Genomic DNA, 229,856 nt, shown 5'->3' with positions numbered 1-229,856 from the left:
CGGGCCGCCCGTAGCGGACGGCGATCTCGTCGCCGCTGGCGAGGGTGGTGGCGGACGCGGGCGCGACGATGTCGTGGGTGCCGACGTCCACGCCCTCGTCGGCGAGGAGCTCGCCGACGTCGTCCGCGAAGGTGTGCAGGGTGCGCGGCTTGCCGTCGACGATGAGCTCGACGGCCTTGTCGTTGGCGACGAAGGCGGACGTGCCGCCCGCGAGGAAGGCGACGACGAGGGCCTGCGGCAGCAGCCTGCGCATCGCGTCCGGCCGCTCGGGAGCGGCGGAGGCACGGTTCGCCTTCTTGCGGCGCGCGGCACGCCGGGCCCCGGCCCGCCCGGGGTCGGAGGGCCCGGACGCCTGCCGGGGAAAGGGGTCACAGGCCGCGCCGACCTCGTACGACGGCTCGCACACCGTCTCCGCCTCGCCCCCCGGCCCCTGCCCCGGATCCGGATCCCCCTCCGGGTACGAGGAGTACGACACCACGTACGACGGCTCGTACGTCTCGTAGGACGGCTCGTAAGGCGGCTCGTACGGCAGCACATACGTCTCGTACGTCTCATACGTCTCGTACTGAGAATTGCTCACGACGACGCTCCAGGGGTCCGTACCGGGCGCACAGAACCTAGCGGAGCGTTCGTCACTCTCCAAAGCAGCGCGGCTACGCTGTGTCGCCGCATTGACCCGAGCTGCTCCCGAGAGGGCGTCGGAGGGCTCCGACGGCGTTATCGGTCAGTAAGCAAACGCGCGAGCGGTGTTCGCGGAGACGGCCGTGGCCATGGCGTCCTCGTCGATGCCGCGGATTTCGGCCATGGCGCGCAGCGTGACCGGAATGAGATACGGGGCGTTAGGCCGTCCGCGGTAGGGCGCGGGCGTGAGGAAGGGCGCGTCGGTCTCCACGAGGACGAGTTCGAGCGGGGCGACGGCCAGCGCGTCCCGCAGGTGCTGCGCGTTCTTGAACGTCACGTTGCCCGCGAAGGACATGAAGTAGCCGTGTTCGGCGCAGATTTGGGCCATCGCCGCGTCGCCGGAGTAGCAGTGGAAGACGGTGCGTTCGGGCGCGCCCTCTTCCTTCAGGACGCGCAGCACGTCGTCGTGGGCCTCGCGATCGTGGATGACGAGGGCCTTGCCGTGCCGCTTGGCGATCTCGATGTGGGCGCGGAAGGACCGCTCCTGGGCGGCCATGCCCTCGGGACCGGTGCGGAAGCGGTCGAGGCCGGTCTCGCCGACGCCACGTACGTGCGGGAGCGCGGCGAGCCGGTCGATCTCGGCGAGCGCCTCGTCCAGAGCGGCGTCGCCGCCCGGCTCGCGCGCGCCCTGCCGGGACCATCCGTCGGGGTCGCCGAGGACGATGCGGGGCGCTTCGTTGGGGTGGAGGGCGACGGCGGCGTGCACGCCGTCGTGCGCGGCGGCGGTCTCGGCCGCCCACCGGGACCCGCGTACGTCGCAGCCGACCTGCACGACGGTGGTGACGCCCACGGCCGCGGCCTTGGCGAGGCCTTCCTCCACGGTGCCCGACTGCATGTCGAGGTGGGTGTGGGAGTCGGCGACCGCGACCCGCAGAGGCTCGGGCGGGGGCGGCGGGACGTCGGCGTTCTTCGAAGGCATGCCTCGATCCTACGAAGGCGCGGCCCCGGGAAGGCGCGGGCCCTCGAAGGACGGGCGGGCCCGCGGGGGGCGACCCCCGGCGGCCCTCGGTGACGTCAGTGCGCCTTGCGGTGCTGGAAGGGGTGCAGGAGGTCGGAGAGGTGCCAGTGATGGTCCTTGCCGGCGCCGTCGGCGCTGCCGGCCGTGTCAGCTGTGTCGGCGGTTTCGGCGGTGTCGCCGCCACCGGCCACGTGCCTGCCCTGATGCTGTCGGCGCATCATGTCGAGCACCGAGGACACCTGTCCGGCCCGCATGATCCGCACGACGTTGCCACCGCAGTTCAGGCACGTGGGGCGGGTCAGCGGTGACGGCACGCGCTGCCCGTCCGCCAGGTACGTCACGAACTCGTGGCCCTTGGCGTCCACGTGGTGCTCTATCTCGTAGGACTGCTCCCAGCCGTGCCCGCAGCGCATGCAGGCAAAGGCGTACGACTCGTGAACGACATGTATCGCCGTGGTGGGGTGGCCGGTGTCTGCGATCTCACTCATGCCAGCTGCTCCTCTTGCCCGAGGGACAAGCGCTACCGGAGTCCGGGAGCTGCCCCGGAACGGAAGCGTGGGGACGGGTGCGTCCCTTCAACCAGTGGACGCCTTTCCCGGAGCGAGCGCATCAGACCTGTCGAGCGTTGGAGCCGTTTTGGCCTTTCCATAGGAAAGAGGCCTGGTGCGGGGCCCGCGCTTTGCCTTTCACGATAGTCCTTTGCCTGCCGATGGGCCGCCCCGATCCGCATTCTTTGCCGCCACGACGGCATCGAAGACCTCGCGTTTGGGAAGCCCCGCCTCGGCGGCGACCGCAGCGATGGCCTCCTTGCGTCGCTCGCCCGCCTCCTCGCGCACCCGCACCCTGCGCACCAGCTCGTCGGGGCCCAGTTCGTCGGCGCTCTTCTCGGGGGCGCCCTCGACGACGACGGTGATCTCGCCGCGTACGCCGTCGGCGGCCCATTCGGCGAGTTCCTTCAGCGAACCGCGCTTGACCTCTTCGTACGTCTTGGTCAGCTCGCGGCAGACCGCGGCCCTGCGCTCCTCGCCGAACGCCTCGGCCATCGCGGCGAGGGTGTCGTCGATGCGGTGCGGGGCCTCGAAGTAGACGAGGGTGCGCCGGTCCTCGGCGACGTCCCGCAGCCGCGAGAGGCGCTCGCCCGCCTTGCGCGGCAGGAAGCCCTCGAAGCAGAACCGGTCCACGGGCAGCCCCGAGAGAGCGAGCGCGGTCAGCACGGCGGAGGGGCCCGGCACGGCGGTCACGCGCACGTCCCGCTCCACGGCGGCGGCGACGAGCCGGTAGCCGGGGTCGGAGACGGACGGCATCCCCGCGTCCGTGACGAGCAACACCCGCGCGCCGCCCACCAGCGCCTCGACCAGCTCGGGCGTGCGCGCCGACTCGTTGCCCTCGAAGTACGACACGACACGGCCGCCGACCTGCACGCCGAGCGCCTGGGTGAGCCGGCGAAGGCGCCGGGTGTCCTCGGCGGCGACGACGTCGGCCTTCGCCAGCTCGGCGGCGAGCCGCGGCGGGGCGTCGGCGACGTCGCCGATGGGGGTGCCTGCCAGCACCAGGGTTCCGGTGGATTCAGCGCTTCCTGTCACGGTTCCATCCTCGCAGGGGCTGGGGGCGGGACTCGCACAGTCTGGTTCCCTACGATGGCGCGGTGACCAGTACCGCGTCTTCCCCGGACACCCGCGAGGGCCAGGCGGCCGAGGAGCAGCAGCCCTCCTGGCAGCGGCGGCTGCGCCGATTCGGCCATGCGGATCGGCCCAGAGCGGACGTCGGGGCGCGCCTGGTGCCCGCGTACACGGAGCCCGGCCCCCGCCTGTGGATGACGCTCGGCCTGTCGAAGTCCGCCGCCGGTCAGGTGGTGCGGTGGTCCGGCTGGGTGGGTCCGCTGCTGATCACGCTGGTCGCCGGGCTGACCCGGTTCTGGAATCTCGGCAGCCCCAAGGCCGTGATATTCGACGAGACGTATTACGCGAAGGATTCCTGGGCGCTCATCCACCGCGGCTTCGAGGTCAACTGGCCGGAGAAGATCAACGACGACGTCCTGCGGCAGGGCAGCGACATCGCGATCCCGCACGACGCGGCGTACGTGGTGCATCCGCCGGTCGGCAAGTACGTGATCGGCGTCGGCGAATGGCTGTTCGGCTTCGATCCGTTCGGCTGGCGGTTCATGACGGCGGTGCTCGGCACGCTGTCGGTGCTGATGCTGTGCCGGATCGGGCGGCGGATGTTCCGCTCGACGTTCCTGGGGTGTCTGGCGGGCGGGCTGCTCGCGGTCGACGGCCTGCACTTCGTGATGAGCAGGACGGCGCTGCTCGACCAGGTCCTGATGTTCTTCGTGCTGGCCGCCTTCGGCTGCTTCCTGATCGACCGGGACAAGGCGCGGGCACGGCTGGCGGCGGCGCTGCCGAGGGACGACGAAGGACGCATCCGCCCCGACGCGCACGTGGCGAGGACGGCCCGCCTGGGGTGGCGGCCGTGGCGGTGGGCGGCCGGGCTCTGCCTGGGGCTCGCCTTCGGCACCAAGTGGAACGGCCTGTACGTGATGGTCTTCCTCTGCCTGATGACGGTCCTCTGGGACGTGGGCGCGCGCCGGGTGGCCGGCGCGGTCCGGCCCTACCGGGCGGTGCTGCGGCGGGACGTGCTCCCGGCGTTCGTGTCGACGGTGCCGGTGGCGCTCGGCACGTACGTCCTGTCGTGGCTCGGCTGGATCCTCTCGCCGGCCGACGGCTCAGGCGGCTACTACCGCAACTGGGCGGCGACCGAGGGCAAGGGCGGTGACTGGACGTGGCTGCCGGACTGGGTGCGCAGCCTGTGGCACTACGAGCACGCGGTCTACGAGTTCCACGTGGGCCTGTCCTCGCCGCACACCTACCAGTCCAACCCGTGGAGCTGGATCGTCGACGGCCGCCCCGTCTCCTACTTCTACGAGTCGCCGCTGCCCGGCAAGGACGGCTGCCCCTCGGACACCACGGAGAAGTGCGCCCGCGAGGTCCTCGCGCTCGGCACGCCGGTGCTGTGGTGGGCGGCCGGGTTCGCGCTGCTGTACGTGCTGTGGCGGTGGGCGTTCCGCCGCGACTGGCGGGCGGGCGCGATCCTGTGCGGCGTGGTGGCGGGCTATCTGCCCTGGTTCTTCTACCAGGAGCGGACGATCTTCTACTTCTACGCGGTCGTCTTCGTGCCGTTCCTGTGTCTGGCGGTGGCGATGCTGATCGGCGCGCTGCTCGGCCCGCCGGGGTCGAGCGAACGGCGCCGTCTCGTGGGCGCGGCGGGCTCGGGCGTTCTCGTGCTCCTCATCCTGTGGAACTTCGTCTACTTCTGGCCGATCCACACCGGCACCGCGATTCCGATCGATTCGTGGCGGTCCCGGATGTGGCTGGATACATGGGTGTAATGGGCATCAAGGACACCGTCGGATAACGACAGCCCCGCCCGTCACCCCTCCCCCCTTAAGGTTCAGGGCGAACACCCTCCCCGGCCCGTCCGGGGAGGCTCCTGGGGAGGGGAACGCATCGTGCGCAAAGGAGTCAAGGCAGCGCTGGTCGGCGGGGTCTTCACCGTCATGGTGGGGGGCGCGGGGTACGGCGCGTACAACATCGTGAGCGGCGTGAGCGGGGGCGGCGGTTCGCCGGGCTCCGAGTCCGCCGAGGTCAGGTCGGGGCCGCCGACGAGCGGCGAGGTGCGGGACACGGCGCGGAAGTTCCTCGCCGCGTGGGCCGACGGCGAGGCAGGCGAGGCCTCCCGGTACACGAACAACGCCGAGGCGGCCGAGCCCGCGCTGCGGGGCTACCGCGAGGACGCGCACCTGACGAAGGTGAAGCTCACGCCGAAGAAGGCGGCCGGGGCCCGGGTGCCGTTCGCCGTGTCGGCGACGGTGTCGTACAAGGGGAAGAGCAAGCCCCTGGCGTACGACTCGGAGCTGACCGTCGTGCGCGGGAAGACCACCGGGCGTCCGCTCGTCGACTGGTCGGCGGCCGTCGTGCACCCCTCCCTGGAGCGGGGCGACACCCTCGTGACGGGCGAGGCCACCGCGCCGCCCATCCAGGCCGTGGACCGCGCGGGCGCCGTCCTGCGCCCCAAGGACTACCCCTCGCTCCGCCCGCTCCTGGACGAGCTGCGCAAGAAGTACGGCGAGAGCGCGGGCGGGAAGCCGGGCGTCGAGCTGTACGTCGAGCACGAGAACGCGACCGCGGGCGCGCGGACGCTGCTCACGCTGGCCAAGGGCACGCCGGGCAAGCTGCACACGACGTTGAGCGCGGGCGCGCAGAAGGCGGCGGAGCAGGCGGTCCTGCGCAGCGACGAGTCGTCCGTGGTGGCGGTGAAGCCGAGCACCGGGGAGGTCCTCGCGGTCGCCAACAACCGCAAGGACGCGTGGAACGCGGCGTTCCTGGGCAAGGCCCCGCCCGGCTCGACCATGAAGATCCTCTCGGCGGCGATGCTCATCGACAAGGGCGTCGCCAAGGCGAGCGGCCCGGCGCCCTGCCCGGCCACCGCGACCTGGCAGAGCCAGACCTTCCACAACCTCACGGGCATGACGCCCAACGAGTCCGCCACGTTCTCGGAGAGCTTCGCGCGCTCCTGCAACACGGCGTTCGTGAAGCTCATCGACGAGGACGGCATCTCCGACGAGTCGCTGACCGAGGAGGCCCAGAACAACTTCGGCCTCGGCCGGGGCGACTGGAAGGTCGGCATCCCCTCCGCCGACGGCACCGTCCCGGCCTCCGCGGGACCCGACCGCGCGGCGAACGCCATCGGCCAGGGCGAGGTCATGATGAACCCGCTGAACATGGCCTCGGTCACGGCGACGGCGATGACGGGCACCTTCCGCCAGCCGGTCCTCGTACCCGCCTCCCTCGACGACCGCGAACTGGCGAAGGCGCGGGGCCTGTCAGCGGGCACCGTGCAGCAGCTGCGCCAGATGATGCACCGCACGGCCGTGAGCGGCACCGGGGCGCGCGCCATGTCGGGGCTCGGCGCGGACATCGGCGCGAAGACCGGCTCGGCCGAGGTCGACGGCCAGGAGAAGTCGGACAGCTGGTTCACGGGCTACCGGGGCGATGTCGCGGCGGCCGCGATGGCGCAGCGCGGCGGGCACGGCGGTGACGCGGCGGGGCCGATCGTGGCGGCGGTGCTGGCGGCAGGGTAGCCGCTCCCGCGGGGCGTCGCCCGGCCGGACGACGAAGTGGTCAAGGGCTTCTCCGCGCGCCTCTAAGGTGGCATTCCGGTGAGGAGCCGGGGGTTTGGGGAACTGCGGAGGGTTTGTGGGCAAGCGAAGGCGCGCCACCGAGCGCAAGAGCGTCGGCGTCAGGAACGTGAAGGTGCACCCGGGTGTGCTCGGCGGGGTGGCCGCGGTCGTCGTGTGCGGTGTGGGGGCCGCCGCGTTCGCGTTCTCCGGTGGCGCCGGTGCCGACGGCGACGGCTCGTCCGTCGACGAGAAGCAGGTGCCCACGGGCCCGCCGACGGCCGCGGAAGTCCGTACCACCGCGCGGGCGTTCCTCGCCGCGTGGGCCGAGGGCGATGCGGCGGGGGCGGCGGCGCTCACGGACGACCGCGCGGCGGCGAAGAAGGACCTGACGTCCTACCGCAAGGAGGGCCACCTCACGAAGGCCGAACTGACGCCGGGCAAGCGGTCGGGCGCCAAAGTGCCCTTCAAGGCGGCGGCCACGGTCTCGTACGGGGGAAAGAACAAGCCCTTCTCGTACGCGTCCGAACTCACCGTCGTCCGGAGGAAGAGCGACGGCAGGCCGCTCGTCGGCTGGCGGCCCTCGGTGCTGCACCCGGAGCTGAAGCAGGGCGACCGGCTGGTCACCGGCGAGGCGGGCGACCCGCCGATCAAGGCGGTGGACCGGGACGGCGCCGAGCTGACGACGGCCAAGTACCCCTCCCTGGGCACGGTCCTCGACGGGCTGCGCGAGAAGTACGGCAAGAAGGCGGGCGGCAAGGCCGGTGTCGAGCTGCGCGTGGTGCGGGCGGACGGCGACGAGAACTCCGGCTCGGGCAAGGAGGGCTCGGCGGACGCGAAGAACTCCACGAAGAAGAAGGACGACGCGAAGTCGACGCCCGACAAGACGCTGCTGACCCTGGCACCCGGCACTCCGGGAACGCTGAAGACGACGTTCAGCGGCTCGCTGCAGTCCGCCGCCGAGCGGGAGACCGCCAAGCGGCAACGGGCGTCCGTCGTGGTGGTCAAGCCCAGCACCGGTGAGATCCTGGCCGCCGCCAACTCCGACCCGGGCGGCTTCAACACGGCCTTCCAGGGCTCCATCGCGCCCGGCTCCACGATGAAGGTCATCAGCTCGTCGCTGCTCCTGGAGAAGAAGCTCGCCGGGGTCGACAAGAAGCACCCGTGCCCCAAGTACGAGACGTACGGCGGCTGGAAGTTCCAGAACGACGACAAGTTCGAGATCAAGGGCGGCACGTTCCGGGCGAGCTTCGCGCGCTCGTGCAACACGGCTTTCATCAGCCAGGCCAAGAAGCTCCAGGACGACTCCCTGACCAAGCAGGCCCAGGAGGTCTTCGGGCTCGGCCGCGACAACTGGTCGATCGGGGTGTCCTCCTTCGACGGCGCGGTGCCGGTGCAGAGCGACGCCCAGATGGCGGCCTCGCTGATCGGGCAGGGCGGGGTGCGCATGAACCCGCTGAACATGGCGTCGGTCGCGGCGACGGTGAAGTCGGGCACGTTCAAGCAGCCCTACCTGGTCTCGCCCGACGTCGACGACCGCACCCTCGCCACGGCCTCGCGCAAGATGCCGGGGGCCACGGCGTCGGCGCTGCGGGAGCTGATGCACTACACGGCGGTCGCGGGGACGGCGGTCGAGCCGATGTCGGGCCTCGGCTCCGACATGGGCGCGAAGACCGGCTCGGCGGAGGTCGACGGCCAGAAGAAGCCCAACGGCTGGTTCACCGCGTACCGCGGCGACCTGGCGTCGGCGGCGGTCGTCCAGGAGGGCGGCCACGGCGGCGACTCGGCGGGGCCCGTGGTGCGGGCGATGCTGCAGGCCGGGGGCTGAGTTCCCGGATCCGGCCCGAGGGGCCCGAGGGCCCGGTCGCGGCACTCGGCCTGGTCCCGGCACCCGATGCGGTCCCGGCATGCGGCACGGTCCCGGCCCCGGCCCCGATCCCGTCCCGGCATGCGGCGCGGGCCGTCCGCTCTGCGGATACGTGGTCGCGTGGCTCGTACACGGACCGCTAGCGTGCCGGGTATGAGCGCTACCTCACCCGAGACGTCCGACGCCCACCCCCGATTCGCCGAGGCCCTGCGGGAACTGGGCCTCGGCGATCTGCTTCCCCGGGTCCGACGCTTCCCCGAGCAGACCCGCACCGCGGCCGAGGCGGCCGCCGCCATCGGCTGCGGGCTCAGCCAGATCTGCAAGTCCCTGATCTTCGCCGCCGACGGCGTCCCCGTGCTGGTCCTGATGGACGGTGCCTCGCGCGTCGACCTCGACCTCGTGCGCCGGGAACTCGGCGCCGAGAAGGTCACCCGGGCCAAGGCGGACGTCGTACGGGAGGCCACCGGCTACGCGATCGGCGGTGTACCGCCCTTCGGCCACGCCACGCGGACCCGTGTCCTCGCCGACCGCTCCCTCCTGAGCCACGACGTGGTGTGGGCGGCGGCCGGCACGCCCTACGCGGTCTTCCCGATGGCGCCCACGTCGCTGATCGCGCACGCGGGCGGCGCGCTGGTGGACGTGCGCGAGACCTCCGCGTGACCCCGCTGGTCGCGGCGGCCGTCCTCCTCGCCGCCGTCACACACGCCAGCTGGAACGCGATCGCCCACCACATCACGGACAAACTGGTCGGCTTCACGCTGATATCCGGCGGCGGAACCCTGATCGGCCTGTGCCTGGCCCCCTTCGTCCCGCTCCCGGACGCGGCGGCCTGGCCCTATCTGATCGTCTCCGCCGCCCTGCACGTCGGCTACTACGCCCTGCTGATGACGTCGTTCAAGCTCGGCGACTTCGGCCAGGCCTACCCGATCGCCCGCGGCACCGCGCCGCTGGTCGTCACCGTCCTCGCCGCCGTCTTCGCGGGCGAGGTGCCCGACGCCTGGCAGGCGGCGGGCGTCGCCGTCTCGTGCGCGGGCCTGACGGGGCTCGCCCTGTGGGGCATCCGGGGCTCGGGCCGCCGCCCCGACTGGGCCGCGATCGGCGCGGCGCTCGCCACCGGCGTCTCCATCGCCGCGTACACCGTGGTGGACGGCCTCGGGGTGCGGTCCACGGGCTCCGCGATGAGCTACATCGCGTGGCTGATGGTCCTGGAGGGCATCACGGTCCCGCTGTACGCGGCGTACCGCTGGCGGGGCGAACTGCTCCCGCGCCTGCGGCCGTTCGCGACGGTGGGCCTGCTCGGCGCGGCCCTCTCGGTCGCCGCGTACGGCCTGGTCCTGTGGGCCCAGACGAAGGCGGACCTGGCCCCGATCTCCGCACTGCGCGAGTCGTCGATCATCGTCGGCGCAGCGATCGGCGCGATCTTCTTCAAGGAACGGTTCGGGGCGCCACGCCTGGTCGCGGCGGGCCTGATGGTGGCAGGCATCGGGTTGATGCTGCACGCGGGGTGAGGGTCAGGGCTGGAGGGTGACGCGGCAGACCTCGGAGTGAGGGCGCACCCGCCGCCCCGGCACGTGCCCGTGACCGGCGGGCCCGCGCAGTCGCGGCCGACCCGCGGCCGGAGCCTCGGTGCGATGGGGACGAGGTCGCGACGGGCCCCGGGGCAAGGACGCGTCCCCCGCGTCGCCCCGCGCAGGCCCGCGGCCGTGACCGGCAGGCCCGCGCAGTCGCAGGCGGCCCGGGGCCGGGGCGACGGTGATCGCAAGGGGCGCAGCGGGCCCCTTCCCGCAGCGCGCTCCCTACCCCGGCACGCGCCCCGCGACCGGCAGCCCCGCGCAGCGGCGGCACGCTCGGGTCGAGGCCGCCACCACCGCGTGCGCGGCGGCCGAGAGTGCGCCGGCCGCCGCGAGCAACGGCCAGTCCGTGGCCAGGGCCGCTGCGACGGTGAGTGCGAGGGTGGCGACGGCCATCGCGGCGCTCGCGGTGGTACCGGCCCAGGCGACCACGCGCGGCAGCCGGTCCGGGGTGGGCAGCCATCGGGCGACCGTGCCGGTCAGCGCCAGGGCCGCCGCGGCGCACAGTGCGGCGAGGGTCGCGACCAGCGCCAGATGAGCCGCCAACAACTGTGCCGTGTACGGCAGTTGACGGCCGAGACCGCCGCCCGCCGTACGGGTGAGGTACCAGCAGGCGACCAGGACGGGCGCCGTGAGCGCAACGGTCCGCGCGGTGTGCCGGGCCTGGGCCACGGTCAGTTCGCGCTGGCAGGCGGGGACGAGTTCGCCGACGGTCCCGAACTCCCGTACCGCACGGCGGAAAGCCTCCTCGTCGGCCACCCCCTCCCCCGCGTGCGCCGCCACGGTCTCCGCGAGGCCGTCGTGCACCTCCTCGACCAGCCGGGACTTGGCCCCGGCCGGGCCGTGCAGGGCGGCGGCGAGCTCGGCCACGTGCCGCTCCACGAGACCGGGCAGCGGAGCGGTGGCCGCGGGCCTCATGTCGCGATTCCGTGCTGCGGGCCGGGATTGAGGACCGAGCCGATGGCCGCGGTGAACTCGCTCCAGGCCGCCCGCTCACCGGCGAGCGTGGCGCGCCCCGCGTCGGTGAGTTCGTAGGCCCTGCGGCGCCGTTCGCCCGCCGCCGACTCCCAGCTGCTGCTCAGCAGGCCGAGGCGCTCCAGCCGGTTCAGCGCCGGATAGATCGTGCCCGTGCGCAGTTCGAGCACGCCTCCGCTGCGGCGCTGCACCGCGGTGATGATCGCGTACCCGTGCAGCGGGCCCGGTTCCAGCACGGCCAGCAGCAGTCCGTCGAGGTGCCCTCGCACCGCATCCGCCTTCATGAGTAGGCAGCCTACCCAAAGAAGGCGTTGGCAGTGTATGTATTGGCAGGCAATGCATTCAGATTCCTGCCCGTCGGGTCCGGCCGGTCCGGCGGATCCACCCCTGGAGGCACCCCGGTGACCAAGCTGCTGCTGTCCGTCCATGTCCTCGTGGCGATCCTGGCCGTCGGATCGATCACCGTGGCGGCGTCGATGTTCCCGCGCTTCGCGCTGCGGGCCCTGGGGGAGGCGAAGGAGGAGCATCCGGAGCGGGGGGACCCCCGAGAGCCGGCCGGCACCCGGGCCGGAACCGGGGCCGCGGGGATCGCCGCGGTCCTGCACCGCGTCTGCCGCGGCTACGCGCTCGCCGGCATCGCCGTGCCGGTCTTCGGCATCGCCACCGGCGCCCGGCTCGGAGTCCTCACCGACGCCTGGCTGCTCGCCTCGCTCCTGCTGACGACGCTCGCCGCGGCGCTCCTCGCCCTGGCGATCCTGCCGGGCCAGCGGAGCCTGCTGGACCTGACGGAGGGCGAGCGTCCCGCCGGCCCGGCGGACGGTGCGGGCCACACGTCCGCGGCGGCCCGCCCCCTCGCCGCCCGCCTCACCATGCTCACCGGCGTCTTCAACGTCCTGTGGGCGGCCGTCACCGTGCTGATGATCGTCCGCCCCGGCTCCACGACGGGAGCGTGAACGTGAGCGTGAGCACCCTGCGTACGCTGCGCATCGCGGCCGGCGCGGAGGCCGCGTCCCTCGCGCTCCTGCTCGCCAACCTGGTCACCGTCCACGCACCCGCGCTCTCGGCGCTCCTCGGCCCGCTGCACGGCACCGCCTACCTGGCCGTCATCGCGGCCACCTGGACGCTCGCCCCGGCTTCCGCGCCCGGCGCCCGGTGGCGCGCCCTGGTCCCGGGCATCGGCGGCCCGCTCGTCCTGCGCCGGGTCACATCGCCGCGCGCAGCGCCCCTACCAGGGCCTGGGCCCGCGGGTCGGCCGTGACGCCCTTGTTCATGCCGTTGGTGACGTAGCCGAGGGCCAGGCCCGATTCCGGATCGGCGAAGCCGAGGGCGCCGCCGCGGCCGGGGTGGCCGAAGGAGGCGGGGGTCAGGAGCGGGGACGCGGCGCCGTGCAGCATGTAGCCGAGGCCGAAGCGGGTGCCGACGACCAGGACGCGGTCGGGTCCCGCGGAGGCCTCGGTCCGGGCCAGCGAGACGGTGACGGGGGTGAACAGCCGTACTCCGCCGTCGACTTCTCCGATCAGGGCGGCGTAGAAGCGGGCCAGCGCGTCGGCCGTGGCGATGCCGTTGGAGGCGGGCATGGCGGCGGCCCGGTAGGCGGCGTCGTTCTCGTCCGGCGCGGGGTCGATCGCCCCGAAGGCACGGCGGGTCAGCGATTCGGGGTCGGCATAGGCCTCGGCCACGTTCCGCTTGGGCCGCATCCGCAGGCCGCCGGGGGCTTCGGGCGGTGCGATCCGGCCCAGGCGGCCGACCCGTGCCGCCTGCTCCTCGGGCAGTCCGAGCCAGAGGTCGAGGCCGAGCGGGCGTGCGATCTCGTCCGCGATCCACTCCCCGACGGGCCGTCCGGTCACGCGCCGCACGAGCTCGCCGGTGAGCCAGCTGTACGTCTGCGCGTGGTAGCCGTGGTCCTCGCCGGGCTCCCAGAACGGGGCCTGCGCCGCGACCACCGCGGCACCGAGATCGGGGTCGAGCGCCTCGGCGGGCGTCAGCGGACGGTCCAGGGCGGGGACGCCGGCGCGGTGCGCGAGCACGTGCCGGACCAGCACGTCCTCCTTGCCGCGGGCCTTGAACTCCGGCCAGACGGAGGCGACCGGCGCGTCCAGGTCGAGTTCCCCGCGCTGGTGCAGCAGGAGCAGCGCGGCGGCGGCCACGCCCTTGGTGGCGGAGCGGACGATCTGTGCGGTGCCGGGCGCCCACGGCTCGCCCCCGTCGACGTCCTTCGTACCGCCCCACAGGTCCACGATCTTGTGGCCGTCCCGGTAGACGGTGACCTGCGCGCCCTGTTCGCCGCGCTCGCCGAAGTTGCGCACGAAGGCGTCCCTGACCGGCTCGAAACCGGGGGCCACCGTGCCGTGCACTCCACCCGGCACCCCGTCGGGCAGCCCGTCGGGCGCTCCACCTATGACATCGTCCATGACAAGGCCAACAGTCGTCTCGTGCCGTCGATTCCCTAGCTTCCCGCCTTCACCGTCTTCGGATCGAAGCCGAAGGGGAGTTCCAGGCGGTGGGCGCTCATCAGGTCCTCGTCGCCGAGCAGCTCGCCCGTCGGGCCGTCGGCGGCGATGACGCCGTCGCTGAGGATCAGGGCGCGCGGACAGAGCTCCAGGGCGTACGGCAGGTCGTGCGTGACCATCAGCACGGTGACGTCGAGGGACCTGAGGATGTCGGCCAGTTCGCGGCGTGATGCCGGGTCGAGGTTCGAGGACGGCTCGTCCAGGACCAGGATCTCCGGCTCCATCGCGAGGACGGTGGCGACCGCGACCCGGCGGCGCTGGCCGAAGGAGAGGTGGTGCGGCGGGCGGTCCGCGAACTCCGCCATGCCGACCCGGCCCAGCGCCTTGTGCACGCGCCCTTCGAGCTCGGGCCCCCGCAGCCCGGCGGCCGCGGGCCCGAAGGCCACGTCCTCGCGGACGGTCGGCATGAACAGCTGGTCGTCCGGGTCCTGGAAGACGATGCCGACCCGGCGCCTGATCTCCGCCATGTGCCGCTTGCCGACGGGCAGCCCGGCCACGGTGACCGTGCCCGCGCCGCCGGTCAGGATGCCGTTCAGATGCAGGACGAGGGTCGTCTTGCCGGCGCCGTTCGGCCCGAGCAGGGCGACGCGCTCGCCGCGCCCGACGGTGAAGTCGACGCCGAAGAGCGCCTGGTGCCCGTCGGGGTAGGCGAAGGCGAGCCCGGCCACTTCGAGCGAGGGCGCGGACGCCCCGGAGGCCGTGGACGTCGCGGGCGGGGGTGCAGAGGTCACAGGGTCCATCCCAACAGGCATACGGCAAGAGCGGCGACCGGCAGGGCCAGCGCGTACGTCCACTGCGCCCGCGAGGCGCTCACGTCGTCGATGACCGGCATCGACCCCGCGTACCCCCGGCTGACCATGGCGAGGTGCACCCGCTCGCCCCTCTCGTAGGAGCGGATGAAGAGGGCGCCCGCGGACTTGGCGAGGACGCCCCACTGCCGCACGCCCCGCGCCTCGAAGCCGCGCGACTCCCGGGCGATCTTCATGCGGCGCATCTCGTCCGTGATCACGTCGCCGTACCGGATCATGAAGGAGGCGATCTGGACCAGCAGCGGGGGAAGCTTCAGGCGCTGCAGTCCGAGGAGCAGCTCGCGCAGTTCGGTGGTGGCGGCGAGCAGCACGGATGCGGCGACGCCGAGCGTGCCCTTGGCCAGGACGTTCCAGGCGCCCCAGAGGCCGTTGACGCTCAGGGACATGCCGAGCACGTCGACGCGCTCGCCCTGAGCCACGAAGGGCAGCAGGACGGCGAACGCCACGAACGGGATCTCGATCAGCAGCCGCTTCAGCAGGAAGCCGGCCGGGACGCGGGCCGCCCGGGCGACCGCGCCGAGCAGCACCGCGTAGACCCCGAAGGCCCACATCGCCTCGCGCGGGGTGGAGACCACCACGATCACGAAGCAGAGGACGGCCGCGAGCTTGGTGTGCGGGGGCAGCCCGTGCACCGGCGAGTGGCCGTGCCGGTAGAGCCGGTGGGCGTGGCCCGCACCCATGTCAGGCCTTCTCGGAGGCGGAGGTCCCGGAGGCCGCCGAGGTCCCGGACGCCTCGGACGCCTCGGACGCCGATGAGGCCTCCGACGTCTCGGGGACGGCGGCCGGCGAGGTGTCGCCCGTACGGCGGCGGCGCAGGCCCCAGAAGACCGCGGAGCCCGCGACGACCGTGACGCCCACGCCGATCACGCCCGCGAGGCCGCCGGAGAGGCGGGCGTCGGTGATGTCCTTGACGCCGTAGTCGGCGAGCGGGGAGTCCGCGGTGGCGTGCTCCTCGGCCTCCTTGTCGATGCCCTTGTCGTGGGCGACCTTCTCCAGGCCGTCCGGGTTCGCCGAGGCGTAGAAGCTGACGAAGCCCGCGAGGACGAGCGAGGCGACGAGGCCGGCGGCCCACACCTTGCGGGTGGAGCGGGCGGCGGCCGGGGCGGGCTCGGCGGCGGGGGCGGCGTCCACCAGTTCGCCGCCGACCCGCAGCTTCAGCGGCCGGGCCAGGCCGCGGGCCCCGTACACGAGGTCCGGCCGTACGGCGATGACGGCACCGACGGTGAGCGCGGTGATGGCCGCCTCGCCGATACCGATGAGGACGTGTACGCCGACCATGGCGGTGGCGACCTTGCCGATGGAGACGTCGGTCGTACCGCCGATGGCGTAGATGAGGGTGAAGGCGACCGCGGCGGCGGGCACGGAGAGCAGCGCGGCGGCGAAGGACGCGACGGTGATGGAGCGGCGCCCACGCGGCAGCACCTTCACCAGGCCGCGGAAGACGAGGTAGGCGACGACGGTGGTGACGATCGCCATGTCGGAGATGTTCACGCCGAGCGCGGTCAGGCCGCCGTCCGCGAAGAGCACGCCCTGCATGAGCAGGACGACGGAGACGCAGAGGACCCCGGTGAAGGGGCCGACGAGTATCGCGGCGAGCGCACCGCCGAGGAGATGTCCGCTGGTCCCGGCCGCGACGGGGAAGTTCAGCATCTGCACGGCGAAGATGAAGGCCGCGACCAGACCGGCGAGCGGGGCGGTCCGCTCGTCCAGTTCGCGCCGCGCGCCCTTGAGGCTGACGGCCACGGCGCCCGCCGCGACGACCCCGGCGGCGGCGGACACCGGGACATTGATGAACCCGTCGGGGACATGCATGCGTTCGCTCCTGGGCAGGGGCCCTGGGCAGGGCAGATCGCTCGTGAACCGTTCAATGATAGTGCCTTGTTGCAAACGGTTTGCAAGAGCACCGCGGTCCCGAATCGGCTACGCCTCACTCGCGGCGAATTACCGTACATATGGGACATTGGTGAGGAAGCGCACGTACGGATGAGGAGTTCAGCGATGTCCGCAGTCGAGCAGTACGCACGTGCCCACCTCGTCACGGACTCCTCCGAGGGCCACCGCGCCGTCCCCGTCATCCTCCACTACGACCCGGAGGCCGACCCGCACGCGGTACGGATCGGCCTCCCCGGTTCCCCGCACCGGGTCTGCGCCCGGCAGCTCCTGGAACAGGGCCTGCGGGCCCCGGTCACCGCGGGCACCGTCCACGTCTGGCCGTGCGGCCGGGTCCAGACGGTCGTCGAGTTCCACGAAAGCGAGGGGGTGACCGTCGTGCAGTTCGACGCGTCAGCCTTGATCCGCTTCCTGCGCCGCACCTACGCGACCGCCACCCCGGTCACCCGCTAGGGCCTGTGCCGGCCGGGTCACCCCGGCCGGCAGACCGTGCCGCCGGCCTCAGACCCGCACCGGCTCCCGGTCCTCCTCCGAAGCCCGGCGGGCCTCCTTCTCCTCCGCCGTGCGCAGGCCCTCGCCCTCCACGTCGACGTTCGGCAGCGCGCGGTCCAGCCACCTCGGCAGCCACCACGCCTTCTTCCCCAGCAGCGCGAGCACCGCGGGAACCAGCGCCATGCGCACCACGAACGCGTCGAAGAACACGGCGATCGCGAGACCGAAGCCGATCATCTTGACCATCTGCTCGGACGAACCGATGAAGCCCGCGAAGACCGCGATCATGATCACCGCCGCCGCCGAGACCACCCGGGCCCCGTGCCGGAAGCCGGTCACGATCGCCTGGCCGGGCCGTTCGCCGTGGACGTACGCCTCGCGCATGCGGGTCACGAGGAAGACCTCGTAGTCCATCGCGAGGCCGAAGACCACGCCCACCATGAAGATCGGCATCATCGACATGATCGGGCCGGTCTGCTCGACGCCGAAGAGCGAGCCGAGCCAGCCCCACTGGAAGACCGCGACGACCGCGCCGAGGGCCGCGAGGACCGAGAGCAGGAAGCCGAGGGCCGCCTTGAGCGGGACCAGGATCGAGCGGAAGACGACGATCAGGAGCAGGAAGGCCAGGCCCACGACCAGTGCCAGGTAGGGCAGCAGGGCGTCGTTGAGCTTCTGCGAGACGTCGATGTTCATGGCCGTGGTGCCGGTGACCATGATGTCGGCGCCGGTGTCGGACTTGATCTGCGCACCGGAGTCACGGATCGAGTGGACCAGGTCCTCGGTCTCCAGACCGCTCGGCTTGGAGGACGGCACGACGCTGATGATCGCGGTGTCGTGGGCCTTGTTGAGCATCGGCGGGGCGACGGTCAGGACGTCGTCGAGCTTGGAGATCGACTTCTGGATCTCGCCCGCCGCCGCCTTCGGGTCGTCCGCGCCGTCGAGGTCGCCGACGACCATCAGCGGACCGTTGAAGCCGGGGCCGAAGCCCTCGGAGACCAGGTCGTACGCCTTGCGCTGGGTCGTGGACGTCGGCTGCGCGCCGTCGTCCGGCAGGCCGAGCTCCAGCTGCGAGACCGGCAGGGCCGCCGCGCCCAGGCCCACGATGCCGACGAGCAGCACCGCGACCGGGCGACGGACCACGAAGCGGGCCCAGCGGGTGCCCATGTTCTCCTTGGCCCGGTCGGCCTTGGCCTCGGCGACCGTGCCCTCGGCGCCCCGCGCCTTCTTGCGGCCGCCGCCGAACAGCTTGCTCTTCTCGCCCATGGGCAGCACCCGCTTGCCCGCGTACCCGAGCAGCGCCGGGATGAGGGTGAGCGCGATGAGGACGGCGATGACGACCGTGCCGGCCGCCGCGAAGCCCATCTTGGTGAGCATCGGGATGTTCACGACGGCGAGGCCGACCAGCGCGATGACCACGGTGAGTCCGGCGAAGACGACCGCGGAGCCCGCGGTCCCGACGGCGCGGCCCGCCGCTTCCTCGCGGTCACGCCCGTCGGCGAGTTCGCCGCGGTAGCGCGAGACGATGAAGAGGGCGTAGTCGATGCCGACCGCGAGGCCGATCATCATGGCGAGCGTCGACGTGGTGGTGCCGAGGTCGAGCGCGTTGGCGAGCGCGGTGATGGACGAGACGCCGATGCCCACGCCGATCAGCGCGGTGAGCAGGGGCAGCCCGGCCGCGATCAGCGAGCCGAAGGTGATGACGAGGACGACCGCGGCGACCGCGATGCCGATGACCTCCGTGGCCCCGGTCTCGGGCATGGCCTGCAGCGCGTCGCCGCCGACCTCGACCGTGAGCCCGGACTCGCGCGCCCGGTCGGTGGTCTTCTCCAGCGCGTCACGGTCGTCGTCGGTCAGCTCCATCGAGGTGACCTTGTAGGAGACCGAGGAGTACGCGGTGGAGCCGTCCTTGCTGACCGTCTTGGTCTTGAAGGGACTGTCCGCGCGGGCCACCTGGTCCGAGCCGGTCCTGAGGGCGGTGACGGTCTTCTCGATCTCGGCCTTGTTGGCCTTGTCGGTGACCTTCTCGCCGCTCGGCGCCTTGAAGACGACGCGGGCGCTCGCCCCGTCGGCGCTGGCCTCGGGGGCCCTCTTCTCCAACAGGTCGAAGGCCTTCTGCGCCTCCGTGCCGGGGATCGAGAAGGAACTGGAGGCGGCGGTGGGCGCCGACGCCGCGCCGACCCCGGCGAGCGTGAGGAGCGCCACCCAGATCAGGGCGACGAAGTGCCGTCGACGGAAGGCGAGTTTGCCTAGTTTGTAGAGGAAAGTGGCCACGAGGGCGTACTCCCGGTCAGGTCGTGGTGACTGCAGCGCAGGGGTGACTGCAGGACGGGGTTGACTGCAGAGCAGGGGGTGTCAGCCCGACGACGTGAGCGGTCGCGTCAGGTACGGGGGTCGGGGTGGGTCAGACGCCGAGGGCGGGGAGAATCACGGCGTCGATGTAGGAGAGCAGGAATTCACTGTCGACCGTGCGGTCCTCGATGAGGTCCCGGGCGACGAAGCCGCCGACCATCATGTGGATGACGAACTCCAACGCGGGGTTGTCCGCGGCCACTTCGCCGCGTTCCACCGCTCTGCGCAGCAGCACGTCCAGACCGTTGAGCTCCGGCTCGATGAGCAACTGGCGCAGCGCCTGGTGGAGTTCGGGGTTGCCGTGGATGGCGTGGAACAGGCCGCGCATCAGCGCGGCGTCCCGCTCCATCTGACAGTCGTCGGACCGCTTGACCGACTCGTGCAGGTCGCCGCGGAGCGACCCGGTGTCGATGTCCTGGATGGACACCGGCTTGTTGTGCCGCAGCGCCTTGGCGATCAGCTCCGGCTTGCTCCCCCACTGGCGGTAGAGGGTGGCCTTGCTGGAGCGCGTGCGGGCCGCGACGGCGTCCATGGTGAGTCCGTCGTACCCGACCTCGCGGAGCAGGTCGAGCACGGCCGCGTACAGCTCGGCCTCGCGCTCGGGTGTGATCCTGCTGCGCTTCGTCGCGATGTCAGTCACGATCTCCACCTCCTGTCCGCAAAGAAACGGAACGGTTTCGTACACCAAGACTGTACGCCCCGACCCAGCGAAACGAAACCGTTTCGTACGTGTGCTGCGTCACGCCCTCCCGCCGCGGCCCCCTCCCCCACCGCTGCCCGGTCCCCCTTCACCCCCGGCGCCCTCTTCACCCCCGGCACAAGTTGCCGCGGCCTGCGGGGCGGAAAAGCATGGTGAGGTGACCGACGCGCGCGACGATGCCCAGGAAGACCACGCCTACCTGCGATTTCCGCACCTCAGCGGCGACCGCCTCTGTTTCGCCGCCGAGGACGACCTGTGGGTGGCCCCCCTGGCCCCCGACGGCGCCCCGGCCGGGCGGGCCTGGCGGCTCACCGTCGACCGGACCAAGGTGAGCCACCCCCGTTTCTCGCCGGACGGCCGCCACATCGCGTACACGACGTGGCGCAGTCTCGATCCGGAGATCCATCTGGCGCCGGTCGACGGCGGGCCCTCGCGCCGCCTCACCTACTGGGGCAGCACCGACACCCGGGTCTGCGGCTGGTCCCCCGACGGCGACATCCTCGCCGTCTCCTCGCACGGCCAGCCCTTCTCGTACTTCTGCTGGGCCTACAGCGTGCCCGTCGACGGATCGCCGGGCGGCAAGCTGCCCTGGGGCCCGGTCTGGGACATCGCGGTCACCGCCGACGACGCCTACGCCGACGGCGACAGCGACGCCGACGGCAACAGCGACCGCAAGACGCTCCTCCTGACCGGCAAGCCGCCGCACGAACCCGCCGCCTGGAAGCGGTACCGGGGTGGCGCGACGGGGCGCCTGTGGATGCACGGCGAGCAGATCCTCGCCGACCTCGACGGACATCTGGACTCCCCCATGTTCGTGTCGGGGCGCATCGCCTTCCTCTCCGACCACGAAGGCGTCGGCAACCTCTACTCCTGCCTGCCCGACGGCTCCGACCTGCGGCGCCACACCGACCACGACACGTTCTACGCCCGCCACGCGGCCGGCGACGGCACCCGTGTCGTCTACCAGTGCGCGGGCGACATCTGGCTGGTCGACGACCTCACCGCGGACTCCGTGCCGCGCCGCCTCGACGTGCGGCTGGGCGGGCCGCGCCCCGGGCGGCGGGTCTACCAGGTGCCGGCCGCGCAGCACATCGACGCGCTCTCCGTGGACACGACGGGGCGGGCCAGCGCCGTCGTCGTGCGCGGCTCCCTCTACTGGCTCACCCACCGCGACGGGCCCGCCCGCACCATCGCCGACACCCCGGGCGTACGGGTCCGCCTCCCCGAGATGCTCGGCACCGGCGGACAGGTCGCCTACGTCACCGACGCCGACGGTGAGGACGCCGTCGAGATCGCCCACCTGCCCCGGGCCAGCGGCGAGCGCGCCCCGCTCCGGCTGGCGGGCGGCAGGCTCGGCCGCGTCCAGGAACTGGTGGCCGACCGCGACGGCCACCGTCTGGCCATCGCGTCGAACGACGGCCGCCTGCTCCTCATCGACGTGCCGGACACGGCGGATGCGGGTGTGGGCGCCGACGCGGGCGCCGACGCGGCAGGCGGCTCCGCCGACGCGGACGACCCCGAAAACTCCGGCGGCTCCGGCGGCTCCGGCGGCTCCAGCGGCTCCAGCGGCTCCAGCGGCTCCAGCGGCTCCGGTGGCTCCGGTGGCTCCGGTGGCTCCGGTGGCTCCGGTGGCTCCGAAGGCGAGGTCACCGAGCTGATCCGCTCGGCCAACGGACCCGTCCGCGACCTCGCCTTCTCCCCGGACGGCGCCTGGCTGACCTGGTCGCACCCCGGCGTCGGCCGCTCGCTGCGCCAGATCAAGCTGGCCCGCGTCAAGGGTCCCGGCTCCCGCATCATCGTCGACGTCACCAACGGCCGCTTCGAGGACGAGAACCCCGTCTTCACCCGCGACGGCCGCTATCTCGCATTCCTCTCCTGGCGCGGCTTCGACCCCGTCTACGACGTGCACACCGGCGACCTGTCCTTCCCGCTGGGCTGCCGCCCCTACCTCGTACCCCTGTCGTCCGCGACCCCCTCCCCCTTCGCGCTGCTGCCCGACGGGCGTCCCGTGGCGGGCGGCCTCGACCCGGCCGACGGCGGCGGGGGCGACGGCACCACCACCGTGGAGGTCGAGGGCCTGGAGGCGCGGGTCACGCCCTTCCCGGTCGCCGCGTCGAAGTACTCGGCGCTCCACCCCGTCAGCGGCGGCGGCCTGGTCTGGCTGCGCTGGCCGATCTCGGGTGCGCTCGGCGAGACCTTCGCCAACCCCTCCGACACCTCCGGGCGGCCCACCCTCGAATACTTCAACATCAGCAAGGCCAAGAAGTCCCAGCTCGTCGACCACCTGGACTGGTTCGCGCTGAGCGGCGACGGCTCGCGGCTCGTGGTCGTCGACCAGGGCGACCTGACCGCCGTGCCCTCCACCGAGCAGGGCGACGGCGACACGACCGTCTGGATCGACCTGCGCCGCATCCTGCACGAGGTCGACCCGGCCGCCGAGTGGCGCCAGGCCTTCGACGAGGCGGGCCGCATCATCCGCGCCTACTTCTGGGACCCGGGGATGTCCGGCATCGACTGGGACGGCGTGCTCGCGCAGTACCGTCCGCTGGTCGAACGGGTCGCGTCCCCCGACGAGTTCGCGGACCTGCTGCGCGAGGTCCTCGGCGAACTGGGCACCTCCCACGCGTACGTCTCGCCCGCCCGCCGCAACGAGGGCCCGCCGCACTACCAGCGCGCCATGGGCCTGCTCGGCGCCAACCTCGTCCACAGGGACGACGGCTGGATGGTCAAACGGATCCTGCCCGGCGACTCCTCCGACTCCAAGGCGCGCTCGCCGCTGGCCGGTGCGGGCATCCGCGAGGGCGCGATCCTCACGCACATCGACGGCCGCGAGGTCGACCCGGTGGCCGGGCCCTACCCCCTGCTGTCGGCGGCGGGCGGCACGACGGTCGAACTCACCTTCCGGCCCGCGGGGGGCGAGGGCAGGTCCCGCCGGGTCGCCATCGTCCCCCTCGTCAACGAACGCCCCCTGCGCTATCAGGACTGGGTGGCCAAACGCCGGGACGTCGTACGGGAGTTGAGCGGCGGCAAGTGCGGCTACCTGCACATCCCCGACATGGGCGGCTCGGGCTGGGCCCAGTTCAACCGGGACCTGCGCCTGGAGGTCTCCCAGCCCGCGCTGATCGTGGACGTGCGCGGCAACGCGGGCGGCCACATCAGCGAACTCGTCGTCGAGAAGCTGACCCGCAAGATCCTCGGCTGGGACCTGACACGCAACGCCGAGCCCGTCTCGTACGCCTCCAACGCGCCCCGCGGCCCTGTCGTGGCCCTCGCCGACGAGGCGACGTCCTCCGACGGCGACATGATCACCGCGGCCTTCAAGCTGCTCGGACTCGGCCCGGTCGTGGGCCAGCGCACCTGGGGCGGTGTCGTCGGCATGACCGGACGGCACGCGCTCGGCGACGGCACGGTGATCACGGTGCCGATGAACGCGGGCTGGTTCGACGAGTACGGGTGGTCCGTGGAGAACCACGGCGTCCCCCCGGACCTCGACATCCTGCGGACGCCGCTGGACTGGGCGGAGGGGCGGCACGCCCAACTCGACGACGCGGTACGGCTCGCGCTGGATCTCCTCGAGCAGAATCCGGCCGCCGAGGCCCCCGGTCACTCGGACGTGCCGGACCGCAGCAGGCCGCCTCTGCCGCCCCGCCCGTGACCGTTCCCCGCCGCGTCCTCACGGGCCGCGCCATGATCGAAATGCGAGGAATGTCCGAGCGTGTAAATCTGGTCGAGGCCCAATCCCCTCACCCAAAACCGGGAGTGAATCGCATGGGCATCAAGGACCAGTTCCAGGACAAGGCTCAGGACCTCGCCAACAAGGCCAAGGACTCCGCGAGCGGAGCCAAGGACGAGGCGAGCGAGCGTGCCTCGCAGGCCCAGGACCAGGCGGGCGAGCGCTCTTCGCAGGCGCCCGACCAGGCCAGGGACGCGGCGCAGGAGCAGCAGGACAAGTTCAACCAGGACTACGACGCCTGACGTTGCGCTGCGCTGTACCTGAACGAGGAGAGGCCCCCCGGGACGCCGGGCGGGCCTCTTCCACGTGCACCTGCCGGTGGGGCGGGACGGGGCGGGGCGCTCTGTCGTCCACCACGTGCCGGTGGCCGGGGGCGGTGTGCTGTCGTCCGCCACGTGCCGGTGACCCGGAGCGGCGTGCTGTCATCCACCACGTACCGGTGCCCCGGAGCGGCGTGCTGTCATCCACCACGTACCGGTGACCCGGAGCGGCGTGCTGTCATCCACCACGTACCGGTGACCCGGAGCGGCGTGCTGTCATCCACCACGTACCGGTGCCCCGGAGCGGCGTGCTGTCATCCACCACGTCCCGGTGACCAAGGGCGGCGATCCGTCGTCCACCACGTGCGGGGACCCGGGGCGGGTGGCGGGCCGTCGTTCGTCGCCTGCCGGTGGGGGCCGGTCCGAGCCGCCGCTTCGCGGCGATCCTTCCCACCCACCCACCCGTTTGCCCCGCGACACCGGCTCACCGAACAAGCCACCACCGCTCGCGGCGATCCCGCGACGCCCACTGCGCGGCGATTCCCCACCCGCCCAGCCACCCGCCGCCTGCGGCACGCCCTCCGCGACAAGCCGCCGCTTCGCGGCGATTCTCCCCGGCCACCCGCCCACCCAATGGACAAGGCCCCGGCGCCCCATGCCCCTACCCCAACCACCCGGTGCGGAGAGTCGGGTGGGTGGGTGGGAGCGATCCGCCGCGCAGCGGCGGGACAGGGCTGCCCACCACCGGCCCTCGGGCGGAACACAGCGGGACAGGCCCGGCCGCCACCGCCCGCCCCGCGGGCGGAAGCGACACCCCCGCGCCGGGGGGCGGCCAGCGGGTCCGAGCCCCGCACGTCAGGCCCCCGGCCAGAACCCTCAGCCGCCCGCCCGCGCCCTCTCGTCCGCCGAGCCCCCCGCCCCGACCAGCCCGGTCGAGACCGAGCCGAGGCGCGGCTCGAAGCGTCGCATCTCGCGTTGGCCGACCGCGCCGATGACTGCGGGCAGGTAGCCCCGGATGCCCTGCATGCCCCGCAGCCACCACTGCGCGTACACGTGGCTGGAGCGGCGTTCGATGCCGGCGACGATCCGGTCGACCGCGGGGCCCAGCGGATACGTCTTGTTGGAGGGCCACGGCAGCCGCTGCCGCAGTTCCTTCATGACGTCGTCCTGGTCGGCGCCCCGCACCATGTCCGTGTCGGTCCAGGACAGATAACCGACGCCGACCTTGACGCCCTTGTAGCCGACCTCGGCCCGCAGCGCGTGCGCGTAGGCCTCGACGCCCGACTTCGAGGCGCAGTACGCCGTCATCATCGGCGCCGGGGTGATCGCGGCGAGGGAGGCGATCTGCAGCAGGTAGCCGCGGCTCTCCATGAGGACGGGCAGGAAGGCCCGTCCGGTCACCGCGCTGCCTATGAGGTTGACCTCGATGACGCGGCGCCACGCGTCGGGGTCGGATTCCAGGAAGGGCCCGCCGCTGGCCACGCCCGCGTTGGCGACGACGATGTCGACCTTGCCGAAGTGCTGCTTGACCTCCTGGGCGACCTGCGCCATCGCCACGTGGTCGGTGACGTCCGCGTGCCAGTGCGCGGACTCCGTGTGCAGCCGCTCCGACACCTGCTTCAGCTCGTCCGGCTCCAGGCCCACGAGTGCGATCTTCGCGCCGCGCGCCGACAGCTTGCGGGCGAGCAGCTCGCCGACTCCGCGTGCCGCGCCGGTGACGACCGCGACCTGTCCCTCCAGGCTGACCCTGCTCATGCGCCCTCCTTGACCTGTACGTACGTTCCGACGAGTTCCCTGATCCGCCCGGTGACGGCTTCCGGCGCCTCCACGGGCGTCATGTGTCCGGCGCCGGTCAGCTCGGTGAGTCCCACGCACTCCGGCAGCGCGGCGGCGATCCGCCGGGCGTGCACGACGGGCGTGAGCCGGTCGGACGTTCCGGCGATGACGGCGGTCGGCAGCTTCAAATCGCCGACTTCGACGTCCAGTTGGAGTGATTCGAGGACGTGTGACCAGCCGTACCGCACACCCCTGGGGCACGCGTGGACGATCCGCGCGCACGCCTCGACGCGGTCGGGCGCCGAACCGGGGCCCATGGTCGCGTACTTGAGGATGCGCCTGGCCAGCGGCGTGACGGGCCCGAGCGGGGCGCGCGAGCCGAGCACCGAGCGCGTGATCCGGGTCCGCGCCCGGCCGGCCCGCAGCAGCGGTACGACCGTCGCCTCGGCGACCAGCGCCGAACTCCCCGTGCTGCACAGCAGGACGGCGGCGGCGTGCTCGCGCACGGCGGCGCGGCCACCCGCGGCCATGATCGTCATGCCGCCCATGGAGTGCCCCACGAGGACGGCCTTCTCGCCCGGCGCGAGCGTCGCGGTCAGGACCGCTTCGAGGTCGTCGGCGAGGGCCCGTGTGCTGTAGCCGTCGGTGCTCTCGGGCGCCGCGCTGCGTCCGTGCCCGCGCTGGTCGTACGCGATGACGCGGTGGTCGGCGGCGAGGTCGCGTATCTGTGCGGCCCAGAACGCCGTCGAACAGGTCCAGCCGTGCGCGAGCACCACGGCGGGCGCCCCTTCGGGACCGTGCACCTCGACGTGGACGCGGGCCCCGTCGGCGGAGACGGCGGTGATCTCGCGCGCGGCGGCGGGCGGCGCGTAGGGCCCACTCGTCACATGGGTCAGCCGGCTCATGCCCCGGCCTCGACCTTCTCGGTCCCCGGCTTCTGCTTGCCCGCGGCCGGGTCCGGCACGGACTTCAGCGCCTTCGGCTCCCTGAGCACCTCGTACTCGGAGAGGTCGACGCTGCGCGTGGCCGCCCGGAACTCGGTGGTCGTGCCGGGCCAGACCGTGGTGTTGACGCCGTTCTCGTCGAGGTACCAGCTGTTGCAGCCGCCGGTGTTCCACACGGTGCGCTTCATGCGCTCCTGCACCCGGTGGTTCCAGGCGTCCACGGCGGCGGGGCGGGCGGCGAGGGCGGCGCGGCCACCGAGGACGTCCAGCTGGCGCAGGTAGTCGGCCATGTAGTTCAGCTGGGATTCGATCATCAGGATCATGGAGGAGTTGCCGAGCCCGGTGTTCGGGCCGATGATCGTCATCCAGTTGGGGAAGCCGGCCGCGGTCGCGCCGCGCAGCGCGTTCATGCCGTCCTTCCAGGACTCCATGAGGGTGTGGCCCTGGTCGCCGACGACCCGGTCGGCGATCGGCATGTCCGTCACGTGGAACCCGGTGCCGAAGATGATCGCGTCGACCTCGGTCTCGGTGCCGTCGGCGGCGACGACGGTGTTGCCGCGCACCTCGGTCAGGCCGCTGGCGACGACGTCGACATTGGGCTTGGCGAGCGCCGGGTAGTAGGCGTTGGAGAGCAGGATGCGCTTGCAGCCGATGCGGTACGTCGGGGTCAGCTTGGCCCGCAGCGCCGGGTCCTTGATGGCCCGGTGCATGTTCCGCTTGGCTATCCGCTCGACCATGCCGAGCTCGTTGGGCCGCTTGGTGAACGCCTGGACCTGCAGCTCCCTGATGCCCCACAGCAGGCCGCGCCGGGCCTGGGTGGTGAACGGCAGCTGCTTGTGCAGCCAGCGCTCGGCGCCGGTGATCGCGCGGTCGGCGCGCGGCATCACCCAGGGGGGCGTGCGCTGGAAGAGGGTGAGCTTGCCGACCTTCTTCTGGATCTCGGGCACGATCTGGATGGCGGAGGCGCCGGTGCCGATCATCGCGACGCGCTTGCCGCTCAGGTCGTAGTCGTGGTCCCAGCGGGCCGAGTGGAAGACCTTGCCGGGGAAGGTGTCGATGCCCGGGATGTCGGGGGTCTTGGGGTCGGAGAGCGGCCCGGTGGCGGAGACGACGACGTCGGCGGTGAAGGTGCCGTTGCTGGTCTCGATCACCCAGCGCAGCCGGTCCGCGTCCCAGCTCATCAGCGTCACCTCGGTGTTGAGGCGCAGGTGGGAGCGGAGCCGGAAGGTGTCGGCGACGTGTTCCAGGTACTCCCGGATGTGCTCCTGGCCGGAGAAGGTGCGCGGCCAGTCCGGGTTGGGCGCGAAGGAGAAGGAGTACAGGTGCGAGGGCACGTCGCAGGCGCAGCCGGGGTAGCTGTTGTCCCGCCAGGTGCCGCCCACGGCGCCGGCCCGCTCCAGGACGACGAAGTCGGTGATGCCCTCGCGGCGCAGCCGCACGGCGGCTCCCAGGCCGCCGAATCCGGATCCGATCACCGCCACCCGTACGTGCTCGTGCTCTGTCATTCCGCCGCCTCCCGGAAGTACTGAACTCTGCCAGTAGTCACTGGCGCAATTGGGAGCGTAAGCCAGTCGCGTACTCATGGGTAGGGGGCGGGCGGGGGAAAGTTACCGTCGGTACCACCGCCCCGCACCCGGATAGGCTTCCCACGTGGCAGACGAACGAGAAGGCGGACACGGGAGCGCACCGGCCGGCGACCTGCGCGAGTACCGCATGGAGGAGCTGGCGAGGGAGGCCGGCATCACCGTGCGCACCGTGCGCTTCTACCGCGAGCGCGGCCTGATCCCGCCGCCCCGCCGCGAGGGCCGCATCGCCTGGTACGACGAGCACCACCTGGCCAGACTGCGCACCATCGCCGCCCTCCTGGAGCGCGGCCACACCCTGAACGGCATCGCCGAGCTCTCCGACGCCTTCGACAAGGGCCGCGACGTCGGCGAACTCCTCGGCTTCGGCGAACCCAGCGAGGAACAGCCGGTCCGCCTCACCCCCGAGGAGCTCGCCGACCACTTCGCGGGCGAGGTCACCCCGGAGAACCTCGCCGCCGCCATGGACCTCGGCTACCTGGGCACGGACGGCGACGAGCTCGTGCACATCAGCCGCCGCCTCCTGGAGGCGTCATCCACCCTGGTGCGCAAGGGAGTTCCGCTGTCCGCGGTCCTGGAGGCGGGCCAGCGCGTCCGCGAACACGCGGACTCACTCGCGGAGTTGTTCATCGCGATCATGCGCACCCACACGCCCGCCACGGCGGACGTCGACATCGACCAGCTGCGCCCGCTCGCCAAAAGCGTGGTGGAGGCGGAGCTCTCGATGGCCCTGGACCGCCGCCTCAACCAGACCTGACCACCCGGGATCAGACGGGCAGCCACCAACGCGCCTTGTAGATCCCCCCGTTGACGTACTTGTAGCCGCTCTCCGGCCGGTGCACGCTCACCGTCGTCGTCCACCAGGTCTCGTCGAGCCCGCTCTCCGGCACGGTGGTCAGGACCTGCCCGGTGCGCGGATCGTCGCCGACGGTCTTCACCGACTTCCGCGAGATCGTCCCGGCCCCGGCGAAGTCCCGCACGAACACCCCGCCGCGCTTCTCGTACTGGAAGACCTCGGCGTTGGTCGTCACCCACAGCCGCCCCGGCCGCCCGGCGACCGGGAAGAGGTCGTGCCCGCCGGGTGTCCTGCCGGGCGTGCCGACGGGCAGCCCGACCGCGGCCGTCCGCGTCAGCGTGGGCCGCGCGGCCGTGCCGCCCACCGCGTACGACACCAGCTCGTCGTCGCCGAGGGCCCACAGCACCTCGCGCGCGCCGTCCCAGTGCAGCCCGTGCGCGCCCTTGAGCTCCACCGCCGCGTACCGCGTGGCGTGCGGCCCCCGCGAGGCCGCGTACAGCCGCACCTGCGCGCCCGTGCTGCACGCGACGGCCACGTTGCCGTCGGGCAGGATCTCGATGCTGTGCGGGTTGAAGAGGTCGTCCCCGGGGCCGATCGCCGTGCCCCAGTACCGGCGGCCCGTCGGATGCTCGACGACGGCCGCGAAGCCGAACGACGCCGTCGTCAGGACGTACGCGCGCCGCCGGTGCAACCGCACCTTCGCCTCGCACGGATAGAGCCAGCTCTCCGCCGGGCGCAGGTCCGCGTAGCGCGGGTCACCGAGCGGCGAGAACTGCCACCGCACGACGGACGGGTCGACGGTCGGGTCCCAGACGGGGCGGCGCGGGTCGAGCACGAGCAGGCGCCTGCTCGCCTGCTCGGTCAGCAGAACGGGCGGCGTACCGGCGGGAATGCCGCCGTCGCCGCCCGCCCCGTACGCCCGCGCCGCGGGCAGCGCCGCCGCGATCCCGGCACCTGCCGCGCCCAGCACGACGGCACGTCTCGAAGGCATGGCCGACACGAAGTCCCCCAAGGACCTTGACAGTTGGTCATGTACGCGACCGCAATCTGCCATGCCGTCCGGTCCCGGGACAGCCTTCTGCCGGACTTTGTGACCGTGTCCCGCGGCGGACCACTCGCCCGGACCAGAGCCCGCGGCCGTCGGCTACAGGTCGTAGACCACCGTCACGGGCGCGTGGTCGCTCCACCGCTCCGCGTGGCTCGCCGCCCGCTCCACGTACGCCTTCACCGCGCGCTCGGCGAGACCCGCCGTCGCGACCTGGTAGTCGATGCGCCAGCCCGTGTCGTTGTCGAAGGCGCGCCCCCGGTAGGACCACCACGAGTAGGGGCCCTCGACGCCCGGGTGCTGCGCCCGTACGACGTCCTCGTACTCCGCGAAGACCTCATCAAGCCAGGCGCGCTCCTCGGGCAGGAAGCCGGAGTTCTTCTTGTTGCCCTTCCAGTTCTTGAGGTCGGCCTCCTGGTGGGCGATGTTCCAGTCGCCGCAGACGACGACGTGCCGTCCCTCGGCGGCGGCCCGCTCCTTGAGGTCCTTCAGGTACACGAGGAACTCCCCCATGAACCGGATCTTCTCGTCCTGCCGCTCCGTGCCGACCTCGCCGGAGGGCAGGTACAGGCTGGCCACGGTGACGCCCGGCAGGTCCGCCTCGACGTACCTGCCGCTGCCGTCGAACTCCTGCGACCCGAAGCCGACCCGCACCCGGTCCGGCTCGCGGCGCGTGTACAGCGAGACGCCGGCCCGCCCCTTGGCGGCGGCGGGCGCGTGCACGACGTGCCAGCCCTCGGGGTCCCGCACCTCGTCCGGCAGCTGCTTCTCCTCGGCCCGCACCTCCTGGAGGCACAGCACGTCGGCCGTGGTCCCGCCGAGCCACTCCACGAAACCCTTCTTGGCGGCGGCCCGCAGCCCGTTCACATTCACGCTGGTCACAGTGAGCATCCCGGCACGATACCGGCACACTGGACGGCGCAGCCGACACAGGAAACTCCCCCATCATCCGTTTCGCATAGAAGTACGATGGAGCGCATGACTATCCAGACGGACACCGCCACCCCCATCCACCTGCGCACCGTCACCTTCGCGCACCCCGACGCGATCCGGCTCAACGACCGCGTCCAGCTCGAATACGCGGAGCGCTACGGCGACGAGGGCGACGTCACCCCCCTCGACGCCACGATGTTCGAGCCTCCACGGGGCCTCTATCTCATCGCGTACGACGAGCAGGGCACCGCACTGGCGACGGGCGGCTGGCGCTCCCAGGACGAGAACGGGGAGGGGTATCTGGACGGCGACGCCGAACTGAAGCGGATGTACGTCACGCCGGAGGCCCGCGGCCTGGGCCTCGCCCGCCGCATACTCGCGGCCCTGGAGGACGACGCGCGGGCGGCCGGCCGGGTCCGCATGGTCCTGGAGACGGGCACGAAGCAGCCGGAGGCGATAGCCCTCTACACCTCCAGCGGCTACACCCCCGCCCCCGCGAAGTTCGGCCACTACCGCTTCGACGACCTGAGCCGCTGCTACGCAAAGACGTTCTGACGACACACCCCACTGCGGGCGGGGCCGCGTGCGGCTGGGCGCGCGGCCTTCGGGGCACGGGGAACCGCGCGACCAGCCACCCAGAGCAACCAGAGCAACCACAACACCGGACCGGCTCTAAGGGGCGCGGGGGGAACCGCGCGACCAGCCACCCAGGACAGCCACAACACCGGACCGACTTTCAGGGGCGCGGGGAACTGCGCGACCAGCCACGACGGACCCGCAGCCACCCACGCAAGGAGGAACCCACCCACCCAGCACCCACCAAGGCCCAGGGGCCAGGCCACGCGGGGAAACCGCGCGACCAGCCACAACCACCCCGCACAGGGCGCCCGGCCCGCCCGGCCCGCCCACTCCCTGCCTACTCCCTCACCGCCGACCGCAGGTCAAGATCCGCCAGCGCCCCGCCCCCCGGCGGATTGCTGAAGCGCAGGCCCGCGCCCAGCACCCGCGCCTGACCCTGCACGATCGTCAGACCGAGGCCGAGCCCCACACCCTTCTCCCCGCCGCCGCTGCGGAACCGCTGCGGTCCGCCGGACAGCAGCGGTTCCGGGAATCCGCCCCCGGAGTCCCGCACCCGCACCACCCCGCCGTCGACCTCGACGACCACCGGCGCCGCCCCGTGCCGCAGCGCGTTGCTGACGAGGTTGGCGACGACCCGCTCGACCCGCCGCGGATCCGTCACCACCGCCACGTCCCGCACCACGTCGACCGTCACCCCCTCGGCGCCGGCGGCCCCGGCGGCGGCCGATCTGCGCACCAGCGCCCCCAGCTCGCACGTCTCGGACAGGACCCGCTCGCCCGCCGTGTCGAGCCGCGCGACCTCGATGACGTCGTCGACCAGCACCCGCAGCCGCTGCGCGGACTCCCGCACCAGTTCGGAGGGGCGCCCCGGTGGCAGCAGTCCGGCCGCCGTCACCATGCCGGCCACCGGCGTACGCAGCTCGTGCGCGATGTTCGCCGTGACCTCGCGCTCGGCCTGCAGCCGCGCGGCCAGCGCGTCGGCCATGGTGTTCACGGCGGACGCCAGCCGGGTGATCTCGTCCTTGCCGTGCAGCGGCAGACGCGCCGTCAGGTCGCCTTCCGCGATGCGCTGCGCCGCCCCCGCCTTCCGCCGCAGGCGCCGCCCGAGCCGCGTGGCGACGAGCAGTCCCGCCGCGCAGGCCAGCGCCGTCCCGATGCCGCCGGAGATCCACAGCACCCGGTCCAGGTCCCGCACGGTCTCCGACTCCCTGTCGTAGGGCCGCTTCAGGGCGACGACCTCCTTGCCGTACTTGCTCGCCGCCCACATCTGCGGCACCCGCCCGCTGCGGTCCAGATAGACGCCCCACCGCCCCTTCGCCACCGCCCCGGCGAGCGGCCCGGGCAGGTCGACGGGATCGATGAGGGTGCGGTCGCCGTCGATCCCGGCCGCGTGGTCCTGCACGGCGGTCTGGAGCCGGTCGCCGATCTGGCTACGGGCGCCCGCGTACTGCGCCTCGACGGTGCGGTGGTGGACGAGGAGGCCCATCACGAGGGCCACCACGGCCGCGGTGCCCGCGATGGCGATACCGATCTTGGTGCGCAGTCCCATGTGGTTCCCCGCGCCCTCAGAGGTCCGGGACCGACAGGCGGATCCCCTGGAACTGCACGTTGACCGCTACCGCGGGCAGTTCCTCCGCATTCGTCGGCTCGACGGTGGCCCGCCGGTAGTACGCCACGCGCTCCTGCTGTTCGAGACCGCTGAGCGTGAGCGTCGCGTCGTAGGGCTTGTCGGCGCACCCGGGCAGGCACCACGGCCCGCTGAGCTTCCCGGTGGCCCGCGCGGTCGGCCCGCCCCAGTCCCGCCAGCTCAGCTCGGAGAGCGTGACGGCCTCGGTCAGCGCCACCAGGGCCGGCTGCTGCACCGGCCGTCCCGCCGCGTCGGCCAGATAGACGGGCCCGCTCACCCGCGACGGCTGCAGCGCGGACCCCTCCACCCGCAGCCCCTGAGGCTCGGCACACCCGCCCAGCAGCACGGCGGAGAGGGCGGTGCCGCACAGAACGGCGGCCCGCAAAGGGGACGACATGCGTCAAATGTATCGACAGCCGAATGAAACACACATGGAGCGGCGCACATGAGGCGTGGAGCACATCGGAACGGGGCGCATGAGACGCGGAACACATGGGGAGCGGTCGGGCGCCCCCGTCCCACACAAAGAAAGATCCCGTCCAGTTCGATGAACTGGACGGGATCTCATGTGCGGTGGACCTGTGGGGATTTGAACCCCAGACCCCCTCGATGCGAACGAGGTGCGCTACCAGACTGCGCCACAGGCCCTTGCAACGAGTGAAACTCTAGCATCCCGATCCGGGTGCTTGGAAATCCGTTCCTGGCTGGTCAGCCGGGGGGACCTCACGGTGCCTCACTCGTTGGCCGCACGCGGCCGGTCGCCGTCCTCGTACTGGTCGAACAGCGGCGTGCGGCCGCGCTCGCGGGCCCGCCGCGCGGACGCCGCCCGGCGCTTGTCGCTGCGACCGCCACCGGCGTCGGCACCCTCGGTCCCGTCGATGTCACCGACGCCGCCGGGGTCCGCGGTGGCGTCGCCGCTCCCGGCCGGCTGCTCCCGCTCGGCCGCGTGCGCCGCACGCTCCTCGTACTCGGCGGCCGGCTCCGCCGCGCTGGAACGTGCCGAGCTCCAGGCGTCGGGCGCGCCCAGGTCGACGTTGCCGGTGGCGCGCGGGGCGACCGGCGCGGTCACGTAGGTGGGGAGCGGCACCGGGACCGGGTCCCAGCTGTCGCCGCGGCCCGGGCCGCGCTGCCGCTCGCGCTGCTGGTCGACCCACTCCGCGTGGTCGGTCTGCTCGACGAGGGCGCGCCGGTCCGCGGCCAGCGCGGAGAGGCCGGTCTCCGTCCCGGGACCCGGCCCGTCCTCGGCGGGGCCGTCGGCGACGGGCCCGGCCTCCGCGGGCCTGCGGCGCGGCTGGCGCTCGCGCAGCCGCTGCGCCGCGGCCTCGGCCCTGCGCCGGTCCATCGTGTAGGTGAAGCGGCGCCGCTCCTGCCCGCGCAGATAGACGATGTACGTGCTCAGGAGCACGGCGGGCGCGGCGGGCGCCCACAGGAAGGCGAGCCCGCCGACCGCGGCGACGACCGCGCCGACCGTGAAGGCGAGGAAGAGGAGCACCGTCGTGCGACGGCGCCTGGCGAGGACCTTGGTGCGCCGGGCGCGCGCGGCGGCTTCCGCCGAGGCGGCGCGCTGTGCGGGCGTCGCCCGGGGGCGGGGGGCCGGCGCGTGTTCACGTTCGCGCTCCGGTGCACGCCCGCGCTCGCGCTCGGGGTCACGCCCGCGCTCGGGTTCGGGTTCGCGCTCGGGGCGGGCCTTCTGGCGGGCGCCGGGCTCGGCCCGTCCCGCGGGAGGCTCCGCCCGCTCCGGTCGGGGCTCGGCCGTACCGGTCGGAGGCGCGGCGAAGGAACGGACGTCCACCGATCCGGTGGCGGCGTCCGTCTCGTCGCGCGGCTCCCCGTCCTCGGGCGAGCGCGTTTGCAGGTCCTTGGCGTATCGGCGCTCCATGCCCGCCCGTCCGGAAAGCAGCCGGATGGCGGTGCTGAAGCGTTCCGTCGGACGGGCTTCGTTCAGCTCGTCCTGCCTACGGAGCCACATCGGCACCAAGTAGGCGGCCCAGGCCCCGACGATGACTGCGTAGATGAGGCCGCTGCTGCTCACGCTCACACGGTAGAGGGGTTTCCGTGAGGCCATCTGCCAATTGGGCCGGTGTGTCGCACGATCTGGCTGATATCTCGAACTTTTTTTGTGACTGATGCGATCAACCGGCCGCCGCGAGCGTGAAATTAATGCCTGAGACAAGACTCATACACGCCTCAGACGGTCGTTCGGTGATCTATTTCGAACACTTATTTCATTTACGGGGGTCGGAAACCGGCCTAGGCAGTGTTCCGAGGTCGCGCCTGGTGCCAGCGGCGCAACAACCCTTCCGGTACCTCTTCGACCGTGAGCGCGAAGACGAGATGGTCCCGCCACGCTCCGTCAATGTGCAGATACCGCGGGCGAAGCCCCTCCTCGCGGAATCCGAGTTTCTCCACGACCCGTCGGCTCGGCGTGTTCTCGGGGCGAATGCAGACCTCGATACGGTGCAGCCCCACCGACCGGAAGCAGTGGTCGACGGCGAGCGCGACGGCGGTCGGCATGACCCCGCGGCCCGCGACGGACTCGTCGACCCAGTAGCCCACATGTCCCGAGCACATCGAGCCCCAGGTGATCCCGGCGACCGTCAACTGTCCGACGAGACGGCCCTGGTACTCGATGACGAAGGGCAGCATCCGGCCCGCGCCCGCCTCCGCGCGCAGGTGGCGCACCATCTGACGGTAGGTCGGGCGGTGCACGATCGGGCCGCTGGGGGTGGGCGGCGGGATCGTGGCCTCCCAGGGGCGCAGCCAGTCGCGGTTGCGCCGGTTGACCTCGCGCCAGGCCCGCTGGTCGCGCATCTTTATGGGGCGGAGGACGATGTCGCCGTCCGTCAGCTCGACGGGCCAGGAGGGGCTGTTCAGCTGGCACCCCCGGGCGGAGCGGGATGGTCGCCGCCGCGCAGCTGGTCGACGGCGTGCTTCAGCAGCGGCTCCAGGACGGCGAGTCCGTCACGTACGCCGCCGGAGGAGCCCGGCAGGTTCACGATGAGCGTGCGCCCCGCCACCCCGGCGAGCCCGCGCGAGAGCGCGGCCGTGGGGACCTTCTCCCTGCCGTACGCGCGGATCGCCTCGCCGATGCCCGGCACCTCGTGGTCGAGCAGGCCGCGGGTGACGTCGGGGGTGCGGTCGGTGGGCGAGATGCCGGTGCCGCCGGTGGTCAGGATGACGTCGTAGCCGGCCTCGACGCCCGCGCGCAGGGCCGCGCCGACCGGATCGCCGTCCGGCACGACCTGGGGCCCGTCGACGGCGAAGCCGAGCGCGGTCAGGCCCTCGGCGAGGAGCGGGCCGCCCCGGTCGGGGTAGACACCGGCGGCGGCGCGGTTGGACGCGGTCACGACAAGCGCGCGGTAGCCGCCCTCGGCCGGACGGTCCGCGGCGGGCCGCGCCTGCCCGGGTGTGCTCCGGTCGCTCATGCCTGCGCCCCTTCGCGGCTCCAGACCCCGGACTTGCCGCCGGTCTTCTCCTCCACGCGTACGTCCGTGATGACGGCGCCCTTGTCGACGGCCTTCACCATGTCGATCACGGTGAGGGCGGCGACGCTCACCGCGGTGAGGGCCTCCATCTCGACGCCCGTGCGGTCGGTCGTCTTGACGGTGGCGAGGATCTCGACGGCGTCGTCCGCCACGGAGAGGTCGAGCTTCACCCCGGAGAGGGCCAACGGGTGGCAGAGCGGGATCAGGTCCGGCGTGCGTTTGGCGCCCATGATGCCCGCGATCCGCGCGGTGGCCAGGGCGTCGCCCTTGGGCACACCCTCGCCGCGCAGCAGCTCGATCACGCGGGGCGAGACGAGGACGCGGCCGCTGGCGCGGGCGGTGCGCGCGGTCACGTCCTTGGCGGACACGTCGACCATGCGGGCCGCGCCCGCCTCGTCGATGTGGGTCAGTCGCTGCTGCTCAGGGGCTCCGGGGGTGTCCCCCCGGGAAATCGCGGTCATGTGCTGTGCGCTCCCGGTCCGGGCCCCGCGCGGTGCGGCGCGCGGGCCTGTTGTGCGCGACACGGTACCGCGCGGGCGGCCCTCTCAGCCGAGCAGGACCACCTCGACCTCCACGCCGGGCTCCACCGACGTGGTGTCCTCGGGGACGACGATCAGCGCGTCCGCGTGCGCGAGGGCGGCGATCAGATGCGATCCGGAGCCGCCCACGGGCGTCACAGCGCCCGCCTCCGCGTCGTAGCGACCCCGCAGGAACTGACGGCGGCCCGCGGGCGAGTTCAGCGCCCTGTCGGCCACCAGCTCCGCGCGCGCGGTGGGCCGCCGCACCTCCGGCAGGCCCATGAGGGCGCGGATCGCGGGACGCACGAAGAGCTCGAAGGAGACGTACGAGGAGACCGGGTTGCCCGGCAGCGCGAGGAGCGGGGTGTGGTCGGGGCCGATGGAGCCGAAGCCCTGCGGCTTGCCCGGCTGCATGGCGATCTTGCGGAACTCCACGCCGCTGCCCGCCCCGATGCCGTCCTCGTCGTCCGGGTCGCCGATGGAGGTCAGCGCCTCCTTCACGACGTCGTACGCGCCCACGCTCACGCCGCCGGTGGTGACGATGAGGTCGGCGCGGATCAGCTGGTCCTCGATGGTGGAACGCAGCGTCTCCGCGTCGTCGGCGACGGCGCCCACGCGGTAGGCGATGGCTCCGGCGTCACGGGCCGCGGCGGTCAGCGCGAAGCTGTTGGAGTCGAAGATCTGACCGCTCGCCAGGTCCTCGCCCGGCTGGATCAGTTCGCTGCCCGTGGACATGACGACCACGCGCGGGCGCGGGCGCACCTTCACGGTGCCGCGGCCGATCGCGGCCAGCAGGGCGATCTGCGGGGGGCCGAGGACGGCTCCCGCGGCCAGCGCACGGTCACCGGCCTTGACGTCGCTGCCGCGTGCGCGGACGTGCGCGCGTGCCTCGGCGGGCCGGTGCACGCGGACCTCTCCGGAGGCGCCCTCCGGGGCGGCGCTGTGGGCGCGCATCCCCGAGACGGGGCCCTCGCCCAGGCCTCCGTCGGTCCACTCGACGGGCACGACGGCCTCGGCGCCGGGCGGCAGCGGGGCGCCGGTCATGATGCGGGCGGCCTGGCCCGCGCCGACGGTGGGCTGCTCGCCCGCGCCCGCGGCCACGTCGCCGATGACCGTCAGGACGGCGGGGAACTCCTCGCTCGCGCCCGCGATGTCGGCGACCCGTACCGCGTACCCGTCCATGGAGCTGTTGTCGAAGGGCGGCAGCGAGACGGGCACCGTGACGTCCTCGACCAGGACACAGCCCTGGGCGTCGAGGAGTTGGAGCTCGATGGGTTCGAGCGGGCGGACGGTTCCGAGGATGTCGTCCAGATGCTCTTCCACCGACCAGAACGGGGTCTGGCCGGTGATCGGTGTCGTCGTGCTGCTGCTCAAAGTGCTACATCTCCTCGGTGACGTAACTGCGAAGCCAGGCCTGGAAGTCCGGTCCCAGATCTTCACGTTCGCACGCGAGTCTGACAATGGCACGCAGATAGTCGCCGCGGTCGCCGGTGTCATAGCGGCGGCCCTTGAAGACCACACCGTGCACCGGACCGCCGATCTTCTCGTCGGCGGCGAGCTGCTGGAGGGCGTCGGTGAGCTGGATCTCGCCGCCGCGGCCCGGCTCGGTCGTCCGCAGGATCCCGAAGATGTGGGGGTCGAGGACATAGCGGCCGATGATCGCGTAGTTCGACGGGGCGTCGGCGGCGTCAGGCTTCTCGACCAGGTCGGTGACCTTGACGACGTCGCCGTCCCCGGTGGCCTCGACCGCGGCGCAGCCGTAGAGGTGGATCTGCTCGGGGGCCACCTCCATCAGGGCGATGACGCTGCCGCCGTGCCGCTCCTGGACCTCGACCATGCGGGCGAGGAGGGGGTCGCGCGGGTCGATGAGGTCGTCGCCGAGGAGGACGGCGAACGGCTCGTGGCCGACGTGCGGGGCGGCGCACAGGACGGCGTGACCGAGGCCCCTGGGGTCGCCCTGGCGCACGTAGTGCATCGTCGCGAGGTCGCTGGACTCCTGGACCTTGGCGAGGCGCGCCTCGTCGCCCTTCTTGAGGAGGGCCGACTCCAGCTCGTAGTTGCGGTCGAAGTGGTCCTCCAGCGGGCGCTTGTTGCGACCCGTGATCATGAGGACGTCGTCGAGCCCCGCGGACACGGCCTCCTCGACCACGTACTGGATCGCCGGCTTGTCGACGACCGGCAGCATCTCCTTGGGCGTCGCCTTGGTCGCCGGCAGGAAGCGCGTACCGAGACCGGCGGCGGGGATGACCGCCTTGGTGATCCTGGCGTGTGGGGGGTGAGACTCAGTCATGGCGACACCATATCCGGTGCGTATGTGCGGAATCTGTGGGTCCTGATAATTCATGGGCATATGCGCCCGTATGGAAGGAATGGTGAGATCCCCATGAACGGAACCAGCGGTACCGACACCGAGGGCCAGCCAACCAAGCGCGTGTTGCGGCGGAACGTCCTCGCGGTGAGAAGCGCGTTGACTGTGGATGACGCGCAAAAGGCGGCCTCGGTTCTCGCCGACCGCGCCCTGGAACTCCCCGAACTCGCCGACGCGCGGACCGTCGCGGCGTACGTCTCCGTGGGGAGCGAGCCCGGCACCCTCGCCCTGCTCGACGCCCTCCACGCGCGCGGCACCCGCGTCCTGCTGCCCGTACTGCTCGCCGACAACGACCTGGACTGGGCCGCCTACGACGGCGCGGACTCGCTCGAGCGCGTACAACACAGCGGGAAGATGGCGCTGTTGGAACCCTCCGGGGCGCGCCTGGGGCCGGACGCCGTGACCGAGGCGGACGCCGTGCTGCTGCCGGGGCTCGCCGTGGACGCGCGCGGGATGCGGCTCGGGCGGGGCGGCGGATCGTACGACCGGGTCCTCGCCCGCCTGGAGCGCGCAGCCGTCGACCCCGCTCTCGTGGTGCTCCTGTACGACTCCGAAGTGGTCGCGCACGTCCCCGTGGAGGCGCACGACCAGCAGGTGCACGCCGTCGTGACGCCGTCGGGGGTACGCCGCTTCCGCCGGGCCCGAGCCTGAATCCGGCACGTCCCCGAACAACCGAAAGGGCCCTCCACGCGTGCGTGGAGGGCCCTTTCAGGATGTGCCGTGCGCGACCGTCAGGGGCGCAGCACCAGCTTGTCGCTCGTGCTCTTCTCGACCGCGTCGTTCGTGAAGGCCCACGGCAGGAGTTCGCCCTTGGCCCACTTGTCCGTCTGGTCGGTGTAGTGGTCGTTGTACGCGTGCCCCGAGGCGCCGGTGAGGTTGATCCACTTGGACTTGTCCATGTCCTTGAGGTTCACCACCATCCGCATCGACGGCACCCAGACCACGCCGTAGCCGCCCGCCGCGTTCCAGCCGGTCGCGTTCACCGCGGCCTCGCCGCCGCCGAGGTTCCAGGGGCCGCGGTTGAGCACGAACTGCAGCCAGCCGGGGCCTTCGGTGCCCAGCGTCTGGTTCTTCAGCGTCAGCCGGTGCAGACGGCCCCAGCTCCAGGTGTCGACGTCCTTGCCGAGCTTGGCCGTCAGGTCCCAGCGCGCGTCCTCCAGGGCCCGCTTGAAGAGCTGGTCGCGGGTCTTGGTCTCGTCGTCGGTGCGGGTGGCGGGCGCCTTCCACCAGTCGTTGGACTGGTCATCGATGATCTTGCGGACCACTTCGTAGTAGCGGTCGCCGCCGTCCGGCTGGGCCGAGTCCGCGTCGCGCTGACCGCACTCGCGCACCTTCTTGCCCTCGTCGGCGGGCCCGGTGTTGCCGGCCGGCTCGACGTTCAGGCACTGCCCCTTGACGCGCAGCTCCTTGGGGAGCTTGTTGCCGAAGGCCAGCTTGAGGATGTTGCGCCAGACCGAGTTGAAGTACGCGGCGGCCGCCGAGTCGGCGTCCTGCGTGTAGTCCCAGCCCTCGAGGAGCTTCTGCGCCTCGCGGACGTACTTGTCCTTGACGTCGATCTTCAGCAGCTTGGGCACGAGCAGCTTGGCGATCTCGCTGCTGTTGTCCGTCTGCATGAGGCGCATGTCCTCGGTGGAGATCTTGCCGCCGTTCTTGATCTTCGACTGGATGAGGTCGTCGATCCGCTGGCTGCGCGCTCCGTAGCCCCAGTCCGAGGTGAGCTTGTACGGGTAGTCGGCCTTGTCCCTGTCGTCGATCACGGCCTGGTTGGCGGTGACGATGTAGCCGCGCTTGGGGTTGTACTCGTAGGGCAGCGCGTCCTGCGGGATGTAGCCGGTCCACCGGTACTCGGGGTCCCAGCCCGGCGCGGGGAGCGAGCCGTCGCCCTTGCCGCGGGTGGGGATCCTGCCCGGCGCCTGGTAGCCGATGTTGCCGTCGGTGTCGGCGTAGATCAGGTTCTGGGAGGGCACCTCGAAGGAGGCGGCCGCCTTGCGGAATTCCGTGAAGTTCTTCGCCTTGTTGAGCTCGAAGACGGCGTCCATGGACTTGCCGGGCGACAGCGCGGTCCAGCGCAGCGCCACTCCGTAGCCGTCACCACGGTCGGGTGCCGCCGCGTCGACGCCGGCCTTCTTGCCGACCTTGACCAGTTCGTCGTCCCGGTCGGAGATCAGCGGGCCGTTGTTGGTCTCGCGGACCGTGATCTTCTTCTCACTGCCGCCGGCGACCTTGATGGTCTCCTCGCGCGAGCGGAAGGGCAGCACCTTGCCGCCGTACTGGTACCCGTCCCCGGTGAACTTCTCCAGGTACAGGTCCGTGACGTCGGCGCCGAGGTTCGTCATGCCCCAGGCGACGTCCTTGTTGTGGCCGATGACCACGCCCGGCATGCCGGAGAAGGTGTAGCCCGAGACGTCGTACTGGCACTTCGCCGAGACCGACCGGCAGTGCAGGCCCATCTGGTACCAGACCGAGGGCAGCTGTGGGGCCAGGTGCGGGTCGTTGGCGAGGAGCGGCTTGCCGGTGATGGTGTGCTCGCCGGAGACGACCCAGGAGTTCGAGCCGATGCCGTTGCCGTTCGGGCCGAGGATGGCAGGGACCTCGTCCAGGGCGTCGGACACGCCGTTGAGCTGCGACGTCAGTCCGTCAGGCGCCTGCGTGCCGCCCGCGAGGCCGGAGCCCGCGGTGCCGTTGGTTCCTGCGGTGCCGTTGGTTCCTGCGGTGCTGGTGCCGGTGCCCGTTCCGGTACCAGTACCAGTACCAGTACCCGTTCCGGTCCCCGTGCCCGTCCCGGTACCGGTCCCCGTACCGCCGGCCCCCGGCGTCCCGGACTGGGTGGGGGTGGCCTCGGGGTCGTACTCCTTGGTGGCGCTGTTGTAGGCGCCCTCCCGGACGATCGGCTTGTTCCGCTTGTAGGGGTACTCCGGGTACAGGTCCTTGATCTGCGACGGGCCCAGGCGGCTCGTCATCAGGGAGCGGTCGATCTCGTCCTGCATGTTGCCGCGCAGGTCCCAGGCCATGGCCTTGAGCCAGGCCACGGAGTCGACGGGGGTCCACTGCTGGGGCTTGTAGTCGTTCTCGAAGCCGAGCGCCGCGTACTCGACGGAGATGTCCTTGCCGTCCTTGCCGTCGAGGTAGGCGTTGACCCCCTTGGCGTACGCCTGGAGGTACTTCTTCGTCTGCGGCGAGAGCTTGGAGTCGTACTCCTTCTTCGCCACCCGGTGCCAGCCGAGCGTGCGCAGGAACTCATCCGTCTTGACCTGGCCCTTGCCGAACATCTCGGAGAGCCGCCCGGAGGTCATGTGACGCCGAACGTCCATCTCCCAGAAGCGGTCCTGCGCCTGGACGAAACCCTGGGCCATGAAGAGGTCGTCGTCGGACTCGGCGTAGATCTGCGGGATGCCGTTCCCGTCCCGCTTCACGTCGACCGGGCCGGCCAGCCCGTCGAGCTTGATCGTTCCCTTGGTCTGCGGGAAGGAGGCGCGCACGGTGCTGACGCTCCAGTACGCGCCGAAGCCGATGCCTCCGACAATGGCCAGGACCAGGACGATCACGACAAGGCGGGCTCGGCGCCCCTTCTTCTTGCCGGACTTATGACCGGAAGAGGCGTTGGTGTTGGAGGGCATCGCTGTCCTTGCTGTCCTTACGCGAGCGGCAGGGCGGGCTGTGCTGTCGACTGGGCGGCTCTGGGAGCGCTGGAGCAACCATAGGCGCAGGGCGTTGCGGCTCCGGACGCGGAGTCAGGAACCCGACCCCGTCGAAATCGAATAGTCATTCGACGGCGTCAAGAACGCGTTAACGATTAGGTAAGGTAACGAAGTACTGGCCTTACGGAGGAAGGAACGGCCCCTGACTGTCCACCACCTCAACCAGCTCCTGCTCGTCTGCTCACTCGTCCTGCTCGTCGCGGTGGCGGCGGTCCGGATCTCCTCGCGCAGCGGGCTCCCCAGCCTGCTCCTGTACCTGGGCATCGGCATCGCCATGGGCCAGGACGGCATCGGCGACGTCCACTTCGACAACGCCGAGCTCACGCAGGTCATCGGCTACGCCGCCCTGGTCGTGATCCTCGCCGAGGGCGGTCTCGGGACGAAGTGGAAAGAGATCAGACCCGCGCTGCCCGCGGCGGCCGTGCTCTCGACCGTGGGCGTCGCGGTGAGCGTCGGCATCACGGCGGCGGGCGCCCACTACCTGGTGGGGCTCGAGTGGCGGCAGGCGCTGATCATCGGCGCGGTGGTCTCCTCGACGGACGCGGCCGCGGTCTTCTCGGTGCTGCGGAAGGTGCCGCTCCCCTCCCGCATCACGGGTGTCCTGGAAGCGGAGTCGGGGTTCAACGACGCCCCCGTGGTGATCCTCGTCGTGGCGTTCTCCACGGCGGGACCGGTGGACGACTGGTACGTGCTGCTCGGCACGATCGCCCTGGAGCTGGCGATCGGCGCCGCGATCGGCATCGCGGTCGGCTGGCTGGGCGCCTACGGGCTGCGGCACGTGGCCCTGCCCGCCTCCGGTCTCTACCCCATCGCCGTCATGGCGATCGCGGTCGCCGCCTACGCCGCCGGGGCCATGGCTCACGGCAGTGGATTCCTCGCCGTCTACCTCGCCTCGATGGTGCTCGGCAACGCCAGGCTGCCGCACTGGCCCGCCACCCGCGGCTTCGCCGAAGGGCTCGGCTGGCTCGCCCAGATCGGCATGTTCGTCCTGCTCGGCCTGCTCGTCACGCCGCACGACCTGCTCGACGACACCTGGCCCGCGCTCGTCATCGGGCTGGTCCTGACGGTGGTGGCACGGCCCCTGGAAGTCGTGATCAGCCTGCTGCCGTTCCGCGTGCCCTGGTCGGAGAAGGCGTTGCTGTCCTGGGCCGGACTGCGTGGCGCGGTGCCCATCATCCTGGCGACCATCCCCATGGTGAGCGGCGTCGACGACAGCCAGCGGATCTTCAACATCGTCTTCGTCCTCGTCGTCGTCTACACCCTCATCCAGGGCCCCACGCTGCCCTGGCTGGCCCGCAAACTGCGGCTGGGCAACTCCTCGGAGGCCGCCGACCTCGGCATCGAGTCCGCGCCCCTGGAGCGCCTCCAGGGCCACCTCCTGTCGGTCGCCATCCCCAAGGGCTCGCGGATGCACGGCGTCGAGGTCGCCGAGCTGCGACTGCCACCGGGGTCCGCGGTCACGCTGGTCGTCCGCGACGGCGAATCCTTCGTGCCGCTGCCGACCACGGTGCTGCGGCGTGGCGACGAGCTGCTGGTGGTGGCGACCGATCCGGTGCGGGACGCCGCGGAGAAGCGGCTGCGTGCGGTCGGCCACGGCGGAAAGCTCGCCAGTTGGCTGGGAACCGACGGAGAAAAGCACTAATCGTAGGTGGCGGGGGTCTCATCGGCTGCAATCACAGGGCCGAATGAGGCCTCCCCCTGTACGATGAAGGCACCAGATCGAACCAACTCTGCCTGAAGCAGAGCTGGCGCGACCGTATGGCGGTCGAGGCACCCCCGCAGTGGAGCCCGGCATCTACCGCAGTTCCGCGCAAGAGGACAGCTCTCGGCGCCCCCGCACGGGCGCGCTACCAGGCGGCAGAAAGGCACGGGCCGTGGCATCCACGGTCACCGAATCCCGCCCGGGTTACGGACAGCTCCTGCGCACCCCTCGCGCCTGGACCTTCCTGCTCCCCGGCTTCGCGGCGCGCCAGCCGTTCGCGATGCTGACCATCTCCATCGTCCTGCTGGTGCAGCACACCACCGGCTCGTACGGTGCCGCGGGCGCCGTCTCCGCCGTCACGGGCGTCTCCATGGCGCTCTTCGCCCCCTTCAGCGGCAAGCTCGCCGACCGCTTCGGACAGCGCGCCGTACTGACGCCCGGCATCCTGGTCCACTCCGCGTCCGTCGTCACGCTGACGGTGCTCGCACTCTCCGACGCCCCCTTGTGGGCGCTCTTCGTAGCGGCCGTGCCCGCCGGCGCGTCGACTCCGCAGATCGGCCCCATGGTGCGGGCCCGCTGGGGCGTCAAGCTCCAGGACTCCCCCCTGGCCACCACCGCGGCCGCCTTCGAGTCGGTCACCGACGAGCTGACCTTCGTCCTCGGCCCGCTCTTCGCGACCGCGCTGTGCACCACCATCGACCCCGCCGCCGGTCTCCTCACCGAGGCCGGACTCACCCTGGTGGGCGGCCTGCTGTTCGCCGCGCAGAAGAGCACCCAGCCCAAGCCCTCCTCGCACCACGACGAGCACGCACGCGTGGAGCACGTCTCCGCCCTGCGCGTCCCCGGCATCCGGGTCCTCATCGTCACGTTCCTCGGCATCGGCGCCGTCTTCGGCGGCATGCAGGTCTCGCTCGCCGCCTTCACCGAGTCGATCGGCGAGCCCGGCCTGAACGGTGTCCTGTACGGCACCTTCGCGGCCGGCAACATGCTCTCCGGCGTCGTCTGCGGTGCCATCGCCTGGAAGGTCTCCCCCCAGCGACGCCTCCTCGTCGGGTACACGGCACTGACCCTGATGGCCGCCGGACTCTGGGCCGCGCACTCCGTGCCGCTGCTCGCCGGCCTCGGCCTCCTGGTCGGCGTCTGCATCGCGCCCGCGCTGATCACCGGCTACACGCTGGTCGACAAGCTGGTCGCGCCGACCGGCCGCACGGAGGCCTTCACCTGGCTGACCGGCGCGGTCGCGCTCGGGCAGGCGGCGGCCGTCACGGTCGCAGGACAGCTGGAGGACCGCTTCTGGGACGGAGCCGGATTCCTGGTCCCGCTGGGCGGCACCGCACTGGCCCTCGCGGTCCTCGTGACACTGCGCTCGCGGCTCGTTCCCCCGGTCTCCGGCCGCACCGTGGCGCGTGGCGTCGGTCACCGCGTGCCGGTGACGGTGGACTGATCTCGCGGAATACGTCACTATGGACCGTCGTTAGCACTCATCGAGTGAGAGTGCCAGGAGGAAGCAAGTGCCGACGTACCAGTACCAGTGCACCGAATGCGGCGAGGGCCTCGAGGCGGTGCAGAAGTTCACCGATGACGCCCTGACCGTGTGCCCGAGCTGCAACGGACGCCTCAAGAAGGTGTTCTCGGCCGTCGGCATCGTCTTCAAGGGCTCCGGCTTCTACCGCAACGACAGCCGCGGCTCGTCGTCCAGCAGTACGCCGGCGAACGCCTCGTCGAAGTCCGCTTCGTCGTCGGACTCCTCGTCCTCGACGTCCACGGACTCCTCGAGCTCGAAGACGTCGTCCTCCTCGTCCTCGGACTCCAAGTCGTCCGGCTCCTCCTCGACGTCCACGTCGTCGAGCTCGGCCGCGTAGGACTCCAGCACGCTCTTCCGGGTGACCCCGCCGTCCCGCGACGGCGGGGTCGTCGGCGTATCCCCGTCCGGCTACTGTGCGGGCCATGGTGAACCAGGCGAACGCCGCGCGGGCCGGGATCGGCGTGATCGGCGGCTCCGGCTTCTACTCCTTCCTCGACGACGTGACCGAGGTGCCGGTCGACACCCCCTACGGAGCGCCGAGCGACTCCCTCTTCCTCGGTGAGATCGCCGGCCGGCGGGTGGCCTTCCTGCCCCGGCACGGCCGCGGCCACCATCTGCCGCCGCACCGCATCAACTACCGCGCCAACCTCTGGGCGTTGCGTTCCGTCGGCGTACGGCAGGTGCTCGGACCCTGCGCGGTCGGCGGACTGCGCCCCGAGTACGGGCCCGGGACACTGCTGGTGCCCGACCAGCTCGTGGACCGCACGCGTACCCGCGCGCAGACGTACTACGACGGGGTGCCGCTGCCCGACGGCAGCGTGCCGAACGTCATGCACGTCTCGCTCGCCGACCCCTACTGCCCCGTGGGACGTGGCGTGGCGCTGAAGGCCGCCCGCGGCCGCGACTGGGAGCCGGTCGACGGCGGGACGCTCGCGGTGATCGAGGGACCGCGCTTCTCGACCCGTGCGGAGTCGCGCTGGTACGCGGCACAGGGCTGGTCGGTGGTGGGCATGACCGGCCACCCCGAGGCGGCGCTCGCCCGTGAACTGGAGCTCTGCTACACGTCGTTGGCCCTGGTCACGGACCTGGACGCGGGCGCGGAAACCGGCGAGGGCGTCTCGCACGACGAGGTCCTGCGGGTCTTCGCCGCCAATGTGGACCGGCTGCGGGGCGTGCTGTTCGACGCGGTGGCGGGGCTGCCGGCGGACGGTGGCGGACGGGAGTGCCTGTGTGCGGGGGCGCTGGGCGGGATGGAGCCGGGGATTCGGCTGCCGTAGCCGCGTCCGCGGTGGTCGTGGCGGCGGTGGACCCGGCGGACATGACCGCGTCCTCGGCGGTCGTGCGGCGGTGGCCCTGGCGGGCGTTGCCGCGGCGGCGGTGGTCGCAGCGGCAGTCGCCTCGGCCGCCGTGCCCGCGGAACTCTCCCTTCGGGTGAGGGAGTTGTCCACAACCGGCGAGTAGTCCACGGGCGTCGGCGGGAATCGGCGCGGACCCGCATCGTGAGAGCGGAAGCCGAGCTCCTCGCACCGCAGGCGGTGGTTGTCGTGACCCATGTCCCTCCCCTCTCTCCCCAGAACCTTCCCCGGACCCGACCGGCAGACGGCTGCCCGGTCCCCCACTTCACCCCCGTGCGGGTACACGGCGGGCATCCGCACCTGCGCCGGCTCCTGCGGCACAGACAGCGGGCCCTGGCCGCGGGGCTCGCGATCACCGCCGCCGTCCTCGCGACCACGGCCCCGCGCGAGGCCGACCGGCCGCCGGGGATCACGGCCGCGGCGGAGCCGGCCCACGACCGGCGGCCCTTCGGGGCCGCCGCAGGGCGGCCGACGGTGACGGCGCCGGTACGGATCGCCGACGCCGACGCCGTACGTCTGCTGCGCCCCGGCGACCGGATCGACGTGATCGCCGCCGAGGGCTCCCGCGCGGACGGCGCGGAACCGCGCGTGGTGGCTTCCGGGGTGCGGGTGGCCGAGGTGCCCGAGCCGACGGAAGGTCCCGCCGAGAGCGGCGCCCTGGTGATCCTTTCCGTACCGCGGGACACGGCGGCCCGGCTGGCCGGGGCCGGGGCGGATACGCGTCTGGCGGTGACGCTGCGATGAAACCGCCGCAGCCGCCGAACCCGCCGGCCCCGGTCAGCTCACTGAAGCGGAACGTTCACGATCGCACTGACAAACTGTCAAGTAGCTCTTTGGTGTGCGTCAATTGGACAGGTCCGCCATGGCCTCACGTAGGTTGCGAAGTTGTTTGTTCAGCAACCCGCACATGCAACGAAAGGCCTCGTGGTGAGCGAGAAGAACGAACCGGGTCTCTGGGAGGGCTTCAAGGCCTTCCTGATGCGCGGCAATGTCGTCGACCTGGCGGTCGCGGTGGTCATCGGCGCCGCGTTCACGAACATCGTGAACTCAGTGGTGAAGGGTGTCATCAACCCCCTCGTCGGCGCCTTCGGGACGAAGGACCTCGACCACTACAGCTCGTGCCTGAAGTCGCCTTGCGAGACGAACGACGCGGGCGAGGTCGTCAAGGGCATCCCGATCATGTGGGGAAGCGTGCTCAGCGCGGTCCTCAGCTTCGTGATCACCGCGGCCGTCGTGTACTTCCTGATGGTGCTGCCCATGGCCAAGTACCTGGCGCGGGTGGCCGCCAAGAAGGCGGAGAAGGAGGGCACCCAGGAGGTCATGGAGATTTCCGAGCTGGAGGTGCTCAAGGAGATCCGCGACGCCCTGGTGGCGCAGCGCGGATCGGGGCACCGCGAGGAGTAGCGCGGTCCTGCCGGGCTCGGCGCCCGTCGCGGGCTCAGAGGTGGTGGGGCGGCTTCTCGTCGAGGAAGCGCGCCAGGTCGGCGGCGCTGTCGCGGCCCGCGTCGGCCCGCTCGCCCCATCCTCGGTCCGTGTCGTCCGAGGACTGCTGCGACAGCGGATCGTCGAAGACCAGCGCGTTGCCCGGCTTCTTCGGGGCCTTCGCGTCCTCCGGCTTCTGCGGATCACGCGGTTCGGGGGCGGGGGCGGTGCTCATGTCTCCAGGGTACGTCGGCCGGGTCTCAGACGGCCTTGAGGCCCTGAGCCTCGAAGATCGCCTTGGCCGCGGCCACCTGCTCCGGGGTGGGCGAGGGGGTGTCGCGCAGCGTGAAGTCCTTGCCGAGCGCGTCCCACTTCGCCTCGCCCAGCTTGTGGAAGGGCAGCACGTCGACGCGGGAGATGTTGCCGAGCGAGGCGGCGAAGCGGGCGACGCCCTCGATGTTCGCCGGGTCGTCGGTCAGGCCGGGGACGAGGACGAAGCGCACCCAGGCCTCCTGGCCGAGGCCGGCCAGCCGGTGCGCGAAGTCGAGGGTGGGGGCGAGGGGGCGACCGGTGACCTTCTGGTAGGTCTCGGGGTCCCAGGACTTGATGTCGAGCAGGACCAGGTCGACGTCGCGGAGCAGGGCGTCGGTGGCACGGGTGCCGAGGAAGCCGGACGTGTCGAGCGCCGTGTGCAGGCCGAGCTCCCTCTTGAGGCGGTGCAGGAGCTCGCCGGTGAAGACGGGCTGCAGGAGGGGCTCGCCGCCGCTGACGGTGGCTCCTCCCCCGGCCGCGGAGATGAACTTGGTGTACTTGGCGGCCTCCGCGATCACGTCGTCGGCGGTGGTCCGTTTGCCGTCGCGCATCCGCCAGGTGTCGGGGTTGTGGCAGTACAGGCAGGTCAGCGGACATCCCGAGAGGAACGTGACGAAGCGCGACCCCGGCCCGTCGACACCGGTGGACAGGTCCCAGGAGTGGATCGAACCGGTGACGGGGCGGTGGGTGGCGGCCGCCGCGGGGGTGGCCGCGTCCTCGTCGACCACGTGGGGGCGTACGGGGATGTCGGTTCCGAGCAGGACAGCCATGGTGGATCTCCCGAGCTGCTGACAGGACGTGGTGTGCGCGGCTCCCGGGGCCGGGGTGAGGGCCCGGCCCCGGGGCCGCGGATCGGGGGCGGCTCCCGGTGGGGAGCCGGTGGCTCAGAGGGAGCCGTGGAAGGTGCGGTTGATGACGTCGAGCTGCTGGTCGCGGGTGAGCCGGATGAAGTTGACCGCGTATCCGGAGACCCGGATGGTCAGCTGCGGGTAGTTCTCCGGGTGCTCCATGGCGTCCTGAAGGGTCGCCTTGTTGAGCACGTTGACGTTCATGTGGAAGCCCTCGCCGGCCATGAAGCCGTCCAGGACACCGGCGAGGTTGGTGATCCGCTCCTCGGGGGTGCGGCCGAGCGCGTCCGGAGTGATGGTGTTGGTCAGCGAGATGCCGTCCTCGGCGTCGTCGTAGTCGAGCTTGGCGACCGACATCGCGGAGGCGATGTAGCCGTGCTCGTCGCGTCCGTTCATCGGGTTGGCCCCGGGGGCGAACGGCTCGCCCGCGCGGCGGCCGTCGGGGGTGTTGCCCGTCTTCTTGCCGTAGACGACGTTCGAGGTGATGGTCAGCACCGACTGGGTGTGCACCGCGTCGCGGTAGGTGGGGTGCTTGCGGACCTTCTCCATGAAGTCGTGCACGATGCGCCGGGCGATGTCGTCGGCACGGTCGTCGTTGTTGCCGTAGGCCGGGTAGTCGCCCTCGATCTCGTAGTCGACGGCGAGGCCCGTCTCGTCGCGGACGACCTTGACCTTGGCGTGCTTGATCGCCGAGAGCGAATCGACGGCGACGGAGAGGCCCGCGATGCCGCACGCCATGGTGCGCAGGATCTCCTGGTCGTGCAGCGCCATCTCGATGCGCTCGTAGGCGTACTTGTCGTGCATGTAGTGGATGACGTTGAGCGCGTGGACGTACGTCTTGGCCAGCCAGTCGAGCATCGCGTCGTACTGCCGCGCCACGGTCGGGTAGTCCAGGTAGTCGCCCTCGATGGGCGTGAAGCCCTGTACGACGGTCTTGCCGGACTTCTCGTCGCGGCCGCCGTTGATCGCGTAGAGCAGCGCCTTGGCCACGTTGACGCGGGCCCCGAAGAACTGCATCTGCTTGCCGACGGCCATCGCGGAGACGCAGCAGGCGATCGCGGTGTCGTCGCCGTACTTGGGACGCATCAGCTCGTCGGACTCGAACTGGATGGCCGAGGTGTCGATGGCGACCTTGGAGGCGAACTCCTTGAAGCCCTGGGGCAGCTGCCGCGACCAGAAGACCGTGAGGTTCGGCTCGGGGGCCGGGCCGAGGTTGTAGAGGGTCTGCAGGGCGCGGAAGGTGGTGCGCGAGACCAGCGGGCGGCCGTCCTCGCCGATGCCGGCCATCGACCAGGTGACCCAGGTCGGGTCGCCGGAGTAGAGCTCGTTGTACTCGGGGGTGCGCAGGAAGCGGACGATGCGGAGCTTGATGACGAAGTCGTCGATGAACTCCTGGGCCTCGGTCTCGGTGATGAGGCCGGCCTCGATGTCGCGCTGGAGGTAGATGTCGAGGAAGTTGTCGATGCGGCCGATCGACATGGCCGCGCCGTTCTGCTCCTTCACGGCGGCGAGGTAGGCGAAGTACAGCCACTGGATGGCCTCGCGGCCGGTGGTGGCGGGCCGCGCGATGTCGTAGCCGTACGACATCGCCATGGACTTCAGTTCCCCCAGGGCCTTGATCTGCTCGGAGATCTCCTCGCGGCCGCGGATGACCTCCTCGGTCGCCCACTCCTCGCCGAGGGCGGCCTTGTCGGCCTCCTTCGCGGCGATGAGCCGGTCGACGCCGTAGAGGGCGACACGGCGGTAGTCGCCGATGATGCGGCCGCGGCCGTAGGCGTCGGGCAGGCCGGTGATGATGCCGGAGGAGCGACAGGCGCGGATCTCGGGCGTGTAGGCGTCGAAGACACCTTCGTTGTGGGTCTTGCGCAGGTGCGTGTAGACGTCCCTGACCTCGGGGTCGGCCTCGTACCCGTAGGCGTTGAGGGCGCCTTCGACCATCCGCCAGCCGCCGTTGGGCATGATGGCGCGCTTGAGGGGGGCGTCGGTCTGCAGGCCGACGATGAGGTCCTTGTGGTCGGCGACGGCGCCGTCGATGTAGCCGGGCTTGAAGGCGTCGATGCGCGAGGGGGTCTGCGCGTCCACGTCGTAGATGCCGCGCTCGATCTCCGTGGGGAACATCGAGAGGAGCTTCTGCCAGACCTGGGTGGTGCGCTCGGTCGCGCCGGCCAGGAAGGAGTCGTCGCCCTCGTACGGGGTGTAGTTCTGCTGCACAAAGTCGCGGACGTCGATGGCGTCCCGCCACAGACCGCCCTTGAAGCCGTCCCAGGCCTCGCCGTTCACTGTCGTTTCCGCAGGAGTGGCAGTCATGACCCGCACCTTCCGTATCGCTTCTTCGCTACGCCTCCATTCCACTCCTGTTTGATCGATCAGGGGGCCCGCAATGGTCCTCGATCGGGGACCGGAGGTCCCTTTCCTGACCGGGGAAAGCATCGAGAACACCTTCCGACCTGGTCTTCCTTGTGGGACTTTGGACCCAAGTTCGCTTGTGAATGCATTCACAAGAATTTCCGGGAAATCCTGTGGTACCGGCACGGACGGGGCGGAAAAAGAGGGTGGACCGAGTGCTCCCACACTCGGTCCACCCGGTCCACGCGGCTCACGCCGTCCAGGGCGTCAGCTCGGCGACTCCGCGCCCTTGCGGGCGTAGAACCACCAGGCGACCGCGACGCAGCTCGCGTAGAAGCCCACGAAGCCCCACATCGCGCTGGTCACCGCGAAGTTGGCGAACATCGCCGGAATGAAGAAGAAGCCGTACGCGGCGATGGCGGAGGTGAAGCCGGTGACGGCGCCCGCCTCCATCTCCGACTGCTTCAGCGCCTTCGCGTACTCGGGCGTGCCCTCGGTCAGGCCCTTCAGGTGCTGGTTGCGGAAGATCACCGGGATCTGGCGGAACGTCGAGCCGTTGCCGATGCCGGAGAAGAAGAACGCCAGGAGGAAGCAGCCGAAGAAGCCCCAGAAATTGCCGTTGTCGCCGCCGGCGGGGAGGAAGTTGATGACGCCGATGATCGAGAGCGCCATGCCGACGAACGAGATGATGGTGACCCGCGCGCCGCCGATCTTGTCGGCGATCCAGCCGCCGGCCCACCGGGCGAGCGCGCCCACGGCCGGGCCCATCCAGGCGTACGTGGCCGCGGAGTAGGCCGCGTCGATCGGGGTGAAGGTCGTCTTGATCAGCATCGGCAGGGCCGCGGCGAAGCCGATGAAGGAACCGAAGGTGCCGACGTAGAGCCAGGTCATCAGCCAGTTGTGCTTGCGCTTGAAGATGATCTTCTGCTGGCTGAAGGGGGTCGAGGCGACCTTCAGGTCGTTCTGGCCGAACCAGGCGATGACGGCCAGGATGACCAGGACCGGCACCCACAGGAACGCGGCGTTCTGCAGCCAGACCGGTGTGCCGTCGGCCTTGTGCTGGGCCGAGCCGACCGCGATGACCGAGCTGGTGATGACGATCGGGGTGAGCAGCTGGACGACGGAGACGCCGAGGTTGCCGAGGCCGCCGTTGATGCCGGTCGCGTTGCCCTTGTCCTTCTTGGGGAAGAAGAAGCCGATGTTGGCGAGGGACGAGGCGAAGTTGGCGCCGCCGATGCCGCAGAGGGCCGCGATGGCGATCATCACGCCGTACGAGGTGTCGGGGTTCTGGACCGCGATGCCGAGCCAGATCAGCGGGATGACCAGGACGATCGTGGAGAGCGCGGTGAACCGGCGCTGGCCGATCATCGGGCCGAGGAACGTGTAGAAGATCCGGGCCGTGCCGCCCGTCAGGCCCGGGACGGCCGTCAGCCAGAACAGCTGAGAGGTGGAGAAGCCGAAGCCGACGTCCTTGAGGTTGGTCGCGGTGACCGACCACACCTGCCAGACGACGAAGGCGACCAGCAGCGCGGGGACCGCGATCCACAGGTTGCGGGCGGCGACCTTCTTGCCGGTGGACTTCCAGAAGAGCTCGTTCTCCGGCTCCCAGTCGGTGATGGTCTTGCCGGGTCGGTACTGCGCGGGGTCGTACGAGGTGCCCGTGGGCGCGGTCCGCGTCTCTTGGGCGGCAGGCGATCTCATGTTGGTTCCCAGTTCGCTCAGGGTCCCGACCTTGCTACGGGGCCTGACACATCCACCATCCGGCCCACGGCTTACCGGCAGCAGAGGCGTAGGACACCAGTCGGCCGGGCCAAAGATCGGGAGTGTGAGGGGACTTCGGACCCCGCACGCGCGGGGCGGTGCTCAGACCTCGTGCACCGGCAGCGCGACCGACGGATCGTCCAGGCATGCGCCCGTCCGCAGGTCGAACTCCTGCTTGTGCATCGGCGAGGCCACGACGGGGCGGCCGTCGCGGGTGCCCAGGATGCCGTGGGCGATCACGTCGGCCCCGGAGAACGGGTCACGGTTGCCGACCGCGTAGACCCGGCCCGAGCCGTCCTTGAAGAGCGCCGCCTCGCTGCCGTCGGGCAGGACCGCCGCCCTGCCTCGGCCCGGCTCCAGGAACTCGGGCGACGGCTGCGCGAGGTGCTGCTCGAAGCGCGCCAGGGCCTGCGGGTCCTCCAGGACCGCCTGCCACTCGTCCCGGTAGGCCGCCGCGTGGCGGTCCATCTGGGCCTCCAGTTCGGCGCAGATGCCCAGGGAGTCGTCGATCAGGACCGACGTGAGGTGGTCGAGTCCGCCCATCCGCTCGAACCACGGCGCGGTGCGCTCCAGGCGCTCGCCGGTGCGCAGGTAGTACATGAGGAAGCGGTCGACGAGGCGGAAGAGCTCAGTGGCGGACAGGTCGGCGGCGAGGAGGTCGGCGTGGCGCGGGGTCGCGCCGCCGTTGCCTGCGACGTAGAGGTTCCAGCCGTTGGCCGTGGCGATGACGCCGATGTCCTTGCCGCGGGCCTCGGCGCACTCGCGCAGACAGCCGGAGACCCCGCCCTTGATCTTGTGCGGGGTGCGCAGGCCGCGGTAGCGCAGCTCCAGGTCGATCGCGAGGCGCACGGAGTCGCCCTGCCCGAACCGGCAGAACTTGGCGCCGACGCAGGACTTCACCGTGCGCAGGGACTTGCCGTAGGCGTGGCCGGACTCCAGGCCCGCGTCGACCAGGCGGCGCCAGATCGCGGGGAGTTGGTCTCCCCGGGCGCCGAAGAGGTCGATGCGCTGCCCGCCGGTGATCTTCGTGTAGAGGTCGAAGTCGCGGGCGACCTCGCCGATCGCGATGAGCTGGGCGGGGGTGATCTCGCCGCCGGGGACGCGCGGGACGACGGAGTAGGTGCCGTCCTTCTGGAGGTTGGCGAGGAAGAGGTCGTTGGAATCCTGGAGGGTGGCCTGTTCGCCGTCCAGGACGTGGCGCAGGCCGAGTTCGGGGGCCAGGGTGCCCAGGACGTTGCCGACGACGGGCTTGCAGACGGCGCAGCCCTCGCCGCCCAGGCCGTGCTTCTCCATCAGTTCGGTGAAGGAGCGGATACGCTCGGTGCGGATCCGCTCGTAGATCTCGGCGCGGGTCAGCGCGAAGTGTTCGCACAGGCCCTTGGGCTTCTCGATCCCGGCGGCGGCGAGCTCGGCGTCGAGCACGGACTGGAGGGTGGAGACACAGCCTCCGCAGCCGGTGCCCGCCTTGGTGCAGCGCTTGATGCCGCCGATGTCGGTGAGGGAGTTCTCGGTGACGGCGGTGCGCACGGCGCCCTTGGTGACGTTGTGGCAGCTGCAGACGACGGCGTCGTCGGGCAGGGCGTCGGCGCCCGGGAGTTCGACGCCCGAGGCGGGCAGGACGTAGGCCTGAGGGGGTGCGGGCAGAGCGCGGCCCGCGTGCGGCTTCAAGGTGCCGTAGGCGTCCGCGTCGCCGACCAGGATGCCGCCGAGCAACTGGCCGTCGGGCCCCAGCAGCAGCTTCTTGTAGACGCCCTCGCGGCTGTCGGAGAAGACGACGGAGACCGCGCCGCCCTCCTCGCCCTCAGGTGCGAAGGGGTCGCCGAAGGACGCGACGTCGGCGCCCATCAGTTTCAGCTTGGTGGAGGTGTCGGCCCCGGTGAAGACGGCGGTCCCGTCCCCGGCGAGGGCGTCGGCGGCCGCCTCGGCCATCTGGTAGCCGGGGGCGACCAGGCCGTAGACGCGGCCGTCGGCGCTCTGCGCGCACTCACCGATGGCGTAGACGTAGGGGTCGGTGGTGCGGCAGTGCTCGTCGACGACGACACCGCCCCGGTCGCCCACGGCGAGCCCCGCCTCACGGGCGAGGCGGTCCCTGGGGCGTACGCCGGCGGAGAAGACCACGACGTCGGCGTCGAGGGTGCGGCCGTCGCTCAGGCACAGGGCGCGCACGGCCCCGCCGTCGTCCGTGGCGACCCGGGCGGCGCCGACACCGGTGTGCACGGACACGCCCATCGACTCGATGGTGGCGCGCAGGGCCGCCGCGCCTCCGTCGTCGACCTGGAGGGGCATCAGGCGGGGGGCGAACTCGACGACGTGGGTGCGCAGTCCGAGGGTGCGCAGCGCGCCGGCCGCCTCCAGGCCGAGGAGTCCGCCGCCGATGACGACACCCGTGCTCCGGCCCTCTTCGCCGGCGTACGCGGTGAGGGTCTCGACGTCGTAGAGGGTGCGGTAGGTGAAGCAGCCGGGGGCGTCGGCGCCGTCGATGGGCGGCACGAAGGGGTAGGAGCCGGTGGCGATGACCAGGGCGTCGTAGGAGACGGTGGCGCCGGAGGTGGTGGTGACCGTGCGGGCGGTGGTGTCGATGTGCTCGGCCGGGTCGCTCAGGCGCAGGTCGATGCCGTGTCGGTCGAGGAAGCCGGGTGCGCAGAGGGAGAGTTCGGCATCGGTGGCGCCGGTGAACGCGGAGGAGAGGTGGACGCGGTCGTAGGCGGTCCTGTCCTCCTCGGCGAGGACGGTGACCCGCCAGCCGGGGCGGTCCGGGGCGGCGGGGTCGGCGAGGGCACCGCGCTCGGCGAGCGTCTCCAGGAAACGGTGGCCCACCATTCCGTGGCCGATGAGCACCAGGTTCTGGGTCATGGGGGTCACACTCCGTCGCGCTGGGGGACTCCCCCGCCGGGTCGCCCCCGGGAAGGGATCTTCCCTTCGACGGTAGGCCTGGCGCGGCACGACCCCGGGCAGCCAAGGACCTGTCCGTGCGGGCCCAACGGCCCGTCGGGTCGGGGCTTTTGGCGGCGGACCCGGGGTGGACGCGGGCGTAGCGTCGTCGTCGACGGGCTGCTTCCCGACCGACAGCGCAGCCCGGTGCGATGCGGTTTCCGGGGCGGGAGTGCGGCGACACCACTGTCCCGCCCCGGGCCTGCTCGCAGAGATCCAGGCTTCTCCGGCTTCGGATGGGACGGACCGTGCGACCTCTCGTTCTCGCCGTGCACGGCAGCGCGCTGCCCGGTGCCGGCCACGTTCTGCGGCGGCTCTGCGACCGGGTCGAGCACCTGGGCGGGACACGACCCGTCGTCGGCCACCTCGACCACCAGTCGCCCTCCCTCGCCGAAGCGCTGCGCGAGCGCCCCTACGCCGTCGTCGTCCCCCTCCTCCTCGGGGACGGCTATCACCGCACCGTCGACATCCCCGCCGTCGTCGAGGGGCGCGGCCCCGGCTGTGTACTCACGGAGGGACTCAGCGGCGACATCGCCGTCGCGCTCGCCCTGCGGGACCGGCTGCGCGAGGCCGAGCACCGTGAGGGCGCAGGGGGCGCGAGCATCCGGGACGCGGGCGGGCGGAATGGGGACGTACGGGTGGGGGGCGTACGGGTGGGGGACGTACAGAGCACAGGTCTACAGGGCACGGACGTTCCGGCCCCAGGCCTGCGGGCCCCAGACCTGCGGGACAAGGGCCTCCGGGACAAGGGTCTCCGGGACCCTGGCCTCCGGGCCGACGCCGTGGTGCTCGCCGCCGCCGGGTCCTCGCGGCCCGGCGGAAACGACGGGGCCCTGGCCGCCGCCCGACAGCTCCGCTCGCTGCTGCCCGGCGTCCCGGTGCGCGAGGCGTACTGTTCGGCCGCCGCGCCCACGGTCCCCGAAGCCGTGGCGCGGCTGCGGGCCGAGGGGCACCGGACGGTGGCCGTGGCCACGCATCTGCTGGCCCCGGGCCGTTTCACGCGCGCGCTCGCCGCGTCCGGCGCCGACACCGTGGCCGCTCCCCTCGCGGACCACCCCGGGGTGGCAGACCTCGTCCGGCGACGGTACGAAGAGGCGGCGCGGCGGAACGAAGAGGCGGCGGGCGTACGTGGGACGCGGGCAGGCCCTCGTGACGCACCGGCGGCCTCCCCCAACCCGACGACAGACCCTCTCAACCCGACGATGGGCCCTCTCAACCCGACGTCGGACCCCCTCAACCCGACGACAGCCCCTCCCACCCCGACGACGGCCCCCCTCAACCCGACGACGGCCCCCCGGCCTGGTGCAACGGCCGCCCCCCGCAAGGCAGAGGCCGGCCCTCGCGCCGCCGACGCGCGTCGCCCGGGTGTCCCTGTCGCCTCCCTCGGCGCCGCGGCCTGATCCCGTCGCGACGGGGGTGATGCCCACCACCCGGGCGACGCGCCGCCCGTGACCGCGCCGCGTGGTACGCCTTCCTCATGACCTCTGACGCTTCCGATTCCGCTGCCACATCCCCTTCGACGTCCCGTTCGACGTCCCGTTCGACGTCGCGTCCGACGCCCGGTCCGGCGCCCGGTTCGCTGACCGATGTCGCAGGGCTCCGCGTCGGCCACGCCGCGCGCGTCGGCGAGGGCCGGCTGACCGGCACCACCGTGGTCCTCGCCCCCGAGGGCGGCGCCGTCGCCGCCGTGGACGTGCGCGGCGGCGGACCCGGCACCCGCGAGACGGACGCGCTGGATCCGCGCAATCTGGTGCAGCGCGTCGAGGCGGTCGTCCTCACCGGTGGCAGCGCGTACGGCCTGGACGCCGCGTCCGGCGTGATGGCGTGGCTGGAGGAGCAGGGGCGGGGCGTGCGGGTCGGCCCCGACCCCGCCCAGGTCGTCCCCGTCGTCCCGGCCGCCTGCGTCTTCGACCTGGGCAGGGGCGGCGACTTCGGCGCCCGGCCCGACGCGGCGACGGGCCGGGCCGCGGTCGAGGACGCCGCGCGCCGCGAACGGTTCGCGCCGGTCCAGGAGGGCAACGTCGGCGCGGGGACGGGAGCGGTGGTCGGCAGGTTCAAGGGCGGGGTCGGCAGCGCGAGCCGGCGTCTCGACTCGGGGATCACGGTCGCCGCGCTGGTCGTGGCGAACGCCGCGGGCTCGGCGGTCGACCTGGAGACGGGCGCGCTGTACGGGGAGTACTTCGCGGGGCGGCGGGTGAGCTATCCCGCGCCGGACGTCCACGAGGAGGCGACGCGGCGCCTCACCGAGGCCGCGGCGAGGAGCGGCCTGCCGCCCCTGAACACGACGCTCGCCGTGGTGGCCACCGACGCCGAACTCACCAAGGCGCAGGCGCAGAAGCTGGCCGGCACGTCGCACGACGGCATGGCGCGCGCGGTGCGGCCCGTCCACCTTCTGCACGACGGCGACACGGTGTTCGCCCTCGCCACCGGGGAACGACCGCTGGCTGCCGCCGTCGACGATCCGCTGGCCCTCAACGGGATCCTCGCCGCGGGCGCGGACCTGGTGACGGAAGCGATCGTGCGGGCGATGCTGGCGGCGGAGTCCGTGGACACGCCGGGCGGCACCTTCCCCGCGTACCTCGATCTCTACGGCAAGTAGACCAAAAGCCACATTAGATCGTATAACGCCACGAAATATCACACCGCATCTCACAAGGCGTCAAGTCGCCCCGCGTGCCCGCCCGTTGGGCTCACCGAGTGTGCCCACACTCACACTGTCCGGACGGAACCTCTCCGCGCCCCGGCCGCTCTTAGTTCGTACTGGATCAGAACACGTACTTGGAGCAGCCCGTGACAAGGTCGGTCATAGTCAACCCCCGGCGCCGCGCCCTGCTGGCGGCCACCGCGCTCGCTGCCGTGGGCGCGCTGACCCTGACGGCCTGCGGGGGCGATGCGGACGCCAAGGACGACAAGAACGGCGGCAGTTCGGCCGCCAAGGGCGCGGACATCACCATCTCCTCGAAGGACGGCGCCACCGACGCCTCGATCAACGCCACCGGCGTCAAGGTCAAGGGCGGCAAGCTGACCAGCGTGAAGATGACGTCGGTGACGTCCGGCACCGCGGTCGAGGGCGCCATATCCGGCGACGGCGCCAGCTGGAAGCCCAAGACCCAGTTGGAGCGCGGCACGAAGTACAAGGTCACCGCCAACGCCAAGGACGGCTCGGGCAACGCGTCGACCGAGAACGCGACGTTCACCACGGTCTCCACGGCCAACAGCTTCATCGGCACCTACACGCCCGACGGCGGCACCACCGTCGGCGTCGGCATGCCGGTCTCCTTCACCTTCGACAAGGCGATCACGGAGAAGAAGGACGTCCAGTCGCACATCACGGTCACGTCCTCGACCGGCCAGAAGGTCGTCGGCCACTGGTTCGGCAGCCAGCGCCTGGACTTCCGGCCCGAGGACTACTGGAAGGCCGGCTCCAAGGTCACGATGAAGATCGCCCTGGACGGCGTGAAGGGCGCGAACGGCGCCACCGGCGTGCAGAACAAGACGGTCACCTTCACTGTCGGCCGCGCCCAGGTCTCCACCGTCGACGTCCAGGCGAAGAAGATGACGGTCGAGCGCGACGGCAAGGTCATCAAGAGCGTCCCGATCTCCGCGGGCAGCCCGTCGAACCCGACGTACAACGGCAAGATGGTGATCTCCGAGAAGTTCACCCAGACCCGCATGAACGGCGACACGGTCGGCTTCGGCGGCGAGTACGACATCAAGGACGTGCCGCACGCCATGCGCCTGTCCTCGTCGGGCACCTTCATCCACGGCAACTACTGGGGCTCGCCGTCCATCTTCGGCAGCGCCAACACCAGCCACGGCTGCGTCGGCCTGCAGGACGCGCGCGGCGCCGGCGACCCGAACACGCAGGGCGCCTGGTTCTACAACAACTCCCTGATCGGCGACGTCGTGACGGTCAAGGGCTCCCCGGACAAGACGGTCGCCCCGGACAACGGCCTCAACGGCTGGAACATGTCCTGGAGCGAGTGGACGGCGGGCAGCGCGAGCTGACCCCACCCCCGACCGCACGCCACCCCGACCACACCCCCAGCCGCACCCCAATCGCACCCCCAACTGAGCGAGCCACGTGGGAACTTCCCACGTGGCTCGTACGTTTTCCCGTTCCCGGGCATGATGTCGGACCCAGGGGCTACGGTATGCACTCACCAGGTGACATGTAGCAACGCCGGGAGAAAGCCTTGAGCGTTCCGTACGACACTGCGTACGAGCCACCCGAGTCGCCCGAGCCACACTCTCCGGAGGAGCATCTCGAGCGACTCCTCGGCCGTGCCCTGAACTCCTTCGACCTGCCGGACGAGGTGATGAGCCGCCTCGGCTCCGCCCTCGCGCACGACAGCACCCTGCACTCCGCGCACCACAGTTCGGGCCTGCACCGGGAGACGTACAGACACACCTGGCTGCTCGCCGACACGACGGTCCTCACCCTCTGGGAGCTCGTCCACAACACCGCGCCGGGCAGCGCCCCGACCCACGAGGTCTACGCGGACGAGGAGGAGGCGGGCATCGCGACCTCGCGGCTGCCGCTGCCGCCCGACCCGCCCGTGTGCGTCCGGCCCGTGCTGCTCGAACTGCCGCCCGACGACGAGCCCCGCCACGCGTACGTGCCGGACGACTCCGCGGACCACGCGCGCCGGCTGCTGCGCCGCGCGGAGAACCCGGACGGCGACCGGCCCGGCAAGCGCGTCGAGCGCCTGCTGCGCGCGGCGTTCGCGCACCAGATCACCCAGGCCTTCGGCCGCCCCTGCCTGCCCGGCGAGGTGCGCATGTGCTTCTCGCTGTACGAGCACGCGTTCCTGCTCTTCGACGGCGGCGAGACCAGCCTGTGGGAGGTCGAGCACACGCTCACGCCCGACGGCCGGCACCTGTGCGAGGTCTACGCCACCGAGGAGGCGGCCCGCGCCGCGATGGAGCGCCGGGCGCAGGAGTGGACGCGGAGCCGAAGCAGCCGCGCGCGGGGCTGAGCAAGCGCCCGCAAGGCGGCGTCAGGAGCGACGCCAGGAGCATCGGGCGCCAAGAGCGCCGAGCGTCAGGAGCGCCGGGCGTCAGGAACGTCCGTCGCCGAACTGCCGTACGAGACCGGCGAAGGCGGCCCGCTCGTCCGGCGTCAGCTCCACGGTCTCCGCGCGCGGCGGACCCTGCTGGGCGGGCAGCGCGCTCAGCGTCCGGTCCTGTCGCCACACCTGCACGTCGGGCCGTTCCTTGCGCATGACCCGCACCAGGCCGACGGCCCAGACGACGGTCGCCACGGTGAGCACGGCCACGCCTATCTGCTGAACGATCGAGACATCCTGGAGCATGCGGCCCAGTAGACAACAGGGGCGGGGTCTTACGACAGGGGGCAATAGGACTTAGGTCCCGAAGTGACGCAAGTCGCACACTCCGGGACCCAACGTCCCCTCAGCCACATGTCCCGGCCACGCGGACGCTCAGACGGCCGCCCTCGCCTGCTTCGCCTCGGGCGCCCGCGCCGCCACGACCGGACCACCCCGGAATGCTGTCCAGGCGAAGAGGTGGTCCGGTCTTTAGTTGTCGGGTAAGGATTCAGAGGGACAGCGGGCCGGACGCCGGCGTGAAGCCGACGACCAGGCCCTAGGAGCCGGAGATCATGATGATCATCAGCGGCCCGGTGAACTGCCCCCACCCAGGCGACTGGTCTGCGCATCAAGTCCGCCTCCAGGCCCGCCAGGGGCGAGTGATGATCTCGCGGTAGGTGTGATGGGAGGGATGCTTGCCGCAGTGCTCCAGCACCCAGTCTTGCGGCGCCACCGAGTCCTCGCCGGCCGGTGAGGTCTCCTCGTCCACAGCGCACTGCATGGCGTAGGTCACCGGCTCCGAGTCGGGCTCAACGTCGGGTTCGAGGGTCCATTGCTTGTACCGCAGGACGGCCCTGGGGCTCACAGTCCCCACCGCCTGTTGGCAACCGACAGCTTGGAGCTCAACTCCTCGGACTGAGTGGGCTTGCGGAGCTCGGCGGGAGGCACGTCCCACTCAGTGCCCCCATGAGACGGACGAAGTTGCACGTACGGCCCCACGTGGTCCATGCCGATGCCCGACTTGCCGTTACGCGCATCCACCATGAGGGTGCCGACAGCCGGTAGAACCGCATCGTCGACCACTGGCGCCTCCTCTTCGCCGGGGGAACGAATCGGCTCCGAGTCGGAGGGCCGTACCGCCGGCCGAGCGGATGGCCTCGTTCCCTTCGCCATGCTCCGTAGCGACCCGAGGGAGCGCAGGAGCCGAAGCCGGAGACGCTTGGGCCGTCGATGCTGCCGGGCACCGATGTGGACAGCATCTTGGCGTTGACCACCAGGACGAGCCTCAACGCGGCGACGCTCACGGCCTTTCAGTCGTCTATCGAGGGCTATTGGCGCCAGGACGACCAGCACGGAGGTGAGGCACTGCGGCCGGCCATCGTCGGGCAGCTGCGATATGTGATCGGGCGACTCAAGGAGAACCGACCCGCCGCGATCCAGAACGGCCTGTACGGCGTCGCCGCCGCACTGGCACGCATGGTGGGTTGTACCTACTTCGACGCCCGCCAGTACCGCCAGGCCACGGCCTACTTCACACAGACGCTGCAACTGGCCAGGGAGAGCGACGACCGGCAGGCCATGACCAACGTTCTGGGCTGCCTGAGCTTGCAGGCCACCTATGAGGACAAACTCGCGGACTCACTGGCCTACGTGAACGCCGCCCAGGATCAGGCCCGGACAGCTCTGGGCACGACCCCGCGCGTCCTGTCGATGCTGGCCGTGCGGGAGGCATTCGCCCACGCCACTCTCGGAAACCGGGACTCCACCCACCGGGCACTGGGAGAGGCACACCGCCAGTTCGAGCAGATCCGGGCTGCCGACCCGGACCCTTCGTGGGTGTCCTACTACTTCGACGAGGCGAAGCTCATCGTGGACACCGGCATCGCCCACGGGCGGCTCGGAGAGGCCGTGATCGCGGAACCTTTGATCGCGGACGCATGACGTCGGGAGAATCACGCCAACCAGCGAGGCCGCGCGTTCCACTCTTTCTGGCTCGCACGCACGCAGCCGGACCAGGGCAAGCTGGATAAGTCCTGCTACACCGCCACGCAGGCCCTGGAGTCGGCATCGACTGTGGTTTCCGAGCGGGTCGCGGGTCACCTCAGGGAGTTTTACGACCAACTCGCCCCGCACAGGAACGGGCCCGTAGCTCTGGCCTTCGAGGCGAGGCTACGGGCGCTCCTCCCGCCAGTCAGCGGATCGATTCGTCCATGAGGAGATAAAGGAGGCCGATGAGCGATCCACTGCTCACGATCTCCTTGCGGTCGATCATCCCGCGTACCTCTGAGAGGGGAATCCACTCGATACGGTCCGACTCATTCTTCTCGGTCGGTGGTCCCGCGTAGGTGCCACCGTCGATGCGAAAGACGTGATGCTGCGAGTCGGTGATCCCGTTGGCAGGCTCACCGTATACGAGGTGCTTGATGGGGCCCGGGTGGTATCCCGTCTCTTCCCAGGATCGCAGACGCGCTGAACGCCAGCCGTGGGCTCGACCCGTTCGCGTCAACCTGACGAGAGATGACTGCACTGCGGATAGACGTCCGAGGGGCGAGGGCAGCAACTCCAGTAAGGCTCATGAGCAGAGAACGGTAACTCTGAAACCAAGTGGCGGGCCCATACTTCGAGTTGACCCACATACACATTCCATCTCCTGGACCCGCCAAGTTGCGACACAGAAGAGGCAACCGGCCCCGGGATTCACGAGTTCACACGCCGAGAAGGACTTAAGTCCTCTTTATCCGGTCGCGCCTGTGTGGCAAGTTATTCCTGCGCAGACCGCACGACCACATCTTCAACTGCGGTCTGCCGTGCAGGTATAGATGTTTCATCGGGGAAGGCTGCAATGTATAGCAGTACAGCTACACCAACCTTGGACACCAGTCGACGGCCCGCTCGGTTGCTGATCGCAGCAGCCTTTACCGCCCTCGCCGTACTGTTCCTGACCGTGGGACCAGCGGCGCCCGCCCATGCGGCATCGAAGCGCGTCTGCGCTCCGTCCAAGAAGTGTGTCACCACGAAGAAGTACTGCCCGCCGGGGTCAAAGTGCGGCAAGAAGGTTTTCCGGGAAGTACCGAAGAACCAGTACTGCTCTTCGTCCGTCGGGTGTTTCACCTATAGGGGCAAGAACTACCGCTATATTGGCGGTCCTTCACTGACCTCCAAGCAACAGCAGCAGGTATGGAAGTGCGCTTCCTCGCTTGGCGTGACCGGGCTGGGGGCAGCCGTTGCGACCGGCCCGGTAGGCGTCACCATCCTCGGCGTTGCCATCTCCCTCTGGGGCTGCACGTGATCCAGAACTGTCCCTGAGTACGCAGTGTGGGCCCCAACCGTTGACCGGGTTGGGGCCCACACTGCGTGCTCAGGAGGGGAGTTCGATGCCTAGCATGTCGGCAAGATCCCGAAGGTCTTCGTCGGGGATGGAGGAAGCGGCAGCGGCCTGCTTGGCTGCCCAACGCTACGGCCAGGGAAACCCGTCCAGCGCGTCGAGGCACCGCTCCGCCAGCGCGGCGGGACCGTCGGCGCCCACCGCGGGAGCGGGCCCCGCCGCCCAGGTCTCCACCGCGACCCGCACGGCCGCGCTGGCGATGCCGGCCGCGAGCCGCAGCTCCAGGGGCGGCCCGGGAGCGGGCTGCCCGGCAGCGGGCGGCTCAGCAACGGACAGCTCGGCAGCGGACATCTCGGGAGCGGACGGCTCAGCGGCAAGGGGCACGGCAGCGGACAGCTCGGCAGCGGACGGCTCAGCGGCAAGGGGCACGGCAGCGCCCGCCTCGGCGCCCGCCCGCTCCGCGAGGATCCCCAGCAGCGTCTGCTCCGAGGCATGGCACGCGTCCGCCCACACCGACCGCAGCGCCGGGCTCTCCGCCGACATGCGCAGCAGCGACCGCACCCAGTCCAGGGACTCCGCCGCCCCGGCACGGTCCGCCGCGAGGGCGTGCGTGACGGCGTGCCGCAGCGCGCCCGCGACCGGCAGATCCGCCGGGGCCGCTCGCACCGCCTCCGCCCACTGCTGCGCGCCCGCGGCGAAGAGCGGCGCGACCGACTCCTCCTTGGTCGCGAAGTAGCGGTAGAAGGTGCGCGGCGCGACGCCCGCCGACCGGGCGATGTCCTCGGCGCGGGTGGCCCGCAGCCCGTCCGCGACGAAGAGCGCCGCGGCGGTGCGGGCGATGTCCAGGCGGGTCTCGTTCTTACGTCGCTCGGTCAGCGAACTTGCAGGCATGCCTGGCAGGTTATGCCAGCCCGGACACAGGGACCCGAAGGCACGTACTGCCTGTATGGCAGAATCTGCCACCGAAAGGCGCGGTGCGGGCAGCGCGCATGCGCACCAGGTGCGAGCAAGAGGTGGCAAACAGCGGTGCGTCGTCGGCAGTTCCTTCTCCACACGGCCGGTCTCACCGGCGCCACCGCGCTCGGCACCGCCGGCCTCAGCGCCTGCTCCGCGGAGACCGACACCCCGCTCAAGCTCATGGTGGCCAGCTACGACAAGAGCGTCGGCTCCTCGATCGGCGACCAGTGGGGCAGCCTCATCGCCGCCTTCAGGAAGGCCCACCCGGACGTCCGGATCGACCTCGAACGCATTCCGTTCGCCAAGCTCGACCAGACCCTGGCCCGGCGCGTGAAGGACGGGAACGCCCCCGACATCGCGCAGTCCAACTTCTTCGCGCCCTACGCCGAGGACGACAAGCTCTACAGCGCCTCCGACCTCTTCGACATCCGTACCGAGGGCGACTTCATCCGCTCCTACGCGGAGGCCGGCATGGTCGACCGCGTCCAGTACGGCATGCCCTTCCTGGCCAGCACCCCACGGCTCTTCTACAACAAGGCCCTCTTCAAGCAGGCCCGCCTGAAGGCCCCCCGCTCCTGGGCCGAACTGCGGGATGCCGCACAGGCGTTGAAGGAGATCGGCGTCCCCACGCCCTACGGCCTGCAGCTGGGCCCGGAGGCCGCCGAGGACGAGGCGCTCGCCTGGCTGCTCGCGGACGGCGCCGGCTACGCCGGCCTGACCGGCTACGACTTCGCCACCGCGGGCAACATCGACACCCTGACCTGGCTGCGCGACAACCTCGTGGCGCCGGGGCTCGCAGGACCGGACCCGAAATCGCTGACCAGGACGGACGCGTACGCCCAGTTCCTGCGCGGGAAGATCGGCATGATGATCGCGCACCCGGTCCTGATGGGCGCCGCCGACCAGGCCAAGTTCCCCTACGCGCACGCCCCGTTCCCCAAGAAGCTCGGCGGCGCGGCACCGCCCGTGGGCCTCAACGACTGGCTGATGGCGTTCAAGCAGAACGGCCGGCGCGAGCAGTGCGGCACGTTCCTCGGCTACCTCTACGGCCGCAAGTCGGCCCTGGCGTACGGCGGCGGGCAGTCCGCGCTGCCGGTGACGACCTCGGCCTCGAACGCCCTGCGCAAGAACCCGGCGCAGCGCCCGATGTGGGACTTCATCGACCAGATGCCGATGGCGCAGTTCCAGCCGACGAACCTCGGCTCGTGGCCGCAGGTCAGGAGCGCGGTACGCCGTCACATCGGCGAGGCGGTGGCCAAGGGCGGCAGCCCGAAGGCGGTCCTTGACGCCCTGGACACGACGGCGACGCAGGCGGAGCTCTAGAACCCCACCGGCCGCCACCGCCCGAGCACGTGAGCTGCCCCGCACCCCAAAGGGGGCGCGGGGCAGCTCACGGATCAAGGCACTCGGGGCGCTCGGGGCGCTCAGGGTGCCAACACGGGCTCGTTCTCCGGGAGACCACCGTCCGTCGTGGCGGCCGGCTCACCGGTGCCGTCCCCATCCTCCGTGCCGCCCTCGACGTGCTGCCGGGGCTTGGCGGGCAGGGCGAACATCAGCAGGAAGATGACGACGAGCACGCCCGCCACCCACCACAGCGCGTTCTGGAAGCCGTCCGCGAACTCCGCAGGGATCCGGTCCGGCGCGACCCGCTCGTCGATCACCCCGAAGAAGACGACCGAGACCAGGCCGAGGCCGAGCGCGGTGCCCATCTGCTGCACGGTGTTGATCAGTCCGGAGGCCGAGCCCGCGTGCTCCTTGGGGACGTCCGAGAGGACCGCGTCCGTCAGGGGCGCGACGATGAGACCCATGCCGACGCCCATCACGACGAGCGGCAGCGCCATCTGCCACGACGCGATGCCCGCGCCGTACCGGTCCGCCTCCCAGATGTAGAGCAGCACGCCCACGGCCATCGCGAGGGCGCCCGCCTGCAGCACCTTGCGTCCGAAGCGGGGCACGAGCTGCTGCACGGAGATGCCGGCCGCCGCCGAGACGGCGATCGAGAACGGCACACCGGTCAGTCCCGCGCGCAGCGCGGTCCAGCCGAGACCCACCTGCATGTAGAGGGTCCAGACGAGGAAGAAGATGCCCATCATGACGCCGAACACGGTCTGCACGGCGATGCCCGCGGCGAAGCTCTTCACCTTGAACAGCGACAGCTCCACGAGCGGCGAGCCGTCCTTCGCGGTCTTCCACTTCTCGTACGCGACCAGCGCGCCGAAGACGACGAGGGAGCCGGCCATCATGACGTAACCCCACACCGGCCAGTCCAGCTCCCGCCCGCGGGTGAGCGGGTAGAGCATCATCAGCAGGCCGACCGTGACCAGGACGACGCCGACGAGGTCGAGCTTGAGGGCCCTCGGCGCCTTGGACTCGGTGATGAACTTCCGGCCGAGCACGAGGCCCGCGATGCCGACCGGCAGGTTGATGAGGAAGATCGGCCGCCACTCCAGGCCGAAGATGTTCCACTCCGTGAGCAGCGCGCCGAGCAGCGGCCCGGAGACCGCGCCGAGACCGACGATCATGCCGAAGAGCCCGAAGACCTTGCCGCGCTCGTGCGCGGGGAAGGTCGCGTGCACGATCGACAGCACCTGCGGCACCATCAGCGCGGCCATGCCGCCCTGCAGGATGCGGGAGGCGACCAGCATCTCCGGGTTCACCGCGAAGCCGCAGAGCGCGGAGGCGACGGTGAAGCCGGTGATACCTATGAGGAAGAGCCGCTTGCGCCCGTGGATGTCACCGAGGCGCCCGCCGGTGATGAGGCCGGCGGCGAAGGCGAGGGTGTAGCCCGCGGTGATCCACTGGATCTGGCTGAACGAGGCGCCCGCGTCCCGCTGGATGGACGGGATCGCGATGTTGACGATCGTGACGTCGACGAGGTCCATGAAGGCGGCCGTCATCACGATGGCCAGGGCGAACCAACGCCGCCGGTCGCCGGCGGCCGCCGGTGCGCCGGAGGCGGACGTGGTGCTGGGTGAAGTCATGCCGCAAGGCTAGAGGCCATATAGGCCAGTCCATGACCTAGTTGTCCGGCACCCTGGACGGCATGACGACGGACGGCACGACGGCGGGCACCGACACCCCGGCCCGCCTCTTCCAGCTCCTCTCCCTCCTCCAGACGCCCCGCGAGTGGCCCGGCGCCGAACTCTCCGACCGGCTCGGCGTCAGCAGGCGCACGGTGCGGCGCGACATCGACCGGCTGCGGGACCTCGGCTACCCCGTACAGGCCAGCCAGGGCGCGGCCGGCGGCTACCGCCTCGTCGCGGGCAAGGCCATGCCTCCCCTGGTCCTCGACGACGAGGAGGCGGTGGCCATCGCGGTCGGCCTGCGGGCCGGGGCGGGGCACGCGGTCGAGGGCGTGGAGGAGGCGTCGGTACGGGCACTCGCCAAGCTCGAACAGGTCCTGCCGGCCCGCCTGCGCCACCGGGTCTCCGCACTCCAGATCGCCACGACGCCGCTGACCAGCGGGGACGGGGCGACCATCGCGCCGGAGACGCTGACGGTGATGGCGTCGGCCGCGGCCGGCCAGGAACGCCTCCGCTTCGGCTACCGCGCGGGCGACGGCACGGAGTCCCGCCGGCTCACGGAGCCGTACCGCCTCGTCTCGACGGGGCGGCGCTGGTACCTCGTGGCGTACGACATCGACCGCGAGGACTGGCGGACCTTCCGGGTCGACCGGGTGAGCGAGCCCTTCGCGACGGGGGCGCGGTTCGTGCCGCGGGAGTTGCCGAAGGGGGATGCGGCGGAGTTCCTCCGCGACAAGATGTACAGCGGCCGCCAGACGTACGACGTCGACGTCACCTTCGCGGCGCCCGCGGCCTTCGTGACCGCGCGCCTGCCGTCTTCCCTCGGGCCGCTGGAACCCCTGGACGACGGCACGTGCCGGCTCCGCTGCGCGGTCTCCGACTCCATCGAGTGGGTCGCGCTCCGCCTGGCCATCCTGGACTGCGACTTCACGGCACACGCGCCGCAAGATCTCCTCACCTACCTGAGGGACCTGACAAGACGCCTCTCCCGCGCCACGCGCTGACTGGCCCCTGGGCCTTGGGCGGTGTGGGGTGGGTGGGGGTCGCCCTGCGCGGGCGGGTGCGGGCCCGTCGTGGCTTGTCGGTGCGGGGTGGGTGGGTTCCTCCCTGCGCGGGCGGGTGCGGGTGTGTTGTGGCTTGTCGCGCAGTTCCCCGCGCCCCTTAAAAGCCCACCCGCCGTTGCGGGCCGCGCTGCGTGTGTGGCTGCGGGTTCGTCGTGGCTGGTCGCGCAGTTCCTCGCGCCCCTAAAGACCCACCCGCCGCGGAGGGCCCGGACGCTTGGCGGGTGCAGGTTCGCCGTGGCTGGTCGCGCAGTTCCCCGCGCCCCTAAAAGCCCACTCGCCCCTGCGGGGCTTGTCCACCACCGATGACCGGCAGCCTCCCAACCGGCCGGAGGGGGCGCGGGGGTATGTGCGCACGGAGCACCGAGCCAGCCATAGCGCCTTTGTTCGTGCAGCGTGGCGCAGGGATAGCGAGTACGTACATACCCCCGCGACCCCGCCCCACAACCGAACCCCAGGGGCGCGGGGAACTGCGCGACAAGCCACACCACACCCGCAGACGAAGGCGAAAACGCACCCAGGACCGCCCAAGGCCGGCCGCCTAGGCCGCCGCGTCGAACCCCGTATCCCGCGCCAACTTCTTCAGCTCCAGCAACGCGTGCTTCTCGATCTGCCGGATCCGCTCCCGCGTCAGCCCGTGCTCCTTGCCGACCTCCGTCAGCGTCCGCTCACGCCCGTCCTCGATGCCGTACCGCATCTTGATGATGGAGGCCGTGCGCTGGTCGAGGCGGCCGATCAGGCCGTCCAGTTCCTCGCTGCGCAGCAGCGACAGGACGGACTGCTCGGGCGAGACCGCCGAGGTGTCCTCGAGGAGGTCACCGAACTGCGTGTCGCCGTCGTCGTCCACGCCCATGTTGAGCGAGACGGGGTCGCGCGCCCAGTCCAGGACGTCCGTGACGCGCTCGGGCGTCGAGGACAGCTCCGTAGCGATCTCCGCGGGCTCGGGATCCCGGCCGTTCTCACGGTTGAACTCGCGCTGGACGCGACGGATCCGGCCCAGCTCCTCGACCAGGTGGACGGGGAGGCGGATGGTGCGGGACTGGTCGGCTATGGAGCGGGTGATGGCCTGGCGGATCCACCACGTGGCGTACGTGGAGAACTTGAAGCCCTTGGCGTAGTCGAACTTCTCGACCGCGCGGACCAGGCCCGCGTTCCCCTCCTGGATGAGGTCGAGCAGGGGGAGACCGCTGCGCGGATAGCGGCGGGCGACCGCGACCACGAGCCGGAGGTTCGAGCGGATGAAGACGTCCTTGGCGCGCTCACCGTCGGCGACGAGGGCTTCGAGCTCCTCGTGGTCCGCGGTGACCTTGCTGTCCGCGACCTCGCCGTCCATGATCTTCCCGGCGTAGACCCCCGCCTCGATGATCTGGGACAGCTCCACTTCCTTGGCGGCGTCGAGCAGCGGTGTGCGCGCGATCTCGTCTAGGTACATGCCGACCAGGTCGCGGTCGGCGATCTCCCCGCCTACGGCGCGAACACTGCGTGCCGCGTCGGTCTCGCCGGAGGCGGCGGACTTACGACGGGCGACGGCACGGGTTGCCATGCGTGCTCCCTTGCGATGGTGGTCCTGGTCGGCCCATTGGTGGGGCCTCTGTGGTGGATGGCACACCCTCGGGTGCCCTGCATCCGATGGAAACAACGACTGGAATCCGGACAGAATTCCCAAGCCGCACATCTTTTTTCCTGACGGTGCAGTACCCTGTGCCGCCACGGAGGGGGGCCGGGTGACGTCAGAACGTACAGAGGTGCAGGTCAGGCCGGGAGTCGAGGCCGATCTGGAAGCCCTTACGGACCTCTACAACCACTACGTGCGTGAGACGGCCGTCACCTTCGACACCGTCGTCCTCCGTCCGGAAGAGCGCCGCCCTTGGCTGCTCTCCCACCCGGAAGACGGCCCGCACCGCCTGATGGTTGCCCGGGAGCCTCGTTCCGGTCCGCGCCCGGGCCGGCTGCTCGGGTACGTGACCAGTACCCCTTTCCGGCCGAAGCCTGCTTACTCCACCTCTGTGGAAATCAGCGTCTACTGCGCCCCGGACGCCCACGGCCGCGGTATCGGCACACTTCTCTATGAAGCGCTGTTCGAGGCCCTGCGCAAGGAGGACCTGCACCGCGCCTACGCGGGGATCGCGCAGCCGAACGAGGCCTCGGTCCGCCTCCACGAGCGCTTCGGGTTCCGGTACGTGGGGACGTACGAGGAAGTGGGCAGGAAGTTCGGCCGGTACTGGGACGTGGCCTGGTACGAACTGCCGCTCGGCCCTCGGGCCTAGGCAGGACCTAGGTCCCGAGCCCGTTCCGTGCGGGCGGACCGCCGCCCTACGGTCCTGGCATGACCGACTCCACAGGAACCCTCGACGAAGCCCTGCAGCGACTGCACGCGACCGGTCCCGAGCGGCTCGGGCGGCTCACCAACCACGCCCCGATGGCCGTCGAGGCGCTGGCCTCGCACGGGCAGGCGCGCGCCGTCCACCGGTGGCTCGATCTTTACGCTCCCAAGTTGGAGGAGTTTCCCGCGCCGGTGGCGCCCGTCACCGACGCGAACTGGCGCACCGCGCTCGGTGACACGCGCCGGGCCGCGGACTGGATCGCCTACTTCGAGCGCCAGATCTCCGACGCCTCCGGCACCTCCGGCGAGGCCCGCCCCTGGCGCGACGTGCTCGCCGAGTGGTGGCCGCGGCTGCTGCCGGGCCTGTACGGCGGTGCGGCGCACCCCGTGATCCGGGTGGGCCACGCCGTGCGCACCCTGGAGGCGGGCGGCGAGACCGGCCCCCGCCTGGCCGAGCTCGCCCACGGCCTCGGCTACTGGGCCGCCCGGCACCACCCGGCCTCCGGTGTCGTCCCGCTGCCCGGCGCCGACAGCGCGGCGGACGCGCTGGACGCGGTGCCGCCCCTCGCGGACCGGACGCAGGGCGACTTCCCCGCGCGGCTCGCCCGCGTCGAGGGCCTGCCGGTGTGGGCCGCCGCCGTGGACGACCCGGAGGAGGCGCGGCGCAGGCTGACGGAGTTGGTGCGGGCGAGCACCCACCGGTACGCCACGCACGGGCACGGCGAGGAGACGATGCTGGTGCACGCGGCGACCGCGCCCAACGCCGTGCTGCGCGCCCTGCCCGCGCTCCCCCGCGCGCTGTGGGTGCCGAGCCTGCGGGCCGCGTGGACGGCGTCGGCGGCGATCACGGCGATGTACGCGCCGGACGAGCCCGTGGCGTACACCCCGCCCGGCACGTTCACCGCGGAGGAGGTCTTCGAGCGGGCCCTCGCGCACGGCGACGAGCACGTGATCAAGCTGACGGACACGGCCCTGGACGTCGGCGACGAGCAGGCACTGGCGGCGGCCCTGCGCGCGGTGGAACTCAGCGAGCCGCTCGGCTGAGCGCCAGGGCCTGTCCGCCGACGCCCGCGCCCCCAGCCAGGGCGTCCCCTCACCCGAACTGCACGGACCTCTTGGCGAGCCCCATCCAGAATCCGTCGATCACGCTGCGCTGCGTGCCGAGGTCCCCCGCCGCGTCGGCCGCGCCGAGCGTCACGAAGAGCGGTGCGAAGTGCTCGGTGCGCGGGTGGGCGAGCCGGCCGGCCGGTGACGTGTGCCCGAAGTCGAGCAGCGCGTCCACGTCGCCCGCCTCCAGGGCCTCGTGGCCCCAGGCGTCGAACTCCGCCGACCAGGAGGGGATGCCGCCCTGCCGCAGCGCCGCCAGATTGTGCGTGAAGAAGCCGCTGCCGACGATCAGCACGCCCTCGTCGCGCAGCGGCGCGAGCCGGCGCCCGATGTCCATGAGGCGGCGCGGGTCGAGGGTGGGCAGGGAGATCTGCAGGACGGGGACGTCGGCGTCCGGGTACATCTCCACGAGCGGGACGTACGCGCCGTGGTCGAGCCCGCGGTCCGGCACGTCCTGCACGGGCGTGCCGGGGCCGTGCAGCAACTTCCGTACGGAAGCAGCGAGTTCCGGTGCCCCGGGGGCGGCGTAGGTCACCTGGTAGTAGTGCTCGGGGAAACCCCAGAAGTCGTACACGAGGGGCAGTGTCTCGGTGGCGGAGAGGGCGAGCGGGGCCTCCTCCCAGTGGGCGGAGACCATCAGGATCGCGCTGGGCCGGGGCAGTCCGGCCGACCAGGCGGCGAGCTCGCCGGGCCAGACCGGGTCGTCGGCCAGCGGCGGGGCGCCGTGGCTGAGGTACAGGGCGGGCATGCGGGTCATCGCGCACCTCCGGGGCGGCCGGGGACCAATTACTTGAACTCTCAAGCTTTACGGTGCAACCGTACGCGTGGTTTGTTCAAACTTCAAGGAAGAGCCTCGTACAGTGGAGCGCATGGATACGGCAGCGACCCCCTCCCCGGCCGACGAGCCGCGCTGGCTGGACGGCGACGAGCAGCGCGTCTGGCGGGCCTACCTCCAGGCGACCACACTTCTGGACGACTTCCTCGACCGTCAGTTGCAGCGCGACGCGGGCATGCCGCACATGTACTACGGCATATTGGTCCAGTTGTCCGACGCCCCCCGGAGGCGGCTGCGGATGACCGAGCTGGCCAGGACGATGAAGATCACCCGGTCCCGGCTCTCGCACGCGGTCGCCCGCCTGGAGAAGAGCGGCTGGGTGCGCCGCGAGGACTGCCCCTCCGACAAGCGCGGCCAGCTGGCGATCCTCACCGACGAGGGGTTCGGGGTGCTGCGCAGGACCGCGCCCGGCCATGTCACCGCCGTGCGCCAGGCCCTCTTCGACCGGCTCACCCCGGAACAGCAGAAGTCCCTCGGCGAGATCATGACGATCGTCGCCGAGGGACTTCAGCCCGAGGAGGCCGGGGCGGACCTCCCCTGGCTCCGCTAGAGGACCCTGCGGCCGGTCCTCGGACCGGCCGTTCCCCACCGGGTCAGTGGGCCATCACCGGGATCTTCACGTCGTCCTCGACACCGTCCGACGAGTCGGCGGAGGGTGCGGCGCCGCCCTGGTGCCCGGTGGTGATGAACGTCGCCGCGATCAGCGCGGAGACCACCAGGATGCCGACCGCCCACCAGATGGCGCTGGTGTAGCCCTCGACCATGGCCTGCGCCTGGAGGAGCTTGGGGTTGGTGGCACCGGCCGCGTGGTCCGTGAGGTACGCGGTGGTCGCCGAGGCGGCGATGGTGTTCAGGAGAGCCGTGCCGATGGCGCCGCCGACCTGCTGCGAGGTGTTGACCATCGCGGAGGCGACACCGGCGTCACGGGCCTCGACGCCGTGCGTGGCCAGCGACATGGCGGGCATGAACGCCGTACCCATGCCGAGGCCCAGCATCAGCTGCGCGGGCAGGATCAGACCGGCGTACGAGGTGCCGATCTCCAGCTGCGTCAGGAGCAGCATGCCGACGGCGGCGAGCAGGAAGCCCGGAGCCATCAGGAGCCGCGGCGGGACGCGGGTCATCAGACGGGCGCCGATCTGCGTGGAGCCCGTGATCATGCCGACGATCATCGGCAGGAAGGCGAAGCCGGTCTTGACCGGCGAGTAGCCCTTGACGATCTGCAGGTAGTACGTGAGGAACAGGAAGAGGCCGAACATCGCGATGACCGCGAGGCCGAGCGACATGTAGACGCCGCCCCGGTTGCGCTCGGTCAGGACGCGCAACGGCAGCAGCGGCGACTTGACCTTGGCCTCGGTGAGGACGAACGCGGCGAGCAGCACGACGGACGCGACGAACATCGTGATCGTCACGGTGTCCGACCAGCCTTCGGACTCGGCGCGCGTGAAGCCGTAGACGAGCGCGACCAGACCGAGGGTGGACAGGACCACGCCGGGGATGTCGAGCGGCGAGCGGTTGCGGCCGCCGGCCGGCTCACGGATGACGAAGTACGCGCCCAGGGCGGCGATCACCGCGAACGGGATGTTGACGAAGAAGGTCCAGCGCCAGTTCAGGTACTCCGTGAGGAAGCCGCCGAGGATCAGGCCGACGGCGCCGCCGCCACCGGCGATCGCGCCGTAGATGCCGAAGGCCTTGGCACGCTCCTTGGCGTCGGTGAACATCACCGCGAGCAGCGAGAGGGCGGCGGGCGCGAGCAGCGCGCCGAAGACGCCCTGCAGGGCGCGGGCGCCCAGCATCATGGCCTCGCCGCTCGCGGCACCGCCGAGCGCGGAGGCCGCGGCGAAGCCGATCAGACCGGTCACGAAGGTGCGCTTGCGGCCCCAGAGGTCGGCGATGCGGCCGCCGAAGAGCAGCAGACCGCCGAAGGCGAGCGCGTAGGCCGTGATGACCCACTGGCGGTTGCCGTCGGATATGCCGAGGTCCTGCTGGGCGGAGGGCAGCGCGATGTTCACGATGGTCGCGTCGAGGACGACCATCAGCTGCGCGAGAGCGATGAAGACCAGCGCTTTCCAGCGGTTGGCGTCAGGCCCGGCGTCGGGCTTGAGAGCTGTTTGAGACATGGAGGTAGCCACCTAGCGGTACGGAAGGGCAAAAACAGGCAGAAAGTCGGAAGAGGTGAGGGCCGGCCCCGGTTCGGGTTCGAAGGAGGCCGGTCCGGTCGGAGGTCGGTCCGGTCGGAGGTCAGTCCTGTCGGAGGTCAGTCCTGTCGGAGGTCAGTCCTGTCGGAGGTCAGTCCTGTCGGAGGTCAGTCCTGTCGGAGGTCAGTCCTGTCGGAGGTCCTCCAGAGTCGCCGCCTCCCCCGGGAGTTCGGAGCGGGCGGGTGTCATCAGGCCGTCCATGAACAGCTGCAGATGACGGTGGATGAAGCCGTCCATGCCCACACAGGCCGTGCCCGGCAGCGGACGGGTGAGCTGGGAGAGGGCGACCATCAGGTCACCGACGGCGATGTCGGTGCGCAGCTGCCCGGCTTCGCGGGCCCGCGCCATGAGGCCTTCGACGGAGTGCTCCAGGCGCTCGCGGGCGTCGGTCAGGTCGGGGTGGAAGGGGTCGAAGTCGGCCGCGAGCATCGGGCACAGGGCGCCGATCCGCTCGCCGACGGCGGCGTGCACGAAGGTGCGCAGCGCCTGGAAGGAGGCACTGCCGTCGGCGTCCGCCGTGGCGATGCCCTCTTCGGCGAGGTCCGCGACGCGGTCCGTCACCGAGAGGACGACCTGGCGCACCAGCTCAGCCCGGTCGGCGAAGTGGCGGTAGACCGTGGCGTTGCCGACGCCGGCCCGGCGCGCGACCTCGTCGAGGGGTACGTCCGATCCGTACTCCACGAACATCTCGCGTGCGGCGGCGACGATCCGCTCCCGGTTGCGCAGGGCGTCGGCCCGCGGGCGGGTGACTCGGCGCTGGGGGGCGGTGGCGGTCTCCACGGCTGCTCCTCGTTTCGTAGCTGGCGTCGTAGCTGATGTCGACTGGCCGCGATACGGGGAGTGACTCCCCGTTTCACGCGGACACAGGTCTAAACGGGGAGGGAGTCCCCGGATATTTCCCGCCGCCCGATTCAATTCCTGTGACCTGAGTCACAGGCTCGTGGGCGAGAAACCCACGATCGGTCCACCCAGCGAGCGCCCGCGCACCCCCCGGCACAGGGTGATCGGACAGGGTGCAGCCAGGACGGGCGGCTGCCGCGGAGCGGAAGGCCCACGCATGCAGCAGCCGACCTCGCGGCGGATACGCCCCGCCCGCCGCGGCATGGCCCTCGTCTCCCTCACCGCGCTCGCCCTCGCGGTCACCACGTCGGCGAGCACCGGACGGCTGATGGAGGACTCGCCGAGCACGGCGGGCCCGGTGTCCCTGGCCCGAAGCACCGCGCTCGGCCCCTGCACGATCAGCGGCACGATGGGCGTCCAGATGTCGGAGGGCATGCCCACTCCGCCCGGCTACTCCCGCTCCACCGGCACCGTCCGGGCCCTGAACCTGATGGTCGACTTCTCCGACGCCCCGGGGCAGGGCAGTGCGATGGACCGTCTCGCGGAGTTCTTCCCGCAGACCTCGCAGTGGTTCAGGACCAGCTCGTACGGCCGTCTCGACTACCGCCCCGAGTCCCCCGTACCGGACTGGCTGCGGATGCCGAAGTCCTTCGCCCAGTACGGGATAGAACGCGGCGCCCCCTTCGATCCCGGCTATCGCGAGCTGGTCGAGGACATCGTGGCGGCCGCCGACCCCGACGTGGACTTCCGTACGTACGACCTCGTGAACATCCTGATCACCCCCAACGCCGGCCCCTCGGCCCTGGACACCGTCCTGTCGGTGACCTTCGCGGGCAACCACGAGGCACCGGTCGCGGACGGCGTCCCGGTCTCCAACGCGTCCTTCGTCTACAGCCGCCAGGACGACGGCTCGGGCAGCTACCGCGAGACCGGCTACCGCGTACTCCCCCATGAGAACGGCCACGTCTTCGGCCTGCCCGACCTGTACACGCAGGACGGCGGCGGCGCGGTCGGCCACTGGGACATCATGAGCGAGGACTGGGGCGCCAACAACGACCTGCTGGCCTGGCACAAGTGGAAGCTGGGCTGGCTCGACGACGACCAGATCAGCTGCGCGTCGAGCGCCGGCACGACCGAGCACGTCCTGTCACCGCTGGCCGTCACCGGCGGCACGAAGCTGGCCTTCGCCCCGCTGACGGAGAAGACGGGGTACGCGATCGAGGTGCGCACCCAGGGCGGCAACGACGAGGCGGTGTGCAAGCCGGGCGTCCTGGTCTACCGGGTGGACGCGGACGTCGACACGGGCCACGGTCCGGTCACGGTCTCCGACGCGACGCCCGACAGCGGTGGCTGCACCCGCCGCCCCAACGTCCACGCGGAGCTCTCCGACGCGACCTACGGCGTCGGCGAGACCTTCACCGACCGCAAGACCGGGGTACGGGTGACGGTGGCGGGCGTGTCGGACGACGGCGAGTACCGCGTGCACGTCACGCGGCCGTAGCGGCACCGGGCACGGTCTGCCGCACCTGCCGCAGGAACGCGGCGTTGCTCGGGGTCTTCTTGATCCGGTCGAGCAGCGTCTCCAGGGAGCTCTGCGTGTCCCGGCCGCCCAGCGCGCGCCGCAGCCCGCGCACGGCAGTCAACTCCCCTTCCTCAAGCAGGAGTTCCTCCCGCCGGGTACCGGAAGGCGTGACGTCGACGGCGGGGAAGACGCGCCGGTCGGCGAGGGAACGGTCGAGCCGCAGCTCCATGTTCCCGGTGCTCTTCAGCTCCTCGAAGTAGTAGTCGTCGGCGCGCGATCCGGTCTCCACGAGCACGGTCGCGAGCATGGTCAGGGAGCCGCCTTCCTCGGCGAGGCGCGCGGCGCCGAAGAGCCGTTTGGGGCCCTGCACGGCGGCTGCGTCGACACCGCCGCTGAGGGTGCGCCCGCTGCCGGTGGCCGCGTTGTTGTACGCACGGCACAGCCGCGTCAGCGAGTCGAAGAGCATGACGACGTCGCGCCCCTCCTCGACCATGCGCTTGGCGCGCTCGACGGCGAGTTCGGCCAGCGCGATGTGCTCCTTGGCGGGCCGGTCGAAGGTGGAGGCGAGCACCTCCCCGCGGACCGAGCGCCGCATGTCGGTGACCTCCTCGGGCCGCTCGTCGAGGAGGACGACCATGAGGTGGCACTCTGGGTGGTTGCGGGCGATCGCCGCGGCGATCTGCTGGAGCAGTACGGTCTTGCCGGTCTTGGGCGGGGCGACGATCAGGCCGCGCTGCCCCTTGCCGACGGGCGCGACGAGATCGACGAGCCGCCCGGCCGGCGGCCCGCCCTCGGTCTCCAGGCGGAGGCGTTCGCGCGGGTGCAGCGGGGTGAGGTCACCGAAGCGCGGTCGGCCGCGCAGGCTCTCGGTGGCCCGCCCGTTGACCCGCTCGGCGCCAGCGAGCACCCGGGGGCGGCCGCAGACGCCTTCGACGACGTCCCCGGAGCGCAGCCCCAGTTGACGGATGACGGCGGCAGGGACCTGCACGTCGCCGGGCCCGGGCAGCCCCGAGGCGCCACGGAGGTGCCCGCGGCCGTCCCGACCGATGTCGAGAACTCCGGTGCACGCCTGGGCAGTTGATGCCGTACGGATGGTGGACGATGGTTCGGTTGCTGTGACAGTCATGGTGAGGGTCCTTTCGCGACCTGCGCGGGGAAGGTCCGTCGGGGCGGAAACAACACGCCTCGCACGACGGACGGAATAGAGGACTGCCGCACTGCTCTCAGTGCGCACAGAGAAGGCCTGAGCGGCCGGACGGATCCCGGAACACCGGGAGAGAGGTGACGGTACGGGCGCCCCGCCAGAGGGGGCGTACACGCACCCCGAGAGAGGGGGCCGTACACACGTACCACTTGCAAGGTAGCACACGCCTCGCCGGCCGGCTCCGCCCGATCCCCGGACGCCCGGCCCGACGGCGGCTCAACCTTCCGCCCACCACGGCCGGTTGAGAACCCCGGGGTGACAGCGCTCACACCCACACGCGCATAAGGTAAACCTAACCTAATCTTCAAGCGGGGCCCAGGATCCCCTCAAGAGCGGCTATACGTTAGGTTAGGCTTACCTAACGAACTGGGGGAGGTCGCTCACACATGCCTGAGCACATACGGAACGAGTCGGACGCCGAGGGCGAGTTCGCCGGGCGTACGGCTCTGGTGACCGGCGCGGGCCAGGGCATCGGCGCCGCGGTCGCCGCCGCGCTCGCCGCCCGGGGCGCGCACGTCGTCGCCACCGACCGCGACGCGCACGGCATCGACGAACTGGCCGCCGCGTCCAGGGGAACGGCCGGCACGCTCACGCCCCGCGTCATGGACGTCACCGACGCCCACGCGGTGACCACCGTCATCGCCGACATCGTCCGCGACCACGGCGCCCTCGACCTCCTCGTCAACGTGGCGGGCGTCCTGCGCGGCTGCTCCGTGGCCGAACTGACCGACGCGGACTGGGCCGACACGTTCGCCGTGAACGCCACCGGCGTCTTCCACACCTCCCGCGCCGCCGCCGCCCACATGACGGCGCGGGGCTCCGGCTGCATCGTCACCGTCGGCTCCAACGCCGCGGGCATCCCCCGCACCGGCATGGCCGCGTACGCGGCGTCCAAAGCGGCCGCGGCGGCGTTCACCAAATGCCTCGGCCTGGAGATCGCGCGCAGCGGCGTGCGCTGCAACGTCGTGGCCCCCGGCACCACGGACACCGCGATGCAACGGGCCCTGTGGCCCGACGACTCCGCGGCGCAGGCCCCGGCGGGAGTCCTCGACGGCAACCTGGAGACGTACCGCACGGGCATCCCCCTGGGCCGCATCGCGACCCCCCAGGACATCGCCGACGCGGTGCTCTTCCTCGCCTCGGACCGAGCCCGCCACATCACGCTCCAGGAGCTGTACGTGGACGGCGGAGCAACACTCCGCTGACTCCCGCGGCCCGCGCAGCCGCGGAACCGGCCGCCCGAGGGAACACGGGGGCAGATGCGCACGGAGCGCCGAGCACAACCTTGCCGCCCGGGTCCGTGCGGCGCGGCGCAAGGACAGCGAGTACGTACACACCCCCGCGCCCCGCCCCACAACAGGCACCGCGCCCTACCCGCACCCGCACCCGCACCCGCACCCGCACCCGCACCCGCACCCGCACAACACCACACCGCACCGCACCGCACGAGACCGACCCCGCACAACACCCGCGCCCCACCCAAGAATTGGAGCCCCCGTGTCGACGGCACCCGAGGTCGCCACTCACGTCACGACGGCCGAGCAGGCCCACCCCGTCGTAGGAGCGGCCACCGCGCTCCTCGCCGCCTACACCCCGGGCGAACGGTTCCTGGCGACGCCGACCCGCACCCTGCTCACCGACGGCGTCCACGCCGAAGTACCGCACGACGAAAGACCGTTGCCGCAGCGCGTGGCCGCCACCCTGGCCGACGCCCGCCGCGCCGGGATCGCCGAGCCGTACGTCGTCGGCGCGGTCCCCTTCGACCACACCGCCCCCGCCGCGCTCGCCGTCCCCGAGTCCGTGCGCACCGCGCCTCCCCTGGCAGCGGACCCGCTGATCGCGCTGCCCACCGAGACGCCGGACGCCACCGGCTGGCAGATCCGCCCGGTGCCCGCGCCCGAGGAGTACGGCGCCGGCGTGGCCGCCGCCGTCGAGCGCATGTGGCGGGGCGACTTCAGCAAGGTCGTCCTCGCCCGCACGCTCGAACTCACCTCGCCCGCCCCCCTCGACCTCCCCGTGATGCTCCAGCGCCTGGCCCGCAGGGACCCCTCCGGCTACACCTTCGCGCTGCCCACGGAGCCGGGCCGCACCCTCATCGGCGCCAGCCCCGAGCTGCTCGTCTCGCGCCGCGGCAACCAGGTCGTCGCGAACCCCCTCGCGGGCTCGACACCGCGCAGCGACGACCTCGCGGAGGACGTGCGCCGCGCGGCCACCCTCCTGGAGTCGGCCAAGGACCTGCACGAGCACTCGGTCGTCGTGGACGGCGTGCACCAGGCGCTCGCCTCGTTCTGCACGGACCTGACCGTCCCGCCCCGCCCGACCTTGGTGCGCACCGCGACGATGTGGCACCTGTCCACCACGGTGACCGGCACCCTCACCGCCCCCGACGCGTCCGTCTCCGCCCTCGAACTGGCCTGCGCACTGCACCCGACCCCCGCGGTCTGCGGCACGCCGACGGCGACCGCGCGCGAGGTGATCCGCGAGACGGAACCGTTCGACCGCGGCTTCTTCACCGGCGTGGTCGGCTGGGGCGACGCGAACGGCGACGGCGAGTGGGTCGTGACGATCCGCTGCGCCGAGGCCGAGGAGCGCACGCTGCGGATGTACGCGGGAGCGGGTGTGGTCGCCGCGTCGGACCCGGCGGCGGAGACGGCGGAGACGGGCGCGAAGTTCCGTACGTTCCTGAACGCGGTGGGAGCGGAACTGTGACCACGCACAACACACACGCACACGCACACGCACACGTCCCGGACGGCGCGGCGCCGAACTCCGAGGCCCCCACCTGGCCGGACGAGTTCGCGGACCGCTACCGGTCGGCGGGCTGGTGGCGGGGCGAGACCTTCGGCGGGATGCTGCGCGAGCGCGCGGCGGAACACCCCGACCGCGTGGCGATCGTCGACCCGGGCGGCCGCGAGCGGCCGGCGCGCCGCTGGACGTACGGCGAGCTGGACCGCCGGGCCGACCGCATGGCCGCGGGCCTGCTCGCGCGCGGCATCGGCAAGGGCGACAGGGTGGTCGTCCAGTTGCCGAACATCGCCGAATTCTTCGAGACGGTCTTCGCGCTGTTCCGCATCGGCGCGCTCCCGGTGTTCGCGCTGCCCGCGCACCGCGAGACGGAGATCCGCTACTTCTGCGAGTTCACCGAGGCCGCCGCGTACGTCATCCCGCAGGAGCTCGGCGGCTTCGACTACCGCGGCCTCGCGGCGAAGCTGATCGACGAACTCCCCGCGCTGCGCCACGTGTTCGTCGCCGACGGCGACGCGGGCCCCTTCGAGGCGCTGTCGGACGTACCCGCGCAGCCGACCGGCGTCCCGGATCCGCCCGCCCCCTCGGACCTGGCGTTCCTCCAGCTCTCCGGGGGCAGCACGGGCGTACCGAAGCTGATCCCGCGCACCCACGACGACTACATCTACTCGCTGCGCGGTTCGAACGAGATCTGCGCGGTCGACGAGGACAGCGTCTACCTGGTGGCGCTCCCCGCGGCCCACAACTTCCCGCTCTCCTCGCCGGGTTCGCTCGGCGCGCTGTACGCGGGCGCCCGCGTGGTGCTCTGTCCGCAGCCCGCCCCGGAGACCGCCTTCCCGCTCATCGAGGCGGAGGGCGTCACCCTCACGGGCCTGGTCCCGCCGCTGGCTCTGCTGTGGACGGAGGCGGCGCAGGCCACCGCGTACGACCTGAGCAGCCTGGAGGTGCTCCTCGTGGGCGGCGCGAAGTTCAGCGAGGAGGCGGCGCGCCGGGTCGAGCCCGCCCTGGACTGCACGCTGCAGCAGGTCTTCGGAATGGCGGAGGGCCTGGTCAACTACACGCGCCTGGACGACGACACGGAGACGATCGTCACCACGCAGGGCCGCCCGATCTCGCCGGACGACGAGATCCGGGTGGTCGACGACGAGGACAACGACCTGCCGCCCGGCGCGACGGGCCATCTGCTGACCCGCGGCCCGTACACGATCCGCGGCTACTGGAAGGCCCCCGAGCACAACGCCCGTTCGTTCACGGCGGACGGCTTCTACCGCACGGGCGATGTCGTACGCCTCACCGGGAGCGGCCACATCGTCGTCGAGGGCCGGGCGAAGGACCAGATCAACCGGGGCGGCGAGAAGATCGCGGCGGAGGAGGTCGAGAACCACATCCTCGCGCACCCCTCGGTGCACGACGCGAACGTGGTCGCCGAGCCCGACCCGTACCTGGGCGAGCGGACGTGCGCGTACGTCATCCTGCGCGCGGGCGCCGAGCCGCTGAAGCCGCTCGCGATCAAGAAGTTCGTACGGCAGCGGGGACTCGCCGCGTACAAGGTGCCGGACCGGGTCGAGTTCGTGGAGGTGTTCCCGCAGACCGGCGTAGGCAAGATCTCGAAGAAGGACCTACGGGCGGCATCGACCCGCCCCCAGCCCCCCGCCCCGTCCCTCACCTGACCCCACTCGCCCGCCCCGGCCGGCTCCCCTCGGAACGGAAACCCCCACCACCATGGCCCTCCCCGCCATCACCCCCTACCCGATGCCGTCGGCCGACGAGCTGCCGGCGAACCGCGTCGACTGGAAGGTCGACCCGTCCCGCGCCGTGCTCCTCGTGCACGACCTGCAGAACTACTTCCTGTCGGCGTACGACCGCACGGCGTCCCCCGTGCCCGAACTGCTCACCAACGTCCGAGCGTTGAAGCGCACGGCCGACCGTCTCGGCGTCCCGGTCGTGCACACCGCGCAGCCCGGCGGCCAGACCCCCGCCGAGCGGGGCCTCCAGCAGGACTTCTGGGGCCCGGGACTGCCGGACGACGCGCACGCGGCGGCGATCGCCGCGGAGATCGGCCCGGCGCCCGCCGAGACGGTCCTCACCAAGTGGAAGTACAGCGGCTTCGTCCGCACGGACCTCCTGGAGCAGATGCGCGAACAGGGCCGCGACCAGCTGGTCATCACCGGCATCTACGCCCACATCGGCGTCCTGATGACGGCGTGCGACGCGTGGATGCAGGACATCCAGGCGTTCCTGGTGGCCGACGCGGTGGCGGACTTCTCGGCCGACGACCACGCGATGGCGCTGCGCTGGGCGGCGGGCAAGTGCGCGGTGGTCACGACGGCGGAGTCGACGTTCGGCGGCGAACGCTAGAACGCGCTCCTGCGCGGCAACGCCGCACACGTCCCACACATCCCACACATCTCACACATCTCACACGTCTCACCGAACGCAGTCACGATCCTGCTGACCGCCGCCCTCACCGGTCCCGTCGAGGGCGGCGGTCAGCTGATTGAGCCGGGTGCGCAGGTCCCGTACCTCGTCCAGCGAGAGCCCGGTGGTCTCGGCGATGGCGCGGGGGACGGCGAGCGCCTTCGCCCGCAGCGCGCGCCCTTCGCCGGTGAGCCGCACGGCGACGGACCGCTCGTCCTCGACACTCCGCCGCCGCTCCACGTGCCCGGCGGCCTCCAGCCGCTTGAGCAGCGGCGAGAGGGTGCCCGATTCGAGCCGCAGCCGCTCGCCGATCTTCTTGACGGGCAGCTCGTCGTGCTCCCAGAGCACGAGCATCACGAGGTACTGGGGGTAGGTGAGCCCCAGATCCTTCAGCGCAGTGCGATAGACGCCGTTGAAGGCGCGCGCGGCGGCGTGCAGGGAGAAGCAGATCTGCTGATCGAGCCGCAGGAAATCCTCGTCGCGCACACGGTCCCGCTCCGCGTCCCGTACGTGATCCATACCGCCGCCACCCCGCACTGTCTCCATGACACCCACCGTACAACGACCACCCCGCACCCAATTAAGTTGTGCACAACTAAATCGTGTGCTTCACTCATGGAGCGGAACGCACCGTACGACACCGCACGAGACCGCACCTCTCACCGACCGGCGACAAGGACGTGGACCCCATGGACGCGCTGTACACCGCAGTAGCCACCGCGAACGGCCGTGAAGGCCGCGCCGTCAGCTCCGACGGCCAGATCGACCTGCCCCTCGCCTTCCCCGCGGCCCTGGGCGGCGACGACAAGGGCACCAACCCCGAACAGCTCTTCGCCGCCGGCTACGCGGCCTGTTTCGCCAGCGCGATGGGCAACATCGCCCGCCAGGAGAAGATCGACGTCTCGGACGTCTCGGTGACGGCGGAGGTCAGCATCGGCAAGGACACGGACGGCGGCTTCGGCCTCGCGGTGGTCATGCGCGCGGAACTCCCGGACCACCTGCAGGGCCCCGCGGGCGAGGACCTCCTGAAGAAGACGCACGCGTTCTGCCCCTACTCGAAGGCGACGCGCGGCAACATCCCGGTCGAGCTGATCATCGAGTAGCCCTCCCCTATGCCGGGCCCGGTCCGCACGGACCCCGTCCGCACGGGCCCCGGCCCCAACCCCCCACCCCCAGATTGACCACCCGCTACACTGACGGCGGTGCCGCAGTCCACGCGACGGCCACCACCCCGCCTTCGTAGCTCAGGGGATAGAGCACCGCTCTCCTAAAGCGGGTGTCGCAGGTTCGAATCCTGCCGGGGGCACCAGGTCAGTACGGCCAAGGCCCAGGTCACGGAGCAAGTCTCCGGTCCTGGGCCTTCGTCGTGTGCACTCTGACCACACCCTCGCGCAGTCTCGACACACCCGGACCACCGAAGATCATCACCCAAGTATCGCCTGAATGATCTCCGCATCCCTGCAGGTGAGGGCCATAGCGGGGCACGAACCGAAGGATCCGCCCCGGCTCGGCCGACGCGCTCGGCGTCCCGCTCCGCGACCTCGTGCAGCAGGCGGCCCGCCCTCGTACCGCTCGCCGTCGAGCAGGACGCCCGACCCCCGTCCCTCACCCCGAAGTGCGCGGCGGCGCCTTGTCACCATTCGGTCTTGGCGAACGAGTCCTTGTGCTTGCCCGAATGGTTCGGTGGCCGCGAACACAGGCCTCGGAGTGAAGGGTTGCGCGCCCAGCAGTACCCGGCCGCGCGGCCCGCGGCCGTGGAGTGGCCGGCCCCGTCATTCGTCATCGACTCGCCTCCTCGCCCCGGCGCGCGCCACCCGTAGCGCCTCGCTCTCCTCCAATCGGGGGCAGCGGCACGGGCAGTCCAGCTCGGGCCCGATGACGAGGCGGTCGCCCTCGATGGCGACTGCGGTCGTCAGCCGGCAGCGGTGCGGCTCGACAGCCTGCCTCGACAGGAGCACGCGGAGACACGCCGCGCACGGGACAGCGGCGGGGGGCGGATTGCTCACGACTCACCGCAGGGCCGATAGGGAGTCAACTCGCGCAGGCGCCGGCCGAGCTCGGAGGAACGCATCGCCAGAGCCAGCGGGCTGGGATCGTCACCAGCCGCGTCCTTCAACGCATCGGTGGCGGCGTCCGCGATCCGCTGGTGCGCGTGCCAGCTGAGCGTGCCGCGGCCAGCGATCGCGGCAGCCTGCTCCACTGCCGGGAGACGTCGGCGTACCTCGTGCCGCAGACGGAGGTAGAGGTCGAGCAGGCGCTCCGGTGGCGGGAGGTCTCTGCAGGCGGAGAACGCCGACTCCATGAGGCTTTCGAGGTATCCGCCAGCGGCACAGTGGCGACAGGCACGGGGGAACCAGTGAACGGCTTCGCCGAGACGGTGAAAGTTGTGGGTGCCCAGGTCGACGGCGGTGGTGGCGGCCAAGGTGACAGCGCAGAACACACAGGACCGACCACGGACCTGGCGATCAGACAGCACTCCGACCGAGGGCAGTAGCGGTGTCGAGAGGTGGTCAGTGAGGGTCATCGGGAGCCCCTGTGCGGCCGCAGTCCGAGGTCGGTGAGTGCGGCCACGGCCGGGACGGGGCACAGCGCGCCGACGGCGTGGGGCCGCACTGCCCAGTGCAGCCCGGCCGGTCCGGTGAGATCGGCGGCGGGAACGCCGAGGAACTGCCCCAGCCCCAGCATGGGGGCCACGTTGCCGTAGGCCCATCGGGCGGGCGGGTATGGGGTGGTGAGCGCGTGGTACGTCTGGAGCGGGGCGTTGTGGATCACGGGGCCACCGAGCAGCTCGGCGAGCATCGCGGTGACCGTGACGAGGTCCGTGCTCCCGGCACCCGCATGCACGAGCCGGGCGGGCAGACACACGGCGGTGAACCGGATACCGAGCGGCAGCAGGGCAGCGCCCCGCTCAGCCCACTCCCGGTGCGCCTGCCGCGGCTCGCCCTGTGCGCGCGCGAGCCAGTCGAAGGCGGCACCCTGCAAGGTTCTCTCTACGACGTCCACGGGGTCCCCACTCCTACTACGCTGAGTTTCCGGTCATCACCCGTCGACGGTATTGAGGCGTGATCACCGGAAGAAGTGACCGTTGGTACGGGTAAGAGCCCGTCCAAAACGGGCAAGGGGACGCCATGGGGCAGCAGCCGAGCGGAACCCTGACTGGTGGTCGGGGAACGCCCGGGCGGGGGCGCGCGGGCATCATCTCCGGGTACGTCTTCCGGGTCATCCGTGAGCAGCTGGGGCACACGCAGGACACCCTGGCCGAGGCGTTCGGGGTGTCTGCGGACGCGGTCGCGGCATGGGAATCCGGGCGGCGGCCGCTGACCTCCCTGCCGGTCGGCCAGATGCTGATGCATCGTCACCGGCTCATGCGGATGGGCACGGAACCCGCGCTGCTCGCCGCGCTGGAACGAGCGATAGAAGCGGACGTCCTGCTGGCCAGTACGCTCGACGACGAGGCCGCAGACGCCGCCAATCCGCTCGGCGCCTGGGTCATGCAACGCGACCTCGTCGAGGTCCTGACGTGGCCGCTCAGCGACATCCCGCCCAGTCCTATCCGCAACCTTCCCGACCCCCCTCGCCCTCGGCGCGGCCCGGTCCCCACGGCGCCAGAGCTACCCGCGGTCGACCAGCGGCGGTTCTTCAACCACATGCGGGAGACAGCAGAACAGGCCCGGGGTGGCGGCAACTTCCTGTTGCGGCGACAGGCCCTCTACCTCTCCGGGTTCGACCAGGACGCCGATACACGCGAGTGGCTCGCCCACCAGCAGCAGACCGAGCGACCGGACGACTGGTTGTCGCGGTGGCTCAACTCCCGCTCCGTCGCCGCGGTCGCCGCGCGTCAGGGTGACCGGGACCGGATGGCGCACTTCATCACGCGCACGCTCGGAGACAACGACCGGGCCGAGGCGGCGAACCTGAACTACTGGGCCTACTGGATTGGCGAAGCGACCCAGGTCGAGCTGTCGGACGACTTCATCGGCGAGTCCTCGCCCGGCCCCTGGCACGGCGAACGACTGATGTCCCACATGGTCAAGGGCCTCACGCTGCGACACGGCTTCTTCGAACTGAACGTCCACACCCTGTGGGCACTCCTCGCAGCTCGGCCGAACCTGCTCCGCGCCAAGTCGGCCACAGGCCGGGCCCTACGCGAACGCCTCCCCGTGCTGTTGGATGATCCACAGCTTTCGCCGCAGGCGCAGCGCGAGCTGGAGGGCATCCGTTACGCAATCCGCCTCGCCGAGGCGTGAAAGGGGACACCGTGGCCGAGGACCTGGCGGACGTAGCCCACTTCCTGTGGGAGGCCGGCACGCTGAAGGCCGCCCGCCGAACAGGCTGGTGGATGGCGGGAGTCCGTGACCCCGAGAGCGTGGCCGAGCACTCGTGGCGCACGTCCATCATCGCGTCGGTCATCGCCACCCTGGAGGGCGCCGACGCCGCGCGCGCCGCGCACATGGCGGTCTGGCACGACTCGCAGGAATCACGGACGGGCGACGTCAACCACCTGGGCCGAAAGTACATCGGGCGCAAGGCGGACCCGCGGGAGGTCACAGCGGACCAGACGGCCGCCATGCCCGAGGTCCTGCGCGTCGCGGTGCGCTCCGTCGTGGCCGAGTACGAGGCGCAGGACTCCCCGGAGTCGCGATGCGCCCGGGACGCCGACAAGCTGGAGTGCATGTTGCAGGGGTTGGAGTACAAGGCCCAGGGGTACGCGTCGGCCCAGCGCTGGGTCGACAACAGCCGGGCCCGGATCGTCACGGACGCCGGGCAGCGTCTTGCGGACCAGCTCTTGGCCCAGGCGCCCCTCGACTGGCTGCGCGCGGCCATTGGCGAAAACGGCTGATCCGGGACGACGAAAGGGCCCCCACCGCCCGAAGGCGTCGGGGGCCTGGTCATGTGAATCTGGAGCCGGTGCTTCCCCAGGCACATAAGCACCATCAGGACCCGTCACCCTGACTGCCTTCTTCTTCCCTGCGTCATCGACGAGTCCCGAGAACTCCACCGACTCCCCCCTTTGGGAATACCGGCCACTGCGCCCTCCTTCGAGTCAAACTGGCAGGCGCGTCTTCTGGGGCCGTCGCCCCGCGGCCGGTGAGATTCCCACTCACCCGCAAGTGGCGGTGCGCGCGACCGACGCTCCGTCCGCTCGCCAGGAACCCCTCTCCCCCCGTCGCCGGTTCGTCGGCGAGGCCGAGGTGCGAGGTCGCCGGGTAAGGGTGCATCCGCGCCGCGGAGGGACGCGGCGCGTACCGGCTCGGGAGGGGCCGGGGCGCGCGGTCGACGGAGTGCGTGGGCGCTCGCGCCCGCGCCCGCGGCATCCCGGCTTCAGCCGGTCGAGACCTTGCCCGTCCCCGCCCGCGGGGACCCCCGGATGGCCCCACCCCCGTGACCGCCCCCCGGCACCCCGCGTTGGACACTCGGGCGCCCGACAGGTGTGCTGCTCCTCCGTCGGGACCGTTGGTTCGGCCCGGCAGGGCGCCTGCTGTGTCGCAACGAAATCAAGGAGAACCACGTATGTCCGCCATGAAGAAGACCACGGCCGTCCTGCTGGGCACCAGCGCCCTCGTGATGGGTGGCGCCGGTCTCGCCGCCGCCGACTCCGGCGCGCAGGGTGCCGCCCTGAACTCGCCCGGCGTCGCCTCGGGCAACGCCATCCAGGTTCCGGTGCACGTCCCGGTCAACGCCTGCGGCAACACCGTCGACGTCATCGGCCTGCTCAACCCGGCCTTCGGCAACACCTGCGTCAACAAGTGAGCTGACGCCGCGCGTTGACACGGTGAGCTGATGCCGTGAGCTGACGTCTCGCGCCGTGCGAGCCGTAGTGCGAGCCACCGTGCGAGCCGCAGTGCGAGCGGGTCCGTCGCCGCCCTTCCCTCGGCGGCGGGCCCGCTCGGCAGGCCCCACCCCCACCACGCACCCACAGCCGGTCGTCCTGGATTCAACCTGTGTTCGTGTCGCCTCGCCGGGAAGGCTTGAGGTCGGACTGGACTGGTGACACCGGACCGCACTGGTCTTCCCAGACGGTGCCACCAGCCCGTACTCCCGGGGTGCCGTGCCGCTCCCGCCGCACCGGCGTCCTCGGTCGAGGCGGTACCGGCCGTGGAGGGGAGCTCGTCGCGGCCGGAACTGCCAACTCCAGGTTCCTCCCTCACACGTGCCAAGGGGGAGTTCCCGCGGCTCAAATCCTCTACGTCTATCGGTTACGGCGCCGGGGCACCCGCCAGGGGGCCCGTGCGGCCGTCCTCAGGCGCGGACGCGGACGCCGTGGCGCGTGCGCATGCGACGCAGTTCCCACAGCGCCACCAGAGTCACCGACACCGGACCGCCGAGGACCGCGCACCACTGCGCCGCCGGCGGGCCGTGCGGCAGTCCGCCGTCGAGCGCGACGCTGAAGAGCATCAGCTCCCACACGAGCACGACGGTGAGCGCGGCCGGCAGCGCGGCGTGCACGTTCGCCGTGTTGAAGGCGTAACGGGCCGCGTACGCGCAGCAGAAGAGGAGGAACGGGAGCAGCCAGAGGAGGCCGACGAGCAGGGCGAGTGCGATCAGGCCGTTCACGAGCGTGCCGTGGTTCTGCTTCAGGATCAGCGCGCTGCCGGCCAGTACGAGTGCCACACCGGCCAGGATCCCGACCCACCAGCCCACGGCCTTGAGCGGCGCGCGCAGCCGGGAGCGCAGCACGGGCCGCTGGTCGGCGGGCGCGTACCGGATGAAGCCGAGGACGACCAGCGGGCCGGTGAGGATGAGCAGCAGCGGCGCGAGGATCAGTTTCACGACGCCGTCGTTGGCGACTCCGCTCCAGCCGTCGTCCGCGCCGTAGCTGTAGACGAGGAAGAAGCTGGCGCCCGCCCCGACGATCGCGCGCCACAGCTGGACCTGTGTGACGAGCGGGTCGACGATGCGGCCGCCGCCCGGCTGGTTGAAGATCGCCTCTGCCCTGCGGCGGGCGGAGCGGATGAGCGGGACCAGCGGCGAGACGAAGAGGAACCGGAGGCCGGACCTGCGTCGCCGGACGGGCTGCGGGTACGGCTGCGGGTGCGGCGGGTAAGGGTGCGGGACCTGTGGCGCGGGGCCGTACGGGTCCGGTGCGCCGCCGCCCTGCGGCGGGACGTACGGGTGCGGTCCGGCACCGCCCGGCGGTGGGACGTACGGGTGCGGTCCGGCACCGCCCGGCGGTGGGTGGTTCGCCGGTCCCCAACCCTGGTGTCCCCCGTGTGCCACCGTGCCCCCTGATGCTCCTGCCGCTCCCGCGACGCTGCTGAGTGCGCGCAGTTTACTGGCCGAAAACAGGTGCGATGCGCGGGAGTCGGGCTCGCGTCGCACCGGCTCCGTTTCGAGAACGGGTAGGAGCCACGGGGTCGGGTGAGATCCGTGAGGAACGCTCAGGAGCAGGAGGCGTCAGCATGCGAATTCCCGGGCCCGAGGAGCGGGATGACGGTGGGGTCGGGGCCGTCGGTGCCGCCGGCGGGCTGCATCTCTACCAGTTGCGGCTGCATGCGGAGTACGGGCCGGTCGTGCGGTTCCAGCTGCCGGGGGCGGGGACCGCGGTGTCCGTCGCCGACCCCGTCCTGCTGGAGCGCACCGCCCGGATCGATGAGCGGCCCGCGTCCCTGTTCGCGTTCCTGGCTCCCCTCTGCGAGGCGGGGAACCTCCAGGTCATCGGCGCCGAGGAGCATGCGCCCTGGCGGCGCGTGCTGTTGGAGGTGTTCGCCGGACGGCCCTCGCACGAACGGCACTTCGCGGAGTTCGTCTCCTTGGCGGACGAGGTCGCGGAGCGGTGGGCCGGGGCGGGCGACGACCACGGCAGGGGCATCGCCCTCCAGGCGGACCTGACCGCTCTGTCGCTGCGGATGATCTGCGCCTACGCACTGGGAGGCACCGACACCGGTGCCGTCGACGTGGACCGGGTCATCGGCGCGTTCGAGGTCGTCCTCACCGAGTCCATCGGGCGGGTCCACCAGGTGCGGGACGAGGGGGCCGACGGAGCCGAGGGGGCCGACGGACCCGAGCAAGCCAGTGCCAAGCGGGTCGAGGACGCGCTCGGGTATCTGCGGGACACCGTCGACCGCGTTCTCGCGGCACGCCGGAGAAGCGACCAGGGGGGTGGTGAGGGCGGTGATCCGGGTGGTGATCAGGATGGTGATCAGGATGGTGGCCAAGGCGGTGGCCAAGGCAGCGCCCCGAGCGGTGGCCGGAAGGGCGCGCACGACAGGAGCGATCTCGTCGGGGCCCTCCTGGACGCCGGCATGTCCCCCGCACGCATCCGCGACACCGTCATGGTCACCCTGCTGGCCGCCCACCACACCACCGGCGTCGCCATCTCCTGGACGCTCCACCTGCTGGGGCGCCATCCCGACGTGGCCGAGCGCGTCGCCGAGGAGCTGGACCGGGTCCTCGGGGACCGCGCGGCGCCCGACTACGCCGATCTGCGGCGGCTCACGTATCTCGACATGGTCGTCAAGGAGGCCATGCGGCTCTATCCGCCCGGACCCTACGGAGCCAGGGAGACCAGTGAGGCCCTCGTCCTCGGCGAGTACGAGATTCCGGCGGGGACGACCGTCTTCTATCCCTTCTGGGCCGTGCACATGAACCCCGACCACTGGCCCGAGCCCGAGAGGTTCGTGCCCGAGCGGTTCACTCCGGAGGCCGTGGCCGGGCGGGCCCGGCTCGCCCACATTCCCTTCGGGGTCGGGCCGCGCAGTTGCGAGGGAGCCGCCCTCGCCATGGTCGAGGCCGAACTCGTCCTGGCCGTGCTGCTCAAGCGCCTCCGGTTCCAGCCCGTGCCGGGGCACGAGGTGACGCCCGTGGAACGGTTCGTGCTCTGGGCCGCCGACGACATCCGGATGGCAGTCAGCCCTCGGTAGGCGGCCCGGGCCCCCTCGGTGGGCGGCCCGGGTCTCCCCCGGTGGGCGGCCCGGGTCTCTACGGCCGCCTCAGCCGAGGTCCTGGCCGTACACGTGGTCGACCGTCATCGTCATGAGTACGCGGCGGTCGGCCACCATCACCGCGCGGTACTCGTCCCAGTCGGGGTGCTCGCCCGCCGCGGTGCGGTAGTAGCGCACCAGCGTCTCGACCTCCGGGCCGTACGGGTCGGTGCCCGGGCCCGTGAGTGTGGCCGTGCCCTCGGCGGTGGCCCAGGCGCGGCCGTCCTCGCTGGTGACCTCCAGCGTGGCCCGGGGGTCCCGGCGCAGGTTCGCCGTCTTGGCCCGGCCCTCCGTCATCGACACGTGCAGGAGGCCCGTCTCCTCGTCGTAGAAGGGCATGACGGGCGAGAGCTGGGGGCGGCCGTCCGCCTTGATCGTGGCGAGGACGCCGATGCGGGCCTCCGCGAGGAGTTCGCGCGGGTCGAAGGGCACGTCGTCGGCGGCGGTCGGGGTGGGCGTGGGGGCGTCGGTCATGGGCGGGCCTCCTGCGGGTGGGGGTACTGGCGGGCGGGTGATGGGGCCGGCGGGCGGGGGGCGGGTACCGGCGGACAGGCGGTAGGGCTGGCGGGCGGGGGGCGGATACCGGCGGACAGGCGGTAGGGCTGGCGGGCGGGGGGGCGGATACCGGCGGACAGGCGGTAGGGCTGGCGGGCGGACGGCAAATACCAGCAGACAGGCAGGACGGCGGACAGACGGACGGCGGACAGACGGTAGGGCTGGCGGACAGGCGGACGGCGGACAGACGGTAGGGCTGGCGGACAGGCGGACGGCGGACAGACGGTAGGGCTGGCGGACAGGCAGTGGCTACCGGCGGACAGGCAGGACGGCGACAGGCGGTAGGGCGGGCGGACAGGCTGGACGGCGGGCGGGCGGCGCGGGGCGCGGATGCCGTCGCGGCTCCGCCCCGCACCATCAGCAATTCCGCGCGGAGCCCAGTAATTCCCGGCGGCTTCGCGGGTCTTGACCCGGTCCGTCGGTGCGCGGGAACGGCCCGTACGCCCAGCGCCGACGGGCCCGCTCCTGCCCCGGCACCCCCTGCGCGCCCGCCGCTCAAGGCCCCCTATGCTTCCCGCCCGGGCCGGGACGACACCAGGGGGACCATGACCGCCAGCGAGACGGACAGGGCCGACGAGGCCGGCGAGGCCGACGTGACCAGTGTGTCCGGCACCACCGGCACCACCAGCACCACCAGGCCGCCCCAGCCCCAGCCCCCGGCCTCCCCCCTCCGCATCCCCGCCTTCCGCCGCTTCGTCCTCGCGCAGCTCATTTCGGCCACCGGATCCGCGATGGCGCCCCTCGCCCTCGCGTATGCGGTGATCGGCGCGGGCGGCGGGGCCGGGGCGCTCGGTGTCGTGCTGGCCGGCAACACCGTGCCCACCGTGGGCTTCCTGCTCGTGGGCGGGGTCCTCGCCGACCGCGTCTCCCGCAGCCGGCTCCTCTTCCTCGGCAACCTGCTGGCCGCGGCGGCGCAGGGCGCCCTCGCCCTGGTGGTGGCCGGCGGGCACGCGAGCACCGGGGCGATCGCCGCCTGCGGCTTCGTCTCAGGGGTCGCGGTGGCCTTCACCACGCCCGCCGCGCAGGGCGTCCTCATCCAGCTCGTCGCGCCGCGCCAGCTGCAGCAGGCCAACGCCCTGCTGCGGCTGCCCACCAACGCCGTCAAGGTGGTCGGTCCGGTGGCCGGCGGGCTGATCGTCGCGTTCGGCGGGCCCGCGTGGGCGCTCGGCCTCGACGCGCTCACCTTCGCCGTGGCGGCCCTGCTGCTGCTCGGGCTGCGGCTCGGCGCCCCGGTCACCAGGAGCGGCGCCCTCGCCGACCTGCGCGAGGGCTGGTCGGGCTTCTGGTCGCGGACCTGGCTGTGGACGTACACGGCGGCGGGGACCGTGCTCGTCGCCGCGTGGCTCGCGGGCTATCAGCTGCTCGGGCCGATCGTCGCCGAGGAGCACTACGCGGGCGCCCGCACCTGGGGGACGGTCCAGGGCGCGTTCTCGCTGGGGCTCCTCGCCGGGGCCGTGGTGTGCCTGCGGTGGAAGCCGCAGCGGCTGCTCGCCGTCGCCGTCGTCGCCAGCTCGGGGCTCGCGCTGCCGCTCGCGGGCCTGGCGCTCGGCCTGCCGCTGCCCTGGCTGCTGCTGTGTGCCGTCCTTGCGGGGATCTCGCTGGACATCGCGGGCGTCACCTGGGTGACCGCGTTCCAACAGCACATCCCTGAGGGCGAGTTGGGCCGGATGAGTTCCTTCAACCAGGTCGGCGAGCGCCTCGCGATCCCGCTCTCCTACCTCGTCGTCGCGCTCGTCTCCGCCGCGTTCGCCGCCCGGTCGGTGCTCCTGGTGTGCACGGGCGTCATCGTGGCCGCCACGCTTTTGAACCTCTGCGTGCGCGACATCCACAGGATCAGGCGTCTGCAGTAGCAAGTGGCCGTTACATGAACCGCGTTGATGCCTTGGAGTTATCACCCAATGACATCGGTACGAACGCGCCCGCGCTCCCGATACTCGTCCCGACCGGGGACCACACCCGCAGGCCTCCGGTCCCGGCACCCCGGACACCCCGGGCGTTCCGGCTATCCCGGCCTTTCCGGAAGGGACACACCCCCATGAACCGATCGAGAACCAGCCTCTTCGCCACGCTCGGCGCGGCCACCCTCCTCGCCTCGCTCGCCGCCGCCCCCACGGCGTTCGCGGCGCCGGCGCCCGGCACGGTCGAGCCCGCCGCCACGCACACGACGTCCGCGTACGTGGGCTCCGCCGAGGAGCAGGCCGCCAACCGGCAGTTCTTCGAGGCCGTCATGAAGTCGGCGCTGGAGAAGCAGGCGGCGAAGCCGGGCATCCAGGCCGTCACCGTCCGGTACAGCACGAGCAGGGCGCCCAGCTTCCGCGGCCAGATATCGCAGAGCACGCAGATCTGGAACTCCTCCGTCGCCAACGTGAAGCTCCAGGAGTCCAGCTCCGGCGCCGACTTCGAGTACCGCGAGGGCAACGACTCCCGCGGCTCGTACGCCTCCACCGACGGGCGCGGCCACGGTTACATCTTCCTGGACTACCGGCAGAACCAGCAATACAACTCGACGCGCGTGACGGCCCACGAGACGGGTCACGTGCTCGGTCTGCCCGACCACTACTCGGGCCCGTGCAGCGAGCTGATGTCCGGCGGCGGCCCCGGCACGTCCTGCACCAACGCCTACCCCAACGCGCAGGAGCGCCAGCGGGTCAACAGCCTCTGGGCCCGCGGGATCGCCACCCTCCAGGACAAGGGCACGCTGACGAAGGTCCGCTGACCCCGCTCACCTCCTCGGTGCGGACTGTTACGTGTCGATAACAGCCTCCGGACCAACCCGGCCGCGCGCGGCGCGCTCTCCTCCGGCATGGGTACACATGCTCCGGGGAAGAAGACGCGTCGCCGCGGCCGGCGACGGTTCGTGGACTACCCGCGCACCGGCCGGAGCGGCGTGCGCCGCTGGCTTCCGTCGTGGCGCCAACTGCTCGCATCGGCCGGGCTCTTCGTGACCGCCATCGCGGTGCTCTTCATCTGCGTGTACGTCAGTGTGGACATCCCCGACGCGAACGCGTCGGCCCGCCGCGAGGCCAATGTCCACTACTGGTCCGACGGCACGCAGATGGTGAGCACCGGCGCGGTGGACCGGCAGAACGTGCGCCTCGGCCAGATCGCCCCGTCCGCGGTGAACGCGGTGATCGCCGCCGAGAACGAGACCTTCTACGAGGACTCCGGGGTCTCCTTCAAGGGCCTGGCCCGCGCGGTCGTCAACATGGCCCGCGGCCAGGAGACACAGGGCGGATCCACGATCACCCAGCAGTACGTGAAGAACACCTACCTCTCGCAGGACCAGACCGTCACGCGGAAGGTCAAGGAGTTCGTCATCGCGCTGAAGGTGGACAGCAGGCTGAGCAAGGACGAGATCCTGGAGGGATACCTCAACACCAGCTGGTTCGGGCGCGGCGCCAACGGCATCGAGTCCGCCGCCCACGCCTACTACGGCAAGCCCGCCAGAAAGCTGAATCCCAGTCAGAGCGCCCTGCTCGCCGCCGTGTTGAAGGGCGCCGAGCAGTACGACCCGGCCATCAGCCCCGCCAACCACGAGCGGGCCCGGCAGCGCTGGGCGTGGATCCTGGACCGGCAGGTCGAGGTCGGCCTGATGACGAAGGCGGAGCGCGGCCGCCACCGGACCTTTCCCGAGCCCCGCAGGCAGTCGCGCTCCACCAGCCTGCGCGGCCAGACCGGCTATCTCGTCGACATCGCGAACCGGTACGTGAAGCAGCACACCGGCCTCACCGACAAGGAACTGGCCCACGGCGGATACAGGATCCACACGACCTTCGACAAGGGTGCGGTGGGCCGCCTGGAGCGTGCCGTGCGGCGCGTCCTGGACCGCGACACCGACCCGATGAAGCGGGCGGCCGACCGGCACCTCCAGGTCGGCGCCGCGTCCGTGCGGCCCTCCGACGGAGCGGTCCTCGCGCTGTACGGCGGGCCCGACGCCACCGAGCACTTCACCAACAACGCCGACACGTCGGGCGTCCCCGCCGGGTCCGCGTTCAAGCCGTTCGTGCTGGCGGCCGCGCTCCAGCACGGGGTGCGCCACCGCGCGCGGCCCGTGGTCGACGCGGGCTTCCGGGCCGCGCCCGACGTGCCTCCCGCGATCACCGTCGACAGCGCCTACACCCCCGCAGGCACCCTCGGCGCCCGTCCCGGCGCCTTCGACCCCGACCACCCCACGCTCGGCGAGGCCCTGGCGTCCGGCGGCAACGCCACCTACGTACGCCTGGGCGAGGACGTCGGCCGGGACAAGGTCCGCGGGACGGCGATCGCCTCGGGGCTGCTGCGCCAGAGCATGGCCCGCCCGGAGCCGGCCTTCTCCATCGGCACGTCGACGCCCAGCGCGATCCGCATGGCCACCGCCTACGCCACGTTCGCGAGCGACGGCGTACGGCACGACCCGTACTCGGTGACCAAGGTCGTCAAGGACGGCGGCACGCTGCCGGGGATCACCGCGCCCGCCTCGCAGCGGGCCCTGGACCCGCAGGTGGCCCGCGAGGTCGCCGGTGCCCTGCGCGCGGGCGGCAAGCGGCTCGGCGTGGACGTCGCGGCCGGCCGCACCGGCGACCAGGACCGCCTCAGGTCGGCCTGGTTCGCGGGCTTCACGAAGGACCTGTCGACGGCGGTGACGCTGTTCCGGGTGCGCCCCGGCGAGCCTCGGCTGCTGCCGCTGTCGGGCGTCGCGGGGAAGAAGTCGCAGCGCGGGAACGTGCTACCGCCGCGGATCTGGCAGGAGTACACCGCCGGCCAGGGGCATGGCCGTTGACCTCGCCCCCGGGCCGGACCGGTCGGGGAGGCGGCCGCCCGGGCGTGGGCACGGCAGCGGGGGCGGGGCCGGGACACCGCGGCGCGCCTCGGACCCGCCCACCGCCTCGCCCGCACCACGATCACCGAGGCGCAGGTCCCCTGCCCGCGGATCATCGCCGCGTTCGACGCGGTGGAGACCGGCCGGTGAACGGCCGTGCCCGTCAGCGGCGCATCTCCTCCGGGCAGGGCGTGCCGCGGGGGAACTGGTAGGGCGAGCCGAGCCGGTAGGTGCCGGCCTTCGGGGCGAGCAGTTCGACCCACTGGTCGCCGTCCTCGTTCTCGGCGGCCTCCAGCAGACAGCCGTTCCCGTTCGTGTACTCCTTGGGGCGCTTGTCGTCGCCCTCCCTCAGCCGCTTGGACGCCTCGGTCTCCTGCGGCCCCTCGACGCCCTTGCCCTCGGCGTCGACGAGGCCCAGCCACGGCGAGTACGGGATGCGGATCTGGACGCGGCCCGGCTTGTCCACGCGGAGCGTCAGCTCGCCCTGCTCGGCGCTGGTCACCACGGCGTGCGGACCGGCGAGCGGGTGGGGGTCGGTGACCTCGTACAGCTGCCAGTTCTCGTCCACCCAGACCTGCTTGAGGTAGGGCAGCCCCTTCTCGATGAGCTGCGCCTCGCGCTTGCCGCCGTCGCCGTCGGGCTCGCCGGTGGGCAGCACGACGTAATGCACGGACCAGCGCTGCAGCCACTCGTGGTAGTTCGCCGAGTTCAGGGTGTCGTCGTAGAAGAGCGGGTTGCGCTTCATGTCGGCCTGGCGGTTCCAGCCGCGGGCCAGCTGGACGTTCTGGGGGAGCGCGGACGCCTCGCGGTGACTGCGGGCCGGGACGACCTCGACGCGGCCCTTCTCGGCGCCGACCTCCTGCAACTCGTTGAGCAGCGGGGCGAGCTCGCGCGACCAGGAGGCGTTGGGCGTCGTGTGGATCGCGTCGTCGACGCCCTTGTAGCCGACCCAGCCGACGAAGCCGGCGATGGCCACGACCAGGACGTACCACTTGCGGGTCTTCGGTACGACGTACGGCAGCGCGGCGACCAGCACGACGCCCGCGAAGGACATCGCGAGGCGCGTGATGTTGGAGCCGATCTGCGAGTTGACGATCCAGACGCCGAGCACGAACGCCGCGTACACGGCGGTCGTGATCCGTACCGTCTTCCACTCCTTGGGCACCAGGAAGAAGACGAAGGCGGAGTAGAGCAGCGGCAGCGACGCCGAGCCGAACCCCATCGGCTGGGTGCCGGAGAACGGGAAGAGCCACGCGGACAGGCCCACCACGACGGAGGGCGCGAGGCCGAGCGCGTACGCACCGGGGTAGCGCTTGCTGAGGAACAGCGCGACGGCGACGAGCCCGACGAAGAGCCCGGCCACCGGGCTGCCCATCGTCGCGAGCGCCGCGAACGGCGCGGCGACCAGGGCCTTCGCCCACCGCTTGTAGCGCCAGCGGTGGGGCCAGCAGAAGACGGCGGCGACCGCCATGAGTGCGAACATCTGGCCGAGGCCGTAGGTCACGCGGCCCGAGACGGCGTTGGAGAACAGCGCGAAGACACCGATGGCGACGGGCCACAGGGGCTTGTGCACCGCACGGCTGCGCATCACGATCAGCATGAGCAGCGCGGCGGAGACGGTACCGGCGATCATCATCGTCGTCCGCACGCCGAGCACCGACATCAGATACGGCGAGATGACGCTGTACGACACCGGGTGCATGCCGCCGTACCAGGCGAGGTTGTACGCCGACGCGGGATGCCGGCCGACGAACTCGGCCCAGGCGTCCTGCGCGGCCAGGTCGCCGCCACTGTTGGCGAAGACGAAGAACCAGATGACGTGCAGCACGGCGGCGACCGCCGTCGTGATCGTCACGGGGTGGCGCAGGAACCGCTCCCACCGTGACCCGACGGGTCCGGTCCCGGGCGCACGGCGCTGGGCCGGCAGCTTTATTCGTGCGGCGGTGCGACTGCCGCCGTCCTGGTCAGGCGCGGCGGCGTCGCCCTCGGCGCGCGTCGGCTCCGCTGTGGCCACTGGAGGCTCTCCCCGTGTCGTCCGTGTTCCGGTACCCCGGGTTCGAGTCGACGAGGGTTCGTCCCGGAACACCTCGTCCTCCGCCCCGGCGTACTACCCCCCGAGCTTGTGACGCTAGCACGCAGAGGCGAGGGGAGGCCCGGGGTGGGACCTCCCCTCGCACGGGTTCGGCGGGTTCCGTCCGCCGGTCCGCAGGGGGTCAGCCGACGCGGGTCAGCTTGGGCCCGAAGCCCGGCTCGGCGAGATCCTTCTGGAGCGCGACCGGCACCTCGACGGCGTCGCCCTTGCCGTCGCCGACGCTCAGCACGCCGACCTCGGTGCCCGCCTTCGCCGTGTGCGGCACGGTCTTGCCCTTCAGGTCCTGAAGGCTCAGCTTCACCGTCAGGCCCGACCAGCCCACGGCGGAGACGTCCTTGGTGGCGACGACGGGGGCCGTGCCGCCCAGGCCGTCGTCGACCTGCCCGACGACGTCGCCCTTCTTCACGATCGTCTTCGCGGTGAGCGCGTCCTGCCCGGCCTCGATGAGCTTCTTGGTGACCCCGGTGACCTCGTCGATGTTGGCGACGCCGTTGGTGCCGTACTGGCCGAGGGCGGCACCGATGATCGTCTGCGTCTTGCCGCCGACCTTCTTCTCCGCGGCGAAGAGGATGTTGCCGCCGGCCGCCGTGGTGGTGCCGGTCTTGATGCCGATGGCGACGGTCGGCACGAGGCCGAAGAAGTTGTTCTGCTGGTCGCCGTTGAGGTCCTTGTAGCTGGGCTGGCGGGAGATCTCGTTGAAGACCGGGTTCTCCATCGCCGCGCGGCCGAGCTTCACGAGGTCCTCGGCGGTCGAGACGGTCGTCTTGTCCAGGCCGCTGGGGTCCGTGTAGTGGGTGTTCTTCATCCCCAGCTTCTTGGCCGTCTCGTTCATCTTCGCGACGAACTCGTCCTCGGAGTCGCTCTTGGTGTCCCAACGGGCCAGCAGCTTGGCGACGTTGTTCGCCGACGGCAGCATGACCGCCTGCAGGGCCTCGTACTCGGGGAGCTTCTGGCCGTCGGTGACCTTGACGACGGACTCCTTCTCCGCCTTGCCGGTCTCGTAGTGCTTCTGCGCGGCGGCGTCGACGGGGATCTTCGGGCCCGGTTCGCCCTTCTTCAGCGGGTGGTCGCGCAGGATCAGGTAGACCGTCATGACCTTGGCGATGCTCGCGATCGGCACCGGCTTCTGCTTGCCGGACGTGCCGAACGTGCCGATGCCGTTCACGTCCATCGCGGCCTGGCCCTGCCCCGGCCACGGCACGGACGGCTTGCCGCCCTCGAAGGACACGGACTCCTCGGCGGTGAGCTGCAGAGTCGGCGTCGGCAGCGGACGCACGATCTGTACGACCGCAAATACGACGATCAGGAGCAGGACCAGCGGCGTCCAGATCTTGACCCGGCGCACGGCGGTGCGAACGGGCGTCTCGGGCGGCGGCGGGGTGTTGGTCAGCTCCGCCAGCAGGTCGATCGGCGGCTTGGGCGGCAGCGGCTGCTGGGTGGTGCGCTCCACCGGCGGCGGCACCTCGGGGCCGGTCGGGGCGGCGGCGGAGGTGGCCGCGCCCTTGGGCCCGGCCTTGGGCTGAGCCGCGGCGCCCGCTCCCGCGGCGGCTGCCGCTCCCGCTGCTCCCGCTGCCGTTCCGGGCTTGGACTTGTCGCCGGGCGCCTTCGGGGCGGTCGTGGGCGCGGCCTTCGGAGCGGTCTTGGCGGACGGCTCGTCGAGCGGCTTCAGGGCCACGAACTTGCTGGTCCGCTCGGCCTCACCCTCAGGCTTTGCAGTGCCCTTTGCACTATCGTCACCCTTGTCGGCCGCCGGGCCCTTGGGAGCCGTGTGGTCGCTCAGCTTGAGCATGGTGGTGGGCTGGTCGACGGCCTTGCCGGGCTTCTTGCCGACGGTCTCCGGGGGGAGGGCCTTGAAGACGGCGGTGGCCTGGTCGATGCCGGTGGCCTTGGGGGTCTCGTCGGCGGCGTCGGCGGCGTCGGCGGCGGTGCCGTCGGTGCCGTCGGCCTTTGCGCCCGGGTCGGCGTCCGCGTCCGCGTCGGCGTCCGCGTCGGCCTTGGGGGCGTCGTCGTCAGCCCCGGCCGTGGCCGGTTCCTGCTCGGCCGGGGCTTCCGGCTCGGCGGCGGCTGCCGCGTCGGCGTCGGCGTCGGCGTCGGCGTCCGGAGCGTCGTCGCCCGACGCCTCGTCGTCCGTGCCGTCGGCGGGGTCGTCATCCGTGACGCCGTCGTCCGCCGCGGCAGCGTCGTCGCTCACCTCGTCGGACGGTTCCGCGCCGCCCTCCGTGTCCTCGGCGTCCTCGGCGTCCTCGGCGTCCTCGCCGCCCTCGGCCTCCTCCGCCCCGCCCGTGGGCTCCGCGGCCTGCGAAGTCGCCTCAGGCGTCGCCTCCGACGTCGTCTCGGGAGCCGTCTCGTCCGAGGTGGCGACCCACGCCGCCACCGCGTCCCGCAGCCGCGCGTCGCCGTTCGCCGCCGGCTTCGGGGCGGCCTCGTGCTCGGCCTCCGCCTCGCCGGAGTTCTCGCCGGGGTTCTCGCCGGAGTCACCGGGGGCCGCGGCGGCCGTCCCGGCGTCCGCCTCAGGGCCCGTCTCCTCGGAACCGCTCCGCGAGGACGCGTCGGAACCGGCCGCCTTCTCGGCGACGTCCTTGGTCGAGAAGACGGCGGTCGCCCGGTCCTCCCGCACCTGCGGCGTCTCGCGGGTCATCGCGAGACGCGGGTCACGTTCCTCCGGCGCCGGGTCGGAAGACTCCGCCGCAGTCGGGTTCCCCGACGACTTCCGCTGCTTCGACCTGTCGGGGGTCTCGCCCGCCACCGATGCCTCCTCGTACGCCATGCCGTATGCCGATGCTGAATGCTTGCCGTGTGCTGGCCGTGCGCCAAATCCGGTCGGACCCCACTGTCCGAACCGTGTACCAGTGTCCTGTGTGAGGGCTTAACCCCCGTGGTAGACGAGAACGACATACCTACTGGTTCCCGTACAACCCGACCACGCGCTCTCGACAGACCAATGTGAGAGGGGTCACCCTGTCATTCATCCACGCGGGGAGGCATGGATGGGCAGGAGCCGCAGAACAATTCCGGAGGAGCTTCTGCTGCTCGCTTTGGACCCGGCCACGGGAACCACAGCGCAGCCGCAGTCGCTCGACCTCGGTCTGGCCGGAGCACAGCTAGTGGAGCTGGCACTGGCCGGACGGATAGCCCCTGACGGGGATCGTATCGCCGTGGTGATGCCACGGCCGACCGGAGATCCGACTCTGGACTCCGCACTGGAACTGCTGCGCAGGCGTGGCAGCCCGGTTCGGGCGGTCCACTGGATCGGCGGGCCCCGACTGGGGCTGCGCCAGATTTACCTCGCGCACCTGGAGCGGTGCGGCATGGTTCATGCCGTGGCGGGCCAGATGTGCGGAGTGCTGCCGACGACTCGCTACCAGGCGACGGACACGGCGATCAGCCGGGACATCAGGTCACGGCTGGACAGTGCGATCCGCACCGGCGTACCACCGGACCCGCGGACCGCCGCGCTCGCCGCACTGGCCCACGCGGTCGGCCTCGGCAAGCATCTGTACCCCGGGAACGAGGGGCGTTCATCGCGCTCCCGGCTCCGGGACCTGATCAGGCACGACCCCATGGGCGGCCTCGTGGCGCACGCCGTGATGGACGTTCAGAACGGCGTCGCGGCCCAGCCGCGTCGCAGCGCCGCACCGGTGGGTCCCGCGGGACCGAGCGGTCGGCAGCCGGCCAGGTCGGTGGCGGAACCCGGCGGGATGCCCATGCAGCCACGCCGCGGGTCCATGGCACGTGCCGTCGCTCACTGACGGGCACGCGCCGACGCGCACCGAGCAGGGCCGGCGCAGCGCACGACCGCGCACCACCAGTACGTAACCGCTCAGCACCACCGGCGTCGGCACCATCGCGTCGGCACCGTCACACAGCGCCGCACCGCAGTCCCCCAGACCCGGTTCGGGAGCCGCTGGGCCGCGCGGGGCACGGAACCGGACCGTCCGGACGACGACAACCCGGTACCACCGCCCCGCGCGGCCGCACACCCTTTGGCGCCGCAGGACAGGCCCGCACCCCCTCACACCCGTCCTCACGTCCGCATATCCGCTGTTTCCCAGCGGTGCCTGCCTCGTTGGTGGCACTCTGCTGAGCAGTAGATACGCAAAGTTGAGGCAGGCAAGCCGGAGGTGCACGTCCCGTGGCGTCCAATGTCAATCCCACCGTCAGGCGACGCCGGTTGGGCCAGGAGCTGCGTCGGCTCCGCGAGCTCAAGGGCATGACGGCAGAGGAGGTCGCCGAGCGGCTGCTCGTCTCCCAGTCGAAGATCAGCCGACTGGAGAACGGCCGCCGTTCGATCAGTCAGCGCGACGTCCGCGACCTGTGCGGTGTCTACGAGGTCGAGGACCACCGCGTCGTCGACTCCCTCATGCAGATGGCCAAGGACTCGCGCCAGCAGGGCTGGTGGCACTCCTTCGGCGACATCCCCTACAGCGTGTACATCGGCCTGGAGACGGACGCGGCGTCCCTGCGCGTCTATGATCCGCAGGTCGTCCCGGGTCTGTTGCAGACCCGCGCGTACGCCGAGGCGCTGATCACCGGCGCACTCCCGGAGACCATTCCGACCGACATCGACAAGCGCGTCCAGGTGCGCATGCGCCGGCAGGAGCGCATCGCGGCGCCGGAGAATCCGCTGCGCCTGTGGACCGTCCTCGACGAGTCGGCGCTGCGCCGTGTCGTCGGCTCCCGCCATCTGATGCGCGACCAGCTGGAGCACCTCGTCGAGCAGTCCCAACTGCCGCACGTCACGGTCCAGGTGATCCCCTTCGAGATGGGCGCGCACCCGGGGCTCAACGGCCAGTACGCGATCCTGGAGTTCCCCGACGCGTCCGATTCCAGCGTGGTCTACATCGAGGGCGTCACGAGCGACCTGTACCTGGAGAAGGCGAACGACGTCCAGCAGTACAGCGTCATGTACGAGCACCTGAGGGCCCAGGCGTTGAACGTCGAGCAGTCCCGGCAGCTCATCGCGGACATCGCGAAGGACTACGCACGGTGATCCGTGGAGGGACCTCCGGCTGAGGGCGCGGCACGGTACACCCTTGCCGGGTCCCTGCGGAAGTCCCCACTGGAATATGCCATCCGGTCGAGTGAACGATCCCTTCACGCCACGATGTTGGCGAGTAGCGTCATTCACGCCATCGAGCAAGAACGTTGGCGCACTCCGCAGCGATGCGGTGACCGCTACTCACCGACTGGAAAAACCGGAGCAAACATGGCAATTCAGCAGGGTACTTCGCACACGTGGGTCAAGTCCTCCTATTCCACCGGGAACGGCGCGTGTGTCGAGGTCAAGTCGCCGCTCTCCCACGGGATCTCCGTGCGCGACTCGAAGGTCGTCGAGGGTCCGGTCCTCGCCTTCCCCGCCGCGTCGTGGAACGCCTTCGTCAGCGAGATGGGCCGGGGGGCTGCCGATCTCGCGTGAGAGTGCAGGGCGTACCGGCACCGGCATTACCGGCACCAGCAGAGGAACAACCGCATAAGCAGCACCGTATGAGCCCTCTCGACTGGTCCGCCGTCCCGGCCGAGGGGGCTCGGCCCTGACCGGACCGCGCCGGCACGCCCGAGCCCGACGCGGCCGCGTATCAGCGCAGCGCGTCGACGTACGTGTCCGTCCCCGGCACCGTCGGGATGAACGGCGCCACCAGTTCCACCCGCCCGAGACCCGATTCCGCGACCGCCCGGTCCCGCCCCGTGAAGCATGCCTCCCAGCACTCCCGCGGGTCCTCCTGAAGGAACCACAGCAGCGTGAGCCGGGTGTCGACCCCCTCCACCTGCTTCACGTACGTCATCCGGTCCCCCGGCAGCGGCGTCGGCCGGAACAGCGTGACCATCGCGGCGGGCGAGCCCGTGAGCACCCTCGGCAGGTGCCGGGCCCGCAGCCACTCCAGCAGCGCGGCCCGCTGCTCGGGACCTTCGGCGTCGACGACTTCGAGGACCAGGCCCTTGTAGGGGTGGTCGAGCGCGTGGAAGTCGCGCGGGCCCGCCGCGCCGTCGCGGTAGACGGTCGCCTCGTGGTCCTGGAAGGCGGTGAAGACGTGCGTGCGGTCCTGGTAGACACGGCCGTCGCGATGGAGCCGCTTGTTGATGCCGACGGTCCACTTCATGTGGTCGTCGTAGCGCCCTTCCGTGACCCAGTACGTGGAGAGGTAGCACCCGGCGGTGACGGGTTCGGCGACCGCCGACTTGTCCGGGTAGCGCAGGAGTTGGAGGTCACGGGTGGCCACCCAGCGGCGCCCGGCGGACATCCAGGGCATGGCCATCGCGCCGGCGTAGTAGTGGTCGTCCTCGTACCAGCGGTTGTACGCGTACTCGTGCCCGGGGTGCGGCTCGACCATGGTGATCAGGGCGTGCCCCGGGTGTACGCCGTAGGGCCCGACGGCGGCCAGCTCGGCGTAGACGTCGCTGCGGGTGTCCTCGCTCATGCTTCTCCCCTGCCTCCCTCTTCCTTCCTCCGGTGGTCGCCCATACTCTGACGCCCCGTCAGCAAAACTGCCAGAGCCGGGAGGCGCTCCATGCCGTCGTCGCTCCTCGAGGGAAAGACCGTCATCGTCTCGGGCGTCGGCGCCGGGCTCGGCCATCAGGTCGCCGCGGCCGTCGTGCGCGAGGGGGGCAACGCCGTGCTCGGGGCGCGCACCGAGGCGAACCTCGCCAAGTCGGCCGCCGAGATCGACCCCGAGGGCGGCCGTACCGCCCACCGGGCCACCGACATCACCGACGAGGACCAGTGCCGGGCCCTCGCCGAGCTGGCCCGCGAACGCTTCGGCGGGATCGACGCGGCCGTCCATGTCGCCGCCTGGGACAGCTACTTCGGCGGGGTGGAGGACGCGGACTTCGACACCTGGCAGCAGGTCATCGACGTCAACCTGCTCGGCACCCTGCGCATGACGCGCGCATGCCTGCCCTCGCTCAGGGAGCGGCGCGGCGGCTCCGTGGTCTTCATCGGCACGCAGTCCGCCATCGCCTCGCCCTCCCAGGTCCGCCAGGCCGCGTACGCGGCGTCCAAGGGCGCGCTGACCTCGGCCATGTACGCGCTCGCGCACGAGCTGGGCCCGGACCGGATCCGGGTCAACACCGTGCTGCCGGGCTGGATGTGGGGTCCGCCGGTCGAGGCGTACGTCCAGTTCACCGCACACACGGAGGGTGTGCCGGAGGCGGTGGTGCGGGACCGCCTGGCCGAGCGCATGGCCCTGCCGGACCTGGCGACGGACGGGGACGTGGCGGACGCGGCGGTCTTCCTGGCCTCCGACCGGGCCCGCGCGATCACGGGGCAGTCGCTGCTGGTCAACGCGGGGGAGATCATGCGGTAGCGCCGCGCCCGCACTCGGGCGTTCCGCCCCTGAGAGCCGTACGGGAATCAACTCCCGTGCGGCTTTCGTGCGTTCGCCACACCACCCGCTCGCGATCACATCCATGAACACAGGTCAGCGAACAGAACGATTTTACTCGCTCTTGACCTCACGGGCGGTTGTCCGCGGTGTGCGCGCGAACCCACGATGAGCGGGCACTTCCGGGCCGTTCCTGGCCCCTTCGGCCGGCACTGGCGAAGTGCGAGCCAGTTATGCGCAGTTCACCAGGCGGACCCCTGGAGGGCCATATGAACAGTCTCGACTGGGCCGTGCTCATCGGCTACTTCGGCGTGATGGTCGCGATCGGCCTGTGGTCCCACAAGCGGGTCGACAACGTCAGCGACTTCTTCACCGCCGGCGGGAAGATGCCCTGGTGGCTGTCGGGCATCTCGCACCACATGTCCGGCTACAGCGCGGTGATGTTCACCGGGTACGCGGGCATTGCGTACACCTACGGCGTGACGTCCTTCGTCACCTGGTCCTTCCCCATCGCGCTCGGCATCGCCATCGGCGCCCGGCTCTTCGCGCCCCGGATCAACCGGCTGCGCTCACGCCTGCACGTGGCCTCGCCGCTGGAGTACCTGAAGAACCGCTACAACCTGGGCACCCAGCAGGCACTCGCCTGGTCCGGCATGCTCCTGAAGATCGTGGACGTGGGCGCCAAGTGGGCGGCGATCTCCACCCTGCTGGCCGTGTTCACCGGCGTCTCCCTCAACCAGGGCATCCTCATCACCGGCGTGATCACGGCGATCTACTGCACCATCGGCGGACTGTGGGCCGACGCGCTGACCGAACTCGGCCAGTTCATCATCCAGCTCCTGGCCGGTGTCGCCATGTTCGTGGCCGTCGTCGCCAAGCTCGGCCCGCACGGCGGATTCTTCGGCGTCTGGGACGAGCCGGAGCTCGCGGGCCACGGCAAGCCGCTGGTCGGCCCGTACGGCACGGTCTTCCTGCTCGCCTTCCTCTTCATCAAGCTCTTCGAGTACAACGGTGGCATGCTCAACCAGGCGCAGCGCTACATGGCGACCGCCAACGCCAAGGAGGCCGCGCGCTCCGCGAAGCTCTCCGCGATCCTGTGGCTGGTCTGGCCGGTCGTGCTGTTCTTCCCCATGTGGATGTCGCCGCTGCTGGTCGACGCGGAGAAGCCCGACGGCTCGGACGCGTACGCCCTGATGACCGAACAGCTGTTGCCGCACGGCCTGTTGGGCCTGGTCATCGTCGGCTTCTTCTCGCACACCATGGCCATGTGCTCCTCCGACGCCAACGCGATCGCGGCGGTCTTCACCCGGGACGTGGCCCCCGCGATGTCCGCGAAGGCACGGGCCTGGACCGAACGGAAGGGACTGATCGCCGCGCGGCTGACCACGGTGATCTTCCTCGGGCTCTCCATGGCGGTCGCCACGCAGGTGAACTCCCCCACGTTCAAGGACATCATCACGGTCGTCATCAAGTGGGTCGCCGGCCTGATGGGCCCGATCGCGATCCCGATGATGCTGGGGCTGCTGCGGACGTTCCGCAAGTCCGGGCCGACGGCCGCGCTGACCAGCTGGGCGGCCGGACTCTTCGCCTTCTATTTGGTCAACTACCCGATCGACGACGCGGTCGAGGGCGGGGTCGCGCTCCAGTACCAGGTGTCGATACCGCTGGCCGTCTCCCTCGTCCTCTACATCGTCATCGGCTTCGTCAAGCCGGAGGACACCCCGGAGCGGGACGCGCTCATCGAGCGGATCAACACGGACGACGACGGGTCCCAGGGCGCGGCCGTCGTGCCCGCGCCCGCCGAACCGCGGGACGGTGCCGTGCGGGCGCCGGTCAAGGACTGACGGACGCGGAGTCCGACACACGCCGGGGCGCGTCGTGGGCGAATCCGCCCGCGGCGCGCGCCCGCGTCGCGGTCACGCCCTCGGGTAGCGGGCCAGCCAGCCCGGCGAAGAGAGCGCGGGGCCGTGCAGCGCGGGCCCCTGCGTCATCTCCATGGCGAAGTCGTCCGCGAGTTCGAGGACCGTCGGCCGGCCCTCCAGCTCCGTGAGCCACCCCGGCGGCAGCGCGGTCTCCCCGTGCAGCGCGCCGAGCAGCGCCCCGCACAGGGCCCCGCAGGCGGCCGACGCCCCGCCGTGGTTCACCGCGAGCCGCAGCCCGTGCCGGATGTCCTCGCCGACCAGGGCGCAGTACACCGCCGCGGCCAGCGCCCCCTCGGCCGTGCCGTCCCCGGTGAGCTCCTCGACGCGCGCGGGCGTGGGCATGCCCTGGCGTACGGCGCCCAGCGCGTGCCGGAGCGCGTCCGTGACGGGCTGGTGGCCGGGGCGGGTGGCGAGCAGCGCGAGGCACCGCTGGAGCGAGCCGTCCAGGGACTCCCCGCGGGCCAGGCCGTGCACGACGACGGCGTGCGCGCCCGCCGCGAGGTAGGCGGTGGGATGGCCGTGCGTCTGGACGGCGCACTCGACGGCGAGCTGCAGCACCAACTGCGGCTCCCAGCCCACGAGCAGGCCGAACGGCGCGGACCTGACGGCGGCCCCGGCGCCCCGCTCGTCGGGGTTCTTCGGGGTGTCGAGGGTGCCCATGACGTCGTTGCCGAGCCCGAGCAGACAGGCGCGGGAGGGGTCGCGCCGCGAGTACAGCCACTCCTCGCGGGCCAGCCAGCCGTCCTCCTTGCGCCGCTCGTCCGGGCCCCAGTCGCTCTGGGTGGCGGCCCAGCGGCGGTAGGCGCGGTGCAGGTCGGTGGGCGGGTGCCAGGCGCCGGTGTCGCGGCGCACCTGGGCGCGTATGAGCCCGTCGACGGTGAAGAGGGTGAGCTGGGTGGCCGAGGTGACGGCGCCGCGGCGGCCGTACGCCGGGGCGGGCTCGGTGAGTCCATCGGCGCCGTGCTCCTCGCGGATCGCGTCGAGGGAGAGACCGTCGACGGGCGCGCCGAGGGCGTCGCCCACGGCGGCGCCGAGGAGGGTGCCGCGCACCCGGCTGCGGAAGTCCTGCTGCTCGGCGCGGCCCCAGACACCGGTGGCTGCTGCAGTACCCACCGGACCCCCTTCCGTGCCTCGGCGTGACTCGCCCGGTTGCGACTTTGCAGCACTGTAATCGACCGGGAACGATCGGTTCAGGCACCACGTGGTATGCGAAGAGTCGCCCGTGAGGCGGCTTTTGAACGACGTTCACGAGAGCTTCGCACGTGCTACGAATCACCCGACTCCCGCGATCCGCTCCCGCTGCTCCCGCGCCCACCCGTACCCCGGGTCGATGCGCAGGGCCTCGTCCAGGGAGGCCAGGGCGTCGGTCGTGCGGTTCAGGGCCTCCAGGGAGAGGGCTCTTGAGCCCCATGCCCACGCGTAGCCGGGGTCGAGGGTGATCGCCCGGTCGTAGGCGGCGAGCGCCTCCTCATGGCGGTCCGCGAAGCGCAGGACGTCGCCCCGGTCGCCGAAGGTGCCGGGCGCCTCCGGTGCCAGGTCGCGGGCGCGGTCGAGGTCGGCGAGGGCGCCCGGCAGGTCGCCGAGGTGCTGGCGGACGCGGGCCCTGCGGCTCAGCGCCCAGGGGTAGTCGGGCCAGAGCGCGATCGCGCGGTCCAGGTCCTCCAGGGCCTCGCGGGGTCGGCCGAGGGCGAACTTGACCTGGCCCCTGCTGCCCAGGGTCAGCGGCTCGCTCGGGTCAAGGCCGTGCGCGCGGTCGAGCCAGGGCAGCGCCTCCTCCAGGCGGCCCATGCGGCGGTACGTCTCGCCGCGGTCCCGTGCCACCCACTCCGCACCCGGGTCCACCGCGTCGGCGGCGTCCAGGTGGCGCAGTGCCGTCCCGAACTCGCCGAGGGCCCGGTAGGTGATGGCCAGGCCGTGGTGGCCCCACGGGTCGTGCGGGTCGAGGGCGACGGCCCGCTCGTGGTCGACCAGGGCGTCGCGGAGCCGGCCCAGGTGGAAGAGGCGCAGCCCGTGGGCGTTGTGGGCGGCGACGCGGCCGGCGTCGTCCAGGCCCGGCCGGGAGAGGAAGAGGTCCAGGACGGCGAGCGCGCCGGTCCGTTCGTCGGCGAGCGCCTCCCGGCAGGCCTCGGCCCAGCTCCGCAGCGGCTCCGACGCGGTGTCCTCGGCGGCGTCGGCCACCGCCCGTGCCCACTCGCGGGCCACCGCCGTGTCCAGGCGGCAGGCTTCGATGCCGTCGCGCAGCACGCCGGGCAGCGCGGCCCGCGGCCCGGCGCACAGCAGGTGGTACAGCTCCTCGACGCGCAGGGCGCGCCACTCCGGGCGCATCCAGGGGCGGCCCGCCTCGCCCCGGAGTTCCTCCTCCAGGCTCGCGCGCCGCCGCGCGTGGAGGGCGGCGATGCGGGCATGTCCGGCGCTCCACAGCTCGGGGGCGAGGGTGCGGCGCAGGCGCAGCATCGGGGCGCGTACGACGTCGTGGTAGCGGGCGGCGCCGCCCCGGTCGGTGCGGACGAACGGCATGGCGCGCAGCCACGCGTAGAGCCGCGCGGGGTCGACGCCGTCCTCGCCCGCGGCGGCCCGCACGACCTCCTCGTCCAGGCGCCGGGGCAGCGCGCAGTCCAGGGCGGCCGCGCGGCGCGCCGGGTCCCGCTCCGCCTTGAGGAACCGCTCGACGGCCGTGGCGCTCGGGTCGTCCACGTCGCCCGGCGCGGCGGGGCCGGTCTCGGCGAGCGTGGAGACGAGCACGGGGAGCCGGCCGGAGAGGCGCAGGACCTCGGCGACCACGGGTTCCTCGGTGACGCCCTTGGCGGCGAGCAGGCCGCGCGCCTCGTTCTCCGTGAAGGGCCGCAGCGGCAGGTCGGCGGCGAAGTCGGCGGCGCCGTCCCAGCGGTCCGGGTCCAGGGGGCGCTGCCCCGCGGTCACCACGACGACGGTGGCGGGGAGTTCGCCGTGCCGGTCGGTGGTCATCAGGTCGTGCAGCCAGCGGTCCAGGAGCGGTGCCGTGCGTTCGTAGGTGTCGAGGAGCAGGACGAGCCAGGGTGCGGCGTCGGCGGCCGCGGTGAGCTCGTCCAGGAGGACGGGGGTCAGCGCGCGTTCCGGTTCCAGGACCAGGCGGGCGTCCTCCTGGTTGCGGAAGCGGGCGCGGAGCCGGTCGGCGCCGAGGGCGAGCCTGTCGGTGTCGACGGCTCCCGCGAGGGCGCCCACGACCGGCACCATGCCGAGTCCGACGACTCCGGCGCGGGCCATCGTCGCGCTGCCCGCCGACGGCGCCTCGGGGGCCGGCTCGCGGGCCGCGCCCAGGAGGGCCTCGTGGGCGCGCTGCCGGTGGGCGGTGAGGGCGCGCTCCAAGGACTTCAGGGGCCTGCCCTGCTGGGCGAACTGGGCGGCGACCTCGGCGAGCACCGAGGGGACGTCCGGCGCCCCCTCGTCCGCGTACGCGATCAACGCGCCCCGCTCTGCGGCGATATGGGCGAGTTCGCGGACGAGTGAGGTTTTTCCGACGCCCGCCGGGCCGTGCACGTGGAAGAGGAAGCGGTGCCGGTCGTCGTCCGGCGCCGCGTCGAAGTTCTCGCGGAAGGCCCGGAGTTCCTCCCTGCGCCCCACGAAGCCCGCCCGCCGCCTGCGCCGGATGAGCTCCTGCATCGACACCTTCGGCCGCGCCATCGGTCCCTCCCCGTCCCGTGGGCCTCCAGTCTGGCGTACCGAATCAGACATATGGAGGCCGATATCCGGTGAACGGGAACCGAGTTCGGACATACGTGCGTGTGCACCACAGAAGTCTCTGCGGTGTACAACCTTCTCCGCGGAACGATCGTCTTCCTACACGACCACACAAATTCCCCCAATGGAGGAACAGTGCGCCGCAGTCTCATCACCGCCGTGGCAGTCGCCTCGCTCACGGCACCCCTCGCCCTCGCCACCGCCGGTTCCGCGTCGGCCGCACCCGTACCGCCCAAGAAGCCGATCACCGACTTCAACCACGACGGGTACGCCGACCTGGCCATATCGGCGCCGGGCAGCTCCACCAGCGACAACGCGGGCAGCGTCTCGATCGTGTACGGCTCGGCGAACGGCCCGGACAAGGCGCACGCCGTCACCATCAGCCGCGCCACGGCCGGCGTACCCGGCTCCGCCGCGGACGGCGGACACTTCGGCAACAAGACGGCCGCCTCCGACCTGGACGGCGACGGCTTCACCGACCTCGTCGTCAACGGCGGCAAGAAGGCCGTCGTCCTGTGGGGCTCCGCCCAGGGCCTCAGCGGCACGGGCAGCGTCGAGCTGGACTCGAACGGCGCGCTCGTCACCGCCGGCGACTTCAACGGCGACGGCAAGCGGGACCTGGTCACGGCCGAGTACCCGGAGCCCGAGGACCCGATGGAGAACGACGACCGGGGCATGACCCTCGCCTACGGTCCGTTCCAGCGGGACGGCAAGGCCGCGAGCACCCAGCAGGTCGCCACGAGCCAGACCTTCGGCCCCGGTGACTTCGTCGTGGGCGACGTGACCGGCGACGGTGCCGACGACATCGTCACCAGCCACGGCTTCGAGGAGATGGCGCACAAGAGCCAGCTCTGGAAGGGCGGCAAGAACGGGGTGGCCACCACCTCGCAGAACCTCGCGCCCTCCCTCGGCGGCGCGGTCGCCGACATCGACGGTGACGGCTACGGCGACTTCGTCACCCGCGACATCGGCACCAGCTTCGAGGACATGCCGTCCCAGAAGGGCACGGTCCTGGTCCGCTACGGCTCGGCGTCCGGCCTCTCGGACCGCTCCACGAAGATCACCCAGGACACCGCGGGCGTACCCGGCACCGGTGAGGCGGGCGACGAGTTCGGCGCCGCCATCAGCGCCGGCGACGTGAACGGCGACGGCTACGCGGACGTGGCCGTCGGCGTCCCCGGCGAGGACATCGAGACGACCGCCGACGCGGGCAGCGTCGTCCTCCTCAAGGGCTCCGGCTCCGGCCTGACCGGCACCGGCGCGCAGGCCTTCGACCAGTCCAAGCCGGGCGTCCCCGGCGCGTCCGAGAAGGGCGACAAGTTCGGCAGCCAGGTCCTGCTCTCGGACCTGAACAAGGACGGCAAGGCCGACCTGACCGTCGGCGCGCCCGACGAGGACGGCGACGTCGCCGACACCGGAGCGGTCTGGCACCTGCGCGGCTCCGCGAGCGGCCTGACCGTCACGGGCATCGACTCCTTCGGCCCCGCGGCGATCGGCGCCCCGGCCAAGGCCGGCGTCCGCTTCGGCGACGGCCTGGTCGGCTGACACCCGCGTACGTCCGCGGGTGAGAGCCCGCGAGCACCAGCATGATCATGGCGGCCACCGTGCTCGACGGTGGCCGCCATGCGCGTCGGGGGACCGGCTACGGCTCCAGCACCGGCAGCAGGTCCGGCAGGTGCCCGTCCGACTCCCTCGCCGCCTTCTGTCGCTCCTCGGGCACCTCGCCGTACAGCGTCGTGCGCGGCTTCGCCGGGCGGCCTGCCGCCTCCGCGATGGCGACCAGGTCCTCGATCGAGCGGTAGGAGCCGTAACTGGAGCCCGCCATGCGGGAGATGGTCTCCTCCATCAGCGTTCCGCCCAGGTCGTTCGCGCCGGACCTGAGCATCTCGGCGGCGCCCTCCTGGCCCAGCTTGACCCAACTCGTCTGGATGTTGGGAATGAGCGGGTGGAGGAGCACGCGCGCCATGGCCGTCACCGCGCGGTTGTCGCGGGTCGTCGGTCCTGGCCGGGCGATGCCCGCCAGGTAGACCGGGGCGTTGGTGTGGATGAACGGCAGCGTCACGAACTCCGTGAAGCCTTCCACGCCCTTCTCCAGGGCCGCCCGCTGCATCGCGGCGAGCGTGCGGAAGTGGCCGAGCCAGTGCCGGGGCTGGTCCACGTGCCCGTACATCATCGTGGAGCTTGACCGGATGCCCAGCTCGTGCGCGGTCCCCACGACCTCGATCCAGGTGGCCGTCGGCAGTTTGCCCTTGGTGAGGATCCAGCGCACCTCGTCGTCGAGGATCTCGGCGGCCGTCCCGGGGATCGAGTCGAGCCCCGCCTCCTTCGCGGCGGTCAGCCACTCCCGGATCGAAAGTCCCGTCCGGGTGGCGCCGTTGACGACCTCCATCGGCGAGAAGGCGTGCACGTGCATGCCCGGCACGCGCTCCTTCACCGCCCGCGCGATGTCGAAGTAGGCGGTGCCCGGCAGGTCGGGGTGGATGCCGCCCTGCATGCAGACCTCGACGGCGCCGACGTCCCAGGCCTGCGCGGCCCGGTCGGCGACCTGGTCCAGGGAGAGGGTGTAGGCGTCGGCGTCCGTCCTGCGCTGCGCGAAGGCGCAGAACCGGCAGCCGGTGTAACAGACGTTGGTGAAGTTGATGTTGCGCGTGACGATGTACGTGACGTCGTCGCCGTTGACCGTCCTGCGGATGTCGTCGGCCACCGAGCAGAGCGCGTCGAGCGCCGGCCCGTCGGCGTGCAGCAGCGCGAGCGCCTCGTCGTCGGTGAGCTTCGTCGGGTCGTCGGCGGCCTGCTTCAGGGCCGCGCGCACGTCCCCGTCGATGCGGGAGGGCGCCATGCCGGGGGCGGCCTGTTCGCGCAGCGCCTCCCAGTCGCCGTACACCTCGTCGAAGTCGTCGCGCCGGTCCGAGGTGCGGCCCGTGGTGTCGATGGTGCGGTGCAGGTCGGTGCGGCCCGACGAGGCCACGTACCCCTCGTCCGGCTCCTGCCAGGGGTGGCCCTCGACCACCGCGTCGGGCAGGGCGAGGCCGGTCTCCGGATCGGCGAGGGCGCGCAGGTGCGGCAGCAGGCGCGGGTCGAGCCAGGGCTCGCCGCGCTTGACGAACTCGGGGTAGACGCAGAGCCGTTCGGCGAGGGTGAAGCCCGCGGCGGCGGACCGCTCCGCGAGCTCGTCGAGCCGGGGCCACGGCTTCTCGGGGTTGACGTGGTCGATCGTCACCGGGGACACCCCGCCCCAGTCGTCGATGCCGGCGCCGATGAGCCGTTCGTACTCGCCCGCGATGAGGTTGGGCGGGGCCTGCAGGTTGGCGGCGGGACCCATGATGTGCCGGGCGACGGCGATCGTGGCGACGAGGTCGTCGATCTCGGCGTCGGGCATGCCGCGCATCGCCGTGTCCGGCTTGGCGCGGAAGTTCTGGATGATGAGTTCCTGGACGCCGTGGTACGAACGCGCCACGCGCCGCAGCGCGAACAGCGCGTCGGCACGCTCCTCGTACGTCTCGCCGATCCCGATCAGCAGCCCGCTCGTGAACGGCACCGAGGAACGGCCCGCGTCCTCCAGGACCCGCAGCCGTACGGCCGGTTCCTTGTCGGGCGACCCGTAGTGGGGCTGACCGGGCTCGGACCACAACCGCTGCGACGTCGTCTCCAGCATCATCCCCATGCTGGGTGCGACCGGCTTCAGCCGCTGGAAGTCCGTCCAGGTCAGGACGCCCGGGTTGAGGTGCGGGAGCAGTCCGGTCTCTTCGAGGATGCGGATGGAGATCGCGCGGACGTACGCGATGGTGTCGTCGTACCCCTCGGCCTCCAGCCACTCGCGGGCCTCGGGCCAGCGGTCCTCCGGCTTGTCGCCGAGGGTGATCAGGGCTTCCTTGCAGCCCATCGCGGCACCGCGCCGCGCGATGTCCAGAACCTCGTCCGGGGACATGAACATGCCGTGGCCCTCGCGCCGCAGCTTGCCGGGCACGGTCACGAACGTGCAGTAGTGGCACTTGTCACGGCAGAGCCGGGTGAGCGGGATGAACACGCTCTTCGAGTACGTGATGACGCCGGGCCGGCCCTCCGCCGCGAGGCCCGCGTCGCGCACCCGCGCCGCCGACGCCGTCAGGCCGTCGAGATCCTCGCCGCGTGCCTGCAACAGGACCGAGGCCTCCGTCACGTCGAGCGCGACACCGTCCCTGGCCCTTCTGAGCGCGCGCCGCATGGCGTTCGCGGTGGGTCGTCCGGCCTCCGGGGGCTGCGCGCTGTTGGTCATGTCTCCGAGCATACGAGCGAGAACACCTGCCTCCTCCAGATACTTCCACCTGCCCAAAGGCGGCCGGACGGCTCGGCGGACACCACCGGGCCCGGCACGGCGCCCGTCACGGGCGCACGTACTGCCCGAGCCCGTCGAGCGCCGCGCACACCTCCGCCTCGCCGGCCGGCGGCAGCTGCACGATCACCTCGTCCACGCCGAGCTCCGTGTAGTGCGCGAGCTTCCCGGTGTCCGGGGCGACGGCCGTCACCGCCACGTACAGCCCGTCCGCCTCGCGCCCCGCCTCCGCCCACGCCGCCCGCAGCACCGGCAGCGCCGCGCCGAGGCCGCTGCCGCCGATGGGCATCCAGCCGTCCGCGTACTCCGCGATGTGCGCGAACAGGCCGGGCCCCGCCGCACCCCCGATGAGCGTCCGAGGGCCGAACAGCGGGCCCTTCGCGCGCCGTTCGCGGGGCGCCCTGCGCGGCTTGGGATGGACCTCGCTCGCCCGTACGCCGCCGAACTCCCCCTCGTACGCCTTCGGACGGTCCGCCCACAGCGCCCGCATGACCGCCATCCGGTCCCGCACCACCGACCGGCGCCGGGGCCACGCCACGCCGTGGTCCTCGGCCTCCTCCCGGTTCCAGCCGTAGCCGACGCCGAGGGTGACCCGGCCGCCGGAGAGGTGGTCGAGGGTCGCGATCTGCTTGGCGAGGTCGATCGGGTCGTGCTGGGCGACCAGCGCGATGTTCGTGCCCAGGGCGATGCGCTCGGTGACCGCGGCGGCCTGGGCGAGGGCGACGAAGGGGCTGAGCATGCGGGCGCACTCGGGGGGCAGTTCACCGCCCGGGTAGGCGGTCTCGCGGGGCACCGGGATGTGGGTGTGCTCGGGGAGGTAGAGCCCGGCGAATCCGCGCCGCTCCAGTTCCTGGGCCAGGCGTACGGGAGTGATCGTCCGGTCGGTCATGTAGAGCGTCGCGGATATGCGCACGGGTACGGGTCCCTCCGAGAGTGTCGGTGCGGGGCCCTCTTCCTATCCCCGCAAGGCCGGTTGGTCCATGCCCGTGCGCCCCCTAATCGGTTGGTCGGTGCCCCTGCGCTCACTAACCTGACGCACGTGAAGAGACGACGGCAGAAGAAGCTGACCAGGGAGCTCGTGCTCGCCGCGTCGCTCGGCGTCACGGGCACGGTCCGCTCGCTGCTGCGCGCGGGGGCCGACCCCGAACTCCCCGGCACCGACGGCACGACGGCCCTGTACGCCGCATCGGTGCACGGCGCGGCCGACACGGTGCGACTCCTCCTGGCCGCGGGCGCCCGGCCGGACACGGAGAGCCGCGGCCTCACCGACGGCACCCCCCTGTGCGGGGCGGCCGCCTGGGGTCACGTCGAGACGGTGCGGGCCCTGCTCGCCCACGGCGCCGACCCCAACCTCCGCGAGGACCACGGCACGGGAGGCTCCCCGCTGTCGTGGGCGCGGGGCGGCGCGGGCGGACCGTACCCGGAGACGGAGGCGGTGCTCTTGGCGGCGGGGGCGGGGGCGGTGGCGACGGCCTGACGAAGAAGAAGGGCTCCATCGGCATCGTCGGCGGGATCGTCGCCGTCGTGCTCGCCGTGGTCCTGCTGCTCGTCCTGCCGGCGGTGCGCCGCGCCCGCGCCTCCCGCAAGGGACACTGAGCGGCCGGGACCCGGCCCCACCGCGCGGACACCGTGCGTAAGTCCGTCAATCTCCTTCCCTTGCCGTACAGTTCACGGCTCAATACCAGGGTTGCACGCACCACCCACGTCACTGTCGACACCCTGGGGAGCCGCAGCATGTGCGAGGACGTACACCAGCGGGACGTACACCAGCAGGACGCACACCACCCGAACGGCCAGAACGGTCCGAACCGGCGCGCGCTGTTCGTGACGGGAGCCGCCGCCGCGCTTACGTTGGGCAGCGTGAGCTTCGCCAGCGGCGCCGAGCGGCGCACCCCCGCGCGGGACAGGGCACCGGGCAGCAAAGAGACGAAGACGGTGCGCGGCACGCTGCCCGCCGGAGCCCCCGACTTCGTGTACCTGCCGGTCGACGTCCCGGACGGCGTCAGCCAGTTGCACGTCGCCTACAGCTACCAGAAGCCGACCGTGCCACCCGGCACCCAGGGCAACGCCCTCGACATCGGCATCTTCGACGAGCGCGGCACCGACCTCGGCGGCAAGGGCTTCCGAGGCTGGTCCGGCGGCGCCCGCACCGAGTTCTTCCTGCGCGCCGACGAGGCGACCCCCGGCTACATCCCGGGCCGGATCCGTGAGGGCACCTGGCACATCGCGCTCGGCCCGTACACGGTCGCCCCCGACGGCCTGCCCTACGAGGTGACGATCACCCTCACCTACGGGGCGCCGGGCCGCACCCCGAAGCCGGTCTACCCGCCCGAGCGCGCCAGGGGCCGGGGGCGCGCCTGGTACCGGGGCGACTGCCACCTGCACTCCGTGCACTCCGACGGCCGTCGCACCCTCGCCGAAATCGCCTCGCTCGCCCGCGCGGCGGGCCTCGACTTCATCAACAGCTCGGAGCACAACACGCACTCCGCGCACCCCCACTGGGCCGGGCACGCGGGCGACGACCTCCTGATCATGCTCGGCGAGGAGATCACGACCCGCAACGGCCACGTGGTCGCCCTCGGCACGGACCCCGGCACGTTCGTCGACTGGCGCTACCGCGCGCGGGACAACCGCTTCGGCACGTACGCCCGCAAGGTCCGCGACGCGGGCGGCCTGGTCGTCCCCGCCCACCCGCACGCCACCTGCGTCGGCTGCAACTGGAAGTTCGGCTTCGGCGAAGCGGACGCCGTCGAGGTGTGGAACGGCGCGTACACGCCGGACGACGAGGTCTCCCTCGCCGACTGGGACAGCATGCTGGTGGCGTCCGTGCGCGGCGGCAGGCCGTGGATCCCGGCGATGGGCAACAGCGACGCACACCGCGACCCCGACCCCGTCGGCGGCCCGCAGACCGTCGTCCTCGCCGACGACCTGACCCGCGAGGCCATCCAGGACGGCATCCGCAAGGGCCGCTCCTACGTCGCCGAGTCGAAGGCCGTCGAGCTCGCCTTCTCGGCGGCGGGCGGCAAGGGCACGCACGCGGGCATCGGCGAACGCCTCGACGTCGACCGCGACGACCCGGTCACCGTCCGCCTGGAGGTCAAGGGCGCCCCCGGCTGCACGGTCCGCTTCGTCACCGACCAGGGCGTCCTGTACACCGGCCCGACGCTGCCGGAGTCGGGCGCGGGCACGGCACAGTGGCGCACGACGGCGTCGTACGCGGCGTACGTGCGGGCGGAGGTGCGGCACGCGCCGGTGACGACCGGACTGCCCGGCCCGCTGACCGCGTTCACCAACCCGATCTTCCTGGGCCGGTAGCGGCCGAGCCACCCGCAGGGGCCGGGGGAGACGGCCCACGTCTCCCCCGACCCCCGCGGCGCCCTCACCCCGGCCAGACGATCGACTGCAGCTCGCTGTACGCGTGCAGGGCGTACGAGCCGACGTCCCGGCCCACCCCGCTCTTCTTGAAGCCGCCGAACGGCGCCTCCATGTTCCGGCCGATCGTGTTCACCCCGACACCGCCCGCGCGCAGTCTGCGGGCCACCCGGAAGGCGCGGGCGACGTCGCCCGACCAGACGTAGTCGATCAGCCCGTAGTCGCTGTCGTTGGCGAGGGCGACCGCCGTCTCCTCGGCCTCCTCGGGGCTGCCCGCGTCGAAGGGGACGACGGCCACCACGGGCCCGAAGATCTCCTCGCGGACGACCCGCATGTCATTCGTGCAGTCGGCGAGGAGCGTGGGGGCCACGTAGAAGCCCTTGCCCTTCCCCTCCCCCGGGCGCTCGCCGCCCGCCACGACCCGCGCGCCCTCCTTGCGGCCCGCCTCGACGTACCCCTCGATGCGGTCGCGGTGCGCCGCCGAGATCACCGGCCCGACGATCGTCGCCCGGTCGCCCGGATCACCGACCTTCAGATATCCCATGTACGCGGCGAGCTTCTCCAACAGCGCGTCGTACACGCCCCGTTGGACGATGACACGGGTCGGCGCCGTACAGATCTGCCCGCTGTAGAACGAGAACGTCGTGCCGATGCCCGCCACCGCCGCGTCCAGGTCCGCGTCGTCGAGGACGACCGCCGCGCCCTTCCCGCCCAGCTCCATCAGCTGCCGCTTCATGTCGCGGCCGCACACCTCGCCGATGCGCTGCCCGACGGCCGTCGAACCGGTGAAGCTCACCATGTCGACGTCCGGCGAGGCGACGGCCGCCTCGCCGACGGCTACGTCCGTGCCGGAGACGACGTTCACGACGCCGGGCGGGACGCCCGCCTCCGCGAGGGCCGCCGCCATCCCGTACACCGACAGCGGGTCCTGCGGAGCCGGCTTCACGACGACGGTGTTGCCCATCGCGAGCGCGGGCGCCACCTTGCCCGCCGGGTTCGCCCACGGGTTGTTGTACGAGGTGATGCAGGTGACGACGCCGACGGGCTGGCGCACGGCGAGCGCGCCCAGCACGCCCGCCTTCCCCATCGGCCCGGCCTCGCTGATCTGCGGCGGCAGCGCCTGCTCGACCGGTTCGAGGGCCCCCTTCGCGTATCGCTGGAAACGGGACACCGCGACCGCCACCTGCATGCCGCGGGCCGTGCCGGTCGTCGCGCCGCTCTCGGCCCGCGCCAGGTCGGCGTACGCGTCGAAGTCCCGCCGCATCACGGCGGCGGCCTTCTCCAGGATCGCGGCCCGCTCCTCGGGGGCGGTCCGCGACCAGCCCGCGAACGCCTCGCGCGCGGCCCGTGCCGCCTCGTGCACCTGCGCGCCACTCGCCTCGGGCGCGAGACCCACGACCTCCTCGGTCGCCGGGTTCACCACTTCGTAGTGCCCGCCGTCGGGCTCGGTCCACTCGCCGCCGATGAACAGCCGCCGGGGCCTGGTCACTTGGTGCTCACCGTCCTGGTGTCCTGTCCGGAGCGCAGGATCTTCCCCGGCACGGCGCCGGTCACGACGTCCTCCCTGATGGTTTCGACGCCGTTGACCCACACCGCGTTGATGCCGATCGCCTTGGAGTCCAGGCGCGGGCTGTCGCCGGGCAGGTCGTGCACGAGGGTCGCCTTGCCCGCGTCGATCCGCTCGGGGTCGAAGAGGACCAGGTCCGCGTGGTAGCCCTCGGCGATCCGGCCGCGCTCGCGCAGCCCGAAGAGCTGCGCCGGGTCGTCGGTGAGCATCTTCACGGCCTGCTCCAGACCGAGCAGTTTCCGCCCGCGCAGGCAGTCCCCGATGAACCGCGTCGTGTACGGGGCGCCGCACATGCGGTCCAGGTGCGCGCCCGCGTCCGAGCCGCCGAGCATGACGTCCTCGTGCTGCCAGGTCTCCGCGCGCAGGGCCCAGGAGTCCGGGTCGTTGTCGGTGGGCATCGGCCACAGCACGGTCCGCAGTTCGTCGTTGGCACAGATCTCGACGAGGCAGTGGAACGGTTCGAGCCCGCGCTCGGCGGCGATGTCCGCGACCACCCGCCCGGTCAGGCCCTCGTTCGCCTCGGAGTACGTGTCGCCGATGACGTACCGGTCGAAGCGGGCGAGCCGCCGGAAGACGCCCGCCTCCTTGCTGCCGGCCCGCCGCAGCATCTCCTCGCGCACCTGCGCGTCGCGCAGCTTCGCGATCCGATCCGGCACGGGCAGGCCGAGGATGTCGCCCCAGCCCGGGATGAGGTTGAGGGCGCAGAACGTGCCGAGCGACATGTTCATGGGCGTGAGGATCGGCATGGTGAGCGCGACGATGCGGCCGCCCGCCTCGCGGGCGCGCTCGCTCGGCACGAGCTGGCGCGGGACGCGTTCGGGGACGGCGGCGTCGATGGTGAGCACGTTCCAGTTCAGCGGCCTGCCGGCCGCCGCGCTCATCTCCACGAACAGGTCGACCTCGTCGTCACTGAACTGGTCGAGACAGCCCGCGACGATCGCCTCCAGCTGGGTGCCCTCGTGCTCGGCGACGGCCCGGCTGAGCGCGAGCAGCTCCTCGGGCTCGGCGTGCCGGGACGCGACGGGCTCCCCGTCACCGTCCGAGTGGGTGGAGGACTGCGTGGTGGAGAGCCCCCAGGCCCCCGCGTCCATGGCGTCGTGGAAGAGCCGCAGCATCTCCTCCATCTGCGCGGCGGACGGCTGCCCGCCCACGGCATCCTCACCCATCACGTACCGCCGCAGCGCGCAATGCCCCACCATGAACCCGGCGTTGACGGCGACACGCCCCTCCAGCGCGTCCAGGTACTCACCGAACGAACTCCACGACCAGGGCGCGCCCTCCTCCAGCGCCACCAGCGACATGCCCTCGACCTTCGACATCATCCGCCGCGTGTAGTCGGCGTCGCCGGGCCGGGCCGGGTTCAGCGGCGCGAGCGTGAACCCGCAGTTGCCGCCCGCGACGGTCGTCACCCCGTGGTTGAGGGAGGGCGTCGCGTACGGGTCCCAGAAGAGCTGGGCGTCGTAGTGCGTGTGCGGATCGACGAACCCGGGCGCGAGAACTCGCCCCTGGGCGTCCTCGCTGGTCCGCGCCTCCTCGGACACGGTGCCCGGCTCCGCGACGACGGCGATCCGCCCGTCCCGCAGCCCGACATCGGCGACGAAGGCATCGGCACCGGTCCCGTCGACGACGGTCGCGCCTTTGATGAGGTGGTCGAGCATGACGAGGACGTCCCCTTTCGAAGGAAGCCACCCAGCCCGGACAGCTGACCGGCCATGTGAATCCACCCGACGGTTTCGACTCGGTTCGGTGCGGCCCGCACGGCGGGTTCGCCCCGTCCGGGCCACCTGACGAATCCGGCACTCGGCCCGCCCGGCGGTCGGCACATCAGCCCGCCCGGCGGGTGCCGCTGGGCTCCGGAGGCCGGTACTTCAACCCGCCCGCCGGATGCCGCTTCGGCTCCGGAGGCCGGTACTTCAGCCCGCCCGACAGATGCCGCTCAGGCTCCGGAGGCCGGTACTTCAGCCGGCACGACGGATGCCGCTCGGGCTCCGGCGGTTGGCACTTCAACCCGTCCGCCGGATGCCGCTCGGGCTCCGAAGGCCGGTACTTCAACCCGCACGCCGGATGCCGCTCGGGCTCCGAAGGCCGGTACTTCAGCCGGCACGACGGATGCCGCTCGGGCTCCGAAGGCCGGTACTTCAACCAGTCCGGCGGATGCCGCTCGGGCTCCGGAGGCCGGTACTTCAGCCGGCACGACGGATGCCGCTCGGGCTCCGAAGGCCGGTATTTCAGCCCGTCCGGCGTTTGAGGACGAGCCCGGAGGGCGATGTTTGGGCGCCGGCCCCCGAGGCCCGTCGGGAAGCGACGGACCGGGCGGGGGGTTCCAGCCCGTCCGGCGCTTGAGGACGAGCCCGGAGGGCGATGAACGGGGGCCCGGGGGCAGGCCCCCGAGTCGGCGACCCCGTACACCGCCCGCCCACCCGTCCGGCAGGACCCCGTACACCGCTCACCCGTCCGGCAGGACCCCGGCCTCCGCCCGGGAGGGGAAGCCGGGGAGCAGAGAGTTACGCCCCCGCCGCCTGGCGGAAGCGCGACGTCCGGTGCACCGGATCCGTATCGATCTTCGGAATCACATGCTCACCGATCAATTTGATCGTGTTCTTCGTGTCCTCGGGCGAGATCCCGATCGGCAGCCCGAAGCTGAGCTGGTCCGCCCCCGCCTGTTCCCACCGCTTGCACTGCGTGAGCACCTCGTCCGGGTCCCCGCAGATCATCAGCTCCTCCGCGATGAGCAGCTCGATGATCTCCTCGGTGTACTCGGGCAGCAGCTCGGGCCACTGGGGAATCCCCTCGGGCCGCGGGAACGTGTCGTGGTAGCGGAAGAGCAGCGACTGAAGGTAGTTGAGCCCGCCGCCGACCGCGATCTCGACGGCCTTCTTGTGCGTCTCCGCGCAGATCGCCGTGGACGTCACCATGACGTTGTCGTTGACGAAGTCACCGATGGGCTCGGCCTCCTTGACGGCCGTCTTGTACGACTCGACGACCCACTCCATGTCGGAGACCTTCTGCACGCTGAAGCCGAGGACCCCGAGGCCCTTCTTGCCGGCCATCGCGTACGAGGAGGGCGACCCGGCGGCGTACCACATGGCGGGGTGCGACTTCCCGTACGGCTTGGGCAGGATCTTGCGCGGCGGCAGCGACCAGTGCTTGCCCTGGAAGCCGACGTACTCGTCCTGGAGCCACATCTTGGGGAACTCGGAGATGGTCTCTTCCCATATCTCCTTGGTGTGGTTCATGTCCGTGATGCCCGGCATGAAGCCGAGGATCTCGTGCGAACCGGCACCGCGTCCCGTCCCGAACTCGAAACGTCCTTCGGAGAGGTGGTCGAGCATGGCGACCTTCTCCGCGACCTTCACCGGGTGGTTGACGGGCGCCAGCGGGTTGAAGATGCCCGAGCCCAGGTGGATGCGGTCGGTCGCGTGCGCGAGGTACCCGAGGTAGACGTCGTTGGCGGAGAGGTGCGAGTACTCCTCCAGGAAGTGGTGCTCGGACGCCCAGGCGTACTTGAAGCCCGACTTGTCCGCCTGGATGACGTACTCGGTCTCCTCGATGAGCGCCTTGTGCTCCGCTTCGGGGTCGACCTTGGCCCGCTGGGCGGGCACGTATCCCTGTACAAAGAGACCGAATTCCAAGGAGGTTCACCGTCCTCGTGAGGTTCTGACGGTTTCTGACGACCCGTCAGATCGTGATGCGTCGACTGTTCCACCGGCTCGACGGACCGTCAATAGCTGATGCGGTGTCAGACGATGCTGACCCCGGCCAGCCAGCCGCCGTCGATGACGAACGGCTGCCCGGTGATGTAGGCCGAGTCGTCCCCGGTCAGGAACAGCGCCAGGGCGGCCACCTCCCGCGGCTGCCCGATCCGGCCGAGCGGCACGAGCTTCTTGTACAGCTCCGCGACCGCCTCCTTCGCCGCGACGGGGTCGGCGTCCGGGTCCAGCTGCGCGGGGTTGGTCATGGGGGTGTCGACCGCCCCCGGGCACACGGCGTTCACCCGGACGTTCCGCCCCGCGAGCTCGATCGCGGCGACCCGGGTGAGCCCGAGGATCGCGTGCTTGGTCGCGGCGTACGCGCCGACGAACGCCATGCCCGTCAGGGCCGTGTACGAGGCCGTGTTGACGATCGTTCCGCCGCCCGCCGCGGCGATCTCCGGGGCGACGGTACGGATGCCCAGGAAGCAGCCGATCTGGTTGACCTGGATGATCTGCTGGAACTCCTCGAGCGGGGTGCTGACCAGCTCGTTGAACCGCAGGATCCCCGCGTTGTTGACCAGCCCGTCGACCTTCCCGAAGGTCTCCTTGGCCGTCCCGACGGCCCGCCGCCAGCCGGACTCGTCCCCCACGTCCAGGTGCACGTAGCGCGCGGACTCCTCGCCCAGCTCCTTGGCGAGCGCCTCGCCTTGTTCGTCGAGCACGTCGGCCACGACGACGCGGGCTCCCTCCTCCACGAAGAGGCGCGCCTCCTGTTCGCCCTGTCCTCGTGCCGCGCCCGTCACGATGACTACGCGGCCGTCCAGCTTGCCCATGACGTACTCCCTGCTGTCGCTGCGGTCGCTGCAGTCGCTGTTGTGGCTGCCGTGTCCGTTGACGTTGCCTCTGCCGTGGCTTCTGCCGTCGGCATTCGTGCTCTCCGTGCGGGGGTCTCAGTCGCCCAGGTGCGGGGCCACGTCCGTCGCGAACGCCGCCATCTGGTCGGTGAGTTCGGTGCGGCTGCGGCTGCGGAACCGCACCTGGATCTGGTCGACGCCCATCGCGGGGTACGCGCGCAGCGACTCCGCGAGAGCGTCCGGCTTCCCGGTGAGCGCGCGACGGCCCACCGACCAGGCCGGCTCCCCGACGTACAGGGCCTCGGTGATCGCGCCCACGGTGATCGGCGCCTCGATCTCCGCGTCCTCCCGCAGCCGCCTGAGCTTCGCGATCTGGGCGGGCAGCTTGTCGCGCGGGTCGCCCTGCGGAAGCCAGCCGTCGGCGCGGGTCGCGGCGCGGCGCACCGCGGCGGGTGAGGAGCCGCCGACCCAGATGGGTACGTGCTGCTGGGCGGGGCGGGGGCGTTGGCCCAGGCCGCTGAAGTCGAAGCGTTCGCCGTGGTGTTCGGGGAACTCGTCGGGGCCGAGCGCCGTCCGCAGCGCGTCGATGGTCTCGTCGAGGATCGGTCCTCGCCGCGCGAAGTCGACGTCGAGGACGTCGAACTCCTCCCGCACATGCCCGGCGCCGACGCCGAGGATCAGGCGGCCGCCGCTGAGGTGGTCGAGGGTCGCGTACTGCTTGGCGGAGAGGAGGGGGTGGCGCAGGCCGACGATGGCGACGTGGCTCATCAGGCGGACGCGGGTGGTGGCGGCGGCGAGGAAGGAGAGGGTGGCGACGGGGTCGTACCAGATGGTGCTCATGGCGTCGGCGAGGCGGTGGGGGATGCCTACGTGGTCGCAGGTGGCGATGTACGCGTAGCCGGAGCGGTCGGCGGTACGGGCTATCTCGACGAGGTCGTCGGCGCCGGCGTCGGCTTCCCAGGGCTCGGCGTAGAGAGAGCTCTGGGACTGGACCGGGAGCTGCATCCCGTAGACGACCATGGGTAACCCCACCCCTCAAGTAGACCTGACGGAACGTCACTTGTCGCGGACGGCCCTATGGTCGTAGCTGACGCATCGTCAGACAAGGGTTCTGGCGGGGGCGCCTTGGGCTCGTGTCGCCTTGGGTCCGTCTTGCGGGGCGGGGTCGCGGGGGTATGTACGTACTCGCTATCCCTGCGCCACGCCCCAAGAACAAAGACGCCACAGCCCGCTCGGTGCTCCGTGCGCACATACCCCCGCGCCCCCTCCGCCGCGCGTGCGACTGCCGGTCATCGGTGGGGCTTCTTCGGGCAAGCCCCGCAGGGCCGGTGCCTCCCGGGGGCTTCAGGTGTGACCTCGGGTGGGGCGGTGCCTCCGGGGGCCTCGGGTGGGTCGGTGCCTCCGGGTGGTGCCTCGGGCGGGTCGGTGCCTCAGGGGAGCTTTGGGCGGGGCGGTGCATCGGGGCGCGGCGGGCTGTTGCCTCCTGGTGTACGGGGGCGGCGGGCCGTTGCTTTCAGGGGCGCGGGGGCGGCGGGCCGCTGCTTTTAGCGGCGCGGGGGCGGCGAGCTGTTGCTTTTAGGGGCGCGGGGAACTGCGCGACCAGCCACAACGCACCCGCACCCATACACGCAGCACGGCCCGCAACGGCGGGTGGCTTTTAAGGGGCGCGAGGAACGGCGCGACAAGCCACGGCGGGCCCGCACCCGCCCGCGCAGGGGGGAACCCACTCACCCAGAACCGTCCAAGGCCCAGGGGCCAGCCCCCGCGGGGAACGGCGCGACAAGCCACAACGAACCCGCACCCGCCCACGCAGGGCAGACCCCACCCACCCCGCACCGCCCAAGGCCCAGGGGCCAGCCCACGTCACGCGCCGGGCCAGAGGCCAGCCTCCGTGAGGCCCAGGAGGTCGATCGCGTTGCGGCGGACGATCCGGTCCACGACGTCCGGCGCGAGATGGCCCATCTGCTCCTCGCCGACCTGGCGGGACTTCGGCCAGGTGGAGTCGGAGTGCGGGTAGTCCGTCTCGTAGAGCACGTTCCCCACCCCGATGGAGTCGAGGTTCTTCAGGCCGAACGCGTCGTCGAAGAAGCACCCGTAGACGTGCTCGGTGAAGAGCTCGGACGGCGGACGCGTGACCTTGTCCGCGACTCCGCCCCAGCCCCGGTTCTCCTCCCAGACGACGTCCGCGCGTTCGAGGATGTAGGGGATCCAGCCGATCTGGCCCTCCGCGTACATGATCTTCAAGTTGGGGAAGCGTTCGAACTTGCCGCTCATCAGCCAGTCGACCATCGAGAAGCAGCAGTTGGCGAAGGTGATGGTGGAGCCGACGGCGGGCGGCGCGTCCGCCGAGGTCGACGGCATCTTCGAGGACGAGCCGATGTGCATGGCGACGACCGTGCCGGTCTCGTCGCAGGCGCGCAGGAAGGGGTCCCACTCGTCGGTGTGGATGGAGGGCAGGCCGAGGTGGGGCGGGATCTCGGAGAAGGCGACGGCCCGTACGCCGCGCGCCGCGTTGCGCCGGACCTCCGCCGCGGCGAGCCCGGCGTCCCAGAGGGGGATGAGGGTCAGCGGTATGAGGCGGCCCGCCGCCTCGGGGCCGCACCATTCCTCCACCATCCAGTCGTTGTACGCCTGGACGCTGAGGAGTGCGAGGTCGCGGTCCTTGGCCTCGGTGAAGGTCTGGCCGCAGAAGCGCGGGAAGGTGGGGAAGCAGAGGGCGGACTGGACGTGGTTGACGTCCATGTCGGCGAGCCGGTCCGGCACGTGGAACGAGCCGGGCCGCATCTGCTCGTAGGTGATGACTTCGAGCTTGATCTCGTCCCTGTCGTACCCGACGGCGGTGTCGAGTCGGGTGAGCGGCCTGTGCAGGTCCTCGTAGATCCACCAGTCGCCGATGGGGCCGTCCTCGCCCTGCTCCCCCATCACGGGAGCGAACTTTCCTCCCATGAAGGACATGGACCGCAGGGGGGCGCGGACGATCCTGGGGCCGCGGTCCTGGTACTTCGACGGGAGCCGGTCCCGCCAGACGTGGGGCGGCTCGACCGTGTGGTCGTCCACCGAGATGATCTTCGGGAAGGTCTCCGGGGTCTCCATGGTCTCCATACGGCCCACGGTAGCGCCGATCTGACGACCCGTCAGCTATTTGTGCGCGGACGCCCCGGACGCCACCGCCGTCACCCGACGGCCATCCGATCGCCCCTCCCCTGCCCTCCGGCCGCCTTCCGAGGGGGAGAGCAATCCGGAATGTCGTGCGAGGACCCTGTGAGAGCCGTCTCGCACGGCTGACGCATCCGCCATGAACAAGGCAAACTGGCGGGGAGCAAGAACCGAGCAGGATTCAAGTGGCACCACCGCGGGCGGGCAGACCCGCGACCGGCAGGATTGGGAACGGCAGGGCGGCAGGGGGAGCGATGGTCGATGTACCGCGAGTACCGGAGCAGCGGCGTCCGGCCTCGGGGAACACCCCCGAGGAGCGGACCGAGGGGCACCCCCCCGAGGTCCGGACGTCGCGCTTCAGCGTGCTCGGACCGGTGCGCGCGTGGCACGGCTCTGAACAGCTCAACACCGGCTCCCCGCAGCAGAGGGCACTGCTCGCCGCCCTCCTCCTGCGGGACGGCCGCACGGCGACGGCCTCGGAGCTGATCGACGCCCTGTGGGGCGAGGAGCCCCCGTCGCAGGCACTGGCAGCGGTACGTACGTACGCGTCCCGGCTCCGCAAGGTGCTGCCGCCCGGCGTCCTGGTCAGCGAGTCCGGGGGCTACGCGGTCCAGGTCGCGGACGGCGCACTGGACCTCGCCGTGGCGGAGGACATCTGGGCGTCGGCCGAGAAGGCCCGCAGCACCGGTGACCTGTGCCAGGCGCGCACCCTGGTCAACAAGGCCCTCGGCCTGTGGGACGGCGAACCGCTCGCCAACGTCCCGGGCCCCTACGCCGAGACGCAGCGCACCCGTCTCGACGAGTGGCGCCTCCAACTCGTCGAGTCGCGCCTCGACATGGACCTCGAACAAGGCTGCCACGCGGAGGCGGTCTCCGAGCTGACCGCCCTCACCGCGGCCCACCCGCTGCGCGAGCGCCTGCGCGAACTGCTGATGCTGGCCCTCTACCGCAGCGGCCGCCAGGCCGAGGCCCTCGCCGTCTACGCGGACACCCGCCGCCTGCTCGCCGACGAACTCGGCGTGGACCCGCGGCCGGGCCTGAAGGAACTCCAGCAGCGCATCCTGCAGGCCGACCCCGCACTCGCCGAGCCCTCCGCGCCCGCCCAGGAGCCGACGGCGACCGTGGTGCGCCCGGCCCAGCTCCCCGCGACGGTCCCCGACTTCACGGGCCGCGCCTCCTTCGTGGACGAGCTGAGCGACATCCTCTCCACCGCCGAGGGCCGCGTGATGGCCGTCTCGGCGCTGGCCGGCATCGGCGGTGTCGGCAAGACGACGCTGGCCGTCCACGTCGCCCACGTGGCGCGCACGCACTTCCCCGACGGGCAGCTGTACGTGGACCTCCAGGGCGCCGGCGCGCGGGCCGCGGAACCCGAGACGGTCCTCGGCGCGTTCCTGCGCGCCCTCGGCACGGCCGACTCGGCGATCCCCGACTCCCTGGAGGAACGGGCCGCGCTCTACCGCTCCGTCCTCGACGGCCGGCGCGTCCTCGTCCTCCTGGACAACGCGCGCGACGCCGCCCAGGTCAGGCCCCTGCTGCCGGGCATGGAAGGCTGCGCCGCCCTCGTGACGAGCCGCGTCCGCATGGTCGACCTCGCGGGTGCGCACCTGGTGGACCTCGACGTCATGTCCCCCGAGGAGGCCCTTCTCCTCTTCACCCGCATCGTCGGTGAGGAACGCGTCACCTCGGAGCGGGAAGCGGCGCTCGACGTCGTGGCGGCGTGCGGATTCCTGCCGCTCGCCATCCGCATCGCCGCGTCCCGCCTGGCGGCCCGCCGCACCTGGACCGTCTCCACCCTCGCCGCGAAGCTCGCGGACGAGCGCCGCCGTCTGGACGAACTCCAGGCCGGTGACCTCGCGGTGAAGGCGACCTTCGAACTGGGCTACGGCCAGCTGGAGCCGGCCCAGGCCCGCGCCTTCCGCCTCCTGGGCCTGGCCGACGGCCCCGACCTGTCCCTCGCGGCGGCCGCGGCGGTCCTGGACCTCTCCCTGGAGGAGACGGAAGACGTACTGGAATCCCTGGTGGACACGTCCCTGGTGGAGTCCGCGGCCCCCGGCCGCTACCGCTACCACGACCTCGTACGCCTCTACGCGCGTGCGTGCGCGGAACGCGACGAACAGCCCCCGAGCGAACGGGACGCGGCGATGTCGCGCCTCCTGGACTTCTACCTGGCGTCGGCGGCGCGCGTCTACGCGATCGAGCGGCCCGGGGACCGGACGGTGGACCACCTGGAGCGCACGGAACACGCGGGCCAGGACTTCACCGACGACACGAAGGCCCTGGACTGGCTGCACTCGGAAGCGGCGTGCATCCTCGCCTGCGTCCAGCAGTCACTGGGCCCGCGGACCCTGCGCCGCGCGGTGGACCTCCTGCTGGCCTCCAAGGACCTGGCGGAGTCCGGCGCGAGCTCCCTGCGCTACGAACTGGCCACGTCGGCCGCGCGGGACGCGGCGGAGGCGCTGGGGGACGGGCATGCGGAAGGGCGGGCGCGGGTCAGTCTCGCCCAGGTGCTCATGCGCATCGGCGGCCACTTCGAGGTGGCCGCCAAGGAACTGGAGCGCGCGGCGCGGCTCACGCTCGTCTCCCAGGACCCCTGGGCCGGCGGGAACGCGCCGAACGAGCAGGGGATCACCGCTGCCTGCATGAAGCAGTACACGGCCAGTGAGAGCTACTTCCTCAAGGCGATCGACGCCTTCCGACTCGACGGGAACCGCCCCGGCGAGGCGAGTGCCGTCTGCAACTTCTCGCGCGTCCTCGTCTCGATCGGCCGGACCGAGAAGGCCATCGAACTCGCCCAGCAGGGCGTGGAGATCTACGACGACCTCGGACTCACCCTCCGTCTGGCGAACGCGAAGTACGCCCTCGGCATCGGCCTCAGCCACGCCGGACGCCACACCGAGGCTCTCGACCAACTCGCGGACGCCCTGCGGATGTTCGTGGAGAACCGCCAGCGCCTGTGGGAGGGCACGACCCACTACCGCGTCGCCCAGGTGCATCTCCAGGCCCGCCGCGCGGCACAGTCGGCCAAGCACGCCGAGCAGGCACTCGCCATCGGCTGCATCGGCGGGGACTGGATGCGCGCCAACGTTCTGACCGTGCTGGGAAGGGCCCTGGACAGCCTCGGCCAGCTCGACCGCGCGCGGGCCTGCTGGCAGGAGGCCCTGGCCATCCACGAAGGGGCGGGAGCCGTGGAGGCGGAGGAGGTCCGGGCCCTCCTGGAGCCCGTCGCAGCCGCCTGACACAGGCCCTGGCGGCGTTCATCGAACGTTTATGAGTGACTGCCACTCTCTACTCATCGATCCGTCGCGTCGGGGGGCAGACGGGTCGCCTTGGGCCCCACAGATAGGGTGAGCGGCCCTGGAACGCCCGTTCGGCGACCCTCGGGGGAGTTGCCGAGCGGGCGTCCTGCCCCACAGACCCGTGCGTTCCCAAGGAGTCGTCACCATGAGCGAAGCCGAGAAGCAGGACATCACGACCATGAAGGACGGGCACATGCCCGCCCCGCCCAAGGACGGCACGGTCAAGCCTCTGACTGACGGCCACATGCCCGCTCCGCCCAAGGACGGCATCCAGCGCGACGGCCACATGCCGGCCCCGCCGGCCGAGGACGCCTGAGACTTTCATCCCGACGGGGGTCGGCCGCGGCGGCGCGGAGGGGGAGCCGTCGCGGCCGACGCATTTCCGGGCGCACTCCGTTTCGGGGGACGCTCCGTTTTCTGGGGACGCTCTGGGCACGCTCTGTTTTCTGGGCACACTCCGAAGAGAGGTGCCACGCCGAGCCGTCCGACGGAATCGAACATTCGGCCGGTCTGTCGATAGGGTCGCTTGGCGCTGGATGTCCGACTCACCACAGGAGCTGGAATGACACGCACCAAGAGAATCCTCACCACCCTCGCCATCGCCGCGGCAGCCGCGGGCGCCGCGGCCTCTCCCGCGTCGGCCGACAGTCACATGCCGGCTCCGCCGAGGGACGGCCACGCGGTGGCCGCGCAGGACAGCCACATGCCCGCTCCGCCCCTCGGCGACGGACTCATACCGGCTCCTTCGCGGGGCTGACAGCGCGGCAGCAGACACCAAGCCCCACGCATCGATCACGGCCCCACGTCTTCCCGCGCCGACCCGATGGTCGTTCAATGGGGAACAACGCATCCGTGCGCGCGTACACGCACGGGTCGACGGCCACCGCCGGGGCGTGGGGCGCCGGACCGGCGGCGGCCGTCTGCGTCGCGCCGACGTCGGGGCTCCCCTCCGCGATGTCGGCGCGTGCTGCCCTCACGGCTCCGGGGCATGCGGGAGAACGCCCCGGTTGGAACAGGCCGGAAGGGCACAGGCCGGAGCCGCTCATGTCGGTGGCACAGCTCCGGCCGTTCGCGGGCCGCTGACGACGCGGCCCGGGTCTTCGGAAGGAATCAGGGATCTGAGGGGTGCCACCGAAGGGGCCCCGTGTCAGCACCACTCCCTCGTCGGAGAGAAGGGGACAGTCGGCGCGTCCGGGGTCCGGGGACTGGGAAGAGTGGCGGCCCCGCTGACGTGCCGCCGCAGACTCTTCTCCCTTGTGAGGCTAAGCCTCCGCGGCGCGTGACGGAAGGCGAGACACAGCACCAGCCCACCTGCGCATTTTTCCTTACACGGACCCGGCCCCCGCCGACGCAGTGCGGTCGAAGTCCGCGCCTCGACCGGCGAGTTGGCGGCGCAGCGAGTCCTTCATGGCCGTCACGAACGCGTCCCGCGTGCCCTCGTCGACGAGGTCGAGGGACAGGTACGGGTTCAGGTCCTCCAGTTCGACCAGGAGGAGTTCGCCGCTCTCCCGGGTGCGGCAGGCGTCCACGCGCTGGATGCCGTGGTCGATCGCGTTCCACTCGACGAAGCGGGGGGCGAAGGCCAGGTCCGCGCCGGTCGGGGCGTAGCGCTCCAGGTGCCAGCGGCGGGTGGGGTCGGGGGCGTGCAGCGCGTACTGGAAGGCGTGGTCGACGAAGTAGAACGAGACCTCGTACGTGAAGTCGATCCGGGGTTGGATCAGGATCCCGGAGTCGGAGCCGGAGTCGGAGCCGGAGTCGGAGTCGGAGCCGGAGCCGGAGCCGGAGCTGGGGTCGGAGTCGGAGCCAAAGCCGGAGTCGGAGTCGGAGTCGGGATCCGCCGCCTGCCGCAGCTCCGCCAGGCGGTCCCCGGTCACGAACTCCAGGCCTATCGAGTCCGCGCCCGCCTTCGGCTTGATCACGTACGTGTCCGTCGCCGGGAGCAGGCCGGTGTCCCGGAGGTCGTCCACCGTGGGGATCACGGGGTACCCCGCCGCCGTCAGCTCCACCAGGTACTGCTTGCCCACCATGTCGGCCTTGCCGGTGAGCGGGTTGTAGAGGCGCGCGCCGGACTTCGCGGCGCGCGCCCGCAGGTCGTCCCACCGCTCCTGGTAGTGGATGACCGGGCCGCTGTTGCGGACCAGCACCGTGTCGAAGGCGCCCGTCTCCATCAGGGCGGCCGCGTCCAGCGGATGGCACAGGGCCACGTCGAAGTCCTCGCGGAGCCGGGCGGTGAGGTGGATGTCCTCGTCGCAGTAGCGCCGGCCCTTCGCCTCGTAGGCGAGGTCGGTGACGAAGAGGATGCGGGGCCGGCGGCCGGGGCGGGGTGGCGACGTGATCATCAAGCAATCGTTGCAGAGTCGGTCACCAAGCCGTGGCCGGGTGCCCTGCGGCGCATGGCAGAGTCGTGGACATGGTCATCAAGTCGACGTCCCGACGAGCGCCGTACCGAAGATCCGCCGGAAGGGTCCTCACCGCCCCCGCCCTCTTCCTCGCCGCTGCCGTGACCCTCACGGGCTGCGGCGACGAGCGGCCCGCCAACGCCGCGGCCCCGGCCTCCACCGGGAGGGGAACCACCGCCCCCGCGTCGCAAGCCGCCACTCCTTCCCCCGGCACCACGCCCTCCCCCGGCGCTTCCCCGTACGTCGAGCCCGGCGTCGTCGACGGCGCGCCCCACAACGGCGACAACAACGCCTACCGCCGCCCCGGCGAGGTGTCCCCTGCCGACGAGGAGGCCGCGCAGGCCGAGGTGGCCCGCATGGAACCCGTACTGAAGCGGCTCTGGAAGCAGAAGAAGTGGGATCCGGAGAGCGTGCGCACCGCGCTCACCGGCAAGCTCGGTTACGAGATCCGTGAGACGACCCGCAAGGGCGAGTTGCTCGGCGGCGAGCTCGACGTGGTGGAGATGCGGTCGCGGTACGAGAACGACGAGTACGTCACTCCCGAGGGCGCGATGATCGGGCTCTACGTGGGGGACAGTGCCTGCGTCACCGCCTTCGTCCAGAAGAGCAACTACGGCGCGAGGGCGAACGGGCACTTCATGGAGACCGGCTGCCTGGAACCGCCCGTCGGCCACTGAGCCGCCCCTCGGCGCGGGCCCGCCCGGGCCCGGAATCCCTTGGACAGGCCACGGGGGACCCACGGATAGTGCCCCCATGACTTCTCTCGTGCGCCACCTCACCTTCGACTGCCACGACGCCTACCGCCAGGGCGCCTTCTGGGCCGAGGTCCTCGGCGGAAAGCTCGCCGACGACGACGTTCCCGGTGACCCCGAGGCCCTGGTGGAGTCGGCGGGGCTCACGCTGCTCTTCGTGACCGTGCCGGACACCAAGGCCCTCAAGAACCGGCTGCACGTCGACCTCCAGCCGCAGGACCGCACCCGCGACGAGGAGGTCGAGCGGCTCCTCGCACTGGGTGCGCGGGTGTACGAGGATCACCGCAGGCCGAACGGCCGGGGCTGGGTGACCCTGACCGACCCGGAGGGCAACGAGTTCTGCGTGGAGCTGGGCGAGGACGAGCGGGCCGCGCTCATCGCCGCGGGAGCGTAGCCGACCCCCGCAGCTCTCCCTTGACCACCTTGCCGCTGGCGTTCCTCGGCAGCTCCGGCACGAACGCGACGCTCCTGGGCACCTTGTAGTTGGCCATCTCCCGGCGCGCCCAGGCGATCAGGTCGTCCGCCGTCGCCACGGCCCCCGGCCGTCGCACCACGTACGCCCTGCCGACCTCGCCGAGCCGCGGGTCCGGCACTCCGATCACCGCGATGTCGGCCACGTCCGGGTGCAGGCCGAGGAGTTGCTCTATCTCGGCGGGATACGCGTTGAAGCCGCCGACGATGAACATGTCCTTGATCCGGTCCGTGATGCGGAGGTTGCCCTCCTTGTCCAGGACGCCGACGTCACCGGTGCGCAGCCAGCCGTCGGGCGTCATGCACTGTTCCGTGCCTGCCGGATCCTCGTAGTAGCCCTGCATGACGTGGTGGCCCCGGACGAGGACCTCACCGGGGTGGCCGGGCGCGAGCGGCTCGCCCGAGGGGGTCACCACGCGCACCTCCGTGTCGGGGATGGCCCGGCCCGACGTCTCTGCGACGACCTCGACGGGGTCGCCGCGCCGGCACATCGTGACGATGCCGCTCGCCTCCGAGAGCCCGTACGCGGTCAGGACGGTGGCGATGCGCAGCTCGGCCCGCAGCCGCTCCACCAGTTGCAGCGGCACCACGGCGGCGCCGGTCACCACGAGCCGCAGCGCGGACAGGTCGTGCTGGTCGCGGGAGGGGTGGTCGAGGATCGACTGGTGCAGGGTGGGCGGGCCCGGCAGGACGGAGATGCGTTCGGCGGCGACGTTCGCGAGGACGGTGTCCACGTTGAAGACCGGCTGCGGCACCATCGTCGCGCCCCGCATCAGGCACGCGATGATCCCGGCCTTGTAGCCGAAGGTGTGGAAGAACGGGTTCACGATCAGATAGCGGTCGCCCTCGCGCAGCCCGGCCAGCTCGCTCCACACGTCGTAGCAGCGCAGGGTCTGCGCGTGGGTGATGACGGCGCCCTTGGGGCGGCCCGTCGTGCCCGAGGTGTAGATGATGTCCGAGGGCGCGCCGCCGTCGATGGACGCCGCCCGGGTGCGGACCGCGGCCGCGTCCACCGCGTCGCCGCCCGCCAGGAAGTCCTTCCACGTACGGAAGGACCGCGGGGCGTCGTCGGAGAGCACGACGACCTGCTCCAGGTGCGGCAGGCCGGGCAGCGGCCCCTCCCCGGGGCCCTCGGCCGCCGCGCGCCGCAGCGAGGCGACGTAGGACGTGCCGAGGAACGTGCCGGTGATGAAGAGGATCTTGGCGCGGCTGCGCTCCAGGACGTACGCCGCCTCGGCGCCCTTGAAGCGGGTGTTGAGGGGGACGAGGACCGCGCCGGCCGTGACGGCGCCGAGCGCGGAGACGATCCAGTCGAGGGTGTTGGGTGCCCAGACGGCGACGCGGTCGCCGGGCTCCACGCCACCCGCCATGCAGGCGGCCGCGGCCTGCTCCACGCGCTCGCCCAGTTCCCGGTACGTCAGGCGGGTGCGGCCCTCGACGACCGCCTCGCGCGTGCCGTACCGCTCGACGGCCGCCCGGACAAGTCCCGGGATGCTGCCCCACTCCAGGTCGCCGCGCATCACAAGTCCCTCCCACGCTTCCCGCGCTCTCAACTGTGTTCGAGCAGGGGATACACCGTTGCTGACTAACCGTCAGATTAGCTGTAGCCTGACGCGCTGTCAGCAGTCGGGACACTCCCGCGACATGGCGCAGGGCCGTGACAGGGCCCGATCTCCGGAGGTGCCGTTGCCCATGGCTTCACTCAAGGACGCTACTGCGATAGTCGGGATCGGCCAGACCCCGTTTGCCAAACAACTTCCGCAGAGCGAGAAGGAGTTGGCGTGCCGGGCGATCGTCGCCGCGCTCGACGACGCCGGTATCGCCCCGTCCGAGGTCGACGCGTTCGCCTCGTACACGATGGAGGAGACCGACGAGGTCGAGGTCGCCAAGGCCGTCGGGGCGGGCGACGTGACCTTCTTCAGCAAGGTCGGTTACGGCGGCGGCGGTTCCTGCGCGACCGTCGCGCACCTCGCGGCCGCCATCGCGACCGGCCAGGCGAGCGTCGGCATCGCCTGGCGCTCCCGCAAGCGCGGCAGCGGCCCGCGCCCCTGGAAGAACACCGCCGTCCAGCTCCCCACCCCCGCCCAGTGGACGCGCCCCTTCGGCCTGCTGCGCCCCGCCGACGAGATCGGCATGCTGGCCCGCCGCTACATGCACGAGTACGGCGCGACCCGCGACCACCTCTTCAACGTCGCCCTCGCCTGCCGCAACCGCGCCAACCAGAACCCGGCCGCGATGATGTACGAACGCCCCCTGACCCGCGACATGTATATGACCTCGCGCTGGATCAGCGAGCCGCTCTGCCTCTTCGACAACTGCCTGGAGACCGACGGCGCTCTCGCCTGCGTGATCGTCTCCGCCGAGCGGGCCCGCGACTGCCGGCAGCGGCCCGTGTACGTCCACTCCACCGCGCAGGGCCTGCCCGCCCAGCACCACGGCATGGTCAACTACTGGAACGACGACCCGCTGACCGGACCGGCCTGGACGGCGGCCCGTCACCTGTGGAAGCAGGCCGACTTCGGGCCCCAGGACGTCGACGTGGCCCAGATCTACGACGCGTTCACCCCGCTCATCCCGCTGTCCCTGGAGGGCTACGGCTTCTGCGGCCGGGGCGAGGGCGGCGCGTTCACGGAGGGCGGCGCGCTGGAGAGCGGCGGCAGGCTCCCGCTCAACACGGGCGGCGGCGGCCTCAGCGAGGCCTACGTCCACGGCTTCAACCTCATCAACGAGGGCGTCAAGCAGTTGCGGGGCACGAGCACGGCCCAGGTCCCGAACGCCTCGACGTGCCTGGTGACGGCCGGCGAGGGCGTCCCGACCTCAGCCTTGCTGCTGCGCGCCCCTTGAGGAGCGCGGGGACCCGCGCGAAAAGCCACGACGAACCCGCGGACGGACTAGGACGGAACATGGCAGACGCGACACCCGAACTCCTGACCCCGACCCCTGACGACGACGGCGCCCCCTTCTGGGAGTACGCCGCCCAAGGGGAACTCCGCATACAGGCGTGCGCGGAAGCGACGTGCGGCGAACTGCGCTTCCCGCCGAGGCCCTGCTGCCCCCACTGCCAGTCCTTCGACAGCGAGTGGCGCAGGATGAGCGGCCGCGGCCGCATCTGGTCCTACGTCTTCCCCCACCCGCCCCTGCTGCCCGCCTACGCCGAGCAGGCCCCGTACAACGCGATCGTCGTCGAGCTCGCCGACGCGCCCCGCATCCGGCTCGTCGGCAACCTCGTCGCGGCCCCCGACGCCGCCCTGAACTCCGTGGCGCCCGAACGGCTGCGCATCGGCGCGAAGGTGCAGGTCGTCTTCGCGGACGTCGGCGGGGCCGTCGTGCCGCGCTGGGTCCTGGAGCGCCCGTGACGCCGCAGGGGGCCGCGCTGCGCACGGCCGTCGACGCGGACACCGGCGTGGCGGTGCTCACCCTGGACCGGCCCGGGCGGCACAACGCGATCGACGTGGCGACGGCCGCCGAACTCGCCGCGGCCTGGCGGCGGTTCCGCTTCGACGACACCGTGCGGGCGGTGGTGGTGACGGGTGCGGGCGAGAAGGCGTTCTGCACGGGCATCGACCGCGACGCGGACGTCCCGCAGCCCCCCTCCCCCTACACGATCGACGATCCGCTCGTCGCGATCGGCCCGAAGGCGAACGACCTGTGGAAACCGGTGATCGCCGCGGTCAACGGCATGGCGTGCGGCGGAGCCTTCTACCTGCTGGGCGAGGCCGAGTTCGTGGTGGCCGACGAGCACGCCACGTTCTTCGACCCGCACACCACGTACGGCATGGTCAGCGCGTACGAGGCGATCCACATGGCGCAGCGCATGCCGTTCGGCGAGGTCGCGAGGATGGCGCTGATGGGCACGGCGGAACGGCTCTCCGCGCGCCGCGCCCACGAGACGGGACTGGTCTCCGAACTGACGCCCACCGGTGGGGCGTTGGCGGCGGCCGTGCGCGCCGCCGAGACCATCGCCGGATATCCCACGGAGGCGGTGCAGGGCACGGTGCGGGCCCTCTGGTCGGCGAAGGAGGCGGCCCGCACGCAGGCCCTCGCGCACGCGCCCCACCTGATCGCGCTCGGGAACCTGCCGCCGGACCGGCAGGCGAAGCTCTTCACGGAGCGCAGGAGCGGCGACTTCCGGACGAGGTAAGGGCTGAGGGAAGGGGTGGGACCCCGGCCGGGCCGGTCATCCCCGCAGCTCGGCGACGCGGGGCGCGCGGCTCTTGGGCGAGTCGAGGCTGAAGGGGCGGGCGTCGCCGAGTTCGTCGCGGACGGCCTCGCACTGGGCGTCCAGTTCCCCGGCGGTGACGCCCAGGTGCGTGGCGGCCTGCCGGGCCTCGGCCCGCGGGGCGTGCGCGCCGACGGTGAGGCCGAGCGCGTAGGCGGCGGGCAGGACGTACGCGCAGCCGCGGGCGGAGGGCAGCTCGTGGATGTCGAGCCGGGCGACGGCGTCGTCGACCTCCGTCCGCAGGGCGCCGCAGCGGGCGCGCAGGCCCAGGTAGGGGCCCGAGCCGCCGACCGATCTGGCCCAGCCGGTACGGGTGAGGACGTCGGCGCAGGAGGCGCCGGTCAGGGACCCGTCGAGCCCTTGGCGAGGGGACCACCAGGCCCGCAGATGTGCGCGGTGTCGCTCTTCCTCGGTCACGGGGGCCAGTGTGACCGCGTGGCGGGCGTCACGCACCCGGCGTAGCGTCGATCTTGAGAGACGCGTACGGAATGCGCACTGCGAGTCGCACGCACACGAGGAGGCCCGTCATGGTCCGCAACGTCCTCGGGTCGGTCCTCGCTCTCGCCGGAGCGACGGCCGCCGTATGGAGCCCCTTCCAAGCCTGGTACGACGGCCGTCACGGGCGTGACTACCGCCTTGACCAGCTGTTCTCCGGTACGGGGATCACCCGGGCGGGCTCGGAACTCTTCGGCTCCCTCTTCCTTCCCTTCGTCTTCGCGGCGCTGGTGACCGTGATCGGCCTGGTGCTGCGGTCCCGGCTGCTCGTGGCGCTCGCGGGCGTGATCGTGCTCGGCTTCACGGTGCTGTGGATGGTCCGCCAGGGGCAGGCGGAGGGCAGCCTGTCCGTGTCCGGGGACGGGTCGGGGCTCGGGCAGGGCGTGCTGAGCGCCTTCGGCGGTGGGGTGGTGCTGCTGCTGGGCGCGGCGCTCATGTCGGGCCGCGCGGGTCGCCGCCCGGCGGACCGGGAGGCACGGGAGGCACCCCGTTCCACGGTCCCCACACTCGACGACCCGTCCTGGTCCCCGGCCCACCGGGCCGACGCGACCGCACCGCACGCCGCCCCGTACGACGGCTCTTCGCCGGCCGCCCAGGACGACACCCCTGTGCCCCGCGACAACGACGCGGACGCCCCGTCGGGCGCGACCTGGCGGCGTCCTCGGAACTGAGCGACGGGAGCCCTGTCCGGTCCTAGCCCCGCGCATCGGGGCGGGGCAGGCCGGAGACGGCCCGCACCTGAAGACGGAGAACGCAGCCCACGGAGAACGCAGCCCGCAGGGGCCAGGGCCCGACAGGGACGGCCCCCGAGCCACCCGAGCCACGCCCCCGTCCAAGGCCTACGGCCTGCTCGCCGTTCCCGTACCCCGCTCCGCGTCCAGCGCGTACACGCACCGGTCCTTGCTGCACGCGTACACCACCCCGTCCCGCACCACGGGTGCCCCCGTGATCTCGCCGCCGGTGGCGAGTTTCCAGCGGAGGCGGCCGTCGTCCGCCTTCAGGGTGTAGAGGAGGTGGTCCGTGGAGCCGAAGTGGATGCGGCGGTCGGCGACGACGGGCGCGCCGACGACCTCGCCGCCCGCCTGGAAGCGCCACTTCGGCGTGCCCGTGACCGCGTCGAGGGTGTAGAGGCCCTTGCCGCTGCCCACGTGGACGTGGCCGTCGGCGACGAGGACCGGTTCGGTCGAGGAGCGGGACTCCGTGGCGATGCGCCAGCGGTCGCGGCCGTCCGTCGCGTCGAGGGCGTACACCGTGCCGAGGTAGTCGGCGAGGTACACGCCGCCGCCGGTGACGGCGGGTCCCGGCGCGAAGGCGGGCGGGCAGAGGAAGGCCGCGGGCGCCTCGAAGTGCCAGCGGACGTGTCCGCCCGCGACGTCGATCGCGAGGACGCGGCTGCCCGCGGCCACGTACACGTACCCGTCCTGCGCCTGGCTGAGCCGCACCGGCACGCCCCCGCAGGAGGCCGCGTCGCCGACGGGGTAGGACCAGCGTTCCTCGCCGGTGCGCGCCTCCAGGGCCCGGAGCCGCGCGTCCTTCCAGACGTACACCGTGCCGTCCTGGACGATCGGTCCGGCTTCCGGCGTCTCGAAGTCGGTCTGCGCCCCGGTGATCTCCCAGAGCTTCTCGCCGTTGGCCGCCTCCCACGCCTGGACGCCGCCGCCGCGCGTGCCGGTGACGACGGTGCCCCGGTCGGCCTGGAGGGAGTACACCCAGGCGTCGGTCGGCAGCCGCCACAGGTCGGAGCCGTCGGAGCCGTCGAGGGCGTAGAGCGTGGGGCCGTCGGACGCGTGGATACGGCCGTCGGCCACCGACATGGACCAGGCGACGTCGCGGGTCTTGAAGCTGCGGCGGCCGGTGCCGACGTCCAGCGCGTGGACTTCGAAGGAGGTGACGTAGACGAGGTTGCCCGCGACGGCGGGGGTGCCCCAGACGTCGTTGGACATCCGGAAGCGCCAGGGCCGCCAGGTGGTGCCCGCGTCGGGCGCGGGGGCGGGGGCGGGTACGGCCGCGGCGGCCGGGTCGACGCCGTTGTTGCCGGGACGGTGGGCGGAGGAGCGCGACCAGGAGGCGGCGAGCCCGCCGTCGCCGGGCACGGCGGCCGTGCCTCGGACGTCGGCCAGCCGGGGCCCGGGTCCGATGGACACCTTCGCCCCGGCGAGCCGTACGGGCCCGGCGTCGGGGGTGGCCGCGAAGGGCGGCCGGGAGGGTGCGGGCGGCGGCTGCTGCGGGGGCGGCGGCGCGGTGACGGGCGCGGCGGACACGGCGGGGGCGGCGCCCCGGCCCCCGCTGCGGCCGGCGGTGGCGGGCACGCGGGCGGGCGGGCGACCGCCGCGGCGGGCCTCGATGAGCGCGACGGCCCGCTCGGGCAGCCAGGCGGACGCCGTGCCGCTGTCGTCGTTGTCGGCGCTCTCGGAGGCGAAGAGGTGGGGGGCGAGCTGCGCCTGGAGGTCGGCGGGCGAGGGCCGCAGCGCGGCCTCCATCTTCATGCAGGACTCGATGAGGGGCCGCAGCTCGTCGGGCAGCCCCGCGAGGTCGGGACCCTCCCTGAGCAGCATGAAGACGGTCTCGACGGGGTTGGCGCCGTGGAACGGCGCGTGCCCGGTCGCGGCGAAGACGAGGGTCGAGCCGAGGGAGAAGACGTCGCTGGCGCCGGTCACGCTGCGCGAGTCCTTCGCCTGTTCGGGCGACATGTACGCGGGCGTGCCGACGGCGACGTTCGTCATGGTCAGCCGCGTGTTGGAGACGCCGGACGCGATGCCGAAGTCGATGACGCGCGGTCCGTCCTCGACGACGAGGACGTTGGACGGCTTGAGGTCACGGTGGACCAGGCCCGCGCCGTGGATGGACTCCAGGGCCTCGGCCACGCCCGCCGCCAGCCAGCGCACCGCCTGGGTGGGCAGCGGCCCGTGTTCATTCACTATTTCTTCGAGGGAGGGCGCGGGGACGTAGGCGGTGGCGAGCCAGGGCACGGCGGCCCGGGGGTCGGCGTCCACCACGGCCGCCGTGTAGAACCCGGACACGGCACGGGCGGCCTCCACCTCGCGCGTGAAGCGGACGCGGAACAGCTGGTCCTCGGCGAGCTCGGTCCGCACCGTCTTGATCGCCACGCGCCTGCCCGACGCGGAGCGCGCGAGATAGACCAGACCCATGCCACCGGCACCGAGTCGGCCGAGCACCTCGAACGGGCCGATCCGCCTCGGATCGTGCTGCGTCAGCTGATCCACCACTTGCCCTGCCACCTCCCCGTACGCGGCCGCCGAAGAAGACAGCCCCGTGCAGCGTCTCACCACCGAGCCGCTACGGCGGCACGCACCCTGATTCTTCCTGTCCGAGGCGGTCGTGGCGAACCCGGGGCGGGATCGGGGTGTCTGGGGACAAATCCCACGCGGGAAAGCCTCCGCGCCGGTCACCCTCGGCCCGCTACGGTCCGCTTCGACCCGCTTCCGGCCCCGCCGGGCCCCGCCCGGACCGGTCGGAGAACTGCCACAGGCGCCGGGTCAGCCCTGGAGTACGGCGAACTCCGCCCCCTGATCGTCGGTGAACACCGCCATGCGCCCGTACGGAATGTCGAAGGGCGGTGTCCGCACCCGCCCGCCGAGCCGGGTCACGGCGGCGGCCGTGGCGTCGGCGTCGACGACCTGGAAGTAGACGAGGAAGTACGGGGGCAGCTCGGCGGGCGCGCTCCCGGCCAGCAGGGCGCGTCCGCCGACCGCCGTGCCGGGGCCGGGCGGGGTGCCTTCGGGCGACCAGGTGCGGAAGTCCTCGCCGTCCAGGTCGAGGTCAAAGCCGCCGTATCGGAAGACGTCCTCGTAGAAGGGGTCGACCACGTTCTTGTCCCGCGCGTACACCTCGGTCCAGCAGAAGGACCCGGGCTGCCGCCGCTTGCCGAAGCCCGGGTGCGTGCCGCCCTGCCAGAGCCCGAGGACGGCGCCCTCGGGGTCGGCGACGAGGGCCGTCGTCCCCAGCGAGCCGTCAGGGCCGACGGGCATCGCCTCCCTGATCACGGAGCCGCCCGCCTCCTTGACGCGGGCGGTGAGCGCCGCCGCGTCCGGGGTGGCCAGGTACACCGTCCACACGGTCGGCATGCGGCCGTCCGCCTTGGGCGCGAGCGCGGCGACGGGCTGTCCGTCGCCGTACGCCAGGGCGGCGTTCCCGTAGGCGCCGCTCGTGCCGAAGGTCCACCCGAAGAGCTCACCGTAGAACCGCTTGCCCGCCTCGACGTCGGGGAGCATCGCGTCGGCCCAGCAGGGCACGCCCTCTGCGTAGTCCATGCCAGTCAAGCTAGCCGCCCTCCCCGGGACCCGCAGCACATGAATTCGAACATGTGGCCAATTTCCGTGGGGTGCCTCCTCCGCCGCACTCATGCGCTCCAACCCCATTTGCACTCGGCCGAATCGCGCTCCGATCACCCCTCGGTAAGCTGACGGCATGACAGGACAGGTACGTACCGTCGACGGCCGCGTGGCAGGGCGGCGTGGTCAGGCGACGCGTCAGAAGCTGCTCGACTGCCTCAGCGAGATGCTCAGCTCCTCGCCCTACCGGGACGTCAAAGTCATCGACGTCGCACGGAAGGCGGGGACTTCACCCGCGACCTTCTACCAGTACTTCCCGGACGTGGAAGGCGCCGTTCTCGAGATCGCGGAGCATATGGCCGCCGAGGGCGCCGAGTTGACCCAGTTGCTCGACGGGCGCTCCTGGGTCGGCAAGGCCGGCTGGCAGACCTCCCAGGATCTCGTCGAGGGCTTCCTCGACTTCTGGCGCAAGAACGACGCGATCCTCCGGGTCGTCGATCTGGGCGCCGCCGAGGGTGACAAGCGCTTCTACAAGATCCGGATGAAGATTCTCAATTCGGTCAACAACTCCCTTACGGAAAGCGTCAAGGAGCTGCAGGCCAAGGGCAAGGTCGACAAGGACGTCAGCCCCGCGGCGATGGCGGGCTCCCTCGTCGCGATGCTCGCGGCGGTCGCCTCGCACCAGCGTGGCTTCCAGTCGTGGGGCGTCAAGCAGGCCGAACTGAAGCCGAATCTGGCACTGTTGGTGCATTTGGGCGTAACCGGCAAGAAGCCGACGAAGTAGCCCGAGCGCGTCCTGTCAGCTGGCGGCGGATCACCGAGGGGTGATCCGCCGTCGCGCACTCAGCGCCGTTCCACCCGGAACAGCCGTATCTCCCGCTCCACACGTGCTTGATACGTGGCGTACGGGGGCCAGAACTTCAGCGCCGCCTCCCAGGCCCGCGCCCTCTCCTCCCCCACGAGCAGCCGCGCCCGCACCGGGATGTCGGCGCCCTGCCAGTTGACGTCGGCGTCGGGGCTGGCGAGCAGATTGGCGGTCCACGCGGGGTGGCCCGGGCGCCCGAAGTTGGACCCGACGAGAAGCCAGCTGTCCGTGCGCGACCCTCCCGCGGCCTTGCCGCCGCCACCCCCGCCCCTGTCGCCCGCACCGTTCTCCGGCATGCAGGCCAAGGGCGTACGTCTGGGCAGTCCGCTCTTCGCGCCGCGCACGGTCAGGATGACGCCGGGCAGCATCTGCGCGCTCAGCAGCACCTTGCCGCGGGTCAGGCGGTGCACCGTGCGGTCCATCGCGGGGATGAAGTGCGGTGCGATCTTCGCGAAGGCGCGGGTGGACGACATCTTCTGCACCAGGCGCCGTCCGGGCGGCATCAGGCGGCCCCGCCGACATCGGCGGCCCTGAGGGGCCCGGTGGCGGCGGGTGCCTCACGGGACTCGGGGCCCGCCGGATCCGTGGGACCCGTGTCGGCGCCCCCACCCCCCTCCGCCGGCTCCGGCTCGGCGACGGGCCCCTCGAAGAGCCGGGCCCGTTCCGCCGCCCGTGCCCGCAACCGGTGCACGGGCCCGAAGAGCAACTCGTCGCTGGACGCCCGCTTGAAGTACAGGTGCGCCTCGTGCTCCCAGGTGAACCCGATGCCGCCGTGCAGCTGCACCGCCTCGGACGCTGCGGTCCGCAGCGCGTCGAGGCCCTGCGCGAGCGCGAGCCCGCCGGCCCGTTCGGCGCCCTGCCCGCCGAACCCGGCGGCCTCCGCGCCCGCGGCCCACGCCGCGTAGTAGGCGGCCGACCGCGCCGCCTGGACCTGCACGTACACGTCCGCGAGGCGGTGCTTGACCGCCTGGAAGGAGCCGATCGCGCGGCCGAACTGCTCGCGCTGCTGCACGTACTCGACCGTCCGCTCCAGGGCCCGGTCCGCGGCGCCGACGGCCTCGGCGGCGACGACGGTGGCCGCGACGTCCCCGACGGCGCCGAGCACGCCCGGCACGTCGGCCTCGTCGACACCGAGCAACTCGGCCTCCACGTCCCGCAGTTCCACCCGCGCCTGGGTCCGGGTCTCGTCCATGGAGGTCTGCCGCGTCCGCGCCATGCCGGATGCCCCCGCGCGCACGAGGAAGAGGAGCGTGCGGGACCGCGCGAAGCCTCCCGCGTGCGCGGCGACCACGAGCAGCCCCGCGCTGTGCCCGTCGACGACCTGCTCGGCCTGCCCGTACAGCCGCCACACCCCGTCACGGAGCCGCGCCTGCACGCCGCCCGCGCGACCGCCGCCCGCCCAGTCGCCGCTGTTGTCGCCGACGAGGCCGAGCGCCGTGGCGAGCCCGGTGCCGGGGACGGCGAGCGCCGCAGTCAGCTCACCCCCGGCGATACGGGGAAGGACGTCGGCGCGCTGCTCGTCGGTGCCGAGCGCGAGGATCAGCGGGGCGGCGAGGACGGCGGTGGCGAAGAGCGGGGTGGGCGCGAGGGCGCGCCCCAATTCCTCACTTCCCAGGGCGAGTTCCGCTGTCGTGCAGCCCACTCCCCCGTACGCGTCGGGGAGTGCGAGGCCGGGCAGTCCCAGCTGCTCGGCGAGGGCGGTCCACAGGGCGGCGTCATGGCCGGCCGGGGTGCGCACCGCCGCCTTGACCTCGTCGGGTCCGCACCGCTTGCTGATCACTTCGCGAAGGGTGCGGCGGATCTCGCCCTGTTCCGCGCTGAAGGCGGCGTCCATCGGCAGGCTCCTCCCCCGGGCACGGTGGCCCGGACCCAGATCTGACGGGCCGTCATGCTAGGACGGCGGCGCCGATATGCACAGACCGGCGACGTCACACGACGCGAACCGGCCCTCTCTCCCGACCCCCGTATCTGATGTACCGTCAGATTCATGTCTGCTGCTGCCACCCGCACCACGCCCCGCAAGGTCGCCGTCGTCGGTGTCGCCCTCTCGGACTGCGGCCGGGTCGACGAGGCCACGCCCTACGCCCTGCACGCCCAGGCGGCCCGCCGCGCCCTCACCGACTCCGGACTCGGCCGTGACGTCATCGACGGCATCGCGTCGGCGGGCCTCGGCACGCTGGCGCCCGTCGAGGTCGCCGAGTATCTGGGCCTCAAGCCCCGCTGGGTGGACTCCACTTCGGTCGGCGGCGCCACCTGGGAGGTCATGGCCGCCCACGCCGCGGAGGCCATCGCGGCGGGCCGCGCGAACGCCGTGCTCCTCGTCTACGGCTCGACGGCCCGCGCCGACATCAAGGCCCGACGCCGCACCTCGAACCTCTCCTTCGGCGCCCGGGGCCCTCTGCAGTTCGAGGTCCCCTACGGGCACTCCCTGATCGCCAAGTACGCGATGGCCGCGCGCCGCCACATGCACGAGTACGGCACGACCCTGGAACAGCTCGCCTCCGTGGCCGTACAGGCCCGCGCCAACGCGGCGACCAACCCGGACGCGATGTTCCGCGACCCGATCACGGTCGACGAGGTGCTCGACGGCCCCATGATCGCGGACCCGTTCACCAAACTGCACTGCTGCATACGCTCCGACGGCGGCTGCGCGGTGCTGCTCGCCGCCGAGGAGTACGTGCCGGACAGCGCGGCCGCTCCGGTGTGGGTGCTGGGTGCGGGCGAACACGTCTCGCACACCACGATGTCCGAGTGGGACGACTTCACGGTGTCCCCGGCGGCGGTGAGCGGACGGCTCGCCTTCCAACGGGCGGGGGTCACGCCGGACGACATCGACATCGCCGAGATCTACGACGCCTTCACGTACATGACGCTGGTGACGCTCGAAGATCTCGGGTTCTGCGCGAAGGGCGAGGGCGGCGCCTTCGTGGAGAAGGGGCGGCTGCTGCGGGACGGAGCGCTTCCCACGAACACGGACGGCGGCGGGCTCTCCGCCCAACACCCGGGCATGCGCGGCCTGTTCCTGCTGGTGGAAGCCGTACGCCAGCTCCGCGGCGAGGCGGGCGAGGGCCGGCAGGTGTTCCGGGCCGACGGCAGCGTGCCCGAGCTGGCGGTGGCGTCAGGGACGGGCGGCTGGTTCTGCTCGTCCGGGACGGTGGTCCTGGGCCGGTAGACGCCCAGGGGCTGTCGGTCCGCCGGGAGCCTGGTCCGCTTGCTTGGAGTGCACTCCAAGGCCATAGCGTTGCGACAGCTGAAGCGAACACCCCACGCGTCGACGCGTCATCCCGCACCACCAACCGAAAAGACGGCAAGTGGCAGACAACCAGTTCACGACGCATGCAGAACTCTTCGACCTGCGCGGGAAGCGCGCGCTCGTCACCGGTGGCACCCGGGGCATCGGGTTGATGATCGCGCGCGGCCTTCTCCAGGCGGGCGCCGACGTGGTCATCAGCTCACGCAGCACAGAAGCATGCGCTCAGGCGCAGCAACGACTGTCCGCCTTCGGTGAGGTGCTGGCCATCCCCGCCGACCTGTCCCGCCACGACGAGTGCCGGCGGCTGTCCGACCTCGTCACCGCCGGCTCGGAGCGCCTCGACATCCTCGTCAACAACGCGGGCGCCATGTGGGACGAGCCGCTGGAGACCTTCCCGGACGCGGCCTGGGACACGGTCGTCGACCTCAACCTGAAGTCGCCGTTCTGGCTGGTCCAGGCGCTGCTGCCGGCGCTCCGCAAGGCGGGCACGGCCGACGGTCCCGCGCGGATCATCAACATCGGCAGCATCGCCGCCATCCACATCCCCCAGCGGCCCAACTACTCGTACTCCAGCAGCAAGGCCGCCCTGCATCAGCTCACCCGGGTGCTCGCCAAGGAACTGGGACCGCAGCACGTCACCGTCAACGCCGTGGCGCCGGGACCGTTCCCGTCGGAGATGATGGCCGCGACCCTCGATGAGTTCGGCGAGGCGATCGCGGCGTCGGCCCCTCTGCGCCGGATCGGCCGCGACGACGACATGGCGGGTGTCGCCGTGTTCCTCGCCAGCCGGGCAGGCGCGTACCTGACGGGCGCCGTGATCCCCGTCGACGGCGGCATCGCCACCACCGCGTAGGTGCCGGAACGCTGCGGGACGGGGGAGCGCCTCTATGCCCTGTTCTCTTGCCCTGCGGCGGCCGCCGCCAGGAACGTGGTCCACGCGGTGGGCCCGACCGTGAAGGTGGGCCCGCCCTCGTGAGCGGTCTTGGAGTCACGGATGTGGACGGCGTGGGGGCAGGTGGCGACCTCGACGCAGGCGCCGCCCTCATTGTTGCTGTGGCTGGACTTGCGCCAGGTGTAGGCGATCTCTACGCAATCGCCGCCCTCGTTGCCGCTGTAGCTGGACTTGCGCCAGGTGTAAGCGATCTCTACGCAGTCGCCGCCCTCGTTGCCGCTGTAGCTGCTCTTGAACCACGCCAACTCGCTGTTCACAGCTTCCCCGCCATCCTCTCGATCAGTTCCGCGGAATTCCGGGGCGTGAGCGCCTGGGCCCGCCAGTTGTGGCACCCGCTCCTCGTACAGCGCGCGGATACAGTCCTCGGTCTGCAACATTCCCGGGAACAGCATGGGTTCGTACGCGCCAATGCTCGCCGCCGTCCTCTCCAGCCGCACCCACCCCACAAACGTGGGCGGATACTTCTCCTCCTCCATCAGCGGAATGCAGGGCTTCAGCGCACCCCGCGCATCCAGCGACGAACGAACTCACCCCTGAATGGGTGCCCCGCTCGGGCCTGCAACTCCGCCTCACCGGCGTGCACTTCGACGCCATCCGCGTCCGGGGTGTACGCGGCGAGGCCGTCCGGCACCATCTCGCCGCGCTCACGGAGGGCGACCCGGGGCCCGTCATCCGCGAGGTGTCCGGGGGCCGCTGGACGTACTTCCTGCTCGCGCCCGGAACAAGCGGGGACTTCGCCTGGCCGCCCGGGGCCACCTGCCTCGGACCGGCCGCGCGGGACCAGTACATCGGCGTTCCGGCGGCGCGGGGCAACACCTATCCGCTGAGCCGGCGGTGCGGGGCGCCGGAGGCGGGCGACTTCGTGGACGCGGAGCTGCTGCACGGCGTACTGATGGCGCAGCTCGTCGGGGAGGACGAATGACCGGGGCACGAAGCGCGAGAAAGGTGGGAGGCGCGCGTCGCGCGCGAAGCGGGAGGGCGGCAAGGCGGGAAGGCGGCCGGAAAGCAGTCGCGGGGCAGAATCGACGCATGACCGCACCTGTTCCCCCGCCCGTCTCCCATGACGACTTCCACGCCCTGCTCCGGTCCCGGAAGGTCTGGGACATCGAGCTGCCCGCCTTCGACCCCGCGCGGGCCCCGGCCGATCCGCTGCCGCTCTTCCACACGTGGTTCGCTCAGGCGGTGGCCGCCGGGCAGGCCGAGCCCCACACCATGGGGCTGGCGACGGTGGCCGAGGACGGCGGCCCCGACGTGCGGACCGTGATGCTGCACGACGCGGACGGCCACGGCTGGCACTTCGCCTCGCACGCGAGCAGCACGAAGGGACGTCAGCTCGCGGCCAGGCCCGAGGCCGCCCTGCACTTCTACTGGGCGTCGCAGGGCCGGCAGATCCGGATCAAGGGCCGGGTCACCACGGCACCGCACGCCGAGGGCCTCGCCGACCTGCACGCCCGGTCGACCGGCGCGCTGGCGGCGGCGCTGGTGGGACGACAGAGCGAAGTCCTCGATACGTACGAGGAGTTGGACCGTTCGTCCACGGCCGCCTGGGAGCGGGCGCGGGCGGAGCCGGACGCGGATGCCCCGACGTGGACGCTGTACGTCCTGGACCCGCTGGAGGTGGAGTTCTTCCAGGGCGACGCGAGGCGCCGCCATGTACGCCTGCGGTACCGGAAGGCTCAGCCGGGAACAGGGGCCGAGCGGCGCGAGGGGAGCGCCTGGGTCAGGGAGCTGCTGTGGCCGTGATCCGGCGCGCCCGGTACGCCCCGCACGCCCCGCACACCCACCGCGCCCGTCGCCCCCCTCGCCTCACCCTCTGAAGTCGTACTGCGCGAAGTCCCGGACCGGACGGTAGCCGAGGCGCTGGTAGAGGCTGTTGCTGGTCGGGTTGGCCAGGTCGGTGAAGAGCAGTACCTCGGCCGCGCCCGCTTCGAGGGCGGCGCGGGTGACGGCGGCGGTGACGGCGCCGCCGTAGCCGCGCCCACGGCGGGACTCTGGGGTGTAGACGGGGGCGACGCGGATCTGGCCCGCGATGAGCCGGGTGGCGCCGGCCAGGGCGACGGGGGTGCCGTCGGGGGTCTCCCAGAGGGTGGCGCCGCCATAGGCGATGCGGGCGTCCGCCCAGTCGCGGGGGTCCATCGCGGGACGCTCGCCCACGGCCTCACCGAACTCCTCGACCCAGCGCCCCAGCAGCTCCCGGTCCTCCTCGGCGGCGACCCGGGCGCGGCCGGCCGGTGCGGGATCGGGCGGGGTGAGGGTGCCGAGGCGGTACAGGCGCTGGCTGACGTCGAGCTCGGTGGCCGCCCCGGTGTGCTTCTCCCAGGCGGCGGCGAAGGACTCGGCGGTGTCGCGGTCGGCGGCGACACCGGGCAGGCCCGGACCGGCCGCGGCGAGCCGTGGGGCGAGGGCGTCGGCGGCCTCGGGAGTGAGGGGGCTGAGGGCCACGCGGTGCGGAGGGGTCCGTACGAAGGCACCGCGGACGGCGCCGCCGGCATCGGAGTACGTTCCGAAGAGGGGCGCCCCTCCCCCGTACGCCCGCAGCCCCCGTCGGCGCAGGGTCTCGGAGACGCTGAGCAGCACGGTGTGCAGCGCGGGCTCGGACGCCAGGAACGCGGCGCCCCGCGCGAGGAAGACCTCAAGGTCCTCGGTCAACTGCCAGCCGCGCCCTGCGCCTTCAGTCCCCGAAGGACCTGACGGCAGCGACGAGGTCACTGGCACCGAAGAGCCCGGGGACGCCGACGGGTTAGCCGACGGAGACGCATGACCTGAACGGTCAGAAGGGTGACGAGTCATGAACCATGGTCCACCGGAGCCCCCGGAACGCGCCTCCTTTTTAGCGCGCCCCTTCAGCACGCCCCTTCAGCGCGCCACCTTGGTGCTCGCGTATAGCGGCGACCGGGCGTCCCGGCCCCGCTCACCGCCCGACCCCGCTCACCGCCCGGCCCCCCGCCCGAACACCACCTCGTCACCCTTCCCCCACCGGCGCGAACACCGCGACCGCCACCCCCTCCGCCGCCTTCTCCGTCGCCTCCCGGAACGTCACCCGCACCGGCATCCCGATGCGCAGCGCGCCTTCGTGGCAGTCGACGATCTCCGTCATCATGCGCGGGCCCTCGGCGAGGTCGACGACGGCGGCCGTGTAGGGGACACGGCCGCCGAAGGGCGGCAGGTCGTTGCGGTGCACGACGGACCACGTGTAGAGCGTGGCGCGGCCGCTCGCGGTCTCCCAGGCGACGTCCTCGCTCCAGCAGCGCGGGCAGAACTCGCGCGGATAATGGTGGGCCTCGCCGCACGCCCCGCAACGGCGGATCAGCAGCCGGCCCTCGGCCGCGGCGTCCCAGTAGGGGCGGGTGAAGGCGTCGATCTCGGGAAGGTCGAAGCGCGGCTCGGCGCGCTGCTCCGTGCTCATCAGAAGAGTCCGATCGCGTTGTCGGGATACCAGGCCGCCGGGGTATGGACGTGCGGCTCCGCCGGGGCGTAGACGTGCGGCCCTGCCAGGGCGTGGACGTGCGGCTCCGCCGGAGCGTGGACGTGCGGCCCTGCCGGAGCGTGCCGTGCGGCTCCGCCGGAGCGTGGACGTGCCCCGAGGAAGAAGCCGAACCAGCCTTTCTCGCTCTCCCCCCTCCGCTCCTCGGCCACCGCGCCCCGGGCCCCGGGCCGAGGTGCCGCCGGTCGGCTCCGCGCGGCCGGGACGGATCGGGTGCGTGGCGCGGCTGAGCCTGCCCGGGGCGGTGATGACGTGTTTTCGCTTCCCTGACGGTACGTCAGTTCAGCGCACCGGCTGCCCGATGCGCAAGGGGCGCACTGCCCGCCCCGCCCGTCCGCCCCGCACGGCGTGATCAATTCGCAACCGGTTTCGGACTTGTCCGTCACCCATCAAGTAATCGCGCGGTTACTCTCCAGTCATGGCCGACTCCAACCCTCCGCTTACGCTCCGGCAGGACCACCCCGTGTACGTCATCGGGGGCGGACCCGGCGGGCTCGCCGCCGCGGCGGCCCTGCGCGCACGCGGCGTCCGCGCGGTCGTCCTGGAGAAGTCCGAACGCGTCGGCGCCTCCTGGCGCGGCCACTACGACCGCCTCCACCTCCACACGACCCGCCGCCTCTCCGCCCTGCCCGGACTGTCCATACCCCGGTCCTTCGGGCGCTGGGTGTCGCGCGACAACGTCGTCCGCTACCTGGAGAAGTACACCGAACACCACCAGCTCGACGTCGTCACCGGCGTCGAGGTGACCGGCCTCGAGCGCGCCGCCGACGGGAGCGGCTGGCTGCTGCGCGCCACCGGCGGGCGGGAGCTCACGGGCAGCGCGGTGGTGGTCGCCACCGGCTACAACCACACGCCCCACCTGCCGGACTGGCCCGGCCGCGACGCCTACACCGGCGAACTCCTGCACGCCCGCCACTACCGCAACCCCCTGCCCTACGCGGGCAAGGACGTCCTCGTCGTCGGCGTCGGCAACACCGGCGCCGAGATCGCCGTCGACCTCATCGAGGGCGGCGCCGCCCGGGTCCGCCTCGCGGTACGCACCGCCCCGCACATCGTGCGCCGCTCCACGGCGGGCTGGCCCGCCCAGCGCACCGGCATCCTGTGCCGACGGCTTCCGGCCCCCCTGGTCGACCGTCTCGCGGGGCCCGTGGCGAAGATCAGCGTTCCCGACCTCGCGGCCAAGGGTCTGCCACGCCCGGACACCGGCCTGTACTCGCGGGCCAGGCAGGGTGCGATCCCGGTGCAGGACGTCGGCCTGATCGACGCCGTACGCAAGGGCCGGGTCGAACCGGTCGCCACCGTGGAGTCGTTCGAGGACAACAAGGTCGTCCTCGCCGACGGCACCCGGATCGGCCCGGACGTCGTCATCGCCGCGACCGGCTACCGGCGCGCCCTCGAAGGCCTCATCGGCGACTTCGGCATCCTCGACGCGCGCGGGCGCCCGACCGTCCACGGCCGCCGCACCCCGAAGCAGGCGCCCGGCCTGTACTTCACCGGCTTCACAAACCCGATCAGCGGGATGTTCCGCGAGATGGCCCTGGACGCGGAGAAGATCGCCAAGGCCATAGCGAAGTCCGCGCACACCTCCCGAACCACCTGACCCCACCCCGCCCGCCCGGACCACCGGGCCGCGGGGCCGCAGGGCCGCGGGGCCGCAGGGCCGCGGGGCCGCAGGGCCGCAGGGCCGCGGGGCCGCCGGACCGCCAGGCCACCGGACCGCCAGGCCACCGGACCGCAGGCCGCCGGACCGCCAGACAGCCGGACCGCCAGCCACCGGGCCACCGGAGCAACGGAGCACCAAGCCACCGGATCACCGAACCCCCAGGCAGCCGGGCCAGCTCGCCGCCTCACCGCTCAGCAACACCCTCAACAACCGATTCACCCGCCCCCCTCCAACCCCTCCACCCCCGCCGCCCCCTCCACCCCACCCGTCCGAATCGCGACCTTGGCACCGTCCGGATTCTGCGCTTCCGTGGAGGGGAGCGGCCTCGCGCGACCCGTGCGTCCGCCCTCACCCCGCCCGCCGCGCCCTTTCCGCGTGCAGGCTTTGCCTGCAGCCCCATTCCTGACACAGCGTCAGTTCAGTAATCTGACTATGCGTCAGTTAATGCTGTCACACAGGAGCGGGCGGACCGATGCTTGGATCGACTCACGGCACCTTCACCACCGACCCCCGCCGCGCGCATGTTGTGGCCTGCGGCGAACTCCCTCCTCGCGCCGTCCACGGCAGGGCCGTCACGGCGGACGACCTGGACGTCAGCGGTAGGCCGCTGTACGCCGACGTACCCGACCTCGACCGATTCTTCCGCCCCGCCTCCGTCGCCGTCGTGGGCGCGTCGGACGCCGAGGGGCGGCCCAACACCGGCATCACCCGCCAGCTCATCGGCTGGGCCGAGCGGGTCGGCGCGCGCCTGTACCCCGTACACCCCACGCGTCCGTCCGTCTTCGACATCCCCTGCTTCCCGTCCGTCGCCGACCTGCCCGAACAGGTCCATCTTGCCGTGCTGTTGGTCGGCGACCCGCTCCCCGTCATCGAGCAGCTCGCCGAGGAGAAGGTGCGGTTCGCCGTCGCCTTCGCCTCCGGGTTCGCCGAGACCGGCGAGGCGGGAGCGGCCGCGCAGGACCGGCTCGCCGACGCCGTGCGGCGCTCGGGCCTGCGGCTGCTGGGGCCGAACACCAACCTCAACGCCTTCGAGAAGTTCCGCGACGACCTCGAAGGTCCCGCCATCGCACTGATCACCCAGTCCGGCCACCAGGGCCGCCCCGTCTTCACCATGCAGGAGCTCGGCGTACGCCTCTCCCACTGGGCGCCCACCGGCAACGAGGCCGACCTGGAGACCTCCGACTTCATCTCCTACTTCGCCGAGCGGCCCGAGGTCGGCGCCATCGCCTGCTACGTCGAGGGGCTCAAGGACGGCCGCGCCTTCCTGCTCGCAGCCGACCGGGCCGCCCGGCGCGGTGTGCCCGTCGTCGCCGTGAAGGTCGGCCGCACCGAGACCGGCGCCCGCATGGCCGCCTCACACACCGGCAAACTGACCGGCGCCGACACGGTGGTGGACGCGGCGATGCGGCAGTTCGGCGTGATCCGCGTGGACGGACTCGACGAACTCCAGGACACCTCCGCCCTGTTGGCGCGGGCCCGCAAGCCGCAGGCCGACGGCGTCGTCGTCTATTCGATCTCGGGCGGCACGGGCGCGCACTTCTCGGACCTGGCGACCGAGGCGGGGCTCTCGCTGCCCACGCTCTCCGACGCCAAGCAGGCGGAGCTGCACGAGTGGATACCCGCGTACCTGAACGTCGCCAACCCCGTCGACAACGGCGGGCACCCCGTCGGTGACTGGCGCGGCAGGAAGATCATCGACGCGATTCTCGACGACCCGCAGGTGGGGGTGCTGATCTGTCCGATCACCGGCCCCTTCCCGCCGATGAGCGACAAGCTCGCACAGGACCTGGTGGACGCGGCGGAGCAGACGGACAAGCTGGTGTGCGTGGTGTGGGGGTCGCCGGTCGGCACCGAGGACGCCTACCGCACGACGCTCCTCGGCTCCTCGCGTGTCGCCACCTTCCGCACGTTCGCCAACTGCATCACGGCGGTGCGCGCCTATCTGGACCACCACCGCTTCACGGCCGGCTACCGCTCCCCCTTCGACGAGGCGCCGCGCACCCCGTCCCCCTCCTTCCGCAAGGCGCAGGCCCTGATGCGGCCCGGCCAGCAGCTCAGCGAGCACGCGGCGAAGCAGCTGCTGCGCGCGTACGGGATCCGGGTGCCGCGGGAGCAGCTGGTGACCAGCGCGGCGGCGGCCGTGCGGGCGGCCGGGCTCGTCGGCTACCCCGTGGTCATGAAGGCGTCGGGCCACCAGCTCGCGCACAAGACCGAACTGGGCCTGGTGAAGGTCGGACTGACCTCGGCGAGCCAGGTGCGGGACGCCTATCGGGAACTCACGGACATCGCCCGCTACGAGGGCATCGCGCTGGACGGCATCCTGGTCTGCCAGATGGTCGAGCGGGGCGTCGAGATGGTCGTCGGCGTCACCCAGGACCCGCTGTTCGGGCCGACCGTGACGGTCGGACTCGGCGGCGTGCTCGTCGAAGTCCTCCGGGACGCGGCCGTGCGGGTGCCGCCCTTCGGGGAGGACCAGGCGCAGGCGATGCTGTCCGAACTGCGCGGGGCCGCCCTGCTCGACGGGGTCAGGGGCGCACCGCCCGCCGACGTCGACGCTCTGGTCGAGGTCGTGCTGCGGGTGCAGCGCATGGCGCTCGAACTCGGGGACGACCTGTCCGAGTTGGACATCAATCCCCTGATGGTGCTGCCCCGGGGACAGGGAGCGGTCGCACTCGACGCGTTCGCCGTCTGCCAGTAAGCCTCCCCGGACCCAGACCCAGACCCAGACCCGGACCCGTACCCAAGGCCGTGCCCACGCCCACGCCCCGGCCCGCCCCCCGACCCACACCCATGCCCACACCCACGGCACCACCCCCACCTGCACCCGATCCCGCCCCCGCGCCCGCGCCCGCCCTCGTACGAAACGGAGCCACTCCCCCATGACAGCCTCAGCCTCCCCCGAGCATCAGGACCCCCTCGACTCATTGATACGGCACACCACTGACAACGCCGTCTCATGGATCACGCTCAACCGGCCGGAAGCCATGAACGCCGTCACCTGGGACCAGCGCGAACGCGTCATCGCGCTGCTCGGCGAGGCCTCCGCCGACCCCGACGTCCGGGCCGTCGTGATCACCGCGACCGGCAAGGGGTTCTGCGCCGGGGCCGACCTGCGCGGGGCGCCCGCCACGGGCGAGCGGGTGCCCGGCGACGTCGCCCGCACGATCCGCCGGGGCGCACAGCGGCTCGTCGCCGCGGTCCTCGACTGCGAGAAGCCGGTGATCGCCGCGGTGAACGGCACGGCTGCCGGGATCGGCGCGCACCTGGCGTTCGCCTGCGACCTGGTCGTCGCGGCCGAACCGGCCAGGTTCATCGAGGTGTTCGTGCGGCGCGGCCTCGTGCCGGACGGCGGCGGCGCGTATCTGCTGCCCCGGCTGATCGGACCGCAGCGGGCCAAGGAGCTGATGTTCTTCGGTGACTCCGTCTCCGCCGCCGACGCCGAACGGATGGGCCTCGTCAACCGCGTCGTACCGGCCGACGAGCTGGAGAAGACGGCACGCGCATGGGCGGAGCGGCTCGCGGCGGGGCCGACGCGGGCCCTCGCGCTGACCAAGCAACTGGTCAACGCGTCCCTGGAGTCGGACCGCGCGACGGCCTTCGCGGCCGAGGCCGCGGCCCAGGAGATCAACATGACCACGGCGGACGCGAACGAGGGCGTGGCGAGCTTCGTCGAGCGCCGCTCACCTTCGTACCGGGGCCGCTGACTTCCGGCCTCGGCCCCCTCCGGCCCCCTCCGGCCTCCTCCGGGCCCCTCCCCTCAGTCCGCCCTGCGCAGGATCTCGATCTCAGGGTCGTCCGGGTCCCCGACGGTCACGAAGAGTTCGAGGTCGTCCTCCGTCCCCCCGATGATCCACGTCCGGTGCGCCCCGCACCCCACCCGGCCCCCGTCATCCGCGTCGCCGTCTCCCGCCGCGGCCCCGTCGACCACCACAGCGGGCCGGTCCAAGGCGGCGTCGACACCGACCGTCCACGTCCCCACGAACCGCGACCCGGCCCCACGCCCGCTTCCACCCCCACAACCACCCACCTCGGCACGGCCGTCCTCCAGCAGCCGCAGCTCCACGCTGCCGTGCCAGACCCCGACCAGCTGCCGGGCGGACGGCTCCGGCGGCTCGTACTCGTCGAGGAGCCCGGCCAGCGTGGCCAGGACGGCCCCCGCGAGGACGACCACGCACAGGCCGACGGAGACGAGCCCGGAGAGGATCCAGACCTTGCGCAGCGGCCTGCCGAGGCGTTGCTCGCGCCGACGGCAGTACGCGACGCTCAGCACGGGGATCACTCCGCTCGCCGCGATCCACAGCGCGGGCCCGGGGAACGAGGCTCCGAGCGCCGCGAAGAACGCCGCCCACGCGGCACCGGCCGGCAGCAGGCAGCCGAGCGACCAAGCCCACTCCGGGCCGCGCCCCACGCGTGCGGCGGACCAGCGGCCGAGCCAGCAGGCCGGGAGCGTGAGCACGGAGGAGTGCACCAGGCCGAGGAGCGGCAGCAGCACCGGCGCGAAGACGATCGCGCAGGCCAGGCCGATGGCGGGGCCGCCGCCTGAGCCACGGCTGTCGTCGTCGAGTGTGAGCAGGAATGCGAGCACCCCGGCCACCGGCAACTGTGCCGCGCAGGCCGCCGAGGCAGCCCGCACACTGACTTCGTCCCAGGTCAGCCGCGTATTCCCCCACTTCATGGGGTTGAAGATACGCCTGGGGCCGAAGCGTTCCGGCCACACCCTTCACATCTGACGCCCCGTCAGCTTCAATGGGCGATGTGATGGGACACGCAGGGATGGCGGCCACCGTCGTCCGATACCTCAGGTCGGTCGGGGCCAGCACCACCACGGGCCCGGTCGAGGCTCTACCGCGCCCTCAGCTGCGTGCGGTCGGCGACGACGAGCGGGCGCCGCTGGACCGCGAGGAGTTCCGCAGGGTCCTCGGCAACTTCGCGACGGGCGTCACCGTGATCACGGCCCCGCCCGCAGGAGCAGGAGCAGGGGCAGGAGCCGGGACCGGGCCCGACGGCCCCGCGGGCTTCGCCTGCCAGTCCTTCTCGTCGCTCTCCCTGGACCCGCCGCTGGTCTCCTTCATGGTGGCGCGTACGTCGACGACGTGGCCGCGCATCGCGCGCGCGGGCGTCTTCTGCGTGAACGTCCTCGGCGCCGGCCAGGGCGACCTGTGCCGCGGCTTCGCGGTCAGCGGCGCCGACAAGTTCGCCGGGGTGGTGTACGACGCGGCACCGGTCTCCGGCTCGCCTCGGCTGGCGGGCGCGCCCGCCTGGATCGACTGCACGGTCCAGGCCGTGCACACGGGCGGCGACCACCTCATCGTGGTGGGCCGGGTGGACGCCCTCGGCACGTCCGAGGGCGACGCCGACCCGCTCCTGTTCCACCGGGGAAAGTTCGGCCGCCTCACCCGCTGAGGAGAGCGCGCCGCCTCACCCGCCGAGGACCGCGACGGGCGCCGGCTCGCGTCGCCGGATCACCAGGGCCATCAGCGCCGCCGCCGCGCACAGCGCCCCGGAGGCGTACCAGATCACGTCGTACGAGCCGAAGGTGTCCCGCACCACGCCACCGAGGAACGCGACGACGGCGGCGCCCAGTTGGTGCGAGGCCAGCACCCAGCCGAAAACGATCGCGCTGTCGTCGCCGTACTGCTCGCGGCAGAGGGCGAGGGTCGGCGGGACGGTGGCCACCCAGTCCAGGCCGTAGAAGACGATGAAGAAGATCATCGGCGGGTGGACGGCCGGTGCGAGGACGAGCGGCAGGAAGAGCAGCGAGACACCGCGCAGCGCGTAGTAGACGGCGAGCAGGCGCCTGGCGTCGAAGCGGTCCGTGAGCCAGCCCGACGCGATGGTCCCGGCGACGTCGAAGATCCCGATGACGGCGAGCAGTGAGGCGGCGGCCTGGACGGGCATGTGGTGGTCGTGCGTGGCGGCGGGCACGAAGTGGGTCTGGATGAGCCCGTTGGTGGAGGCCCCGCAGATGGCGAAGCTGCCCGCGAGCAGCCAGAAGGGTCCGGTGCGGGCGGCCTTGACGAGCACCGTGACCGCGCGCCGGGCCGCGCCGGGAACGGGCGGGGGCTTCGGCACGAACTCCTTGGACCCGTACGGCTTCAGGCCCACGTCGGCCGGGTGGTCCCGCAGCAGCAGCCAGACGAAGGGGACGACCGCGAGGGCGGCGAGCGCGACGGTCACGGCGGCGGGCCGCCACCGGTACGAGTCGACGATCCAGGAGAGGAGCGGCAGGAAGATCAACTGCCCGGACGCGGACGCGGCGGTGAGGACGCCGGTGACCAGGCCGCGCCGCTCGGTGAACCAGCGGTTGGTGACGGTGGCGGCGAAGGCGAGCGCCATCGAGCCCGAGCCGAGGCCGACGAGCAGGCCCCAGCAGAGCAGCAGCTGCCAGGCGGAGTTCATCCACACGGTCAGGCCGGAGCCGCAGGCGATCACGACGAGGGCGACCGCGACGACCTTGCGGATGCCGAAACGGTCCATGAGGGCGGCGGCGAAGGGCGCGGTCAGGCCGTAGAGGGCGAGGTTGACGGAGACGGCGAGGCCGACGGTGCCGCGCGACCAGCCGAAGTCCTCGTTCAGCGGGTCGAAGAGCAGGCCGGGCAGGGAGCGGAACGCGGCGGCGCCGATGATCGTCACGAACGTGACGGCGGCGACGAACCACGCACGGTGGATACGGGGAGTGCGGCGCCTGGGCGCGCTCGGCGGGGCGCTCCGCGCGGGCGTCTCGGTTGTCTGGGTCACGTCATCCAGCATCGGGAAGCGGTCCGTCCCGAACGAGTGGCCCGAGGGACAGCATTCGCTAGGATCGGGCCATGTCCTTCCGCGCCGCACGAGAGCCCGCACCAGCCACACCCACCACCGCGACTACCGCGCAGGAGCCCGCCCCCGCCCGGCACCGCGTCGTCGTCCTGGCCCTGGACGGCGTGATCCCCTTCGAACTGGGCATCCCCCAGCGGATCTTCAAGGGCGCGCGCACCCCGGAGCTGCGACCGCTGTACGAGGTGGTGACCTGCTCGGTCCGCGCGCCGGGCCCGGTCCGCACCGACGCCGACTTCGCGATCCTCGTCGAACACGGCCCCGAGACGCTGGCCACCGCGGACACGGTCGTGATCCCGGCCTCGTACGAGCTGGGCCCGGTGCACGAGGAGGGCCGCCTCACCGGAGAGCTCGCGGCGGCCCTCGCCCACATCCGACCGGGCACCCGCCTGGTCGCCATCTGCACGGGCGGGTACGTCCTGGCCGCGGCGGGCCTCCTGGACGGCCGCCCCGCGACGACGCACTGGTCGTCGGCCGAGCACTTCCAGCAGCTGTTCCCCCGGGTCGAGGTGGACGCGGACGTGCTGTTCATCGACGACGGCGACATCCTGACGTCGGCGGGCGTGGCCGCGGGCATCGACCTCTGCCTCCACGTCGTACGCAGGGACCACGGCACCGCGATCGCCAACGAGGTGGCCCGCCGCACCGTCGTACCGCCCCACCGCGACGGCGGCCAGGCGCAGTACATCCAGCGCCCGCTGCCCGAACCGCAGTTGGCGACGACGCGTTCCGCGAGGGCCTGGGCGCTCGGCCGGCTCGACCAGCCGTTGCAGCTGCGCGACATGGCGGAGCAGGAGGCGATGTCGGTCCGCACGTTCACCCGCAGGTTCCGTGAGGAGGTCGGGATCAGCCCCGGCCAGTGGCTGACGCAGCAGCGCGTGGAGCGGGCCAGGCACCTCCTGGAGTCGACCGGCCTCTCCGTCGACCAGGTGGCGCGGGACGCGGGCTTCGGCACGGCGCAGTCGATGCGGCAGCACCTACAGGCTGCGCTCGGGGTCACCCCCACCACGTACCGCCGCACGTTCCGCGACGTCACCGCCTGAGCGGGGGGCCGCGCAGTCCCGCGCCGGGGGCCGCACCTCCCCCAGCACACCGATCACGGTCAGCACGACGCCGAGCCCGACGCCCGCGAGCAGCGCGGTCGACGGCGACACGACACTCATCAGCGCTCCGGCGAGCGACCCGCTGGCCGCGTAACCGGCGCCCACGCACGCGTACATCACGGAGTAGCCCGCGGCGAGGGCGCTCGGCGGCAGGATCTCGCGCAACGAGAGGTTCCGGGTGAGCATGGCACCGGCCTGCAGCACCCCGGCGACGGCCAGGACGGCGAACAGCCAGCCCACGCCGGGCAGTACGGCCACGAGGGCCAGGCAGCCGGTGACGCCGAACATCAACACCATGCTCTGGGTACGCAGCCGTCCCGGCCAGGACCGCAGCCCGTAGACGAACGACCCCACGGCCGACCCGACCGCGAGCCCCGCGAGCAGGGGCCCCGCCCAGCCGACCCCCGTGCCCCGCTGTTCGAGCAGTGCGGGCAGCACCAGCTCGGCGAGGGCGAGCATCGACAGGCTGGCCGCGCCCGTCACGAAGACCGGCCAGGCCCGCACGAGGATCCGCGCCATGGACTCACCGCCGCGGTCGTCCGCGTCGGACTCCCACCCCGCGGGCAGCATCCACAGCCCCGCGACCGAGGCCGCCATCAACGCCCCCGTCAGCAGCAGCGGCACATGCGCCGACACTCCCAGCGCGAGGCCCGTCACTGCGGCGGGCGCGATCGCCCAGATGACGAAGGTCAGCATCGACTCGACGGCAAGGGCCTGGGCGACGGCCCGATCCGGCACGAGGCCGGTCAACAGCGCGCGCAGCCCGCCCGGCGCGGCGGCGGGGGCGGCGCCCGCGACGAAGGCGAGGACTCCCAGGACCGCGGTGGGGGCGTCCGGCAGGGCGCCGAGCGCCGTGAACGCGAGCGCGCCCACGGCGAGCCCCGCGGCCAGCTGCGGCCGGGCGCGCTCCGGGCGCATCCGCATGCCGAGCAGGGGGGCGCCGACGATCTCGCCCACGACGTAGACGGCGGCGAGCAGGGCACCCAGGGCGTAGCCGCCGGGCCGCTCGCGGACGAGGAACACGAGGGCGAGGGGGGCGGCGGCGACGGGGAGCCTCGCCCCCACGGCGACGGTACTCCACCGGGCGACCTCCGCGGAGGCGACTTCGCGATAGGTCATGCGCCGACGTTACTGGCCCCTGGCCTTGGGCGGTGTGGGGTGGGTGGGGGGGATTCCGCGTGGGCGGGTGCGGGTCCGTCGTGGCTTGTCGCGCAGTTCCCCGCGCCCCCAAAGACAACCACCCGCCGTTCCACGGGACGGAGCGTGTTCGACTGCGCGGCCGTCATGGCTGATCGCAGTCCCCCGCACCCCCCAAAGACAACCACCCGCCGCTGCACGAGACGGAGCGCATTCGGCTGCGCGGCCGTCGTGGCTGATCGCACAGTTCCCCACCCCCCCCAAGAGCAACCGCCCCCCTCCCCCTCCCCCGGCGGTCGCTCCGGTGTCACGTTTGTTCGTTGGGGGAGGCGGATCCGCGGCGGGGTTCCGTGGGGGCCAGCAGGGCGGCCAGCCGGAGCGTGTCTGCCAGGTAGCGCTCGTAGGGGAAGCCGGCCTTCAGGAGGGCCGCGCGGAGTTCTTCCTCCAGGGGCTTTCCCTCGGCGAGGAAGGTGGCCTGGCCCATCGAGGTGAGGGAGACCAGGCGCCGGCGCCGGTGTGCGGGGTCGACGCTGACCGTCACGTGCCCCTCCGCCTCCAGCGGGCGCAGCGCGCGGCTGATGGCCGGGTCGGACAGGTTCAGCGCCTCGGCGAGCTGGTGCTGAGTGGCGGGCTGGATCTCCTCAAGGGTGCCGAGCAGTCGCAACTGACTTGGAGAGAGACGCTGTTCGGGGCCGGCGCGGCGCCGGGCCGCCTCACCCATCAGCATGACCACGCGGTGCAGAAGCTCTGCCAGTCCTTCATCCATGCGCCCACTCTACCGGACACTTGCGTGGTTAATATTAACCATGCAACACTCGATGCATGGACACTCTCCCGTACGCGGTTCAGACCACGTTCCCGCTCCTCTTCCTCCTCGTGCCCGCCCTCGGGGCGCAGCTGAGCTGCCGCCGCAATCCCGGCAGGCCCTCGGCGGAGATCTGGCAGCGCTGGTGGTCCGTCGGCGCCCTCGGCATCGGAAGCCTGTGGATTACGCTCACGTTCCTCGTGTTCCCGGACGGCATGGCCGACGCCATCGGCTTCGCCCACTCGCCGTTCCAGTTCGAGATCGCCTTCGCCAACCTCGGTTTCGCCCTGCTGGGCTTCCGCGGCGCGTCCGCGTCACCCCGTGAACGCCTCACGAGCGGGCTCGCGGCCGCCGCGTTCCTGTGGGGAGCGACGATCGGACACGTCTACCAGTGGTTCGCCCACGGCGACCACGCCGCAGGAAACACGGGCGGCATCCTGGCCAACGACATCCTCATCCCCGCCGTGATGATCGCCCTGGCAGCACGAGACCTCCGCCGCGAGCGATCCGCCGGCAGCCGCGCCATCGCCCCCGCCATGTGAGCCCCTGACCCCCACCGGCCGGCACCCACCCAACCGGCCGGAGGGGGCGCGGGGGTATGTGCGCACGGAGCACCGAGGAAACAATGGCGTCTTTGTTCGTGCAGCGTGGCGCAGGGATAGCGAGTACGTACATACCCCCGCGACCCCGCCCCACAGACGAACCCCAGGGGCGCGGGGAACTGCGCGACAAGCCACACCACACCCGCACCCGAAAGACGAACACACCCCACCCGCCCCACTCCACCCCACCCCAAACCGCTCAGGGCCCAGGGGCCAGACACCTCAGAACGTCAACACCCCCCGAGCCACCCTCCCCGCCCCCGCATCCCCCACCGCCTTCGCGAAGTCCTCCACCGGATACGTCGCCGTCACCAGCTCGTCCAGGAGCAGACGTCCACCCCGGTACAGCTCCGCGTACAGCGCGAAATCCCGCTGCGGGCGCGAACTCCCGTACCTGCAGCCCAGGATCGACTTGTCCAGGAACATCGACGCCACCACGAACGACGCCTCCGCCGATGCCGCCGGCATCCCGAGCAGCACCGCCTGCCCGTGCCGGTCCAGCAGATCCACCGCCTCCCGTACGAGCTCCACCCGCCCCACACACTCGAAGGCGTGGTCGGCCCCCTGGGGCAGGACATCCCGCACGCCTTCCGTCGACCGAAGGAAGTGCGTCGCCCCGAACTGCCGCGCCACCGCCTCCTTCGCCGGATTCGCGTCGACGGCGACGATCGTCGTCGCGCCCGCGATCCGCGCGCCCTGCAGCACGTTGAGCCCGATCCCGCCGGTACCGATGACGACGACCGAGTCCCCCCGGTCGACCTTGGCCCGGTTCAGCGCGGCGCCCACACCCGTCACGACCGCGCACCCGATGAGCGCCGCCGAGGTGAGCGGAATGTCGTCCGCGATCTTCACGGCCTGCACGGCCTTGACGATCGTGCGTTCCGCGAAGGCGGAGTTCGCCGCGAACTGGTACACCGGCTTGCCGCCCCGCGAGAACGGCTGGTCCGGCATCCCGATGGCCTTGCGGCACATGGTCGGCCGCCCCCGGTGGCACTCCGCGCACGCCCCGCAGTTGGCGATGGTGGAGAGCGCCACATGGTCTCCGGGCGCCACGTGCGCGACCCCGGGGCCGACCGCCTCGACGACCCCGGCCCCCTCGTGCCCGAGCACGACCGGAGGCGGAAACGGAATGGTCCCGTCGATCACCGAGAGATCGCTGTGGCAGAGCCCGGCCGCGGCGATCGCGACGAGGACCTCCCCCGGCCCCGGATCACGTACCTCCAGATCGTCCACGACCTCGGCCCGCGTCCCGTCGAAGACAACGCCCCTCATCCCGCACACCCCTCACCGAGGCCCCCTGGCCTCTCTCGGCAGACCGAGCACGCGCTCGGCGATGATGTTCCGCTGCACTTCGTCCGAGCCGCCGTAGATGGTGTCGGCACGGCTGAAGAGATGGAGCCGCTGCAGGGGATCGAGCTCGTACGGCGCGTCGGGCCGCCAGTCCACGGGCCCCGCCGCGGCGGACGCCCCCCGCACCGCCATGGCCAGCTCCCCGAGCCGCTGGTGCCACCGCCCCCACAGCAGCTTGGCGACACTGGGCGCCCCGGAGCGCGCAACGCCACCTTCACCACTGCCGCCGCCCCTGCCACCCCCATCGTCGCCCCCGGCACCGCCGCCCGAACTCCCCAACGTGCGCAGCGCGTTCCACCGCATGACCCGCAGCTCGGCCCACTGCCGCACGATCCGCTCCCGCACCACCGGGTCCTCCACGGCGCCACGGTCCAGCGCCTCACGGACGACCTCCGCGAGCTCCTCCGCGAAGCCGATCTGCTGGACCAGCGTGGAGACGCCCCGCTCGAACCCGAGGAGCCCCATGGCGACCCGCCACCCGTTCCCGACGCCGCCCACGACGTGCGCGGCACGCGCGCGTGCACCGTCGAAGAAGACCTCGTTGAACTCACTGGTCCCGGTCAGCTGCCGAATGGGCCTGACCTCGACGCCGGGCTGGTCCATGGGCACCAGCAGAAAGGAAAGCCCGAGATGCCCACGCCCCGCCTTCGCCTCCGCCGCCGCCCCCGTCCCCGTCCCCGTCCGAGCCAGCACGAAGCACCAGTCCGCCTCATGGGCCAACGAGGTCCAGATCTTCTGCCCGGTGACGCGGAAGTCCGCCCCGTCCCGCTCGGCCCGCGTCCGCACCCCCGCGAGGTCGGAGCCGGCCCCGGGCTCGCTGTACCCCTGGCACCACAGCGTCTCGCCCCGCGCGATCGACGGCAGGAACTCGTCCCGCTGCTCCTGGCTCCCGTACGCGAGGAGCGTCGGCGCGAGGAGGTTCTCCCCGATGTGCCCGTACCGCCCTGGCGCCTTGGCCCGCGCGTACTCCTCGGCCCAGACGACCTGCTGGGTCAGCGTGGCCCGCCGATTCCCGTAGACCCCAACCCCGGAGCCACCCCCGCCTCCGTCCCGCCCATGCCCACTGCCCCCGTCCCGGCCGAGCCCACCGTCCCCCTCCCGTCCAGGCCCACTCCCCCCGCCCCACCCGAGCCCGATCCACCCGCCCCGCCCCAACTCCCTTTCCCAGGCGCGCCGTTCCACCCCACCCTCGTGCTCGCTCCCGGGCCCGCCCCGCCCGACCGCCCCGGCGAACTCACCGGTGAGGTGCTCGGCGAGCCACGCCCGCGCCTTCGCGCGAAACGCCTCGTCCTCGGGTCCGAAACCGAAATCCACCGCCGCGCCCCCGCCTACGCGTTCGGCCGTTCTCGACCGGCCGCCGCCCTCGCCATCGCCTCCAGCTGGGCCAGCATCGGCATCGGGTCGGTCCCCACGGTCCCCGGCAGGAAGTCGGCGATCTTCTCGGGGGTCCACGCCCCGTCCGCGTACCCGGCACGCAGCTCGCGCGGCTGGGCCCACACGGCGATCTTGGGTCCCGCGATCGTGTAGACCTGCCCGGTGATCTTCTCCTCGCGCGCCCGCTCGCTCAGCAGGTAGACGACGAGCGCGGCGACGTCCTCGGGCTCGCCGATCTCCTTCAGCTCCATCGGGACGTTCGCCGACATCCTCGTCCGGGCGACGGGCGCGACCGCGTTGGCGGTGACCCCGTACTTGTGCAGGCCCAGCGCCGCGCTGCGCACCAGCGAGATGATCCCGCCCTTCGCGGCGCTGTAGTTGGCCTGTGCGACGGACCCCTGGTGGTTGCCGCTGGTGAAGCCGATGAGCGTGCCCGAGCCCTGCTTGCGCATCACCGCGGACGCGGCCCGGAAGACGGTGAACGTGCCCTTCAGGTGAGTGGCGACGACGGGGTCCCACTCCTCCTCGGACATGTTGAACAGCATCCGTTCGCGGAGGATCCCCGCGACGCACACCACTCCGTCGATCCGCCCGTACTCGGCGAGCGCGACGTCGACGATCCGCCGGCCGCCGGACATGGTCGAGATGTCGTCCGCGACGGCGACGGCCTCGCCGCCCGCGGCCTGGATCTCCTTGACCACGGCGTCGGCTATCTCGCTGGTCGGCTCGCCGCCCTCCATGGAGACGCCGTAGTCGTTGACGACGACCTTCGCCCCCTCGGCCGCCGCGGCCAGCGCGACGGCCCTGCCGATGCCCCGCCCGGCGCCGGTCACGGCCACCACCTTGCCTGCCAAGAAGTTCCCCACGTCCGGCCCCTTCCCGCGGTTTCTGACGGACCGTTAGATTCTATGACCCGTCAGACACCGGAAGACAAGCCCCGCGGAGGACTCATGTCAGACTCGGACGCGACCACCGGCCCTGCGGACGCCCCCGCACCCGCCGCCCTGCCCCCCGAGTTCCACGACATCGCCAAACGCGTGAACAACTGGGGCCGTTGGGGCGCCGACGACGAGACCGGCACGCTCCACCTGATCACCGACGAGGTGGTACGGGCGGCCGCCGCCGAGGTGCGGACCGGGCGCCGCGTCCCGCTCGCGCTGCCGCTGCAGGAGGACGGCGTCCAGACGGGCATGATCCCGGGCCGGGTGAACCCGCTGCACACCATGGTGCAGATCAATCACGAGCTGTTCGGCCCCGGCACGGTCGCCACCAGCGACGACGCGGTGACGATGGGCCTGCAGACGGCGACCCACTGGGACGCCCTCACGCACGTGTCCCACTCGGGGAAGATCTACAACGGCCGCCCCGCGGACAGCATCACGGCCCACACGGGCGCGCGGTTCAGCGGCATCGACAAGGCTCCTCACGTCGTCTCGCGTGGCGTCCTCCTGGACGTGGCGCGCGCCAAGGGCCTCGACCGGCTGCCCGGCGATCACGTGGTGACGCCCGAAGACCTGGACGAGGCGGCGGAGTTCGGGGGCCTCACGGTCCGGGCGGGCGACATCGTGCTCGTCCGCACGGGCCAGCTCCAGGTCTACCTGGCGGGCGACAAACACGCGTACGCCTATCCGTCGCCGGGCCTCTCCCTGCGCACGCCCGAGTGGTTCCACGCGCGGGACGTGGCGGCGGTCGCGAACGACACCCTGACCTTCGAGATCTTCCCGCCGGAGATCGAGAACCTGTGGCTGCCCGTGCACGCGCTGCATCTGGTCGAGATGGGGATGCTGCAGGGCCAGAACTGGAATCTGGAAAAGTTGTCCACAGCCTGTGCAGAAGTTTCGCGCTTCTCGTTCCTGCTCTCGGCGATGCCGGAGCCGTTCATCGGCGGGACGGGCACACCGGTGGCGCCGGTCGCCGTGCTGTAGGTGGCGCAGGCGCCGCGGCGGTCGCGGACGGCGCACTCCGGACGGCGGCGCGTCGGCATTCGCCCCGAGCACGCCGCCGCGCACGCCGCCGTCCGGCTCCGGCGCTTGGCCCTGTCCCGTGCGGCCACGAAGGGACTGGCGCCGAACTCGCGACCCACACCTCGTCAAGGACCTCCGTCACCGAGCACCCTCGACGTCCCCTCGCGGCGAATCGCTGCACACAAGCGTGATCAATCGGACACGGTACGTCAACACCCACTCGGTGATTAAGGAGCTATGCGCGGTTTGCCCCACCCGCGCACGGGCGTGCGCATCGGGGCACGCGACGGCGCATACGGGCTCAGGGGCTGTGGCTGCGCAGGCGCGTGGGCCCACACCCTCGCGGGCCGGCCCGCGACCCGCCGTTCAGACCGCCTCGTACGCGATGTCCATGTCGCCGTAGGCCACCCCGTCGTGGAACGTCCGGCCGGCGCCCGCGCCGTCGTAGGCCGCCCCGTCGCAGGCCGTCACGCCGCGGGGCCGTACGTCGTGGACCCTGCCGTCGTAGACCGGCCCGCCGCAGGCCGTCACGCCGCCATAGGCGGCCTTGTCGTACCTGTCCCTGTCGCACGCGTCCCTGTCGTACGCGTCCGGGTCGTACGCGGCCCTGTCGTAGGCCGCGCCGTCGTGGGTCGTGCCCTCGAAGGCCACCGGGGCGACGCCGGAGTCGCACCGGTCGACCTCGCACCAGATGCTCTTGCCCGCACCCTCGGGCTGCCAGCCCCAGCGGTCCGCGAGGCCGTCGACGAGCTCCAGGCCGCGGCCGTTGGTGTCGTCGCCCTCGGCATGCCGCTGCGCGGGCGGACGGGCGCTGCTGTCGGCCACCTCGACCCGGACCGTCCCCGGCGCGTCGGCGGGGACGCCGGGGAGCAGCATGCGCAGCACGGCCGGACAGCCGGTGTGCACAACGGCGTTGGTCACGAGTTCCGAGATCAGCAGGATCAGCGTCTCGGCAACCGGCTCGTCGGCCTCTATCCCCGAGCCCGCGAGCCGTGAACGGGCCCATCGCCTGGCCCGCCCCACCTCCGCGGGGTCGGCCCCGACCTCCAGCTGAACTTGAAGCACCTGCACCGCTCACACCATCCGAACCGGCGGACACATCGCCTCGCGACTCCACAGGGTCACGGAACGTGATCCCCTTGGGAGACAGCATGATTGACGTTCAGTCACCCCAACAAGCGCTTCGGGCATATTCCAGCGCGAAGGAGTACGCGTGCTGCATACTGTGCGACGCGCACCGCAGGGGGTCGAACAGGCGGCGGCAGAGCACCGCCCTGTACTGCGAGCGGCGCGCATCGCCGGGTCCGGCGCCGCCTCATGGGCAACACCGGCATGGCTCGGCCTCTGAACCACTCGCATCCCACACAAGGTACCCGAGCCGGACACCGACTCCATGCCGTGACGAGTCACGCCTAGGACACAACCCGATATCGACGCTGAGTAGTCTTCGGGCGGCCGGGGCGACCTGTGAAACAACAGAGTCAAACGCCACAAAATCCCTTATTTCGGACAGCCCAATGTCCTGGAACCACCCTCAGAGCGCCGCGGCCAGCTCCTCCTCGGCGTCCCGCGCCGTCCGCCCCAGCTCGGCCCGCACCCAGGCCCGCTTGAGATGCAGGTGGACGTCGGACTCCCAGGTGAACCCCATGCCGCCGTGCACCTGGAGGCAGTCGCGCGCGTTGCGCACGGCCGCGTCGTCGGCCAGGAGCTTGGCGGCGCAGGCGTCGAGCGGGTCCCCGGTGACAGCCGCCGCATACACAGCGCTACGGGCGAGCTCGGCCCGCACGAGCATCTGCGCGCAGAGGTGCTTGACGGCCTGGAACGCCCCGATCGGCTGCCCGAACTGTTCGCGATCCCGGGCGTGTTGGACGGCGCTCTCACAGGTACGGGCGGCGCTGCCGAGCTGTTCGGCCGCATAGAGGAGGGCTCCTTGGGCGAGGCTCCCCGCGTCGGGCACCCGGTGCAGCGGGGTGAGCGGGTCGAGGGACCGCAGCGGCACGGCGCCCGTCGCGTCGCCCTGCACCGCGTCCGCCTCGTCGAGCCACGGCACGAGCGTGCCGTCGACGGCGGTCACCACGACGTCCCCGGAGGCGGCGCCGGGGACGATCCCGGCGGCCAGGAAGGACGCCACCGCCGGCCCCGGCAGCAGGGCGCGTCCCGCCTCCTCGAAGACCAACACGGCTTCCGGGAGGCCCAGTCCGACCCCGCCCGCCGCCTCGGGCAGGGCGAGCGAGAAGAAGCCCGCGTCGCCGAGCTCGCGCCACAGCGCCCGGTCGATGCGGTCCGTGGCGTCCCGCAGGGAGAACCGCCCCGCCAGGAGCCGGCGCATGCCGTCCTTCAACGCCCGCTGATCGTCCGTGATGTGGAAGTCCATCGGATCCTCACCGCCCCTTCGGGAGGCCGAGAATCCGCTCGGCCACGATGTTCTGCTGGATCTGCGAGGTGCCCGCGGCGATCGTGTACGAGAGCGAGGAGAGGCGGTCGAGCACCCAGGCGTGGGAGAGGTCGAGGGCGGCGGGGCCCAGGACCTCGGCCGCGGCGTCGTACAGCTCCTGGCGGGCGTGGGAGTAGCGCAGCTTGAAGACCGAGCCGCCGACCCCCGGCACCCCGCCCGTGCGCTGCGCCTCGCTGACGTTCCACTGGGTGAGGCGCCAGAGCGCGGAGAACTCGGCGCTGAGGCGTCCGAGCCTGCGCCGCAGCGCCGGGTCGTCCCAGCGGCCGCTCGCGCGGGCCTCGCGGGCCAGCTCGCCAAGGACGCGCCGGCAGGCCACCACCTCCCCCACGAAGGCGGTGCCCCGCTCGTACGACAGCGTGACCATCGTGACGCGCCACCCGTCGTTCTCGTCCCCGACGCGGTTGGCCAGCGGTATCCGCACCTCGTCGAGGAACATCTCCGCGAACTCCGTGGAGCCGGCGAGGGTGCGCAGCGGCCGCACGGTGATCCCGGGGGCGTCCATGGGCATCGCGAGCCAGGTGATGCCCCGGTGCTTGGGCACCGCCTCGCTGACGGGGGTCGTGCGCACCAGGAGCTCGCACCAGTCGGCGACCTCGGCGTGGGAGGTCCAGATCTTGGACCCGCTCACCACGTAGTGGTCGCCGTCGCGCCACGCGCGCGTGCGCAGCGAGGCGAGGTCGGATCCGGCGTCGGGCTCGCTGAAGCCCTGGCACCAGACGTCGTCGCCGCGCAGGACGGGCGGCAGCCACCGTTCGCGCTGTTCGGGGGTGCCCTGGGAGGCGATGGTCGGGCCGGCGTGGAGCAGGCCCACGAAGTTGGCACCCACGTAGGGGGCGCCCGCCTTCTCCGTCTCCTCCAGGAAGATGAGCCGCTGGGTCGGGGAGGCGTCCCAGTGGACCTCTCCGTAGCCCGCGTCGTGGAGCATGCGCTGCCACGCGGTGTCGTAGGCGCGGCGGCCGGGCCAGTCCTGGGGCGAGGGCTTGGCGGGGAGCTTCGGGAGGGCGGCGGCGAGCCAGTCGCGCAGCCCGGCCCGGAAGTCCTCCTCCTCGGGGGTGTACGTGAGGTCCATGCGGCTCCTACGCCTCCAGGTCGGTCATGTGTCCCTGCGGCCGTCCAGCCGAGCCAGATCTGACGAACCGTCAGCAGCAGGCTAGCCCCGCACCCCTGGACCGACAAGGCGCCGGGGCTTACGCTCTCCGCACGATCTGACTATCCGTCAGTTTCGGCCGTGGGGGCGCACTCCTGCCACCGGACGCGTCCCGGCCGTGACACCGGGAGGGGACCGCATGAGGACCGCTCGGAACGAGACCGCGTACCAACTGGGCGAGTCCCGCACACTCTGGGAGCTGATCGCGCGCCGCGCCGACCTCACCCCCGACGGGCCCGTCCTCCTCCAGGCCGCCGCCGACGCCGCCGACGACCGCACGCTCACCTTCGGGGCGCTGCGCGAGCGCGCCGAGCGGGTCGCCGCCGGGCTGTACGACATGGGCGTGCGGCCCGGCACGGTCGTCGCCTGGCAGCTGCCCACCCGCATCGAGACGGCCCTGCTCTCCTTCGCGCTCGCCCGCATCGGCGCCGTGCAGTCACCGGTCATCCCCTTCCACCGCGAACGCGAAGTCGGCTTCGCGCTGCGGGAGTCGAAGGCGGAGTTCTTCGCGGTGCCCGGCGTCTGGCGCGGCTTCGACCACACCGAGATGGCGGCCCGGCTCGGCGCGGGCGGCGACTTCAAGGTCTTCGAGGCGTACGACGTGCTGCCCGACGGCGACCCGGCCGTCCTGCCGCCACCGCCCGCCGAGGGCACGTCGGTGCGCTGGATCTACTGGACGTCCGGCACCACGTCGGACCCCAAGGGCGTGCTGCACACGGACCGTTCACTGATCGCGGGCGGCTCGTGCCTGGCGCACGCCCTGCACCTGAAGGCCTCGGACATCGGCTCGATGGCGTTCCCCTTCGCACACATCGCCGGACCCGACTACACCGTCATGCTGCTGCTCTACGGCTTCCCCGCCGTCATGTTCGAGCACTTCGCGCTGCCGGCCGCACTGGACGGCTACCGGCGGCACGGGGTGACCGTGGCGGGCGGCTCGACGGCGTTCTACTCGATGTTCCTCACCGAGCAGCGCCAACTCCCCGCGGGCCGGAAGGTCATACCGACCCTGCGCCTCCTCGCGGGCGGCGGCGCGCCCAAGCCGCCGGAGGTCTACCACGCGGTGGTGCGCGAGATGGGCTGCCAGCTCACCCACGGGTACGGCATGACCGAGGTTCCGATGATCACCATGGGGGCCCCCGACGACACCGCGGAGAACCTCGCGACGACCGAGGGGCGGCCCCCGGAGGGCATGGAGATCCGGATCACGGACGCGGACGGCGAACAGCTCCCGCCCGGCACGGACGGCGAGGTACGGCTGCGCGGGGAGGCCGTCTGCCAGGGCTACGTGGACGCGGCGCAGAGCGCGGCCGTCTTCGACGCCGACGGGTTCCTGATCACCGGGGACCTCGGCCACCTCAAGGAGAGCGGCCACCTGGTCCTCACGGGCCGGGCGAAGGACATCATCATCCGCAAGGGCGAGAACATCTCCGCCAAGGAGATCGAGGACCTGCTCCACCAGCACCCGGCCGTGGGTGAGGCGGCCGTCGTCGGCCTGCCCGACCCCGAGCGCGGCGAACGGGTCTGCGCGGTCGTGGAACAGCGCGCGGGCACCGGCGTCCTGACGCTGGACGCCCTCACCACGTACCTGCGCGGGGAAGGCCTCTCCCCCTACAAGCTGCCGGAACAGCTGGAGCTGGTCGAGGCGCTCCCCCGCAACGAGACGCTCCGCAAAGTGCTCAAGTACAAGCTGCGGGAGCGCTTCTCGGGCTGAGCGGCTGAGCGGCTGAGCGGGCCTACTCGGGGACGGTGAAGTACTGCGCGAAGGCCGTCACGACCTCCTGCTCGGCGACCCGGCCGTCGCCGTCCGCGTCCAGGGCGGCGGCCACCTCCGCGGTGACGTCCTCGGGCACACCGAGCGCCTTGAGCGCGCGCCCCGCCTCGGCGGGCGTCACCGCGCCGTCCGCGTCGCCGTCGGCGACACCGATCATCGCGTGCAGGAACGGGCGGGCGATCTCGGCGAACCGGTCGGGATTGTCCCGCAGCCGCTTCACCGCGCCGCCCACGAACTCGTCCCGGGTGATCCGCTGGTCCCCGTCGCGGTCCGCGATCCCGGCCATGCCCTGCCAGAACGCCTCGGCCCCGATGTAGAGGGCCTGCCCCTTCTCGGACCGCGCGGTGGCCCCGAACTCCGTGCACAGGGCGGCCGCCGCCGTGCTGAAGTCCTCACGGGAGATGTATCCGTTGCCGTCCTGGTCGAAGGTGGCGAACCGGGCCGCGATCCTACGCTCGTACTCGGCACTGTCCATGTTCTTCGGGCCGCCTCACTTCCGCGGTTGGGTACGTGCTCGGGGGCTGGTTCCCCGGCTGCGAGCGTACGTCCTGACGACTGCCCAGAGACGGGAAAGCGATGCTTGTGTCAAGACCGCGGGAATTCCGGGACAAGGATGTGTCACACGGGTGATGTGCTGCACCGTTCCGCGTGGAAGCGGTTGCGGCGAGTCTCATAGCGGTGTTGGGAACCCTCCTGGGCGCGGGGGTCACCCACTCCTTCCAGCGGAGGTCGATCGAGCGGACCGAGCGGTTCACCCGCGCCGAGAAGCTGCGGCAGGAACGGATCGACGCGTACTGCGCGTACGCGGGGGCGCTCGTCAACTACCGGCGGGTCCTGGTCGACCGCTGGTTCAGCAGGGCGGAGAACCGCACCACGGAGAGCGAGGAGACCCGCTTCCGCTCCTACGAGCTGCGCTCGGAGGCCCAGGAGGCACTGTTCCGGGTGCAGCTGCTCACCAGCGACGACGAACTCGTCCGGCTCGCCTGGGAGACCCTCGACCAGGTCGCCGACGTGCACAGGACCGACGACCGCGGGGTGCTCGCCGAGCGGCGCCGCGTCTCGCGCGACGCCATCAACTCCTTCGTGGCGGCGGCGAAACGGCACGTGGGGTGAGGCCGGCCACCTTCTCGACGAGGCGGGCCGGACAGGCGGCCGACTGCTAGGCCGACAGCGGGGTCGCCTCTTCGTCCAGCGCCGCGGGCACGTCGGGGAAGACCTCGAAGAGGCGGCGCACGCCGAGGGCCGCGAGGACCCGGTTGACGTGCGAGCCGTCCTCGGCGCCCTGCGCGGGCAGGATCAGCCGCAGCCGGCCCTGGAAGGAACGGATGAGGCGCCGCGTGGCGATCAGCACGCCGACGCCGCTGGAGTCGCAGAACAGCACTTGGGAGAGGTCGAGGACGATGCGGCGGCGGCCGTCGGCCACGGCGTCGTGCACGCGCTGGCGCACCACGGGTGAGGTCAGCAGGTCCATTTCGCCGGAGACGCACAGCACGGCCCAGCCGGCCTCCTCGCCCACCGTCACCTTGAGCGTCACGCGCTACGCCTCTCGCTCGACCTACCTGTTCCGCGGTTCCGGAGTGATCCGGAAGCAGTCCTTACGTTTCGTTCAGCTTCGGCTGCCCCACCACTCCCCCCATGAAACACCAGCAACCCACCGTCAATATCATCCGGGCTCCTCCCCAGGCCCCGCTTTGCCGCAAACAGAGGTGCGTTGTCGGTGGTCCCGACTACATTCGAGGGGGAGCCGGACACGCGAAGTACCGTTCACAGAGGCAGCACAGAGGCAGCACAGAGGCAGCACGCAGACAGCACGCAGTCAGAACGAGGCAAGCGCACGAGGGGGCCGCATGCCGAAGGACGCGCCACGGCGCTGGGACCGCCGGATGCAACAGCGGCTCGCGCACGGGGAAGCCGCCGCGCTCGGCGAGCTGTACGACCGGTTCGCCTCGCTCGTGCACGGCCTGGCCCACCGCGTCCTGGGCGACGAGAGCGCAGCCGACCGCATCACCCGCGAGGTCTTCGGCCACGTCTGGGAGAACCCCGGCGCGTACGACCCCCGCCAGGGCCCGCTGCGCTCCTGGATCGCCGGCCTCGCCCACCAACAGGCCGTCAGCAGACTCCGCCAGACCGAGGCCGAGGCCCTCGCGCGCGGCGGCGAGGGCACCCCGGAGGATCTGGAGCGCAAGGTCCGCCGCGCCTCCGCGGCCGCCCGCGCGGACTACATCGTCACGGCCATGCCCACCCCGCTGCGGGCCGCCCTTGAGCTCGCGTACTTCCAGCGGCGCGACTACCGCCAGACCGCCGCCGACCTGGGCGTCACCGAGGACGAGGCACGGCGCAGGCTCCGCCTGGGCCTGCAGCTCCTGTCCACGGCCAACGACAACGGCGCCCCCTCCGCCGGCCCCGGGACCGCGCTGTGACCGCCTCCGAGCGCCCCGAGCCGCACGACGAGCCGGACCGTCCGGACAGTACGGAGGACACCGGCCGCCCGCAGGACGCGCGCGGCGAGCGCGGCGAGGACCAGGCGGCCGCGATCGTGCCGCGCATACCGATGCCGCGCTCCTCCATGGAGGACACCGGCCTGCCCGTGCCCGCCCCTTCCCCGTCCCCCGATCCGCTCGTCCTGGAGCACCCCGTCCTCAAATCCCTCCTCGGTGCGTGGGCGCTCTCCGCCTGTTCCGCGGCGGAGGCCACCGCCGTCGAGGAACACCTCGGCGACTGCGGCCCCTGCGCGGACGAGGCGCTGCGGCTGCGCGACGCCGTCGGCCTGCTGCACCCCGAGGAGTCCCTGGACCTCGACCCGAGCCTGCGCACCCGCGTCCTGGAGAGCTGCCTCGGCCGTCGCCCGCCCCGCATCCCCGTGCCGGAGTGGGCCGTTCCGTACGACGCGGAGACCGCCCGCCTCGACGCGCTCCTCAAGGACATCGGCGACGCGGAGTGGCACGCGCCGGTGCGGCTGCGCTGGTTCGACGAGGACGGCCCGGTCAGCAGGAAGACCACCGTCGCCGGGGTCATCGCGCACCTCCTCGCGGTCGACGGCATGGTCGGGCTCGCCCTCGGCCTCGACGACCCGCTCGGCCGGGACGTGCGCGTCCCGCGCGACCCCGCCCACCGCACCGAGGCGTACTGGAACGCCTCGTACTTCCCGCCCACGCGCGCGGTGCGCAACCCCTGGCGCGACCAGACGCACGAGCTGATCCGCACGGTGTCGTTCGCGGGCGGCGGTTCGGGCCGGCTCCCCGTGCCGTACGGACCCGTGCCCTCGGCGGAAGGACCCGATCCCGGGCAGGCGGCCGAGCTGCCGCTGCGGGACTCGATGGTGGACCGCGCCTTCGAGTGCTGGATCCACGCGGGCGACATCGCGGACGCCGTGGACTACCCCTACGAGCCGCCCTCGCCCCGGCACCTCCACCGCATGATCGACCTCGCCGCCCGGATGCTGCCCGGCACGCTCGCCGAGCGCCGCAGGACCGGGCTCGCCACACCGGCCCGCCGCCTGGTCGAGGCGGGCAGGCCGGGCCGCAGCCTGCGCCTGGAGATCGAGGGGCTCGGCGGCGGCGAGTGGCTGATCCCGCTCGACTCGCCCGCGGCCACCACGTCGCGCGAGCACGAGGTGGCCCATGTGGCGCTGGACGGCGTCGAGTTCTGCCGGCTGGCCGCGGGCCACGTCTCGCCGGAGGAGGCGGCCGCGGGGCAGGACGGGGACCGCGACGCGATCCGTGACGTCCTGTTCGCGGCGGCCTCGCTGAGCCGGATGTAGCGGACCGGACAGGGCCCTAGGCGAAGACGACCGTGCGGCGGCCGTTGAGGAGGATGCGGCGCTCGGCGTGCCACTTCACGGCGCGCGCCAGCGCCTGGCACTCCACGTCGCGGCCCATCGCGACCAGCTGGTCGGGGGTGACGCCGTGGCCGACCCGCTCGACCTCCTGCTCGATGATCGGCCCCTCGTCGAGGTCGGCCGTCACGTAGTGCGCGGTGGCGCCGATCAGCTTCACACCGCGCGCGTGCGCCTGGTGGTAGGGCTTCGCGCCCTTGAAGCTCGGCAGGAAGGAGTGATGGATGTTGATGATCCGCCCGCTGAGCTGCTTGCACAGATCGTCCGAGAGGACCTGCATGTAGCGGGCGAGGACGACCAGCTCGACCTCCTCCTCGCGTACGACATCGAGCAGGCGGGCCTCGGCCTGTGCCTTGTTGTCCCTGGTCACCGGGATGTGGTGGAAGGGGATGTCGTACGAGGAGACGAGCTCGGCGAAGTCCGTGTGGTTGGAGACGACCGCGGCGATCTCCACGGGCAGCGCGCCGATCCGCGAGCGGAACAGCAGGTCGTTCAGGCAGTGCCCGAACTTCGACACGAGCAGCACGACCCGCATCCTGTCGTCGGCGCGGTGGATCTGCCAGTCCATGCGGAAGGAGTCACCGATCGCCGCGAAGCTCGCCCGCAGCTTCTCCACGGTCACCGGCGCCTCCGCCGAGAAGTGCACCCGCATGAAGAACAGTCCGGTGTCGTGGTCGCCGAACTGCTGGCTGTCCTCGATGTTGCAGCCGGTCATGAAGAGGTAGCTCGACACGGCGTGCACGATGCCCTGCTTGTCGGGGCAGGAGAGGGTGAGGACGTACTGCTCAGCGGGGGCGGCGGGGGCCGGGGACTGCTCGTTCATGCGGCCAAGGTTCCCACAGCGGCCGCCCCGCGGGGCAATCGTCCCGCCCGTCGGACCTGTCGCGGGGCGCGCCGCCCGGTCAGGCGGACCGGGTCAGGATCCGCAGCACTTCGAGGGTCTTCGGCTCGGTGTCCGGGTCGTCGCCGTCGCCCGCCGCGAGGCGCACGTGCGCGTCGCGGGCCGCGCGGACCGCCTCGGGCCAGCCCGGGTGCTCCAGGTACACGGAGACCAGGGCGTCCGGCCCGACCTCGTGCATGATCCGCAGGACGCGCAGCACGGCCGTGTCGACGAGGGCCGCCTCCTGCGGGTCACGGAAGATCGTCCCCACGTACTTCTCGGCGGACCAGTTGTCGAGCCAGGTGTCCTCGACGAGCCGGTACACGGCGTCGGTCACGTCCCCGTACTCCTCGCGGCCCGCGAGCCAGCACTCCCGCTGGAAGTGCGGATCGGAGAGCATGTGCAGCGCCGAGCGCACGTTGCTGCGCCAGCGCCACCACGGCATGTCGTTGGTCGGCATGCCACCCATGGTGCTGGAGCGACGGCCGCGACGGGAAGAGTTCTCCGAACCTTGCACGGTCATGGATCGTACGTTCCCACTCCGCGCTCGCGAACCGGACCCCGCCCGTTCACCTTCATGTCACTGTCCGTTGAGAACGCGTCACTCCACGGTTGGCCACGCACCGGAATCGTGCAGGGACATGACCGGCTGGCGACGCACCCTCCTCCCCCGCCCCTCCCGTACCGCAGTGCTCTCCGCGGCCGCAGTGGCGGCGTGCACGTCCCTGATATCCGGCTGCGGGGTCATCCCCGGGACCTCGGGGGGTGCCGGGGACGACCCCATCACCGTCATGACCTGGGCGCCCGAGAAGACCAAGGCCACCAACAAACCGGGCGTCCCCGCCATGGCACAGGCCTACGCCCGCTGGGTCAACGCGCACGGCGGCCTCGGCGGCCGCGAGCTGAAGGTCCTCACCTGCAACGACCACAACGACCCGGTGCGCGCCGCGGACTGCGCGCGCGAGGCGGTCGACCACGACGTGGTGGCGGTCGTCGGCTCGTACAGCCAGCACGGCCAGTCCTTCCTCGGCCCGCTGGAGGTCGCCGGCATCCCCTACATCGGCGGCTACGGCATCACCGACGACGAGTTCAGCAGCCCGCTCTCCTACCCGGTCAACGGCGGCGAACCGGCCCTCATGGCGGGCAACGGCAGGCAGCTCGCCGGCCGCTGCGCCCGCGTCTCCCTGGTGCGCCCCGACACCCTGGCGGGCGACGAGCTGCCCAAGCTGCTCAACCAGGGCCTCGCCGACGGTCACCACCGGCCCGTCTCGGACATCCGGGCCCCCGAGGACGGCACCGACCTCACCCCGCAGGCCGAGCGGGCCCTGCGGGACGCGGGCGCCGACGACGGCTGTGTGACGGCCGCGCTCGGGGCACGCACCGACACCTTCTACGACTCGTTCCGGCGCACCAAGAAGGACTATCCGCCGGTACGGATCTCCTCGGTGCTCGGCAGCGTCGACCAGTCGCTCATCGACCGCACCGGCGGCGCGAGCGGCCCCTACGAGGGCGCGTACGTCACCGGCTGGTACCCGGCGACGACGGACGCCCGGTGGGCGCAGATGCGGAAGGTCATCCGCGAGCAGGCGTTCGGCGACAACCGGGTCGACCCGGCGGACGCGGGCGTGCAGACCACGTGGATCGCGTACACCGTGCTGCGGCAGGCCGTCGAGTCGCTCGACGGCGGCGAGGTGTCGGCCCGCACGCTGCGCCGCGCCCTCGACGGCGGTCTGCGGGTGGAGACGGACGGTCTGACACCGCCGCTGAGCTGGCGCTTCGAGGACCTGCTCGCGGCCGGCGAGTACCCGCGTCTGATCAACTCGGGCGTCACGTTCCAGGTGGTGCGGGACGGCAGGCTCGTCCCGGCGCGCGAGGGGTTCGTGAACGTGGAGAAGACGCTGGAGCAGACGGCGTAGCGCGCGGGCCGGTCCTCCGGGCCCATCGGCCCCGCGGGACCGTACGGCGCAGGCCCCCGCCCCGTGGTCCGGGTGCGGGGGCCTGCGCCGTGCCGTCAGAGCTGGCTCTTGTTGCGCTCGGTCAGCTGGTACTTGCGGGCGATCGCGTTCCAGTGGTTCGCGGCCTGCTCCTTGGAGGTCGTGGCCGTGCCGCTCTCGCGGTTGCCCGCCGCGGCGTGCGGGGTGTTGCGGGCGCGGCCCTTGTGGCAGCCCTTCTTGCCCGCGACCTGGTCCGCCCACGCGGCGTAGTGGTTGTCGGCCGCGGCGGACGCCTTCCATGCCTTGTTGAGGGAGCCGGTCAGCAGGTCGTTGGCCGGGAGCTTGTCGACCTTCAGGGCGGCGAGCCGGGTGACGAGGCCGTTGCGCTGCTTGGCCGCGCCACGCAGGTCCTTCGCCGACTGGCCGAGGTTCTGGCACCTGCCGACGTTGCGCACGGCGGCGATGACCGTGTCACGGCTGTTGTTGCTGTCGGCGAGCAGCTTGTCCAGGGCGACGGCCTGGTCCTTGGCGGGGTCGGCGGTCGGCGAGGGCCGCTCGTCGGGCTCGGCGGAGGCGGAGACGGGCTTGCCGTCGTCCTCCTTGTCGTCGTCGCCGCCGGAGCTGAGGAGGGCTCCCGCGCCGATGCCGAGGACCGCGATGCCGACGCCGACCGCGGCGATCAGGGGCACCTTCGAACCGGTACGTGTGCGCCGGCCGCCACCACCGCCGCTTCCCGCGGGCTCGGGGACGGGCTCGGGACCCGGGGCCTGGACGCGGGGCATCTGCTGCGTGGAGGCGGGGCCCTCGTCGCCCGGTTCGGTGCGGAAGAGGCTGTCGAACTCGGCGGGCGGCTGCCGGTCGCCGGGGGCGCCGGGGCGGATGCCGTAGGGGGTGTTGGACGGCTCCGGCGGGGCGCCGCGGCCCGCGGGGGCGTTGCCGCCCGGGATCGGCGCGATGAACTGGGTGGGCTCGCTGTCGGAGGCGGCACCGGGCATCGCGCCGGGTGCGGCGCCGGGCGCGGACGCGTTGGCACGGCCCAGGAACTGCGTGGCGTCGGCGGCGGGAGCCTCGGGCGGCAGGGCACCGGGTCCCACCGGGGGTATGTACTGCGTGGCGCCTTCGTCGACACCACCGACACCACCGACACCACCGGAGGCGGGCACGGGGGGTATGTACTGCGTGGCGTCGCTGTCGGAGGGGGCCCCCGGCGCGGCGACGGGCGGCAGCGGGGCGCCGCCCCGCGGGGCGGCGGGCGGCAGCTGGTGCGCCTGGGCGGCGGGGGGCAGCGGCTGGGCACCCTGGCCGTGCTGCGGCTGCGGCGCCTGCTGCATCTGCTGGGGGTGCGGTGCCTGCTGGGAGTGCGGTGCCTGCTGGGAGTGCTGGGGCGCGGCGTGCGCGCCGTGTCTCGACGGAGGTTGTGGCTGCGCCGGGGGCTGGGGCTGCGCGGCGTGGGCGCCGTGCGCCGGCTGCGCCCTGTGCGCGCCCTGTCCCGGCCTGCCTCCGTACTGGGCGCCGTACTCGCCGCCGTACTGGGCATCGCCCCGGCCCTGCCCGCCGTAGGCGTCCTGTCCCTGCTGTCCGGCGTATCCGCCGTACCCGGGCCGCTGGGCGCCGTAGCTCTGCTGGTCACCGTAGCCCTGCTGGGCACCGTAACCCTGCTGCTCACCGTAGGCCTGCTGAGCTCCGTAGCCCTGCTGACCGCCGTACGAGGCGTTGGCGTCGGGCCGGCCGGGCTGTCCGTAACCGCCGTACTGCGGGGCGTAACCGGAGTCGGGTGCCTGGGGGGTGCCCTCCGCGGGCAGCGGCTGGGCGGACGCCTGGTGGGGCGGTGCGCCCCACTCCTGGCCCTGGCCGGGCGGGGGCGGTCCAGCCGTGTCGGGCCCCCAGGGCTGACCCCACGGGCTGCCGCCCGCCGGAGCGCTGTGCCGCCCCGAGTGCTGCGCCGTGGCGGGGAACAGCGGCTCGCCGCCGTCCGCGGGCAGCACGACGCCCTCGTGGGCGGGCCGGGCCGCGGGCTGCTGCGGATCGGAGGAAGCAGCGCCCTGACCGCTCTGCTGCGTCACCGGGACTCCTACATATGGGGGACCTACGGAACCGTCGGGTCACGCTACCGGGTCGCCACATCCCTCTGCCACGCAGCTCGGATCGCCGCCCTTCGCTCGGCGGCGGCAGTAACGAAACCTCCCTCCCGGACGCTGTTCACGGCCACACGGCCGTTTCCTCACGCCGCCTGGATGTCGAGCCGTGCCCCGAACTCCCGTACCACCGCCTCCTCGCGGTAGGGCTCCAGGCGCTCCTGGAAGTCCTCCAGGTACTCCGCGCCGCGGTTCGAGCGCAGGGTGCCGAGCAGTTCGACGGCCTTCAGGCCCGTGTGGCAGGCCTGTTCGACCTCGCGCCGCTGCACCTGCGCCGTGGCCAGCAGGACCAGACCGATGGCCCGCCGCCGCGCCCGCGTCTCGGGGTGCCCGTCCAGGGACTCCTGGGCGCTGCGCGCCGCCGCGTCCGCCTGACCCAAGTCCCGGTGACAATGCGCCATTTCATCGGCCAGATACGCATGGTCGAAGTGCCGGATCCACACCGGGTCGTCGCCGGACTCGCCCTGCCCGTCCGCGCGGTCCATCGCCTCGACCGCCCGCCCCGCCACGAGCTGCGTGGCCCGGGCGTCGCCGAGCAGCGCGTGCCCGCGCGCCTCGGCGGCGTAGAACATGGCCTCCGCGCGGGGCGTGACCCTGCCGCGGGTGCCTTCCTGCGCGGCCCGCGCCAACTGCGCGATCTCTCGCGGGTTCCCGAGCTGGGCGGCGAGGTGGCTCATCGAGGCCGCGAGCACGTATCCGCCGTACCCGCGGTCGCCGGCCGCCTGGGCCAGGCGCAGTGCCTGGATGTAGTAGCGCTGGGCGAGACCCGGCTGGCCCGTGTCGACGGCCATGTACCCGGCGAGTTCGGTCAGCCGTGCGACCGCGGCGAAGAGTTCCCGCCCGACCGCTTCCCGGTAGGAGCCCGCGAGCAGCCCGGAGACCACGGAGTTGAGGTAGTGCACGACGACCGGCCGCACGTGTCCGCTGCCGAACTGGTGGTCCAGCTTCGTCAGCGCCTGCGTCATCGCCTTGACCGCTTCCACGTCCGACATGCCGACGCGCGGCCCGGCGGCCCGTCCGACCTGCGGGTCGGGCGAGGAGATCAGCCAGTCGCGGCTGGGCTCGACGAGCGCGGAGGCGGCCACGGACGAACCGGAGAGGAAGTCGCGCCGGCCCACGTCGCTGCGCCACAGCTCGCAGACCTGCTCGATGGCGCCGAGGACGGTCGGTGAGAACTGCAGGCCCACGCCGGATGCGAGGTTCTTGCCGTTCGCCATGCCGATCTCGTCGATGGTGACGGTCCGGCCCAGCTTGCGGCCGAGCGCCTCGGCGATGATGCCGGGGGCCCGCCCGCGCGGCTGCTGCCCGCGCAGCCAGCGGGCCACCGACGTCTTGTCGTAGCGCAGATCGAGACCGTGCTCCGCGCCGCACATGTTGACCCTGCGGGCCAGGCCGGCGTTGGAGCAGCCGGCTTCCTGGATGAGCGCCTGCAGCCGTTCATTGGGCTGTCGCGCGACGAGAGGCCTGGCGGCCATGGCGTACCCCCTGTGTGCACCGTGGACCATCGGAACGGGCGGCCGCCGTGGACCGCCTCAGGATGATCAATGCCCTTGGGCCAAGGTGAAGATGCGCCACAAAAGAAGCAAAAGAAGCCATTAAGAACTACAAGTACGAATATGTACGGACCTGCCGGTCCCCGGGCTTCCTCCGAGGCGTCCTCTGATTGCCCGTGACCTGGCTACCCATCCCCGGAAGCCAATCCCCGTGCGCGCCCCCACCCGTGCACCCATGCGCCCCAGTCGCAGGATCGATGCTCCTCCCCCGCCCTCGCGTGCGCCCGTAACCCGAGGTGGCACCGGGAGTTGAGAACTGCGTGGAAGAGACCATCGGAGTCACGTCAGCCGCGCAGATCCCGAAGCAGCGCGGAGAGGCCTTGCAGGACACGGCCGTGCGATACGCGGAGGAGCGCCACTGGGACGTGTTCCCGGGGACCTGGCTCGAGTCCGTCGAGGGCGTCGAACGGTGCTCGTGCGGCGAGGCCGTGTGCGATGCGCCCGGCGCACACCCCGCCCGCGAGGACTGGGCGACGCAGGCCACCGGCAGCGCGACCGTGGCCCGCAGGCTCTGGCAGAAGCAGCCCGGCGCGTCGATCCTGCTGCCCACCGGGCGCACGTTCGACGCGATCGACGTGCCCGAGACCGCCGGGTTCCTCGCGCTCGCCCGCATGGAGCGCATGGAGCTCACGCTCGGCCCCGTGACCTGCACGCCCGACCGGCGCATGCAGTTCTTCGTGCTGCCGGGCGCCACGGCGAAGGTCCCCGACCTCGTCCGCAAGCTGGGCTGGCCCCCGGCCGCCATCGACCTGGTCTCCCTCGGCGAGGGCACCTACGTCCCCGCTCCCCCGACCCGCTACGGCGCCAAGGGCGCGGTCCAGTGGGCCTGCCGCCCCACCGCCGCCAACCGCTGGCTGCCGGACGCCGAGGAGATCATCTCCCCGCTGGCGTACGCGTGCGGCAGGGAAGCGCGCCGCTGACCGGCTGACCGGCTGACCGGCCCGGCGTCGCCGCCGTCGTATCGTGCGGGCACGAGTCAAGCGGCGAAGGGCGGCACGGTGACCGAGGCGGCGGCGGTACGGGTCAGGGGACTCTGGAAGCGGTTCGGCGAACAGATCGCCGTGGCCGGAATCGATCTCGACCTGCCCGCGGGCCGGTTCATCGGTCTCGTCGGGCCCAACGGCGCGGGCAAGACCACCACACTGTCCATGGTCACCGGCCTCCTCAGGCCGGACCAGGGCACCGTCGAGGTCGTCGGCCGCGACGTGTGGCGCGACCCCGCGGAGGTCAAGGCCCGCATCGGCGTACTGCCCGAGGGCCTGCGCCTCTTCGAACGGCTCTCGGGCCGCGAACTCCTCGCCTACACCGGGCGGCTGCGCGGCCTGCCCGGCGCCGAGGTCGACAAGCGGGCCACCCAGCTCCTGGACGTGCTCGACCTGGCGGGCGCCCAGCACAAACTGGTCGTCGACTACTCGACCGGCATGCGCAAGAAGATCGGCCTCGCCGCCGCGCTGCTCCACAACCCCGAAGTCCTCTTCCTGGACGAGCCCTTCGAAGGCGTCGACCCCGTCTCCGCCCAGACCATCCGCGGCGTCCTGGAGCGCTACACCGCCTCCGGCGCCACCGTGGTCTTCTCCTCCCACGTCATGGAGCTCGTCGAGTCGCTCTGCGACTGGGTCGCGGTGCTGGCCGCGGGCCGCATCCGCGCGCACGGCACCCTCGCGCAGGTGCGGGGCGACGCGCCCTCGCTGCAGCAGGCGTTCCTCGAACTCGTCGGCGCGCAGGGCCGCGACGCGGGATCCGACCTCGACTGGCTGGGCGGCGGTTCCCGATGACAGGGCAGCCGACGCCTTCGACGCCCGCGACTCCCCTGCCCGCGTCCGCCGGTACGCCCCCGGCCGCCCCCGCCACGGGCATCACCCCCGTCCTCGTACGCCTGAAGCTCTCCCTGCTCCGCAACGGCCTGCGCCAGTCGGCGGGCCGCCGCGCCGCCTACATCGCCTCCGTCGCCGTCGCCCTGCTCTTCGCCGCGCTCCAGCTCCTCGGCCTGATCGCACTGCGCGGCAACGACCACGCGGCCACCGTCTGCGTCCTGCTCACCGGAGTGCTCGCGCTCGGCTGGGCCGTCATGCCGCTGTTCTTCCCCAGCGGCGACGAGACCCTCGACCCCACGCGCCTGGTGATGCTCCCCCTGCGCCCCCGCCCGCTCGTACGGGCGCTGCTCGTCGCGTCCCTCGTCGGCATCGGGCCGCTGTTCACACTCTGTCTCGCCGTCGGCACGGCGATCGCGCTGGCCCACGGCACGGCGGCGGCCGTCGTCGGCGTGCTCGCCGTCGCCCTCACGCTGCTCGTCTGCGTGGCGCTGGCCCGCGCGGTCGCCGCCGCCAACACCCGCCTCCTCACCAGCCGCAAGGGACGCGACCTCGCGGTCCTGAGCGGCCTGGTCATCGCGGTCGGCGCGCAGGTCGTCAACTTCGGCGCGCAGAAGCTCGGTTCCTCGGGCCTGTCCACGCTCGACCCGGCCGCGGACGTCGTGCGCTGGATCCCGCCCGCCGCCGCGCTCGGCGCGGTGGACTCGGTGAGCGGCGGCGCGTACGCGAAGGCGGCGGCGCAACTGGCGCTCACCGCGGTCGCCCTGCTGGCCCTGCTCGCCCTGTGGGAGCGCAGCCTGACCCGCCTGATGACGACGGCGGACGGCTCCACGCTCGCGGCGGCGGAACCGGACAAGGGCGCGTCCCGCACCGCGGGCGCCCTCGGGGCGCTCCTGCCCGCCGGCCGCACCGGCACCGTCATGGAACGCAGCCTGCGGTACGTGTGGCGCGACCCGAAGACCAAGGCGGCCTGGGTGACGTCCCTGGCCATCGGCCTGATCGTGCCGCTCTTCAACGCCCTGCAGGGCACCGGGTCCGTCTACTTCGCGTGCTTCGCGGCGGGGATGCTCGGCATCCTCATGTACAACCAGTTCGGCCAGGACACCTCGGCGTTCTGGATGGTGGCGATGACGATCTCCTCGACGCGCGACGCGTACGTCGAGCTGCGCGGCCGGGCCCTCGCACTGCTCCTCATCACCCTCCCGTACGCCACGCTCGTCACCGTCCTGACGACGGCGCTGCTCGGCGACTGGCCGGCCCTGCCGGAGGTCCTCGGCCTCTCCTTCGCCCTGCTCGGCGCGATGCTCGCCACGGGCGCGTGGTCCTCGGCCCGCTTCCCCTACTCGATCCCGCAGGAGGGCTACAAGAACGTCGCCCCCGGCCAGGCGGGACTCGCCTGGATCTCCATCTTCGGCGGCATGGTCGCGGCGGCCCTGCTGTGCGCCCCGGTGATCGCCCTCACGATCTGGCTGCACGCCTCGGGCGCGGACTCCTGGAGCTGGCTGCTGCTCCCCCTGGGCGCGGCCTACGGGGCGGCGATCACGGAACTGGGCGTACGCATGGCGGCCCCTCGGCTCGCACAACGCCTGCCGGAGATCCTGACGGCGGTGAGCAGGGGCTGAGCGCCCGCCCGGCCCACCGCGCCCTGCGCCCCCGTCCGGGAACGCAGACGACCCGCGAGCCTGTGGTTCCTGCCGCACCGGGCGTGCCGGTCGCAGGAAGCCGGCCGGACGTACCGGCGGCTCGCGGGTCGGGTGACTGCTTGGGTTTGGGCCGGCTGCACGCTCGTCTCTCGTGCTGGTCCGGCACCGCACTGAAGTGTGGTGGCAGGCCGCTAGCCCGCAGCCACCTCTCGCGTCCGCAATGAAATCACTGCCGGATCACCTCCTTTCTTCGAGTGATGTACACCTTAGGAAGCGGCCCGCGGACGCTCAACCGGTTTTTCTCCGGCCGTTGCGGCAACCGGAGGGACAGCGGACCGCACTACGATTTCTCTTCAATTCCATCCAACTTCCGGGAACTTCCTGTGGGCTGCGTCACGTTCCAGTTGAATGATCTGACGTGCGACACAGGCAGATCACGCGGCTCATGCAGTACAGGCAGCTCATGAGGACGAGGACACGGCCTGCAGGGGGTTCCAGGTGAGTGCTTCGCGGCAGAGCGGAACTACCGACGAACTGGGTCCTGAAGAACCCGAGCCCGGCGGCGCGGAGTTGCTCGCGGCGCTGCTCGACGGGATGGACGCGGCGCTCTGCGCGTTCGACGCCGATGGCGTGGTGACGCACTGGAACCGCGAGGCCGAGCGGATCCTCGGCTGGTCGGCGGCGGAGGCCGTCGGGCGGCGCGGGTTCTCCGGCTGGGCCGTGCGGGCCGCCGACGCCGGTGAGGTCGAGGAGCGGCTGCTGTCCGCGATGGCGGCGCCGGGCCGGCAGGTCCACGAGTTCGCGCTGGTGACCAAGGACGGCGGGCGCGTGCTCGTACGGATGCAGTCGGCGTCCGTACGAGGCGGCGACGGCAAGCCGTCCGGGGTGTACTGCGCCTTCAGCGAGGTGCACGCCCAGATCGACCTGGAACGGTCCATCGCCCTGAGCGAGGCCCTCTTTGAGAACGCGTCGTGGGGCGTGGTCCTGGTCGACGCGGACCTGCGGCCCGCCGTGGTGAACGAACACGCCGCCCGCGCCTTCGGCGTGGGCCGCACCGCCGTCCTCGGGCGGCCGCTCGCCGATCTGCTCGGACAGGGCGTCGAGGAGCTGGAGAGCGCGCTGGCCCACGTGCTGGCCGAGGGCACGCCGCCCGCGCCCGCCGAGCTGTGGGTGACGGTGCGGGCGGCCGGTCACGAGGACGGGGGCGAGCGCCGGTGCTGGCGCAGCGGCTTCCTGCGGCTGGCCTCGCCGCTCGCGGAGGAGCCGGTGCCGCTCGGCGTCGGCTGGCTCTTCCTCGACGTGACGGAGGCCAAGCAGGCGGAGCAGGAGGCCTCGCACCTTCGCTTCCGCTCCTCGCAGCTGCACCGGGCGGCGCGGGCGACCGCGGAGTGCGAGGACCCGATGGAGGCGGCGACGGTCCAGCTGGACTTCGCGCTCGCCGGTTTCGCCGACCACGCGCTGGTGGACCTGCTGGCCGGTGAGAACCCCGTACGGCTCGTACGGGTCGCGGCGACGCCCGCGGGACCGCCCGGACCGTGCCTGCCCGTCGCCATGGCGGGCATCCCCGTCCGCTACCCCGAGGGCCACCCCGCCCCCCAGTGTGTGGAACGCACCGGGTCCGTGCGGGCCAGCGCGGGGGCGGGCGCGCCGCCGGAACGGGTACGGGAGTGGGCGGTGGCCCGGCAGTGGCCCGAGGACTCGGTGCACGCGCTGTGCGTGGTGCTGCGGAGCCGGGGGCGGACGCTGGGCGTCGTGACGTTTCTGCGGGGGCCGGGGCGGGGGCAGTTCGACCGGTCGGACGCGACGTACGCGGAGAGCGTCGCGGCGCGGGTTGCGGCGTCGCTTGACCTCGCGCGGGTGCTGGCCCCTGGGCCTTGAACGGTTCGGGGTGAGTGGGGTCTGCCCTGCGTGGGCGGGTGCGGGTGTGGTGTGGCTGGTCGCGCAGTTCCCCACGTGGGCTGGCCCCTGGGCCTTGGGCGGTTCTAGGTGGGTGGGTTCCTCCCTGCGTGGGCGGGTGCGGGTTCCTGGTGGCTTGTCGCGCAGTTCCCCGCGCCCCTAAAGACCCACCCGCCGCTGGGGAGCCGGACGCTTTGCGGCTGCGGGTTCCCTGTGGCTGGTCGCGCAGTTCCCCGCGCCCCTAAAAGCCCACCCGCCGCTGGGGAGCCGGACGCTTTGCGGGTGCGGGATCGTCGTGGCTTGTCGCGCAGTTCCTCGCGCCCCTAAAGGCCCACTCGCCGCTGGGGAGCCGGACGCTTCGCGGGTGCGGGTGTGTTGTGGCTGGTCGCGCAGTTCCTCGCGCCCCTAAAAGCCCACTCGCCCCTGCGGGGCTTGTCCACCACCGATGACCGGCAGCCGCACGCGCGCCGGAGGGGGCGCGGGGGTATGTGCGCACGGAGCACCGAGCGGACTGTGGCGTCTTTGTTCTTGAGGCGGGGCGCAGGGATAGCGAGTACGTACATACCCCCGCGACCCCGCCCCACAGACGAACCCCAGGGGCGCGGGGAACTGCGCGACAAGCCACACCACACCCGCAGACGAAGACGAAGGAGACGGAGGAGACGGAGGAGAGAGAGCTACGCCGCGTGCAGCGCGAGCGTCGGCGAGAGGCGCGATGCTCGTACCGCCGGGTACAGACCCGCCACCGTCCCAATCCCCAACGTCGCCCCGAAGCCCCCCGCCACGGCCCACATCGGCACCACCCACGGCAACCCACCGGACACCGCGTACGCCCCCGTGGCCACCGCACCGAGCGCCACGCCCGCCAGGCCGCCGAGGCCCGACAGCATCAGGGACTCCGTCACGAACTGCACGCGGATCTGGCCGCGGGTCGCGCCCAGCGAGCGGCGCAGGCCGATCTCGTAGCGTCGTTCGAGCACCGAGATGATCATGGTGTTGGCCACCCCGACCCCGCCCACCAGCAACGCGATTCCCCCCAGACCGAGCAGCAGCGTGGAGAACGCGCCCTCCGTCGCCGCCTTCGCCTTGAGCGCGGACGACGGGTCGGTGACCTGGACGTTGCGCGGGCTCTCCGGGTCGATGGACGGCGAGAGCAGCTTGCGGACGTCGGTGACGGTCGCGTCGGTGGAGCGTTCGTACACCGACGTCGGGTGCCCGTCGAAGCCGAGGAGCTTCTTCGACGCGTCCCAGCCGGTCAGCGCCGACCGTTCGATGTCGGGTGCGAGCGGCAGCGGGCCGAGGATGCCGATGACGGTGAAGTACCGGTCGTCGACCCAGACCTGCTGCCCCGGCGAGGTGATGCCGAGGCGCCGGGCCGCGACGTGGCCGAGGACGACCGACGGGTAGCGGCTGTTGGCCGCGTTGAACCAGCCACCCCGCCCGATCTCGCCGCGCAGCACCTTCAACAGGCCCTCCGTGGAGGCCTTCACGGAGATGCCGCCGGTCTCGTCCTCGGGGATCTTCTCGCTGCGCCGCACGGAGCTTTCGAGGTCGCCGGTCGCGCCCACGTCCCGGACCCCGTCGATGCGCCCGACCCGGCCGACGGCGTCGCGGGGCAGGGTCACCTTCTCGCCGGAGAACATCGCCTCGCCGGGCGAGGCGACCAGCATGTTCGTGCCCAACGCGTCCAGTTCGCGCATGAGTTGGGCCTTGCTGGAGGAGGAGATGCCCACGACGGCGACCATGGTCGCGATGCCGATGGCGATGCCGAGCGCGGACAGGACGACCCGTACGGGACGGCTGCGCAGGCCCGCGGAGCCGACGTGCAGGACGTCGCGGGGGCTGAGCCGCGCCGCCTTGAGGAGGCGCGTCCTGGTGCGCCTGCCGCCCGTCACGCCGCGACCCCCGGGGTCCGGGTGTCCGCGACGACCTGTCCGTCGCGGATGCGCACCTGCCGCGGCAGCCGCGCGGCGATCTCCGTGTCGTGGGTGATGACGGCGATGGTGGCGCCCTCCGCGTTCAGGTCGTGCAGCAGCGTCATGACGGCCTCGCCGGACGCGGAGTCGAGCGCGCCGGTGGGTTCGTCGGCCAGGAGCAGGGCGGGTTCGCCGACGACCGCGCGGGCGATGGCGACGCGCTGTTTCTGGCCGCCGGACAGTTCGTGGGGGCGGTGCTTCATGCGGTCGGCGAGGCCGACGCGTTCCAGGGCGTGGGCGGCCCTGCGGCGGCGTTCGGCGCGGGAGAGGCCGGAGTAGAGGAGGCCTTCGGCGACGTTGTCGCGGGCGCTGACGCCGGGGACGAGGTGGAAGGCCTGGAAGACGAAGCCGATGTGCCGGGCGCGCAGCGCGGAGAGGCGGCGGTCGGTGAGGGCGGCGACGTCGTGTCCGGCGATGGCGACGGAGCCCGCGGTGGGCCGGTCGAGGGTGCCGACGATGTGCAGGAGGGTGGACTTGCCGGAGCCGGAGGGCCCGACGATGGCGAGGAGTTCCCCCGCGTCGACGCTCAGGTCGACCCCGCGCAGGGCGGCGACCCCACCCGGGTACTCCTTGGTGACGCCGCCCAGTTCGACGACGGCGGAAGACGCTCGGAGGCCGTTCATACCTTCGGCACCCCGACCTTCATGCCCTCCCGCAGCCCGCCGCCGCTCACCTCGACCCGGCCCTGCCCGAACATGCCGAGCTCGGCCTTGACGTCGCGGGTGTGCCCGCCCTCGACGAGCTGGACGCCGAAGCCGCCGCCGGGCAGCGCGAGGAGCGCGTTGACGGGGACGGAGAGGACGTTCTCACGGGTCTCGCCCGCGAGGTTGACGGTGACCGGCGACTGGTCGAACCCGTCGACCTTGCCGGGGTCGTCGAAGGTGACGGTGACGGGGATCTTGGGGGTCTTGTCGTTGGGGTCGTCGCCGGGCCTGGCGGTCTTGCCGACGGAGGCGACCTTGCCGTCGACGGTGCTGCCGTCGGGGAGCGACACGGTGACCTTGGCGCCCTTCTTCGCCGATCCCCCTTCGGCGACGTCGAGTTGGACGCGTACGACGCGCCGGGAGCCGGTCGTGGAGAGCACGGGTTTGCCGGGGGCGACCTGGTCGCCGACGGTCGACGCGGTGGACTTCACGCGGAGCGCGGAGGGCTGGAAGGAGATCTCTTCGGGCCCGACGCGCCCTGTCTGCTTGCGGTCGTGGGCCTTCTGCCACCGCTTGACGGCGGCGGCGGTGCCGTCGGTGTACGTGTCGTCGACGGCGAGCCCCGTCCCGTACCCGAGCGCGGACAGGTTCTCTTCCAACTGGCGTACGTCGGTGCCCTTGTCGCCCGGTTTCAGGGTGCGGTACATGGGCTCCTCGCCGTACATGAGGCGGACGGGGACGCCGTTGACCTCGTAGAGCCGTCCGTCGCGCCCGACGGTGGACCCGGACCCGGCGGACCAGGTGAGGGTGCCCGCGGCGCCCGCGTTGACCTTGCGTTCCCCGGCGTAGCCGAGCGTGCCGTCGACCTGGGTGCTGCTGCTGAGGTCGCCGCGTTCGACGGGCGCGGTGGCGGGCGGCAGTCCGGCGTCCCGGTGGTTCGCGTCCTTGCCGGAGTCGGCGTCGGCGAGCGCGGTGACGGCTATGCCGCCGCCGGTGACGGCGAGCAGGGCGACGACGGTCGCGACGACCGCGGTGCGCCGCCTCATCCGACGATGCCCTTGCACGCCGCGGCTGCCTTCTCCATCTTCTTGACGGCGGCGCCGCTCGGCATGGGCTGGGCCTGCATCGCGCCGCCGTCGAACTTCGGGTCGGGCATGTCGAAGCCGTTCTTGCGCATGCAGCGCGCGTACTTGAGCATCTTGTCCTTGTCGGCCTGCGAGACGCCGCCGCCCTTGGAGCCGCCGCCCATGCCGCACTTCTTCATGGCGGCCTCCATCTTCTCCTTGCTCATGTCGCCGCCGATGGTGATGCCCCGGCTGTCCTGCCCGGTCTTGGGCTCGGGCACCTTCAGGCCGTTCTTGCGCAGGCACTCGCGCTCCTTGTACGCCTTGTCGGCGTCGGCGCCCTTGCCGCCGTCGGCGCTGCCCGAGGAGGTGCCGGATCCGGAGTCGGAGTCCGAGCCGGATTCGCCGGAGCAGGCGCCGGCGAACAGGGCGAGTGCGGCGAAGGCCGACGCGAGCGCCACCGAGCGGCTGCGGGTCGTGCGGACGGTCCTCATTTGGCTTCCCCTTCACATGTGGCGTGGGTGACGCGCACAGGCTCGCGGGGGGCCGCGTTTCGTTTCTCTCACCGGGGACGCTTACACCGACGAAAGGTCACTGTCGGGTACACAGGGCGGCATGCGCGTACTGCTGGTGGAGGACGAGGAATTCCTTGCGGAGATGATCGCCGACGGGCTGCGCCGCGACGCGCTGACCGTCGACCTCGCCGCCGACGGTCTTACCGCGCTGCGGAAACTGCAGCTCGGCGAGTACGACGTGCTGATCCTCGACCGCGACCTGCCGGGCCTGCACGGCGACGAGGTGTGCCGCCGCGTCGTCCAGCAGCGGCTCCTGACCCGGGTCCTGATGCTGACGGCTTCGGGCACGGTGCGTGACCGGGTGGCGGGTCTGGGGATCGGCGCGGACGACTATCTGACCAAGCCGTTCGCGTACGACGAGCTCCTCGCGCGCGTCCTGGCGCTCGGCCGCCGTGCGCGGCCCGCGCTGCCCCCGGTGATCGAACGGGCCGGGCTCGTCCTGGACACCGCGCGCCGCCAGGCCAGCAGGGACGGCCGCCATCTGGCGCTGTCGCGGAAGGAGTTCGCGGTCCTCGAGGCGCTGCTGCGGGCGGACGGCGCGGTGGTCAGCGGCGAGGACCTGATCGAACAGGTGTGGGAGGAGGACACCAGCTACCGCACGAACGCGGTCCGCGTCGCCCTCTCCAAGCTCCGCGCGAAGCTGGGCGAGCCGCCGGTGGTGGAGACGGTGCCGGGGGCCGGGTACCGGATCGCGGAGCGGTCGCTGTGATCCGGCGCTCGCGGACGCGCCCGCGGGCGCCCCTGGGCGAGCGGGCGCCGCTGAGCGTGCGGATGGGCAGCGAGCGGGCCCGGCTGACCACGCTGTACGGGGGGCTCCTCGTGCTGGCCGGGGCGCTGCTGACCGGCCTGGTGTACCTGCTGGTGCAGCAGGGCCTGTACACGTCGATCAGCTCCGCGGTGACCACGGCCGTGCCCCGCGGGCCGGTCCCGCCGCCGTGGACGAGCGTGCCACTGCCCACGGCGTCCGCGGTGCCGGCCCAACGGGCGCCCGGCGTGCGGATGGACGCCGCCAAGGGGCTCGCCGTCACGAAGATCAGCGACCTCGCGGGCGAGGCCGCGCTCAGCCGTCTCCTGACGGTGTCCGTGATCGTCTTCACCGTGTACGCGGTGCTGTCGATCGCCCTGGCCTGGTGGATGGCGGGCCGGGTGCTCCGGCCGGTCGGGGTGATCACCGGCATCGCGCGGCGGCTCTCGGGGGCCAATCTGCACGAGCGGATCGCGCTGGACGCGCCGCCGGGCGAGCTGAAGCACCTCGCCGACACCTTCGACGAGATGCTCGACCGGATAGAGCGGCTGGTGGGGGCGCAGCAGCGGTTCGCGGCCAACGCGGCCCACGAGCTGCGCACGCCGCTGGCCGTGCAGCGGGCGGCCGCCGAGATCGGTCTCGCCGGTGAGCCGGACGCCGGCCGGGTCGCGAGGATCCGCACGAAGCTCATCTCGGTCGCCGACGACAGCGAGCACCTCATCGAGGGGCTGCTGCTGCTCGCCGCGTCGGAGCAGGGCCTGGAGCGGCGCGAGCCGGTCGCCGTGGACGTCCTGGCGCACGCGGTCGCCGACGGTCTTGCCGTGGAGGCGGCCGGGCGCGGGGTCACCGTGTCGGTGCGGGCCGAGCCGCTGTCCGTGGAGGGCGACGGGGTGCTCGTCGACCGGCTGATCCACAACCTGGTGGCGAACGCGGTGCGCCACAACGTCCCGGCGGGCCGGGTACGCGTCCGCGTCGGCGGAGACGGCACGCTGGAGGTCGCCAACACCGGCCCCGCGGTCGACCCCGGCACCGTCCCGCACCTCTTCGAGCCCTTCCGGCGCCTGCACGAGCGGACCCACGCGCGGGGCGAGGGCGCCGGGCTCGGGCTGTCCATCGTGGCGGCGATCGCGCGGGCGCACGGCGCGGACGTGCGGGCCGAGGCCAACGGCGAGGGCGGCGGACTCACGGTCCGGGTCCGGTTCGCCCCCGGTGCCGGTGGTGGGCCTCAGTGCCGGTAGAAGATCCGGTCCCCGTACTCCTGGAAGACCCGGCCGTTCCAGTCGTGGCCGCCGTCCACGTTCCCGGAGCGGAGCAGCGGCGGCTGGACGCCGCGGGCCGCGAGCCGCTCGATGGCGGCGGCGGTCATGGCCTGCATCAGCGCGTTCGTGACGACGCTGGAGGCGGGCCCGAACGGGGCGTCGACCCCGTCGAGGGTCAGCTCAGCGTCGCCCACCGCGATCTTGGAGTCGACCACGACGTCGCAGTGGTCCTTCAGGAAGGTTCCCGAGACGTGCCGGGACCGCGTCTCGCTCGCGTAGGCCACCGAGGTCACGCCGATGACCTTCAGGCCGAGCGCGCGGGCGTTCATGGCCATCTCGACGGGCAGCGAGTTCCGCCCGGAGAGCGAGATGATCACGAGTACGTCGCCGGGGCGGGCCGGCGAGGAGTCCAGGACGGCGCCCGCGAGGCCGTCGACGCGCTCCAGGGCGGAGCCCAGCGTGGCGGGCATCACGTCGACGCCGACCACTCCGGGCACGGCCAGGAGGTTGATCAGGGCGAGGCCGCCCGCGCGGTAGACGACGTCCTGCGCCGCGAGGGAGGAGTGCCCCGCGCCGAAGGCGAAGAGGCGCCCGCCGGACTCGACCGCGTCGGCGAGCAGGGTGCCCGCGTCGGTGACGTTCCCGGACTCCTCGTCGCGGACCCTCTGGAGCAGGCCGATCGCGGCGTCGAAGTACTGACCTGCCAGTTTGCTCTCGCTCTTCGAGCTCATTCGCATCACGTTGCGGTCTGGACCAGTGCCCTGTCAACACCGTCGCAGGCCGGTACTGGGCGGGAATTCCACCGGCGCGGCACGGTTGTCAGTGGTATGCGTCAGAATTGATGCCAGGGCCAGCGCACGAGCGAATTCTGAGGGGCACCCATGTCGGGGCTGATTGACACCACTGAGATGTATTTGCGCACCATCCTCGAGCTGGAGGAGGAAGGTGTGGTCCCCATGCGCGCCCGGATCGCGGAGCGGCTCGACCAGAGCGGGCCGACGGTGAGCCAGACCGTGGCGCGCATGGAGCGCGACGGCCTGGTGGCGGTCGCGAGCGACCGGCACCTGGAGCTCACCGAGGAGGGCCGCCGCCTGGCGACCCGCGTGATGCGCAAGCACCGCCTGGCGGAGTGCCTGCTCGTCGACGTGATCGGGCTGGAGTGGGAGCAGGTGCACGCCGAGGCCTGCCGCTGGGAGCACGTGATGAGCGAGGCCGTGGAGCGCCGCGTCCTTGAGCTGTTGCGCCATCCCACCGAGTCTCCGTACGGCAACCCGATCCCGGGCCTGGAGGAGCTGGGCGAGAAGGACGGCGCGGACCCGTTCCTGGACGAGGGCATGGTCTCGCTGTCGGATCTCGATCCGGGCTCCGAGGGCAAGACCGTCGTGGTGCGCCGCATCGGCGAGCCGATCCAGACGGACGCGCAGCTGATGTACACGCTGCGGCGGGCCGGCGTGCAGCCGGGCTCCGTGGTGAGCGTGACGGAGTCGGCGGGCGGCGTACTGGTGGGCAGCAGCGGCGAGGCCGCCGAGCTGACCTCGGAGGTCGCGTCGCACGTCTTCGTCGCCAAGCGCTGAGCGGCCGGCCGCCGGGCGCTGAGCCGCTCGGCCGTCGGGTGCTGGGCCGCCCGGCCCGTCGAGGTGTCCGGGTGCCGTCGCCGCATCGATGTCAACTCCCGTTGCCGGAGGGGAAGTTGACATGCCTCCACGATCTTCACGAGATGGCGCGGAGTCCAAGATTCAGTGTGCGGAATCGCAGCGGCGGAACGTTTTGCGTGCGAGGCTGTCGCGAGAGGCATATGACCTGAGGGCTCTTGACCGTGTCGGCGCCGGGTCTGGCCGCACGGCCGGAGAGGGGGCTGGAGGATGTGCCCGTCTGGTGAGCAGCCGAGCCGGCTCGGCGAGCACCTGCGCGCGCCCCGCCACCCGGGAGAACAAGGTGAGGGCCCCGGCGCCCAAGAGCGCCGGGGCCTACCCTCCCCTGTACTGACCCGGAGCCCCGAGCTCCCAGGGTCATTCCCCTCGGACCGGTTTCCCCGAGCGGCCCGCCTCCCGTTGAAGATCTCCCCTCGGTCGCGCCGGTCAATCCTTGAGCCCGGTCACCCGAACGAGGGGTGTTGCCGGCAATCCCACCGCTTTCGAAAACGGGTTCGATAGCGTGCGGGGGTGCGAAGCAGGACCAGGCGTGAAACCCGGGCGGAACCAAGGGGGGTGCCAGGAATCATGGTGCGGCGCATCGACGTGACGGGCGCGGGCGGCGTACGCCTCGCCGCCTGGGAGTACGCCGACCCTCCCAAGCTCAGGGAGGCCGAGGGGCCGCCCGGCGGGGTGCTGTTGCTCCACGGACTGATGGGCCGCGCCTCGCACTGGGTCGGCACCGCGCGCTGGCTCTCCGAGCGACACCGCGCGGTCGCCCTCGACCAGCGCGGCCACGGCAGGAGCGACAAGCCCGCCGAAGGCCCCTACACCCGCGACGCCTACGTCGACGACGCCGAGGCCGCCCTCGACCAGCTGGGCCTCGCCCCCGCCGTCCTCATCGGCCACTCCATGGGCGCGCTCACCGCGTGGCAGCTCGCCGCGCGCCGGCCCGACCTCGTCCGGGGCCTGATCATCTGCGACATGCGGGCCTCCGCGCTCGGGGCGGCCTCGCAGCGCGAGTGGGAGGACTGGTTCAAGGCCTGGCCGGTGCCGTTCGCGACGCTCGCCGACGTACGCAAGTGGTTCGGCGAGGACGATCCCTGGGTGGAGCGCCCCAACCCCGCGCGCGGCGAGTTCTTCGCCGAGGTGATGGCGGAGGAGGCGGACGGCTGGCGGCCCGTCTTCGACCGCGCCCAGATGCTCAAGTCCCGCGAGACGTGGGTGCACGACGCGCACTGGGAGGAACTGATCCAGGTCCGCTGCCCCGCGCTCGTCGTGCGCGGCCTGGACGGCGAGCTCGGCCGCGCCGAGTCCCAGGAGATGGTGCGCATCCTGCCGCGCGGCGAGTACGCGGAGGTGGCCGACGCGGGGCACCTCGTGCACTACGACCAGCCGGAGGCTTGGCGGGCGGCGATCGAACCGTTCCTGGACGGGGTCCTGGCAGGGTCCTGACGGGGTGACGCGTGCCCGGTGTCTCGGGGGGGATGCGTGCCCGGTGTCTTCGTGGGCCGTCGCGTCGTGGCCTTCGGCCCGCTCGCCCTCGATCGCCGGACGGGCTCGGCATGCCGGACCTCGCCGGACGGGCTCACCTGCCCCGCCCAGGCCCGTTCCTCACGGGCTGAGGCGTTCCACCCGCCATGGCCGGGCGGGGTCCGTGCGTACGTATCGCAGGCGGTCGTGGAGGCGGTCCGAGCGGCCCTGCCAGAACTCCACCGCCTGGGGGGTCACGCGGAAACCGCCCCAGCGCGGGGGGACCGGGACCTGTTCGCCCTCGGGGTAGCGGGCCGCCAGGTCGGCGTAGGCGCGGTCGAGTTCGGCGCGGGTGGCGAGCACGGAGGACTGGGCGCTGGCCCAGGCGCCGAGCTGGGAGCCGTGCGGGCGGGTGCGGAAGTAGGCCACCGTCTCCTCACGGCCGACGCGCTCCGCGGTGCCCGAGACGATCACCTGGCGGGCCACCGCGTGCCAGGGGAAGAGCAGGGAGACGTACGGGTTGGCGGCGAGTTCACGGGACTTGCGGGACTCGTAGTTGGTGAAGAAGACGAAGCCGCGCTCGTCGAAGCCCTTCAGGAGCACCGTGCGGGAGCTGGGGCGGCCCGCCGCGTCGGCCGTGGAGACGACCATGGCGTTCGGCTCGTGGACGGTGCCCCCGTCGCGTGCCGCCTCCTTGAACCAGCGGGCGAACTGGTCCATCGGCTCGGGCGGCAGCTCGGCCTCGGAGAACCCTCCGGTGGCGTACTGCTCACGCATGTCAGCCGGTTCCGGGAGGGAAGCACTGGAGTCGGTCACGCGGTCATCTTGCCGTATTTGCCACGGCGTGCGGGGTGCCGAAGGGGCGCGCGGCGCCTCGGAGAGGTGACGTGTGGCACTGAGTGCCGCGTTCCATCGCCAAAGGTGGCACCAAGGGATATCGTCCTGCTGCCACATCGGTTGGGTGACCACCAGCCTCACGGGGCATCACCGGGATGACTGTTCCGGACCGCGAGTCACCGAATCTGCCACAGATTGGCGGATATGACCGCGTAATCGGATCACGAACGCCCACTTTTGACACTTGGTCATGAGCTGATAGCCACCCCCATCTCTCGAAACCATCCTGTCGAACCCATCACGAGGAGCCGCCTGATGTCCGACTTCGTACCCGGACTTGAAGGAGTCGTCGCGTTCGAGACGGAGATCGCCGAACCGGACAAGGAAGGTGGCGCACTGCGCTACCGCGGAGTCGACATCGAGGATCTGGTCGGCCACGTCTCCTTCGGGAACGTGTGGGGCCTGCTCGTCGACGGCGCCTTCAACCCCGGTCTGCCGCCCGCCGAGCCCTTCCCGATCCCGGTGCACTCCGGCGACATCCGCGTCGACGTCCAGTCCGCGCTCGCGATGCTCGCGCCCGTCTGGGGCCTGCGGCCGCTGCTCGACATCAGCGAGGAGCGGGCCCGCGAGGACCTGGCGCGCGCCGCCGTCATGGCGCTGTCCTACGTCGCCCAGTCGGCCCGCGGACAGGGCCTGCCGATGGTGCCGCAGCGGGAGATCGACACGGCGGAGACGGTCGTCGAACGGTTCATGAAGCGGTGGCGCGGCGAGCCCGACCCCAAGCACGTCCAGGCCGTCGACGCGTACTGGACCTCCGCCGCCGAGCACGGCATGAACGCCTCCACCTTCACCGCCCGCGTCATCGCCTCCACCGGCGCGGACGTGGCGGCGGCGCTGAGCGGGGCCGTGGGCGCGATGTCCGGGCCGCTGCACGGCGGGGCGCCCTCCCGGGTCCTCGGCATGATCGAGGAGATCGAGCGCACCGGGGACGCGGTCGCCTATGTGAAGCAGGCCCTGGACAAGGGCGAGCGGCTGATGGGCTTCGGGCACCGGGTCTACCGGGCGGAGGACCCCCGGGCGCGGGTGCTGCGGCGCACCGCGCGGGAGTTGGGGGCGCCGCGCTTCGAGGTCGCGGAGGCGCTGGAGAAGGCGGCGCTGGACGAGTTGCACGCGCGCAGGCCCGACCGGGTGCTCGCCACGAACGTGGAGTTCTGGGCGGCGATCGTCCTCGACTTCGCCGAGGTGCCGGCGCACATGTTCACGTCGATGTTCACGTGTGCGCGGACGGCGGGGTGGTCGGCGCACATTCTTGAGCAGAAGCGGACGGGGCGGCTGGTCCGCCCCTCGGCTCGGTACGTGGGCCCCGCGGCGCGGGCTCCGCGGACGATCGAGGGCTACGAGTCGATCGCCCGCTGAGGCCCTGGTGAGCTGACGCCTCGGGGCTCCGCCCCGGACCCCGCTCCTCAAGCGCCGGAGGAGCTGACCTGCCCGAAGGGCTGACCTGCCCGAAGGGATGAGGTGCCGGAGGGGCTGAGATGTCCCTCCGGCACCTCAGCCCAGCGCCGACTCGACCAGCACCGTCCACTGCGCCACGACCCGTTTCCGCCGTGCCCCGTCGTCTGTCAGCAGGTTCGCGAGGCCCAGGCCGCGGGACATGTCCAGGAGGCCCTGGATCGTTTCGCGGACGCCGGGGCGGGACTCGTCCGCGTCGAGGAGTTCCACCGCGATGCGGTGGGTCTCGCGGCCCACGCGGGATTCGAGTTCGGTGACGCGGGAGCCCAGCTGGGGCTCGTTGGACGCGGCCACCCACAGGTGGAGCGCCGCGCGGAAGAGCGGGCCCGTGTAGAGGTCGACCAGCGCCGCGACCACCGCGGCCCGATCCTGCGCGGGGAGCGCGCGCAGGGCCGTCGAGCGCTGCTCGGCGACGTACTCGACCGCCGCGGTGAACAGGTCCTCCCGGGTGGGGAAGTGGTGCTGTGCCGCGCCCCGCGAGACACCCGCCCGCTCGGCGACCACGGAGACCGTCGAGCCCGCCCAGCCGTGCTCGGCCAGGCAGGACACCGCGGCCTCCAGGAGTTTCTGGCGCGTCGCACGGCTGCGGTCCTGCTTGGGCGAGCGGTCCGCGGCGGTCACAGCACCCATGGGCGCTCCCGTCGTTCGAGGAACGCCGTCATTCCCTCCCGCGCCTCGGCAGAGCCGAAGAGCCGCGCGGACAGGGCGACGACGGCGTCCGAGTGGTCGTCGAATGCGTCGAGCACCCTAGCCGTGAGCAGCTTCTTCGTCTCGGCCAGGGCGTGCGGTGCCGCCGCGCGCAGCCCGTCGAGCATCGGTTCGAGGGTGGCGTCGACGTCGGCCCCGTACGCCGTGACCAGTCCGATCCTGGCCGCCTCCGCCGCGTCGAAGCGCTCCCCGGTGAGGTGGTAGCGGGACGCGGCGCTCGGGTCGAGGCGGGGCAGGAGCGTCAGGGAGATCACGGCCGCGGCCACCCCGATGTGCACCTCGGTGAGCGCGAAGGAGGCGGCCGGGCCCGCCACCGCGATGTCGCACGCGCCGAGCAGCCCGAGCCCGCCCGCCCGTACGTGGCCGTCGACGCGGGCGACCACGGGCTTGGGGAGCTCGACGATCTGCCGCAGCAGCCCGGCGAAGGCCCGCGGGTCGGGCGGCGCCTTCAGGTCGGCGCCGGAGCAGAACGTCGTGCCGGTGTGGGTGAGCAGGGCCGCGCGGACGGCGGGGTCCTCGCCGAGGTCGTGGAGCGCGTCGGCGAGGGCGCCCACCAACTCCGCGGAGAGCGCGTTGCGGCGCTCGGGGAAGTCCAGGGTGAGGGTGACGACGCCGCGTTCGGGCGGGGAGATGTCCAGGCTCATCAGGGCTCTCCTCAGTACGACTTGGGCAGGCCGAGCGTCTGGTGGGAGACGTAGTTCAGGATCATCTCCCTGCTGACCGGGGCGATCCGCGCGACCCGGGAGGCGACGATGAGCGAGGCGAGCCCGAACTCCTTGGTGAGGCCGTTGCCGCCGAGGGTGTGCACGGACTGGTCGACGGCCTTCACACAGGCGTCGGCCGCGGCGAGTTTGGCCATGTTGGCGGCCTCGCCGGCGCCGGTGTCGTCGCCCTCGTCGTAGAGCCGGGCGGCCTTCTGCATCATCAGGCGGGCCAGTTCGATCTCGACGTGGGACTGGGCCAGCGGGTGGGCGATGGCCTGGTGGGCGCCGATCGGGGACTTCCAGACGCTGCGTTCCTTGGCGTACTCGACGGCGCGGGAGAGCGCGTGGCGGCCCATGCCGAGGGCGAACGCGGCCGTCATGATCCGTTCGGGGTTGAGGCCGGCGAAGAGCTGGAGCAGGCCCGCGTCCTCGTCGCCGACGAGCGCGTCCGCGGGGAGTCGCACGTCGTCGAGGGTCAGCTCGAACTGCTTCTCCGCCGCCTGGAGTTCCATGTCGATCTGGCGCCGTCCGAAGCCGGGGGCATCGCGCGGGACGATGAACAGGCACGGCTTGAGGTTGCCGGTCCGCGCGTCCGACGTGCGGCCCACGACGAGCGTCGCGTCGGCGATGTCGACGCCGGAGATGAAGACCTTGCGGCCGGTCAGCAGCCAGTCGCCGGAGTCGGGGTCGCGGCGGGCGGTGGTGGTGATGCGGTGCGAGTTGGAGCCCGCGTCGGGCTCGGTGATGCCGAACGCCATGGTGCGGGAGCCGTCGGCGAGGCCGGGCAGCCAGGTCCGCTTCTGCTCCTCGGTGCCGAAGCGGGCGATGACCGTCCCGCAGATCGCGGGCGAGACGACCATCATCAGGAGCGGACAGCCCGCCGCGCCAAGCTCTTCGAGGACGATGGAGAGTTCGGCTATGCCGCCGCCTCCGCCGCCGTACTCCTCGGGCAGGTTGACGCCCAGATAGCCGAGCTTGCCCGCGTCCGCCCACAGTTCGTCGGGGTGGCCGCCGCTGCCGGCGACCCGGGCCAGGTAGTCGCGGCCGTAGCGGCGGCCGAGTGCGGCGACGGCGGCGCGCAGGGCCTGGTGCTCTTCGGTTTCGAGGACGGTGCTGCGAGCAGTGCTCATGCGGACTGTTCCTCCTGTACGGCGGCCTTGTCGGCGGCCTCTACGACGGCGAGCAGTGCGCCGACCTCGACCTGGCGGCCGGGTACGGCGTGCAGGGCGGTGAGCGTGCCGGAGGCGGGAGCGCAGATGCGGTGCTCCATCTTCATGGCCTCCAGCCAGACGAGGGGCTGCCCGGCCGTGACCGGCCGCCCCTCGGCGATTCCTTCGGCGACGCGCACGACGGTGCCGGGCATCGGGGCGAGCAGGGATCCCGGGGCGCGGCGGGCGGTGGGCTCGGGCAGCAGCGGCAGCGGGGTGAGGGCGGTGTCGCCGTCAGGGGTGGTGACGTGCACGCGGTCCACGTACCGGGTGACGGTGAACTTCCTTCGCACGCCGCCCACTTCGAGGACGACGAGGTCGGCCGTCACGCTCAGCACGTGCACACCGTCGGCGGCCGGGCCCTGCCGGGTGTGGCGGTAGGGGACCTCGTGCTCGGTGCCGTCGGGTTCGGTGCGGTAGCGCTTGAGGTGGGGCTGGGAGCTGAGGTTGCGCCAGCCGCCGAAGCGGGAGCGGCCGTGCGCGTCGGCGAGGGCCGCGGCCAGCGGGGCGTGCGGGTCGGGCGCCGGGGCGGTGAGCGCTTCGGCGTGCCGGTCGTAGAAGCCGGTGTCCATGCGGGCGGCGGTGAACTCGGGGTGCCGCAGGGAGCGTACGAGCAGGTCGCGGTTGGTGACCGGGCCGTGGATCGCGGCGCGCTCCAGGGCGCCCGCCAGCTTGCGCAGGGCCTCGGCGCGCGTCGGCGCGTGCGCGACGGCCTTGGCGAGCATCGCGTCGTAGTGCACGCCGATGGTGTCGCCGGCCGCGTACCCGGTGTCCAGGCGCACGTCGCCGGGCACGTCGACGCGGTGCAGGGTGCCGGTCTGCGGGGCCCAGCCCGCGGCCGGGTCCTCGGCGTAGAGGCGGGCCTCGACGGCGTGGCCGTGCGCGGCCGGCGGCTCGGCGGGCAGCGCCTCGCCCTCGGCGACGCGCAGCTGCAGCGCCACGAGGTCCAGGCCGAACACGGCCTCGGTGACGGGGTGTTCGACCTGGAGGCGGGTGTTCATCTCCAGGAAGTGCGCGCGGCCAGCCGCCACCAGGAACTCGACGGTTCCCGCGCCCCGGTAGCCGGTGACGCGGGCGGCCCGCACGGCCTGCGCGTGCAGGTCGGCGACGAGGTCCGGGGCGAGGCCGGGCGCCGGGGACTCCTCGATCACCTTCTGGTGCCTGCGCTGCAGGGAGCAGTCACGGGTGCCGAGCGGCCACACGGTGCCGTGCGCGTCGGCCATGATCTGCACCTCGACGTGCCGGCCGCCCTCGACGTACGGCTCGACGAACACCTCGCCGTCCCCGAAGGCACTGGCTGCCTCGGCCCGTGCGGCGGCCAACTCCTCGTCCAGGGCGGCGAGTTCCCGTACGACGCGCATGCCGCGCCCGCCGCCGCCCGCCGCCGCCTTCACCAGGACGGGCAGGTCGGCCTCGGTGACGTCGGCCAGTGGCGCGATGCCCATCAGCTCCTTGGCGCGGGTCTTGGACGCCATCGCCTCGATCGCCTCCGGCGGCGGGCCGATCCAGACCAGGCCCGCGTCCAGGACGGCCCGCGCGAAGCCCGCGTTCTCGGAGAGGAAGCCGTAGCCGGGGTGGACGGCGTCGGCGCCCGCGGCCTGCGCGGCCTTCACGACGAGGTCGCCGCGCAGGTACGTGTCGGAGGGCGCCGAGCCCGGCAGCCGTACCGCCGTGTCGGCCTCGCGCACGTGCAGGGCGCCCGCGTCGGCGTCGGAGTACACGGCGACCGTGGCGATGCCGAGCTCGCGGCAGGTGCGGAAGACCCGGCAGGCGATCTCGCCCCGGTTGGCCACCAGCAGGGAAGTAATCATGCGGATTTCCTCGCATCACTCATGGAGCGCGTCGCGGTGCTCATGGGAAGGCCCTCACATCCGGAAGACGCCGAAGCCGCCGCGCGCGCCCTCGTAGGGGGCGGTGTGGATCGCGGAGAGGCACAGGCCGAGGACCGTGCGGGTGTCGCGCGGGTCGATGACCCCGTCGTCGTAGAGCCGCCCGGACAGGAACATCGGCAGCGACTCGGACTCGATCTGCTGCTCCACCATGGCGCGCAGCGCCGCGTCCGCGTCGTCGTCGTAGGGCTGGCCCTTGGCGGCGGCGGACTGCCGGGCGACGATCGACAGGACGCCGGCGAGCTGCTGGGGGCCCATCACCGCGGACTTGGCGCTGGGCCAGGCGAAGAGGAAGCGGGGGTCGTAGGCACGCCCGCACATGCCGTAGTGCCCGGCGCCGTAGGAGGCGCCCATGAGGACGGAGAGGTGCGGCACCTTCGAGTTCGACACCGCGTTGATCATCATCGCGCCGTGCTTGATGATGCCGCCCTGCTCGTACTCCTTGCCGACCATGTAGCCGGTGGTGTTGTGCAGGAAGAGCAGCGGGATGTCGCGCTGGTTGGCGAGCTGGATGAACTGGGCGGCCTTCTGGGACTCCTCGCTGAACAGGACGCCCTGCGCGTTGGCGAGGACACCGACCGGGTAGCCGTGCAGGGCGGCCCACCCGGTGACGAGCGAACTCCCGTACAGCGGCTTGAACTCGTCGAAGTCGGAGCCGTCGACGATGCGGGCGATGACCTCGCGGGGGTCGAAGGGCTTCTTCAGGTCGCCGGGGACGATGCCGAGCAGCTCGTCCTCGTCGTACGTGGGGGGCACGACGGTGACGGGGTCCGGATCGGCGTGTGCCTTGCGCCAGTTGAGGCGGGAGACGACGCGGCGAGCCTGGCGCAGTGCGTCCCGCTCGTCCTCGGCGAGGTAGTCGGCGAGGCCGGAGGTGCGGGCGTGCATCTCGGCGCCGCCCAGCGACTCGTCGTCGCTCTCCTCGCCGGTGGCCATCTTCACCAGCGGCGGGCCGCCGAGGAAGACCTTCGCCCGCTCCTTGACCATGATCACGTGGTCGCTCATGCCGGGCACGTAGGCGCCGCCCGCCGTGGAGTTGCCGAAGACGACGGCGACGGTGGGGATGCCGGCGGCCGAGGACTGGGTGAGGTGCTTGAAGAGGGCGCCGCCCGGGATGAAGATCTCCTTCTGGGACGGCAGGTCGGCGCCGCCGGACTCCACGAGGTGGATCGAGGGCAGCCGGTTGGCGTGACCGATCTCGTGCGCCCGGAACGCCTTCTTCAGCGTCCAGGGGTTGGAGGCACCGCCCCTGACGGTGGGGTCGTTGGCGGTGATCAGGCACTCGACGCCCTCGACGACACCGATGCCGGTGACCATGGAGGCGCCCACGGGATAGTCGCTGCCCCAGGCGGCCAGCGGGGACAGCTCCAGGAAGGGCGTGTCCGGGTCCAGGAGCAGCTCGACGCGTTCGCGGGCCAGCAGCTTGCCGCGCTTTCGGTGCCGGGCGACGTACTTCTCGCCGCCTCCCTCGAGCGCCTTGGCCTGCTCGGTGTCGAGTTCGGCGAGCCGCTCCAGCATGGCCGCGCGGTGCTCGGCGTACTCGGCGCTCGCGGGGTCGAGCGCGGAGGCGATGACGGTCACAGCAGTACCTCCGGTATGTCCAGGTGACGGGCGCGCAGCCACTCGCCGAGGCCCTTGGCCTGCGGGTCGAAGCGGGCGCGGGCGGCCACGCCCTCGCCGAGCAGGCCCTCGACGACGAAGTTCAGGGCGCGCAGGTTCGGCAGGTCGTGCCGGACGACCCGCAACCCGGCTGCTTCCGGGAGCAGTTCACGCAGCCGCTCGACGGTCAGCTCGTGGGCGAGCCACCGCCACGCCTCCTCGGAGCGCACCCACACGCCCACGTTCGCGTCGCCGCCCTTGTCGCCGCTGCGGGCCCCGGCGACCAGGCCGAGGGGGGCGCGGCGGGCGGGTCCCGGCGGCAGGGGCGCGGGCAGCGGCGGGGGTTCGGGGTCCTGGAGTACGCGGGTGTCGGCGCCGGCGGGGACGGGCGTGCGCTTCCCGTCGGGCAGGACCGCCACGTGGTCGACGGTGGCGCGGTCGACGTACGCGGCCTCGAAGACGCCGTAGGGCGAGCCCTTGCCGGGCGGTGCGGTGACGTGGAAGCCGGGGTAGCTGGCGAGGGCCAGTTCGACGGCGGCGCCGCTGAGGGTGCGGCCCACCGTGTCGGCGTCGGTGTCGCGCACGACGAGGCGGAGCAGGGCGCTGGCGCTCTCCTCGGTGTCCGCGTCGGCGCGGTCGGTGCGGGCCAGCTCCCACCGCACGTCCGCGGGGCGGGACTTGGCGCGGTCCAGGGCGTCCTCGAGCTGGGTGCGGACCAGGGCGGCCTTGGCGTCGATGTCGAGGCCGGTGAGGACGAAGACGACTTCGTTGCGGAAGCCGCCGAGGCGGTTGAGGCCGGTCTTGAGGGTCGGGGGCGGCGCCTCGCCGCGCACCCCGTCGATCCTCACGCGGTCGGGCCCCTCCTGGGTGAGGGCGACCGTGTCGAGGCGGGCGGTGACGTCCGGGCCCGCGTACCGGGCGCCCTGCGTCTCGTAGAGGAGCTGTGCGGTGACCGTGCCGACGTCGACGAAGCCGCCGGTGCCGTCGTGCTTGGTGATGACGGACGAGCCGTCCTCGTGGATCTCGGCGAGCGGGTAGCCGGGGTGGCGCAGGGCGGCCGGGTCTGCGCCGTGCCCTGCCTGCTCGCCGTGTCCGCCAGGCCCGCCGCGCCCGGTGAAGAAGGCGTAGTTGCCGCCGGTGGCCTGCGCCCCGCACTCCAGGACGTGCCCGGCGACGACGGCGCCCGCGAGCCGGTCGTAGTCGTGCGGGCCCCACCCGAAGTGCGCGGCGGCGGGCCCGGTGACCAGGGCGGCGTCGGTGACGCGGCCGGTGACCACGATGTCGGCGCCGGCGTCCAGGCAGGCGGCGATGCCTGCGCCGCCGAGGTAGGCGTTGGCGGTGAGGGCGCCGGGGAATCGGCCGCCGAGGTCGTCGCCCTCGACGTGCGCGACCCGCAGTCCGTCGATGCCGAGGCGCCCGGCGAGCTCCCGTACGGCGCCGGCGAGTCCGGCCGGGTTGAGGCCGCCCGCGTTGGCGACGATCCGCACGCCCCGCTCCCGGGCGAGGCCGAGGCACTCCTCCAGCTGGCGCAGGAAGGTCTTGGCGTAGCCGCGCGAGGGGTCCTTGAGGCGGTCGCGGCCGAGGATGAGCAGGGTGAGTTCGGCGAGGTAGTCGCCGGTGAGGACGTCGAGGGGGCCGCCGGTGAGCATCTCGCGCATCGCGTCGAAGCGGTCGCCGTAGAAGCCGGAGGCGTTGCCGATGCGCAGGGGGGCGGCGGTCATCCGGCCTCCCCCCTGGGGGCGCGGCCGGCGCCGGGCGGACCCGCGAAGGCCTGCGCGATGTCCAGCCAGCGTTCGGCGTCGGGCCCCTCGGCGCGCACGGCGAGGTCGGCGCGGTGGGCGCGCCGGGTGACGAGCAGGCAGAAGTCGAGGCCGGGCCCGGTCACGCGCTGGGCGGCGTCCTTGGGCCCGTACGCCCACAGCTCCCCCGTCACGGGCGAGGTCAGCTCGACCCGGAACTCCTCGCCGGGCGCGGTCGCCCCCCGTACGGCGAAGGCGAAGTCACGTGCCCGCACCCCGATCCGCGCCACGTGCCGCAGCCGGTCGGTCGGCGCCCGCCGCACGCCGAGCGCGTCCGCCACGTCCTGGCCGTGCGCCCAGGTCTCCATGAGCCGCGCCGTGGCCATCGAGGGCACCGCCATGGGCGGCCCGTACCAGGGCAGGCGGGTGCCCTCGGGCGCCCCGGCCAGGGTCTGCCACAGCTCGTCGCGCCCGGCCCGCCAGTGGGCGAGCAGTTCGGCGGGCGGCAGCGTGGCGCCTTCCTCGGCGCCCTCGTCGACGAACGAGTCGGGGGCCGCCGCGGCCTTGTCGACCTCGGCGGCGAAGGCACCCGGGTCGGTGGCGGCGAGCAGCGCCGCCCGGTCCGTCCAGGTCAGGTGCGCGATCTGATGGGCGATCGTCCAGCCCGGCGCCGGGGTCGCGAGGGACCACCGTTCCGGGCTCAACTCCGCCACGAGAGTGTCGAGTTCCTCGCTCTCGCTGCGCAGGTCGTCGAGCACGGGCAAGGCATCGGACACGGAACGCTCCCCTCGGGGCACGACTGTGGTCTCCCCCGCCCGAACGAAGTGGAGAGCGTGGGGAAGTGCCTGGGAGCATGGCAGTGCCCGGAGAAACAAGCAAGCGTGCTTGCATTACTTTCCGGACGACTCCGTGACGGATTCCGTGACGGAGTCGTCGATGGATTCCGCGGCGGATTTCGTGACGGATTTCGTGACGGATTCCGCCAAGTCGTCCGCGTCCACGGCCGCGGCCGACCCCGCGCCCGCCTCCGTCACCGGATCGGCGCCCGCCACCGGCTCCGAGTCCGCGCCCCCGCGGCGCCGCCGCCCCACCTGCGTCCGTACCGCGCCCATGCTCGCCGCGATGACCAGGGCGATGGCCAGCGCCTCGACGAGGGACAGGGCCTGGCTCAGGACGAGGAACCCGGCGACGGACGCGATGGCCGGTTCCAGACTCATCAGGATCGCGAAGGTGTGCGCGGGAAGACGCCGCAGCGCGAGCAGTTCGAGGGTGTACGGCAGCACGGACGACATCACCGCGACGGCCGCGCCGAGCGCCAGCGTGCCGGGCTGGACCAGCTTCGACCCGGCCGCGGTGATGCCGAGCGGCAGGAAGAGGACCGCCGCGACCACCATGGCGAGGGCCAGGCCGTCGGCCTGCGGGAAACGGCGTCCGGTGCGGGCGCTGAAGAGGATGTACACCGCCCACATCGCCCCCGCCCCGAGCGCGTAGGCGACACCGACCGGGTCGAGCCCGTCGAAGCCGCCCCCGCCGCCGAGCAGGAACACCCCGCACAGGGCGAGCCCCGCCCAGACCACGTTCATCGCGCGGCGCGAGGCGAGCACGGAGAGCGCGAGCGGCCCGAGCACTTCGAGCGTGACGGCGGGCCCCATGGGGATGCGGGCGACGGCCTGGTAGAAGAGGCCGTTCATCCCGGCCATGGCCACGCCGAAGGCGACGACCGTGCCCCAGTCGGCGCGCGAGTGCCCGCGCACCTTCGGACGGCACACGACGACGAGCACGAGCGCCGCGAACAGGAGCCGCAGCGCCACGATGCCGACGGCACCGACCCTCGGCATCACGCTCACCGCGACGGCGCCGCCGAACTGCACGGAGATCCCGCCCGCGAGGACGAGCCCGACGGGTCCGAGCGGCCCGAGACGGCCGCGGAGCCCCGGCCGGCCGCTTCCCTGGGGCGCGGCACCCCCTTGGGACGGGACGGCCCCCTGGGGCGGGACGGTCCCCTGGAGGGGGACGGCCGCCTCCGCGGGTGCTGCCTGGTCGCTGCGGGAGACGTTCATGGGAGAGCCCTTCCTGGTGCGCTTCGGCACTTCCCACGGTTCAGCGTTCTGGACTCGACCGTCCAAGGCAGTGCACTAAGACAGGATTGTGGAGCCCTTTTACTGCTGTACGCAAGCCACGTCCGGATGCCGAGGTCAGGGCGCCGTGGGCGGCGCCTCCCCGGCACGCCCCTCGTCCCCGCCGCGCGCGATCCCCTCCGCGAGCACCTCCGCGAGGTGGCGCCCCCGTACGCCCGCCAGCTGCGCCAGCTGCGTGCGGCAGGAGAAGCCGTCGGCCAGGACCACCGCGTCCGCGCCCGCCTCCTGCACCGCGGGCAGCAGCTGCTCCTCGGCACAGGCCTTCGACACGTCGTAGTGGCCCCGCTCGAACCCGAAGTTCCCGGCGAGGCCGCAGCAGCCGCCGCTCAGCTCGCCGTCCAGGCCCGCCTTCGTCCGCAGCCGCCGCTCCGCCGCGTCGCCCAGGATCGCGTGCTGGTGGCAGTGGGTCTGGCCGACCGCGGCGCGGCCGACGTGCGGCGGCCGCCAGTGCGGGGCCAGCTCCTCGACGGCCTGCGCGAACGTGCGGACCGAGGCGGCGAGCCGGTGGGCGCGCGGATCGTCGCCGAGCAGCTCGGTGAGGTCCGAGCGGAGCGCGGCGGCGCAGCTCGGCTCCAGGACGACGATCGGCGTCCCCGCGTCCAGGAGCGGCTCCATCCGCTCCACGGTGGCGCGCAGGACGGCGCGGGCGCGGTCGAGCTGGCCCGTGGAGACGTACGTGATGCCGCAGCACACCCCGCCCGGCGGCAGCGTGACGGAGAGCCCGGCGTCCTCGAGGACCGCCACCGCGGCCCGCCCCACCGCCGGCGAGAGGTGGTCGGTGAAGGTGTCGGGCCACAGCACGACGCGCGGACCGGTCGCGGGCCGCCCGCGCCGCCGCTGCCGCCGCTGCCACCACTGACGGAACGTGCGCGGCGCCACCTCGGGCACCGCCCGCTCCGGGGCGATCCCGCCGGCCCGCTTGCCGAGCGCGGCCAGCGGCTCGACGCGGGCGAGGGCGTTGACGAGGGGAGCGGTGCGCGTCACCGCCACGGCCCGCAGCCAGCGCGGCAGCCACCCCATCGCGTAGTGGGCGGCGGGTCTGCGGCGGCCTTCGTAGTGGTGGTGCAGGAACTCCGCCTTGTACGTGGCCATGTCGACGCCCACCGGGCAGTCCGAGCGGCAGCCCTTGCAGGACAGGCAGAGGTCGAGGGCGTCCTTGACCTCCGCGGAGCGCCAGCCGTCCGTGACGACCTCGCCGGCGAGCATCTCGTGCAGCAGGTGGGCGCGTCCGCGCGTGGAGTGCTCCTCCTCGCCCGTGACGCGGTAGGACGGGCACATCACGCCGGTCGGGGAAGCCGTGGACGACGTACGGCACTTGGCGACGCCGACGCACCTGCGCACGGCCGCCGAGAAGTCGCCGCCGTCGTGCGGGTAGCCGAAGACGACGTCGACCGGCTCGCGCGGCAGCGGCGCGAACCGCAGGTCGGCGTCCAGCGGCGCGGGCCGCACCAGCATGCCGGGGTTGAGCAGGCCCGCGGGGTCCCACAGGTCCTTCACGCGCTCGAAGAGGCCGATGAGTCCGGGTCCGTACATCTTCGGCAGGAGCTCGGCGCGGGCCTGTCCGTCGCCGTGCTCGCCGGAGAGCGAGCCGCCGTGCGCGACGACGACGTCGGCGAGCTCCTCGGAGAAGCGGCGGAAGCGGGCGATGCCCTCGCGGCCCAGCAGGTCGAAGTCGATGCGGACGTGGATGCAGCCGTCCCCGAAGTGCCCGTAGGGGGTGCCGCGCAGCCCATGACCGGTGAGCAGCTCCCGGAAGTCCCGCAGGTAGGCGCCCAGTCGGGCGGGCGGCACCGCGCAGTCCTCCCAGCCCGGCCAGGCCTCCGAGCCGTCCGGCATGCGCGTCGCCGTGCCGCTGGCGTCCTCGCGCACCCGCCACAGCGCGCGCTGGCCGGCCGGGTCGTCGACGACCACGGCGTCCACGGTGTCCCCCGAGGCGGCCCGCACGATCGTGTCGGCACGCGCGCGTGCCTCGGCCGGGCTGTCGCCGCCGGTCTCCACGAAGAGCCAGGCGCCGCCCTTGGGCAGCCCGTCGGTGCCGCGCACCAGGTCGGCCGCCATGCCCTCGACCGTCAGGGGGTGGTGCGGGAGCAGTCCGGCCGCCGCCTCGGCCGCCGCGCTCTCGTCCGCGTAGCCGAGCACGGCGAGCGCCCGCGCGCGGGGCGCCTCGACCAGGCGTACGTCGGCTTCGGTGAGGACGCCGAGGGTGCCCTCGGAGCCGCAGAAGGCGCGGGCGAGGTCGGCGTGGTGTTCGGGGAGCAGCGCGTCCAGGGCGTATCCGGAGATGCGGCGCGGCAGGTCGGGGTAGCCGGTGCGCAGGAGTGCCAGGTCGCCGTCCACCAGCGCGCGCAGGCCGTCGGGGGCGCCGTCCCAGCCCTGGGCGAGGCGGCGGCCCTCGCCCCTGCCGTCGACGACGGAGAGCGCGCGGACGTTGTCGGCGGTGGTGCCCCAGGCCACCGAGTGCGAGCCGCACGAGTTGTTCCCGATCATGCCGCCGAGGGTGCAGCGGCTGTGGGTGGAGGGGTCGGGGCCGAAGGTGAGCCCGTGCGGGGCGGCGGCGGCGCGCAGGTCGTCCAGGACGACGCCGGGCTGGACGACGGCCGTTCGCGTCCCGGGGTCCAGGGAGACGATGCGGTTCATGTGGCGGGTGAGGTCGAGGACGACGCCGACTCCGGTGGCCTGCCCGGCGATCGAGGTGCCGGCGCCGCGGGGCACGACCGGCACCTGTCGCGCGCGGCAGACGGCGAGCACCGCCGCCACGTCGTCGGCGTCGCGCGGGGCCACCACCGCGGCGGGCACCCGGCGGTAGTTGGACGCGTCCATGGTGTGCAGGGCCCGCGCGGTGACGGAGAGGTCCACCTCGCCGCGCACGGCCCGGCGCAGGTCGCGCGCGAGGCCGTCCGGGTCCGCCGGGACCCCGCCTCCCCCGCTGTGCGCCGGGCCGCCGGGGTCGCCGTCGAGATCGCTCATACCGTCCAGCATGCATCCGCGCGGGCCCCTCCTGGCCACCCCGCCCCACCCGTTTTTTCACGATCCGGACGGGAAGATTCCCAACTCGGTCACTAACTCTCCTATAGTGATCTCGACTTGAGCAGAGTGTGTCGCTTCCGATCGAGGACCCCGATTGATGACCGCGCCAACCCCCCTTGCGCGCCCCGGGACGGAGCACCCTCCGCTGCGTCCTTCCGCGTTCGTCCTGCTGGCCAGTGCCCTGGTCACCGCGGCGCTGACCGGAGCCGCCGTCGCCCTCGCGCCGGCCTCCGTACGGACGCCGCTGGCCTGGGGAGCGGGCGCCGCGGCGCTCGCGCTGACCGCCACCGTGACGCTCGCCTTCCACCTCACCCGTGCCAACGCCCTGCTGCGTCGGAACACGGACGCCGTACGCCGGGACGCCGGCCGGCTCGTCCAGGAACAGGCCGCCCGCACCGAGGAGTTCACCCGCGAGCGGACCGCCCTCACCGAGCACTTCGTCCGCGAGCGGACCGACCTGACCGTGCGCGCCCGCACCGCCGAGTCCGAGCGCGCCGCCGCCCTCGCCGCCTGCGCCAACGCCGCAGGCCGCATGCAGGCCCTGGCCACCGGCATGCTCGCCGACCTCCGCGAGATGGAGGGCAGGCACGCCGACGAGGACGTCCTCACCGACCTCCTCCACCTCGACCACAGGACCGCGCAGGCGGGCCGCATCGCCGACTCCGTCGCGGTGCTCACCGGCGCCCGCTCCGGCCGCCGCTGGGCCCGGCCCATCGTCATGGAGTCGATCCTGCGCGGCGCGATGGGCCGCATCGGCGGATACCAGCGCGTGCGCGTCCACTCGGCCAGCGAGGTCGCCGTCGCGGGCCACGCCGCCGAGGGCGTCATGCACGCCCTGGCCGAACTCCTCGACAACGCGGCGAACTTCTCGCCGCCCACCTCCGAAGTGCACGTCTACATCGAGGAGGTCGCCGCCGGAGTCATCGTCTCCGTCGAGGACAGCGGCCTGGTGATGGGCGCCGTCCAGCAGCGCCGCGCCGAACGCGCCGTGTCCGGCGAGACGACCGGCCTCGGCGGCCTGTCCGGCACCCGGCTCGGCCTCCCGGTCGTCGGCAGGCTGGCCCGCAAGCACGGCCTGACGGTGTCGTTCCGGCCCTCGGCGCGCGGCGGCACGGGCGTACTCCTGCTGATACCCCAGGAGCTGCTCTCCCGCCCCTCGGACACCGCGCCCGCCCCGGTCCCCGCGTCCCTCACGGCCGCCTCACCCACGACCGCGGCGGCACTCCCGGCCCCCGGGCCCGCCCGCTCCGCCCTCCCGCCGCCCACGGGCACACCGGCCGCGACGCCTCCGCGCTCCGTGCCCGCACCGGCCACCGAGCGCGCCCCCGGGACCGACGCGGCGCCGGACACCGACGTGAACACGGCTCGGGGCTCGGCCCCGGTCCCGGCTCCGGCTCAGGTCCCGGCCCCGAACACCCCCGGCACCACCCCCGAGGCCCCCCTCGACCGCGTCGACCCGGACCCCGTGCCCGCGCACGGGTCCCCCGCCGCCGCACAGGCCCCGGGCACCGCGGACCCGGTCGCCGAGGCGCCGCTGCCCAAGCGCCCCCGCGGCCGTACCCTCGCCGCCGCCGAGCGGGCCCGCGGCGACAGCGACACCGGCGAGACCCGGATCAGGCCGCGCGCGGCCGCCGACACCGCGGCCCGCTTCAGCAGCTTCCGCCAGGCCGTCAGGGCCACCCCCACGGACCCCTCGGGGCCGCCCGGGGACCCCGACGCCCCCGCAACTCCCCCGCACCCGGAAGGCGACACTCCCCGATGACCACCGGCACCACCCCCGGCAGCACCACCGACGACAAGCTGACCTGGCTCCTCGTAGGGCTCCTGGAGCGCACCCCCGGCGCCCGGCACGCCCTCGTGCTCTCCCGCGACGGCCTGAAGCTGTGCCGCACGCCCGAGCTCTCCGTCGACCAGGCCGACCAGCTCGCCGCGATAGCCGCCGGCATCCAGTCCCTCTCGCACGGCGCGTCCGCCGAGTTCGGCGACGGCAGCGGCGGGGTCCGCTCCGCGATGGCCGAGTTCTACGGCGGCATCCTCTTCATCGTCGAGGCCGGCGAGGGCGCGCACCTGGCGGTCGTCGCCGCCGAGGACGCCGACGCGGGCCTGGTCGGACACACCATGAGCGAGCTGGTCGAGCAGCTCGGCGAGCACCTGCGCGCCGCGCCCCGCGCGGACGACGGCCCGCGCACCCCGCACGCCTCATGAGCCGCCCCGGCCGGGACGACTCCCCCGACCGGCTGTACACCCTCACCGGAGGACGCAGCCGGTCGGCGCCCGACGCCCCCTTCGACCTGGTGACCCTCGTCGTCGCCGAGTCGGGGCCGGTCCCCGGCATGCAGTCGGAGCACGCCGCGATCCTGCGGCTGTGCCACCTGCCGACCGCCGTCGTGGAGGTCGCCGCCGAACTCGGCCTGCCGGTGAGCATCACGCGCATCCTGCTCTCCGACCTGCTCGACGCGGGCCGGATCAGCGCCCGCCACCCGCGCACGGGCACCGGCCACAGCCTTACCGACCCCGACATCCTGGAGCAGGTGCTCGTTGGACTCCGCAACCTCTGAACGTACGCAGCCCGCCGGACGTACGTCGGCGCGCCGCGAGCTGACCGCCACCGCCGACAACGGTCTGAAGATCGTCGTGGTCGGGGGCTTCGGCGTCGGCAAGACCACGCTGGTGCGTTCGGTCAGCGAGATCCGTCCCCTCAACACCGAGGAGACGATGACGCAGGCCGGGCAGGGCATCGACGAGACGGGCGGCCTCGAAGGGCTGCACGGCAAGACGTCCACGACCGTCGCCTTCGACTTCGGCCGCATCACGCTCGACGCCCACAACGTCCTCTACCTCTTCGGCGCCCCCGGCCAGGAACGCTTCTGGTTCCTGTGGGACCGCCTCTTCGCCGGCACGCTCGGCGCGGTCGTCCTCGTCGACACCCGCCGCCTGCAGGACTCCTGGTACGCGATCGACCGCCTGGAACACCACGGCACGCCGTTCATCGTGGCCCGCAACGACTTCGGCGGCTCCACGCACACCGCCGACCAGCTGCGCGAGGCGCTCGACCTCGACCCCGGGGTGCCGCTCATCGACTGCGACGCACGCTCCCGCCAGTCCGGCAAGGACGTGCTGATCACACTCGTCGAGCACCTGCAGTCGCTGTACGCCGCCCAGCTGAACGCCCCCCAGGAGACCGCCCAGTGACCTGCCCCGTAACCGGTGCCGGCGCCGCTGCCGCGCCCGTGCCGCTCTCCGGACCGCGGTTCGCCACCGAACCCGCCCAGCTGTACCGGGAGATGCGGCGCGACCACGGCCCCGTCGCGCCCGTGCTGCTCGACGGCGGCATACCGGCCTGGCTGGTGCTCGGCTACCGCGAACTGCACCAGGTCACCGGCGACCCGCTCCTGTACAGCCGCGACTCCGAGCTGTGGAACCAGTGGCCGCACATCCCCGCCGACTGGCCGCTGCTCCCGATGATCGGCCACAAGCAGCCGTCGATCCTCTACACCGTCGGCGAACGGCACACCCTGCGCGCCGCGATGATCGCGCACGCCCTGGAGGCCGTGGACCCCTTCGAACTCAAGGCGCACGCCGAACGGTTCGCCGACGAGCTCATCGACCGCTTCTGCGGCAAGGGCACCACCGACATCATCGCCGAGTACGCGATGCTGCTCCCGGTCCGCGTCCTGGCCCGCATCTACGGCTTCTCCGACGAGGAGGGCCCCGGCCTCGTCACCGCCATGAACGACATGATCGACGGCCGTGAGCGGGCCCTCGCCGGCCAGCAGCACCTGGGCGGCTCGATGATGCGGCTCATCGCCGACAAGCACGCGCGGCCCGGCCAGGACGTCGCCTCGTACATGATCGAGTCGCAGCTCCCGCAGGACGGCGACGCCTTCACGGACGAGGAGATCGCCCAGGACCTGATGGTCATGATGGCCGCGGGCCACCAGCCGAGCGCCGACTGGATCGGCAACTCGCTGCGCCTGATGCTCACCGACGACCGTTTCGCCGCCTCCCTGTTCGGCGGCCGGCACAGCGTCGCCGAGGCCATGAACGAGGTCCTCTGGGAGGACACCCCCACCCAGAACGTCGCCGGGCGCTGGGCCTCGCGCGACACCCAGCTGGGCGGGCGCCGCATCAACTCCGGCGACCTGCTCCTGCTCGGCCTCGCCGCCGCCAACTCCGACCCGCAGGTACGCATCGACGGATCGGCCCTGACCGGCGGCAACAGCGCCCACTTCTCCTTCGGGCACGGCGAGCACCGCTGCCCCTTCCCCGCCCAGGAGGTCGCCGAGGTCATCGCGCGCACCGGCATCGAGGTCCTCCTCGACCGGCTGCCCGACCTCGACCTCGCCGTACCGGCCACGGACCTGGCCCGCCGCCCCTCCCCCTGGCTGCGCGGCCTGACCGACCTGCCGGTGAGCTTCACCCCGACCCCGACCTCAGCGCTTGGAGAAGCCAGATGACGCGCATCGCCCTGGACCCGTTCGTCACCGACCTCGACGGCGAGAGCGCCCGGCTGCTCGCGGCGGGCCCGCTCGCGGAGGCGGAGCTGCCCGGTGGCGTCCCGGTGTGGGCGGTCACGCACCACGCCGAGGCCCGCCAACTCCTGACGGACAAGCGCCTGGTGAAGGACATCGAGGTCTGGGGCGCCTGGCGGCGCGGCGAGATCCCCGCCGACTGGCCGCTGATCGGCCTCGCCAACCCCGGCCGCTCCATGCTGACGGTCGACGGCGAGGAGCACCGCAGGATGCGCACGCTGGTCGCGCAGGCGCTGACGCCGCGCCGCGTGGAGCGCATGCGGGAGCGCATCGGCGAGCTCACGGAAGGCCTCCTGGACCGGCTGCCCAAGGACGCGGAAGTCGTCGACCTGAAGGCCGAGTTCGCCTACCCGCTGCCCATGTACGTCATCAGCGACCTCATGGGCATCGACGAGTCCGACCACCCGCGCCTGAAGGTCCTGTTCGACAAGTTCTTCTCCACGCAGACGCCCCCCGAGGAGGTCGTGGCGACCCTCGGCGAGCTCGCCGGGATGATGGGCAAGGTCGTCGCGGCCCGCCGCGCGGAACCCGGCGACGACCTGACCAGCGCGCTGATCCAGGCCTCCGAGAACGGCGACCACCTCACCGACGCGGAGATCCTCTCCACGCTCCAGCTGATGGTCGCGGCGGGCCACGAGACGACGATCTCCCTCATCGTCAACGCGGTCGTCAACCTCAGCGCCCACCCCGACCAGCTCGCCCTGGTCCTCTCGGGGGAGATCGGCTGGGACGCGGTGATCGAGGAGACCCTGCGCTACGCGACCCCCACCTCGCACGTCCTGATCCGCTTCGCCGCGGAGGACGTCCCCGTCGGCGACAAGGTGATCCCCAAGGGGGACGCGCTGATCGTCTCGTACGGCGCGATAGGCCGCGACGAGCAGGCCCACGGCCCCACGGCGGACTCCTTCGACATCACCCGCACGTCGCCGACCCGCCACATCTCCTTCGGCCACGGCCCTCACGTCTGCCCCGGCGCGGCGCTCTCCCGCCTGGAGGCGGGCGTGGCCCTCCCGGCCCTGTACGCCCGCTTCCCGGCCCTGACCCTGGCGGTCCCGCACACGTCCCTCCGCAACAAGCCGGTGGTGACCCAGAACGACCTGTACGAGCTGCCGGTGAAGCTGACGGTCCGGCCACGCCGGTGATCGGTCCCTCCGGCGCCTGAGGAGCGGGGTCCGGGGCGGGTCCCCGAGACGTCCACGCCGGGGGGCAGCGCGATCTCAGCCGCCGGACACCACCGAGACGGGGAGCCCTGAGCCGCTAGGCTCCCCCCGTGGCTGAGATCCAGATTCCCGCTGACATGAAGCCCGCCGACGGCCGTTTCGGCGCGGGCCCCTCCAAGGTGCGTACGGAGGCGCTGGACGCCCTGGCCGCCACCGGCACCTCCCTCCTCGGTACCTCCCACCGTCAGGCCCCGGTCAAGAACCTGGTCGGCCGGGTGCGTGACGGCATCAAGGACCTCTTCTCCCTCCCCGAGGGGTACGAGGTGATCCTCGGCAACGGCGGTTCCACCGCGTTCTGGGACGTCGCGACGCACGGCCTGATCGAGAACACGTCGCAGCACCTCAGCTTCGGCGAGTTCTCCTCCAAGTTCGCGAAGGCGGCCAAGCTCGCCCCGTGGCTCGCCGAGCCGACCGTGATCACGAGCGACCCGGGCACGCACCCGGACCCGAAGGCGGAGGCGGGCGTCGACGTCTACGCCTTCACCCACAACGAGACCTCCACGGGTGTCGCCGCCCCGATCCGCCGGGTCGACGGCGCGGACGCCGGGTCCCTCGTCCTGGTGGACGCCACCTCGGGCGCGGGCGGCCTGCCGGTCGACATCGCCGAGACGGACGTCTACTACTTCGCCCCGCAGAAGTCCTTCGCCTCGGACGGCGGCCTGTGGCTGGCCGCGTTCTCCCCGGCCGCGATCGAGCGCGCCGAGCGGATCCACGCGTCCGGCCGGCACGTCCCGGAGTTCTTCAGCCTGCCCACGGCGATCGACAACTCCCGCAAGAACCAGACGTACAACACCCCGGCGCTCTCCACGCTCTTCCTGCTCGCCGAGCAGCTGGACTGGATGAACGGCCAGGGCGGCCTGGAGTTCACGACCGGCCGCACCGCCGCGTCCTCGCAGGCGCTGTACGGCTGGGCCGACGAGTCCAAGTACGCGACACCGTTCGTCACGGACCCGGCCAAGCGTTCGCAGGTCATCGGCACGATCGACTTCTCGGACGAGATCGACGCCGGCGCCGTCGCGAAGACGCTGCGGGCGAACGGGGTCGTCGACACGGAGCCGTACCGGAAGCTCGGGCGCAATCAGCTGCGCGTGGCGATGTTCCCGGCGATCGACCCGGCGGACGTCGAGGCGCTCACCAAGTGCATCGACTACGTCATCGAGCGACTCTGACGGTTCGCCGCGCGACCGGCCGCGCGTACGTCGCGGCCGGTCGCGCGGTTTCCCGCACCCCTTACGGGGCGCCCCCGAACCTCAGCGGCTCAGCCGCCTGAACCTCCGTACCGCCAGCGGCAGGAAGATCAGCGAGATCACCACCGGCCACACCACCGCCATCAGGACCGCGTGCTGCTCGACCCAGCTCGCGCCCCCCGCGCCGGGGTTGCCGAAGAGCTCACGCGTGGCCGTACCCGTCGAGGAGACGGGGTTCCAGGCGGCGACGGGGGCCAGCCAGTCCGGCATCAGGGACGGCGCCACGAAGACGCTGGAGATCATCGTGAGCGGGAAGGCCACCGCGTAGAGGCCGCCCGCCGCCTCCGGGGTCGGCACGACGAGGCCGAGGTAGACGCCCACCCAGATCAGGCTGAACCGCAGGAACAGCAGCAGCCCGAAGGCGAGCAGGGTGTCGGCGAGACCCGCGTCGGAGCGCCAGCCGATGGCGAGCGCGGTCAGCGCGAGGATGCTCAGCTCCGCGCAGGCCACGATCAGGTCGGCGAGGCCGCGCCCGGAGGCGACCGCGGAGGGGGCCATCGGCATCGAGCGGAAGCGGTCGATGACGCCCTTCGTCGCGTCCGTGACGACGCCCATCGCGGTGTTCATGAACCCGAAGGCCATGGTCATCACGAACATGCCGGGCATCAGGAACTGCTTGTAGTCGCCGTCCTCGCCGCCGCCGGGCACCTTCATCGCCTCGCCGAAGACGAAGCCGTACAGCAGCACGCTGATGATGGGGAAGCCCAGTTGCCAGGCGATGGTGACGGGCTGGCGCCCGAAGTGCGTCAGGTAGCGGCGGGTGACGTTCCAGCAGTCGGCGAGGGCCCAGAAGAGACGCCCGCGGGGCTCGGCCGGGGTGAGGGCGACGCTCATGCCGCGACCTCCCGCTTCTCGGTGCTCTCGGTACTCTCATCGGTGCTCTCAGGACTCGCTGGGGGTTGCGGCGGCTGGCCGGTCAGCCGCAGGAACACGTCGTCGAGGCTGGGCCTGCGCAGGCCGATGTCCTCGACCGCGACGCCCTCGTCCCGCAGGGTCCTCGCCACCTCGGTGAGGGCGCCGACCCGGTCGGTCACGGCGGCCTGCACGCGGCGCTCCACGTCGACGGCCAGCGGTGCGCCGTCGCAGACGCGGGCGACGGCGCGGACGGCGGCGGGCAGGTCGACGGCGTCGCGCACCACGACGTCGAGGTGGCTGCCGCCCACCGTGTTCTTCAGGCCGTCGGGGGTGTCGTCGGCGATGGCACGGCCGCGGTCGATGACGGTGATGCGGGAGGCGAGCCGGTCGGCCTCCTCCAGGTACTGGGTGGTGAGCAGCACGGTGGTGCCGCCCGCGACCAACTCCCGTACGGTGTCCCAGACTTCGAGGCGGCTGCGCGGGTCGAGGCCGGTGGTGGGCTCGTCCAGGAAGAGGACGGCGGGCGCGAGGATCATCGAGGCGGCGAGGTCGAGCCTGCGCCGCATGCCGCCGCTGTACTGCCCCGCGCCCTTCTCGGCCGCGTCCTTCAGGTGGAACTGCTCCAGGAGTTCCTGGGCGCGCCGGGCCGCCCGCCGGCCGCCCAGGTGGAAGAGGCGGCCGAACATCTCCAGGTTCTGCCGCCCGGTGAGGATCTCGTCGACCGCCGCGTACTGACCGGTGAGGCCGATGCGGCCGCGCACCAGGGCGGATTCGCGCACGACGTCGGCGCCCGCCACCTCGGCGCGCCCGCCGTCGAGCCTGAGGAGGGTGGCGAGGATCCGTACGGCGGTGGTCTTGCCCGCGCCGTTGGGGCCGAGGAGTCCGTGCACCGCGCCTTGTTCGACGTGCAGGTCAAAGCCGTCCAGGGCGTGCTTCTCCCCGTAGCGCTTGACGAGCCCCTCGGCCCGTACCGCGAAGCCGTTCCCGTTCATCGCCGCTCCTTATCGCGCTCTTCCGAGCCCTCTGGGTACGCCGTACTCAATTGAGAGTACACCGTACCCAGTTTTGCGCGTACGGCGTACCCGGTTTCTGGACCGGCGATTAGAGTGAGGGCCATGACGAGCACCAACGGCGGCGGCGACCGGCGCACCGGCAGCGACATCACCCGCAGCCTGACGCTGCTCTGGGGCGAGGGCGAGCGGCCGGCCCGGGGCCCCAAACCGGGGCTCACCCTGGAGCGGATCGTCACCGAGGCCGTGCGCCTCGCGGACGCCGAGGGCCTCTCGGCGCTCTCGATGCGCCGCCTCGCGACGGAACTCGGCACGGGCACGATGTCCCTGTACCGCTACGTCCCCGGCAAGGCCGACCTGCTCGACCTGATGCTGGACCGCGTGTACGCGGTGTCCGACGCGGAGGAACCCTGGACCGGCGGCTGGCGCGCGGCCGTCGAGGAGTACGCCCGCGAGACCCTCGTCCAGTACCGCAGCCACCCCTGGCTGCTCCACGTCAACCAGGCCCGTCCCGTACTCGGCCCCGGCGCCGTCGGCGGCCTGGACCGCACGCTCTCCCGGATCAAGCCGATGGGCCTGACCGACGTCGAGCTGGTCGGCGTGATCGTGATGACCGAGGGGTACGTCACCGGGGTCGCCCGCACCCAGGTGCACGAGGTGGAGGCGGAGCAGCAGACCGGCCTGACGGACCGGGCGTTCTGGGACGCGCAGGCGCCGGTCCTCGAAAAGGTCATGCGGAGCGGGCGCTATCCGTCGCTCGCGCACCTCGCCGAGGACGCGTTCGGCTCGGAGTTCGACCACTTCGAGTTCGGCCTGCAGCGACTGCTCGACGGTCTGGACGCGCTGGTCGCGCGGCGGGGGGCGGGGGCGTCGGACGAGGGGGCCGGGGAGCCCGGGGAGACCGGGGAGACCGGGGGGACCGGGGGGACCGGGGGGACCGGGGCCTGACCGTCCGGCCGTCACGCGGCGGCCGGACCACTTCCCTTGCCCGCTCGCCCGCTCGACCGCTCGCCCGCTTACCCGCTTACCCGCTTACCCGACGGCCCGGCTACTCCCGCCCCCGCCGTCCGCCGCCGCGCCGCGTCATCCGCTTGAGGCCGAAGACGGCGAGCAGCACGGCCCCGACCGCGATCGCGCCCGTCTTCAAGGCGCTGTCGCTCCCGGAGCCCCCGTCCCCGCCGTCGGAGCCCGAGCCGCCCGACGACGACCCGCCCCCGCCGCCCGAACCGCCCGGCGCCTCCACCGGCTTGACCTCGCTCTGCGACCCCTCGGTGCCGTACATCAGGGTCGTGCCGTCCAGGGTGTACGTGACGGACTCGCCCTGCCGCTGGAGGGGCACGCTGAGCCGCCCCTTGCGCTGCGGCTTCTTGCCCTCGCCCTGCCACGCGTACCAGATCCCGCCGAAGTACCCGCGCACCGCGAGCTGTTTGCCGTCGGGCGAGAAGGCGGCGTCGGTCGCCCAGAGGTCGATTTCGGAGATCCGCTTGAAGACGTTCGGTCCTGCGGT

The 229,856-nt window shown here is 72.2% G+C and carries 193 protein-coding genes, 2 tRNA genes and 5 pseudogenes (2 of these 200 only partly in view); 95 read left to right on the top strand and 105 right to left on the bottom strand.

Going from position 1 to position 229,856, the window contains the following annotated elements; translation table 11 throughout:
• The 4 genes from ACZ592_RS19765 to rsmI all read right to left on the bottom strand — a co-directional run.
• Positions 1–580: the beginning of a ubiquitin-like domain-containing protein gene (locus ACZ592_RS19765; protein ID WP_471582851.1), read on the bottom strand. Its footprint begins 824 nt before the window's first position; the window shows 580 of its 1,404 coding nt (coding positions 1–580); the start codon lies at positions 578–580; its stop codon lies beyond the left edge, outside the window.
• Positions 581–724: 144 nt separating this feature from the next.
• Positions 725–1,600, bottom strand: coding sequence for a TatD family hydrolase (locus tag ACZ592_RS19760; protein WP_471582850.1), 876 nt, complete (start codon positions 1,598–1,600; stop codon positions 725–727).
• 95 nt (positions 1,601–1,695) lie between these two features.
• Positions 1,696–2,127, bottom strand: a complete 432-nt coding sequence (locus ACZ592_RS19755) for a hypothetical protein (protein WP_471582849.1) — start codon at positions 2,125–2,127, stop codon at positions 1,696–1,698.
• A gap of 198 nt (positions 2,128–2,325) precedes the next feature.
• Positions 2,326–3,222: a 16S rRNA (cytidine(1402)-2'-O)-methyltransferase gene (gene rsmI, locus ACZ592_RS19750; protein ID WP_471582848.1), complete on the bottom strand. Its 897-nt coding sequence runs from the start codon at positions 3,220–3,222 to the stop codon at positions 2,326–2,328.
• Between the two features lie 62 nt (positions 3,223–3,284).
• Here rsmI and ACZ592_RS19745 point away from each other — a divergent pair, with 62 nt between their 5' ends.
• The 5 genes from ACZ592_RS19745 (at position 3,285) to ACZ592_RS19725 (ending at position 10,187) form a co-directional block, all read left to right on the top strand.
• On the top strand, positions 3,285–5,024 hold the full coding sequence (locus ACZ592_RS19745; protein ID WP_471582847.1) for a dolichyl-phosphate-mannose--protein mannosyltransferase: 1,740 nt from the start codon (positions 3,285–3,287) through the stop codon (positions 5,022–5,024).
• Between the two features lie 120 nt (positions 5,025–5,144).
• Positions 5,145–6,776 (top strand): penicillin-binding transpeptidase domain-containing protein, encoded by a 1,632-nt coding sequence (locus ACZ592_RS19740; protein ID WP_471582846.1) that lies wholly within the window; start codon positions 5,145–5,147, stop codon positions 6,774–6,776.
• Between the two features lie 115 nt (positions 6,777–6,891).
• Complete coding sequence (locus tag ACZ592_RS19735; RefSeq protein WP_471582845.1) at positions 6,892–8,640, top strand: penicillin-binding transpeptidase domain-containing protein; 1,749 nt, start codon at positions 6,892–6,894, stop codon at positions 8,638–8,640.
• 192 nt (positions 8,641–8,832) lie between these two features.
• Positions 8,833–9,339: a YbaK/EbsC family protein gene (locus ACZ592_RS19730; protein WP_471582844.1), complete on the top strand. Its 507-nt coding sequence runs from the start codon at positions 8,833–8,835 to the stop codon at positions 9,337–9,339.
• A complete protein-coding gene (locus tag ACZ592_RS19725) occupies positions 9,336–10,187 on the top strand; it encodes a DMT family transporter (protein WP_471582843.1) in 852 nt (283 codons plus the stop codon). Before ACZ592_RS19730 ends, ACZ592_RS19725 begins: the two co-directional genes overlap by 4 nt.
• Before the next feature lie 288 nt (positions 10,188–10,475).
• On the opposite strand, the gene ACZ592_RS19720 is transcribed toward ACZ592_RS19725, so the two are convergent.
• Together ACZ592_RS19720 and ACZ592_RS19715 are read right to left on the bottom strand one after the other, a co-directional pair.
• Positions 10,476–11,168: a permease prefix domain 1-containing protein gene (locus ACZ592_RS19720; protein ID WP_471582842.1), complete on the bottom strand. Its 693-nt coding sequence runs from the start codon at positions 11,166–11,168 to the stop codon at positions 10,476–10,478.
• Positions 11,165–11,509 (bottom strand): PadR family transcriptional regulator, encoded by a 345-nt coding sequence (locus ACZ592_RS19715; RefSeq protein ID WP_471582841.1) that lies wholly within the window; start codon positions 11,507–11,509, stop codon positions 11,165–11,167. Before ACZ592_RS19715 ends, ACZ592_RS19720 begins: the two co-directional genes overlap by 4 nt.
• A 117-nt stretch (positions 11,510–11,626) precedes the next feature.
• Between ACZ592_RS19715 and ACZ592_RS19710 the strand changes: the two genes are divergently transcribed.
• Positions 11,627–12,178 carry a hypothetical protein gene (locus ACZ592_RS19710; RefSeq protein ID WP_471582840.1) on the top strand — a complete coding sequence of 184 codons (552 nt, stop codon included), beginning with the start codon at positions 11,627–11,629 and terminating at the stop codon, positions 12,176–12,178.
• Positions 12,179–12,180: 2 nt separating this feature from the next.
• Positions 12,181–12,483 (top strand): hypothetical protein, encoded by a 303-nt coding sequence (locus ACZ592_RS19705; protein ID WP_471582839.1) that lies wholly within the window; start codon positions 12,181–12,183, stop codon positions 12,481–12,483.
• On the opposite strand, the gene ACZ592_RS19700 is transcribed toward ACZ592_RS19705, so the two are convergent.
• The 4 genes from ACZ592_RS19700 to ACZ592_RS19685 are packed head-to-tail and all read right to left on the bottom strand — an operon-like array spanning position 12,428 to position 16,356.
• On the bottom strand, positions 12,428–13,636 hold the full coding sequence (locus ACZ592_RS19700) for a serine hydrolase domain-containing protein (RefSeq protein ID WP_471582838.1): 1,209 nt from the start codon (positions 13,634–13,636) through the stop codon (positions 12,428–12,430). The genes ACZ592_RS19705 and ACZ592_RS19700 overlap by 56 nt on opposite strands.
• A gap of 35 nt (positions 13,637–13,671) precedes the next feature.
• On the bottom strand, positions 13,672–14,475 hold the full coding sequence (locus tag ACZ592_RS19695) for an energy-coupling factor ABC transporter ATP-binding protein (RefSeq protein WP_471582837.1): 804 nt from the start codon (positions 14,473–14,475) through the stop codon (positions 13,672–13,674).
• Positions 14,463–15,224, bottom strand: coding sequence for a cobalt ECF transporter T component CbiQ (gene cbiQ, locus ACZ592_RS19690; RefSeq protein ID WP_471582836.1), 762 nt, complete (start codon positions 15,222–15,224; stop codon positions 14,463–14,465). The genes ACZ592_RS19695 and cbiQ overlap by 13 nt, the downstream gene beginning before the upstream one ends.
• Before the next feature lies 1 nt (position 15,225).
• Complete coding sequence (locus ACZ592_RS19685) at positions 15,226–16,356, bottom strand: energy-coupling factor ABC transporter permease (RefSeq protein WP_471582835.1); 1,131 nt, start codon at positions 16,354–16,356, stop codon at positions 15,226–15,228.
• A gap of 186 nt (positions 16,357–16,542) precedes the next feature.
• On the opposite strand from ACZ592_RS19685, the gene ACZ592_RS19680 reads away from it, so the two are divergent.
• Positions 16,543–16,887 carry an SsgA family sporulation/cell division regulator gene (locus tag ACZ592_RS19680; protein ID WP_471582834.1) on the top strand — a complete coding sequence of 115 codons (345 nt, stop codon included), beginning with the start codon at positions 16,543–16,545 and terminating at the stop codon, positions 16,885–16,887.
• A gap of 48 nt (positions 16,888–16,935) precedes the next feature.
• Here the strand turns inward: ACZ592_RS19680 and ACZ592_RS19675 are convergent, their stop codons facing one another.
• Positions 16,936–19,197, bottom strand: coding sequence for an MMPL family transporter (locus ACZ592_RS19675; RefSeq protein WP_471582833.1), 2,262 nt, complete (start codon positions 19,195–19,197; stop codon positions 16,936–16,938).
• A gap of 130 nt (positions 19,198–19,327) precedes the next feature.
• A complete protein-coding gene (locus ACZ592_RS19670) occupies positions 19,328–19,906 on the bottom strand; it encodes a TetR/AcrR family transcriptional regulator (protein WP_471583015.1) in 579 nt (192 codons plus the stop codon).
• A 226-nt stretch (positions 19,907–20,132) separates the two neighbouring features.
• On the opposite strand from ACZ592_RS19670, the gene ACZ592_RS19665 reads away from it, so the two are divergent.
• Both ACZ592_RS19665 and ACZ592_RS19660 read left to right on the top strand, forming a co-directional pair.
• Complete coding sequence (locus ACZ592_RS19665; protein ID WP_471582832.1) at positions 20,133–23,630, top strand: S41 family peptidase; 3,498 nt, start codon at positions 20,133–20,135, stop codon at positions 23,628–23,630.
• 113 nt (positions 23,631–23,743) lie between these two features.
• Positions 23,744–23,950 (top strand): hypothetical protein, encoded by a 207-nt coding sequence (locus tag ACZ592_RS19660; RefSeq protein WP_471582831.1) that lies wholly within the window; start codon positions 23,744–23,746, stop codon positions 23,948–23,950.
• Between the two features lie 894 nt (positions 23,951–24,844).
• Here the strand turns inward: ACZ592_RS19660 and ACZ592_RS19655 are convergent.
• Genes ACZ592_RS19655 through ACZ592_RS19645 form a run of 3 tightly spaced genes read right to left on the bottom strand, consistent with a single transcriptional unit; the run spans position 24,845 to position 28,193 of the window.
• Positions 24,845–25,723, bottom strand: a complete 879-nt coding sequence (locus tag ACZ592_RS19655; RefSeq protein WP_471582830.1) for an SDR family oxidoreductase — start codon at positions 25,721–25,723, stop codon at positions 24,845–24,847.
• A complete protein-coding gene (locus ACZ592_RS19650) occupies positions 25,720–26,649 on the bottom strand; it encodes an alpha/beta fold hydrolase (protein WP_471582829.1) in 930 nt (309 codons plus the stop codon). Before ACZ592_RS19650 ends, ACZ592_RS19655 begins: the two co-directional genes overlap by 4 nt.
• Complete coding sequence (locus ACZ592_RS19645; protein WP_471582828.1) at positions 26,646–28,193, bottom strand: flavin-containing monooxygenase; 1,548 nt, start codon at positions 28,191–28,193, stop codon at positions 26,646–26,648. Before ACZ592_RS19645 ends, ACZ592_RS19650 begins: the two co-directional genes overlap by 4 nt.
• Positions 28,194–28,401: 208 nt before the next feature.
• Here ACZ592_RS19645 and ACZ592_RS19640 point away from each other — a divergent pair, with 208 nt between their 5' ends.
• Positions 28,402–29,028 carry a MerR family transcriptional regulator gene (locus ACZ592_RS19640; RefSeq protein ID WP_471583014.1) on the top strand — a complete coding sequence of 209 codons (627 nt, stop codon included), beginning with the start codon at positions 28,402–28,404 and terminating at the stop codon, positions 29,026–29,028.
• Positions 29,029–29,038: 10 nt separating this feature from the next.
• On the opposite strand, the gene ACZ592_RS19635 is transcribed toward ACZ592_RS19640, so the two are convergent.
• Positions 29,039–30,058, bottom strand: a complete 1,020-nt coding sequence (locus ACZ592_RS19635; RefSeq protein ID WP_471582827.1) for a DUF6528 family protein — start codon at positions 30,056–30,058, stop codon at positions 29,039–29,041.
• Between the two features lie 153 nt (positions 30,059–30,211).
• Entirely contained in the window at positions 30,212–31,003 is a 792-nt protein-coding gene (locus tag ACZ592_RS19630) for an exodeoxyribonuclease III (protein ID WP_471582826.1), read from the bottom strand.
• 87 nt (positions 31,004–31,090) lie between these two features.
• Here ACZ592_RS19630 and ACZ592_RS19625 point away from each other — a divergent pair, with 87 nt between their 5' ends.
• The gene (locus ACZ592_RS19625) at positions 31,091–31,600 is read left to right on the top strand and encodes a GNAT family N-acetyltransferase (protein WP_471582825.1); all 510 of its coding nucleotides are present in this window, start codon (positions 31,091–31,093) and stop codon (positions 31,598–31,600) included.
• Between the two features lie 361 nt (positions 31,601–31,961).
• On the opposite strand, the gene ACZ592_RS19620 is transcribed toward ACZ592_RS19625, so the two are convergent.
• From ACZ592_RS19620 to galU, 9 genes are all read right to left on the bottom strand, one after another.
• Positions 31,962–33,173, bottom strand: a complete 1,212-nt coding sequence (locus tag ACZ592_RS19620; RefSeq protein WP_471582824.1) for an ATP-binding protein — start codon at positions 33,171–33,173, stop codon at positions 31,962–31,964.
• Positions 33,174–33,189: 16 nt separating this feature from the next.
• Positions 33,190–33,648 (bottom strand): hypothetical protein, encoded by a 459-nt coding sequence (locus tag ACZ592_RS19615; RefSeq protein WP_471582823.1) that lies wholly within the window; start codon positions 33,646–33,648, stop codon positions 33,190–33,192.
• A 177-nt stretch (positions 33,649–33,825) separates the two neighbouring features.
• Positions 33,826–33,899 (bottom strand) — tRNA-Ala (locus ACZ592_RS19610).
• Positions 33,900–33,984: 85 nt separating this feature from the next.
• Complete coding sequence (sepX, locus tag ACZ592_RS19605; RefSeq protein WP_471582822.1) at positions 33,985–35,283, bottom strand: divisome protein SepX/GlpR; 1,299 nt, start codon at positions 35,281–35,283, stop codon at positions 33,985–33,987.
• 218 nt (positions 35,284–35,501) lie between these two features.
• On the bottom strand, positions 35,502–36,125 hold the full coding sequence (locus ACZ592_RS19600) for a GNAT family N-acetyltransferase (RefSeq protein ID WP_471583013.1): 624 nt from the start codon (positions 36,123–36,125) through the stop codon (positions 35,502–35,504).
• Positions 36,122–36,676: a MogA/MoaB family molybdenum cofactor biosynthesis protein gene (locus ACZ592_RS19595; protein ID WP_471582821.1), complete on the bottom strand. Its 555-nt coding sequence runs from the start codon at positions 36,674–36,676 to the stop codon at positions 36,122–36,124. The genes ACZ592_RS19600 and ACZ592_RS19595 overlap by 4 nt, the downstream gene beginning before the upstream one ends.
• Positions 36,673–37,197: a cyclic pyranopterin monophosphate synthase MoaC gene (gene moaC / locus ACZ592_RS19590; protein ID WP_471582820.1), complete on the bottom strand. Its 525-nt coding sequence runs from the start codon at positions 37,195–37,197 to the stop codon at positions 36,673–36,675. Before moaC ends, ACZ592_RS19595 begins: the two co-directional genes overlap by 4 nt.
• Before the next feature lie 84 nt (positions 37,198–37,281).
• Entirely contained in the window at positions 37,282–38,628 is a 1,347-nt protein-coding gene (gene glp, locus ACZ592_RS19585; protein ID WP_471582819.1) for a molybdotransferase-like divisome protein Glp, read from the bottom strand.
• Positions 38,629–38,632: 4 nt separating this feature from the next.
• Positions 38,633–39,544, bottom strand: coding sequence for a UTP--glucose-1-phosphate uridylyltransferase GalU (galU, locus tag ACZ592_RS19580; protein WP_471582818.1), 912 nt, complete (start codon positions 39,542–39,544; stop codon positions 38,633–38,635).
• 93 nt (positions 39,545–39,637) lie between these two features.
• Here galU and ACZ592_RS19575 point away from each other — a divergent pair, with 93 nt between their 5' ends.
• Positions 39,638–40,273 (top strand): 5-formyltetrahydrofolate cyclo-ligase, encoded by a 636-nt coding sequence (locus tag ACZ592_RS19575; protein ID WP_471582817.1) that lies wholly within the window; start codon positions 39,638–39,640, stop codon positions 40,271–40,273.
• 80 nt (positions 40,274–40,353) lie between these two features.
• On the opposite strand, the gene ACZ592_RS19570 is transcribed toward ACZ592_RS19575, so the two are convergent.
• Positions 40,354–43,239 (bottom strand): penicillin acylase family protein, encoded by a 2,886-nt coding sequence (locus ACZ592_RS19570; protein WP_471582816.1) that lies wholly within the window; start codon positions 43,237–43,239, stop codon positions 40,354–40,356.
• 196 nt (positions 43,240–43,435) lie between these two features.
• On the opposite strand from ACZ592_RS19570, the gene ACZ592_RS19565 reads away from it, so the two are divergent.
• The 6 genes from ACZ592_RS19565 to mscL all read left to right on the top strand — a co-directional run bounded on the left by ACZ592_RS19565 (position 43,436) and on the right by mscL (position 49,306).
• Complete coding sequence (locus ACZ592_RS19565; RefSeq protein ID WP_471583012.1) at positions 43,436–44,962, top strand: potassium/proton antiporter; 1,527 nt, start codon at positions 43,436–43,438, stop codon at positions 44,960–44,962.
• A gap of 232 nt (positions 44,963–45,194) precedes the next feature.
• On the top strand, positions 45,195–46,466 hold the full coding sequence (locus ACZ592_RS19560) for an MFS transporter (RefSeq protein WP_471582815.1): 1,272 nt from the start codon (positions 45,195–45,197) through the stop codon (positions 46,464–46,466).
• Between the two features lie 67 nt (positions 46,467–46,533).
• Positions 46,534–46,884, top strand: a complete 351-nt coding sequence (locus ACZ592_RS19555; RefSeq protein ID WP_471582814.1) for an FmdB family zinc ribbon protein — start codon at positions 46,534–46,536, stop codon at positions 46,882–46,884.
• An 85-nt stretch (positions 46,885–46,969) separates the two neighbouring features.
• Complete coding sequence (locus ACZ592_RS19550) at positions 46,970–47,824, top strand: S-methyl-5'-thioadenosine phosphorylase (RefSeq protein WP_471582813.1); 855 nt, start codon at positions 46,970–46,972, stop codon at positions 47,822–47,824.
• Between the two features lie 351 nt (positions 47,825–48,175).
• Positions 48,176–48,646, top strand: coding sequence for a hypothetical protein (locus tag ACZ592_RS19545; RefSeq protein ID WP_471582812.1), 471 nt, complete (start codon positions 48,176–48,178; stop codon positions 48,644–48,646).
• Positions 48,647–48,826: 180 nt separating this feature from the next.
• Positions 48,827–49,306, top strand: a complete 480-nt coding sequence (gene mscL, locus ACZ592_RS19540) for a large conductance mechanosensitive channel protein MscL (protein ID WP_471582811.1) — start codon at positions 48,827–48,829, stop codon at positions 49,304–49,306.
• A gap of 34 nt (positions 49,307–49,340) precedes the next feature.
• Here the strand turns inward: mscL and ACZ592_RS19535 are convergent, their stop codons facing one another.
• From ACZ592_RS19535 to nirB, 5 genes are all read right to left on the bottom strand, one after another.
• Positions 49,341–49,559, bottom strand: coding sequence for a hypothetical protein (locus tag ACZ592_RS19535; protein ID WP_471582810.1), 219 nt, complete (start codon positions 49,557–49,559; stop codon positions 49,341–49,343).
• Positions 49,560–49,584: 25 nt separating this feature from the next.
• The gene (gene pflA, locus ACZ592_RS19530; RefSeq protein ID WP_471582809.1) at positions 49,585–50,406 is read right to left on the bottom strand and encodes a pyruvate formate-lyase-activating protein; all 822 of its coding nucleotides are present in this window, start codon (positions 50,404–50,406) and stop codon (positions 49,585–49,587) included.
• 114 nt (positions 50,407–50,520) lie between these two features.
• A complete protein-coding gene (gene pflB / locus ACZ592_RS19525) occupies positions 50,521–52,791 on the bottom strand; it encodes a formate C-acetyltransferase (RefSeq protein WP_471582808.1) in 2,271 nt (756 codons plus the stop codon).
• Positions 52,792–53,097: 306 nt separating this feature from the next.
• Positions 53,098–54,531, bottom strand: coding sequence for a NarK family nitrate/nitrite MFS transporter (locus ACZ592_RS19520; protein WP_471582807.1), 1,434 nt, complete (start codon positions 54,529–54,531; stop codon positions 53,098–53,100).
• 162 nt (positions 54,532–54,693) lie between these two features.
• Positions 54,694–57,444 carry a nitrite reductase large subunit NirB gene (nirB, locus tag ACZ592_RS19515; RefSeq protein WP_471582806.1) on the bottom strand — a complete coding sequence of 917 codons (2,751 nt, stop codon included), beginning with the start codon at positions 57,442–57,444 and terminating at the stop codon, positions 54,694–54,696.
• A 326-nt stretch (positions 57,445–57,770) separates the two neighbouring features.
• On the opposite strand from nirB, the gene ACZ592_RS19510 reads away from it, so the two are divergent.
• The 4 genes from ACZ592_RS19510 (at position 57,771) to ACZ592_RS19495 (ending at position 62,501) form a co-directional block, all read left to right on the top strand.
• The gene (locus ACZ592_RS19510) at positions 57,771–58,922 is read left to right on the top strand and encodes a sirohydrochlorin chelatase (RefSeq protein ID WP_471582805.1); all 1,152 of its coding nucleotides are present in this window, start codon (positions 57,771–57,773) and stop codon (positions 58,920–58,922) included.
• A 77-nt stretch (positions 58,923–58,999) separates the two neighbouring features.
• Positions 59,000–60,121: a P1 family peptidase gene (locus ACZ592_RS19505; protein WP_471582804.1), complete on the top strand. Its 1,122-nt coding sequence runs from the start codon at positions 59,000–59,002 to the stop codon at positions 60,119–60,121.
• Between the two features lie 191 nt (positions 60,122–60,312).
• Entirely contained in the window at positions 60,313–61,530 is a 1,218-nt protein-coding gene (locus ACZ592_RS19500) for a L,D-transpeptidase (protein WP_471582803.1), read from the top strand.
• 188 nt (positions 61,531–61,718) lie between these two features.
• Positions 61,719–62,501, top strand: coding sequence for a DUF6227 family protein (locus ACZ592_RS19495; RefSeq protein WP_471582802.1), 783 nt, complete (start codon positions 61,719–61,721; stop codon positions 62,499–62,501).
• Between the two features lie 81 nt (positions 62,502–62,582).
• Here ACZ592_RS19495 and ACZ592_RS19490 read toward each other — a convergent pair whose 3' ends face one another.
• Positions 62,583–62,837, bottom strand: a complete 255-nt coding sequence (locus ACZ592_RS19490; RefSeq protein WP_471582801.1) for a hypothetical protein — start codon at positions 62,835–62,837, stop codon at positions 62,583–62,585.
• 364 nt (positions 62,838–63,201) lie between these two features.
• On the bottom strand, positions 63,202–63,438 hold the full coding sequence (locus ACZ592_RS19485) for a DUF7848 domain-containing protein (RefSeq protein ID WP_471582800.1): 237 nt from the start codon (positions 63,436–63,438) through the stop codon (positions 63,202–63,204).
• A 332-nt stretch (positions 63,439–63,770) separates the two neighbouring features.
• On the opposite strand from ACZ592_RS19485, the pseudogene ACZ592_RS19480 reads away from it, so the two are divergent.
• A pseudogene (locus tag ACZ592_RS19480) lies at positions 63,771–64,787 on the top strand (hypothetical protein); the annotation flags it as partial.
• Here ACZ592_RS19480 and ACZ592_RS19475 read toward each other — a convergent pair.
• Positions 64,765–65,025, bottom strand: a pseudogene (locus ACZ592_RS19475) (NUDIX hydrolase); the annotation flags it as partial. The pseudogenes ACZ592_RS19480 and ACZ592_RS19475 overlap by 23 nt on opposite strands.
• A 417-nt stretch (positions 65,026–65,442) precedes the next feature.
• On the opposite strand from ACZ592_RS19475, the gene ACZ592_RS19470 reads away from it, so the two are divergent.
• Positions 65,443–65,862 (top strand): hypothetical protein, encoded by a 420-nt coding sequence (locus tag ACZ592_RS19470; RefSeq protein ID WP_471582799.1) that lies wholly within the window; start codon positions 65,443–65,445, stop codon positions 65,860–65,862.
• A 165-nt stretch (positions 65,863–66,027) separates the two neighbouring features.
• Here the strand turns inward: ACZ592_RS19470 and ACZ592_RS19465 are convergent, their stop codons facing one another.
• On the bottom strand, positions 66,028–66,789 hold the full coding sequence (locus ACZ592_RS19465; protein ID WP_471582798.1) for a TetR/AcrR family transcriptional regulator: 762 nt from the start codon (positions 66,787–66,789) through the stop codon (positions 66,028–66,030).
• A 135-nt stretch (positions 66,790–66,924) separates the two neighbouring features.
• On the opposite strand from ACZ592_RS19465, the gene ACZ592_RS19460 reads away from it, so the two are divergent.
• A complete protein-coding gene (locus tag ACZ592_RS19460; protein WP_471582797.1) occupies positions 66,925–68,178 on the top strand; it encodes an extracellular solute-binding protein in 1,254 nt (417 codons plus the stop codon).
• 101 nt (positions 68,179–68,279) lie between these two features.
• Here the strand turns inward: ACZ592_RS19460 and ACZ592_RS19455 are convergent, their stop codons facing one another.
• Positions 68,280–69,836 (bottom strand): MFS transporter, encoded by a 1,557-nt coding sequence (locus tag ACZ592_RS19455; RefSeq protein ID WP_471582796.1) that lies wholly within the window; start codon positions 69,834–69,836, stop codon positions 68,280–68,282.
• Positions 69,837–69,898: 62 nt separating this feature from the next.
• Between ACZ592_RS19455 and ACZ592_RS19450 the strand changes: the two genes are divergently transcribed.
• Entirely contained in the window at positions 69,899–70,882 is a 984-nt protein-coding gene (locus ACZ592_RS19450) for a helix-turn-helix transcriptional regulator (protein WP_471582795.1), read from the top strand.
• Positions 70,883–71,480: 598 nt separating this feature from the next.
• Here the strand turns inward: ACZ592_RS19450 and ACZ592_RS19445 are convergent.
• On the bottom strand, positions 71,481–72,482 hold the full coding sequence (locus ACZ592_RS19445) for a sigma-70 family RNA polymerase sigma factor (protein ID WP_471582794.1): 1,002 nt from the start codon (positions 72,480–72,482) through the stop codon (positions 71,481–71,483).
• Between the two features lie 181 nt (positions 72,483–72,663).
• Between ACZ592_RS19445 and ACZ592_RS19440 the strand changes: the two genes are divergently transcribed.
• Positions 72,664–73,206: a GNAT family N-acetyltransferase gene (locus ACZ592_RS19440; RefSeq protein WP_471582793.1), complete on the top strand. Its 543-nt coding sequence runs from the start codon at positions 72,664–72,666 to the stop codon at positions 73,204–73,206.
• Between the two features lie 59 nt (positions 73,207–73,265).
• Positions 73,266–74,306 carry a questin oxidase family protein gene (locus ACZ592_RS19435; RefSeq protein WP_471582792.1) on the top strand — a complete coding sequence of 347 codons (1,041 nt, stop codon included), beginning with the start codon at positions 73,266–73,268 and terminating at the stop codon, positions 74,304–74,306.
• A 49-nt stretch (positions 74,307–74,355) separates the two neighbouring features.
• On the opposite strand, the gene ACZ592_RS19430 is transcribed toward ACZ592_RS19435, so the two are convergent.
• On the bottom strand, positions 74,356–75,126 hold the full coding sequence (locus ACZ592_RS19430) for a dioxygenase family protein (RefSeq protein WP_471582791.1): 771 nt from the start codon (positions 75,124–75,126) through the stop codon (positions 74,356–74,358).
• Positions 75,127–75,238: 112 nt separating this feature from the next.
• Between ACZ592_RS19430 and ACZ592_RS19425 the strand changes: the two genes are divergently transcribed.
• Positions 75,239–75,754, top strand: a complete 516-nt coding sequence (locus tag ACZ592_RS19425; RefSeq protein WP_471582790.1) for a MarR family winged helix-turn-helix transcriptional regulator — start codon at positions 75,239–75,241, stop codon at positions 75,752–75,754.
• Positions 75,755–75,797: 43 nt separating this feature from the next.
• Here the strand turns inward: ACZ592_RS19425 and ACZ592_RS19420 are convergent, their stop codons facing one another.
• Together ACZ592_RS19420 and ACZ592_RS19415 are read right to left on the bottom strand one after the other, a co-directional pair.
• Complete coding sequence (locus ACZ592_RS19420) at positions 75,798–77,321, bottom strand: MFS transporter (protein ID WP_471582789.1); 1,524 nt, start codon at positions 77,319–77,321, stop codon at positions 75,798–75,800.
• A 201-nt stretch (positions 77,322–77,522) separates the two neighbouring features.
• Positions 77,523–78,179, bottom strand: coding sequence for a TetR/AcrR family transcriptional regulator (locus ACZ592_RS19415; RefSeq protein ID WP_471582788.1), 657 nt, complete (start codon positions 78,177–78,179; stop codon positions 77,523–77,525).
• A gap of 277 nt (positions 78,180–78,456) precedes the next feature.
• Between ACZ592_RS19415 and ACZ592_RS19410 the strand changes: the two genes are divergently transcribed.
• Positions 78,457–79,740, top strand: a complete 1,284-nt coding sequence (locus tag ACZ592_RS19410; RefSeq protein ID WP_471582787.1) for a M6 family metalloprotease domain-containing protein — start codon at positions 78,457–78,459, stop codon at positions 79,738–79,740.
• Here the strand turns inward: ACZ592_RS19410 and rho are convergent.
• On the bottom strand, positions 79,727–80,887 hold the full coding sequence (gene rho / locus ACZ592_RS19405; RefSeq protein ID WP_471582786.1) for a transcription termination factor Rho: 1,161 nt from the start codon (positions 80,885–80,887) through the stop codon (positions 79,727–79,729). The two genes, ACZ592_RS19410 and rho, sit on opposite strands and share 14 nt — an antisense overlap.
• A gap of 464 nt (positions 80,888–81,351) precedes the next feature.
• On the opposite strand from rho, the gene ACZ592_RS19400 reads away from it, so the two are divergent.
• The 4 genes from ACZ592_RS19400 to ACZ592_RS19385 all read left to right on the top strand — a co-directional run bounded on the left by ACZ592_RS19400 (position 81,352) and on the right by ACZ592_RS19385 (position 86,068).
• Complete coding sequence (locus tag ACZ592_RS19400) at positions 81,352–82,170, top strand: 2,3-dihydro-2,3-dihydroxybenzoate dehydrogenase (RefSeq protein WP_471582785.1); 819 nt, start codon at positions 81,352–81,354, stop codon at positions 82,168–82,170.
• A 292-nt stretch (positions 82,171–82,462) separates the two neighbouring features.
• Positions 82,463–83,674, top strand: a complete 1,212-nt coding sequence (gene dhbC / locus ACZ592_RS19395) for an isochorismate synthase DhbC (protein ID WP_471582784.1) — start codon at positions 82,463–82,465, stop codon at positions 83,672–83,674.
• Positions 83,671–85,380, top strand: coding sequence for a (2,3-dihydroxybenzoyl)adenylate synthase (locus tag ACZ592_RS19390; protein WP_471582783.1), 1,710 nt, complete (start codon positions 83,671–83,673; stop codon positions 85,378–85,380). Before dhbC ends, ACZ592_RS19390 begins: the two co-directional genes overlap by 4 nt.
• Positions 85,381–85,432: 52 nt before the next feature.
• Positions 85,433–86,068, top strand: a complete 636-nt coding sequence (locus ACZ592_RS19385) for an isochorismatase family protein (protein ID WP_471582782.1) — start codon at positions 85,433–85,435, stop codon at positions 86,066–86,068.
• 69 nt (positions 86,069–86,137) lie between these two features.
• Here ACZ592_RS19385 and ACZ592_RS19380 read toward each other — a convergent pair whose 3' ends face one another.
• On the bottom strand, positions 86,138–86,647 hold the full coding sequence (locus ACZ592_RS19380; protein WP_471583011.1) for a MarR family winged helix-turn-helix transcriptional regulator: 510 nt from the start codon (positions 86,645–86,647) through the stop codon (positions 86,138–86,140).
• A 170-nt stretch (positions 86,648–86,817) separates the two neighbouring features.
• Here ACZ592_RS19380 and ACZ592_RS19375 point away from each other — a divergent pair, with 170 nt between their 5' ends.
• A complete protein-coding gene (locus tag ACZ592_RS19375) occupies positions 86,818–87,231 on the top strand; it encodes an organic hydroperoxide resistance protein (protein ID WP_471582781.1) in 414 nt (137 codons plus the stop codon).
• A 130-nt stretch (positions 87,232–87,361) separates the two neighbouring features.
• Positions 87,362–87,437, top strand: a tRNA-Arg gene (locus ACZ592_RS19370).
• A 693-nt stretch (positions 87,438–88,130) separates the two neighbouring features.
• Here the strand turns inward: ACZ592_RS19370 and ACZ592_RS19365 are convergent.
• Together ACZ592_RS19365 and ACZ592_RS19360 are read right to left on the bottom strand one after the other, a co-directional pair.
• On the bottom strand, positions 88,131–88,550 hold the full coding sequence (locus ACZ592_RS19365) for a DUF6415 family natural product biosynthesis protein (protein WP_471582780.1): 420 nt from the start codon (positions 88,548–88,550) through the stop codon (positions 88,131–88,133).
• Between the two features lie 98 nt (positions 88,551–88,648).
• Positions 88,649–89,131 carry a hypothetical protein gene (locus ACZ592_RS19360; RefSeq protein WP_471582779.1) on the bottom strand — a complete coding sequence of 161 codons (483 nt, stop codon included), beginning with the start codon at positions 89,129–89,131 and terminating at the stop codon, positions 88,649–88,651.
• A 125-nt stretch (positions 89,132–89,256) separates the two neighbouring features.
• Between ACZ592_RS19360 and ACZ592_RS19355 the strand changes: the two genes are divergently transcribed.
• From ACZ592_RS19355 to ACZ592_RS19345, 3 genes are all read left to right on the top strand, one after another.
• Positions 89,257–90,375 carry a helix-turn-helix domain-containing protein gene (locus ACZ592_RS19355; protein WP_471582778.1) on the top strand — a complete coding sequence of 373 codons (1,119 nt, stop codon included), beginning with the start codon at positions 89,257–89,259 and terminating at the stop codon, positions 90,373–90,375.
• A gap of 11 nt (positions 90,376–90,386) precedes the next feature.
• Positions 90,387–90,968 (top strand): HD domain-containing protein, encoded by a 582-nt coding sequence (locus ACZ592_RS19350; protein WP_471582777.1) that lies wholly within the window; start codon positions 90,387–90,389, stop codon positions 90,966–90,968.
• Positions 90,969–91,639: 671 nt separating this feature from the next.
• Positions 91,640–91,879 (top strand): chaplin, encoded by a 240-nt coding sequence (locus tag ACZ592_RS19345; RefSeq protein ID WP_471582776.1) that lies wholly within the window; start codon positions 91,640–91,642, stop codon positions 91,877–91,879.
• Between the two features lie 489 nt (positions 91,880–92,368).
• Here ACZ592_RS19345 and ACZ592_RS19340 read toward each other — a convergent pair whose 3' ends face one another.
• Entirely contained in the window at positions 92,369–93,346 is a 978-nt protein-coding gene (locus ACZ592_RS19340) for a hypothetical protein (protein WP_471582775.1), read from the bottom strand.
• 182 nt (positions 93,347–93,528) lie between these two features.
• Between ACZ592_RS19340 and ACZ592_RS19335 the strand changes: the two genes are divergently transcribed.
• Positions 93,529–94,989 (top strand): cytochrome P450, encoded by a 1,461-nt coding sequence (locus ACZ592_RS19335; protein WP_471582774.1) that lies wholly within the window; start codon positions 93,529–93,531, stop codon positions 94,987–94,989.
• 69 nt (positions 94,990–95,058) lie between these two features.
• On the opposite strand, the gene ACZ592_RS19330 is transcribed toward ACZ592_RS19335, so the two are convergent.
• Complete coding sequence (locus ACZ592_RS19330) at positions 95,059–95,523, bottom strand: PPOX class F420-dependent oxidoreductase (RefSeq protein ID WP_471582773.1); 465 nt, start codon at positions 95,521–95,523, stop codon at positions 95,059–95,061.
• 626 nt (positions 95,524–96,149) lie between these two features.
• Between ACZ592_RS19330 and ACZ592_RS19325 the strand changes: the two genes are divergently transcribed.
• From ACZ592_RS19325 to ACZ592_RS19315, 3 genes are all read left to right on the top strand, one after another.
• Positions 96,150–97,454, top strand: coding sequence for an MFS transporter (locus tag ACZ592_RS19325; RefSeq protein WP_471582772.1), 1,305 nt, complete (start codon positions 96,150–96,152; stop codon positions 97,452–97,454).
• A 185-nt stretch (positions 97,455–97,639) separates the two neighbouring features.
• On the top strand, positions 97,640–98,320 hold the full coding sequence (snpA, locus tag ACZ592_RS19320) for a snapalysin (protein ID WP_471582771.1): 681 nt from the start codon (positions 97,640–97,642) through the stop codon (positions 98,318–98,320).
• A gap of 87 nt (positions 98,321–98,407) precedes the next feature.
• Positions 98,408–100,363: a transglycosylase domain-containing protein gene (locus ACZ592_RS19315; protein ID WP_471582770.1), complete on the top strand. Its 1,956-nt coding sequence runs from the start codon at positions 98,408–98,410 to the stop codon at positions 100,361–100,363.
• Between the two features lie 202 nt (positions 100,364–100,565).
• Here the strand turns inward: ACZ592_RS19315 and ACZ592_RS19310 are convergent, their stop codons facing one another.
• Positions 100,566–102,416 (bottom strand): MFS transporter, encoded by a 1,851-nt coding sequence (locus ACZ592_RS19310; RefSeq protein WP_471582769.1) that lies wholly within the window; start codon positions 102,414–102,416, stop codon positions 100,566–100,568.
• A 199-nt stretch (positions 102,417–102,615) separates the two neighbouring features.
• Positions 102,616–105,261, bottom strand: coding sequence for a D-alanyl-D-alanine carboxypeptidase (locus tag ACZ592_RS19305; RefSeq protein ID WP_471582768.1), 2,646 nt, complete (start codon positions 105,259–105,261; stop codon positions 102,616–102,618).
• 220 nt (positions 105,262–105,481) lie between these two features.
• On the opposite strand from ACZ592_RS19305, the gene ACZ592_RS19300 reads away from it, so the two are divergent.
• The 3 genes from ACZ592_RS19300 (at position 105,482) to ACZ592_RS19290 (ending at position 107,910) form a co-directional block, all read left to right on the top strand.
• Positions 105,482–106,243, top strand: a complete 762-nt coding sequence (locus ACZ592_RS19300; protein ID WP_471582767.1) for a GOLPH3/VPS74 family protein — start codon at positions 105,482–105,484, stop codon at positions 106,241–106,243.
• Positions 106,244–106,626: 383 nt separating this feature from the next.
• Positions 106,627–107,484, top strand: coding sequence for a helix-turn-helix domain-containing protein (locus tag ACZ592_RS19295; protein WP_471582766.1), 858 nt, complete (start codon positions 106,627–106,629; stop codon positions 107,482–107,484).
• Between the two features lie 216 nt (positions 107,485–107,700).
• The gene (locus ACZ592_RS19290; protein WP_471582765.1) at positions 107,701–107,910 is read left to right on the top strand and encodes a DUF397 domain-containing protein; all 210 of its coding nucleotides are present in this window, start codon (positions 107,701–107,703) and stop codon (positions 107,908–107,910) included.
• Positions 107,911–108,070: 160 nt separating this feature from the next.
• Here ACZ592_RS19290 and ACZ592_RS19285 read toward each other — a convergent pair whose 3' ends face one another.
• The gene (locus ACZ592_RS19285; RefSeq protein WP_471582764.1) at positions 108,071–108,910 is read right to left on the bottom strand and encodes a hypothetical protein; all 840 of its coding nucleotides are present in this window, start codon (positions 108,908–108,910) and stop codon (positions 108,071–108,073) included.
• 90 nt (positions 108,911–109,000) lie between these two features.
• Here ACZ592_RS19285 and ACZ592_RS19280 point away from each other — a divergent pair, with 90 nt between their 5' ends.
• Both ACZ592_RS19280 and ACZ592_RS19275 read left to right on the top strand, forming a co-directional pair.
• Positions 109,001–109,795, top strand: a complete 795-nt coding sequence (locus ACZ592_RS19280) for an SDR family oxidoreductase (protein WP_471582763.1) — start codon at positions 109,001–109,003, stop codon at positions 109,793–109,795.
• 287 nt (positions 109,796–110,082) lie between these two features.
• Complete coding sequence (locus ACZ592_RS19275; RefSeq protein WP_471582762.1) at positions 110,083–111,657, top strand: sodium:solute symporter family protein; 1,575 nt, start codon at positions 110,083–110,085, stop codon at positions 111,655–111,657.
• A 72-nt stretch (positions 111,658–111,729) separates the two neighbouring features.
• Here the strand turns inward: ACZ592_RS19275 and ACZ592_RS19270 are convergent, their stop codons facing one another.
• Both ACZ592_RS19270 and ACZ592_RS19265 read right to left on the bottom strand, forming a co-directional pair.
• The gene (locus ACZ592_RS19270; protein ID WP_471582761.1) at positions 111,730–112,848 is read right to left on the bottom strand and encodes an ADP-ribosylglycohydrolase family protein; all 1,119 of its coding nucleotides are present in this window, start codon (positions 112,846–112,848) and stop codon (positions 111,730–111,732) included.
• Positions 112,849–113,007: 159 nt separating this feature from the next.
• Entirely contained in the window at positions 113,008–115,395 is a 2,388-nt protein-coding gene (locus ACZ592_RS19265) for a tetratricopeptide repeat protein (protein WP_471582760.1), read from the bottom strand.
• Between the two features lie 192 nt (positions 115,396–115,587).
• Between ACZ592_RS19265 and ACZ592_RS19260 the strand changes: the two genes are divergently transcribed.
• Positions 115,588–116,997: an FG-GAP-like repeat-containing protein gene (locus ACZ592_RS19260; protein ID WP_471582759.1), complete on the top strand. Its 1,410-nt coding sequence runs from the start codon at positions 115,588–115,590 to the stop codon at positions 116,995–116,997.
• Positions 116,998–117,094: 97 nt separating this feature from the next.
• On the opposite strand, the gene ACZ592_RS19255 is transcribed toward ACZ592_RS19260, so the two are convergent.
• Positions 117,095–119,707 (bottom strand): bifunctional FO biosynthesis protein CofGH, encoded by a 2,613-nt coding sequence (locus tag ACZ592_RS19255; protein ID WP_471582758.1) that lies wholly within the window; start codon positions 119,705–119,707, stop codon positions 117,095–117,097.
• 106 nt (positions 119,708–119,813) lie between these two features.
• Entirely contained in the window at positions 119,814–120,677 is an 864-nt protein-coding gene (locus ACZ592_RS19250) for a TIGR03619 family F420-dependent LLM class oxidoreductase (protein WP_471582757.1), read from the bottom strand.
• A 126-nt stretch (positions 120,678–120,803) separates the two neighbouring features.
• Between ACZ592_RS19250 and ACZ592_RS19245 the strand changes: the two genes are divergently transcribed.
• Both ACZ592_RS19245 and ACZ592_RS19240 read left to right on the top strand, forming a co-directional pair.
• Entirely contained in the window at positions 120,804–121,241 is a 438-nt protein-coding gene (locus ACZ592_RS19245) for an ankyrin repeat domain-containing protein (RefSeq protein WP_471582756.1), read from the top strand.
• Between the two features lie 257 nt (positions 121,242–121,498).
• On the top strand, positions 121,499–123,079 hold the full coding sequence (locus ACZ592_RS19240; protein ID WP_471582755.1) for a CehA/McbA family metallohydrolase: 1,581 nt from the start codon (positions 121,499–121,501) through the stop codon (positions 123,077–123,079).
• A gap of 64 nt (positions 123,080–123,143) precedes the next feature.
• On the opposite strand, the gene ACZ592_RS19235 is transcribed toward ACZ592_RS19240, so the two are convergent.
• The 6 genes from ACZ592_RS19235 to ACZ592_RS19210 all read right to left on the bottom strand — a co-directional run bounded on the left by ACZ592_RS19235 (position 123,144) and on the right by ACZ592_RS19210 (position 132,342).
• On the bottom strand, positions 123,144–124,625 hold the full coding sequence (locus ACZ592_RS19235) for an aldehyde dehydrogenase family protein (RefSeq protein ID WP_471582754.1): 1,482 nt from the start codon (positions 124,623–124,625) through the stop codon (positions 123,144–123,146).
• Entirely contained in the window at positions 124,622–126,361 is a 1,740-nt protein-coding gene (locus tag ACZ592_RS19230) for an N-acyl-D-amino-acid deacylase family protein (RefSeq protein ID WP_471582753.1), read from the bottom strand. Before ACZ592_RS19230 ends, ACZ592_RS19235 begins: the two co-directional genes overlap by 4 nt.
• A gap of 846 nt (positions 126,362–127,207) precedes the next feature.
• The gene (locus tag ACZ592_RS19225) at positions 127,208–128,335 is read right to left on the bottom strand and encodes an LLM class flavin-dependent oxidoreductase (RefSeq protein ID WP_471582752.1); all 1,128 of its coding nucleotides are present in this window, start codon (positions 128,333–128,335) and stop codon (positions 127,208–127,210) included.
• A 107-nt stretch (positions 128,336–128,442) separates the two neighbouring features.
• Positions 128,443–129,228 (bottom strand): SDR family NAD(P)-dependent oxidoreductase, encoded by a 786-nt coding sequence (locus ACZ592_RS19220; protein WP_471582751.1) that lies wholly within the window; start codon positions 129,226–129,228, stop codon positions 128,443–128,445.
• A 117-nt stretch (positions 129,229–129,345) separates the two neighbouring features.
• Positions 129,346–130,269, bottom strand: coding sequence for a TIGR03619 family F420-dependent LLM class oxidoreductase (locus tag ACZ592_RS19215; RefSeq protein ID WP_471583010.1), 924 nt, complete (start codon positions 130,267–130,269; stop codon positions 129,346–129,348).
• An 843-nt stretch (positions 130,270–131,112) separates the two neighbouring features.
• Positions 131,113–132,342: an amidohydrolase family protein gene (locus ACZ592_RS19210; RefSeq protein WP_471583009.1), complete on the bottom strand. Its 1,230-nt coding sequence runs from the start codon at positions 132,340–132,342 to the stop codon at positions 131,113–131,115.
• A gap of 317 nt (positions 132,343–132,659) precedes the next feature.
• Here ACZ592_RS19210 and afsR point away from each other — a divergent pair, with 317 nt between their 5' ends.
• The 3 genes from afsR (at position 132,660) to ACZ592_RS19195 (ending at position 136,458) form a co-directional block, all read left to right on the top strand.
• Positions 132,660–135,641: an SARP-family global regulator AfsR gene (gene afsR, locus ACZ592_RS19205; RefSeq protein ID WP_471582750.1), complete on the top strand. Its 2,982-nt coding sequence runs from the start codon at positions 132,660–132,662 to the stop codon at positions 135,639–135,641.
• 205 nt (positions 135,642–135,846) lie between these two features.
• On the top strand, positions 135,847–136,017 hold the full coding sequence (locus ACZ592_RS19200) for a sigma-like protein (protein ID WP_471582749.1): 171 nt from the start codon (positions 135,847–135,849) through the stop codon (positions 136,015–136,017).
• A 246-nt stretch (positions 136,018–136,263) separates the two neighbouring features.
• The gene (locus tag ACZ592_RS19195; protein WP_471582748.1) at positions 136,264–136,458 is read left to right on the top strand and encodes a hypothetical protein; all 195 of its coding nucleotides are present in this window, start codon (positions 136,264–136,266) and stop codon (positions 136,456–136,458) included.
• A 568-nt stretch (positions 136,459–137,026) separates the two neighbouring features.
• On the opposite strand, the gene ACZ592_RS19190 is transcribed toward ACZ592_RS19195, so the two are convergent.
• Positions 137,027–138,040: a hypothetical protein gene (locus tag ACZ592_RS19190; protein ID WP_471582747.1), complete on the bottom strand. Its 1,014-nt coding sequence runs from the start codon at positions 138,038–138,040 to the stop codon at positions 137,027–137,029.
• Between the two features lie 71 nt (positions 138,041–138,111).
• Here ACZ592_RS19190 and ACZ592_RS19185 point away from each other — a divergent pair, with 71 nt between their 5' ends.
• Both ACZ592_RS19185 and ACZ592_RS19180 read left to right on the top strand, forming a co-directional pair.
• Positions 138,112–138,777, top strand: a complete 666-nt coding sequence (locus ACZ592_RS19185; RefSeq protein ID WP_471582746.1) for a hypothetical protein — start codon at positions 138,112–138,114, stop codon at positions 138,775–138,777.
• A 76-nt stretch (positions 138,778–138,853) separates the two neighbouring features.
• Positions 138,854–139,228 (top strand): annotated as a pseudogene (locus ACZ592_RS19180) (VOC family protein); the annotation flags it as partial.
• Here the strand turns inward: ACZ592_RS19180 and ACZ592_RS19175 are convergent.
• Positions 139,227–140,843, bottom strand: coding sequence for a FadD3 family acyl-CoA ligase (locus tag ACZ592_RS19175; RefSeq protein WP_471582745.1), 1,617 nt, complete (start codon positions 140,841–140,843; stop codon positions 139,227–139,229). The pseudogene ACZ592_RS19180 and the gene ACZ592_RS19175 sit on opposite strands and share 2 nt — an antisense overlap.
• Before the next feature lie 172 nt (positions 140,844–141,015).
• On the opposite strand from ACZ592_RS19175, the gene ACZ592_RS19170 reads away from it, so the two are divergent.
• From ACZ592_RS19170 to ACZ592_RS19160, 3 genes are read left to right on the top strand one after another with little or no spacing between them, the layout of a single operon-like run.
• Positions 141,016–142,167, top strand: coding sequence for a lipid-transfer protein (locus tag ACZ592_RS19170; RefSeq protein WP_471582744.1), 1,152 nt, complete (start codon positions 141,016–141,018; stop codon positions 142,165–142,167).
• Between the two features lie 59 nt (positions 142,168–142,226).
• A complete protein-coding gene (locus ACZ592_RS19165) occupies positions 142,227–142,679 on the top strand; it encodes a Zn-ribbon domain-containing OB-fold protein (protein WP_471582743.1) in 453 nt (150 codons plus the stop codon).
• Positions 142,676–143,464, top strand: coding sequence for an enoyl-CoA hydratase/isomerase family protein (locus ACZ592_RS19160; RefSeq protein WP_471582742.1), 789 nt, complete (start codon positions 142,676–142,678; stop codon positions 143,462–143,464). Before ACZ592_RS19165 ends, ACZ592_RS19160 begins: the two co-directional genes overlap by 4 nt.
• 36 nt (positions 143,465–143,500) lie before the next feature.
• Here ACZ592_RS19160 and ACZ592_RS19155 read toward each other — a convergent pair whose 3' ends face one another.
• Positions 143,501–143,959, bottom strand: coding sequence for a hypothetical protein (locus tag ACZ592_RS19155; protein ID WP_471582741.1), 459 nt, complete (start codon positions 143,957–143,959; stop codon positions 143,501–143,503).
• Positions 143,960–144,069: 110 nt separating this feature from the next.
• Between ACZ592_RS19155 and ACZ592_RS19150 the strand changes: the two genes are divergently transcribed.
• The gene (locus tag ACZ592_RS19150) at positions 144,070–144,708 is read left to right on the top strand and encodes a hypothetical protein (RefSeq protein ID WP_471582740.1); all 639 of its coding nucleotides are present in this window, start codon (positions 144,070–144,072) and stop codon (positions 144,706–144,708) included.
• Positions 144,709–144,876: 168 nt separating this feature from the next.
• Here ACZ592_RS19150 and afsK read toward each other — a convergent pair whose 3' ends face one another.
• Positions 144,877–147,264 carry a protein serine/threonine kinase AfsK gene (afsK, locus tag ACZ592_RS19145; protein WP_471582739.1) on the bottom strand — a complete coding sequence of 796 codons (2,388 nt, stop codon included), beginning with the start codon at positions 147,262–147,264 and terminating at the stop codon, positions 144,877–144,879.
• A gap of 270 nt (positions 147,265–147,534) precedes the next feature.
• Entirely contained in the window at positions 147,535–148,308 is a 774-nt protein-coding gene (kbpA, locus tag ACZ592_RS19140; protein WP_471582738.1) for an AfsK-binding protein KbpA, read from the bottom strand.
• Between the two features lie 157 nt (positions 148,309–148,465).
• On the opposite strand from kbpA, the gene ACZ592_RS19135 reads away from it, so the two are divergent.
• The gene (locus tag ACZ592_RS19135; protein WP_471582737.1) at positions 148,466–149,113 is read left to right on the top strand and encodes a TetR family transcriptional regulator; all 648 of its coding nucleotides are present in this window, start codon (positions 148,466–148,468) and stop codon (positions 149,111–149,113) included.
• A 59-nt stretch (positions 149,114–149,172) separates the two neighbouring features.
• Here ACZ592_RS19135 and ACZ592_RS19130 read toward each other — a convergent pair whose 3' ends face one another.
• A complete protein-coding gene (locus tag ACZ592_RS19130; RefSeq protein ID WP_471582736.1) occupies positions 149,173–149,697 on the bottom strand; it encodes a nitroreductase/quinone reductase family protein in 525 nt (174 codons plus the stop codon).
• On the bottom strand, positions 149,697–151,028 hold the full coding sequence (locus ACZ592_RS19125; protein ID WP_471582735.1) for an acyl-CoA dehydrogenase family protein: 1,332 nt from the start codon (positions 151,026–151,028) through the stop codon (positions 149,697–149,699). Before ACZ592_RS19125 ends, ACZ592_RS19130 begins: the two co-directional genes overlap by 1 nt.
• Positions 151,029–151,181: 153 nt before the next feature.
• On the opposite strand from ACZ592_RS19125, the gene ACZ592_RS19120 reads away from it, so the two are divergent.
• Both ACZ592_RS19120 and ACZ592_RS19115 read left to right on the top strand, forming a co-directional pair.
• Positions 151,182–152,366 carry a thiolase C-terminal domain-containing protein gene (locus ACZ592_RS19120; protein ID WP_471582734.1) on the top strand — a complete coding sequence of 395 codons (1,185 nt, stop codon included), beginning with the start codon at positions 151,182–151,184 and terminating at the stop codon, positions 152,364–152,366.
• Positions 152,367–152,505: 139 nt separating this feature from the next.
• Positions 152,506–153,300: an SDR family oxidoreductase gene (locus ACZ592_RS19115; protein ID WP_471582733.1), complete on the top strand. Its 795-nt coding sequence runs from the start codon at positions 152,506–152,508 to the stop codon at positions 153,298–153,300.
• 32 nt (positions 153,301–153,332) lie between these two features.
• Here ACZ592_RS19115 and ACZ592_RS19110 read toward each other — a convergent pair whose 3' ends face one another.
• Positions 153,333–153,656, bottom strand: a complete 324-nt coding sequence (locus ACZ592_RS19110; RefSeq protein ID WP_471583008.1) for a DUF397 domain-containing protein — start codon at positions 153,654–153,656, stop codon at positions 153,333–153,335.
• 78 nt (positions 153,657–153,734) lie between these two features.
• Positions 153,735–153,875, bottom strand: a pseudogene (locus ACZ592_RS19105) (Scr1 family TA system antitoxin-like transcriptional regulator); the annotation flags it as partial.
• A gap of 65 nt (positions 153,876–153,940) precedes the next feature.
• On the opposite strand from ACZ592_RS19105, the gene ACZ592_RS19100 reads away from it, so the two are divergent.
• Both ACZ592_RS19100 and ACZ592_RS19095 read left to right on the top strand, forming a co-directional pair.
• Positions 153,941–154,321 (top strand): hypothetical protein, encoded by a 381-nt coding sequence (locus ACZ592_RS19100; RefSeq protein ID WP_471582732.1) that lies wholly within the window; start codon positions 153,941–153,943, stop codon positions 154,319–154,321.
• Between the two features lie 107 nt (positions 154,322–154,428).
• Positions 154,429–155,142 (top strand): pyridoxine/pyridoxamine 5'-phosphate oxidase, encoded by a 714-nt coding sequence (locus ACZ592_RS19095; RefSeq protein ID WP_471582731.1) that lies wholly within the window; start codon positions 154,429–154,431, stop codon positions 155,140–155,142.
• A 63-nt stretch (positions 155,143–155,205) separates the two neighbouring features.
• On the opposite strand, the gene ACZ592_RS19090 is transcribed toward ACZ592_RS19095, so the two are convergent.
• Positions 155,206–156,048, bottom strand: a complete 843-nt coding sequence (locus tag ACZ592_RS19090; protein WP_471582730.1) for a GNAT family N-acetyltransferase — start codon at positions 156,046–156,048, stop codon at positions 155,206–155,208.
• 313 nt (positions 156,049–156,361) lie between these two features.
• The gene (locus ACZ592_RS19085; protein WP_471582729.1) at positions 156,362–156,805 is read right to left on the bottom strand and encodes a Zn-ribbon domain-containing OB-fold protein; all 444 of its coding nucleotides are present in this window, start codon (positions 156,803–156,805) and stop codon (positions 156,362–156,364) included.
• Between the two features lie 496 nt (positions 156,806–157,301).
• On the opposite strand from ACZ592_RS19085, the gene ACZ592_RS19080 reads away from it, so the two are divergent.
• From ACZ592_RS19080 to ACZ592_RS19070, 3 genes are all read left to right on the top strand, one after another.
• Complete coding sequence (locus ACZ592_RS19080; protein WP_471582728.1) at positions 157,302–158,483, top strand: flavin-containing monooxygenase; 1,182 nt, start codon at positions 157,302–157,304, stop codon at positions 158,481–158,483.
• Between the two features lie 535 nt (positions 158,484–159,018).
• Positions 159,019–161,244, top strand: a complete 2,226-nt coding sequence (locus ACZ592_RS19075) for an acetate--CoA ligase family protein (RefSeq protein WP_471582727.1) — start codon at positions 159,019–159,021, stop codon at positions 161,242–161,244.
• 181 nt (positions 161,245–161,425) lie between these two features.
• The gene (locus ACZ592_RS19070) at positions 161,426–162,250 is read left to right on the top strand and encodes an enoyl-CoA hydratase/isomerase family protein (protein WP_471582726.1); all 825 of its coding nucleotides are present in this window, start codon (positions 161,426–161,428) and stop codon (positions 162,248–162,250) included.
• 53 nt (positions 162,251–162,303) lie between these two features.
• On the opposite strand, the gene ACZ592_RS19065 is transcribed toward ACZ592_RS19070, so the two are convergent.
• Positions 162,304–163,221 (bottom strand): hypothetical protein, encoded by a 918-nt coding sequence (locus ACZ592_RS19065; protein ID WP_471582725.1) that lies wholly within the window; start codon positions 163,219–163,221, stop codon positions 162,304–162,306.
• An 83-nt stretch (positions 163,222–163,304) separates the two neighbouring features.
• Between ACZ592_RS19065 and ACZ592_RS19060 the strand changes: the two genes are divergently transcribed.
• Positions 163,305–163,949: a flavin reductase family protein gene (locus tag ACZ592_RS19060; protein ID WP_471582724.1), complete on the top strand. Its 645-nt coding sequence runs from the start codon at positions 163,305–163,307 to the stop codon at positions 163,947–163,949.
• Positions 163,950–163,964: 15 nt separating this feature from the next.
• On the opposite strand, the gene ACZ592_RS19055 is transcribed toward ACZ592_RS19060, so the two are convergent.
• A complete protein-coding gene (locus ACZ592_RS19055; protein ID WP_471582723.1) occupies positions 163,965–165,284 on the bottom strand; it encodes an MFS transporter in 1,320 nt (439 codons plus the stop codon).
• 71 nt (positions 165,285–165,355) lie between these two features.
• Between ACZ592_RS19055 and ACZ592_RS19050 the strand changes: the two genes are divergently transcribed.
• Complete coding sequence (locus ACZ592_RS19050) at positions 165,356–166,402, top strand: GlxA family transcriptional regulator (RefSeq protein WP_471582722.1); 1,047 nt, start codon at positions 165,356–165,358, stop codon at positions 166,400–166,402.
• Here the strand turns inward: ACZ592_RS19050 and ACZ592_RS19045 are convergent.
• A complete protein-coding gene (locus ACZ592_RS19045; protein WP_471582721.1) occupies positions 166,337–167,581 on the bottom strand; it encodes an MFS transporter in 1,245 nt (414 codons plus the stop codon). The two genes, ACZ592_RS19050 and ACZ592_RS19045, sit on opposite strands and share 66 nt — an antisense overlap.
• Positions 167,582–167,906: 325 nt before the next feature.
• On the bottom strand, positions 167,907–168,365 hold the full coding sequence (locus ACZ592_RS19040) for a MarR family winged helix-turn-helix transcriptional regulator (RefSeq protein ID WP_471582720.1): 459 nt from the start codon (positions 168,363–168,365) through the stop codon (positions 167,907–167,909).
• A gap of 56 nt (positions 168,366–168,421) precedes the next feature.
• On the opposite strand from ACZ592_RS19040, the gene ACZ592_RS19035 reads away from it, so the two are divergent.
• Entirely contained in the window at positions 168,422–168,946 is a 525-nt protein-coding gene (locus tag ACZ592_RS19035; protein ID WP_471582719.1) for a DUF6790 family protein, read from the top strand.
• A gap of 282 nt (positions 168,947–169,228) precedes the next feature.
• Here the strand turns inward: ACZ592_RS19035 and ACZ592_RS19030 are convergent, their stop codons facing one another.
• From ACZ592_RS19030 to ACZ592_RS19020, 3 genes are read right to left on the bottom strand one after another with little or no spacing between them, the layout of a single operon-like run.
• The gene (locus ACZ592_RS19030; RefSeq protein WP_471582718.1) at positions 169,229–170,278 is read right to left on the bottom strand and encodes a Zn-dependent alcohol dehydrogenase; all 1,050 of its coding nucleotides are present in this window, start codon (positions 170,276–170,278) and stop codon (positions 169,229–169,231) included.
• Positions 170,279–170,290: 12 nt separating this feature from the next.
• Positions 170,291–171,670 (bottom strand): acyl-CoA dehydrogenase family protein, encoded by a 1,380-nt coding sequence (locus ACZ592_RS19025; RefSeq protein ID WP_471582717.1) that lies wholly within the window; start codon positions 171,668–171,670, stop codon positions 170,291–170,293.
• A gap of 14 nt (positions 171,671–171,684) precedes the next feature.
• On the bottom strand, positions 171,685–172,596 hold the full coding sequence (locus ACZ592_RS19020) for an SDR family NAD(P)-dependent oxidoreductase (protein ID WP_471582716.1): 912 nt from the start codon (positions 172,594–172,596) through the stop codon (positions 171,685–171,687).
• An 84-nt stretch (positions 172,597–172,680) separates the two neighbouring features.
• On the opposite strand from ACZ592_RS19020, the gene ACZ592_RS19015 reads away from it, so the two are divergent.
• Entirely contained in the window at positions 172,681–173,655 is a 975-nt protein-coding gene (locus ACZ592_RS19015; protein WP_471582715.1) for a cyclase family protein, read from the top strand.
• Between the two features lie 708 nt (positions 173,656–174,363).
• On the opposite strand, the pseudogene ACZ592_RS19010 reads toward ACZ592_RS19015, so the two are convergent.
• From ACZ592_RS19010 to ACZ592_RS19000, 3 genes and pseudogenes are all read right to left on the bottom strand, one after another.
• Positions 174,364–174,765: pseudogene (locus ACZ592_RS19010) on the bottom strand (ATP-binding protein); the annotation flags it as partial.
• A gap of 463 nt (positions 174,766–175,228) precedes the next feature.
• Positions 175,229–176,068, bottom strand: a complete 840-nt coding sequence (locus ACZ592_RS19005; RefSeq protein WP_471582714.1) for an acyl-CoA dehydrogenase family protein — start codon at positions 176,066–176,068, stop codon at positions 175,229–175,231.
• Positions 176,069–176,075: 7 nt separating this feature from the next.
• Positions 176,076–177,218 (bottom strand): acyl-CoA dehydrogenase family protein, encoded by a 1,143-nt coding sequence (locus ACZ592_RS19000; protein WP_471582713.1) that lies wholly within the window; start codon positions 177,216–177,218, stop codon positions 176,076–176,078.
• A gap of 217 nt (positions 177,219–177,435) precedes the next feature.
• On the opposite strand from ACZ592_RS19000, the gene ACZ592_RS18995 reads away from it, so the two are divergent.
• Positions 177,436–179,010: an AMP-binding protein gene (locus ACZ592_RS18995; protein WP_471582712.1), complete on the top strand. Its 1,575-nt coding sequence runs from the start codon at positions 177,436–177,438 to the stop codon at positions 179,008–179,010.
• 22 nt (positions 179,011–179,032) lie between these two features.
• Here the strand turns inward: ACZ592_RS18995 and ACZ592_RS18990 are convergent, their stop codons facing one another.
• Positions 179,033–179,545, bottom strand: a complete 513-nt coding sequence (locus tag ACZ592_RS18990) for an EF-hand domain-containing protein (RefSeq protein WP_471582711.1) — start codon at positions 179,543–179,545, stop codon at positions 179,033–179,035.
• 203 nt (positions 179,546–179,748) lie between these two features.
• Here ACZ592_RS18990 and ACZ592_RS18985 point away from each other — a divergent pair, with 203 nt between their 5' ends.
• The gene (locus ACZ592_RS18985) at positions 179,749–180,183 is read left to right on the top strand and encodes a hypothetical protein (RefSeq protein WP_471582710.1); all 435 of its coding nucleotides are present in this window, start codon (positions 179,749–179,751) and stop codon (positions 180,181–180,183) included.
• A gap of 46 nt (positions 180,184–180,229) precedes the next feature.
• Here the strand turns inward: ACZ592_RS18985 and ACZ592_RS18980 are convergent, their stop codons facing one another.
• Positions 180,230–180,604, bottom strand: coding sequence for an STAS domain-containing protein (locus ACZ592_RS18980; RefSeq protein ID WP_471582709.1), 375 nt, complete (start codon positions 180,602–180,604; stop codon positions 180,230–180,232).
• 313 nt (positions 180,605–180,917) lie between these two features.
• Between ACZ592_RS18980 and ACZ592_RS18975 the strand changes: the two genes are divergently transcribed.
• Together ACZ592_RS18975 and ACZ592_RS18970 are read left to right on the top strand one after the other, a co-directional pair.
• Positions 180,918–181,490, top strand: a complete 573-nt coding sequence (locus ACZ592_RS18975; RefSeq protein WP_471582708.1) for a sigma-70 family RNA polymerase sigma factor — start codon at positions 180,918–180,920, stop codon at positions 181,488–181,490.
• Positions 181,487–182,830: a zf-HC2 domain-containing protein gene (locus ACZ592_RS18970; RefSeq protein ID WP_471582707.1), complete on the top strand. Its 1,344-nt coding sequence runs from the start codon at positions 181,487–181,489 to the stop codon at positions 182,828–182,830. The genes ACZ592_RS18975 and ACZ592_RS18970 overlap by 4 nt, the downstream gene beginning before the upstream one ends.
• A gap of 16 nt (positions 182,831–182,846) precedes the next feature.
• Here the strand turns inward: ACZ592_RS18970 and purU are convergent, their stop codons facing one another.
• Both purU and ACZ592_RS18960 read right to left on the bottom strand, forming a co-directional pair.
• A complete protein-coding gene (gene purU, locus ACZ592_RS18965; protein ID WP_471582706.1) occupies positions 182,847–183,728 on the bottom strand; it encodes a formyltetrahydrofolate deformylase in 882 nt (293 codons plus the stop codon).
• A 79-nt stretch (positions 183,729–183,807) separates the two neighbouring features.
• Positions 183,808–184,308: an SCO4402 family protein gene (locus ACZ592_RS18960; protein ID WP_471582705.1), complete on the bottom strand. Its 501-nt coding sequence runs from the start codon at positions 184,306–184,308 to the stop codon at positions 183,808–183,810.
• Between the two features lie 118 nt (positions 184,309–184,426).
• Between ACZ592_RS18960 and ACZ592_RS18955 the strand changes: the two genes are divergently transcribed.
• Positions 184,427–185,701 carry an ABC transporter substrate-binding protein gene (locus ACZ592_RS18955; protein ID WP_471582704.1) on the top strand — a complete coding sequence of 425 codons (1,275 nt, stop codon included), beginning with the start codon at positions 184,427–184,429 and terminating at the stop codon, positions 185,699–185,701.
• Between the two features lie 95 nt (positions 185,702–185,796).
• On the opposite strand, the gene ACZ592_RS18950 is transcribed toward ACZ592_RS18955, so the two are convergent.
• Positions 185,797–187,782: a DNA polymerase III subunit gamma/tau domain-containing protein gene (locus ACZ592_RS18950; RefSeq protein WP_471582703.1), complete on the bottom strand. Its 1,986-nt coding sequence runs from the start codon at positions 187,780–187,782 to the stop codon at positions 185,797–185,799.
• Between the two features lie 158 nt (positions 187,783–187,940).
• Positions 187,941–189,329, bottom strand: coding sequence for a transcriptional regulator (locus ACZ592_RS18945; RefSeq protein WP_471582702.1), 1,389 nt, complete (start codon positions 189,327–189,329; stop codon positions 187,941–187,943).
• A 338-nt stretch (positions 189,330–189,667) separates the two neighbouring features.
• Between ACZ592_RS18945 and ACZ592_RS18940 the strand changes: the two genes are divergently transcribed.
• From ACZ592_RS18940 to ACZ592_RS18925, 4 genes are all read left to right on the top strand, one after another.
• Entirely contained in the window at positions 189,668–190,327 is a 660-nt protein-coding gene (locus ACZ592_RS18940) for a bifunctional DNA primase/polymerase (protein WP_471582701.1), read from the top strand.
• A 78-nt stretch (positions 190,328–190,405) separates the two neighbouring features.
• Positions 190,406–191,182 (top strand): ABC transporter ATP-binding protein, encoded by a 777-nt coding sequence (locus ACZ592_RS18935; RefSeq protein WP_471582700.1) that lies wholly within the window; start codon positions 190,406–190,408, stop codon positions 191,180–191,182.
• On the top strand, positions 191,179–192,840 hold the full coding sequence (locus ACZ592_RS18930) for a transporter (RefSeq protein ID WP_471582699.1): 1,662 nt from the start codon (positions 191,179–191,181) through the stop codon (positions 192,838–192,840). Before ACZ592_RS18935 ends, ACZ592_RS18930 begins: the two co-directional genes overlap by 4 nt.
• A 519-nt stretch (positions 192,841–193,359) precedes the next feature.
• Entirely contained in the window at positions 193,360–194,739 is a 1,380-nt protein-coding gene (locus ACZ592_RS18925; protein WP_471582698.1) for a PAS domain-containing protein, read from the top strand.
• A gap of 695 nt (positions 194,740–195,434) precedes the next feature.
• On the opposite strand, the gene ACZ592_RS18920 is transcribed toward ACZ592_RS18925, so the two are convergent.
• The 4 genes from ACZ592_RS18920 to ACZ592_RS18905 are packed head-to-tail and all read right to left on the bottom strand — an operon-like array spanning position 195,435 to position 198,935.
• Complete coding sequence (locus ACZ592_RS18920; RefSeq protein ID WP_471582697.1) at positions 195,435–196,652, bottom strand: ABC transporter permease; 1,218 nt, start codon at positions 196,650–196,652, stop codon at positions 195,435–195,437.
• The gene (locus tag ACZ592_RS18915; RefSeq protein WP_471582696.1) at positions 196,649–197,356 is read right to left on the bottom strand and encodes an ABC transporter ATP-binding protein; all 708 of its coding nucleotides are present in this window, start codon (positions 197,354–197,356) and stop codon (positions 196,649–196,651) included. Before ACZ592_RS18915 ends, ACZ592_RS18920 begins: the two co-directional genes overlap by 4 nt.
• A complete protein-coding gene (locus ACZ592_RS18910) occupies positions 197,353–198,423 on the bottom strand; it encodes a peptidoglycan-binding protein (protein ID WP_471582695.1) in 1,071 nt (356 codons plus the stop codon). Before ACZ592_RS18910 ends, ACZ592_RS18915 begins: the two co-directional genes overlap by 4 nt.
• Entirely contained in the window at positions 198,420–198,935 is a 516-nt protein-coding gene (locus tag ACZ592_RS18905; RefSeq protein ID WP_471582694.1) for a hypothetical protein, read from the bottom strand. Before ACZ592_RS18905 ends, ACZ592_RS18910 begins: the two co-directional genes overlap by 4 nt.
• A 121-nt stretch (positions 198,936–199,056) precedes the next feature.
• Here ACZ592_RS18905 and ACZ592_RS18900 point away from each other — a divergent pair, with 121 nt between their 5' ends.
• The gene (locus ACZ592_RS18900) at positions 199,057–199,725 is read left to right on the top strand and encodes a response regulator transcription factor (RefSeq protein WP_471582693.1); all 669 of its coding nucleotides are present in this window, start codon (positions 199,057–199,059) and stop codon (positions 199,723–199,725) included.
• A gap of 62 nt (positions 199,726–199,787) precedes the next feature.
• Positions 199,788–200,999: a sensor histidine kinase gene (locus ACZ592_RS18895; RefSeq protein ID WP_471583007.1), complete on the top strand. Its 1,212-nt coding sequence runs from the start codon at positions 199,788–199,790 to the stop codon at positions 200,997–200,999.
• Here the strand turns inward: ACZ592_RS18895 and ACZ592_RS18890 are convergent.
• Positions 200,987–201,751: an SIS domain-containing protein gene (locus ACZ592_RS18890; protein ID WP_471582692.1), complete on the bottom strand. Its 765-nt coding sequence runs from the start codon at positions 201,749–201,751 to the stop codon at positions 200,987–200,989. The two genes, ACZ592_RS18895 and ACZ592_RS18890, sit on opposite strands and share 13 nt — an antisense overlap.
• A 150-nt stretch (positions 201,752–201,901) precedes the next feature.
• Here ACZ592_RS18890 and ACZ592_RS18885 point away from each other — a divergent pair, with 150 nt between their 5' ends.
• On the top strand, positions 201,902–202,594 hold the full coding sequence (locus tag ACZ592_RS18885) for a metal-dependent transcriptional regulator (RefSeq protein ID WP_471582691.1): 693 nt from the start codon (positions 201,902–201,904) through the stop codon (positions 202,592–202,594).
• Positions 202,595–203,239: 645 nt separating this feature from the next.
• Complete coding sequence (locus tag ACZ592_RS18880) at positions 203,240–204,106, top strand: alpha/beta fold hydrolase (protein WP_471582690.1); 867 nt, start codon at positions 203,240–203,242, stop codon at positions 204,104–204,106.
• Between the two features lie 159 nt (positions 204,107–204,265).
• On the opposite strand, the gene pdxH is transcribed toward ACZ592_RS18880, so the two are convergent.
• Positions 204,266–204,901 (bottom strand): pyridoxamine 5'-phosphate oxidase, encoded by a 636-nt coding sequence (gene pdxH / locus ACZ592_RS18875; RefSeq protein WP_471582689.1) that lies wholly within the window; start codon positions 204,899–204,901, stop codon positions 204,266–204,268.
• Between the two features lie 375 nt (positions 204,902–205,276).
• Between pdxH and ACZ592_RS18870 the strand changes: the two genes are divergently transcribed.
• On the top strand, positions 205,277–206,377 hold the full coding sequence (locus ACZ592_RS18870; protein ID WP_471582688.1) for a citrate synthase 2: 1,101 nt from the start codon (positions 205,277–205,279) through the stop codon (positions 206,375–206,377).
• Positions 206,378–206,512: 135 nt separating this feature from the next.
• Here ACZ592_RS18870 and ACZ592_RS18865 read toward each other — a convergent pair whose 3' ends face one another.
• From ACZ592_RS18865 to ACZ592_RS18825, 9 genes are all read right to left on the bottom strand, one after another.
• Positions 206,513–207,103, bottom strand: coding sequence for a TetR/AcrR family transcriptional regulator (locus tag ACZ592_RS18865; protein WP_471582687.1), 591 nt, complete (start codon positions 207,101–207,103; stop codon positions 206,513–206,515).
• Positions 207,091–207,825, bottom strand: coding sequence for an enoyl-CoA hydratase family protein (locus ACZ592_RS18860; protein ID WP_471582686.1), 735 nt, complete (start codon positions 207,823–207,825; stop codon positions 207,091–207,093). Before ACZ592_RS18860 ends, ACZ592_RS18865 begins: the two co-directional genes overlap by 13 nt.
• A gap of 11 nt (positions 207,826–207,836) precedes the next feature.
• Complete coding sequence (locus tag ACZ592_RS18855; protein WP_471582685.1) at positions 207,837–209,015, bottom strand: acyl-CoA dehydrogenase family protein; 1,179 nt, start codon at positions 209,013–209,015, stop codon at positions 207,837–207,839.
• Positions 209,012–210,904, bottom strand: a complete 1,893-nt coding sequence (locus ACZ592_RS18850; RefSeq protein ID WP_471582684.1) for an acetyl/propionyl/methylcrotonyl-CoA carboxylase subunit alpha — start codon at positions 210,902–210,904, stop codon at positions 209,012–209,014. The genes ACZ592_RS18855 and ACZ592_RS18850 overlap by 4 nt, the downstream gene beginning before the upstream one ends.
• Before the next feature lie 54 nt (positions 210,905–210,958).
• A complete protein-coding gene (locus ACZ592_RS18845) occupies positions 210,959–212,563 on the bottom strand; it encodes an acyl-CoA carboxylase subunit beta (protein WP_471582683.1) in 1,605 nt (534 codons plus the stop codon).
• Entirely contained in the window at positions 212,560–214,302 is a 1,743-nt protein-coding gene (locus ACZ592_RS18840; protein WP_471582682.1) for an acyclic terpene utilization AtuA family protein, read from the bottom strand. The genes ACZ592_RS18845 and ACZ592_RS18840 overlap by 4 nt, the downstream gene beginning before the upstream one ends.
• Positions 214,299–215,096 carry a TIGR03084 family metal-binding protein gene (locus ACZ592_RS18835; RefSeq protein WP_471582681.1) on the bottom strand — a complete coding sequence of 266 codons (798 nt, stop codon included), beginning with the start codon at positions 215,094–215,096 and terminating at the stop codon, positions 214,299–214,301. Before ACZ592_RS18835 ends, ACZ592_RS18840 begins: the two co-directional genes overlap by 4 nt.
• Positions 215,097–215,210: 114 nt before the next feature.
• A complete protein-coding gene (locus tag ACZ592_RS18830) occupies positions 215,211–216,380 on the bottom strand; it encodes an EamA family transporter (RefSeq protein ID WP_471582680.1) in 1,170 nt (389 codons plus the stop codon).
• A gap of 135 nt (positions 216,381–216,515) precedes the next feature.
• The gene (locus ACZ592_RS18825) at positions 216,516–219,425 is read right to left on the bottom strand and encodes an FAD-binding and (Fe-S)-binding domain-containing protein (RefSeq protein WP_471582679.1); all 2,910 of its coding nucleotides are present in this window, start codon (positions 219,423–219,425) and stop codon (positions 216,516–216,518) included.
• A 157-nt stretch (positions 219,426–219,582) separates the two neighbouring features.
• Between ACZ592_RS18825 and ACZ592_RS18820 the strand changes: the two genes are divergently transcribed.
• The 7 genes from ACZ592_RS18820 (at position 219,583) to serC (ending at position 226,406) form a co-directional block, all read left to right on the top strand.
• On the top strand, positions 219,583–221,247 hold the full coding sequence (locus tag ACZ592_RS18820; protein ID WP_471582678.1) for a sensor histidine kinase: 1,665 nt from the start codon (positions 219,583–219,585) through the stop codon (positions 221,245–221,247).
• Positions 221,244–221,690, top strand: a complete 447-nt coding sequence (locus ACZ592_RS18815) for a roadblock/LC7 domain-containing protein (protein WP_471582677.1) — start codon at positions 221,244–221,246, stop codon at positions 221,688–221,690. Before ACZ592_RS18820 ends, ACZ592_RS18815 begins: the two co-directional genes overlap by 4 nt.
• The gene (locus tag ACZ592_RS18810) at positions 221,687–222,043 is read left to right on the top strand and encodes a DUF742 domain-containing protein (protein ID WP_471582676.1); all 357 of its coding nucleotides are present in this window, start codon (positions 221,687–221,689) and stop codon (positions 222,041–222,043) included. The genes ACZ592_RS18815 and ACZ592_RS18810 overlap by 4 nt, the downstream gene beginning before the upstream one ends.
• A complete protein-coding gene (locus ACZ592_RS18805) occupies positions 222,024–222,677 on the top strand; it encodes a GTP-binding protein (RefSeq protein ID WP_471582675.1) in 654 nt (217 codons plus the stop codon). The genes ACZ592_RS18810 and ACZ592_RS18805 overlap by 20 nt, the downstream gene beginning before the upstream one ends.
• Complete coding sequence (locus ACZ592_RS18800; protein ID WP_471582674.1) at positions 222,674–223,942, top strand: cytochrome P450; 1,269 nt, start codon at positions 222,674–222,676, stop codon at positions 223,940–223,942. The genes ACZ592_RS18805 and ACZ592_RS18800 overlap by 4 nt, the downstream gene beginning before the upstream one ends.
• The gene (locus tag ACZ592_RS18795; RefSeq protein WP_471582673.1) at positions 223,939–225,159 is read left to right on the top strand and encodes a cytochrome P450 family protein; all 1,221 of its coding nucleotides are present in this window, start codon (positions 223,939–223,941) and stop codon (positions 225,157–225,159) included. The genes ACZ592_RS18800 and ACZ592_RS18795 overlap by 4 nt, the downstream gene beginning before the upstream one ends.
• A gap of 128 nt (positions 225,160–225,287) precedes the next feature.
• Positions 225,288–226,406 (top strand): phosphoserine transaminase, encoded by a 1,119-nt coding sequence (gene serC / locus ACZ592_RS18790; protein WP_471582672.1) that lies wholly within the window; start codon positions 225,288–225,290, stop codon positions 226,404–226,406.
• 81 nt (positions 226,407–226,487) lie between these two features.
• Here serC and ACZ592_RS18785 read toward each other — a convergent pair whose 3' ends face one another.
• Together ACZ592_RS18785 and ACZ592_RS18780 are read right to left on the bottom strand one after the other, a co-directional pair.
• Complete coding sequence (locus ACZ592_RS18785; protein ID WP_471582671.1) at positions 226,488–227,318, bottom strand: ABC transporter permease; 831 nt, start codon at positions 227,316–227,318, stop codon at positions 226,488–226,490.
• Positions 227,315–228,331 (bottom strand): ATP-binding cassette domain-containing protein, encoded by a 1,017-nt coding sequence (locus tag ACZ592_RS18780; RefSeq protein WP_471582670.1) that lies wholly within the window; start codon positions 228,329–228,331, stop codon positions 227,315–227,317. Before ACZ592_RS18780 ends, ACZ592_RS18785 begins: the two co-directional genes overlap by 4 nt.
• 123 nt (positions 228,332–228,454) lie before the next feature.
• On the opposite strand from ACZ592_RS18780, the gene ACZ592_RS18775 reads away from it, so the two are divergent.
• Positions 228,455–229,297 carry a TetR/AcrR family transcriptional regulator gene (locus tag ACZ592_RS18775; RefSeq protein WP_471582669.1) on the top strand — a complete coding sequence of 281 codons (843 nt, stop codon included), beginning with the start codon at positions 228,455–228,457 and terminating at the stop codon, positions 229,295–229,297.
• Positions 229,298–229,397: 100 nt separating this feature from the next.
• On the opposite strand, the gene ACZ592_RS18770 is transcribed toward ACZ592_RS18775, so the two are convergent.
• Positions 229,398–229,856 carry the final stretch of a WD40 repeat domain-containing protein gene (locus ACZ592_RS18770; RefSeq protein WP_471582668.1) on the bottom strand. It continues 555 nt past the right edge of the window, so 459 of the gene's 1,014 nt are visible here — the last part of the coding sequence; the start codon falls outside the window, past its right edge; it ends in the stop codon at positions 229,398–229,400.

The organism is Streptomyces sp. NPDC040622, assembly GCF_055593965.1.
Note: the sequence above shows the minus strand (reverse complement) of the source record. Positions and strands in the feature narration are given on the sequence as shown.

Bases quoted from the DNA above. Each gene is read 5' to 3' on its own strand.
- ACZ592_RS19760 (WP_471582850.1), bottom strand. From the start codon at position 1,600: ATGCCTTCGAAGAACGCCGACGTCCCGCCGCCCCCGCCCGAGCCTCTG.
- ACZ592_RS19755 (WP_471582849.1), bottom strand. From the start codon at position 2,127: ATGAGTGAGATCGCAGACACCGGCCACCCCACCACGGCGATACATGTC.
- ACZ592_RS19730 (WP_471582844.1), top strand. From the start codon at position 8,833: ATGAGCGCTACCTCACCCGAGACGTCCGACGCCCACCCCCGATTCGCC.
- ACZ592_RS19720 (WP_471582842.1), bottom strand. From the start codon at position 11,168: ATGAGGCCCGCGGCCACCGCTCCGCTGCCCGGTCTCGTGGAGCGGCAC.
- ACZ592_RS19715 (WP_471582841.1), bottom strand. From the start codon at position 11,509: ATGAAGGCGGATGCGGTGCGAGGGCACCTCGACGGACTGCTGCTGGCC.
- ACZ592_RS19700 (WP_471582838.1), bottom strand. From the start codon at position 13,636: ATGGACGATGTCATAGGTGGAGCGCCCGACGGGCTGCCCGACGGGGTG.
- ACZ592_RS19695 (WP_471582837.1), bottom strand. From the start codon at position 14,475: ATGGACCCTGTGACCTCTGCACCCCCGCCCGCGACGTCCACGGCCTCC.
- cbiQ (WP_471582836.1), bottom strand. From the start codon at position 15,224: ATGGGTGCGGGCCACGCCCACCGGCTCTACCGGCACGGCCACTCGCCG.
- ACZ592_RS19685 (WP_471582835.1), bottom strand. From the start codon at position 16,356: ATGCATGTCCCCGACGGGTTCATCAATGTCCCGGTGTCCGCCGCCGCC.
- ACZ592_RS19680 (WP_471582834.1), top strand. From the start codon at position 16,543: ATGTCCGCAGTCGAGCAGTACGCACGTGCCCACCTCGTCACGGACTCC.
- ACZ592_RS19660 (WP_471582831.1), top strand. From the start codon at position 23,744: ATGGGCATCAAGGACCAGTTCCAGGACAAGGCTCAGGACCTCGCCAAC.
- ACZ592_RS19655 (WP_471582830.1), bottom strand. From the start codon at position 25,723: ATGAGCAGGGTCAGCCTGGAGGGACAGGTCGCGGTCGTCACCGGCGCG.
- ACZ592_RS19650 (WP_471582829.1), bottom strand. From the start codon at position 26,649: ATGAGCCGGCTGACCCATGTGACGAGTGGGCCCTACGCGCCGCCCGCC.
- ACZ592_RS19645 (WP_471582828.1), bottom strand. From the start codon at position 28,193: ATGACAGAGCACGAGCACGTACGGGTGGCGGTGATCGGATCCGGATTC.
- ACZ592_RS19640 (WP_471583014.1), top strand. From the start codon at position 28,402: ATGGAGGAGCTGGCGAGGGAGGCCGGCATCACCGTGCGCACCGTGCGC.
- ACZ592_RS19635 (WP_471582827.1), bottom strand. From the start codon at position 30,058: ATGCCTTCGAGACGTGCCGTCGTGCTGGGCGCGGCAGGTGCCGGGATC.
- ACZ592_RS19630 (WP_471582826.1), bottom strand. From the start codon at position 31,003: ATGCTCACTGTGACCAGCGTGAATGTGAACGGGCTGCGGGCCGCCGCC.
- ACZ592_RS19625 (WP_471582825.1), top strand. From the start codon at position 31,091: ATGACTATCCAGACGGACACCGCCACCCCCATCCACCTGCGCACCGTC.
- ACZ592_RS19620 (WP_471582824.1), bottom strand. From the start codon at position 33,173: ATGGGACTGCGCACCAAGATCGGTATCGCCATCGCGGGCACCGCGGCC.
- ACZ592_RS19615 (WP_471582823.1), bottom strand. From the start codon at position 33,648: ATGTCGTCCCCTTTGCGGGCCGCCGTTCTGTGCGGCACCGCCCTCTCC.
- ACZ592_RS19595 (WP_471582821.1), bottom strand. From the start codon at position 36,676: ATGAGCGACCGGAGCACACCCGGGCAGGCGCGGCCCGCCGCGGACCGT.
- moaC (WP_471582820.1), bottom strand. From the start codon at position 37,197: ATGACCGCGATTTCCCGGGGGGACACCCCCGGAGCCCCTGAGCAGCAG.
- galU (WP_471582818.1), bottom strand. From the start codon at position 39,544: ATGACTGAGTCTCACCCCCCACACGCCAGGATCACCAAGGCGGTCATC.
- ACZ592_RS19575 (WP_471582817.1), top strand. From the start codon at position 39,638: ATGAACGGAACCAGCGGTACCGACACCGAGGGCCAGCCAACCAAGCGC.
- ACZ592_RS19570 (WP_471582816.1), bottom strand. From the start codon at position 43,239: ATGCCCTCCAACACCAACGCCTCTTCCGGTCATAAGTCCGGCAAGAAG.
- ACZ592_RS19550 (WP_471582813.1), top strand. From the start codon at position 46,970: ATGGTGAACCAGGCGAACGCCGCGCGGGCCGGGATCGGCGTGATCGGC.
- ACZ592_RS19535 (WP_471582810.1), bottom strand. From the start codon at position 49,559: ATGAGCACCGCCCCCGCCCCCGAACCGCGTGATCCGCAGAAGCCGGAG.
- pflA (WP_471582809.1), bottom strand. From the start codon at position 50,406: ATGGCTGTCCTGCTCGGAACCGACATCCCCGTACGCCCCCACGTGGTC.
- pflB (WP_471582808.1), bottom strand. From the start codon at position 52,791: ATGACTGCCACTCCTGCGGAAACGACAGTGAACGGCGAGGCCTGGGAC.
- ACZ592_RS19520 (WP_471582807.1), bottom strand. From the start codon at position 54,531: ATGAGATCGCCTGCCGCCCAAGAGACGCGGACCGCGCCCACGGGCACC.
- nirB (WP_471582806.1), bottom strand. From the start codon at position 57,444: ATGACCCAGAACCTGGTGCTCATCGGCCACGGAATGGTGGGCCACCGT.
- ACZ592_RS19505 (WP_471582804.1), top strand. From the start codon at position 59,000: ATGACCTCTGACGCTTCCGATTCCGCTGCCACATCCCCTTCGACGTCC.
- ACZ592_RS19490 (WP_471582801.1), bottom strand. From the start codon at position 62,837: ATGCTCCAGGATGTCTCGATCGTTCAGCAGATAGGCGTGGCCGTGCTC.
- ACZ592_RS19465 (WP_471582798.1), bottom strand. From the start codon at position 66,789: ATGCCTGCAAGTTCGCTGACCGAGCGACGTAAGAACGAGACCCGCCTG.
- ACZ592_RS19455 (WP_471582796.1), bottom strand. From the start codon at position 69,836: ATGACTTCACCCAGCACCACGTCCGCCTCCGGCGCACCGGCGGCCGCC.
- ACZ592_RS19450 (WP_471582795.1), top strand. From the start codon at position 69,899: ATGACGACGGACGGCACGACGGCGGGCACCGACACCCCGGCCCGCCTC.
- ACZ592_RS19445 (WP_471582794.1), bottom strand. From the start codon at position 72,482: ATGGCAACCCGTGCCGTCGCCCGTCGTAAGTCCGCCGCCTCCGGCGAG.
- ACZ592_RS19435 (WP_471582792.1), top strand. From the start codon at position 73,266: ATGACCGACTCCACAGGAACCCTCGACGAAGCCCTGCAGCGACTGCAC.
- ACZ592_RS19430 (WP_471582791.1), bottom strand. From the start codon at position 75,126: ATGACCCGCATGCCCGCCCTGTACCTCAGCCACGGCGCCCCGCCGCTG.
- ACZ592_RS19425 (WP_471582790.1), top strand. From the start codon at position 75,239: ATGGATACGGCAGCGACCCCCTCCCCGGCCGACGAGCCGCGCTGGCTG.
- ACZ592_RS19420 (WP_471582789.1), bottom strand. From the start codon at position 77,321: ATGTCTCAAACAGCTCTCAAGCCCGACGCCGGGCCTGACGCCAACCGC.
- ACZ592_RS19410 (WP_471582787.1), top strand. From the start codon at position 78,457: ATGCAGCAGCCGACCTCGCGGCGGATACGCCCCGCCCGCCGCGGCATG.
- rho (WP_471582786.1), bottom strand. From the start codon at position 80,887: ATGACTGTCACAGCAACCGAACCATCGTCCACCATCCGTACGGCATCA.
- ACZ592_RS19400 (WP_471582785.1), top strand. From the start codon at position 81,352: ATGCCTGAGCACATACGGAACGAGTCGGACGCCGAGGGCGAGTTCGCC.
- ACZ592_RS19385 (WP_471582782.1), top strand. From the start codon at position 85,433: ATGGCCCTCCCCGCCATCACCCCCTACCCGATGCCGTCGGCCGACGAG.
- ACZ592_RS19380 (WP_471583011.1), bottom strand. From the start codon at position 86,647: ATGGATCACGTACGGGACGCGGAGCGGGACCGTGTGCGCGACGAGGAT.
- ACZ592_RS19375 (WP_471582781.1), top strand. From the start codon at position 86,818: ATGGACGCGCTGTACACCGCAGTAGCCACCGCGAACGGCCGTGAAGGC.
- ACZ592_RS19355 (WP_471582778.1), top strand. From the start codon at position 89,257: ATGGGGCAGCAGCCGAGCGGAACCCTGACTGGTGGTCGGGGAACGCCC.
- ACZ592_RS19345 (WP_471582776.1), top strand. From the start codon at position 91,640: ATGTCCGCCATGAAGAAGACCACGGCCGTCCTGCTGGGCACCAGCGCC.
- ACZ592_RS19335 (WP_471582774.1), top strand. From the start codon at position 93,529: ATGCGAATTCCCGGGCCCGAGGAGCGGGATGACGGTGGGGTCGGGGCC.
- ACZ592_RS19330 (WP_471582773.1), bottom strand. From the start codon at position 95,523: ATGACCGACGCCCCCACGCCCACCCCGACCGCCGCCGACGACGTGCCC.
- ACZ592_RS19325 (WP_471582772.1), top strand. From the start codon at position 96,150: ATGACCGCCAGCGAGACGGACAGGGCCGACGAGGCCGGCGAGGCCGAC.
- snpA (WP_471582771.1), top strand. From the start codon at position 97,640: ATGAACCGATCGAGAACCAGCCTCTTCGCCACGCTCGGCGCGGCCACC.
- ACZ592_RS19315 (WP_471582770.1), top strand. From the start codon at position 98,408: ATGGGTACACATGCTCCGGGGAAGAAGACGCGTCGCCGCGGCCGGCGA.
- ACZ592_RS19305 (WP_471582768.1), bottom strand. From the start codon at position 105,261: ATGGCGTACGAGGAGGCATCGGTGGCGGGCGAGACCCCCGACAGGTCG.
- ACZ592_RS19300 (WP_471582767.1), top strand. From the start codon at position 105,482: ATGGGCAGGAGCCGCAGAACAATTCCGGAGGAGCTTCTGCTGCTCGCT.
- ACZ592_RS19290 (WP_471582765.1), top strand. From the start codon at position 107,701: ATGGCAATTCAGCAGGGTACTTCGCACACGTGGGTCAAGTCCTCCTAT.
- ACZ592_RS19285 (WP_471582764.1), bottom strand. From the start codon at position 108,910: ATGAGCGAGGACACCCGCAGCGACGTCTACGCCGAGCTGGCCGCCGTC.
- ACZ592_RS19280 (WP_471582763.1), top strand. From the start codon at position 109,001: ATGCCGTCGTCGCTCCTCGAGGGAAAGACCGTCATCGTCTCGGGCGTC.
- ACZ592_RS19275 (WP_471582762.1), top strand. From the start codon at position 110,083: ATGAACAGTCTCGACTGGGCCGTGCTCATCGGCTACTTCGGCGTGATG.
- ACZ592_RS19265 (WP_471582760.1), bottom strand. From the start codon at position 115,395: ATGGCGCGGCCGAAGGTGTCGATGCAGGAGCTCATCCGGCGCAGGCGG.
- ACZ592_RS19255 (WP_471582758.1), bottom strand. From the start codon at position 119,707: ATGACCAACAGCGCGCAGCCCCCGGAGGCCGGACGACCCACCGCGAAC.
- ACZ592_RS19240 (WP_471582755.1), top strand. From the start codon at position 121,499: ATGTGCGAGGACGTACACCAGCGGGACGTACACCAGCAGGACGCACAC.
- ACZ592_RS19230 (WP_471582753.1), bottom strand. From the start codon at position 126,361: ATGCTCGACCACCTCATCAAAGGCGCGACCGTCGTCGACGGGACCGGT.
- ACZ592_RS19220 (WP_471582751.1), bottom strand. From the start codon at position 129,228: ATGGGCAAGCTGGACGGCCGCGTAGTCATCGTGACGGGCGCGGCACGA.
- ACZ592_RS19215 (WP_471583010.1), bottom strand. From the start codon at position 130,269: ATGGTCGTCTACGGGATGCAGCTCCCGGTCCAGTCCCAGAGCTCTCTC.
- ACZ592_RS19210 (WP_471583009.1), bottom strand. From the start codon at position 132,342: ATGGAGACCCCGGAGACCTTCCCGAAGATCATCTCGGTGGACGACCAC.
- afsR (WP_471582750.1), top strand. From the start codon at position 132,660: ATGGTCGATGTACCGCGAGTACCGGAGCAGCGGCGTCCGGCCTCGGGG.
- ACZ592_RS19200 (WP_471582749.1), top strand. From the start codon at position 135,847: ATGAGCGAAGCCGAGAAGCAGGACATCACGACCATGAAGGACGGGCAC.
- ACZ592_RS19195 (WP_471582748.1), top strand. From the start codon at position 136,264: ATGACACGCACCAAGAGAATCCTCACCACCCTCGCCATCGCCGCGGCA.
- ACZ592_RS19190 (WP_471582747.1), bottom strand. From the start codon at position 138,040: ATGATCACGTCGCCACCCCGCCCCGGCCGCCGGCCCCGCATCCTCTTC.
- ACZ592_RS19185 (WP_471582746.1), top strand. From the start codon at position 138,112: ATGGTCATCAAGTCGACGTCCCGACGAGCGCCGTACCGAAGATCCGCC.
- ACZ592_RS19175 (WP_471582745.1), bottom strand. From the start codon at position 140,843: ATGCGCGGCGACCTGGAGTGGGGCAGCATCCCGGGACTTGTCCGGGCG.
- ACZ592_RS19170 (WP_471582744.1), top strand. From the start codon at position 141,016: ATGGCTTCACTCAAGGACGCTACTGCGATAGTCGGGATCGGCCAGACC.
- ACZ592_RS19165 (WP_471582743.1), top strand. From the start codon at position 142,227: ATGGCAGACGCGACACCCGAACTCCTGACCCCGACCCCTGACGACGAC.
- ACZ592_RS19150 (WP_471582740.1), top strand. From the start codon at position 144,070: ATGGTCCGCAACGTCCTCGGGTCGGTCCTCGCTCTCGCCGGAGCGACG.
- kbpA (WP_471582738.1), bottom strand. From the start codon at position 148,308: ATGGACTACGCAGAGGGCGTGCCCTGCTGGGCCGACGCGATGCTCCCC.
- ACZ592_RS19135 (WP_471582737.1), top strand. From the start codon at position 148,466: ATGACAGGACAGGTACGTACCGTCGACGGCCGCGTGGCAGGGCGGCGT.
- ACZ592_RS19130 (WP_471582736.1), bottom strand. From the start codon at position 149,697: ATGCCGCCCGGACGGCGCCTGGTGCAGAAGATGTCGTCCACCCGCGCC.
- ACZ592_RS19125 (WP_471582735.1), bottom strand. From the start codon at position 151,028: ATGGACGCCGCCTTCAGCGCGGAACAGGGCGAGATCCGCCGCACCCTT.
- ACZ592_RS19120 (WP_471582734.1), top strand. From the start codon at position 151,182: ATGTCTGCTGCTGCCACCCGCACCACGCCCCGCAAGGTCGCCGTCGTC.
- ACZ592_RS19095 (WP_471582731.1), top strand. From the start codon at position 154,429: ATGACCGCACCTGTTCCCCCGCCCGTCTCCCATGACGACTTCCACGCC.
- ACZ592_RS19085 (WP_471582729.1), bottom strand. From the start codon at position 156,805: ATGAGCACGGAGCAGCGCGCCGAGCCGCGCTTCGACCTTCCCGAGATC.
- ACZ592_RS19080 (WP_471582728.1), top strand. From the start codon at position 157,302: ATGGCCGACTCCAACCCTCCGCTTACGCTCCGGCAGGACCACCCCGTG.
- ACZ592_RS19075 (WP_471582727.1), top strand. From the start codon at position 159,019: ATGCTTGGATCGACTCACGGCACCTTCACCACCGACCCCCGCCGCGCG.
- ACZ592_RS19070 (WP_471582726.1), top strand. From the start codon at position 161,426: ATGACAGCCTCAGCCTCCCCCGAGCATCAGGACCCCCTCGACTCATTG.
- ACZ592_RS19065 (WP_471582725.1), bottom strand. From the start codon at position 163,221: ATGAAGTGGGGGAATACGCGGCTGACCTGGGACGAAGTCAGTGTGCGG.
- ACZ592_RS19060 (WP_471582724.1), top strand. From the start codon at position 163,305: ATGGGACACGCAGGGATGGCGGCCACCGTCGTCCGATACCTCAGGTCG.
- ACZ592_RS19050 (WP_471582722.1), top strand. From the start codon at position 165,356: ATGTCCTTCCGCGCCGCACGAGAGCCCGCACCAGCCACACCCACCACC.
- ACZ592_RS19045 (WP_471582721.1), bottom strand. From the start codon at position 167,581: ATGACCTATCGCGAAGTCGCCTCCGCGGAGGTCGCCCGGTGGAGTACC.
- ACZ592_RS19040 (WP_471582720.1), bottom strand. From the start codon at position 168,365: ATGGATGAAGGACTGGCAGAGCTTCTGCACCGCGTGGTCATGCTGATG.
- ACZ592_RS19035 (WP_471582719.1), top strand. From the start codon at position 168,422: ATGGACACTCTCCCGTACGCGGTTCAGACCACGTTCCCGCTCCTCTTC.
- ACZ592_RS19030 (WP_471582718.1), bottom strand. From the start codon at position 170,278: ATGAGGGGCGTTGTCTTCGACGGGACGCGGGCCGAGGTCGTGGACGAT.
- ACZ592_RS19015 (WP_471582715.1), top strand. From the start codon at position 172,681: ATGTCAGACTCGGACGCGACCACCGGCCCTGCGGACGCCCCCGCACCC.
- ACZ592_RS19005 (WP_471582714.1), bottom strand. From the start codon at position 176,068: ATGGACTTCCACATCACGGACGATCAGCGGGCGTTGAAGGACGGCATG.
- ACZ592_RS19000 (WP_471582713.1), bottom strand. From the start codon at position 177,218: ATGGACCTCACGTACACCCCCGAGGAGGAGGACTTCCGGGCCGGGCTG.
- ACZ592_RS18995 (WP_471582712.1), top strand. From the start codon at position 177,436: ATGAGGACCGCTCGGAACGAGACCGCGTACCAACTGGGCGAGTCCCGC.
- ACZ592_RS18990 (WP_471582711.1), bottom strand. From the start codon at position 179,545: ATGGACAGTGCCGAGTACGAGCGTAGGATCGCGGCCCGGTTCGCCACC.
- ACZ592_RS18975 (WP_471582708.1), top strand. From the start codon at position 180,918: ATGCCGAAGGACGCGCCACGGCGCTGGGACCGCCGGATGCAACAGCGG.
- purU (WP_471582706.1), bottom strand. From the start codon at position 183,728: ATGAACGAGCAGTCCCCGGCCCCCGCCGCCCCCGCTGAGCAGTACGTC.
- ACZ592_RS18960 (WP_471582705.1), bottom strand. From the start codon at position 184,308: ATGACCGTGCAAGGTTCGGAGAACTCTTCCCGTCGCGGCCGTCGCTCC.
- ACZ592_RS18955 (WP_471582704.1), top strand. From the start codon at position 184,427: ATGACCGGCTGGCGACGCACCCTCCTCCCCCGCCCCTCCCGTACCGCA.
- ACZ592_RS18945 (WP_471582702.1), bottom strand. From the start codon at position 189,329: ATGGCCGCCAGGCCTCTCGTCGCGCGACAGCCCAATGAACGGCTGCAG.
- ACZ592_RS18930 (WP_471582699.1), top strand. From the start codon at position 191,179: ATGACAGGGCAGCCGACGCCTTCGACGCCCGCGACTCCCCTGCCCGCG.
- ACZ592_RS18915 (WP_471582696.1), bottom strand. From the start codon at position 197,356: ATGAACGGCCTCCGAGCGTCTTCCGCCGTCGTCGAACTGGGCGGCGTC.
- ACZ592_RS18910 (WP_471582695.1), bottom strand. From the start codon at position 198,423: ATGAGGCGGCGCACCGCGGTCGTCGCGACCGTCGTCGCCCTGCTCGCC.
- ACZ592_RS18905 (WP_471582694.1), bottom strand. From the start codon at position 198,935: ATGAGGACCGTCCGCACGACCCGCAGCCGCTCGGTGGCGCTCGCGTCG.
- ACZ592_RS18900 (WP_471582693.1), top strand. From the start codon at position 199,057: ATGCGCGTACTGCTGGTGGAGGACGAGGAATTCCTTGCGGAGATGATC.
- ACZ592_RS18895 (WP_471583007.1), top strand. From the start codon at position 199,788: ATGGGCAGCGAGCGGGCCCGGCTGACCACGCTGTACGGGGGGCTCCTC.
- ACZ592_RS18890 (WP_471582692.1), bottom strand. From the start codon at position 201,751: ATGAGCTCGAAGAGCGAGAGCAAACTGGCAGGTCAGTACTTCGACGCC.
- ACZ592_RS18885 (WP_471582691.1), top strand. From the start codon at position 201,902: ATGTCGGGGCTGATTGACACCACTGAGATGTATTTGCGCACCATCCTC.
- ACZ592_RS18880 (WP_471582690.1), top strand. From the start codon at position 203,240: ATGGTGCGGCGCATCGACGTGACGGGCGCGGGCGGCGTACGCCTCGCC.
- pdxH (WP_471582689.1), bottom strand. From the start codon at position 204,901: ATGCGTGAGCAGTACGCCACCGGAGGGTTCTCCGAGGCCGAGCTGCCG.
- ACZ592_RS18870 (WP_471582688.1), top strand. From the start codon at position 205,277: ATGTCCGACTTCGTACCCGGACTTGAAGGAGTCGTCGCGTTCGAGACG.
- ACZ592_RS18865 (WP_471582687.1), bottom strand. From the start codon at position 207,103: ATGGGTGCTGTGACCGCCGCGGACCGCTCGCCCAAGCAGGACCGCAGC.
- ACZ592_RS18860 (WP_471582686.1), bottom strand. From the start codon at position 207,825: ATGAGCCTGGACATCTCCCCGCCCGAACGCGGCGTCGTCACCCTCACC.
- ACZ592_RS18855 (WP_471582685.1), bottom strand. From the start codon at position 209,015: ATGAGCACTGCTCGCAGCACCGTCCTCGAAACCGAAGAGCACCAGGCC.
- ACZ592_RS18850 (WP_471582684.1), bottom strand. From the start codon at position 210,904: ATGATTACTTCCCTGCTGGTGGCCAACCGGGGCGAGATCGCCTGCCGG.
- ACZ592_RS18840 (WP_471582682.1), bottom strand. From the start codon at position 214,302: ATGACCGCCGCCCCCCTGCGCATCGGCAACGCCTCCGGCTTCTACGGC.
- ACZ592_RS18830 (WP_471582680.1), bottom strand. From the start codon at position 216,380: ATGAACGTCTCCCGCAGCGACCAGGCAGCACCCGCGGAGGCGGCCGTC.
- ACZ592_RS18825 (WP_471582679.1), bottom strand. From the start codon at position 219,425: ATGAGCGATCTCGACGGCGACCCCGGCGGCCCGGCGCACAGCGGGGGA.
- ACZ592_RS18820 (WP_471582678.1), top strand. From the start codon at position 219,583: ATGACCGCGCCAACCCCCCTTGCGCGCCCCGGGACGGAGCACCCTCCG.
- ACZ592_RS18815 (WP_471582677.1), top strand. From the start codon at position 221,244: ATGACCACCGGCACCACCCCCGGCAGCACCACCGACGACAAGCTGACC.
- ACZ592_RS18810 (WP_471582676.1), top strand. From the start codon at position 221,687: ATGAGCCGCCCCGGCCGGGACGACTCCCCCGACCGGCTGTACACCCTC.
- ACZ592_RS18795 (WP_471582673.1), top strand. From the start codon at position 223,939: ATGACGCGCATCGCCCTGGACCCGTTCGTCACCGACCTCGACGGCGAG.
- ACZ592_RS18785 (WP_471582671.1), bottom strand. From the start codon at position 227,318: ATGAGCGTCGCCCTCACCCCGGCCGAGCCCCGCGGGCGTCTCTTCTGG.
- ACZ592_RS18780 (WP_471582670.1), bottom strand. From the start codon at position 228,331: ATGAACGGGAACGGCTTCGCGGTACGGGCCGAGGGGCTCGTCAAGCGC.
- ACZ592_RS18775 (WP_471582669.1), top strand. From the start codon at position 228,455: ATGACGAGCACCAACGGCGGCGGCGACCGGCGCACCGGCAGCGACATC.